The sequence below is a fragment of the Escherichia sp. 10290 genome, from assembly GCF_030295155.1.
Classification (GTDB): domain Bacteria; phylum Pseudomonadota; class Gammaproteobacteria; order Enterobacterales; family Enterobacteriaceae; genus Escherichia; species Escherichia coli_F.
Genome location: NZ_AP025741.1, coordinates 3,734,283 through 3,964,968, shown reverse-complemented (window position 1 = coordinate 3,964,968; position 230,686 = coordinate 3,734,283). Strand labels below are relative to the sequence as shown.

General features: G+C 51.3%; 226 protein-coding genes, 2 tRNA genes, 1 other RNA gene, 2 pseudogenes and 1 riboswitch (2 of these 232 only partly in view). Of the genes and pseudogenes, 139 read left to right on the top strand and 92 right to left on the bottom strand.

Annotated elements, in window-relative coordinates; all coding sequences use genetic code 11:
* Positions 1-357 carry the end of an altronate dehydratase gene (gene uxaA / locus QUE74_RS20030; RefSeq protein ID WP_001199369.1) on the top strand. It extends 1,131 nt beyond the left edge of the window, so only the last 357 of its 1,488 coding nucleotides appear in the window; the start codon falls outside the window, past its left edge; its stop codon occupies positions 355-357.
* An 82-nt stretch (positions 358-439) separates the two neighbouring features.
* Positions 440-991 carry a YgjV family protein gene (locus tag QUE74_RS20025; RefSeq protein WP_000128150.1) on the top strand — a complete coding sequence of 184 codons (552 nt, stop codon included), beginning with the start codon at positions 440-442 and terminating at the stop codon, positions 989-991.
* 3 nt (positions 992-994) lie between these two features.
* On the opposite strand, the gene sstT is transcribed toward QUE74_RS20025, so the two are convergent.
* From sstT to QUE74_RS20000, 5 genes are all read right to left on the bottom strand, one after another.
* Positions 995-2,239, bottom strand: coding sequence for a serine/threonine transporter SstT (gene sstT, locus QUE74_RS20020; RefSeq protein WP_000211655.1), 1,245 nt, complete (start codon positions 2,237-2,239; stop codon positions 995-997).
* A 469-nt stretch (positions 2,240-2,708) separates the two neighbouring features.
* Entirely contained in the window at positions 2,709-3,674 is a 966-nt protein-coding gene (gene alx / locus QUE74_RS20015; RefSeq protein WP_001098820.1) for a TerC family membrane protein Alx, read from the bottom strand.
* A gap of 282 nt (positions 3,675-3,956) precedes the next feature.
* Positions 3,957-4,943, bottom strand: coding sequence for a Gfo/Idh/MocA family protein (locus QUE74_RS20010; protein ID WP_001360983.1), 987 nt, complete (start codon positions 4,941-4,943; stop codon positions 3,957-3,959).
* A gap of 78 nt (positions 4,944-5,021) precedes the next feature.
* Positions 5,022-5,714, bottom strand: a complete 693-nt coding sequence (locus QUE74_RS20005) for a SanA/YdcF family protein (protein WP_000942563.1) — start codon at positions 5,712-5,714, stop codon at positions 5,022-5,024.
* A gap of 76 nt (positions 5,715-5,790) precedes the next feature.
* On the bottom strand, positions 5,791-6,294 hold the full coding sequence (locus QUE74_RS20000) for a M48 metallopeptidase family protein (protein ID WP_001295542.1): 504 nt from the start codon (positions 6,292-6,294) through the stop codon (positions 5,791-5,793).
* 84 nt (positions 6,295-6,378) lie between these two features.
* Here QUE74_RS20000 and rlmG point away from each other — a divergent pair, with 84 nt between their 5' ends.
* The 3 genes from rlmG (at position 6,379) to higA (ending at position 8,470) form a co-directional block, all read left to right on the top strand.
* On the top strand, positions 6,379-7,515 hold the full coding sequence (gene rlmG, locus QUE74_RS19995) for a 23S rRNA (guanine(1835)-N(2))-methyltransferase RlmG (RefSeq protein ID WP_000018674.1): 1,137 nt from the start codon (positions 6,379-6,381) through the stop codon (positions 7,513-7,515).
* A 227-nt stretch (positions 7,516-7,742) separates the two neighbouring features.
* A complete protein-coding gene (gene higB, locus QUE74_RS19990; RefSeq protein WP_000550189.1) occupies positions 7,743-8,057 on the top strand; it encodes a type II toxin-antitoxin system toxin HigB in 315 nt (104 codons plus the stop codon).
* Entirely contained in the window at positions 8,054-8,470 is a 417-nt protein-coding gene (gene higA, locus QUE74_RS19985) for a type II toxin-antitoxin system antitoxin HigA (protein ID WP_000560267.1), read from the top strand. The genes higB and higA overlap by 4 nt, the downstream gene beginning before the upstream one ends.
* Positions 8,471-8,514: 44 nt before the next feature.
* Here higA and fadH read toward each other — a convergent pair whose 3' ends face one another.
* The 7 genes from fadH to ebgR all read right to left on the bottom strand — a co-directional run bounded on the left by fadH (position 8,515) and on the right by ebgR (position 20,630).
* A complete protein-coding gene (gene fadH, locus QUE74_RS19980) occupies positions 8,515-10,533 on the bottom strand; it encodes an NADPH-dependent 2,4-dienoyl-CoA reductase (RefSeq protein WP_000121495.1) in 2,019 nt (672 codons plus the stop codon).
* A gap of 323 nt (positions 10,534-10,856) precedes the next feature.
* Positions 10,857-13,208, bottom strand: a complete 2,352-nt coding sequence (gene ygjK, locus QUE74_RS19975) for an alpha-glucosidase (RefSeq protein WP_000695509.1) — start codon at positions 13,206-13,208, stop codon at positions 10,857-10,859.
* Between the two features lie 16 nt (positions 13,209-13,224).
* Positions 13,225-14,295, bottom strand: coding sequence for a protein YgjJ (gene ygjJ, locus QUE74_RS19970; protein WP_000767640.1), 1,071 nt, complete (start codon positions 14,293-14,295; stop codon positions 13,225-13,227).
* A 133-nt stretch (positions 14,296-14,428) separates the two neighbouring features.
* A complete protein-coding gene (locus tag QUE74_RS19965) occupies positions 14,429-15,862 on the bottom strand; it encodes an amino acid permease (RefSeq protein ID WP_001285446.1) in 1,434 nt (477 codons plus the stop codon).
* A 62-nt stretch (positions 15,863-15,924) separates the two neighbouring features.
* Entirely contained in the window at positions 15,925-16,374 is a 450-nt protein-coding gene (locus tag QUE74_RS19960; protein ID WP_001219950.1) for a beta-galactosidase subunit beta, read from the bottom strand.
* Positions 16,371-19,463: a beta-galactosidase subunit alpha gene (ebgA, locus tag QUE74_RS19955; RefSeq protein ID WP_001082912.1), complete on the bottom strand. Its 3,093-nt coding sequence runs from the start codon at positions 19,461-19,463 to the stop codon at positions 16,371-16,373. The genes QUE74_RS19960 and ebgA overlap by 4 nt, the downstream gene beginning before the upstream one ends.
* Positions 19,464-19,646: 183 nt before the next feature.
* The gene (gene ebgR / locus QUE74_RS19950) at positions 19,647-20,630 is read right to left on the bottom strand and encodes a transcriptional regulator EbgR (protein ID WP_000212435.1); all 984 of its coding nucleotides are present in this window, start codon (positions 20,628-20,630) and stop codon (positions 19,647-19,649) included.
* Positions 20,631-20,848: 218 nt separating this feature from the next.
* Here ebgR and QUE74_RS19945 point away from each other — a divergent pair, with 218 nt between their 5' ends.
* On the top strand, positions 20,849-21,181 hold the full coding sequence (locus tag QUE74_RS19945; RefSeq protein ID WP_000450598.1) for a tRNA-binding protein: 333 nt from the start codon (positions 20,849-20,851) through the stop codon (positions 21,179-21,181).
* Positions 21,182-21,222: 41 nt separating this feature from the next.
* Here the strand turns inward: QUE74_RS19945 and ygjG are convergent, their stop codons facing one another.
* The gene (ygjG, locus tag QUE74_RS19940) at positions 21,223-22,602 is read right to left on the bottom strand and encodes a putrescine aminotransferase (RefSeq protein WP_001364310.1); all 1,380 of its coding nucleotides are present in this window, start codon (positions 22,600-22,602) and stop codon (positions 21,223-21,225) included.
* 417 nt (positions 22,603-23,019) lie between these two features.
* Here ygjG and aer point away from each other — a divergent pair, with 417 nt between their 5' ends.
* The gene (aer, locus tag QUE74_RS19935; protein WP_000094709.1) at positions 23,020-24,540 is read left to right on the top strand and encodes an aerotaxis sensor receptor Aer; all 1,521 of its coding nucleotides are present in this window, start codon (positions 23,020-23,022) and stop codon (positions 24,538-24,540) included.
* Positions 24,541-24,645: 105 nt separating this feature from the next.
* Here the strand turns inward: aer and nfeR are convergent, their stop codons facing one another.
* Positions 24,646-25,269 carry a DNA-binding transcriptional regulator NfeR gene (nfeR, locus tag QUE74_RS19930; protein ID WP_000018005.1) on the bottom strand — a complete coding sequence of 208 codons (624 nt, stop codon included), beginning with the start codon at positions 25,267-25,269 and terminating at the stop codon, positions 24,646-24,648.
* Between the two features lie 287 nt (positions 25,270-25,556).
* Here nfeR and nfeF point away from each other — a divergent pair, with 287 nt between their 5' ends.
* The 4 genes from nfeF (at position 25,557) to QUE74_RS19910 (ending at position 29,031) form a co-directional block, all read left to right on the top strand.
* Complete coding sequence (gene nfeF, locus QUE74_RS19925; protein ID WP_001065913.1) at positions 25,557-26,321, top strand: NADPH-dependent ferric chelate reductase NfeF; 765 nt, start codon at positions 25,557-25,559, stop codon at positions 26,319-26,321.
* A 279-nt stretch (positions 26,322-26,600) separates the two neighbouring features.
* Complete coding sequence (locus tag QUE74_RS19920) at positions 26,601-28,028, top strand: tyrosine-type recombinase/integrase (protein ID WP_097495725.1); 1,428 nt, start codon at positions 26,601-26,603, stop codon at positions 28,026-28,028.
* Complete coding sequence (locus tag QUE74_RS19915) at positions 28,015-28,701, top strand: hypothetical protein (protein WP_001293559.1); 687 nt, start codon at positions 28,015-28,017, stop codon at positions 28,699-28,701. The genes QUE74_RS19920 and QUE74_RS19915 overlap by 14 nt, the downstream gene beginning before the upstream one ends.
* Before the next feature lie 135 nt (positions 28,702-28,836).
* Positions 28,837-29,031, top strand: a complete 195-nt coding sequence (locus tag QUE74_RS19910) for a helix-turn-helix domain-containing protein (RefSeq protein WP_464964970.1) — start codon at positions 28,837-28,839, stop codon at positions 29,029-29,031.
* 141 nt (positions 29,032-29,172) lie between these two features.
* Here QUE74_RS19910 and QUE74_RS19905 read toward each other — a convergent pair whose 3' ends face one another.
* Positions 29,173-29,355, bottom strand: coding sequence for a YlcI/YnfO family protein (locus QUE74_RS19905; protein ID WP_001154805.1), 183 nt, complete (start codon positions 29,353-29,355; stop codon positions 29,173-29,175).
* A gap of 145 nt (positions 29,356-29,500) precedes the next feature.
* Here QUE74_RS19905 and QUE74_RS19900 point away from each other — a divergent pair, with 145 nt between their 5' ends.
* The 11 genes from QUE74_RS19900 to QUE74_RS19850 all read left to right on the top strand — a co-directional run bounded on the left by QUE74_RS19900 (position 29,501) and on the right by QUE74_RS19850 (position 36,379).
* A complete protein-coding gene (locus QUE74_RS19900) occupies positions 29,501-29,704 on the top strand; it encodes a host cell division inhibitor Icd-like protein (protein WP_001247057.1) in 204 nt (67 codons plus the stop codon).
* The gene (locus QUE74_RS19895; RefSeq protein ID WP_001113142.1) at positions 29,697-30,017 is read left to right on the top strand and encodes a hypothetical protein; all 321 of its coding nucleotides are present in this window, start codon (positions 29,697-29,699) and stop codon (positions 30,015-30,017) included. Before QUE74_RS19900 ends, QUE74_RS19895 begins: the two co-directional genes overlap by 8 nt.
* A gap of 6 nt (positions 30,018-30,023) precedes the next feature.
* Complete coding sequence (locus QUE74_RS19890) at positions 30,024-30,323, top strand: DUF4222 domain-containing protein (RefSeq protein WP_001261494.1); 300 nt, start codon at positions 30,024-30,026, stop codon at positions 30,321-30,323.
* The gene (locus tag QUE74_RS19885; RefSeq protein WP_042017545.1) at positions 30,320-32,137 is read left to right on the top strand and encodes a DNA primase family protein; all 1,818 of its coding nucleotides are present in this window, start codon (positions 30,320-30,322) and stop codon (positions 32,135-32,137) included. Before QUE74_RS19890 ends, QUE74_RS19885 begins: the two co-directional genes overlap by 4 nt.
* A 287-nt stretch (positions 32,138-32,424) precedes the next feature.
* Positions 32,425-32,670 (top strand): hypothetical protein, encoded by a 246-nt coding sequence (locus QUE74_RS19880; RefSeq protein ID WP_000125509.1) that lies wholly within the window; start codon positions 32,425-32,427, stop codon positions 32,668-32,670.
* The gene (locus tag QUE74_RS19875) at positions 32,667-33,089 is read left to right on the top strand and encodes a single-stranded DNA-binding protein (RefSeq protein WP_000126656.1); all 423 of its coding nucleotides are present in this window, start codon (positions 32,667-32,669) and stop codon (positions 33,087-33,089) included. Before QUE74_RS19880 ends, QUE74_RS19875 begins: the two co-directional genes overlap by 4 nt.
* Positions 33,090-33,306: 217 nt before the next feature.
* Positions 33,307-34,347 carry a major capsid protein gene (locus QUE74_RS19870; protein WP_000228105.1) on the top strand — a complete coding sequence of 347 codons (1,041 nt, stop codon included), beginning with the start codon at positions 33,307-33,309 and terminating at the stop codon, positions 34,345-34,347.
* A gap of 9 nt (positions 34,348-34,356) precedes the next feature.
* Positions 34,357-34,698, top strand: coding sequence for a head decoration protein (locus QUE74_RS19865; protein ID WP_000190777.1), 342 nt, complete (start codon positions 34,357-34,359; stop codon positions 34,696-34,698).
* A gap of 11 nt (positions 34,699-34,709) precedes the next feature.
* Positions 34,710-35,093, top strand: coding sequence for a helix-turn-helix transcriptional regulator (locus tag QUE74_RS19860; protein ID WP_001179421.1), 384 nt, complete (start codon positions 34,710-34,712; stop codon positions 35,091-35,093).
* A gap of 201 nt (positions 35,094-35,294) precedes the next feature.
* Positions 35,295-35,837, top strand: coding sequence for a terminase small subunit (locus QUE74_RS19855; RefSeq protein WP_000835287.1), 543 nt, complete (start codon positions 35,295-35,297; stop codon positions 35,835-35,837).
* A gap of 257 nt (positions 35,838-36,094) precedes the next feature.
* Positions 36,095-36,379 carry a hypothetical protein gene (locus QUE74_RS19850; protein WP_024212232.1) on the top strand — a complete coding sequence of 95 codons (285 nt, stop codon included), beginning with the start codon at positions 36,095-36,097 and terminating at the stop codon, positions 36,377-36,379.
* A 541-nt stretch (positions 36,380-36,920) separates the two neighbouring features.
* Here QUE74_RS19850 and QUE74_RS19845 read toward each other — a convergent pair.
* A tRNA-Ile gene (locus tag QUE74_RS19845) sits at positions 36,921-36,996 on the bottom strand.
* Positions 36,997-37,120: 124 nt separating this feature from the next.
* Between QUE74_RS19845 and mug the strand changes: the two genes are divergently transcribed.
* On the top strand, positions 37,121-37,627 hold the full coding sequence (mug, locus tag QUE74_RS19840) for a G/U mismatch-specific DNA glycosylase (protein WP_000228932.1): 507 nt from the start codon (positions 37,121-37,123) through the stop codon (positions 37,625-37,627).
* A 78-nt stretch (positions 37,628-37,705) separates the two neighbouring features.
* On the opposite strand, the gene rpoD is transcribed toward mug, so the two are convergent.
* From rpoD to rpsU, 3 genes are all read right to left on the bottom strand, one after another.
* Positions 37,706-39,547, bottom strand: a complete 1,842-nt coding sequence (gene rpoD, locus QUE74_RS19835; RefSeq protein ID WP_000437371.1) for an RNA polymerase sigma factor RpoD — start codon at positions 39,545-39,547, stop codon at positions 37,706-37,708.
* Between the two features lie 194 nt (positions 39,548-39,741).
* Positions 39,742-41,487 (bottom strand): DNA primase, encoded by a 1,746-nt coding sequence (gene dnaG, locus QUE74_RS19830; RefSeq protein ID WP_000918835.1) that lies wholly within the window; start codon positions 41,485-41,487, stop codon positions 39,742-39,744.
* 110 nt (positions 41,488-41,597) lie between these two features.
* Positions 41,598-41,813 carry a 30S ribosomal protein S21 gene (gene rpsU / locus QUE74_RS19825; RefSeq protein ID WP_001144069.1) on the bottom strand — a complete coding sequence of 72 codons (216 nt, stop codon included), beginning with the start codon at positions 41,811-41,813 and terminating at the stop codon, positions 41,598-41,600.
* A gap of 237 nt (positions 41,814-42,050) precedes the next feature.
* Between rpsU and tsaD the strand changes: the two genes are divergently transcribed.
* Positions 42,051-43,064 (top strand): tRNA (adenosine(37)-N6)-threonylcarbamoyltransferase complex transferase subunit TsaD, encoded by a 1,014-nt coding sequence (gene tsaD / locus QUE74_RS19820; protein WP_001264356.1) that lies wholly within the window; start codon positions 42,051-42,053, stop codon positions 43,062-43,064.
* Between the two features lie 42 nt (positions 43,065-43,106).
* Here the strand turns inward: tsaD and ttdT are convergent, their stop codons facing one another.
* Genes ttdT through ttdA form a run of 3 tightly spaced genes read right to left on the bottom strand, consistent with a single transcriptional unit; the run spans position 43,107 to position 46,132 of the window.
* Complete coding sequence (gene ttdT / locus QUE74_RS19815; protein WP_000804924.1) at positions 43,107-44,570, bottom strand: L-tartrate/succinate antiporter; 1,464 nt, start codon at positions 44,568-44,570, stop codon at positions 43,107-43,109.
* Between the two features lie 48 nt (positions 44,571-44,618).
* Entirely contained in the window at positions 44,619-45,224 is a 606-nt protein-coding gene (gene ttdB / locus QUE74_RS19810) for a L(+)-tartrate dehydratase subunit beta (protein WP_000722957.1), read from the bottom strand.
* On the bottom strand, positions 45,221-46,132 hold the full coding sequence (ttdA, locus tag QUE74_RS19805) for a L(+)-tartrate dehydratase subunit alpha (protein ID WP_000986806.1): 912 nt from the start codon (positions 46,130-46,132) through the stop codon (positions 45,221-45,223). The genes ttdB and ttdA overlap by 4 nt, the downstream gene beginning before the upstream one ends.
* A 206-nt stretch (positions 46,133-46,338) precedes the next feature.
* Here ttdA and ttdR point away from each other — a divergent pair, with 206 nt between their 5' ends.
* Positions 46,339-47,271, top strand: a complete 933-nt coding sequence (gene ttdR, locus QUE74_RS19800; RefSeq protein WP_000935203.1) for an L-tartrate utilization transcriptional activator TtdR — start codon at positions 46,339-46,341, stop codon at positions 47,269-47,271.
* Positions 47,272-47,283: 12 nt separating this feature from the next.
* On the opposite strand, the gene plsY is transcribed toward ttdR, so the two are convergent.
* Positions 47,284-47,901: a glycerol-3-phosphate 1-O-acyltransferase PlsY gene (gene plsY, locus QUE74_RS19795; protein WP_001272796.1), complete on the bottom strand. Its 618-nt coding sequence runs from the start codon at positions 47,899-47,901 to the stop codon at positions 47,284-47,286.
* A gap of 104 nt (positions 47,902-48,005) precedes the next feature.
* Here plsY and folB point away from each other — a divergent pair, with 104 nt between their 5' ends.
* Positions 48,006-48,374, top strand: coding sequence for a bifunctional dihydroneopterin aldolase/7,8-dihydroneopterin epimerase (folB, locus tag QUE74_RS19790; RefSeq protein WP_001295541.1), 369 nt, complete (start codon positions 48,006-48,008; stop codon positions 48,372-48,374).
* A 90-nt stretch (positions 48,375-48,464) separates the two neighbouring features.
* Positions 48,465-49,286: an undecaprenyl-diphosphate phosphatase gene (gene bacA, locus QUE74_RS19785; protein WP_001305111.1), complete on the top strand. Its 822-nt coding sequence runs from the start codon at positions 48,465-48,467 to the stop codon at positions 49,284-49,286.
* Between the two features lie 80 nt (positions 49,287-49,366).
* On the opposite strand, the gene cca is transcribed toward bacA, so the two are convergent.
* The 3 genes from cca to QUE74_RS19770 form a co-directional block, all read right to left on the bottom strand.
* Positions 49,367-50,605 carry a fused tRNA nucleotidyltransferase/2',3'-cyclic phosphodiesterase/2' nucleotidase/phosphatase Cca gene (cca, locus tag QUE74_RS19780; protein WP_000708488.1) on the bottom strand — a complete coding sequence of 413 codons (1,239 nt, stop codon included), beginning with the start codon at positions 50,603-50,605 and terminating at the stop codon, positions 49,367-49,369.
* Positions 50,606-50,668: 63 nt separating this feature from the next.
* Positions 50,669-51,289, bottom strand: coding sequence for a TIGR04211 family SH3 domain-containing protein (locus QUE74_RS19775; protein ID WP_001125332.1), 621 nt, complete (start codon positions 51,287-51,289; stop codon positions 50,669-50,671).
* A gap of 342 nt (positions 51,290-51,631) precedes the next feature.
* Positions 51,632-52,837 (bottom strand): RNA-guided endonuclease InsQ/TnpB family protein, encoded by a 1,206-nt coding sequence (locus QUE74_RS19770; RefSeq protein WP_000907109.1) that lies wholly within the window; start codon positions 52,835-52,837, stop codon positions 51,632-51,634.
* Between the two features lie 12 nt (positions 52,838-52,849).
* On the opposite strand from QUE74_RS19770, the gene tnpA reads away from it, so the two are divergent.
* The 4 genes from tnpA to hldE all read left to right on the top strand — a co-directional run bounded on the left by tnpA (position 52,850) and on the right by hldE (position 59,018).
* A complete protein-coding gene (gene tnpA, locus QUE74_RS19765; protein ID WP_000266196.1) occupies positions 52,850-53,302 on the top strand; it encodes an IS200/IS605-like element ISEc41 family transposase in 453 nt (150 codons plus the stop codon).
* A gap of 70 nt (positions 53,303-53,372) precedes the next feature.
* Positions 53,373-54,674: an inorganic triphosphatase gene (gene ygiF, locus QUE74_RS19760; RefSeq protein WP_000046244.1), complete on the top strand. Its 1,302-nt coding sequence runs from the start codon at positions 53,373-53,375 to the stop codon at positions 54,672-54,674.
* Between the two features lie 22 nt (positions 54,675-54,696).
* Entirely contained in the window at positions 54,697-57,537 is a 2,841-nt protein-coding gene (gene glnE, locus QUE74_RS19755; RefSeq protein WP_001354977.1) for a bifunctional [glutamate--ammonia ligase]-adenylyl-L-tyrosine phosphorylase/[glutamate--ammonia-ligase] adenylyltransferase, read from the top strand.
* A gap of 47 nt (positions 57,538-57,584) precedes the next feature.
* The gene (gene hldE, locus QUE74_RS19750; protein ID WP_000869170.1) at positions 57,585-59,018 is read left to right on the top strand and encodes a bifunctional D-glycero-beta-D-manno-heptose-7-phosphate kinase/D-glycero-beta-D-manno-heptose 1-phosphate adenylyltransferase HldE; all 1,434 of its coding nucleotides are present in this window, start codon (positions 57,585-57,587) and stop codon (positions 59,016-59,018) included.
* A gap of 119 nt (positions 59,019-59,137) precedes the next feature.
* On the opposite strand, the gene QUE74_RS19745 is transcribed toward hldE, so the two are convergent.
* The 4 genes from QUE74_RS19745 to QUE74_RS19730 all read right to left on the bottom strand — a co-directional run bounded on the left by QUE74_RS19745 (position 59,138) and on the right by QUE74_RS19730 (position 62,130).
* Complete coding sequence (locus QUE74_RS19745) at positions 59,138-59,197, bottom strand: type I toxin-antitoxin system Ibs family toxin (protein WP_100733770.1); 60 nt, start codon at positions 59,195-59,197, stop codon at positions 59,138-59,140.
* 317 nt (positions 59,198-59,514) lie between these two features.
* Entirely contained in the window at positions 59,515-59,574 is a 60-nt protein-coding gene (locus QUE74_RS19740) for a type I toxin-antitoxin system Ibs family toxin (protein ID WP_071821827.1), read from the bottom strand.
* A 238-nt stretch (positions 59,575-59,812) separates the two neighbouring features.
* Positions 59,813-61,474, bottom strand: a complete 1,662-nt coding sequence (locus QUE74_RS19735) for a flotillin family protein (protein ID WP_000341054.1) — start codon at positions 61,472-61,474, stop codon at positions 59,813-59,815.
* A gap of 26 nt (positions 61,475-61,500) precedes the next feature.
* Positions 61,501-62,130, bottom strand: a complete 630-nt coding sequence (locus QUE74_RS19730; protein ID WP_000051386.1) for an OB-fold-containig protein — start codon at positions 62,128-62,130, stop codon at positions 61,501-61,503.
* 269 nt (positions 62,131-62,399) lie between these two features.
* Between QUE74_RS19730 and glgS the strand changes: the two genes are divergently transcribed.
* A complete protein-coding gene (gene glgS / locus QUE74_RS19725) occupies positions 62,400-62,600 on the top strand; it encodes a cell surface composition regulator GlgS (RefSeq protein WP_001296424.1) in 201 nt (66 codons plus the stop codon).
* A 34-nt stretch (positions 62,601-62,634) separates the two neighbouring features.
* Here the strand turns inward: glgS and ubiK are convergent, their stop codons facing one another.
* Positions 62,635-62,934, bottom strand: coding sequence for a ubiquinone biosynthesis accessory factor UbiK (gene ubiK / locus QUE74_RS19720; protein ID WP_001354976.1), 300 nt, complete (start codon positions 62,932-62,934; stop codon positions 62,635-62,637).
* A gap of 121 nt (positions 62,935-63,055) precedes the next feature.
* A riboswitch (FMN riboswitch) is annotated at positions 63,056-63,204 on the top strand.
* A gap of 103 nt (positions 63,205-63,307) precedes the next feature.
* Between ubiK and ribB the strand changes: the two genes are divergently transcribed.
* Complete coding sequence (gene ribB, locus QUE74_RS19715) at positions 63,308-63,961, top strand: 3,4-dihydroxy-2-butanone-4-phosphate synthase (RefSeq protein ID WP_001076992.1); 654 nt, start codon at positions 63,308-63,310, stop codon at positions 63,959-63,961.
* Positions 63,962-64,014: 53 nt separating this feature from the next.
* Here ribB and QUE74_RS19710 read toward each other — a convergent pair whose 3' ends face one another.
* From QUE74_RS19710 to QUE74_RS19695, 4 genes are all read right to left on the bottom strand, one after another.
* The gene (locus QUE74_RS19710) at positions 64,015-65,058 is read right to left on the bottom strand and encodes a hypothetical protein (protein WP_000605601.1); all 1,044 of its coding nucleotides are present in this window, start codon (positions 65,056-65,058) and stop codon (positions 64,015-64,017) included.
* Entirely contained in the window at positions 65,055-65,795 is a 741-nt protein-coding gene (locus tag QUE74_RS19705; RefSeq protein WP_001360978.1) for a fimbrial biogenesis chaperone, read from the bottom strand. The genes QUE74_RS19710 and QUE74_RS19705 overlap by 4 nt, the downstream gene beginning before the upstream one ends.
* 15 nt (positions 65,796-65,810) lie before the next feature.
* Positions 65,811-68,333 carry a fimbria/pilus outer membrane usher protein gene (locus tag QUE74_RS19700; protein ID WP_001060687.1) on the bottom strand — a complete coding sequence of 841 codons (2,523 nt, stop codon included), beginning with the start codon at positions 68,331-68,333 and terminating at the stop codon, positions 65,811-65,813.
* 86 nt (positions 68,334-68,419) lie between these two features.
* Complete coding sequence (locus tag QUE74_RS19695) at positions 68,420-68,983, bottom strand: fimbrial-like protein (protein ID WP_000915005.1); 564 nt, start codon at positions 68,981-68,983, stop codon at positions 68,420-68,422.
* A 573-nt stretch (positions 68,984-69,556) separates the two neighbouring features.
* On the opposite strand from QUE74_RS19695, the gene QUE74_RS19690 reads away from it, so the two are divergent.
* The gene (locus QUE74_RS19690; RefSeq protein WP_001354975.1) at positions 69,557-69,727 is read left to right on the top strand and encodes a hypothetical protein; all 171 of its coding nucleotides are present in this window, start codon (positions 69,557-69,559) and stop codon (positions 69,725-69,727) included.
* A gap of 61 nt (positions 69,728-69,788) precedes the next feature.
* Here QUE74_RS19690 and zupT read toward each other — a convergent pair whose 3' ends face one another.
* Complete coding sequence (gene zupT, locus QUE74_RS19685; protein WP_001295627.1) at positions 69,789-70,562, bottom strand: zinc transporter ZupT; 774 nt, start codon at positions 70,560-70,562, stop codon at positions 69,789-69,791.
* 142 nt (positions 70,563-70,704) lie between these two features.
* On the opposite strand from zupT, the gene ygiD reads away from it, so the two are divergent.
* The gene (ygiD, locus tag QUE74_RS19680) at positions 70,705-71,493 is read left to right on the top strand and encodes a 4,5-DOPA-extradiol-dioxygenase (protein WP_001364330.1); all 789 of its coding nucleotides are present in this window, start codon (positions 70,705-70,707) and stop codon (positions 71,491-71,493) included.
* A gap of 37 nt (positions 71,494-71,530) precedes the next feature.
* Here ygiD and QUE74_RS19675 read toward each other — a convergent pair whose 3' ends face one another.
* From QUE74_RS19675 to tolC, 3 genes are all read right to left on the bottom strand, one after another.
* On the bottom strand, positions 71,531-72,691 hold the full coding sequence (locus QUE74_RS19675) for a glutathionylspermidine synthase family protein (RefSeq protein WP_000442860.1): 1,161 nt from the start codon (positions 72,689-72,691) through the stop codon (positions 71,531-71,533).
* Positions 72,692-72,696: 5 nt separating this feature from the next.
* Positions 72,697-73,368 (bottom strand): DUF1190 family protein, encoded by a 672-nt coding sequence (locus QUE74_RS19670; RefSeq protein ID WP_000831543.1) that lies wholly within the window; start codon positions 73,366-73,368, stop codon positions 72,697-72,699.
* 147 nt (positions 73,369-73,515) lie between these two features.
* A complete protein-coding gene (gene tolC / locus QUE74_RS19665; protein ID WP_000735299.1) occupies positions 73,516-74,997 on the bottom strand; it encodes an outer membrane channel protein TolC in 1,482 nt (493 codons plus the stop codon).
* Between the two features lie 204 nt (positions 74,998-75,201).
* Here tolC and nudF point away from each other — a divergent pair, with 204 nt between their 5' ends.
* Genes nudF through parE form a run of 5 tightly spaced genes read left to right on the top strand, consistent with a single transcriptional unit; the run spans position 75,202 to position 79,608 of the window.
* A complete protein-coding gene (gene nudF / locus QUE74_RS19660; RefSeq protein ID WP_000917127.1) occupies positions 75,202-75,831 on the top strand; it encodes an ADP-ribose diphosphatase in 630 nt (209 codons plus the stop codon).
* Positions 75,832-76,254: a DUF1249 family protein gene (locus tag QUE74_RS19655; RefSeq protein ID WP_000833393.1), complete on the top strand. Its 423-nt coding sequence runs from the start codon at positions 75,832-75,834 to the stop codon at positions 76,252-76,254.
* Between the two features lie 24 nt (positions 76,255-76,278).
* Complete coding sequence (gene cpdA / locus QUE74_RS19650; protein WP_286331752.1) at positions 76,279-77,106, top strand: 3',5'-cyclic-AMP phosphodiesterase; 828 nt, start codon at positions 76,279-76,281, stop codon at positions 77,104-77,106.
* Entirely contained in the window at positions 77,106-77,687 is a 582-nt protein-coding gene (yqiA, locus tag QUE74_RS19645) for an esterase YqiA (RefSeq protein ID WP_000105740.1), read from the top strand. The genes cpdA and yqiA overlap by 1 nt, the downstream gene beginning before the upstream one ends.
* A 28-nt stretch (positions 77,688-77,715) precedes the next feature.
* Positions 77,716-79,608: a DNA topoisomerase IV subunit B gene (gene parE / locus QUE74_RS19640; protein ID WP_000195270.1), complete on the top strand. Its 1,893-nt coding sequence runs from the start codon at positions 77,716-77,718 to the stop codon at positions 79,606-79,608.
* 47 nt (positions 79,609-79,655) lie between these two features.
* Here the strand turns inward: parE and QUE74_RS19635 are convergent, their stop codons facing one another.
* Both QUE74_RS19635 and mdaB read right to left on the bottom strand, forming a co-directional pair.
* Positions 79,656-79,970 carry a putative quinol monooxygenase gene (locus tag QUE74_RS19635; RefSeq protein WP_000958598.1) on the bottom strand — a complete coding sequence of 105 codons (315 nt, stop codon included), beginning with the start codon at positions 79,968-79,970 and terminating at the stop codon, positions 79,656-79,658.
* 30 nt (positions 79,971-80,000) lie between these two features.
* Positions 80,001-80,582 carry an NADPH:quinone oxidoreductase MdaB gene (mdaB, locus tag QUE74_RS19630; RefSeq protein WP_000065441.1) on the bottom strand — a complete coding sequence of 194 codons (582 nt, stop codon included), beginning with the start codon at positions 80,580-80,582 and terminating at the stop codon, positions 80,001-80,003.
* Between the two features lie 316 nt (positions 80,583-80,898).
* On the opposite strand from mdaB, the gene QUE74_RS19625 reads away from it, so the two are divergent.
* Complete coding sequence (locus QUE74_RS19625) at positions 80,899-81,231, top strand: DUF2645 family protein (RefSeq protein ID WP_000912121.1); 333 nt, start codon at positions 80,899-80,901, stop codon at positions 81,229-81,231.
* A gap of 45 nt (positions 81,232-81,276) precedes the next feature.
* Here QUE74_RS19625 and qseC read toward each other — a convergent pair whose 3' ends face one another.
* The gene (gene qseC / locus QUE74_RS19620; RefSeq protein WP_000673345.1) at positions 81,277-82,626 is read right to left on the bottom strand and encodes a quorum sensing histidine kinase QseC; all 1,350 of its coding nucleotides are present in this window, start codon (positions 82,624-82,626) and stop codon (positions 81,277-81,279) included.
* The gene (gene qseB / locus QUE74_RS19615; RefSeq protein ID WP_001221493.1) at positions 82,623-83,282 is read right to left on the bottom strand and encodes a quorum sensing response regulator transcription factor QseB; all 660 of its coding nucleotides are present in this window, start codon (positions 83,280-83,282) and stop codon (positions 82,623-82,625) included. The genes qseC and qseB overlap by 4 nt, the downstream gene beginning before the upstream one ends.
* 151 nt (positions 83,283-83,433) lie before the next feature.
* On the opposite strand from qseB, the gene ygiW reads away from it, so the two are divergent.
* From ygiW to QUE74_RS19570, 9 genes and pseudogenes are all read left to right on the top strand, one after another.
* On the top strand, positions 83,434-83,826 hold the full coding sequence (gene ygiW / locus QUE74_RS19610) for an OB fold stress tolerance protein YgiW (RefSeq protein ID WP_000712658.1): 393 nt from the start codon (positions 83,434-83,436) through the stop codon (positions 83,824-83,826).
* Positions 83,827-83,878: 52 nt separating this feature from the next.
* Positions 83,879-84,361 (top strand): AraC family transcriptional regulator, encoded by a 483-nt coding sequence (locus QUE74_RS19605; RefSeq protein ID WP_000793821.1) that lies wholly within the window; start codon positions 83,879-83,881, stop codon positions 84,359-84,361.
* Positions 84,362-84,489: 128 nt separating this feature from the next.
* Positions 84,490-84,561, top strand: a pseudogene (locus tag QUE74_RS29630) (hypothetical protein); the annotation flags it as partial.
* A gap of 137 nt (positions 84,562-84,698) precedes the next feature.
* Positions 84,699-86,957: a DNA topoisomerase IV subunit A gene (parC, locus tag QUE74_RS19595; RefSeq protein ID WP_001281896.1), complete on the top strand. Its 2,259-nt coding sequence runs from the start codon at positions 84,699-84,701 to the stop codon at positions 86,955-86,957.
* 233 nt (positions 86,958-87,190) lie between these two features.
* On the top strand, positions 87,191-87,928 hold the full coding sequence (plsC, locus tag QUE74_RS19590) for a 1-acylglycerol-3-phosphate O-acyltransferase (protein WP_000965712.1): 738 nt from the start codon (positions 87,191-87,193) through the stop codon (positions 87,926-87,928).
* A gap of 74 nt (positions 87,929-88,002) precedes the next feature.
* Entirely contained in the window at positions 88,003-89,415 is a 1,413-nt protein-coding gene (gene ftsP, locus QUE74_RS19585) for a cell division protein FtsP (RefSeq protein ID WP_000059405.1), read from the top strand.
* 50 nt (positions 89,416-89,465) lie between these two features.
* Positions 89,466-90,890, top strand: coding sequence for a membrane protein (locus QUE74_RS19580; RefSeq protein WP_000348902.1), 1,425 nt, complete (start codon positions 89,466-89,468; stop codon positions 90,888-90,890).
* A 261-nt stretch (positions 90,891-91,151) separates the two neighbouring features.
* Entirely contained in the window at positions 91,152-91,826 is a 675-nt protein-coding gene (locus tag QUE74_RS19575) for an ankyrin repeat domain-containing protein (RefSeq protein ID WP_001122589.1), read from the top strand.
* A gap of 115 nt (positions 91,827-91,941) precedes the next feature.
* The gene (locus QUE74_RS19570) at positions 91,942-94,161 is read left to right on the top strand and encodes a YgiQ family radical SAM protein (RefSeq protein WP_000095185.1); all 2,220 of its coding nucleotides are present in this window, start codon (positions 91,942-91,944) and stop codon (positions 94,159-94,161) included.
* 38 nt (positions 94,162-94,199) lie between these two features.
* On the opposite strand, the gene QUE74_RS19565 is transcribed toward QUE74_RS19570, so the two are convergent.
* The 5 genes from QUE74_RS19565 to yqhD form a co-directional block, all read right to left on the bottom strand.
* A complete protein-coding gene (locus tag QUE74_RS19565) occupies positions 94,200-94,430 on the bottom strand; it encodes an LPP leucine zipper domain-containing protein (RefSeq protein WP_001037461.1) in 231 nt (76 codons plus the stop codon).
* Between the two features lie 17 nt (positions 94,431-94,447).
* Positions 94,448-94,705 carry a lipoprotein YqhH gene (yqhH, locus tag QUE74_RS19560; RefSeq protein ID WP_000848523.1) on the bottom strand — a complete coding sequence of 86 codons (258 nt, stop codon included), beginning with the start codon at positions 94,703-94,705 and terminating at the stop codon, positions 94,448-94,450.
* Between the two features lie 49 nt (positions 94,706-94,754).
* Positions 94,755-95,681: a YqhG/Tai3 family protein gene (locus QUE74_RS19555; protein WP_000691637.1), complete on the bottom strand. Its 927-nt coding sequence runs from the start codon at positions 95,679-95,681 to the stop codon at positions 94,755-94,757.
* A gap of 199 nt (positions 95,682-95,880) precedes the next feature.
* On the bottom strand, positions 95,881-96,708 hold the full coding sequence (gene dkgA, locus QUE74_RS19550) for a 2,5-didehydrogluconate reductase DkgA (protein WP_000013131.1): 828 nt from the start codon (positions 96,706-96,708) through the stop codon (positions 95,881-95,883).
* Positions 96,709-96,812: 104 nt separating this feature from the next.
* Positions 96,813-97,976: an alcohol dehydrogenase gene (yqhD, locus tag QUE74_RS19545; RefSeq protein WP_001058802.1), complete on the bottom strand. Its 1,164-nt coding sequence runs from the start codon at positions 97,974-97,976 to the stop codon at positions 96,813-96,815.
* Positions 97,977-98,169: 193 nt separating this feature from the next.
* Between yqhD and yqhC the strand changes: the two genes are divergently transcribed.
* Entirely contained in the window at positions 98,170-99,069 is a 900-nt protein-coding gene (yqhC, locus tag QUE74_RS19540) for a DNA-binding transcriptional regulator YqhC (protein WP_001332907.1), read from the top strand.
* A gap of 39 nt (positions 99,070-99,108) precedes the next feature.
* Here the strand turns inward: yqhC and yghB are convergent, their stop codons facing one another.
* Both yghB and metC read right to left on the bottom strand, forming a co-directional pair.
* Positions 99,109-99,768, bottom strand: a complete 660-nt coding sequence (gene yghB / locus QUE74_RS19535; protein ID WP_000268419.1) for a DedA family general envelope maintenance protein YghB — start codon at positions 99,766-99,768, stop codon at positions 99,109-99,111.
* A gap of 138 nt (positions 99,769-99,906) precedes the next feature.
* Positions 99,907-101,094: a cystathionine beta-lyase gene (gene metC / locus QUE74_RS19530; RefSeq protein ID WP_001354971.1), complete on the bottom strand. Its 1,188-nt coding sequence runs from the start codon at positions 101,092-101,094 to the stop codon at positions 99,907-99,909.
* Positions 101,095-101,345: 251 nt separating this feature from the next.
* Here metC and exbB point away from each other — a divergent pair, with 251 nt between their 5' ends.
* A complete protein-coding gene (gene exbB / locus QUE74_RS19525) occupies positions 101,346-102,080 on the top strand; it encodes a tol-pal system-associated acyl-CoA thioesterase (RefSeq protein ID WP_000527851.1) in 735 nt (244 codons plus the stop codon).
* Between the two features lie 6 nt (positions 102,081-102,086).
* Positions 102,087-102,512, top strand: coding sequence for a TonB system transport protein ExbD (gene exbD / locus QUE74_RS19520; protein WP_001240715.1), 426 nt, complete (start codon positions 102,087-102,089; stop codon positions 102,510-102,512).
* Between the two features lie 158 nt (positions 102,513-102,670).
* On the opposite strand, the gene yghA is transcribed toward exbD, so the two are convergent.
* The gene (gene yghA / locus QUE74_RS19515) at positions 102,671-103,555 is read right to left on the bottom strand and encodes an NADP(+)-dependent aldehyde reductase (protein ID WP_000018760.1); all 885 of its coding nucleotides are present in this window, start codon (positions 103,553-103,555) and stop codon (positions 102,671-102,673) included.
* Between the two features lie 190 nt (positions 103,556-103,745).
* Between yghA and QUE74_RS19510 the strand changes: the two genes are divergently transcribed.
* Entirely contained in the window at positions 103,746-104,240 is a 495-nt protein-coding gene (locus QUE74_RS19510) for a TIGR00645 family protein (protein WP_000439331.1), read from the top strand.
* A 39-nt stretch (positions 104,241-104,279) separates the two neighbouring features.
* Here QUE74_RS19510 and gpr read toward each other — a convergent pair whose 3' ends face one another.
* Positions 104,280-105,320, bottom strand: coding sequence for an L-glyceraldehyde 3-phosphate reductase (gene gpr / locus QUE74_RS19505; RefSeq protein ID WP_000262163.1), 1,041 nt, complete (start codon positions 105,318-105,320; stop codon positions 104,280-104,282).
* A 156-nt stretch (positions 105,321-105,476) separates the two neighbouring features.
* Here gpr and yghX point away from each other — a divergent pair, with 156 nt between their 5' ends.
* The 10 genes from yghX to hybG all read left to right on the top strand — a co-directional run bounded on the left by yghX (position 105,477) and on the right by hybG (position 113,504).
* Positions 105,477-106,364, top strand: a complete 888-nt coding sequence (gene yghX / locus QUE74_RS19500) for a YghX family hydrolase (RefSeq protein ID WP_001360974.1) — start codon at positions 105,477-105,479, stop codon at positions 106,362-106,364.
* A 118-nt stretch (positions 106,365-106,482) separates the two neighbouring features.
* The gene (gene yghW, locus QUE74_RS19495) at positions 106,483-106,770 is read left to right on the top strand and encodes a DUF2623 family protein YghW (protein WP_001059140.1); all 288 of its coding nucleotides are present in this window, start codon (positions 106,483-106,485) and stop codon (positions 106,768-106,770) included.
* A gap of 188 nt (positions 106,771-106,958) precedes the next feature.
* Entirely contained in the window at positions 106,959-108,077 is a 1,119-nt protein-coding gene (hybO, locus tag QUE74_RS19490) for a hydrogenase 2 small subunit (protein ID WP_000145410.1), read from the top strand.
* A gap of 2 nt (positions 108,078-108,079) precedes the next feature.
* A complete protein-coding gene (gene hybA, locus QUE74_RS19485) occupies positions 108,080-109,066 on the top strand; it encodes a hydrogenase 2 operon protein HybA (protein ID WP_001081868.1) in 987 nt (328 codons plus the stop codon).
* Entirely contained in the window at positions 109,056-110,234 is a 1,179-nt protein-coding gene (gene hybB, locus QUE74_RS19480) for a Ni/Fe-hydrogenase cytochrome b subunit (protein WP_000017694.1), read from the top strand. Before hybA ends, hybB begins: the two co-directional genes overlap by 11 nt.
* Entirely contained in the window at positions 110,231-111,934 is a 1,704-nt protein-coding gene (gene hybC / locus QUE74_RS19475) for a hydrogenase 2 large subunit (RefSeq protein ID WP_000083074.1), read from the top strand. Before hybB ends, hybC begins: the two co-directional genes overlap by 4 nt.
* Positions 111,934-112,428, top strand: a complete 495-nt coding sequence (locus QUE74_RS19470; RefSeq protein ID WP_001221942.1) for a HyaD/HybD family hydrogenase maturation endopeptidase — start codon at positions 111,934-111,936, stop codon at positions 112,426-112,428. Before hybC ends, QUE74_RS19470 begins: the two co-directional genes overlap by 1 nt.
* Complete coding sequence (gene hybE / locus QUE74_RS19465) at positions 112,421-112,909, top strand: hydrogenase-2 assembly chaperone (protein WP_001001337.1); 489 nt, start codon at positions 112,421-112,423, stop codon at positions 112,907-112,909. Before QUE74_RS19470 ends, hybE begins: the two co-directional genes overlap by 8 nt.
* Positions 112,902-113,243: a hydrogenase maturation nickel metallochaperone HypA gene (gene hypA / locus QUE74_RS19460; protein ID WP_000544953.1), complete on the top strand. Its 342-nt coding sequence runs from the start codon at positions 112,902-112,904 to the stop codon at positions 113,241-113,243. The genes hybE and hypA overlap by 8 nt, the downstream gene beginning before the upstream one ends.
* A gap of 12 nt (positions 113,244-113,255) precedes the next feature.
* Entirely contained in the window at positions 113,256-113,504 is a 249-nt protein-coding gene (hybG, locus tag QUE74_RS19455; RefSeq protein ID WP_000334896.1) for a hydrogenase maturation factor HybG, read from the top strand.
* A gap of 122 nt (positions 113,505-113,626) precedes the next feature.
* Here hybG and yghU read toward each other — a convergent pair whose 3' ends face one another.
* Positions 113,627-114,493 (bottom strand): glutathione-dependent disulfide-bond oxidoreductase, encoded by an 867-nt coding sequence (yghU, locus tag QUE74_RS19445; RefSeq protein WP_001352936.1) that lies wholly within the window; start codon positions 114,491-114,493, stop codon positions 113,627-113,629.
* 204 nt (positions 114,494-114,697) lie between these two features.
* Here yghU and gss point away from each other — a divergent pair, with 204 nt between their 5' ends.
* The gene (gene gss, locus QUE74_RS19440; protein ID WP_001354969.1) at positions 114,698-116,557 is read left to right on the top strand and encodes a bifunctional glutathionylspermidine amidase/synthase; all 1,860 of its coding nucleotides are present in this window, start codon (positions 114,698-114,700) and stop codon (positions 116,555-116,557) included.
* A 291-nt stretch (positions 116,558-116,848) separates the two neighbouring features.
* Positions 116,849-118,348: an inorganic phosphate transporter PitB gene (pitB, locus tag QUE74_RS19435; RefSeq protein WP_000933296.1), complete on the top strand. Its 1,500-nt coding sequence runs from the start codon at positions 116,849-116,851 to the stop codon at positions 118,346-118,348.
* A gap of 48 nt (positions 118,349-118,396) precedes the next feature.
* Here pitB and QUE74_RS19430 read toward each other — a convergent pair whose 3' ends face one another.
* Positions 118,397-119,089 (bottom strand): dTMP kinase, encoded by a 693-nt coding sequence (locus tag QUE74_RS19430; protein ID WP_001190762.1) that lies wholly within the window; start codon positions 119,087-119,089, stop codon positions 118,397-118,399.
* A 173-nt stretch (positions 119,090-119,262) separates the two neighbouring features.
* Here QUE74_RS19430 and QUE74_RS19425 point away from each other — a divergent pair, with 173 nt between their 5' ends.
* The 7 genes from QUE74_RS19425 to lptG are packed head-to-tail and all read left to right on the top strand — an operon-like array spanning position 119,263 to position 125,733.
* Entirely contained in the window at positions 119,263-119,976 is a 714-nt protein-coding gene (locus QUE74_RS19425; RefSeq protein WP_001076266.1) for a dTMP kinase, read from the top strand.
* Between the two features lie 30 nt (positions 119,977-120,006).
* Positions 120,007-120,765 carry a nucleoside/nucleotide kinase family protein gene (locus QUE74_RS19420; protein WP_000339524.1) on the top strand — a complete coding sequence of 253 codons (759 nt, stop codon included), beginning with the start codon at positions 120,007-120,009 and terminating at the stop codon, positions 120,763-120,765.
* A 45-nt stretch (positions 120,766-120,810) separates the two neighbouring features.
* The gene (locus QUE74_RS19415; protein ID WP_000896872.1) at positions 120,811-122,160 is read left to right on the top strand and encodes a lipopolysaccharide biosynthesis protein; all 1,350 of its coding nucleotides are present in this window, start codon (positions 120,811-120,813) and stop codon (positions 122,158-122,160) included.
* Positions 122,160-122,984, top strand: coding sequence for a hypothetical protein (locus QUE74_RS19410; RefSeq protein ID WP_000984956.1), 825 nt, complete (start codon positions 122,160-122,162; stop codon positions 122,982-122,984). The genes QUE74_RS19415 and QUE74_RS19410 overlap by 1 nt, the downstream gene beginning before the upstream one ends.
* A gap of 11 nt (positions 122,985-122,995) precedes the next feature.
* Positions 122,996-123,556: a YtfJ family protein gene (locus QUE74_RS19405; protein WP_001354968.1), complete on the top strand. Its 561-nt coding sequence runs from the start codon at positions 122,996-122,998 to the stop codon at positions 123,554-123,556.
* Between the two features lie 30 nt (positions 123,557-123,586).
* Positions 123,587-124,657, top strand: coding sequence for an LPS export ABC transporter permease LptF (gene lptF, locus QUE74_RS19400; protein ID WP_000779656.1), 1,071 nt, complete (start codon positions 123,587-123,589; stop codon positions 124,655-124,657).
* Positions 124,654-125,733 carry an LPS export ABC transporter permease LptG gene (gene lptG, locus QUE74_RS19395; protein ID WP_001354967.1) on the top strand — a complete coding sequence of 360 codons (1,080 nt, stop codon included), beginning with the start codon at positions 124,654-124,656 and terminating at the stop codon, positions 125,731-125,733. The genes lptF and lptG overlap by 4 nt, the downstream gene beginning before the upstream one ends.
* 34 nt (positions 125,734-125,767) lie before the next feature.
* Here the strand turns inward: lptG and spt are convergent, their stop codons facing one another.
* From spt to QUE74_RS19375, 4 genes are read right to left on the bottom strand one after another with little or no spacing between them, the layout of a single operon-like run.
* Positions 125,768-126,940 (bottom strand): serine palmitoyltransferase, encoded by a 1,173-nt coding sequence (gene spt, locus QUE74_RS19390; RefSeq protein ID WP_000524980.1) that lies wholly within the window; start codon positions 126,938-126,940, stop codon positions 125,768-125,770.
* The gene (locus QUE74_RS19385; RefSeq protein ID WP_000248097.1) at positions 126,940-127,188 is read right to left on the bottom strand and encodes an acyl carrier protein; all 249 of its coding nucleotides are present in this window, start codon (positions 127,186-127,188) and stop codon (positions 126,940-126,942) included. Before QUE74_RS19385 ends, spt begins: the two co-directional genes overlap by 1 nt.
* Positions 127,189-127,219: 31 nt before the next feature.
* The gene (locus tag QUE74_RS19380) at positions 127,220-128,134 is read right to left on the bottom strand and encodes an NAD-dependent epimerase/dehydratase family protein (protein ID WP_001077124.1); all 915 of its coding nucleotides are present in this window, start codon (positions 128,132-128,134) and stop codon (positions 127,220-127,222) included.
* Positions 128,131-129,840, bottom strand: coding sequence for a fatty acyl-AMP ligase (locus QUE74_RS19375; protein ID WP_071533191.1), 1,710 nt, complete (start codon positions 129,838-129,840; stop codon positions 128,131-128,133). The genes QUE74_RS19380 and QUE74_RS19375 overlap by 4 nt, the downstream gene beginning before the upstream one ends.
* Before the next feature lie 371 nt (positions 129,841-130,211).
* On the opposite strand from QUE74_RS19375, the gene yghO reads away from it, so the two are divergent.
* Entirely contained in the window at positions 130,212-131,354 is a 1,143-nt protein-coding gene (gene yghO, locus QUE74_RS19370; protein WP_001360971.1) for a protein YghO, read from the top strand.
* A 6-nt stretch (positions 131,355-131,360) separates the two neighbouring features.
* Here yghO and glcC read toward each other — a convergent pair whose 3' ends face one another.
* Entirely contained in the window at positions 131,361-132,125 is a 765-nt protein-coding gene (glcC, locus tag QUE74_RS19365) for a transcriptional regulator GlcC (RefSeq protein WP_001308944.1), read from the bottom strand.
* Between the two features lie 250 nt (positions 132,126-132,375).
* On the opposite strand from glcC, the gene glcD reads away from it, so the two are divergent.
* From glcD to yghD, 20 genes are all read left to right on the top strand, one after another.
* A complete protein-coding gene (glcD, locus tag QUE74_RS19360; protein WP_000026097.1) occupies positions 132,376-133,875 on the top strand; it encodes a glycolate oxidase subunit GlcD in 1,500 nt (499 codons plus the stop codon).
* Entirely contained in the window at positions 133,875-134,927 is a 1,053-nt protein-coding gene (gene glcE, locus QUE74_RS19355) for a glycolate oxidase subunit GlcE (RefSeq protein ID WP_000943110.1), read from the top strand. Before glcD ends, glcE begins: the two co-directional genes overlap by 1 nt.
* A 10-nt stretch (positions 134,928-134,937) precedes the next feature.
* Positions 134,938-136,161 carry a glycolate oxidase subunit GlcF gene (gene glcF, locus QUE74_RS19350; protein WP_001194809.1) on the top strand — a complete coding sequence of 408 codons (1,224 nt, stop codon included), beginning with the start codon at positions 134,938-134,940 and terminating at the stop codon, positions 136,159-136,161.
* Between the two features lie 4 nt (positions 136,162-136,165).
* Positions 136,166-136,570, top strand: a complete 405-nt coding sequence (locus QUE74_RS19345) for a GlcG family protein (protein ID WP_001352944.1) — start codon at positions 136,166-136,168, stop codon at positions 136,568-136,570.
* A 21-nt stretch (positions 136,571-136,591) separates the two neighbouring features.
* A complete protein-coding gene (glcB, locus tag QUE74_RS19340; RefSeq protein WP_000084048.1) occupies positions 136,592-138,763 on the top strand; it encodes a malate synthase G in 2,172 nt (723 codons plus the stop codon).
* A 355-nt stretch (positions 138,764-139,118) separates the two neighbouring features.
* Positions 139,119-140,801, top strand: coding sequence for a glycolate permease GlcA (gene glcA, locus QUE74_RS19335; protein ID WP_000259279.1), 1,683 nt, complete (start codon positions 139,119-139,121; stop codon positions 140,799-140,801).
* A 494-nt stretch (positions 140,802-141,295) separates the two neighbouring features.
* On the top strand, positions 141,296-145,855 hold the full coding sequence (gene sslE / locus QUE74_RS19330; RefSeq protein ID WP_001034576.1) for a lipoprotein metalloprotease SslE: 4,560 nt from the start codon (positions 141,296-141,298) through the stop codon (positions 145,853-145,855).
* Between the two features lie 129 nt (positions 145,856-145,984).
* Positions 145,985-146,794 carry a prepilin peptidase PppA gene (gene pppA, locus QUE74_RS19325; RefSeq protein WP_000464639.1) on the top strand — a complete coding sequence of 270 codons (810 nt, stop codon included), beginning with the start codon at positions 145,985-145,987 and terminating at the stop codon, positions 146,792-146,794.
* 65 nt (positions 146,795-146,859) lie between these two features.
* The gene (gene gspS2, locus QUE74_RS19320; RefSeq protein ID WP_001354966.1) at positions 146,860-147,270 is read left to right on the top strand and encodes a type II secretion system pilot lipoprotein GspS-beta; all 411 of its coding nucleotides are present in this window, start codon (positions 146,860-146,862) and stop codon (positions 147,268-147,270) included.
* Positions 147,271-147,285: 15 nt separating this feature from the next.
* Positions 147,286-148,239, top strand: a complete 954-nt coding sequence (gene gspC, locus QUE74_RS19315) for a type II secretion system protein GspC (protein ID WP_000135093.1) — start codon at positions 147,286-147,288, stop codon at positions 148,237-148,239.
* A 29-nt stretch (positions 148,240-148,268) separates the two neighbouring features.
* The gene (gspD, locus tag QUE74_RS19310) at positions 148,269-150,329 is read left to right on the top strand and encodes a type II secretion system secretin GspD (RefSeq protein ID WP_000498842.1); all 2,061 of its coding nucleotides are present in this window, start codon (positions 148,269-148,271) and stop codon (positions 150,327-150,329) included.
* Entirely contained in the window at positions 150,329-151,822 is a 1,494-nt protein-coding gene (gspE, locus tag QUE74_RS19305; RefSeq protein WP_000249352.1) for a type II secretion system ATPase GspE, read from the top strand. The genes gspD and gspE overlap by 1 nt, the downstream gene beginning before the upstream one ends.
* Positions 151,822-153,045 carry a type II secretion system inner membrane protein GspF gene (gene gspF, locus QUE74_RS19300; protein WP_001173477.1) on the top strand — a complete coding sequence of 408 codons (1,224 nt, stop codon included), beginning with the start codon at positions 151,822-151,824 and terminating at the stop codon, positions 153,043-153,045. The genes gspE and gspF overlap by 1 nt, the downstream gene beginning before the upstream one ends.
* A 16-nt stretch (positions 153,046-153,061) precedes the next feature.
* Positions 153,062-153,517, top strand: coding sequence for a type II secretion system major pseudopilin GspG (gspG, locus tag QUE74_RS19295; RefSeq protein ID WP_001087284.1), 456 nt, complete (start codon positions 153,062-153,064; stop codon positions 153,515-153,517).
* Between the two features lie 3 nt (positions 153,518-153,520).
* Positions 153,521-154,084, top strand: coding sequence for a type II secretion system minor pseudopilin GspH (gspH, locus tag QUE74_RS19290; protein WP_001126079.1), 564 nt, complete (start codon positions 153,521-153,523; stop codon positions 154,082-154,084).
* Complete coding sequence (gene gspI / locus QUE74_RS19285) at positions 154,081-154,452, top strand: type II secretion system minor pseudopilin GspI (RefSeq protein ID WP_000820079.1); 372 nt, start codon at positions 154,081-154,083, stop codon at positions 154,450-154,452. Before gspH ends, gspI begins: the two co-directional genes overlap by 4 nt.
* Complete coding sequence (gene gspJ, locus QUE74_RS19280; RefSeq protein WP_001255038.1) at positions 154,449-155,054, top strand: type II secretion system minor pseudopilin GspJ; 606 nt, start codon at positions 154,449-154,451, stop codon at positions 155,052-155,054. Before gspI ends, gspJ begins: the two co-directional genes overlap by 4 nt.
* The gene (gspK, locus tag QUE74_RS19275) at positions 155,051-156,028 is read left to right on the top strand and encodes a type II secretion system minor pseudopilin GspK (RefSeq protein WP_000633229.1); all 978 of its coding nucleotides are present in this window, start codon (positions 155,051-155,053) and stop codon (positions 156,026-156,028) included. Before gspJ ends, gspK begins: the two co-directional genes overlap by 4 nt.
* A complete protein-coding gene (gspL, locus tag QUE74_RS19270) occupies positions 156,025-157,203 on the top strand; it encodes a type II secretion system protein GspL (protein WP_000095008.1) in 1,179 nt (392 codons plus the stop codon). Before gspK ends, gspL begins: the two co-directional genes overlap by 4 nt.
* A 1-nt stretch (position 157,204) precedes the next feature.
* Complete coding sequence (yghD, locus tag QUE74_RS19265; RefSeq protein WP_000942820.1) at positions 157,205-157,756, top strand: GspM family type II secretion system protein YghD; 552 nt, start codon at positions 157,205-157,207, stop codon at positions 157,754-157,756.
* Between the two features lie 131 nt (positions 157,757-157,887).
* On the opposite strand, the gene QUE74_RS19260 is transcribed toward yghD, so the two are convergent.
* A tRNA-Phe gene (locus QUE74_RS19260) sits at positions 157,888-157,963 on the bottom strand.
* A 105-nt stretch (positions 157,964-158,068) separates the two neighbouring features.
* A complete protein-coding gene (locus tag QUE74_RS19255) occupies positions 158,069-158,776 on the bottom strand; it encodes a DUF554 domain-containing protein (RefSeq protein ID WP_000234499.1) in 708 nt (235 codons plus the stop codon).
* 152 nt (positions 158,777-158,928) lie between these two features.
* Between QUE74_RS19255 and QUE74_RS19250 the strand changes: the two genes are divergently transcribed.
* Entirely contained in the window at positions 158,929-159,006 is a 78-nt protein-coding gene (locus QUE74_RS19250; RefSeq protein ID WP_212734103.1) for a hypothetical protein, read from the top strand.
* Between the two features lie 162 nt (positions 159,007-159,168).
* Entirely contained in the window at positions 159,169-161,304 is a 2,136-nt protein-coding gene (gene speC, locus QUE74_RS19245; RefSeq protein ID WP_001354965.1) for an ornithine decarboxylase, read from the top strand.
* A gap of 48 nt (positions 161,305-161,352) precedes the next feature.
* On the opposite strand, the gene nupG is transcribed toward speC, so the two are convergent.
* From nupG to mutY, 4 genes are all read right to left on the bottom strand, one after another.
* Positions 161,353-162,609, bottom strand: a complete 1,257-nt coding sequence (gene nupG / locus QUE74_RS19240; protein ID WP_001360964.1) for a nucleoside permease NupG — start codon at positions 162,607-162,609, stop codon at positions 161,353-161,355.
* 201 nt (positions 162,610-162,810) lie between these two features.
* Positions 162,811-163,890, bottom strand: coding sequence for a membrane-bound lytic murein transglycosylase MltC (gene mltC, locus QUE74_RS19235; RefSeq protein ID WP_000760323.1), 1,080 nt, complete (start codon positions 163,888-163,890; stop codon positions 162,811-162,813).
* A gap of 64 nt (positions 163,891-163,954) precedes the next feature.
* Entirely contained in the window at positions 163,955-164,230 is a 276-nt protein-coding gene (locus QUE74_RS19230) for an oxidative damage protection protein (RefSeq protein ID WP_000091700.1), read from the bottom strand.
* Positions 164,231-164,257: 27 nt separating this feature from the next.
* Positions 164,258-165,310, bottom strand: coding sequence for an A/G-specific adenine glycosylase (gene mutY / locus QUE74_RS19225; RefSeq protein WP_001360963.1), 1,053 nt, complete (start codon positions 165,308-165,310; stop codon positions 164,258-164,260).
* Between the two features lie 160 nt (positions 165,311-165,470).
* On the opposite strand from mutY, the gene trmB reads away from it, so the two are divergent.
* The 6 genes from trmB to QUE74_RS19195 all read left to right on the top strand — a co-directional run bounded on the left by trmB (position 165,471) and on the right by QUE74_RS19195 (position 169,764).
* A complete protein-coding gene (gene trmB, locus QUE74_RS19220) occupies positions 165,471-166,190 on the top strand; it encodes a tRNA (guanosine(46)-N7)-methyltransferase TrmB (protein WP_000786911.1) in 720 nt (239 codons plus the stop codon).
* Positions 166,190-166,516 carry a YggL family protein gene (locus tag QUE74_RS19215; protein ID WP_001107564.1) on the top strand — a complete coding sequence of 109 codons (327 nt, stop codon included), beginning with the start codon at positions 166,190-166,192 and terminating at the stop codon, positions 166,514-166,516. The genes trmB and QUE74_RS19215 overlap by 1 nt, the downstream gene beginning before the upstream one ends.
* 22 nt (positions 166,517-166,538) lie before the next feature.
* On the top strand, positions 166,539-166,679 hold the full coding sequence (locus QUE74_RS19210; RefSeq protein ID WP_001181271.1) for a hypothetical protein: 141 nt from the start codon (positions 166,539-166,541) through the stop codon (positions 166,677-166,679).
* A gap of 20 nt (positions 166,680-166,699) precedes the next feature.
* On the top strand, positions 166,700-167,419 hold the full coding sequence (locus QUE74_RS19205) for a YggN family protein (RefSeq protein WP_000984793.1): 720 nt from the start codon (positions 166,700-166,702) through the stop codon (positions 167,417-167,419).
* Positions 167,420-167,594: 175 nt separating this feature from the next.
* A complete protein-coding gene (ansB, locus tag QUE74_RS19200) occupies positions 167,595-168,641 on the top strand; it encodes an L-asparaginase 2 (RefSeq protein ID WP_000394126.1) in 1,047 nt (348 codons plus the stop codon).
* Between the two features lie 115 nt (positions 168,642-168,756).
* Positions 168,757-169,764, top strand: coding sequence for a DUF1202 family protein (locus QUE74_RS19195; protein ID WP_000745202.1), 1,008 nt, complete (start codon positions 168,757-168,759; stop codon positions 169,762-169,764).
* Between the two features lie 64 nt (positions 169,765-169,828).
* Here QUE74_RS19195 and hemW read toward each other — a convergent pair whose 3' ends face one another.
* From hemW to yggS, 5 genes are read right to left on the bottom strand one after another with little or no spacing between them, the layout of a single operon-like run.
* Positions 169,829-170,965 (bottom strand): radical SAM family heme chaperone HemW, encoded by a 1,137-nt coding sequence (gene hemW, locus QUE74_RS19190; RefSeq protein WP_000239968.1) that lies wholly within the window; start codon positions 170,963-170,965, stop codon positions 169,829-169,831.
* Positions 170,958-171,551 (bottom strand): XTP/dITP diphosphatase, encoded by a 594-nt coding sequence (locus tag QUE74_RS19185; protein WP_001174747.1) that lies wholly within the window; start codon positions 171,549-171,551, stop codon positions 170,958-170,960. The genes hemW and QUE74_RS19185 overlap by 8 nt, the downstream gene beginning before the upstream one ends.
* 7 nt (positions 171,552-171,558) lie before the next feature.
* Positions 171,559-171,849, bottom strand: coding sequence for a DUF167 family protein YggU (yggU, locus tag QUE74_RS19180; protein WP_001277222.1), 291 nt, complete (start codon positions 171,847-171,849; stop codon positions 171,559-171,561).
* Positions 171,846-172,412 carry an osmotic shock tolerance protein YggT gene (yggT, locus tag QUE74_RS19175; protein WP_001094831.1) on the bottom strand — a complete coding sequence of 189 codons (567 nt, stop codon included), beginning with the start codon at positions 172,410-172,412 and terminating at the stop codon, positions 171,846-171,848. The genes yggU and yggT overlap by 4 nt, the downstream gene beginning before the upstream one ends.
* Before the next feature lie 17 nt (positions 172,413-172,429).
* Entirely contained in the window at positions 172,430-173,134 is a 705-nt protein-coding gene (yggS, locus tag QUE74_RS19170) for a pyridoxal phosphate homeostasis protein (protein ID WP_000997797.1), read from the bottom strand.
* Between the two features lie 17 nt (positions 173,135-173,151).
* Between yggS and QUE74_RS19165 the strand changes: the two genes are divergently transcribed.
* Positions 173,152-174,132 (top strand): PilT/PilU family type 4a pilus ATPase, encoded by a 981-nt coding sequence (locus tag QUE74_RS19165; RefSeq protein ID WP_071533255.1) that lies wholly within the window; start codon positions 173,152-173,154, stop codon positions 174,130-174,132.
* A 6-nt stretch (positions 174,133-174,138) separates the two neighbouring features.
* Here the strand turns inward: QUE74_RS19165 and ruvX are convergent, their stop codons facing one another.
* The 8 genes from ruvX to metK all read right to left on the bottom strand — a co-directional run bounded on the left by ruvX (position 174,139) and on the right by metK (position 181,411).
* A complete protein-coding gene (gene ruvX, locus QUE74_RS19160) occupies positions 174,139-174,555 on the bottom strand; it encodes a Holliday junction resolvase RuvX (protein WP_000017111.1) in 417 nt (138 codons plus the stop codon).
* On the bottom strand, positions 174,555-175,118 hold the full coding sequence (locus QUE74_RS19155; protein WP_001339287.1) for a YqgE/AlgH family protein: 564 nt from the start codon (positions 175,116-175,118) through the stop codon (positions 174,555-174,557). Before QUE74_RS19155 ends, ruvX begins: the two co-directional genes overlap by 1 nt.
* A 108-nt stretch (positions 175,119-175,226) precedes the next feature.
* The gene (gshB, locus tag QUE74_RS19150; protein WP_000593299.1) at positions 175,227-176,177 is read right to left on the bottom strand and encodes a glutathione synthase; all 951 of its coding nucleotides are present in this window, start codon (positions 176,175-176,177) and stop codon (positions 175,227-175,229) included.
* Positions 176,178-176,189: 12 nt separating this feature from the next.
* Positions 176,190-176,921: a 16S rRNA (uracil(1498)-N(3))-methyltransferase gene (gene rsmE / locus QUE74_RS19145; protein ID WP_001300912.1), complete on the bottom strand. Its 732-nt coding sequence runs from the start codon at positions 176,919-176,921 to the stop codon at positions 176,190-176,192.
* A 79-nt stretch (positions 176,922-177,000) separates the two neighbouring features.
* Positions 177,001-177,708: a deoxyribonuclease I gene (endA, locus tag QUE74_RS19140; protein ID WP_000286518.1), complete on the bottom strand. Its 708-nt coding sequence runs from the start codon at positions 177,706-177,708 to the stop codon at positions 177,001-177,003.
* Positions 177,709-177,802: 94 nt separating this feature from the next.
* A complete protein-coding gene (locus QUE74_RS19135) occupies positions 177,803-178,300 on the bottom strand; it encodes a SprT family zinc-dependent metalloprotease (protein ID WP_001296359.1) in 498 nt (165 codons plus the stop codon).
* Positions 178,301-178,376: 76 nt separating this feature from the next.
* Complete coding sequence (gene galP, locus QUE74_RS19130) at positions 178,377-179,771, bottom strand: galactose/proton symporter (protein WP_001352953.1); 1,395 nt, start codon at positions 179,769-179,771, stop codon at positions 178,377-178,379.
* Between the two features lie 485 nt (positions 179,772-180,256).
* The gene (gene metK / locus QUE74_RS19125) at positions 180,257-181,411 is read right to left on the bottom strand and encodes a methionine adenosyltransferase (protein WP_001062128.1); all 1,155 of its coding nucleotides are present in this window, start codon (positions 181,409-181,411) and stop codon (positions 180,257-180,259) included.
* A gap of 55 nt (positions 181,412-181,466) precedes the next feature.
* Between metK and yqgD the strand changes: the two genes are divergently transcribed.
* The 6 genes from yqgD (at position 181,467) to speB (ending at position 186,115) form a co-directional block, all read left to right on the top strand.
* On the top strand, positions 181,467-181,718 hold the full coding sequence (yqgD, locus tag QUE74_RS19120; RefSeq protein WP_001305310.1) for a protein YqgD: 252 nt from the start codon (positions 181,467-181,469) through the stop codon (positions 181,716-181,718).
* 110 nt (positions 181,719-181,828) lie between these two features.
* Entirely contained in the window at positions 181,829-181,972 is a 144-nt protein-coding gene (yqgG, locus tag QUE74_RS19115; RefSeq protein WP_001297404.1) for a small protein YqgG, read from the top strand.
* A 93-nt stretch (positions 181,973-182,065) separates the two neighbouring features.
* Positions 182,066-182,197, top strand: coding sequence for an acid stress response protein YqgB (gene yqgB, locus QUE74_RS19110; RefSeq protein ID WP_001360961.1), 132 nt, complete (start codon positions 182,066-182,068; stop codon positions 182,195-182,197).
* Positions 182,198-182,205: 8 nt separating this feature from the next.
* A complete protein-coding gene (gene speA, locus QUE74_RS19105; RefSeq protein WP_286331724.1) occupies positions 182,206-184,182 on the top strand; it encodes a biosynthetic arginine decarboxylase in 1,977 nt (658 codons plus the stop codon).
* 145 nt (positions 184,183-184,327) lie between these two features.
* Positions 184,328-185,059, top strand: a complete 732-nt coding sequence (locus QUE74_RS19100) for a hypothetical protein (RefSeq protein ID WP_000758926.1) — start codon at positions 184,328-184,330, stop codon at positions 185,057-185,059.
* A gap of 135 nt (positions 185,060-185,194) precedes the next feature.
* Positions 185,195-186,115 carry an agmatinase gene (gene speB / locus QUE74_RS19095; RefSeq protein WP_000105566.1) on the top strand — a complete coding sequence of 307 codons (921 nt, stop codon included), beginning with the start codon at positions 185,195-185,197 and terminating at the stop codon, positions 186,113-186,115.
* Between the two features lie 141 nt (positions 186,116-186,256).
* On the opposite strand, the gene loiP is transcribed toward speB, so the two are convergent.
* Positions 186,257-187,015 carry a metalloprotease LoiP gene (loiP, locus tag QUE74_RS19090; protein ID WP_000701845.1) on the bottom strand — a complete coding sequence of 253 codons (759 nt, stop codon included), beginning with the start codon at positions 187,013-187,015 and terminating at the stop codon, positions 186,257-186,259.
* Between the two features lie 276 nt (positions 187,016-187,291).
* On the opposite strand from loiP, the gene tkt reads away from it, so the two are divergent.
* Positions 187,292-189,283 carry a transketolase gene (gene tkt / locus QUE74_RS19085; protein ID WP_000098630.1) on the top strand — a complete coding sequence of 664 codons (1,992 nt, stop codon included), beginning with the start codon at positions 187,292-187,294 and terminating at the stop codon, positions 189,281-189,283.
* Positions 189,284-189,324: 41 nt separating this feature from the next.
* Here tkt and QUE74_RS19080 read toward each other — a convergent pair whose 3' ends face one another.
* The gene (locus QUE74_RS19080) at positions 189,325-190,233 is read right to left on the bottom strand and encodes a prohibitin family protein (RefSeq protein ID WP_000646925.1); all 909 of its coding nucleotides are present in this window, start codon (positions 190,231-190,233) and stop codon (positions 189,325-189,327) included.
* Positions 190,234-190,608: 375 nt separating this feature from the next.
* Here QUE74_RS19080 and cmtB point away from each other — a divergent pair, with 375 nt between their 5' ends.
* From cmtB to srsR, 13 genes and pseudogenes are all read left to right on the top strand, one after another.
* On the top strand, positions 190,609-191,052 hold the full coding sequence (gene cmtB, locus QUE74_RS19075) for a PTS mannitol transporter subunit IIA (RefSeq protein ID WP_001236704.1): 444 nt from the start codon (positions 190,609-190,611) through the stop codon (positions 191,050-191,052).
* A gap of 27 nt (positions 191,053-191,079) precedes the next feature.
* Positions 191,080-192,468, top strand: coding sequence for a PTS mannitol transporter subunit IICB (gene cmtA / locus QUE74_RS19070; protein ID WP_000428828.1), 1,389 nt, complete (start codon positions 191,080-191,082; stop codon positions 192,466-192,468).
* A gap of 14 nt (positions 192,469-192,482) precedes the next feature.
* Entirely contained in the window at positions 192,483-193,760 is a 1,278-nt protein-coding gene (locus QUE74_RS19065) for a zinc-binding dehydrogenase (RefSeq protein ID WP_000853198.1), read from the top strand.
* The gene (glpX, locus tag QUE74_RS19060) at positions 193,757-194,722 is read left to right on the top strand and encodes a class II fructose-bisphosphatase (RefSeq protein ID WP_000987316.1); all 966 of its coding nucleotides are present in this window, start codon (positions 193,757-193,759) and stop codon (positions 194,720-194,722) included. Before QUE74_RS19065 ends, glpX begins: the two co-directional genes overlap by 4 nt.
* Before the next feature lie 21 nt (positions 194,723-194,743).
* Positions 194,744-195,253: pseudogene (gene fumE / locus QUE74_RS19055) on the top strand (fumarase E).
* The gene (locus tag QUE74_RS19050; protein WP_000687719.1) at positions 195,250-195,963 is read left to right on the top strand and encodes a nucleoside/nucleotide kinase family protein; all 714 of its coding nucleotides are present in this window, start codon (positions 195,250-195,252) and stop codon (positions 195,961-195,963) included. The pseudogene fumE and the gene QUE74_RS19050 overlap by 4 nt, the downstream one beginning before the upstream one ends.
* A 284-nt stretch (positions 195,964-196,247) precedes the next feature.
* Positions 196,248-197,267, top strand: coding sequence for an erythrose-4-phosphate dehydrogenase (gene epd / locus QUE74_RS19045; RefSeq protein WP_000218480.1), 1,020 nt, complete (start codon positions 196,248-196,250; stop codon positions 197,265-197,267).
* A 49-nt stretch (positions 197,268-197,316) separates the two neighbouring features.
* Positions 197,317-198,480: a phosphoglycerate kinase gene (pgk, locus tag QUE74_RS19040; RefSeq protein WP_000111269.1), complete on the top strand. Its 1,164-nt coding sequence runs from the start codon at positions 197,317-197,319 to the stop codon at positions 198,478-198,480.
* Between the two features lie 214 nt (positions 198,481-198,694).
* On the top strand, positions 198,695-199,774 hold the full coding sequence (gene fbaA, locus QUE74_RS19035) for a class II fructose-bisphosphate aldolase (RefSeq protein WP_000034372.1): 1,080 nt from the start codon (positions 198,695-198,697) through the stop codon (positions 199,772-199,774).
* A gap of 357 nt (positions 199,775-200,131) precedes the next feature.
* Positions 200,132-200,992: a small-conductance mechanosensitive channel MscS gene (gene mscS, locus QUE74_RS19030; RefSeq protein ID WP_000389817.1), complete on the top strand. Its 861-nt coding sequence runs from the start codon at positions 200,132-200,134 to the stop codon at positions 200,990-200,992.
* 138 nt (positions 200,993-201,130) lie between these two features.
* Positions 201,131-201,766, top strand: a complete 636-nt coding sequence (gene argO, locus QUE74_RS19025) for an arginine exporter ArgO (protein WP_000493349.1) — start codon at positions 201,131-201,133, stop codon at positions 201,764-201,766.
* Positions 201,767-201,858: 92 nt separating this feature from the next.
* Positions 201,859-202,599, top strand: a complete 741-nt coding sequence (locus tag QUE74_RS19020) for an oxidative stress defense protein (protein ID WP_000669834.1) — start codon at positions 201,859-201,861, stop codon at positions 202,597-202,599.
* Between the two features lie 167 nt (positions 202,600-202,766).
* Positions 202,767-203,663 carry a LysR family transcriptional regulator SrsR gene (gene srsR / locus QUE74_RS19015; RefSeq protein ID WP_000350807.1) on the top strand — a complete coding sequence of 299 codons (897 nt, stop codon included), beginning with the start codon at positions 202,767-202,769 and terminating at the stop codon, positions 203,661-203,663.
* On the opposite strand, the gene scpC is transcribed toward srsR, so the two are convergent.
* From scpC to argP, 5 genes are all read right to left on the bottom strand, one after another.
* A complete protein-coding gene (scpC, locus tag QUE74_RS19010) occupies positions 203,660-205,138 on the bottom strand; it encodes a propionyl-CoA:succinate CoA transferase (RefSeq protein ID WP_000449950.1) in 1,479 nt (492 codons plus the stop codon). The genes srsR and scpC overlap by 4 nt on opposite strands.
* Positions 205,139-205,161: 23 nt before the next feature.
* Complete coding sequence (scpB, locus tag QUE74_RS19005; RefSeq protein WP_000122080.1) at positions 205,162-205,947, bottom strand: methylmalonyl-CoA decarboxylase; 786 nt, start codon at positions 205,945-205,947, stop codon at positions 205,162-205,164.
* A gap of 10 nt (positions 205,948-205,957) precedes the next feature.
* A complete protein-coding gene (gene meaB, locus QUE74_RS19000; protein ID WP_000606507.1) occupies positions 205,958-206,953 on the bottom strand; it encodes a methylmalonyl Co-A mutase-associated GTPase MeaB in 996 nt (331 codons plus the stop codon).
* Positions 206,946-209,090 carry a methylmalonyl-CoA mutase gene (gene scpA, locus QUE74_RS18995; protein WP_000073259.1) on the bottom strand — a complete coding sequence of 715 codons (2,145 nt, stop codon included), beginning with the start codon at positions 209,088-209,090 and terminating at the stop codon, positions 206,946-206,948. The genes meaB and scpA overlap by 8 nt, the downstream gene beginning before the upstream one ends.
* 203 nt (positions 209,091-209,293) lie before the next feature.
* The gene (gene argP / locus QUE74_RS18990; protein ID WP_001360955.1) at positions 209,294-210,187 is read right to left on the bottom strand and encodes a DNA-binding transcriptional regulator ArgP; all 894 of its coding nucleotides are present in this window, start codon (positions 210,185-210,187) and stop codon (positions 209,294-209,296) included.
* A 460-nt stretch (positions 210,188-210,647) separates the two neighbouring features.
* Between argP and rpiA the strand changes: the two genes are divergently transcribed.
* The 3 genes from rpiA to ibsC all read left to right on the top strand — a co-directional run bounded on the left by rpiA (position 210,648) and on the right by ibsC (position 213,095).
* The gene (gene rpiA / locus QUE74_RS18985) at positions 210,648-211,307 is read left to right on the top strand and encodes a ribose-5-phosphate isomerase RpiA (RefSeq protein ID WP_000189743.1); all 660 of its coding nucleotides are present in this window, start codon (positions 210,648-210,650) and stop codon (positions 211,305-211,307) included.
* 255 nt (positions 211,308-211,562) lie between these two features.
* On the top strand, positions 211,563-212,795 hold the full coding sequence (gene serA / locus QUE74_RS18980; RefSeq protein ID WP_001151605.1) for a phosphoglycerate dehydrogenase: 1,233 nt from the start codon (positions 211,563-211,565) through the stop codon (positions 212,793-212,795).
* 240 nt (positions 212,796-213,035) lie between these two features.
* The gene (gene ibsC / locus QUE74_RS18975; RefSeq protein WP_071525914.1) at positions 213,036-213,095 is read left to right on the top strand and encodes a type I toxin-antitoxin system toxin IbsC; all 60 of its coding nucleotides are present in this window, start codon (positions 213,036-213,038) and stop codon (positions 213,093-213,095) included.
* A gap of 100 nt (positions 213,096-213,195) precedes the next feature.
* Here ibsC and QUE74_RS18970 read toward each other — a convergent pair whose 3' ends face one another.
* The 3 genes from QUE74_RS18970 to zapA form a co-directional block, all read right to left on the bottom strand.
* A complete protein-coding gene (locus tag QUE74_RS18970; RefSeq protein WP_000192740.1) occupies positions 213,196-213,798 on the bottom strand; it encodes a 5-formyltetrahydrofolate cyclo-ligase in 603 nt (200 codons plus the stop codon).
* 20 nt (positions 213,799-213,818) lie between these two features.
* Positions 213,819-214,002, bottom strand: a non-coding RNA gene (gene ssrS, locus QUE74_RS18965) — 6S RNA.
* Positions 214,003-214,043: 41 nt separating this feature from the next.
* Complete coding sequence (zapA, locus tag QUE74_RS18960) at positions 214,044-214,373, bottom strand: cell division protein ZapA (RefSeq protein ID WP_001276008.1); 330 nt, start codon at positions 214,371-214,373, stop codon at positions 214,044-214,046.
* 167 nt (positions 214,374-214,540) lie between these two features.
* On the opposite strand from zapA, the gene ygfB reads away from it, so the two are divergent.
* Genes ygfB through ubiI form a run of 4 tightly spaced genes read left to right on the top strand, consistent with a single transcriptional unit; the run spans position 214,541 to position 218,870 of the window.
* A complete protein-coding gene (gene ygfB, locus QUE74_RS18955; RefSeq protein ID WP_001295378.1) occupies positions 214,541-215,119 on the top strand; it encodes a UPF0149 family protein YgfB in 579 nt (192 codons plus the stop codon).
* A gap of 25 nt (positions 215,120-215,144) precedes the next feature.
* Positions 215,145-216,470 carry a Xaa-Pro aminopeptidase gene (pepP, locus tag QUE74_RS18950; RefSeq protein WP_001290107.1) on the top strand — a complete coding sequence of 442 codons (1,326 nt, stop codon included), beginning with the start codon at positions 215,145-215,147 and terminating at the stop codon, positions 216,468-216,470.
* Positions 216,467-217,645 (top strand): 2-octaprenyl-6-methoxyphenyl hydroxylase, encoded by a 1,179-nt coding sequence (ubiH, locus tag QUE74_RS18945; RefSeq protein ID WP_000111218.1) that lies wholly within the window; start codon positions 216,467-216,469, stop codon positions 217,643-217,645. The genes pepP and ubiH overlap by 4 nt, the downstream gene beginning before the upstream one ends.
* 22 nt (positions 217,646-217,667) lie before the next feature.
* Positions 217,668-218,870 carry an FAD-dependent 2-octaprenylphenol hydroxylase gene (gene ubiI / locus QUE74_RS18940; RefSeq protein ID WP_001192207.1) on the top strand — a complete coding sequence of 401 codons (1,203 nt, stop codon included), beginning with the start codon at positions 217,668-217,670 and terminating at the stop codon, positions 218,868-218,870.
* 73 nt (positions 218,871-218,943) lie between these two features.
* Here ubiI and QUE74_RS18935 read toward each other — a convergent pair whose 3' ends face one another.
* Positions 218,944-219,027 (bottom strand): hypothetical protein, encoded by an 84-nt coding sequence (locus QUE74_RS18935; RefSeq protein WP_122633141.1) that lies wholly within the window; start codon positions 219,025-219,027, stop codon positions 218,944-218,946.
* A gap of 290 nt (positions 219,028-219,317) precedes the next feature.
* On the opposite strand from QUE74_RS18935, the gene gcvT reads away from it, so the two are divergent.
* From gcvT to QUE74_RS18915, 4 genes are all read left to right on the top strand, one after another.
* Complete coding sequence (gene gcvT, locus QUE74_RS18930) at positions 219,318-220,412, top strand: glycine cleavage system aminomethyltransferase GcvT (protein ID WP_000068712.1); 1,095 nt, start codon at positions 219,318-219,320, stop codon at positions 220,410-220,412.
* 23 nt (positions 220,413-220,435) lie between these two features.
* Positions 220,436-220,825, top strand: coding sequence for a glycine cleavage system protein GcvH (gene gcvH / locus QUE74_RS18925; RefSeq protein WP_001295377.1), 390 nt, complete (start codon positions 220,436-220,438; stop codon positions 220,823-220,825).
* Between the two features lie 118 nt (positions 220,826-220,943).
* Positions 220,944-223,817, top strand: coding sequence for an aminomethyl-transferring glycine dehydrogenase (gene gcvP / locus QUE74_RS18920; RefSeq protein ID WP_000195040.1), 2,874 nt, complete (start codon positions 220,944-220,946; stop codon positions 223,815-223,817).
* A 60-nt stretch (positions 223,818-223,877) separates the two neighbouring features.
* Positions 223,878-224,621: an SDR family oxidoreductase gene (locus QUE74_RS18915; protein WP_000150658.1), complete on the top strand. Its 744-nt coding sequence runs from the start codon at positions 223,878-223,880 to the stop codon at positions 224,619-224,621.
* Positions 224,622-224,677: 56 nt separating this feature from the next.
* Here QUE74_RS18915 and bglA read toward each other — a convergent pair whose 3' ends face one another.
* Positions 224,678-226,111 carry a 6-phospho-beta-glucosidase BglA gene (gene bglA / locus QUE74_RS18910; protein ID WP_001354958.1) on the bottom strand — a complete coding sequence of 478 codons (1,434 nt, stop codon included), beginning with the start codon at positions 226,109-226,111 and terminating at the stop codon, positions 224,678-224,680.
* Between the two features lie 44 nt (positions 226,112-226,155).
* On the opposite strand from bglA, the gene yqfB reads away from it, so the two are divergent.
* Positions 226,156-226,467 carry a N(4)-acetylcytidine aminohydrolase gene (yqfB, locus tag QUE74_RS18905; RefSeq protein ID WP_001182962.1) on the top strand — a complete coding sequence of 104 codons (312 nt, stop codon included), beginning with the start codon at positions 226,156-226,158 and terminating at the stop codon, positions 226,465-226,467.
* Between the two features lie 163 nt (positions 226,468-226,630).
* Positions 226,631-227,290: a PAQR family membrane homeostasis protein TrhA gene (trhA, locus tag QUE74_RS18900; protein ID WP_000250283.1), complete on the top strand. Its 660-nt coding sequence runs from the start codon at positions 226,631-226,633 to the stop codon at positions 227,288-227,290.
* A 195-nt stretch (positions 227,291-227,485) separates the two neighbouring features.
* Here the strand turns inward: trhA and ygfZ are convergent, their stop codons facing one another.
* The gene (ygfZ, locus tag QUE74_RS18895; protein WP_000886106.1) at positions 227,486-228,466 is read right to left on the bottom strand and encodes a tRNA-modifying protein YgfZ; all 981 of its coding nucleotides are present in this window, start codon (positions 228,464-228,466) and stop codon (positions 227,486-227,488) included.
* Between the two features lie 251 nt (positions 228,467-228,717).
* Here ygfZ and sdhE point away from each other — a divergent pair, with 251 nt between their 5' ends.
* Together sdhE and QUE74_RS18885 are read left to right on the top strand one after the other, a co-directional pair.
* Complete coding sequence (gene sdhE, locus QUE74_RS18890; RefSeq protein ID WP_000354046.1) at positions 228,718-228,984, top strand: FAD assembly factor SdhE; 267 nt, start codon at positions 228,718-228,720, stop codon at positions 228,982-228,984.
* A complete protein-coding gene (locus QUE74_RS18885; protein WP_000244774.1) occupies positions 228,965-229,372 on the top strand; it encodes a protein YgfX in 408 nt (135 codons plus the stop codon). Before sdhE ends, QUE74_RS18885 begins: the two co-directional genes overlap by 20 nt.
* Before the next feature lie 39 nt (positions 229,373-229,411).
* On the opposite strand, the gene fldB is transcribed toward QUE74_RS18885, so the two are convergent.
* Entirely contained in the window at positions 229,412-229,933 is a 522-nt protein-coding gene (gene fldB / locus QUE74_RS18880) for a flavodoxin FldB (protein WP_001055872.1), read from the bottom strand.
* A gap of 111 nt (positions 229,934-230,044) precedes the next feature.
* On the opposite strand from fldB, the gene xerD reads away from it, so the two are divergent.
* On the top strand, positions 230,045-230,686 hold the 5' portion of the coding sequence (xerD, locus tag QUE74_RS18875; RefSeq protein WP_000806638.1) for a site-specific tyrosine recombinase XerD. 255 nt of this gene lie beyond the right edge of the window; only the first 642 of its 897 coding nucleotides appear in the window; the start codon lies at positions 230,045-230,047; its stop codon lies off the right edge, out of view.

The following is a 230,686-nucleotide window of genomic DNA, read 5'->3' as shown; positions in this document are numbered from 1 at the left end:
GGCGAGCGTCTGAAAACGCCGGGGCTGAACTTGTTAAGTGCGCCGGGTAACGATGCCGTAGCGACCAGCGCCCTGGCGGGTGCGGGCTGCCATATGGTGCTGTTCAGTACTGGTCGTGGCACGCCGTATGGTGGATTTGTGCCGACGGTGAAAATCGCCACCAACAGTGAACTGGCGGCGAAGAAAAAACACTGGATCGACTTTGACGCGGGTCAGCTGATCCACGGTAAAGCGATGCCGCAGTTGCTGGAAGAATTTATCGACACCATCGTTGAGTTTGCCAACGGTAAGCAAACCTGCAACGAGCGTAACGACTTCCGCGAACTGGCGATCTTTAAAAGCGGCGTAACGCTATAAAGTCGAAATGAGTTGTTAATAAAAAACGGCGTTTCATAATGTGAAGCGCCGTTTGCTTTTCCATACCTGCTAAGGATTTATCATGACCGCGTATTGGCTGGCCCAGGGCGTGGGTGTCATCGCCTTTCTGATTGGTATCACAACATTTTTCAATCGTGACGAACGTCGCTTCAAAAAGCAGCTTTCGGTCTATAGCGCCGTTATTGGCGTGCATTTTTTTCTTATGGGCACCTATCCCGCTGGTGCCAGTGCCATTCTTAATGCCATTCGTACGCTGATTACCTTACGCACGCGCAGCTTATGGATAATGGCGATCTTCATCGTGCTGACGGGAGGAGTTGGCCTGGCGAAGTTCCATCATCCCATGGAGCTGCTGCCGGTTATCGGCACGATTGTCAGTACCTGGGCGCTGTTCCGTTGTAAAGGGCTGACCATGCGCTGCGTGATGTGGTTTTCTACTTGTTGCTGGTTAACTCACAACATTTGGGCCGGGTCGATTGGTGGCACAATGATTGAAGGCAGTTTTCTGCTGATGAATGGCCTGAATATCATTCGTTTTTGGCGTATGCAGAGAAGGGGAATTGATCCGTTTAAAGTGGAGAAAACCCCTTCCGCCGTAGACGAAAGGGGCTAAGTATTAGTTACGCAGGGCGCTATTTGCCAGACGATCGTCTTCCGCCTGGCAAGCTGCTGCAGTGAACAGCACGTCAGTTGAAGAGTTCAGCGCGGTTTCGCAAGAGTCCTGCAATACGCCGATGATAAAGCCGACGGCAACCACCTGCATGGCGATATCGTTCGAAATACCGAACATATTACAGGCCAGCGGGATCAGCAGCAGAGAACCACCTGCCACGCCGGACGCACCACAGGCGCACAGAGAAGCCACTACGCTCAACAGCAGCGCCGTTGGTAGATCCACCGGAATACCCAGCGTATTAACCGCAGCCAGCGTCAACACGGTAATGGTGATTGCTGCGCCCGCCATATTGATCGTTGCACCTAGCGGAATAGAAACGGAATAGGTATCACGATCCAGATTCAGCTTTTCACACAGCGCCATATTCACCGGAATGTTCGCCGCAGAGCTGCGGGTGAAGAAGGCGTACACGCCGCTTTCGCGCAGGCACAGCAGCACCAGCGGGAACGGGTTACGACGAATTTTCCACCACACCAGCAATGGGTTAACCACCAGCGCCACCAGTAACATACAGCCAACCAGCACCACCAGCAGTTGCGCGTAGCCCCACAGTGTGGAGAAACCGGTGGTAGCCAGGGTAGAAGAAACCAACCCAAAAATACCGATCGGTGCGAAGCGAATGACCAGTTTCACCATAAAGGTGACGGCATTCGACATATCGTTGACCAGGTTTTTGGTGGTCTCGTTACCGTGACGCAGTGCGAAACCGAGGCCAATTGCCCACACCAGAATCCCGATGTAGTTACCTTTCAGCAGCGCGTCGATGGGGTTGGAAACCATGCTCATTACCAGCCCGCGCATCACTTCGACAATGCCTGACGGCGGCGAAATATCACCCGCGCTACTGGACAAGTGCAGGGTAGAAGGGAAGGCAAAGCTGAAGACTACTGCGGCCAGAGCAGCAGAGAAGGTGCCCAGTAGATAGAGGAACAAAATAGGACGGATATTGGTTTTCTGCCCGTGCTGGTGGTTAGCAATAGACGCCATTACCAGCATCAACACCAGGATGGGGGCAACGGCTTTCAGTGCGCCGACGAACAAAGTACCTAACAGACCAACAGCTTCCGCCGCGGGTTTTGAGATCCATGCCAGAAGAATCCCCAGAACAAGGCCGACCAGGATTTGTTTTACCAGGCTGCCATGAGCCAGACGCCGGAATAGCCCCGGTGAACGTTGCGTAGTCATTTTTCGATCCTTTCATTGTGTTGTCGCACATCCCTGGTGCGTTCTGTCGACGCATCTTTCAGGATGTAACAAAGTGTTTGCAAGGTCGAGTATAAGGAAAGTTACAGCTTCGGGAAGCGAAAAATGCTGGATTTTAAAGAGAGGTCATATTTTGCAACTTAATGGTTACATTTATTTGACATAAACAGAGGGAAGGACTGGCTGCTGAGACTGATTAGATAACATATAGGCAAAACTATTTGGCATATGAGAACTGTTGCGCTCCTGTGATGTACGATGCCACATAAAGTCACTGGCGCAGGGAGCGGCCAATCGCCGCTGCCCCGGCCTGCAGGGAACGCTTCGGTGATTTTGACGCCACTAACACCCAAGCGATCTTTTTGTAAAGAGCTATAAGTCGGTTACATACTTAATCGCTCATCTTTGTCTGGAAGGAGTTATCACCCGTAGTGGCTTAATATACAGCGAATTATCCCACCCGCTGCTTATCATGCCGATAATTCACCCAGGCGTTGATAATAAACGTCATCACCAGAATACCAAACACCACGCCCAGCGAAACGGCGATCGGAATATGGTAGAAATCGACAATCAGCATCTTGATACCGATAAACACCAGAATTACCGCCAGACCATATTTGAGCATCGAGAAACGTTCTGCTACGCCCGCCAACAGGAAATACATCGCACGCAGGCCGAGGATCGCAAACAGGTTTGAGGTCAGCACAATAAACGGATCGGTGGTCACGGCGAAGATAGCCGGAATGCTATCCACGGCGAAAATCACGTCGCTCAACTCCACCAGAATCAGTACCAGCATCAGCGGCGTGGCATACAACAAACCATTCTTACGCACAAAGAAATGCTCGTTGTCGATGGTGTCGGTCATGCGCAAATGACCGCGCAGCCAGCGCACCAGCGGCTTGTCACCAATACCTGATTCATCTTCATGAGCCAGCGCCATCTTCACGCCAGTAAACAGCAGGAAGGCACCGAAGATATACAGGATCCAGTCGAACTGCGAAATCAGCCAGCTGCCAGTGAAGATCATGATGGTACGCAGAACAATCGCCCCGAGTACGCCATACACGAGCACGCGGCGTTGTAATGCCGCCGGAACAGAGAAATAGCTGAACAACATCAGCCAGACGAAGACGTTATCGACCGCCAGTGATTTCTCAATCAGATAACCGGTGAGAAACGCCAGTGCCTGCGGGTCCGCGACTTCGCGCCCCTGCGTCTGGACTAAATACCACCAGAAAGCGGCGTTAAACAGTAACGATAGCGTCACCCAGACCAGCGACCAGGCTGCAGCCTGTTTCATGGTCATGGCATGCGCGCCACGACGCCCCTGCAACAACAGGTCGATAGCCAGCATAATGGCGACAACGACAGCGAATCCGCCCCATAGCAACGGCGTGCCGACAGTATTCATAGAAGTTCCTTACACATAAAAAAACGGCCAACGTCGGAAGACGTCAGCCGCTGCTTTTTATGCATAGACCTCGCCTTCCGGCAAGGTCTCACTTACAACAAAAAAGGAATACGTCTGCGTATTCCTTTCGGGTTGCCCGGTGACCGGATGTGGTTTTTCACACATCGTAATGACGATCGACCGGCAATGAAGTTACTCCCCTTTGCAGGTAACAAAGTATGACAGACCATTCGGTCAGTCAATGGTCTGTTACATCCCTTTTACACTGTTTTACTTTGGCTATTATAGTTTTACGCTATCTGCCGGAAAAATCACCCCGGTCTGGCGGCGGATCTCGGTCAGCAGCCTGGCGGTGATACGACTGACCGCCAGCCCTGGATGATCTACCAGATGTTCATCCACCAGGGTAGCGAACAGCTCTGCTTCGTACAGCATGGTATTAATATGCTGCGGTTGGGTAAGATCCTGCATCTGGCTGCCGCGCGGCACAAAGCAAACTTTCTGGCATTCAGACAGTTTTTCAATCACCAGCGATCCCGCTTCGCCCTGAATCTCACTTGCCAGCACAGAATCACTGACCTTTGAGTGCTGCAAGGTAACGCTGAAATCACCGTAATCCATCACCACCACGCCGTGGGCATCCACACCACTTGCCAGCAAACTGGCGGTTGCCTGCACGCTTTTCGGTTCACCAAATAACGCCACCGCCGACGCCAGACAGTAAAAGCCGATATCCATAATTGAACCGTTGGAGAATGCCGGATTGAAGGTGTTGGGATTCTCGCCGTCCAGATAACGTTGATATCGCGAGGAATATTGGCAATAGTTGAAAAAGACTTTACGCAATTTGCCAACTTTCGGCAGTACCTGGCGTAACAAATGGAAATTCGGCAGGCTGGCGGTTTTAAATGCCTCAAACAGCACCACCTGATTTTCCCGCGCACAGGCAATGGCGGCATCCACTTCCGCCAGATTCGACGCCAGCGGTTTCTCGCAAATCACATGAATTTTATGGCTAAGGAAAAGTTGTGTCTGGGAAAAATGCAGGGCATTCGGGCTGGCAATATACACCGCGTCAATGGCATCGCTTTCTGCCATCGCTTCCAGCGATGTAAACAGATGCTCGACAGAAAAATCATTGGCGAAGTGCTGGGCCTGTTCAAGGCTGCGGGAATAGACAGCGGTTAACTTGTATTTACCGCTCTCATGGGCGGCCTCGACGAACTGGCGGGTGATCCAGTTCGTGCCAATCACAGCGAAACGTATCATAACGCGTGGATACTCCATAAAGGGATTCTGCCGTCAATGTAGCACGCCTTTTTCATCTTCGACGTGCGCAGATACGCATTATTCTTTCGCCGGACAGCCATGCTCGCTAAACGGCCCAATCATGACCGACGGCCCGAGATATTTCGGCTGTCGATGGAGGATTTTCGCGTCAATCACTGCGCTGACGCGAGCGAGTTTCTCCCGCAGCTGAGTATAAAAACCATGTTTCATATTCAGGTCTGGTGCGTTAAACCCGATGGCATCGATGCCGTACTGTTTTGCCAGCCAGATGGCGCGTTGGTTATGAAATTCTTGCGAAATAATAGTGATATGGCTTTCACCAAACACCTTTTTGGCACGCACCACCGAATCAAGCGTTGAGAATCCGGCGTAGTCGCAGAAGATGACTTTTGCGGGTACGCCTTTAGCGATCAAAGCCTGCTGCATGCCTGAGGCTTCATCGTAATTTTTACGTCCGTTATCGCCGCTCACTAGTAGCCATTTCACTTTTCCGGCGTGGTACAACTCTGCTGCGGTATCAATACGTCGGGTAAAGTAGCGATTACCCGGCCTCGCCCCCAGCAATAAACCCACGTTACGCGCCGGAACGGCGTTGACATCGCTCCAGGTCAGCTGCTTGCTGGCGTTGACCATAACGCGATCGGCAATAAAAATGGTCGCTCCTGCTATAAGCAACAATAAACAGCCAAGCTTTAGAGTCCGGCGAGAAAAACAAATACGGAGAAGAAGGCGGGCAAAGGCGCGCAGCATGGTCGTTATCCTTAACGAAAGGGGGGAGGTCGATTTTAGGCGCTAAAGGAAGAAAAGATAACGCCTGATATCATTTTCAGATTTTGTCCTGCCCAAGCGACAACTGCGTTAGCCACAGACGAGTGTCGAATTCAAGCTGGTGGTACTGCGGCTCCATATGACAGCACAATTGATAGAATGCTTTGTTGTGCTCTTTCTCCTTCAGGTGCGCCAACTCGTGCACCACGATCATGCGCAAAAACGGTTCCGGCGCGTTGCGAAACACGGTAGCGACGCGGATCTCTGCTTTTGCTTTCAGCTTGCCGCCCTGCACACGCGAAACAGCGGTATGTAACCCGAGCGCGTTTTTCAGCACATGGATCTTGTTGTCATACATCACTTTATTGATCGGCGGGGCATTGCGCAGAAACTGATTCTTCAGATCCTGAGTATATTGCCAGAGGGCTTTATCGGTGGCGTAGTCGTGCGTTCCTGGATAGCGTTTTGCCAGCACATCGCCCAGACGCTGTTCATTAATCAGCGTGCGCACCTGGGAAAGCAACTGTTCGGGATAACCCTGAAGATAAGTAAGATTGCTCATAACCGCCCACGAAAAAGAGAAAAAGGGTATACTCACGCACCCTTTTCAGGGGCAACGTCGAAATTTTATCATTCAGGAGGGCCGATGAGCCACTTAGACAACGGTTTCCGTTCACTGACACTACAACGTTTTCCGGCGACGGATGACGTTAACCCGCTACAGGCGTGGGAAGCGGCAGATGAATATTTGCTGCAACAGTTGGACGACACAGAAATCCGCGGCCCGGTGTTAATCCTGAATGATGCCTTTGGTGCGTTAAGTTGTGCGCTGGCGGAACATAAGCCGTACAGCATTGGCGACTCATACATCAGCGAACTGGCGACGCGCGAGAATTTACGCCTCAACGGGATTGATGAATCGAGCGTGAAGTTTCTCGACAGCACCGCTGACTACCCGCAACAGCCGGGCGTGGTGCTGATCAAAGTGCCGAAAACACTGGCATTGCTGGAACAGCAACTGCGCGCATTGCGCAAAGTAGTCACGCCGGATACACGTATTATTGCCGGTGCTAAAGCCCGTGACATTCACACCTCCACGCTGGAACTGTTCGAAAAAGTGCTCGGCCCGACCACCACCACGCTGGCATGGAAGAAAGCGCGCCTGATTAACTGCACTTTCAACGAGCCGCCGCTGGTTGATGCACCGCAGACCGTTAGCTGGAAGCTGGAGGGTACTGACTGGACTATCCACAACCATGCGAATGTCTTCTCACGCACCGGGCTTGATATTGGCGCGCGCTTCTTTATGCAGCATCTGCCAGAGAATCTCGAGGGTGAGGTTGTCGATCTCGGTTGTGGTAACGGCGTTATTGGCCTGACGCTGCTTGATAAAAACCCGCAGGCGAAAGTGGTGTTTGTCGATGAATCACCGATGGCGGTTGCTTCCAGCCATTTGAATGTTGAAACCAACATGCCAGAGGCGTTGGATCGCTGCGAGTTTATGATCAACAACGCGCTCTCCGGCGTGGAGCCGTTCCGCTTTAATGCTGTGCTCTGCAACCCGCCGTTTCACCAGCAACATGCACTGACCGATAACGTTGCCTGGGAAATGTTCCACCACGCGCGCCGCTGCCTGAAAATCAACGGCGAGCTGTATATCGTTGCCAACCGTCACCTGGATTACTTCCATAAACTGAAGAAAATTTTTGGCAACTGCACCACCATTGCCACCAATAATAAATTTGTGGTGCTGAAAGCGGTGAAGCTGGGGCGTCGTCGGTAAGATTGACAGCTACCTGCCGGATGCGGCGTAAACGCCTTATCCGGCAATGTCTGCCCAGTTCTGGAATCGCGCTTCCATAAAACAAAAAATCCCTGTCACCATCCTCTACATTCTCTTGTTTAGCGTTTTTCTACGTTTATTCTTCCGTCACACAGATAAATTCATCCGTTGCCAATCTGTCAACGGATGTTATCATGTTGCCAATTTGTCAACGGACGTGATGAAGAATGCACCTGATAACTCAAAAAGCATTGAAAGATGCTGCGGAAAAATACCCGCAACATAAAACGGAGTTGGTGGCTCTGGGGAACACGATTGCTAAGGGATATTTCAAAAAACCTGAGTCATTAAAAGCAGTATTCCCTTCTCTGGATAACTTCAAATATCTGGATAAGCATTATGTTTTCAATGTCGGGGGCAATGAATTACGTGTTGTAGCAATGGTCTTTTTTGAATCGCAAAAGTGCTACATACGTGAAGTTATGACGCATAAAGAATACGATTTCTTTACCGCCGTTCATCGTACTAAGGGGAAAAAATGATTGCGATTGCCGACATCTTGCAAGCAGGAGAAAAGCTAACTGCTGTGGCACCTTTTTTGGCGGGTATTCAGAACGAGGAACAATACACCCAGGCGCTGGAACTGGTAGATCATCTGCTGCTCAACGATCCTGAAAACCCCTTGCTGGATCTGGTGTGTGCCAAAATAACCGCGTGGGAAGAATCAGCGCCCGAATTTGCTGAATTTAATGCCATGGCTCAAGACATGCCTGGCGGTATAGCTGTGATTCGTACCCTTATGGATCAATATGGTTTAACCCTTTCCGATCTGCCGGAAATTGGCAGTAAATCGATGGTGTCACGCGTTTTGAGCGGGAAGAGGAAATTAACGCTGGAACACGCTAAAAAACTGGCAACGCGATTCGGCATTTCTCCCGCCTTGTTTATTGATTAACGCGACGTGCCGGATGCGTCACATCCGGCACTTCAAATAACGATTTAAATCTCCAGCGCCAACCGTGTTCCCTGGGCAATTGCCCGTCGTGCGTCCAGCTCCATAGCCACATCGCAGCCGCCAATTAAATGCACGGTTTTCCCGCTATCAATGAGCGGTTGTGCCAGCGTGCGGTTTGGCTCCTGCCCCGCGCAGATCACCACATGATCTACCGCCAAAATTTGCGGTTCGCCGTTGATCACCACATGCAGCCCTTCATCGTCGATCTTCTGGTAACTTACGCCTGGGATCATTTTCACGCCGCGCGCGAGCAGGGTGGTGCGATGGATCCAGCCGGTGGTTTTGCCTAACCCTTGTCCTGGTTTGCTGGCTTTGCGTTGAAGCATCACAATCTGTCGCGGGCTACGGGGGATCTGCATTCCCTGCGGGCTTAACCCACCACCCTGTTGCAGGCTACTGTCGATTCCCCACTCATTACAAAACTCGGTGATATTCTGGCTGGTGGACTCCCCTGGCTGACTCAAATACATCGCTGTATCAAAGCCAATCCCACCACAACCAATGATGGCGACGTTGTTGCCCACCGGCGCTTTGTCGCGCAGTACGTCGAGATAACTCAACACCTTCGGATGATCGATCCCGTCGATGGGCGGAATGCGCGGTACGATCCCACTGGCGAGGATCGTTTCATCGAACGCCTTTAACTGATCTGCGGTCACGGTGTGATTAAGTTTCAGTGTCACGCCAGTCACTTCGATCATCCGGCGGTAGTAGCGCAATGTTTCGTAAAATTCCTCTTTGCCGGGGATCTGTTTGGCGATATTAAACTGCCCGCCGATCTCGCTATGTGCATCAAACAACGTTACCTGATGACCACGCGCCGCCGCATTGATGGCAAACGCCAGCCCCGCCGGACCTGCGCCGACCACCGCCAGATTTTTTTTCTGCACGGCGGGAAGGATCGGCATTTTGGTTTCGTGGCAGGCGCGAGGATTCACCAGACACGAGGTGACCTTGCCGACAAAGATCTGATCGAGACAGGCCTGATTGCAGCCAATGCAGGTGTTGATCTCATCGGCTCGCCCCGATTGCGCTTTTGACAGCAGCTCCGCATCAGCAAGAAACGGTCGCGCCATCGATACCATATCGGCATCACCGCGCGAGAGAATATCGTCGGCAACCTGCGGATCGTTAATCCGGTTGGTGGTCACCAGCGGCAATGAGACGTGACCTTTCAGTTTGCGTGTGACCCAGCTAAATGCGCCGCGCGGCACTGGCGTGGCGATGGTCGGAATCCGCGCTTCATGCCAGCCTATTCCAGTGTTGATAATGGTTGCGCCCGCCGCTTCAATGGCCTGCGCCAGTTCTACCGTTTCGGTAAAAGTCCCGCCGCCTTCTACCAGGTCGAGCATCGACAGCCGATAGATAATAATGAAGTCGTTACCGACGCGCTCGCGCACCGCACGTACCACTTCAATAGCAAACCGCATCCGGTTGCGGTAATCGCCGCCCCACTGGTCGCTACGCTGGTTGGTGCGCAGAGTCAGAAATTCGTTGATCAAATACCCTTCAGAGCCCATCACTTCGACGCCATCGTATCCGGCCTCCCGCGCCAGTTGCGCGCAGCGGGCGAAATCGTCGATCAGTCGCAGGATCTCTTCATGGGTGAGTTCATGAGGAACGAAACGGTTGATGGGGGCCTGCAACGCGGAGGGCGCTACCAGATGCGGTTGGTAGCTGTAGCGTCCGGTATGCAAAATTTGCAGGGCGATTTTGCCGCCTTCCTGATGTACCGCTTCGGTAATGGTGCGATGGTGCGGGATCTGGCTGACGTCATTGAGCATTGCACCGCCTTCCATGCCAACGCCTGTTAAATCAGGTGCAATACCGCCGCTAACGATCAGCGCCACGCCGTGACGGGCGCGTTCAGCATAAAACGCCGCCAGCCGCTCGGCACCGTCCGGGTATTCCTCCAGCCCGGTGTGCATTGAACCCATCAACACGCGGTTTTTTAACGTGGTAAAACCTAAATCAAGCGGGGCAAACAGCGACGGGTAGCTCATAAATTATCCAGTATGTAAAATAATTGTTATGTGGTCGGATGAGTTCTAATTTAGCCGTCGCCGGGGAAAAGGGAAAAGGGGAATGCGGGGTTTGTGATGGGAATCAAAAAGAATACGCTGGTGGTAATGCCGGATGCGACGCTTGCCGCATCTTATCCGGCCTGGGGGAACGCACATGTAGTGCGGATAAGGCGTCCACGCCGCATCCGCCAGTGGCGCGGTGCAGATGTCGGATGCGATGCTTGCCGCGTCTTATCCGACCAGGGGGATTGCACATGTAGGGCGGATAAGGCGTTTACGCCGCATCCGCCAGCCGTTGCAAATTACTGCTTACGGAAAAAATCGTTATACAACATATACAAATGCGCGGCACTCCAGGAGAAATTTGGTGCGCCTTGCTGCGCGCCAGTCAGCGGGTTGTAATTCTCCTGAATCGGACCGTCGGCGGTTAATCCTTTGGCATGCTGGAAGAACGTATCCGCCAGTTTCAGGGCATCATCGCGATAACCGTAACGCTCCATTCCTTTCAGACCAAACCAGAACTGATCTACCCATACGCGCCCGCGCCAGTAGATATCCGCGCCAAAAGCCGGGTTGGTTAACGCCGCCGTTCCCAGCGGTACAAAGGTGTTGAACTCTTTGGTGTCCAGCATCACCTTCACCACCGCGTCGGCATTGGCCTGCGTTGCAGCACCGTTAAACAGCGGCGACCAGCCTTCAGGCCCTTTACCGCGCTCAACAATCGGTTTGCCCGCACAGCCGTTCGCCAGCGGTTTATCTTCAATGCGCACGTCATAGTAGAACTGCGTGGTCGGGTCGAACATACAGGTATTGATGTAGTCCGCGAGCTGCTGCGCCAACTGGCGATAGCGTTTGGCCTCTGCCGGCTTACCGAGGATAGTTGCCATCTCTGCCAAATAATGGTTATCGCTGTACATATAGCTGGCCTGATCCACCGACTCCTGCAATAGCGAGTAGCCCAGCAACGTTCCGTCCTGGCTGCGGTTCTCGGCGAATTTCACCGTCCAGTCGCTACGTTTGCCGCCGTTAGCGACATATTTATCCAGCTGTTCCTTGTCGATAAACCCAAAGACGGCGGCGTCATCACGGCCCGATTCCCACGACGCAGCAACTTGTGCCGGAATTTCCAGACTGTCGTACTGGCCTTTCTCCACCACGCGGGCGTAGTTGTTCAGCCCAGACAGCGTCTCTTCTTTATCGCCTTTTTTCACCGTAAACAGCATCTCGCCGCTCTCGGTGTTATGGGCTTTATCGCGGGTCGCGCCATATTCCGGCACGCCGTTGCCGTTATGATCGCGGTTACGTAACCACCAGTCGTGATAGGCCACCAGTTTCGGGTACATCTCTGCCAGCCAGGTTTTACCCTGGGTGACGTTGTACACTTCCATCACCGACCAGGCGGCAAGGCTGGGCTTGGTATTGCGTTCGTTCCAGTTGCCGCCATCGCCGCCACGCTCGGGGCTAAGGTTCCACGCAATCAGGTCGGGGACAAATCCCACATCCTGTGGACGCACGGTGTCGCCAGGTTGGATCTGCCAGGAGAAGACCGCGCGGATATTCTCTTTGGCGATGTCCGGATTGAAATGCGCCATCGCAAACGCCTGCTTCCAGGTATCCCACGGCCAGGTCTGATTGCCGGAGAACCAGCGCCCGGTCACCGACGGTGTGACGGTATTAAATTTCACCGCCCCGCCTGGCGAGCGCCAGTTACCGTTGAGTGTTTCGATCGCTTTCACCGCGACGCGCGCCTGTTCCGGCGTCGCATCCGGATTGGTTAACCCTTTCTTCAGATACTCTTCCCAGCGTTGCTGCGAGGCGGTGAGATAAAACGCCGGACGCGCCAGAATATCGCGGATCTGCATTTCCTCTTTGCTAACTTCCTGAGCGGTCAGCAGATGGGAATAGGTGGTGTAGAGCGTCGTCGAACCGTTGATATGCGCCTTACTGGTAAAGCGATTACCGTTGATTTCAGTCTGCACCGGCAGGGATTTATGCACCTGATATTCTGATTCACCGGAGGTCAGCAGATCCCAGGTGGCGCGCACTTTGCCAAAGGTGACTTTCAGGCCATCACGGGTGGCGCTGATTTTGCGCTGATAGTCAGGGTATTCGCCAGCAATGGTTTTATCGGAAAGCGGTTTCCCTTCTTTCGCTTCCAGTTTTTCCAGTAGTTCGCCGTCCCACACCAGATCCAGCGGTTTATTGCTGGTGATTTTGGTTTCCAGTAGTGACGTGCGCGGCGTGGCGAAGCGAAGAGTCATTTCAACCTGCACATCTTTTGCTGTCAGTTTTTGCACCAGCGCGCCGGGAATACTGTATGCCTCCAGCGTGAAGTCGACTTTCTTGCTGTCCTGCCAGACGGTCAGGCGGTCGAAATTGCTGGCCATAAAGTTGATGTATTCTTCCGTCAGCAGCGCAACGCCTGGAAAACCGCCCATGGTATTCGGGCCGTCTGGCAACAGATGGCCATGCCAGGCTCCGAGATCGAAAAACGGATTAAAACGCTGGTGATCGTCGTAATCGTAATCCTTCATGTACTGCGGCGCGCCAGTACGGTTAATCACGTTTTTATAATTGTCGGCGTTAGCGGCATGGGCGGAAAAACTTATCAGCAGAGCGCAGGTTACTGGCGTTAAAATAGTTTTGATTTTCATGAAATTACAGTCCTTATTACCAGTAGAAATATTGCATCAGGAAGAGTTGGTCGCTGGGATCGTTAGAGGCATTTTTCATGTAGAAGCGGCTATCAAAAGCCGTTGCGAAACGTCCGCCGCCGTATTCGTACCAGATACCAAACTGCATGAAAGAGGTGGTTTCATCGTCAGCGTGGTCAGGGCGATGTTTGGCGTAGGTGTAAGCGGTGGAGAGATAAACGCCCTTGAACGCTTCATACATGGCGCTCACCATCATCCCACTTTCACTTCCCGGTACGTCCAGCCCGTCGGCGCGTCCGGTATGGTGCCAGGCGCGAGCGGCAAAGTTAGGGGTAAGCAGGCCAGTGAGATAGAGTTGTCCGGTACCGTCGGTGATTTCCAGACCGTTCATCCAGGTGATGCCTTCGGCAAGGTCATACTGGATGTAACCGTTCATCATTGCCGGATAGGTGTATTTGTCGTCGTAGCGATCGTATTTGCCAAAATGTAGCCAGGCTTTGCTTTCGTCATGATGTCCGGCAGGTGTGGCGGTGACGCTATAACGAAAGTTGCCGGTTAAGTTCTGTACCTTCAGCGCGGTCATAATGTCGCGGGTATTGGGAATGACGTAGCCCAGATCGGGCGTGAAATCGCCCCACCATTGCAGGTCATCCAGCGAGGAATCCTGACGCAGACTGAGCATGATTTCGGTGCCATCATTGGTACGATAACCGCCATAGAAACGGTTAATCCCACCTTCGAAACCACCCCAGCTATGGTCAGGCACCCAGGCATTACCGTCGTGGTCGGCCTGCACGGTCCAGCCTTCGCCGTAAATCAGGCCGAACCAGGAGCCGTACTTCATCTCCAGGCCACCTTCAATATAGGTGCCGTCGCTGTATTTATGTTTATTCTCACCCTCTAAATCCATATATCCACCAACCCCTAATTCGCCGTAAAAACGAAATGAAGGAGAAGATGTCGAGGTCATTGCGGGTGTTTTTGTGTCGTCATGTTCTGCCGGACGTGCTTCTTCAGCGGCCGCAGAAAAGGCGTAGCAAAACGGCAGAGCAAGTAATGCTCTGCATGGTGCAGTGATTAATTTCATTGTGTTAATCCATGAGCTAAAGAAAAAGTACAGCCTTTTATCGTTGTAATTATAAAAATATAAAGGCAGAAACTATTTTCCCTCTCCCCATCCAGGAAGAGGGAAAATGCCTGCTCATTTTTTATTATTCTGCTTAATCAACATTGCTGGCTGGCGTCGCTTCAATATGGCGCTCTTCAGCCGTTAATCCCTTTATATATTTACTGTATTTCCACCACGCAAAGCCGAGGAAGATAACAATACCGCCGACGTTATAAAAAATGATGGTCAGAATATTCGCGCCAGTCGGGAATGTCGAAGCGACAAACCCTACGGCAAATATCGCAATCAGCATTGAAACAACGATAATACCTGTGCGGCGGGAGCCCATACGGAAATCGCGTGGCAGGTGATCTAATTTGGCGCGTAAATTCAGGTAAGCCAGCATGATGAATAATGGCGGAAGCATGGATGCTGCGGCGGTCATATTAATAATGGTATTCATCAGATCCTGCACGGTATTGGAACCGAGCATCGGGATAATCATCAGCGGGATGACAATCAGGAACTGGATCCATGCCGCGCGCGCCGGAACGCCGTTTTCGTTCAGTTCGACGGTTTTCTTACCAAAGATGCCTTCCGGGATTTCGGAGAAGAAAATTTTTACCGGCGTTGCGGTCCACATCAGCAGGGAGCCGAACATTGCGGTAAAGGACACCAGACCGACAAAGCGATTCATCAACGCTTCCGGCAGACCAAAATACGCCGCCATGCCATGGAATACCTGCACCGATCCGCCGGTAAACTTCAACTCTTTGCTGCTGACGAAGACGTTAATTAGCACCGAGGAGACGGAATACAGTACACCGATAAAAATCCCGGCGAGAATGATCACTTTAACGAACGATTTCGAACCGCCTTTGACGTCGTTAACGTACACCGCGACAGATTCCGCGCCACCTGCGGCCATAAAGATCCAGGTAGTAACGCCGAGGAACGCCCAGTTAAAGTTAGGGATCATCGCGTCAACGGTGATCGGATCGGCAGGCTGTACGCCGCCAACCAGCGCCGTGCCTGCCAGTAAAATGTAGGAGAGCGTTAACAGCAGCATCAGTGTTGAAGTGACGGAGGTGATTGGCCCCAGCATTTTCGCCCCGTTGGTGGAAACCCAGGTGGAGAAGGCGAACAGCACCATACTGATAATGGTGGTGGCAACCGGTGTCATAATATATTCGTAGCCGAGGAAAGCATACGAGGCGTAAGCAATAACGCGCGGCAATAATGAGGTGAAAAAGAACAGGTTTACGAACCAGTAGGTATAGGCAGTAATAAATGCCCAACGTCCGCCCAGCGAACTTTTTACCCACGCGTAGACACCGGCTTCCGAGTTTTTATTTAACGAAACAAATTCTGCGATGATCAGACAGAAGGGAATAAAATAAAAAATCGTCGCGAGGAAAAACATTGGTGCTGAGGCCAGTCCAAGCTCAATATTATTATTGATAACGTTGTTAAAGCTGTAAACGGCGGCAAAAGTCAGCGAGAGCAAGCCGAATTTGCCGATTGTATTACGTTTGGTATCAGACATAACACATCTCCGAAAATGAGTAGGGTAGCGGTGGCGGCAAACTCCTTATGCCGCCGTAATTGTTATTTGTTATGGAAATAACCATCTTCGATGGTGACTTTGAGAACGACTTTTTTGACCGCGTTATTACAGATAAATCGATACGCTTCATGGATATCACAAATAACGATTTGCCCTTCGTGGACCTCAACGGCTTCTCCGCAGCCTTTTAGATATTCACGGTCAGTTTCATCACGATAATATTCCACTACCTGTAATGTCTCTTTCGGCGCATATTCAATTTTTTGTTGTCCTTGCAGGTAGTAATGTACTTCAAAATAGCGTCGATGCCCGGTAAATAGCGCATCGGTCGCGGAGTCTGTCTCCACGCGGTAAGTCAATGAGTCACCGATGGAGTGGGCGACGCCAGGCTGAATGTTGTCGATATTTTCAATCGCTTCAACGCAGCGTTGCCACTTTTTGCCAGAGGCGTAAATCTGGCGGAACTGTTCTAAGTTATCGATGATCCTCATTGCTTATTCTCGCTGTGCAAATTCGTGGAAAAGAACCCTGCGCCGAACTCATACGACGCCAGGCTTTGCGCGGTAGCTTCCCCGCCAGAAACTGGCAGCAACGTAAAGCCGTAGCTGAAGTCACGGAACCTGACGCGCCAGGTGTCCAGCACTTCGCTGCCCCAGGAGTTAGAGCCGAGGCCAAGCAGTTGGTGGTCAAGATTCAGGGTGATGTCATCACTGCGCTGCAGTTCGTTACAGTGCTGGGCAGCGTGGATGTTTTCCTGGGTGTAGTGCCAGGCGCTGAAGTTAATGGGGCGCTGCGGAACAACCAGCAGACCATTGCCGTGGCGGTTAGTCAGTGCCGTCCAGCGGACATGCTGACGGTTACCGTTGTTCTGTGGGAAGGGATAGTTCTCGAACATGGCATCGACGGTACTGCGCCAGATATCAATGATGTTAGCTTGCTGGCTGTCGGCGTAGTTTTCGCCCGGTCCACGACCGTAATACGCCACCTGGTCGTATTCGCCGTTAATCCCCATGGTGAAACCGATACACGGAATGATGTGCGGATAGTCGCCGTAACGCTCGCCGGAAAGTGCCACGTTAACCTGGCCATCGGCAGCGATGCGCCAGATGTAGGTGCAGCGCATTCCGAAATCAAACACCGGTGGGGCAATAACCGTGCGGCTGATGATCAACACTTCATCATCACTTTGCTCAACGACAAAATCGCGCAGATGCTCCTGCATGATCTGCAAATGATTCGGTTGCCACAGCCCTTCGTACTCTTGCTTGTGGTTGTCGATCATCGGCTTGAAGAAGTTGATCTTTGGCTCGCGGGTCAGCAGCGACTCGCCATTCACCTGCCAGGATGTCGGTTTGCCACTCATTTTTGAGAAGGTGATCGCGAAGTTGTAGCCGCGAATGGTGCAGCCCAAGCGATCGTCTTCCAGCGTCAGCGGACGAGCATTATTTGGCGCGAAAGATACAGGCTGCGCGGTATTTTCCTTCAGCGGGAACTGATAAGTGGCGATAGGGTGCCCGGCGTCGCTGTAGCGGGTGCGGGAATCCTTGGTCACTGTAATGTTGAGGAACGCTTCACGGGCATCCAGTTGCGGCAGCGTAATGTGCAAGGGCGCTTCGCTGTTCGGTGCAACGTCGCGCAGTTTAATCTGCTGCGTCGCGAGTGTTTCACCTTCGGCGCGCACTTCTGCGTGCAGAGTGTAGTCATCAAGCGTGGTAAACCACAGTTTATTTTCTACTTTCAGCTCGCCGCGAGTCAGATCCAGCGCGTGGATTTTTACCGGCGCGATAACCTGTTTGTACTCTTTCAGTCCCGGCCCCGGCGTCTGATCGGAATAGATCAAACCATCAAGACAGAAGTTATAGTTGTTGGGATAGTCGCCGTAGTCACCGCCGAATTTATACCAGACATTGCCGTTGTCATCCTGCGCCTGGATCCCGTGGTCGCACCATTCCCAAACATAATGTCCCTGAATGCAATCGTGCTTATAGAATACGTTCTGGTACTCCGTCAGCCCGCCCGGACCGTTCCCCATCGCATGGGCGTATTCACAGATGATGCGCGGCTTCGGATGCGGATATTCACCAAACTCATTCATCAGCGGCACGCGGGTGTACATGGTGGAAATAATATCGACCACTTCAGCATCGCGATCTTCTTCGTAATGCACCAGTCGCGTGTCATCCAGCGCCTTCGCTGCGTGGTACATCGCGCGGATGTTACAGCCATAGCCGGATTCATTGCCCAGCGACCAGATGATGATCGACGGATGGTTTTTCTGCGCGTGGATATGGCGAACAATGCGCTCGACGTAGACTTTTTCCCACTGCGGATCGTCGGTAATACGGCTGATATCGCCGACATTAGCAAAGCCGTGCGATTCGACGTCGGTTTCCGCCATCACAAACAGGCCGTAGATGTCACACAGTTCGTAAAAACGCGGATCGTTCGGGTAGTGAGCGGTACGCACGGAGTTGATGTTGTGCTGCTTCATCAACTGGAGATCTTTCTCGACGCGATCCATTCCAACGGCGCGGCCTTTGCGATGATCGTTGTCGTGACGGTTGACGCCGTGCAGCATCACATAACGGTTATTGATCCAGAACAGACCGTCGCGCACTTTGATATCACGGAAGCCAACGCGTTGTGGCACCACTTCCAGAACGTTGCCGTCGGCGTCTTTCAGCGTCATGACCAGATGGTAAAGATAAGGGGATTCTGCTGACCATTGCTGGGGCTGTTCGACAGTAAAAGCAAAGCTGGCGCTGGTCAGTTTTTCAATTGCCAAATGATCAATGGTGCTGCTGTGCACCACGCGTTCGCCATCAAACAGGGTATATTCCAGCGTCGTTACGACAGGGGAGGCGGCGAGATTTTCCAGCACCACTTCGCAGGAAAGCGTGGCATCGCAATAGGCTTCGTCAAAGTCGGTACGCACGGTGAAATCGTTAATATGCGTGAGTTGTTTACCGACCAGATAAACATCGCGGAAGATCCCCGCCGACCACCACATATCCTGGTCTTCCACGTAGGTAGAGTCCGCCCACTGCATCACGCGCACACACAACAGGTTGTCGCCGGTTTTAACCATCGCGCTGATGTCAAACTCTGCGGTCAGGCGACTGCCCTTGCTGAAACCCACATACTGACCGTTAACGTAGACTTCAAAATAGGTTTCGACGCCGTCAAATTTAATCAGCGTCTGTTTACTCTGCCAGCCGTCACTGAGGGTGAAAATACGTTGATAGGCACCGGTTGGGTTATCGCTGGGAACAAACGGCACATCGATAGGGAACGGAAAACCTTCGTCGGTATATTGCAGTTTGCCGTGGCCTTCCATTTGCCACATGGCGGGGACGGTAATATGCCCCCAGTCAGCCATTAACTCAGAGGTGAAGGCTTCTGGCACTTGCAGCGGATGGTCAAAAAAGTGGAAATTCCACTGACCACTTAAGGGCAGAAACAGGCTGCTGGTTTCGCGGGCAAAGGTACGCGCTTGCGCAACAGAATCATATGAAAAAAAGTACGCACGCGGCGCAAGTCGGTTTTCGTGGGTGAGCTGAATGTTTTCCCAGCGATTCATAGGGCCTCCCGGTAGAGAGAAATCGGAACCATTCATGGTGATGGTAGTTTGTGTAATTGCTGGGGAGTTTAGTAAAATTTTTACTAAAATATAGCGAGTAAATGCATTTACTTTAACTGGATCACGAAAATAAACGGCAGCACTGTCCGGCAAAAACGATTGCCGGACAGTGTGTAAGGGGATTTAACGGGTCGTGCCGCGCAGTTTTAATTTGCTGGGAACGAAGACTAACAGCGGCAGCGCGCGACCATCGCGGGCTTTTTCATACACCAGGTTAACGCCCTGGCTTCCCATCATCTCGGAATGGATGCGCACGGTGGAGAGCGGCGGAAAGGTAAATCGTGCGGTGGGGATATCGTTAACGCTGATAAGCGAAATATCCTGTGGGATGTTCAGGCCACGTTCATGAATTGCCCGCAGTACGCCGATAGCAATGGAATCGGAAGCAACAAACAGTGCCTTCGGATAGTCTTCCTGCGCCAGCATCTGTTTTGCCAGTTCATAGCCCGACGAACTGGAAAAACCGCCGCGCCAGATATCCTCTTCGCGTACCACTTGTTTCAGTCGGCCATATTCCGCAAAGGCGACCTCACGAATATCCGCCTTGCCAGGCTCATCTTCACCGCCAATAAAACCAATACGATTAACGCCCTGGTTGATATAGAAGTCGATGATTTCTTTACTGATACGTGCCAGATCGATATCCACCGCATCGTAACCGCTGCCGGGTTCGTGAAAGTCGATAAAACAGATATTGTCGGTCAACGCGCAGGCGGCGGCGCGCAAGGCTGGCGTGGGTTTGCCGACAATCAAAATACCGGTGACGTTTTTAATGTCTGGCAAACCGTTGTGTTCATAACAGTTGGTCAGTTCGATCGCCAGTTTTTCGCACTGGGTTTCAATGCCGTGGCGGATCGCCAGATAGTAAGGATCGTTGATTTCCAGCTCTTGTTGGTAGCTGTAGATAGCCAAAATATGGTGCTGGTTGACTGCGCCTGTCTGTAGTTTACGGGCGCTACTGGTCTTGTACTCCAGCTTTTCGGCGATTTCGAGAATACGATGTTTCGTCTCTTCTTTCACATTCAATGTCGGATCGTCATTTAAGACCCTGGATACTGTCGCCAGGGATACGCCAGCTTCGATTGCGATGTCTTTTAGTGTTGCCATGTTTACCTTTTTTACTTTCCCTGATGTGCGCCCCCATTGTAGAGGAAGTGCTTATCGGGTCACCTGTTTTCAGTAAATAAAGCGCGGTTCTTTGACGCTGTAACGGTAACACAGCGGCTTACGAATGTGATCATGCCTGCATTCTCCATTTTTAGCCTACAGGATTGAGAAAATTTTTTGCTATAGTTTAGTAAAATTTTACTTGAAGGGGGATAACAATGGAAACCGTGGCTTATACCGATTTCGCGCGTCTGGAAATGCGCGTTGGAAAGATTGTGGAAGTTAAACGCCATGAAAACGCTGACAAGCTGTACATCGTACAGGTTGATGTTGGTGAAAAAACGCTGCAAACCGTGACCAGCCTGGTGCCGTACTACAGCGAAGAAGAGCTGATGGGGAAAACGGTGGTGGTCTTATGCAATCTGCAAAAAGCAAAAATGCGTGGTGAAACATCGGAATGCATGCTGTTGTGTGCGGAAACCGATGATGGCAGTGAAAGCGTGCTGTTAACGCCGGAGCGGATGATGCCTGCGGGCGTACGTATCGTATAAAACAATCGGATGGCGACGTCGTATCGCCATCCGATTTGATATTACGCTTCTTCGACACTTACTCGCATGGCCGCCAGCGCCTTACGCGCCGCTTTGATCACCAGTTCGCACTGTTCAATGGTCAGTGTCAGTGGCGGTTCAATGCGGATCGTTTTGGCGTTATTGAGCGTTCCGGCCACCAGGACGCGCTGGCGGAACATCTCGCTGGCAAAGTTATAGCCGATTTCGTTATCAACAAACTCAATCGCCATCAACATCCCTTTACCACGCGCTTCCTGTACCAGATCGGGATATTCCCGCGCCAGTTGACGGAAACCGTCCAGCAACATATCGCCTTTTTGCTCAGCCTGAGCCGGTAAGTTCTGCTCCAGCAACACATTGATGGTCGCCAGCGCCGCCGCACAGGCCAGCGGGTTGCCGCCAAAGGTGGTGGTATGCAGGAACGGGTTGTCGAACAGAACTGAGAACACCTCTTCAGTGGCGATGGTCGCGCCAATCGGCATCACGCCGCCGCCGAGGGCTTTTGCCAGACACAGAATGTCCGGCTGAACGTTCTCATGCTCGCAGGCGAACATCTTGCCCGTGCGCCCCATGCCCGTTTGTACTTCATCGAGGATCATCAGTGCGCCGAACTCATCGCACAGCTTACGCACGGCGGTGAGATAGCCCGGCGGCGGCAGAATTACGCCACCTTCGCCCTGAATCGGCTCAAGGATCACTGCGGCAACATCGTCACCGTTTTTTTTGCACTCGTTAAGAGCCGTGCGCATGGCTTCGATATTGCCAAACGGTACATGACGGAAGCCCGGCAGTAACGGCATAAACGGTTTGCGGAAGGTCGATTTCGCCGTGGCCGACAGCGCGCCAAGTGATTTACCGTGGAACGCGCCGCTGGTGGCAATAAAAGTAAACTTGCCGCGCGGCGACTGATAAGCCTTCGCCAGCTTCAGCGCTGCTTCAACGGACTCGGTGCCGCTATTACAGAAGAAGCTGTATTTCAGCTTACCGGGCGTTAGCGCAGCAAGGGTTTTCGCCAGCATCGCCCGTAACGGATCGAGCAGCTCCTGGCTGTGCAACGGTTGTTTCGCAAGTTGATTCTGTACGGCGGAAACCACAACTGGATTACGGTGCCCCACGTTGAAAATTCCAAAACCTCCAAGGCAGTCGATAAACTCCTGTCCCTGGGTGTCGACAAGCGTATTTAAACCTCCCGCTTGCCACTCTACGGCTCCGTAATCCCCGCCGGCGGTAACAGATTTGCGATACTCTAAAAACCCCGGATTGACATGCTCTTTGAAGTATTCAATGACCTCTCGGTTAAGTGCTTTCATCTCCTCATGATCCAGCGTTCGCTTCTCAATGAGATTCAGGGCGTGGGCGCTGCACGCTAAAGCCGATGCGCTCGAAGGTAACCTGTTCAAAATATGCTCCGGAGGCTCGCGTATCACATGATACCGATTTAAGTATTGCAGGGATTGCGCCACTCCGGCTGCGATCGCGAAAATCGGGATAAACACAAATGTGGTTATCATTTACGCAATATTTAATGCTATTTGTTAACATTTGCTGTTATTTTGCACGGTCTATATTGGGTATGGATGTGGCGATCGCTGCGCAAATGCACGCTTTTAGGGCAATAAATGCCTGATTTTTGGGCAAGATAATTAACGTTTTCGTATAGTAACAGAGTGAAATTATTTTAAATCAAGGAATTAGATTTGTGCTTTAATCGCAAATTGCGATCTAAATCAAATTAATCGGTTAAAGATAACCGCAGCGGGGCCGACATAAACTCTGACAAGAAGTTAACAACCATATAACCTGCACAGGACGCGAACATGTCTTCTCATCCGTATGTCACCCAGCAAAATACCCCGCTGGCGGACGATACCACTCTGATGTCCACTACCGATCTGCAAAGCTATATCACTCATGCTAATGACACTTTTGTGCAGGTGAGCGGCTATACCTTGCAGGAGTTACAGGGGCAGCCGCACAATATGGTTCGTCATCCCGATATGCCAAAAGCGGCGTTTGCGGATATGTGGTTCACCCTGAAAAAAGGGGAGCCCTGGAGCGGCATCGTGAAAAATCGCCGCAAAAATGGCGACCATTATTGGGTGCGGGCCAATGCGGTACCGATGGTGCGCGAAGGAAAAATCAGTGGCTATATGTCGATTCGTACCCGGGCGACGGATGAAGAGATCGCAGCGGTGGAGCCGCTGTACAAAGCGCTGAAGGCCGGACGTACCAGTAAGCGTATTCATAAAGGCCTGGTGGTGCGTAAAGGCTGGCTGGGAAAACTGCCTTCATTGCCGCTTCGCTGGCGGGCGCGTGGAGTGATGACGCTGATGTTTATCTTGTTGGCGGCTATGCTTTGGTTTGTTGCTGCCCCGGTGGTGTCGTATTTCCTCTGTGCATTAGTGGTATTGTTAGTAAGCGCCTGTTTTGAATGGCAGATTGTGCGCCCGATAGAAAATGTCGCCCGTCAGGCACTGAAGGTGGCGACCGGAGAACGTAATAGTGTTGAGCATCTGAATCGCAGCGATGAGCTAGGGCTGACATTACGCGCGGTAGGGCAGCTTGGCCTGATGTGCCGTTGGCTAATTAACGATGTCTCGAGCCAGGTATCCAGTGTCAGAAACGGCAGCGAGACGCTGGCGAAAGGCACTGATGAACTGAACGAACATACCCAACAGACGGTTGATAATGTTCAGCAAACGGTGGCGACCATGAACCAGATGGCGGCGTCGGTGAAACAGAACTCTGCCACGGCGTCGGCTGCCGATAAACTTTCGATCACCGCCAGTAATGCGGCCGTGCAGGGCGGGGAGGCGATGTCCACGGTGATCAAAACGATGGACGATATTGCTGACAGTACCCAGCGCATTGGCACCATTACTTCGCTGATTAACGATATTGCGTTTCAGACCAATATTCTCGCCCTGAATGCGGCGGTGGAAGCGGCGCGTGCCGGAGAACAAGGCAAAGGTTTTGCAGTGGTGGCAGGGGAAGTGCGTCATTTAGCCAGCCGCAGTGCTAATGCCGCTAACGATATTCGCAAGCTGATTGATGCCAGTGCTGATAAGGTGCAATCCGGTTCGCAGCAGGTACACGCCGCCGGACGGACGATGGAAGATATTGTGGCGCAGGTAAAAAACGTCACCCAGTTGATAGCTCAGATTAGCCATTCAACGTTGGAACAGTCCGATGGGCTTTCCAGCCTGACCCGTGCAGTGGATGAGCTTAACCTGATCACCCAGAAAAACGCCGAGTTAGTGGAAGAGAGTGCGCAGGTGTCGGCGATGGTGAAACACCGCGCTAGCCGACTGGAAGACGCGGTGACGGTGCTGCATTAATCGATATGCCGCATCCGGCGGTTGGCGCACAATGCCTGATGCGATGCTGGCGCATCTTATCAGGCCTACGGGGGGGTAGGGCACGCCACATCCGGCAATCGGTGATTAATCCAGTTGGGTAATATCAAAAGCGGCGCGGTCGATCACCGCAATGATCTTTTTTATTTGTGCATCAGTGATATCGCTCTGGTTGACGCGTAAATCCAGCACCGCTTTAAAATTATCCAGTGCCCGCTTCATTTGCGGGTTCTGACGGAGTGCAGCACCAACGCAACGCGCTTTGATGCGTTCTTCGATCATCTCCACCTGTTCGCGGTTTTCTTCCAGCCACTGCGCGCCCTGTTCGGTCAGCGCAATCTGCTTCTTACCACCTTCCTCTTCGCGGATGGTAATTAGCGACTGCTCCTGAAGAAAATCCAGCGTCGGGTAGATGACGCCCGGGCTTGGGGTGTAATTTCCCTGGGTCAGATTTTCAATCGCTTTAATCAATTCGTAACCGTGGCTGTCATCGCGCGAGAGAATATCCAGAATCACCAGACGCAATTCGCCGTGACCAAAGAAACGTTGCCGTCGACCGCCGCCGCGACCGTGGCGACCACCACAGCATTGACCGTGTTCATGCTGGTGACCGTGTCCACAGTGTTCGTGTTCTGATTTCTCACCTTTGCAGCAGCCTTCATGACGTGGCTGGCCTTCATGTTTACAACACCCTTCGTGATGATGGCTCATATCAGCCTCCTTTTGCTTAATTAGATATATCTAATTTATATCTGATATGAGCGCTCTTGCAAGTGTAAAAATGATTTTTAAACGTGGACTCATCTCACACGTAGGCCGGATAAGGCGTTCACGCCGCATCCGGCGTTGAGTAATGATGCCTGAGAAGAGGCTGTTCGTCTTATCAGACTATAGACATATCAATTCTACAAATCGCTTGCATTTATCATGATTAACAATCATTATCATTTACGAAAATTATTTAGATATATCTGATTACCATCACGAAGGCGATAACAATGAATAACTCCCCCCGCTACCCGCAGCGCGTTCGCAATGATCTGCGCTTCCGTGAACTGACTGTGTTACGCGTTGAGCGTATCAGTGCCGGTTTTCAGCGCATTGTCCTCGGCGGCGAGGCGCTGGACGGTTTTACATCGCGCGGCTTTGACGATCACAGCAAACTCTTCTTTCCTCAATCTGACGTTCACTTTGTGCCGCCAGCGGTAACGGAAGAGGGGATCGTCTGGCCGGAAGGACCACGCCCACCGTCGCGTGACTATACGCCACTGTATGACGAACAACGTCATGAACTGGCGATCGATTTCTTTATTCACGACGGCGGAGTCGCCAGCAGCTGGGCGATGCAGGCGCAACCGGGCGATAAACTCACGGTGGCAGGGCCGCGCGGTTCGCTGGTGGTGCCGGAAGATTACGCGTATCAGGTGTATGTTTGCGATGAGTCCGGAATGCCGGCACTGCGCCGCCGCCTGGAAACGTTGAGTAAACTTGCCGTTAAACCGCAAGTTACCGCGCTGGTCAGCGTACAGGATAACGCCTGTCAGGATTATCTCGTGCACCTTGATGGTTTTAATATCGAATGGTTGGCGCATGATGAGCAGGCGGTAGACGCACGCCTGGCGCAGCTGCAAATCCCTGCCGATGATTACTTCATCTGGATAACCGGCGAAGGCAAAGTCGTTAAGAATTTAAGCAGCCGCTTTGAAGCGGAACAGTATGACCCACAGCGGGTACGCGCAGCGGCTTACTGGCACGAAAAGTAACTGATATATAAAAAGAAAAAGGCTGACGATTTCTCGTCAGCCTTTGCTATATCTGGTGGCCCCTGCTGGACTTGAACCAGCGACCAAGCGATTATGAGTTGGTTGATACCCCTTTACTTACAGATACTTAGCGATACTTTTCAATACCTTAGTATTTTTTAAAACTACTGTATAAATACCTGTATATACCCCAAAATACTTCTTTACGGTATCCTATAGGTATCCTGGAGCAGAACAAGCGATTTTCCAGGATACCAGATCGCTTGGTGGGGTGTATGAGTGAAGTTATTCAGATTCTCTAAAGTAAAAATTGCAGAACTGCCAACGCCGGAACATGGACAGGTCGAATATGGTGATACGGAGGTTAACGGGCTGCGTGTCCGTGTAGGTTCGTCTGGTGTGAAAAGTTTCTGCATTTCCCGTAAGCGTAACGGAAAATTTATTCGTGCAACGCTGGGGCGTTTTCCTGATCTGAGCGTGGATAATGCCAGGGCTAAAGCTATGGAACTCCTTGGCGAAGTCGCCACAACGGGGATAAATCCGAACATAGCAAAGCGCACTAACAACAAGGCCATGATAACGCTGAGTGAGGCGATTGACGCCTACGTAAAAAATCGTGGCCACCGCCTGAAACCCGCCACAGAAAAACAGTACCGCAGCATATTACAGAATTATTCCGGTGACTGGATGGCCCATACCCTCGCCAGTATTTCCCGCGAACGGGTGGAACAACGGCATAAGGCCATCACTGATGGGGCTGTATGGTTCGGTGCTGATAAAACCACGTTACGGGCTGGGGTTGGTACAGGAAGCAAGGCACAGGCCGATTTATGGGCGCGTGCGCTACGTGCTGTGTGTCGGTTTGCGCATGATCATTACCGTGATGATGCGGGTAATACTCTTTTACCGGATCCGCCGACTCTGGTACTGAGCACCAAGCGCCAGTGGCACGGAACGGTAAGAAAAACGGAACGTATCCGCCTGCATGATTTTCCCCGCTGGTTTGCTGCTGTAGCTGCTGTGCGCGACCAGGGCGAACAGGAAAGGGATGATATAGCTGTTACGGTATGTGATGCCGTGGAAATGGCACTGTTTACCGGACTGAGGAAATCAGAAGTTTTTGGCCTTACGTGGGATCGCGTGAATATGGGCGGTCGCTTTTTCTGGATAGACACCACGAAAAACGGGGATCCGCTCGAATTACCGATCACTGATACGTTGCGGAAAATGTTTCTTCGCAGGCTAAAAAACAAAGCTGCTGATGATGTGCTGGTGTTTCCTGGCGTGAAGGGAGTGATTCAGGAGACACGGCACATCATAGACCGGATAAGCGCGGCTACCATTCCTGAGGCGAACGATGAAATGCTCTTCCCTGTCCCGTTTAAGTGGCACGACGCACGCCGGACGTTCGGAACGGTTGCTGAGCTGGTGGGCGTGGGTAATTACATCCTCAAGCGCCTGATGAATCACCGCACTATGCGAAGTGCCGACGTAACGCAGGGGTATTTACATTTCGGTGCTGATGAACTGCTGGAGCCTGCATCACGGATAGAACGGGCAATTCTGGAACATGCCGGGCTAGTTGAGAGTAAAAAATCTATCGATACGCAATTGCTTTCTGTACTGGAGAGTATGAGTGACAGTGAGAAACGCGCATTACTATTTAGTATCGTTAATTCAAATGGTGGTTTGAATGTCAGAAAATAAAATCATTGCTGCAATTGAATTTGACCATAATGATGCGAAGGATATTAATACTATTGCAGATTATATTAGAGATGAGCTGGCGTCTGCTTTTGTAAAAAAAATGATATGCGATATGGCAAATATCACGCCATCTAAAATGTCTCTGGAGGAGAGATTATCATTATCGTCAGAGATAGAAAATAAGGATTTAAAGGTTAATATTTCTGTATGTGCTGGGTATGGTGATGATATTGATAAAAAATTTAATAGTGTATATTCAGAATTCAATGATGTTTTGAAAGCTGCTATTATATTTGAAGTTCTTGGTTTCAACAGACTGGCAGACCAGTTACGTGAAAGATATGCGGTTTTAGTGTCGGAGAGTTTATTAAAATCAGTACGTGATATAGCTAATGTAAAGAAAATTATCAGTGAAGACCGTAGTAAAGCAAAGAAAGGAAAAACAAACAGGCATAAATCAACAGCGTTATCTATAGCTTGTAACACTTGGAAAAAATACCCTAATGCCAGTTTACCCGGGCTATCCGCAGAGATATACGCGCACTTACGCAATAAATGGAATGATGTCCCTGTAGTTGGGACTATAGAGAGATGGCTTAAGGAGTCGGGGATGAATCCAAAATCCCCGCAAAAAAACAGGGATTTTAAGTTAGTTATTGGAGACAAAGAATAAATCCAGTTTTATCCCCTGTAATCCAGATTTCAGTCAGGTAAACCAGATATGCGATTTTGTATCTGGTTTTCCTGTCTTCAAGAGTTCCCTGTCGCTAAATAACGTATACCTGTTCTTAATCAGAAGTATACGGTGATACTCATGCATTTAGAAAAGATGACCCGCAAAGAAGCTGCCGAGCATTTGGGGGTAAGTGTCCAGACTCTTGCTAACTGGGCGTGTACTGGCAAGGTAAAAATCCCTTTTCATAAGCTGGGGCGCAAAGTGCTGTATATGCGCACTGATCTCGATGCTTATCTTGCATCCACTCGCAGAACGCAGACGGTGTAAGGGGGGAGTGATGGCACATAAAACAAAGGCGACCGCAAAAGGGTCGCCAGTGGGAACAAGGGAAAACAAAAGCATCACCAACAATGCCACATTTGCGGCTGGTGGGCAATGTGATCAGTGTGCTGGCTTGCTGGTTAGCTGTCAGCCTTTGGGTTCTATGCCTTCTTTGCGTAGCTTATCACGACAAGCATTTTTTACCCATGAGCTGAAATTACCAGGTCCTGCAACTTCGTTAATTTGTTGCAACAATGTGTCTTCGAAGCGGATGTTTTTCTTTGTGCTGCCGGAGCGATCAAATTTTGGTTTCACATTTTCTTCTTGCATTGGTACGTACCATCGTTATAAACTGAAATCAAATGGTACGTACCACATTAAAAATACGCAACCATTAAATACAGCGAAGCCCGGCAGTGCGGGAACACTAACCGGGCTTCTAACCACCAACGATAGAAAGCGTATCGAGGCAGCTATGAGAAATTATACCATACACCCGCAAGGGCGGGACTCGTACAACCTGAATAAATACATCTGGCGTTTTATCGCCCTGAGCACCGCACAACCGCGCGTGATTCACATCGTGGCCACCAGCGAACAGGAAGCACGCCAGCAATCCCCGGCTGGCTGCGTGATGGTATTCGCCGCCCGTATTCGTCAGGGGGTGTGCCATGCCTGATATGTCAAATTACCAGTACCTGATTAATCCGCATTTTAACTGTGAGCATGATATTGCTAAAAAGGTTTATTCCGCTGCGGATGGGGCTACTGACAATATATCAATGGCTGTTGCGTCAATTGGTAGTCTGATGTGGCATGCGTCAGAAAATGAGGACTATGACGAAAAGGCTATGCGCATTGATATGGGTAATATCGGTTTGTTACTGGCAATGCTTGGGCAGTTTGATATTTCGTTACGGTGCACCATTGAAAATGCCACAGATGCATTAAATGCCATAAAGAAAGCGAATACTGATTCAAATCGGGGATAAATAATCATGAGAACATATTTATCTGGCTTGACTGCCAGCGGTTATGCACACCCCAAAATTATCCCCGGCGCTATTTATCTGGATAAGAACGGTAACAGAGTAACGGTAAAAGAACTGATGTTTGACCGTGTGTATTTTATTCGTGATGGCTATTCATTTCTTAGTTCGCTGAACGTGGAGATCTTTATTTGCAGATTCCGGCGGGAAATCCCGACTTCCAGAAATAACCATGTGTCACGTGTGGATGTGGATAAAAAACTACAGGAACTGAAAAACATGATTGCCGCGTGGAGAGAGCAGAAATGAAAAAAGCGCCAAATTTAAAACACCAGCCGCGTGACAAAATGACGGAAGTCATCATTTTTGCGGGTAGTGATGCGTGGGCACATGCGAAGCAGTGGCAGGAACAGGACGGGCGACTGGCTGGCGATAACGTGCCTCCTGTCTGGCTTGGAGAGCAACAACTTGCCGAACTGGACAACCTGCAAATCGTACCGGACGGACGCTATCGCGTGCGTCTCTATCAGGCGGGGTTATTGCGTCCGGGGCTTGTTAATACCATCGGGCAGAAACTGGCAGCGGCAGGTGTCAGGGATGCTGATTATTACCCTGAAGGAATGCACAGCCAGAAACGGGAGAACTGGCGCGAATATCTGGAACGTGAACGGGGAGAGCTGGCGGAAAAGAAAAAGGTAGTTGAACTGCCTGTAAAGAAAAAAGAGCGGGTAAAAGACGATAACGCTTCATCACTGGCGCTTAACCAGATGGGAGCAAGTCAACGCGGCGAAGTTCTCCTGGCACATTATGGCGGTGAACTGGCGATTCATGCTGACTCTGACACTGTTCACCATTACAACGGCGTTGTATGGGAGCCAGTACAGGATAAAGAATTACAGCGAGCTATGGCGCAGATTTTCATTGATGCAGAGATCAGCTATTCGCAGAACGCCATTAAATCGGCGGTCGATACCATGAAGTTAAGTTTGCCTGTAATGGGGAATACAGCCCGTAACCTGATTGGATTCAGTAACGGGGTATTTGATACCAGAACAGGTAATTTTCGGGAGCATAACAAAAACGACTGGTTGTTAATTGCCAGTGAATTACCTTTCAGCCCACCAGCAGAGGGGGAAACGCTGGCAACACATGCGCCGAATTTCTGGAAGTGGTTACGCCGTTCGGTGGCTGAGAATGACCGCAAGGCGGATCGCGTACTGGCTGCATTATTCATGGTGCTGGCGAACCGGTACGACTGGCAGTTATTCATTGAGGTAACAGGTCCAGGGGGAAGTGGTAAAAGCGTGATGGCGGAGATTTGCACCATGCTGGCGGGTAAGGCCAACACAGTATCGGCAAGCATGAAGGCGCTGGAAGATGCAAGGGAACGCGCGTTAGTGGTTGGCTTTTCGCTGATTATCATGCCGGATATGACCCGCTACGCTGGTGATGGGGCAGGAATTAAGGCCATTACAGGCGGTGACAAGGTGGCAATTGACCCGAAACACAAAGCCCCCTACTCAACGCGTATTCCGGCAGTAGTGCTGGCGGTTAACAATAACGCCATGTCATTCAGTGACCGCAGCGGGGGGATCTCACGTCGTCGGGTGATATTCAATTTTTCGGAAGTTGTACCGGAGAACGAACGCGATCCAATGCTGGCGGAAAAAATAGAAGGTGAGCTGGCGGTAGTGATTCGCCATCTGCTTACACGGTTTGCTGACCAGGACGAAGCCAGACGCCTGTTATATGAGCAGCAGAAATCTGAAGAAGCACTGGCGATAAAGCGAGAGGGGGATTCGCTGGTGGACTTCTGCGGCTATCTCATGGCGTCGGTAATGTGTGATGGCCTGTTAGTGGGTAATGCTGAAATTGTGCCATTCAGCCCACGCAGGTATCTCTATCATGCCTATCTGGCTTATATGAGGGCACATGGGTTTGGTAAACCTGTAACACTGACGCGCTTCGGTAAAGATATGCCGGGGGCAATGGCGGAATATGGCAGGGAGTATATGAAACGGAAAACGAAGCACGGTTTGCGTTCAAACGTGACACTGACGGAGGAATCAGAAGACTGGATGCCATCATGTGTATCGGTCACTAATGACGATAGCAAAAATTAAACTTATGGAATAACTGTTCACCACTGTTCACCCTGTCATAAATATCTTTTGTATCAGTATGTTATAGGGTGAACAGTTATTTATGAACTGTTCACCAAACTATTCACTGTTCACCTTTTTGATTGTTTATTGAGCTTCAAGGGTGAACAGTGGTGAACAGTTGGTGAATAGTTTTTGTGAAACTGTTCACCCCTTAACATTATGAATTAAAAGATAAAATATCAAAAGGTGAACAGGTGAAGGGTTAAAACGCAAAAATTTTAATTTACTGCTGTGAGATAAAGCCTATGACAGCGAAGCACACAAAAAAATCACAATCGCACGCCCTTGATTTGACGGAACACTGGTTAAGGGTGTCGATAAAAATCATCGACCGCAACGCCGGGGAAGGATATGCGAAAGCACATCCCGAACTGATTAGCTCATTCATGACAACGGCAGCTGCAAACTTTGCCACGCTGACAGAACGGGAGATTGCCGAAGCGGAACAGGTGACAACCATCAACGTTAAAACCGGAGAGCAGACAGCATGACAGCACAGATAGCGGCTTACGGGCGGCTGGTGGCTGACCCGCAGTTAAAGACCACCAGCAAGGGTACACAAATGACGATGGCGAGTATGGCGGTCCCACTTCCGTGCAGCCAGGCAGATGACGGAACGGCGACGATGTGGTTATCCGTCCTGGCGTTTGGCAGACAGGCCGACGCACTGGCAAAACACCACAAAGGCGAACTGGTGAGCGTGGCGGGTAACATGCAGGTAAGCCAGTGGACAGGCCAGAACGGCGAAACGCGGCAGGGCTGGCAGGTTATCGCAGACAGTGTAATCAGTGCCAGAACGGCGCGACCGGGCGGCAAAAAAGGTCAACAGGGCCAGGCTACTGACGCACTGAACAGGGCAAAACAACAGTCGGGGAATGATGATCCGTACGGCGATAATATACCGTTTTAAATTCTGCAAATAAAAAAATGCCGGAAGAAAATAGATTTTCCGGCATGCTACATAAATCCCGACCAAAGGAAGTAAATACATTAACACGAATTATCAGCACTGAAGTTGTCACGGCAGATTTTATACAACATTGCACTTGGTTGCATGTATTCGCATAGCAGACATCGGTAATAGAATATATTCACAATTATTTGTAATGAATGTAAAGAGGATGAGTATGGTTGATTTATATTCGCCTACACAGCTTGTGCAGGTGGCTAATGCTGAAGATGTGCAAAAAAAATTAAATGCGTTGTTTACCAGTTTGTTTTTCACTCGCTCGGTAATGTTTGAATCGAGAGACATTATTCTTGATACGATCGACGATCCAAATATCCCGATCGCGGCGTTTTGCTCTCCTATGGTGGGCAGTAAAGTTTCACGAGATGAGGGATACGAATCAAAAACAATTCGCCCTGGCTATATGAAACCGAAAAGCAGCATTGATCCAAATAAGTTAGCTGTGCGCCCTGCTGGTGTATCACCTGAACAATACAATGCTTTTGGGGCGCGTAATATTAAAGTTAAACAGGCGATTGTAAATCAGGCTAAAGCTATACGTGCACGTATTGAATGGCTTGCTGTTCAGGCAATCACAACGGGGAAAAATATCATTGAGGGCGATGGTATTGAACGTTATGAACTGGACTGGAATATTAAACCACAAAATATCATCACTCAGTCTGGCGGTGCTGAGTGGTCAGGTAAGGATAAAGGATCTTTTGATCCAAATGATGATATTGAGAGCTACGCAGAATTTAGTGAGGGAGTCACTAATATCATTATTATGGGCGGCAATGTATGGAAAAAATACCGCTCATTCAGAGCTGTAAAAGAGGCTCTGGATACCCGTCGAGGTTCTAATTCCGAACTGGAAACGGCCCTTAAAGACCTTGGTGATTCGGTGAGTTTTAAAGGGTATATGGGCGATGTTGCGATTGTTGTTTACAGCGGGCGTTATACCGACGAGGACGGAACTGAAAAATATTTCCTTGATCCTGATTTGATGGTGCTTGGCAATACGGCTCTTCAGGGGATTGTCGCTTATGGCGGTATTCAGGATCCGGAGCTAATTCGGATGGGGCTGACTAAAGCCGAACTTGCACCGAAAAACTATATTGTGCCTGGTGATCCGGCTATTGAATATGTGCAGACACATTCAGCACCACAGCCAATACCGGCCCGCATCAATCGTTTTGTTACCGTTCGCATTGGCTAAGGGGGAGCAATGGCTACTCATTACACTGAACTCATGTCTGGCACTGAAGCACTGGTTACTACGCTGGGGATATTTTCAGCCAATAAAGGGGTAATACCTGCGTTTACGCCACTGATGCAGGAAGATGCAACTGGTGCGCTAGTGGTATGGGATGGAACGAGCGCAGGCAAAGCGGTTTATGTTTCCGCTGTACAAATCGACACAGCGAAAAAAACACAGGCACAGGTTTATAAGACAGGTGTTTTAAATGTTGATGCTCTGAACTGGCCTGAGTCTGTAAAAGAACTGTCGGCAAAGGTTGCCGCGTTTGTTGGCTCAGGTATTTCTGTTCAGCCGCTGGCTCGTGTGTAAAGGGGGATACAATGCAGAATCATTACAATGACCTTAAGCCAATTGCCGAAATGATGTATCCGGATCCAGCAGTAGAGGAATTAAAGGCTATTGCTGACAAAATGCGTTTAAGTGAACGCCTTGTTGATATGAATCAGGTGATGGAACTTACTACCCTTAGCCGTCGCACATTGCTAAACCTTGAGGCTCGCGGAGAGTTCCCCGAGCGCGTACAGGTTACGGAAGGGCGTAAGGCCTGGTATTTAAGTGAAGTGATCGACTGGATAAACAATATTCCTCGAGCTTCTGAATATTGCCGCGTACCTGTCCCAAAAAAGCCAGATGCGGCGCTATGCCTCAAGATTGAGCGTGTACGTCGCAATGCACGGGATGGTCGCTATAAGTTGATTGGTTGATGAAATTAGGGCCCGTTCTGGCTGGCGGGTCCTTTCCGGCGATCCGGTAGGCTACGGGGCGGCGACCTCGCGGTTTTTCGCTATTTATGAGCTTTTTCAGGGTGGTGGTGGTGGTTTTGTTGTTTGCTCTATCTCCATGAATAAAAAGGGAAAGATAACACCAACACACCAACCTGAAACCTTGACCAAGTTGGGATATTGATGAAATCGCACCTGATGAACAAAAAAACCATGGCGCAAAGCTGCCGGGTAAGTGCTACAGCATTCGACAAGTGGGGAGTGACTCCCGTTGAACGTAAAGGCCGTGAGGCGTTTTATGATGTTGCCAGCGTGATAGACAATAGGGTTAACAATGCAATTAGCCAGCTTACAAACGACAAAGGCGAGATTGATGATGATGAACTCTTACGAGTCAGGATCAGATTACTGACAGCACAGGCGGAGGCGCAGGAACTTAAAAACGAGCGCGATCGCGGTGACGTGATTGATACAGAGTTTTGCATGTACGCGCTTTCAAAACTGGCGAGTCAGATTTCATCAATCATGGACAGCCTCCCGCTTACTATGCAAAGGAGCTTCCCACAGATGACCCCCGTCATGCTGGATGGCCTGAAAAAAGAAGTTGTCAGAGCCTGTAACGCATGCACAAAACTTGATGAAAACATCCCGCGAATGCTGTCCGATTATCTGATGGAAACTACCGGAAATGTGCCTGATAAGTTTCAGCCGGATAAAGACAAGTAACGTAGTGCACAATGACCGAAGCCAGTTTACTGACTGGCTTTCAGCGTTGCGCTGGTGGGCGTTATGCGTCAGTGATGAACAAAAAACAATCGAAATCGACACCGAAAAATAAAACATCAAGTCATATCAATATATTGCATTGGTGGTGATGACGAATAAAAATGCAAAAACTAGCCTTTTTCCGCGATGCTCCCGCCCCGTGGCAGGGCACCCCACAAGGAGGACCCGCCATCACTATGGAGGCCATGACCATGACCATGACCGAGACCGAAGCGCTCGGGATAATCCGCAGTATTACCGGAATCAGCCAGCAGGCTGGCGAACAGGAGGCCACGCAGCCGGACAGCGTGATAGCCGAAAATTACGCGCGTGTTGTTGCTGAGGTGATGCGCCGTGATGGTATTGAGCTTAACGGCGTGGATATGTGCAACATACGAACCAGAGTCCTTGAGTTGCTGGCATACCGTCGCCGTTCTCAACAACGGAGGGAGAGCGCGAAAAATACTTACCAGTGGAAGAAGCCGGAACGGCTGCGGCGGTAACTTGCTGATATTCCCGATAACGCAAAATTGCGTTGGCTGGTGGGTGAGTTGCAGATCTGCAACTCGACCATGAAATTACGGAAACTACCCGTAGTTTGGGTAGTAAGAGCAACACCCAGATTTTGGGGGTTACTTGTGATACCCATATTTTGGGTATCAGAGGAAGAAATATCGTTTCTCATATGTGAGTACCGAGGGCGGAATTCCGCCTTCGGTTACTTATTGTGCCCATGCACAGGGAGGGGCGGGTCAAATCTCTGTACCCTGACGTCTTCCGGACTGCCAGCCCCATCGATTTTTTATACCCGCGAAAAATGAAAAACGCTTCACGCTGGTGGGCCTGATGCCGATATGGGGATCCACATAACGGATTATCCGTGATCATCGACCAGCTATCATGTCGGATAGTTAAAGTTTCATGACAGGTATGATGTTGCGTAACTTGTTGTTTTTATACCTGCTTATACTCTGTCACGGTATCCTATAGGTATCCTAGAAAAAACGAAGGGGTCACGCTGTTAACGTAACCCCTTGATAGATATGGTGGCCCCTGTTGGGTTTGAACCAACGACCAAGCGATTATGAGTCGCCTGCTCTAACCACTGAGCTAAGGGGCCATGGTAGCGGATTATAAAGTAACTCCGTGTCGCAATCCAGCCATTACCGCTCGCCTGCTGTTTTTATAAACAATGTATTTTCAATCCGTTATACTTTTCCTGGTGATGTTAGAAAGGAGTAAATATGGTTGAGGATATTTTGGCTCCAGGGTTACGGGTTGTGTTTTGCGGTATCAACCCTGGTCTTTCATCCGCCGGAACTGGTTTTCCCTTTGCTCATCCGGCAAATCGCTTCTGGAAGGTGATATATCAGGCCGGGTTTACCGACCGTCAGTTGAAGCCGCAGGAGGCGCAGCATCTGCTGGATTATCGTTGTGGCGTCACCAAACTGGTAGACCGTCCAACGGTGCAAGCCAATGAAGTTTCAAAGCAGGAGCTGCACGCAGGCGGGCGTAAGCTGATTGAAAAAATTGAAGATTACCAACCACAAGCGTTGGCAATTCTGGGCAAACAGGCGTTTGAGCAAGGATTCAGCCAACGCGGTGCACAGTGGGGGAAGCAAACGCTCACTATTGGTTCGACGCAGATTTGGGTACTGCCAAATCCCAGCGGTTTAAGTCGCGTTTCACTGGAGAAACTGGTTGAGGCGTATCGGGAACTGGACCAGGCGCTGGTAGTGCGTGGGCGATAAAAAACGCCACCGAAAAGGTGGCGTTTGTGCAAAGGGAAAAGTGCCGGATGTGGCGTAACGCCTGATCCGACCTACCGATTAATCGTCCAGGAAGCTACGCAGCACTTCAGAACGGCTCGGGTGACGCAGTTTACGCAGCGCCTTCGCTTCGATCTGACGGATACGTTCGCGGGTAACGTCGAACTGTTTACCCACTTCTTCCAGCGTGTGGTCGGTGTTCATGTCGATACCGAAACGCATACGCAGAACTTTCGCTTCACGCGCGGTCAGGCCAGCCAGCACGTCGTGCGTTGCCGCACGCAGGCTTTCAGTGGTCGCAGAATCCAGCGGCAGCTCGAGGGTGGTATCCTCGATGAAATCCCCCAGATGCGAATCTTCATCATCACCGATCGGCGTTTCCATGGAGATTGGCTCTTTGGCGATTTTCAGCACTTTGCGGATCTTGTCTTCCGGCATCAGCATACGTTCAGCCAGTTCTTCCGGCGTCGGCTCGCGGCCCATCTCTTGCAGCATCTGGCGAGAAATACGGTTGAGCTTGTTGATAGTCTCAATCATATGCACTGGAATACGGATGGTGCGCGCCTGATCCGCGATAGAACGAGTAATCGCCTGACGGATCCACCAGGTTGCGTAGGTGGAGAACTTGTAACCACGGCGATATTCGAACTTATCTACCGCTTTCATCAGGCCGATGTTACCTTCCTGAATCAGGTCAAGGAACTGCAAGCCACGGTTGGTGTATTTCTTAGCGATAGAAATAACCAGACGTAGGTTCGCTTCAACCATCTCTTTCTTCGCACGGCGGGCTTTCGCTTCACCGATGGACATACGACGGTTGATATCTTTAACCTGCTCGATGGTCAGGCCGGTTTCTTCTTCAATCTGCTGCAGTTTCTGCAGGGCGCGATGCACTTCTTCAGAGACATCGTGCAGTTTTTCCGACCACGGCTTGTTCATCGCAATTGCCGCGTTGAACCAGGTATCGCTGGTTTCGTTGCCGGTAAACAGGGTAATGAAGTTTTTCTTCGGCATTTTGCACTGCTCAACGCAGAGCTTCATGATCAGACGTTCTTGCGTACGAACGCGGTCCATCATGACGCGCATGCTGTTGACCAGGTAGTCAAACTGCTTCGGCACCAGGCGGAACTGTTTGAATACTTCAGACAGTTTCAGGATCTCTTCCTGAGCGGCTGCGTGACTGCGACCTTTCGCTTTGATGGTGTCACGCGTTACAACGTACTGAGCGCGCAGTTCCGCAAATTTTTCGCGAGCCAGTTCCGGGTCGATGCTGTTGTCATCATCGGCGCTATCGTCATCGCCATCTTCTTCGTCTTCATCTTCGTCATCGTCCAGATCTTCCTGGGAAAGCTCAGAACCGACGTGAGTGGCGGTAGGTGCCAGATCTTCTTCTGCGTTCGGGTCAACAAAGCCGGTGATCAGATCGGACAGACGCGCTTCTTCTGCTTCAACACGATCGTACTGTTCCAGCAGATAGGTGATCGCTTCCGGATATTCAGCAACGGAGCATTGAACCTGGTTGATCCCGTCTTCAATACGCTTAGCGATGTCAATTTCGCCTTCGCGGGTCAACAGTTCAACGGTGCCCATTTCACGCATGTACATGCGTACCGGGTCAGTCGTGCGCCCGATTTCAGATTCCACGCTGGAAAGCACCTGCGCGGCGGCTTCGGCAGCATCTTCGTCCGCGGTGTTTTCAGCCAGCATCAGATCATCGGCATCCGGTGCTTCTTCCATCACCTGAATGCCCATGTCGTTGATCATTTGGATGATGTCTTCGATCTGATCTGAATCGACGATATCTTCCGGCAGATGGTCATTGACCTCGGCATAGGTCAGATAGCCTTGCTCCTTACCACGGGTGACAAGAAGTTTCAGCTGTGACTGCGGGTTTTGCTCCATAAGACGGTATCCACACTTATTTCATGAGGTTGGTGTTGGGCGATTGACCCGCTGTCCTTCAGCCGTTAACGCTGAAATCCAACGGTTATTTACCGCCAACGATAATTACGAGGGCGTACTTATATATTTGCCGCTGCCTCTCAGTGCGGCTGTCGGGGGCTTCCCGATCGCTCTTCGGCACTTAAGCCGTTAAATTACTTTTTCGCCAGCTCCTGGTTTAATGTCCAGAGCTCCAGGCGTTCTTCGTTGCTTAAACCATGCGTGCGCTCACGAGCGATTAACTCTTCCTGGCGCAGTTCAAGCAGCGAATCAAACATATGGTTGAGTGAGTCGGTGAAGGTTTGCTCAGCAATATTCCTATCTGCTATATCGTCCCACATCGACAGTTTTTCAAGGGTGGCAGCATTATTTGTACCACGATAGTGCTCTAAAAGTTGCCCGGTGGTCAGACCTGGCTGAGAGAGACAAGTGTTGACCAGTTCTCTGAATAAGCCAAGTCCAGGGAGCTTATTTTCATCCAGATTCTCAAGCGGCGGGACCAATGTCGCTAATTCTGGATTTTGCACCAGCAACCCTATAAGTATACGCATGGTCGTGCGTTTTAGCTGTGGAACAGGGCGAGAAACGCTGCTCTCTGCCGTTTTTGGCATTAATCGTTCAAGCTGGCTGTCATCAAGTATGCCTAATTTGTTGCCTAATTCCTGACGAAGATATATTCGCAGCGTTTCGCCCGGCACCTGCGATATCAATGGCAGTGCCAGCGTACTCAAACGTGCGCGCCCGTCAGGGGTACTCAGATCAACTTGCGGCATCAGACTGTTAAACAGAAAAGCGGAGAGTGGCATCGCCTGCTCCATCCGCGCTTCAAACGCCTCTTTACCTTCTTTGCGTACCAGCGTGTCAGGGTCTTCGCCATCAGGCAAAAACATAAAACGTAGCTGCCGTCCGTCTGTCATGTAAGGCAACGCCGTTTCCAACGCTCGCCAGGCAGCATCGCGACCTGCACGGTCGCCGTCATAACAGCAAATGACATTGTTGGTCGCGCGGAACAACAACTGAATGTGATCGGCAGTGGTTGACGTGCCTAACGACGCAACGGCGTAATTAATGCCGTATTGCGCCAGCGCCACCACGTCCATATAGCCTTCGACCACAAGCAGACGATTGGGTTCAGCGTTATCCTGCTGCGCCTCATAAAGACCGTATAGCTGGCGGCCTTTATGGAAAATATCGGTTTCCGGCGAGTTCAGGTATTTGGGGGTATCGTTGCCCAGCACGCGCCCGCCAAAACCAATTACCCGACCGCGTTTATCGCGAATGGGGAACATCACCCGCTCGCGGAAACGATCGTAACTGCGACCCTGATCGTTGGTGACCAACATGCCCGCATCAATCAATGACTGACGATTTTCTGGATTACCGCCAAACCGTTTCAGGACGTTGTCCCAGCCGGGGGGCGCAAAACCAATCGCAAAGCGGGCAATAACCTCGTGGCTTAATCCGCGTTTTTCCAGATACTGGCGCGCAGACGTGGCAACAGGTTGCTGTAAAGATTGTTGGTAAAACGTATTCAGACCGTCCATCAACTGATAAAGCGTTTGCCGTTGATGGCGCTCGATCTGACTGGGGCCGCTGCCTGCTTCAAATGGCACTTCAAGATTGTGCATTGCCGCCAGCTCTTCGACCGTTTCGACGAACTCGAGCTTGTCATAGTTCATCAGGAAGTCGATCGCATTGCCGTGCGCGCCACATCCAAAGCAGTGGTAAAACTGTTTTTCACCGTTAACGGTGAATGACGGGGTTTTCTCGTTGTGGAATGGACAACACGCGTGGAAATTCTTGCCCTGCTTTTTCAGCTTCACACGAGCATCGATCAGATCGACGATGTCAGTGCGTGCCAGCAGATCATTAATGAATACGCGTGGGATTCGTCCAGCCATAGGCCCCGATTTTTAGCAATTCATAAACGAAAATAAGCCGCGCATTCCTTTCGGAAGCACGGCCTTACAACTACAACTCGGTCTGATCGGAGAGCAACGCTCTCGGGGAATTAGTACAGACGAGTGCGGCGTGCGTTTTCGCGAGCCAGTTTCTTCGCGTGACGTTTCACTGCAGAAGCTTTAGCGCGCTTACGTTCGGTAGTCGGTTTTTCATAGAACTCACGACGACGAACTTCCGCCAGAACACCTGCTTTTTCGCAGGAACGCTTGAAGCGACGCAGAGCTACGTCGAACGGCTCGTTTTCACGTACTTTAATTACCGGCATGTGCCTCTCACCTTTGATTAATTCGGTTTGCCGCTGGCATCAACGCCAGCTTATTTCAAAATGGTGCGGAATTTTACTGCAATTGCTGCTGCTTTGTAAAGCACCGCGGCCTTTTTTGAAAGGGACTTTTATAAGGGTGAGGAGTATACACGAGGCTTTCTCCAGGGGCGAACAAAGTTTTACATCAACCCGCATTGGTCCTACACTGCGCGGTAATAAAGCGAGGTAAAACAAGTCATGCGTGTACTGGGTATTGAAACTTCCTGCGATGAAACCGGCATCGCCATTTACGACGATGAAAAAGGTTTGTTAGCCAACCAATTGTATAGTCAGGTGAAATTGCACGCTGACTACGGCGGCGTCGTGCCTGAACTGGCCTCCCGCGATCACGTGCGTAAAACCGTACCGTTGATCCAGGCGGCGCTGAAAGAGTCCGGTTTAACGGCAAAAGACATTGACGCCGTGGCCTATACTGCAGGCCCTGGATTAGTCGGTGCGCTGTTGGTTGGCGCAACGGTCGGGCGTTCGCTGGCGTTTGCCTGGGGCGTTCCGGCGATCCCTGTACACCATATGGAAGGGCATCTGTTAGCGCCGATGCTGGAAGATAACCCACCGGAATTTCCGTTTGTCGCGCTGCTGGTTTCCGGCGGTCATACGCAGTTAATCAGCGTGACTGGCATTGGTCAGTACGAGCTGCTCGGCGAGTCTATCGATGATGCCGCCGGTGAAGCCTTTGATAAAACCGCGAAACTGTTAGGGCTCGATTATCCTGGTGGTCCGTTACTGTCGAAAATGGCGGCGCAGGGTACAGCCGGGCGCTTTGTCTTCCCGCGCCCGATGACTGACCGCCCAGGGCTGGATTTCAGCTTTTCTGGTCTGAAAACCTTTGCGGCGAACACGATTCGTGACAACGGCACCGACGACCAGACGCGTGCTGATATCGCCCGCGCCTTTGAAGATGCGGTGGTCGATACGTTGATGATTAAGTGTAAGCGAGCGCTGGATCAGACGGGCTTTAAGCGACTGGTAATGGCAGGCGGCGTGAGTGCTAACCGCACGTTACGGGCGAAGCTGGCTGAAATGATGAAAAAACGCCGTGGCGAAGTGTTCTACGCGCGTCCGGAATTTTGTACTGATAACGGCGCGATGATCGCCTATGCCGGAATGGTGCGGTTTAAAGCAGGCGCGACGGCGGATCTCGGCGTTAGCGTGCGTCCGCGCTGGCCGCTGGCAGAGTTACCGGCCGCGTAAAACTATTAGGTGCCGGAGAGTCACTTCCGGCACCGTCCTCACTTAAAGCAACACCACGGGCATCCACAGTAAGCCGGTAATCACCAGCAACACGAGGAATATCAGCCCAAAAATTGCACCCAGTCGCCAGTAATCCACCGTTGGCAGATAACCACTACCGTAGTAAATCGGACTGGGTCCGGTGGCGTATGGTGTAAGAATGCTCCCCAGACCAATGGCCGCGCCAACCATCAGGCAGAACACGGGAAGCGGGATTTCCGGCATCGCCAGCGCGGCGGCAATCATCATCGGCGCGAGAGCGGAGGTATACGCCGTGGCGCTGGCAAAGAAGTAGCGTAGCAGATAAAAGACCACAATCAACGCCACCATCACCATCGTTGGCGAATAACCGCTTAAGCTGCCTGCTAACAGTTTGCCAAACCAGCTAATAAAACCGGTGTTGTTGAGTCCGGTAGCGAGGGTGATAAGCGAGGCCAGCCAGAAGAAAACGTTCCACGCCGCTTTATTACTGACAATATCGTCCCAGCAGATAATGCGCAGAAGCAGCATCAGTGCCACCACGCTGTAACCGACCATCGCGGCATCGATATAATCACCGCCGAAAATCCACAGCACCAGTGCGCCTACCATCAGCCCCAGCATCCGTTTTTCACGCGAACAGAGCGGGCCCATTGCCTGCAGTTCCGTCTCTGCCCAGCGTGGCACCTGATCACCAGACTTCAGTACCGGCGGGTACAGCACGTAAGCCAGCCAGGGAACCAGCAGAACCAGTAAAATGCTGAGCGGCAACATGCCGAGAAACCAGTCGCCCCAACTCAGTGTGGCGTGAGATGCGCTTTTCATCAGGCCAATTAACAGCAAGTTAGGTGCCATCGCCGTCAGGAAAATGGCGCTGGTCACACAGTCGGCAACAATCCCCATCCACATGATGTACGAGCCAATGCTGCGCGAACTGCTGTCGTTTGGTTGTGATTGATAGAGCGGTGGCAGGTTACGGATGATGGGATAGATAATCCCCGCACCGCGCGCCGAGTTGGACGGTGTTACAGGTGCCAGGATCAGCTCGGAGAACATCACCGCATAGCCGAGAAACAGCGTACGATGCCCCATCTTTTTCACCAGAATCAGCGCGATACGTCGCCCCAGCCCGGTTTTTTCATAGCCTGTGCCAAACATAAAGGCGGCGAAAATCAGCCAGATAACCGAATTAGAAAAACCAGAAACCGCCCAGGAGAGGGATTTGGCGGTGAACTTAAAACCTGGCTGGGCGAGCTGCTCCGGGCTAAACAGCAGCCACGGCGAGAGAATGGCGATAATGGAGATACCCACCATCGCCACCACGGCACCCGGCACGGGTTCGAGGATCAGTCCAACGATCACGCCAGTAAAAACGGCAAAGTAGAGCCAGGTATGACTCTCCAGCCCTGCGGGAACCGGAATTAGAGCAATAATGGCGATGACCGCCAGCGGCGCAAGGTATCGCCACCATTCAGTGGAAGGTTTCATCGTGTTATGCCTGCGAAAAAGGAGAGGGGGTGAGCCTCTCCGGGAGGGTTATTTGATGTAGTGGACGTGCTCGCAAATCTCTTCCACGATGGGATCGCGGCGTTCGGCGAACAGCTTTTTGTTTTCGGCTATCAGGTTGTTGCCGTGGGTATCAATAGAGACAATCAGCGGACCGAACTCTTTGACCCGGCAGACCCACAGCGACTCCGGCATCCCGAGTTCTGTCCAGTGCACCTCTTCAATCTCTTCCACCTGGGTTGCCGCCAGTACTGCGCAGCCTGCCGGGAAAATCACATGCAGCGCCTTGAATTTCTGGCAGCCTTCTTCGGTCAGCGGCCCCATTCCGCCTTTGCCGACCACCAGTTTCACGCCGGTCTGTTCGATAAATTCACGTTCAAAACTTTCCATACGCATACTGGTTGTCGGGCCGACGGATACCATCTCCCATTTGTCGCCGTTTTTGCGCACGATGGGGCCAGCGTGGAAAATCGCTTTGCCGTTGAGATCGTAAGGGATCGGACGTTTGAGTTCGATCAAGCGACGGTGACAAACGTCACGGCAGGTTACCAGCGTACCGGTCAGGTAGATCACATCGCCGACGCGAATATCTTGCAGATCTTCAGCTTTGATCGGGGTTGTCAGGATCTTTTTCATAACGCGCTCCGGGTGTGAGACAGATTTTCAAAGGTGAGATCGGCATGAACCAGCAGTGTGCCGCGACGATGCGCCCAGCAGCCGGTAGAAACAGCAACGCCGATGGTTGACGGATGGCGGGCGGCAGATTCGATATGTACGCCCATCACTGAACTGTTGCCAGTCAGCCCCTGTGGACCAATCCCCAGACGGTTGAGTCCTTCTTCCAGGCGTAGTTCCAGCTCTGCCGCTTTTGGATTGGGATGGCGGCTGCCAATCGGGCGCAAAATGGCTTTACGTGAGAGCACAGCGGCGGTTTCCACCGAGGTGGCGATGCCCACGCCTACCAGTACCGGTGGACAGGCGTTTACGGCGAGGGTGGAGATATTTTCGAAGACGAATTTCACTACGCCTTCGTAGCCTTCCGACGGCATTAACACTTTCGAACGACCAGGCAACGTGCAGCCGCCGCCTGCCATGTAAACTTCGATTTCCGCATCGTCACCGTCGGGGACGATATCCCAGGTGACCCACGGTACGCCGCTGCCGGTATTTTTGCCGGTGTTCACTTCGTCAAAAATTTCTACCGCATTGTGACGCAGTGGCGCTTTGACGGTTGCCTCTTCCACGGCTTGCTTAAGAATGCTTTGCAGCTCGCCAAGCAGTGGGAAACGGGAACCGACCTTAACAAAAAACATGATTTCGCCGGTGTCCTGACAGGCAGGACGATTCAGGTCGATTGCTTTTTGCATGTTGTCGAACATCGTGTGGTAGATGATTTTCCCCATCGACGACGTTTCGGCATCCTTTAGCTGTTTTAGTTTGTCCACCACGTCATCGGGCATTCGGGTAGAAATCATGGCGGTAAAGTTAGCGACAATCTCCGTCAACTTATTCACTGCCTGTTGCTTATTACTTTCGCTCATCATGGCAACTCCAGTTTATGTATTTGTCTGGAAAAATTCACCGCCACAAACTACCACTAAAAATGTGGTTTTATATTTTTTGCCGCCGTGAATATGTAATTCACAGTTCGTGAATCAACGCGAAAATAAGAATGAATATTGCGCCAGAGCAGGGAATGGCAATGTTTTGCGAAATACACTGCGCTTATCACAACTGCGGATAATTAACGATGCTGAATAGCTGGCCTTTAGCCAAAGATTTGCAGGTACTGGTAGAAATCGTCCACAGCGGGAGTTTTAGTGCTGCAGCGGCGACGCTTGGGCAAACGCCTGCATTTGTCACCAAGCGGATCCAAATCCTTGAAAATACGCTGGCAACAACGCTGCTGAACCGCTCCGCCCGCGGCGTGGCGCTGACTGAAAGTGGCCAACGTTGTTACGAGCATGCGCTGGAAATCCTCACCCAATATCAGCGACTGGTCGATGACGTCACGCAAATCAAAACGCGCCCGGAGGGGATGATTCGTATTGGCTGTAGTTTTGGTTTTGGGCGCAGCCATATTGCGCCAGCTATTACCGAACTGATGCGCAATTATCCTGAGTTACAGGTGCATTTTGAATTGTTCGATCGGCAAATTGATTTAGTGCAGGATAATATTGATCTGGATATTCGTATTAATGACGAAATTCCTGATTATTATATTGCGCATCTTTTGACAAAAAATAAACGAATATTATGTGCAGCACCTGAGTATCTGCAAAAATATCCGCAGCCACTATCCTTGCAGGAATTAAGTCGTCATGACTGTCTTGTGACCAAAGAGCGTGATATGACCCACGGAATATGGGAGTTGGGGAACGGTCAGGAGAAAAAATCGGTGAAGGTAAGCGGGCACCTTTCCTCCAATAGCGGCGAGATTGTGCTGCAATGGGCGCTGGAAGGAAAAGGAATTATGCTGCGTTCTGAGTGGGATGTTTTACCGTTTCTGGAGAGTGGCAAACTGGTGCGAGTATTGCCGGAGTATGCACAAAGCGCCAATATCTGGGCTGTTTACCGGGAGCCGCTCTATCGCAGCATGAAATTACGTGTCTGCGTGGAATTTCTGGCGGCATGGTGCCAGCAGCGGCTAGGCAAGCCCGACGAAGGCTATCAGGTTATGTAGACTCGCGAAAAATCACTCAGGATCCTTTTCGCGCTTTCTTTTGAATTTCGTCCAGATTTTTGTCTCCTGACGACGCCACAGACGCTGGATGTTGTCATGATGGCGCAGCAGGATCAGGCATGAGAGCATCGAAACCGGGAAGGTGAATTGTGGCTTAAACCACCAGACGTAAAATGGAGCAATCAGTGCGCTGACAATCGCTCCCAGCGACGAGTATCCGCTCAATAGCACGGTCAGTAACCAGGTTCCCGCCATTACTCCGGTGAGATCCCAGCCAATTGGTGCGATGGCACCAAAAGCGGTAGCAACGCCTTTTCCTCCTTTAAAACCGAAGAAAACGGGCCAGATGTGTCCAAGGCAGGCGGCGATGGCAATTAAGCCTAGCCAGAAGGGGCTGACACCTAATTCATACGCGCCCCAGACGGGCAACATTCCTTTCAGAACGTCGAAAATCAGTACTGCTACGGCTGCTCCCTTGCCACCGATACGTAACACATTGGTTGCGCCAGGATTACCGGAGCCGCTGGTTCGCGGATCGGGCAGCCCACACAAGCGGCAAACCAGAATGGCACTGGAAATGGAGCCGCAGAGGTACGCGATGAGGATCATTCCAGGCGCGATTGCACTCATAAGCTGTTCCGTTTTGAAAATTCGTGTTCAACGATGAATCTGTGGATAATACGCACATTTCGCCGGAAGTGGTATCCGGTTAGCCAAAAAGCAGGCAGGACGTGATGGATATTGTATTTATAGAGCAACTTTCGGTAATCACCACTATTGGTGTTTACGACTGGGAACAGACCATCGAACAGAAGTTAGTGTTCGATATCGAAATGGCGTGGGATAACCGTAAAGCGGCGAAAAGTGATGATGTGGCGGATTGCCTCAGTTACGCTGACATTGCAGAAACGGTAGTCAGCCACGTCGAGGGCGCGCGTTTTGCGCTGGTGGAACGTGTGGCGGAAGAGGTGGCGGAGCTGCTGTTAGCACGCTTCAACTCGCCGTGGGTGCGTATCAAACTCAGCAAGCCAGGCGCAGTGGCGCGGGCGGCGAATGTTGGCGTCATCATTGAGCGTGGCAATAATCTGAAAGAAAATAATTAATTTTACAGCTGTTAAACCAAACGGTTATAACCTGGTCATACTGCAGTAGTTTGGACAAGCGTTACATTTTTATAATTTAGGGGTTTATTGATGAGCGATATGCACTCGCTGCTGATAGCGGCAATATTGGGTGTGGTCGAAGGATTGACAGAATTTCTGCCGGTATCCAGCACGGGCCATATGATTATTGTCGGTCACTTGTTGGGATTTGAGGGCGACACGGCGAAAACCTTTGAAGTCGTGATCCAGTTAGGATCAATTCTGGCGGTAGTAGTGATGTTCTGGCGGCGTCTGTTTGGCCTGATTGGCATTCACTTTGGTCGTCCGCTGCAACACGAAGGAGAAAGCAAAGGCCGTTTAACGCTGATCCACATTCTGCTTGGCATGATCCCAGCGGTAGTACTGGGGCTGTTGTTCCACGACACGATTAAGTCGTTGTTTAATCCAATAAATGTGATGTATGCGCTGGTCGTTGGCGGTCTGTTGCTGATTGCCGCCGAATGCCTGAAACCAAAAGAACCGCGTGCGCCGGGTCTCGATGATATGACCTATCGTCAGGCGTTTATGATTGGCTGCTTCCAGTGTCTGGCGCTGTGGCCGGGTTTTTCACGCTCCGGGGCGACCATATCTGGCGGGATGCTGATGGGCGTGAGCCGTTACGCGGCTTCCGAGTTCTCGTTCCTGCTGGCGGTGCCGATGATGATGGGCGCAACGGCGCTCGATCTCTACAAAAGCTGGGGCTTCCTGACAACCGGCGATATCCCGATGTTTGCCGTTGGGTTTATCACCGCTTTTGTGGTGGCGCTGATAGCGATTAAAACCTTCCTGCAATTGATTAAGCGCATTTCGTTTATACCGTTCGCCATTTATCGCTTTATTGTGGCGGCTGCGGTGTATGTTGTGTTCTTTTGATTGAGGAATAGTGTCGGATATGACGCTTGTGCGTCTTATCCGACCTGGCCGGTGTTTGCAATAAATTGAAATTCAAGTGCTTAATCAGGCTTTGGACAACGTTGTTCCTTCCAGCTGGCTACCGCCGCAATCCGCCGTCGGGTCAGCTCCTCGCGAATCTCCACACCTTTAAATCCCGCTTCAACGACGTCTTTTGTCGGCACTGACTGCGCCACTTCCCAGGCTTCGCGCAACCAGCGGCCTTGCGGGTAGTCCACCGATTCAAAACCGGTTCTGCCACGCACGTCAGCCTCGCTGGTCAACGCCAGTTGCTCGACACGCTGCGGTTTACGCCAGGCGTCGATGGAATCAAATAATTTGACGATGGTTTTTGGGTTCAGCATTGGGAAGGTATGGATGAGATCGTGAAACTCAGCCACCAGTCTGGCTAAATCGCGAATTTCATTTGGCACGCGCAGACGCTGGCATAGTTGTTCCACTAATTTCACACCCGCCGGGCCGTGACCATGATGACGCGGCCAAAGTTCTGGCGGCGTCAGGCCTTTACCGAGATCGTGGCATAACGTTGCGAAACGGACATCGACCTGCGGACTCAGCATTGCCGCCATGGAGAGCGTCATTAAGGTGTGAATACCGGTGTCGATTTCCGGATGCCACTTGGCGGGGGCCGGAACGCCAAACAGGGCGTCAATTTCCGGGAATAGAACGCGCAGGGCGCCGCAATCGCGCAGCACCTGGAAGAACACTTGTGGATTGCGGGTGGTGAGGGCACTTTCCGTCTCTTTCCACACCCGTTCAGGCGTCAGGTGTTCCAGTTCACCCGCGTGAGTCATCTCGCGCATTAGCGCCAGAGTTTCATCAGCAATACGAAAACCGAGGTGGGCATAACGTGCAGCAAAACGCGCCACGCGCAGTACACGTAACGGATCTTCGCCAAAAGCGGGGGAAACATGGCGCAACAGACGATTTTGCAGATCGCCCAGACCGTTGTACGGGTCGATAATCTCGCCGTTATCGTCCTGGGCCAGCGCATTAATGGTCAGATCGCGCCGCTTAAGATCATCTTCCAGCGTGACATCCGGTGCGGCATAGCAGGTAAAACCGGTGTAACCGGAACCGGATTTCCGTTCGGTACGTGCCAGCGCATACTCTTCATGCGTTTGCGGATGCAGAAAAACAGGAAAATCGCGGCCTACCTGCTGGTAGCCCGCGTCGAGCATCTCCTGTGGCGTACTACCGACTACCACCCAATCTCTGTCTTTGACCGGTAGCCCTAACAATGCATCCCGAACAGCACCACCGACCAGATAAATCTTCACGCCATCATCCCTTCGTCAAATACACAATTCCTAATAATAAGACAGTGCAACGAAGAAGGCGATTTAGTTCATCCAGCGATCTTTACGTTTGCGCGTTGGGATCAGGTGCGGCAGTACCAGACCGAGCAGCAAGCCAAGCCCCAGCACGCCGCCACCATACATAAACCACTGCATGATGATGGTGCGCTGTTTGTCATCCAGCTGCACGCTGGCGGCATCGACCTTTTTCTGCGCGACAATCAGCTCGTTTTTCAGTTTCTGATTTTCTTCTTTTAACCCGTTGATCACGCTGTCGCTCTGCGCCACTTTTTGCTGCATTTCTGCGGTGCGCTGATTCCAGGTGTTATCGATATTGGTGAGCTTATCGGTCAGGGTTTTGACCTGATTTTCCAGATCTGGCACACGGGAGCGCAGGCTTGGCTCTGTGCTAAGTTGTTTCAACGGGATCCAGGCGGTACGGCCAGAGCTGTCTTTCACCTGGGCATAATTGGTGTTGGCGTCAGTTTGTAATAAGGTCACTTCCTCGCCGGCGTTAACCGTGCCCACGAGGCGATAATGGTCTCCCGGACCGCTACGGACCCAGGTATTCAGTTCGTCGGAAACATAGCGCGTTTCTTCAGCGTGTGAGACGGCAGTCGCGCTAAGTGCGAGTAAAGTTAATCCGATCAGGCGTAATTTTGGCATCAGGCTGTCGTTATTGTCATGGAAAGTGGAACGATAGTAGTGGCATCAGTGTCGCTACGCAAAGCATTCGACATCAATCGGAATCCTCTGTGTCAGGTCTTGCCACTGCTTCAAACTTTTACGCCCGTCAAATTGCCCGTTGCATGGCAATTTGGCGCAAAATACTATCTACTGACAAAAAAGATCGCATTAAGTTCGCCGTTCATCGTCACTTATGTGACATAACCGATAAGTAAAGGCCTTGACATCCTCCCCCACCTTCGCGCAAAGCGACTCAGGAGGGGGATTCCCTTGTCAGGGTAGCAATACGTTGCCGCATTGCCCGGTTCCTCGCTCGACGGCTTACGCCGCCTTACGGGCGCGTCCTTTACGGACTGACGGCAATATTTGTCCTGCCGCCATGACTTCAAAACCTGCTGTTAATATATTTCGAGCGCCGTTTACATCGGCGTTTGCCGTATAGCCGCACGCGGTACAGATAAAGCTCGCCTGCGCCCTGTGGTTATTTTTCGATGTATGCCCACAACATGCGCATTTCTGACTGGTGTACGCCGGATTAATCGCCAGCACATCACCGCCGCGCCATGCCTGCTTATATTCGAGCTGGCGGCGCATTTCTGCCCAGCCCTGATCCAGTATCGCCCGGTTAAGACCTGATTTTGCCGCGACGTTGCGCCCCGGCTGGTCTACCGTACCCGCTGCTGATTTTGACATGTTCGAAACCTTTAAATCCTCAATGACTATCATCGCGTGGTTTTTGCTGATCGTCGTCGTGGTTTTATGAAGGTAATCGCGGCGGATGTTTGCGATATGAGAGTGGAAACGGGAAATCTTCGCTTTCTGCTTTTTCCAGTTGGCGGAGAATTTAACCTTCCGGGCCAGATGGCGCTGTAAGCGAGCCAGCTTATCCTGATTTTTTTTAAAGCTGTTTACCGGTTTAAAGACCGTGCCGTCTGAAAGTGTTGCCAGCTTCGTTATACCTGCATCCAGGCCTATTGCGCTGGTCGATGCGTGAATCGGATCGGTAACAGCTAATTCGACCTGAAAAGACACATACCAGTGTCCGGCATGCTGGCTGATGGTGCAATTTTTAATGACGCCTTCAATCTTCCGGGACTGACGAAATTTAACCCAGCCCAGTCCTGACGGGAGTTTCACACGGCCATAATCCAGCCCACAATATTTGCTGAAATTGACGAACCGAATAGAGTCGCAGCCTTTGGTTTTCTTTTTGAAAACGGGCTTTTCAGCCGTCAGGGATTTATCAAAACAGCGATCCCATGCGCTCCGCAGGTCTTTCAGTTTCTGCTGGAGGTTGTCAGTGTAACCCTCAGCAAGAAAGGCCAGCTCAGGGAGTTTTTTCCAGCCCGTAAGTCGTTTATTCAGGTCGAAAGCTGACGGAATTTTTCCGCCCGCGTCATGAATGCTCAGTGTTTCATTCAGTGCATAGTTCCAGACAAAGCGAGCGCAACCGCACAACTGACGCAACCTTTGCGCCTGCTGGTCAGTGGGGTAGAGCCTGTATTTATATGCTTTCTGGATTAACATTTTGCATTCAGTATGTGGTTATTTAGAATGTACAATATATCCACATTTTTTTGGGAGGATCAATACGTGTGCGAAATCAATCGTTCACGCTATTCAGCTTACCTGTTGCATGTTCACGTTGTTTTTATGACAAAATACCGCCGTCCAGTTTTTGGTGAATTGCATCATGCAAACATGCGTCAGTATGTAGCGGAGGTATGCGCGGACTTTGGCGCCGAGTTAAAGGAATGTGACGGCGAGGCAGATCATGTTCACATGCTGATTGAATACCCACCGTTGGTGCAACTCACAAAGCTGGTAAACAGCCTTAAGTCCGTTACCAGTAGGCGGCTGCGGAATGATTTTATTGATTTGCGCGCCGCGTATTCAAAGCCCGTACTCTGGTCACGCTCTTATTTCATCGGTTCATGTGGTGGAGCACCGCTGGAAGTTGTGAAAAAGTATATTCAGAATCAGCGTGGCTGATAAACTGCGGGCTTAACAGCCCAAATTCCCCTCCCGCCTACGTTGGGGGGGAGTACCCAGTGGAGGAAGGATGGCTCAGGAAATCGAATTAAAGTTTATTGTTAATCACAGTGCCGTTGAGGCGTTGCGTGACCATCTCAATACGCTGGGCGGCGAGCACCATGACCCCGTGCAGTTGCTGAATATTTACTACGAAACGCTGGATAACTGGCTGCGTGGGCACGACATGGGCTTACGTATCCGTGGCGAAAACGGTCGCTATGAGATGACCATGAAAGTTGCAGGAAGAGTGACAGGCGGCTTACACCAGCGCCCGGAATATAACGTGGCGTTGAGCGAACCGACGCTCGACCTGGCGCAGTTACCGACGGAAGTCTGGCCGAACGGTGAGTTACCAGCCGATCTCGCGTCCCGCGTGAAGCCACTGTTCAGCACCGATTTTTATCGCGAAAAATGGTTGGTGGAGGTCGATGGCAGCAGCATTGAAATCGCTCTCGATCAGGGCGAGGTGAAAGCGGGTGAATTTGCTGAGCCTATCTGCGAGCTGGAACTGGAGTTGCTTAGCGGCGATACGCGCGCGGTACTGAAACTGGCGAACCAACTGGTATCGCAAACCGGATTACGTCAGGGCAGCCTGAGCAAAGCCGCGCGCGGCTATAATCTGGCGCAGGGCAATCCCGCGCGTGAAATCAAACCGACCACCATTTTGCATGTTGCGGCAAAAGCTGATGTGGAACAGGGGCTGGAAGCGGCGCTCGAGCTGGCGTTAGCGCAATGGCAGTATCATGAAGAACTGTGGGTACGTGGCAACGATACGGCGAAAGAGCAGGTGCTGGCAGCCATCGGTCTGGTCCGTCATACGCTGATGCTGTTCGGCGGTATTGTGCCGCGTAAAGCGAGCACTCACTTACGTGATTTGCTGACTCAATGCGAAGCGACCATCGCTTCAGCGGTGTCTGCCGTAACGGCGGTCTACTCTACCGAAACGGCGATGGCGAAGCTGGCGTTGACCGAATGGCTGGTAAGCAAAGCCTGGCAGCCGTTTTTAGATGCCAAAGCGCAGGGCAAAATCAGCGATTCTTTCAAACGCTTTGCCGATATCCATCTTTCCCGCCATGCCGCTGAACTGAAAAGCGTTTTCTGCCAGCCATTAGGCGATCGCTACCGTGACCAATTGCCGCGCCTGACGCGTGACATTGACTCAATATTGTTGCTGGCGGGTTACTACGATCCTCTCGTCGCGCAAGCCTGGCTGGAGAACTGGCAGGGACTGCGTCATGCCATTGCGACCGGGCAACGCATTGAAATTGAACATTTCCGTAATGAGGCAAACAATCAGGAACCGTTCTGGTTGCACAGCGGAAAACGTTAATCAGGCAAGGATAAAATCGCTTATGAAGCCGCTCTCTTCACCGTTACAGCAGTACTGGCAGACCGTTGTTGAGCGGCTGCCAGCGCCTTTAGCCGAGGAATCACTTAGTGCACAGGCGAAGTCAGTACTTACTTTTAGTGATTTTCTGCAGGACAGCATAATTGCGCATCCAGAGTGGCTGACGGAACTGGAAAGCCAACCGCCGCAGGCCGACGAATGGCAGCATTACACTGCATGGTTGCAGGAGGCGCTCAGTAATGTGAGTGACGAAGCCGGGTTAATGCGCGAGCTGCGGCTATTCCGGCGGCGCATTATGGTGCGCATCGCCTGGGCGCAAACGCTGGCACTGGTTACTGAAGAGAGCATTTTGCAGCAGCTCAGTCATCTGGCGGAGACGCTGATTGTTGCGGCGCGTGACTGGCTGTATGACGCTTGCTGCCGCGAGTGGGGAACGCCGTGCAATGCGCAGGGCGAAGCGCAACCGCTGCTGATTTTAGGCATGGGTAAGCTGGGCGGTGGGGAGCTGAATTTCTCCTCAGATATCGATCTGATTTTTGCCTGGCCGGAACATGGTTGCACGCAGGGCGGACGCAGGGAACTGGATAACGCTCAGTTCTTTACCCGCATGGGTCAGCGGCTGATTAAAGTGCTGGATCAACCAACGCAGGATGGCTTCGTCTATCGCGTGGATATGCGACTGCGTCCGTTTGGCGAAAGTGGCCCGCTGGTGCTGAGCTTTGCGGCACTGGAAGACTATTACCAGGAGCAGGGGCGCGACTGGGAGCGATACGCCATGGTCAAGGCGCGGATTATGGGCGATAGCGACGGCGTCTATGCTAACGAGTTGCGTGCGATGCTGCGCCCGTTTGTTTTCCGCCGTTACATCGATTTCAGCGTGATCCAGTCGCTGCGCAACATGAAAGGAATGATTGCCCGTGAAGTGCGCCGACGCGGTTTGACCGACAACATCAAACTTGGCGCGGGTGGCATTCGCGAAATTGAATTTATCGTCCAGGTATTCCAGCTCATTCGCGGCGGGCGCGAACCGTCGCTGCAATCGCGCTCTTTACTGCCAACGCTCAGCGCCATTGCCGCGCTGCATCTGCTTTCTGAAAACGATGCTGAACAATTGCGAGTGGCGTATCTGTTCCTGCGGCGCCTGGAAAACCTGCTGCAAAGCATTAACGACGAACAAACCCAGACACTTCCTTCTGATGAGCTTAACCGTGCGCGGCTGGCGTGGGCGATGGACTTTGCTGACTGGCCGCAACTGACCGGGGCGCTGACCGGACATATGACCAATGTGCGCCGGGTGTTTAACGAATTGATTGGCGATGACGAAAGCGAAACTCAGGAAGAGTCGCTGTCGGAACAGTGGCGTGAGCTGTGGCAGGATGCGTTGCAGGAAGATGACACTACGCCAGTACTGGCGCATCTTAGCGAAGATGATCGCAAACAGGTGCTAACACTGATTGCCGATTTCCGCAAAGAGCTGGATAAGCGCACAATCGGGCCGCGAGGACGTCAGGTGCTCGACCATCTGATGCCGCATCTGCTAAGTGATGTCTGTGCGCGTGAAGACGCTGCTGTCACGCTGTCGCGCATTACCGCCTTGCTGGTGGGGATTGTTACCCGCACTACCTATTTAGAATTGCTTAGTGAATTCCCCGCGGCGCTTAAGCATTTGATTTCTCTGTGTGCCGCATCGCCGATGATTGCCAGCCAACTGGCGCGTTATCCATTATTGCTGGACGAACTGCTCGATCCAAACACTCTCTACCAGCCGACGGCGACGGATGCCTACCGTGATGAACTGCGCCAGTATTTGCTGCGCGTGCCGGAAGATGACGAAGAGCAACAGCTTGAGGCGCTGCGTCAGTTCAAACAGGCGCAACTTTTACGCATCGCGGCGGCGGATATCGCCGGTACGCTACCGGTCATGAAAGTGAGCGATCACTTAACCTGGCTGGCAGAAGCCATGATAGATGCTGTCGTACAACAGGCATGGGTTCAAATGGTTGCCCGCTACGGTAAGCCAAATCACCTGAACGAACGCGAAGGGCGTGGTTTTGCGGTGGTCGGCTACGGCAAGCTGGGCGGCTGGGAGTTAGGCTACAGTTCCGATCTTGACCTGATCTTCCTCCATGATTGCCCAATGGATGCAATGACTGACGGCGAGCGGGAAATCGACGGACGACAGTTTTATCTGCGTCTGGCGCAACGCATTATGCATCTGTTCAGTACGCGCACCTCTTCCGGCATTTTGTATGAAGTGGATGCTCGACTGCGTCCGTCCGGGGCGGCGGGAATGCTGGTCACCTCTGCAGAAGCGTTTGCCGATTATCAGAAAAACGAGGCCTGGACGTGGGAACATCAGGCGCTGGTGCGTGCGCGTGTAGTGTACGGCGATCCGCAGCTCACCGCGCACTTTGACGCGGTGCGTCGCGAGATTATGACGCTGCCGCGTGAAGGTAAAACTCTGCAAACGGAAGTGCGGGAAATGCGCGAGAAAATGCGCGCTCATCTCGGCAATAAACATCGCGATCGCTTTGATATCAAAGCCGATGAAGGCGGAATTACCGATATCGAATTTATTACCCAATATCTGGTGTTGCGCTACGCTCATGAAAAACCGAAGTTAACGCGCTGGTCAGACAACGTGCGTATTCTGGAGCTGCTGGCGCAAAACGACATTATGGAAGAGCAGGAAGCGATGGTGCTGACCCGTGCTTACACTACGCTGCGCGATGAACTTCATCATCTGGCATTACAGGAATTGCCGGGCCATGTGTCGGAGGATTGCTTCACCGCAGAGCGTGATCTGGTGCGGGCAAGCTGGCAGAAGTGGCTGGTGGAAGAATGAAGTATGGTATTATCGCGCGCAAATTTTGAATCTCTCAGGAGACAGGAATGAAAGTAACGCTGCCAGAGTTTGAACGTGCAGGAGTGATGGTGGTTGGTGATGTGATGCTGGATCGTTACTGGTACGGTCCCACCAGCCGTATCTCGCCGGAAGCGCCGGTGCCCGTGGTTAAAGTGAATACCATCGAAGAACGTCCGGGCGGCGCGGCTAACGTGGCGATGAATATCGCTTCTCTCGGTGCTAATGCACGCCTGGTCGGGTTGACGGGCATTGACGATGCGGCGCGCGCGCTGAGTAAATCTCTGGCCGACGTCAACGTCAAATGCGACTTCGTTTCTGTACCGACGCATCCGACCATCACCAAATTACGGGTACTTTCCCGCAACCAACAGCTGATCCGTCTGGATTTTGAAGAAGGTTTCGAAGGGGTTGATCCGCAGCCGCTGCACGAGCGGATTAATCAGGCGCTGAGTTCGATTGGCGCGCTGGTGCTCTCTGACTACGCGAAAGGTGCGCTGGCAAGCGTGCAGCAGATGATCCAACTGGCGCGTAAAGCGGGCGTTCCGGTGCTGATTGATCCAAAAGGCACCGATTTTGAGCGCTACCGCGGCGCTACGCTGTTAACGCCGAATCTCTCGGAATTTGAAGCTGTTGTCGGTAAATGTAAGACCGAAGAAGAGATTGTTGAGCGCGGAATGAAACTGATTGCCGATTACGAATTCTCGGCTCTGTTGGTGACCCGTTCCGAACAAGGGATGTCGCTGCTGCAACCGGGTAAAGAGCCGCTGCATATGCCAACCCAGGCGCAGGAAGTGTATGACGTCACCGGTGCGGGCGATACGGTGATTGGTGTGCTGGCAGCAACGCTGGCGGCGGGTAATTCGCTGGAAGAAGCCTGCTTCTTTGCCAACGCGGCGGCCGGTGTGGTGGTTGGCAAACTGGGAACATCCACGGTTTCGCCGATCGAGCTGGAAAATGCAGTACGTGGACGTGCAGATACCGGCTTTGGTGTGATGACCGAAGAGGAACTGAAGCTTGCTGTAGCGGCGGCGCGTAAACGCGGTGAAAAAGTGGTGATGACCAATGGCGTCTTCGACATCCTGCACGCCGGGCACGTCTCCTATCTGGCAAATGCCCGCAAACTGGGTGACCGCCTGATTGTCGCTGTGAACAGCGATGCCTCCACCAAACGGCTGAAAGGGGATTCCCGCCCCGTTAACCCTCTCGAACAGCGTATGATTGTGCTGGGGGCACTGGAAGCGGTCGACTGGGTGGTGTCGTTTGAAGAAGACACGCCGCAGCGCTTGATCGCCGGGATCTTGCCAGACCTGCTGGTGAAAGGCGGCGACTATAAACCAGAAGAGATTGCCGGGAGTAAAGAAGTCTGGGCCAACGGTGGCGAAGTGCTGGTGCTCAACTTCGAAGACGGTTGCTCAACCACTAACATTATCAAGAAGATCCAGCAGGATAAAAAAGGCTAACCGGAAAGCGGTTCACAGTTCTCGCGTTGTGCCGGATAGTCCTATTGACGCTGTTGTTTTTTCAACCTAAAGTAAAGGAACAAGGGTAAGGGAGGATTTCTCCCCCCTCTGAATGGCCGTTAATAAGCGTGGAAACTTATCAGTAACAGCACAATCAGTATGATGACGAACTTCATCATAACCCTTTCCTTATACAAGGCCCCTTCTTCGGGAGGGGCTTTCCCGTTTCAGCCCCTTGCTGATTCCCCGATTGTTGATGAGCGCCAGACCCCGCGCAATGCTTTCCCTGATGCACTTTTCTCTTCCCCGAGTCGGCTCGCAAAACGCTGTAACAACCTGATCATTTGTACTTTTTAGCGGAACGCAGATATAAAAAATCCCCGGCTTTTTGGGCCAGGGATATGTGTTAATGAAACCTTCTTGACGCTGATTTTTTTTCAACCTAAAGTAAAGGAACAAGGGTAAGGGAGGATTTCTCCCCCCTCTGAATTGGTTGTTAGTAAGTCGGGAAACTTAACAGTAACAACACAATCAGTATGATGACGAACTTCATCATAACCCTTTCCTTATACAAGGCCCCTTCCTCGGGAGGGGCTTTCCCGTTTCAGCCCCTTGCTGACTCCCCGATTGTTGATGAGCGCCAGACCCCGCGCAATGCTTTCTCTTATGCAGTTTTCTCTTCCCCGAGTCGGCTCGCAAAACGCTGTAACAACCTGATCATTTGTACTTTTTAGCGGAACACAGATATAAAAAATCCCCGACTTTTTGGGCCAGGGATGTTCATGGTTGAAAATTTATTCTATGTTTTCTGCTACGGGAGTTGTTGAGGTTAAGGGTGAAGTCAATGCCGCTAGCGAGCCGCCTGAAACACCAATTTCATTGAGCAAGGAGTCAATCAGCGGTGCCTGTGTGCGGTAAGAAAGCGCGGCTGATAACGCTTGTTCCGCCAGATTTCCTCCACCAACGCTACCTGATATTGCATCCCCTGCGGTACCACCACGGTTCAGACCATCGACCTGAATAATCTTAATACCGTCGATAGACTTCATTGGTTCCACAGATTTCTCAATTACCGCAGGGAGCGCCTGCAACAATGCCAGCTTGAATTTAAGGCTGGTTTGCTCGTCAGAAAGTACGTTGATAGCATCGTTCAGCGCACGTTGCGCTTCTGCTTCCGCCAGGCCTTTTTTACGCGTAGCTTCGGCTAACTCAACGATCGCCGCCGCCTGCATCTCTGCGGCTTCTTTCTCTGCTTTCGCCCGCACGGTCAGTTCAACCGCTTTGGTTTCTGCATCCTGCGCGGCAGCGATTAGGGCAACTTGTTTAGCACGATCGGCTTCTGCGGTCTGGCGAGTGGTTTCTACGTTTTGCTGGGCGCTTACCGCTTCTGCAAGTGCAAGGTTGGCACGCGCTTCCGTTTGTGACTGCTGTTCCGATTTGGCGGCAATAGCGATCGATTTCGTCTGGTTGGCGATTTCGGTGACCTGCTGCTGTTCGATCTCTTTAATGCGAACTTCACGTTCAGCTTCAACTTTTCTGGAACGGACGGCCTGTTCGCGGTCGATTTCCGTTTCCTGAATCTGTCGTTCAGCCAGAATTCGCGTCTGCTCTGCTTCCCGACGACGCTCGGCCTCAAAAGCCGCAATTTTCGCATTCTGCTCAGCGGTACGGGTTTTAACCTGCTGCTCCTGCTCAAGCGTCATAAACGCTTCTTGCTGTTCAATCTCCAGCTTCCGCGAAAGCGCATCACGGTTTTTCTCACGCACCGCAACTTCTACATCCTGTTCAACTTCGTTACGTTCGCGACGACGGCGCTCCGTCTCCTGCGTCAGCTTGGTTAAACCTTCGGCGTCAAAGGCGTTGTTAGGATTGAAATGTTCTTTCGACGTCTGGTTAAAGTTGGTAAGTGAAACGCTTTCCAGTTCCAGGCCGTTTTTCGACAGATCTTCAGCAACGGTATTTTGTACGCCCTGCACGAAGTTCTCGCGGGTATCCTGTAACTCATGCATGGTCATTTGTGCAGCTGTTGCACGGAGGGCATCGACAAATTTATCTTCAACCAACATACGTAAGTCTTCAGGCGACAGGGTGCGTTGCCCCAGCGTCTGGGCGGCGGTGGCAATACCTTCCACTGACGGTTTTACCCGCACAAAGAAAGCGACAACGACATCGACGCGCATACGATCTTTCGTAATCAGGCTATCAATGGTTGAGCGGCTGACTTCCAGCTTCAGAGTATTCATATTGATGGGGATTATTTCATGAAAGATCGGCATCACGATTGCGCCACCGCTCATTACCACTTTTTGCCCACCTAAACCAGTACGAACAAAAGCTTGCTCTGCCGAAGCGCGACGATAGAGCCTGGCGAAAATAATTCCAATAATTAACAGAATGCATACGGCAATAATTGCGGTAAACATCCAGGAGGGCACAGAATTAACAATATCATCCATTATTAAATTTCCTTTTGATTAATAAATTACAGTATTTGGGGCCAGGGATTTTTTTCCGCCAAATATCGCGTTGCAGAAAGTCGGCAAATAATTAATACTTTGTCTCCTTTAGTGAAAGTTTTTTCTTCTTCAGGTTCCAGTAGTAAATAATGTATTTGGCCAAATTGATCGGTGAGTTTTCCTTCACAGGGGTTACCTGAAGTGGCCTGATGTCCGGTAATTAATGCCATGCAGCCAATATAATCGTCTTCTGTAATAGCAGTGCTATGATCTCGTGGTAACCAGGGCGCAATTCCTTTACCGGTATAATGCACTGCAATAATCGTTAGCAGTAAACTGACAGGAACCACAAACAGATTTGTGAGTGGTGATTGCCAGACCATGATGCAGACCTGCTGTAGCAGGATGCCAATAAGGCCAAAAAAACCAGCATGTAAGCAGAGAACGACGAGAGCTGGCAATCTTCCAAAATTGAGATAATGAAGTGCCTGGCTAATATGACCTGTGGTTATGGAATCATAATGGTCAAGATGTGCATCAAGAGCACCGGAAAGCATGTGACCGCAGATAAGTGCAAAAATTTCTAAAAGGCCGATCAAAAGTACAAAAGAAATAGCGAAAAGATAAGGGGTGTTATAGTCAGCGAATAAACTCATATGTCACTCCAATGTCCATTTAGTGACGCAATATTTATTTTGCGATAATTTCCTTGCTTACATTTATCTTTGTTAATAATAACACATGTTAGAGATGTTCTGAAAGAGAAAGTCTTTTAATGTTGTTTTTTTATTTTTCACTAAAAAGTGTGATCGGGAACAATATATTTACGCACGTTATGTTTAAAGGCACTACACTGATTGGGGAATACTGAAATCAGAAAAAGCATATGGCCTTAAAAGGTATGCGATAACCGGAGGAGGTGCTTATGGATCATAGTCTTAATTCTTTAAATAATTTCGATTTCCTGGCGCGTAGTTTTGCCAGAATGCACGCAGAAGGTCGCCCGGTCGATATTCTGGCCGTTACTGGTAACATGGATGAAGAACATAGAACCTGGTTTTGCGCACGTTATGCCTGGTATTGCCAACAAATGATGCAAACCAGAGAACTGGAATTAGAACATTGATATTACGGGCCGTCTGGCCCGTTTTTGTGGTGCTTTATTCTGCTTTATCAACCGGCGGGATAGCCGGAGGAGATTGAAGATCTGCTACCGAATTATTGCGCGCTTCCAGTTCACTGATGCGCTGCTCCAGTAATGCCAGTTTCTCACGAGTCCGTAACAGGACTTGCGTCTGTACGTCGAATTCTTCGCGGCTCACCAGATCGAGACGCGTCAACTGCGCTTGTAGGGTTTGGCGGATTTTTTTCTCCACATCTTCCCCGAACTCCCTGATTCCTTTAGGCATTGATTCGTGAACCTGGCGAGCGATTTGCTCAATTTTTTTCGGGTCAATCATTGTAGTTTCCCTGTACTGATAGGTGTTGAGTGCCATTGTAGTGCGATAAGGGTAAGTCATAAACCAGAATTATGTGAAGCTATGCGTTGCTGCCGCTAATCATTAGCGTTATAGTGAATCCGCTTATTCTCAGGGCGGGGCGAAATTCCCCACCGGCGGTAAATCAACTCAGTTGAAAGCCCGCGAGCGCTTTGGGTGCGAACTCAAAGGACAGCAGATCCGGTGTAATTCCGGGGCCGACGGTTAGAGTCCGGATGGGAGAGAGTAACGATTCTGTCGGGCATGGACCCGCTCACGTTATTTTGGCTATATGCCGCCACTCCTAAGACTGCCCTGATTCTGGTAACCATAATTTTAGTGAGGTTTTTTTACCATGAATCAGACGCTACTTTCCTCTTTTGGTACGCCTTTCGAACGTGTTGAAAATGCACTGGCAGCGCTGCGTGAAGGACGCGGTGTAATGGTGCTTGATGATGAAGACCGTGAAAACGAAGGCGATATGATCTTCCCGGCAGAAACCATGACCGTTGAGCAGATGGCACTGACCATTCGCCACGGTAGCGGTATTGTTTGCCTGTGCATCACTGAAGATCGCCGTAAACAGCTCGATCTGCCAATGATGGTAGAAAAAAACACCAGCGCCTATGGCACCGGTTTTACCGTGACCATTGAAGCGGCTGAAGGGGTGACTACCGGTGTTTCTGCCGCTGACCGTATTACGACCGTTCGTGCTGCGATTGCTGATGGTGCTAAACCTTCAGACTTGAATCGTCCTGGCCACGTATTCCCACTGCGCGCGCAGGCGGGTGGTGTGCTGACGCGTGGCGGCCATACCGAAGCGACTATTGATCTGATGACGCTGGCAGGCTTTAAACCAGCTGGTGTGTTGTGTGAGCTGACTAATGACGATGGCACGATGGCGCGTGCACCAGAGTGCATTGAGTTTGCCAATAAACACAATATGGCGCTCGTGACTATTGAAGACCTGGTGGCATACCGTCAGGCACATGAGCGTAAAGCTAGTTAATAACTCAAAATATTGAAGATGAAAACGCCGGGATATTCCCGGCGTTTTTATGGCTAGTTGTAGTTGATTTTAACAATCAGGTCCTTTTGAAATGGGCCATAAACCAGTGTTGCACCTGGTTCTGTCGTTAGCTTCGCCTGGTAACTTCGTGTTATTACTGCTGGGGTTTCATTAGGTTTATAAGTAGTAAATAATTTATACTGATTAAATTTCATATCTGTCTTATCAACTTGATCTGTAATGTGCATTATAAGACCGTTTCCCATTTCTAAGTGTGTATTATCATATAATGTATCATCAGTGTAGAAACTGGTTGCGACATCAAATTGTTCGCTACAATTAGCAGTAGCATCCCGAATTGTTGAAACATCAAATGTAGCTGTTGGTGGTATAGTCACGATTGTACTCGGGTCAATACGTCCGAAATTAACGATTTGACTTTCAGGGAAAATGCGAATGTCTATGCTACAATCAAGAAAAGAAATATTGTCGAGTCCAGTAATATTAGCGTGTAAATTTTTGGCTCTATTATCGGTGTTTGCTCCTTGTGAACCATCGAATTGCAATATATTGACCGTACTGAAGTCAATTTTCGTGTCCTTTGGGGGGTGTTGTTTAAGTTTTACATACAAGCGAAATCGAGCATTGAAGGTGACCTCTGTTTGGAGGACACCAGTATTAGTGCATGTGTCAGTCACAATCTGAAATGGGTTTGCTCTATCCAGACAATATCCTGTATCAATGCCCTGATTGTTTCCTTCGTAATCCTGTCCATTATAAGTTACACCAAATGTTAAGTATGGGTTGTTTATCACAGAGGGATCATTGAACTCTGCTATTTTTATCCAGGCATGAACATTTTCATATGGATTGCTTTCTGACCAATTGACGGCCCTGTTGCAAAAAACTTTTGTATTAATATCATCGCTTTCCCAAATTTTCTGACCAATCTCAGCATCCTGTGGTACTTTGAACGCAGGCATAGGTTTATTTATTTCTGTATTACCAAAACGTTTATTCTGATAGCAATCGACTGCATAAGAAGAAACATTAACAAACAAGCACAATATTGCCAGGAGACGAAAAAGCATGATCATAATTTTCCCTTCTTCGCAGGTGTAGCTTGGCAGAGTGACTGAACGGAATTACAGTCAATTTTGAACATTTCCAGCCCACCGTAATCACCAACAAAACCCAGTAGGAAGGTCGTCGGAAGGTTTTTAATTTGCTGAGTTGCAGTCCCAAAAGGGGTAACCATAATGCTGTCTGTTCCGGGCATTAATGTCTTGCCGTTAGTTCCGATATAACCGACGGTAATGTGATAAGGCGTCGGGTTATTCAGGGTCAACCCGGCGGCGCTGTGGGTAATCGTCAATTTTTGCAGGGGTACCATCTCTCCCTCTTTTAATTCAATCGATTTGGGTCGCCAGAACAGTTTCAGACGACTTTGCATGGCGATTTGCATTACATTCTGTTCTTTGGCGCGCGGCGGAATTTCCCGCACGTTATAGTAAAACAGCGTTTCTCTGTCCTGTGGCAAGTTGTTTAATGCGGACAGCGCCATCAGGCGAATTTGCACTTGCTCATTGGCCTCGATACGTTCCATTGGGGGGAGCGTTGATATGTAATCGCGCGTTTTTTTACCGCTGGCGTCCTCAATCCACGATTGAGCTAAATAAGGATCGATTTTACTTTGGTTGGTCAGGCGAACAGTTGCGCTTTTATTTGAAGCATTAAAAATTATGCGCGTTCTGTCGGGGGAGACAGTCGCTTGGGCGAAGTTACAGAACCCCAGTAAACAAATCATTCCTGTTACGGTTAATAGCGATTTCATTTTTTTCATCCTGAATTAGTTGACTGTTTTACAAGGCAAAATAATGGCACTTTCGTTGATGTTACTTTGGTTCGGGGGGGTAATTTCACAGGAGTTATTACCCCAAGTTAAATGTAGGGTACTGTTTTCTTGAATCCCGCTGAGATAAACAAAGCCATCTTCCGCCACCAGGCCCACATCTTTACCTGTCGATTTATCCGTGACATTCACCCCCAGTGGTGGGAAGCGCCCATTTTCTTGACGAATAACGCCGACGATTTGGTATCCGGTGGTGGCATTCAGTTTTGCGTAGCCGATGGCACCCTGGGTGAGCGTAGTACGAATGACCGAGTTTTCGACATCGACACCTTCTGGCAGAACGTTATTATTCACCCGCAACATGGAGGTGGTGTAGTTCGATAATGAAGGTATCACGGCGATGCCCAGCCCATTGGTAACAGTACGGTTAGAGTTGATTTCAACGCCAGGAATACCATCGGTATCGACCATCATGCGGGCGTTATCGCCGTAGCTATAATCGTGAAGAGCGACACCATGACGCGTAGCTGTAATTGAACCGTACCAGCCTGCGGTAACAGAATTGTACTGATTCGGTTGCACACTACCGGTAAAGTTCAGACGTCCCCACGGTGAATTGTGCTGATAGCTGCCACGCAGCGTTGGTTCGCCATCGCGAATATTATCGTCCGTTGCTGACGCCGAAATATTCCAGATATTGTTGCGGTCTGACGAGTCATACCAGGAAACCATTTGCGAAGTATTACTACCACCCGTGCGCTGCATGCTGTAGGAAAGGTTGCGACTTTGCTGTAACGGCAGAGAGAATGAGAAGTAATACTGATTTTCTTCGTCATCATCCCAGCGAATGCGACTCACTGCCAGCGATGCGGAAATGCCCTTGAAATCACCAATATCAAAGTTTTTGCTTACTGATATCGAGTAATTAGTATTGGCAGGGCTGTCCCAATAAGTATTGCGTGTAACGTTGACATAAGAGTTTAATTCCAGCGATTCAAAGTACTGGTTCAGGGAAATAACATAACTTTCTTTTTCGTTATCGATTGACTCATCACCATTACGTGAGTTGAGGTACTCATTCATTGACACGTAATCTTTATCAGAGAAGCGATAACCCGCGAAGGTAATCTGGCTGCCCGTTGATTCGAAATGTTTTGCATAGTTAAACCGATAGCTGTAACCACGCAAATTGTCGCTATTTTGTTGCTGTAAAGAGGCATCAGCTCCGGTGACATCGAAAGAAAGCGAACCAAATTGATTGAGGTTAAAACCGATGCCAGTGGTGATCGCCTGGTAATCATCTGCAGTGAACATGCCGCCGCCATAGAGCGACACATTATTCAGCCAGCCCCAGGAGGCTTCAGCCGTCCAGAAAAAGGGGTTATTAATATCGTTATGTCCGACTGATGTTGGTTTTCCCAGCGATGTTTTGTAGCGTACTTGCCCTTTACGGGTTAAATAGGGGATGGAAGCGGAACCGACCTGAAAGGTATTGGTACGGCCATCTTCTTCTTCAACAGTGACATCCAGTTGACCCTGAAACGATTGACCCAAATCAGTAATAGTAAAAGGGCCTGGCGCGACTGTGGTTTGATAAAGTACACGACCATTTTGCGCTACTGTCACTTTGGCGTTGGTCTGCGCGATGCCGGTAATTTGTGGCGCATAACCCTGTAAATCTGGCGGCAACATGCTTTCATCACTTTCCAGTGATGCGCCAGTAAAATGGAAGGTATCGTAAAGATTGGAACTCAGGTCGTATTGTCCCATGGTGAACTTAGATGACCATGAGGGAATAGGGCGAAAGAGATAAGTTCGCGCAAATTCACCGCTATGGCTGACGGAACGACCATCAGCAAAATTCTGATTATATTGGTAATCGCTACGTAAGCGCCATGCGCCGAGGTTAAAGCCTAACGTACCATAGGAGCTGACATTTTGGGTACTGTCTCCCTGCTGTGGAGAATACTGGCTAGCGTATATGTTGTAATCAAGGATAAATCCGGCGATACCGTCATCCCAAAATTCGGGGGGCGTCCAGTTTGTTGCCTGGTATTTTAACCATGCTTGGGGAATGCTAAGCGATAATATCATTGTGGCTTTATCAAGCCGTATCGTTAATTCCTGACGTTGACTTAAATCTAAACATTCGCTGCCAGCTATGGTTTGCAATGATTCAATAAAGTCCGTATTAAGGCCGAAATTAGTCAGGTTTTCTTTGGTTAAGCAGAGTAACGAACCACTTTCATTATCGGCTTTTGCCCACTCCAGCATTAACGCTTGTGGTAACATGTTTTTGTTTATTTGCACACGAACGAGGTATTTTGCAGGGGTGATATAGCCTTTTTTTTCAAATCGCGAGAGATCAATGTTCGCACGATCTTCAACGTCAATCATATCAGCATTGAATTCTACGGCGCGGACTGGTAAAACGAAGAGTAGCGAAAACACAACACCAGACAGGGCATTTTTAATTGCGTAGGATAATTTATCCCCGGTAAACGTGTTTTTATTGTTCATAAAAATCCATTTCAAAAAAGACCCCAAGGTGCTGATGAAATTTCATCAGTTTTACCGCCTGGTGTTGTGTAGGTATTAATTGCCGATTACTTGTAGTCGAGTACGTAATTAGCCTGTGCCTGCACATTACCCGGGGTCGCGGTGCGTCCCAGAGATTCCATACGGGCTTTAAAGTTCAACTCCTGGTAGGAATTAGTTGTCGGGAAGTCGATGGTGATGGGGGTACCAAGAGTCACGTTGGTATTGTCTGATTTCACCAGACGTACTCCTACATCAGTTGCGCCGCCGATGTTACCTTCCTGTGTGTTTTTAAGCAGGTTGGAGTCGGTAGTGTCAACGCTGGCAGAGCTAAAGGTGATTTTGACTTTATCAACAGTGTTAGTGCCGTCAGATAAAATACAATCCTGCAAATGAATGGTGACATCTACAGGCAGAGATTTCTGTCCGCTTTTTAATACAGTATCAGCAACCTCACCGAGATTTATTGTTTGATCTTCATCACCAGGAGCAATAGAGCAAGGTGCATCGATAACTTCACCCTTAAACGTTATTTTACCGGAACCCTGATTAGGGTCATCAGCAAGCGCGTTAAATGCAACGCCAGATAATAGTGTGGTTGCGAATATAGATAATAATGTTTTTTTTAACATGACTTAATCCTTTATAAATAGGAAGAGCTATGGATGAGGAAAATATAGGTTTGAATCTAATATTAATTCCGCTATGGACATTACCATAATCAAAGATAATTTGGCTTGTTATTAATATTTAATACTGATTAAGTAAAACTTAAAATATACATTTTAGTTATATATTTTGATGCATATATCTAGATATTTGTTGAATTTCGTTATGTATGATACATTTTTTGTATGGGTCACGGTGAAAGAATGACCACTTATTGACAAAAGTTTACTTCTGATATTGTAAGGTGGTAGAGTATAATTATTATAACGAGTAGGAACGTAATAATCACGAAGATATAATATATATCTGGTGGTGCTTATTAATATTAATTAGTGATGTTCCATCCGGGAATAGGATGCATTAATAGTCTTGGTTGTTTCTTTTTTAATCGAGTATGGTGTATAATACAACACTTGCTATGATCGAAATCATATACTTGATCCACAATTATGCGAGTATATGAATATATTCAACGATGGATATGTGAAATTTTAATGCTAAATGTTTAGTAATGTTAAATTATGAAGGTGAAAAGGATGTTTATTGCCTGGTACTGGATTGTATTAATTGTTCTACTAGCTGGTGGCTATTTTCTTCATCTTAAACGTTACTGTAAAGCTTTTCGTCATGACAGAGATGCGCTGTTAGCTGCTCAAAGTAAATTAGATAAACGCTTCGATAAAGACGTATTTGAAAAGCATCAATAATACCTTTAATAACGATACAGATGTTGCCTTTAGCAATGGGCAACATCTGTCATAATCGTCTTTAACCAATTCCCGCCGTTTGTAACAGCACTAAACTGAATCCCATCACTGACATTCCACATAGCACGCCATAGCTGGGGTTATTATTGGGGTCAATCTCTTTAGCTAGCGGCATTAATTCATCAACCGAGAGCGCCACCATAATTCCTGCAACCGCCGCCATGATTGCCGCCATGACCACCGGAGAAATCATGCTACCGAGGATTAACCACGCCAGCACACCACCAAGAATTTCTGCCAGCCCAGAAATGCCCGCCCACAAAATTGCGGTGCGTTTTGACCCCGTTGCCGCGTAAACCGGCCCCGCAACTGCCAGACCTTCAGGAATATTATGCAATGCAACAGCCAGCGCGATGCCAAAGCCCAGCTCCAGGTTACTGCTCGCCGTGACAAAGGTGGCAATGCCTTCCGGGAAGTTATGCAGACTGATGCCGAGAGTGAGCAGAATGGCTGTGCGCTTGATCGATTTTGGCAACGGCTGCACCGATTTTTGCATTAAATCCTGCGGATGCGCATGTGGCAACATGCGGTCCAGGCCAAAATAGCCAAGCAGACCGAAGATAAACATTCCATAACCCAGCACAGGCGACATTCCTTCGGCGGCTAATGCGGCAGGAAGCATTTCCATTAATGAGATGAGCAACATAATCCCCGCCGCAAATCCTAGCGAAAACGCCAGTAAGCGGTTCGAGGGTTTTTGTCCGAGAACGCCGAGAAACGCGCCAATAAACGTGGCTGCCCCCGCCAGTATGGTCAGAATGAGAGGTACTGACATCGACAACTCCTTATAAATCTTTACCTTCAGGCAGATCGTCAAAATAACTGATGATCATCATCATTGTTATCCGGGTTCTTACTCCGCCGAACAAGCGTATTGTGAGGATATCAAAATGACACCTTTAGTTAAGGATATCATCATGTCTTCAACACGTATGCCAGCATTGTTTTTAGGTCACGGTAGTCCGATGAACGTGCTGGAAGATAATTTGTATACCCGCAGCTGGCAGAAGTTGGGGATGACATTGCCACGCCCGCAAGCGATTGTGGTGGTTTCGGCTCACTGGTTTACCCGTGGAACAGGAGTGACCGCGATGGAGACGCCGCCCACGATTCATGATTTTGGCGGTTTTCCGCAGGCGCTGTACGACACCCATTATCCTGCTCCGGGTTCGCCTGCGCTGGCACAGCGTCTGGTTGAGCTGTTAGCGCCGGTCCCTGTGACGCTGGATAAAGAAGCCTGGGGCTTTGACCACGGTTCCTGGGGCGTGCTGATTAAGATGTATCCTGACGCCGATATCCCGATGGTGCAGTTGAGTATCGACAGTACCAAACCTGCCGCCTGGCACTTTGAGATGGGGCGTAAACTGGCGGCTCTGCGAGACGAAGGAATAATGTTGGTCGCCAGCGGTAACGTGGTGCATAACCTGCGTACGGTGAAGTGGCACGGTGATAGTTCACCGTATCCTTGGGCGATGTCGTTTAATGAGTATGTGAAAGCGAATCTGACGTGGCAAGGGCCGGTAGAGCAGCATCCTCTGGTGAATTATCTCGACCATGAAGGTGGCGCGTTATCGAACCCAACGCCAGAGCACTATCTGCCGTTGTTGTATGTCTTAGGTGCGTGGGATGGGCAGGAGCCAATTACCATTCCGGTCGATGGTATAGAAATGGGCAGTTTAAGTATGTTGTCGGTGCAGATAGGCTAATAATTACCGGATGGCGAGTGCCATCCGGTATCATGGCTTATTCAACAAAAATATGTGGATAAAACCGAGACATATCCTGGGTGATCAATGCACGGTCTTCACGAATGCCAATTCCGGCAGGTTGATCGTTCACCAGCCAGCTACCAATCAGCATATAGCTGTCGCCGAATTTCGGTAACGGGTGGAATTGCTGAACAATCATCCCTTCTTCGCCATACGGACCTTCCGCTGCTTCAATGGTTTTGCCGTTCTCAATGATCGACACGTTTGCGCCTTCACGGGAGAAGATCGGTTTAACCACATATTTTTCCATTTGCGGATGATCATCTTCCGCAAAATAAGCGGGCAGCAGGTTCGGGTGATTCGGGAACATCTCCCACAGTAGCGGCAGAAGCGCTTTGTTGGAGATAATGCTCTTCCACGCCGGTTCCAGCCAGCGTACGCCTGCATCCTCCAGCTTGGTGGAGAACATCTCACGCAGCATAAATTCCCACGGATACAGCTTGAACAGGTTAGAAATCACCTGATCCTGTAAATCCGTGAACTGACCTTTTTCGCCTAAACCGATATCGTCGATGTAGAGGAATTCAGTAGCGATTTCAGCTTCTGTCGCGCAGTCCTGCAAATACTGAATGGTTCCGCGATCTTCCACCGTGTCGCGACAGCAGGTGAGATGCAGCAACTGGAAGCCATACTGTTCACGCAACTCGACAAAGCGATCGATCAGCTTCTCTTGCAGACTGTTAAACTGGTCGCTGCCTTCCGGCAGGTTGCCCGCGTTAAGCTGATCTTCCAGCCAGATCCACTGAAAGAACGCCGCCTCGTATAGTGAGGTTGGCGTATCGGCGTTATTTTCCAGAAGTTTAGGTTCGCCAGTGCCATCCCACGCCAGATCGAGACGCGAATAAAGCGACGGCTGGTGAGTCAGCCATGACTGACGCACAAAACTCCAGGTGTGTTTTGGAATGCGGAATTTAGTCATCAGCTCATCGCTGGCGATCACTTTTTCCACCACTTTCAGGCACATCTGGTGCAGTTCGGCAGTGACTTCTTCCAGCTTTTCAACCTGGGCGAGGGTCAACTTGTAGTAAGCATCTTCACACCAGTACGGCTCTCCGTACATGGTGTGAAAATTGAAACCGTATTCGTGGGCTTTTTCGCGCCAGTCCGGGCGCTCGGTAATACTGACTCTTTCCATCGGTATCAGCCACCCATTGAACGAGAAGAGGTGCCGGTTGCGCTACGCTGCATAGTGCTTTGTTTGGCAACAGATTCACCAAAACCGCCACGGGTAACAGTAGTGGTGGTCGCCGGTTTTGGTGCCATTGCCGTCTTCGGTACGGTCATGGTGCGGCCTGGCTGAGCTGCGCCATAGTTTTTACCGGTGGCATCAGTATATTTACCGTAAGCCGGGCTGGCTGGGTTTTTCGAGGAGAACAGCGGTTGTTGTGCAAAGCCCGCGCCGCCGCCCATCAGACGTCCCATCATGTAACCTGCCATCAGTGGCATCCAGAAACTTCCGCTGGATTGCTGGGCCTGCGCCTGATTTTCAGGTGCCATGCCAGCCTGGGCTGGTGCCTGCTGGCACTGACCTTCACCAAATTCGGCAACACAGTCTTCACGTGTGGCGTATTTCGGCGCAGTACGTTCGGCTTCTTTCAGCGCATTGTTATACGCAGTGGTACATTCTGCGCTTTTGCCTGGGTTTGCGGCTGAGCAGTCATCAGCATTTTGATAGAGAGACACTGTTTCATCACTCTTTTCACAGCCTGCCAGCATAAAAACAGTGGCAACAGCAAGAGCGACAGGTGTCAGATGGCGTGCGCTCCAGTTTTTGCGGAACGATGCGTGGCGTATGGATTTTGTCCGTTTCATTTTTGTCTTCCGGGACCAGTGGTAAATACCCATCAGAATAGAGGATGGCTGGTCGAAATTGAAGCGGGAAGGGGGAAGAATGCGGCAGATAACCCGTATCTTTACGTTGCCTTACGTTCAGACGGGGCCGAAGCCCCGTCGTCAGCATCAGTTACGGAAAGGGTTATGACCGTTACTGGTAGTCGTGCGTGCGGATGCTTGCTGAACGGCTGGGGCCGGGCTATCTGGTGCATAACCATCAGCAATAGCATTTTGTTCTGGCGTTTGCGGCGCAACGTTTTCTGGATTAGTGGAAACCGGTTTGCTCAGCGCATTGTTCAGTGCCAGCAGATCCTGCTCGTTCAACGTACCCAGAGCTGATTTAATATTCAACTGGTTAATCAGGTAGTTATAACGCGCATTCGCCAGCTCTTGCTTGGCGTTGTACAGCGTGGTGGTGGCATCCAGCACATCAACAATGGTACGCGTACCGACCGAGTAGCCCGCTTCCATCGCGTCTAATGAGCTTTGAGCGGAAACTACGGCTTGTTTGTAGGCGTTAATGCTGCTGATAGAAGCATTAATGTTGTTGAAGGAGGAACGCACGGTTTGCACGACGCTACGATGCGCGCTTTCCAGTTGTTCGCTGGCACCAACAAAGTTGTACTGTGCCTGTTTCACCTGCGAGTTAACCATTCCGCCCTGATAAATCGGCAGCGAGAAGCTCAGGCCAACTTTGTTCTGTCCCATATTGCTATCGTCATACTGGGTACCAGCGGCACCACGAGTTTTCGAACCGCTATATGAGGTGTCAGAAATCCCGGTAGAAGCCGTTAAATCCAGAGTCGGTAAGTGACCATCCTGCGCCTGGCGAATTTGCTCGCGCGCCAGGTCCTGACTCAAGCGTGCCTGTAACAGCGACAGGTTGCGTTTTTCGGCTTCTTTCAGCAGCGCGTTAACCGGCTGCGGTTTGTCGGTTTTAAAGTTTTCGACATTCAGCGCCGCCAGTTCCGGATAATAGTTACCGGTGATCTGGCGCAGCTGCTCTACCGCGTTATCGAGGTTATTACGTGCGGTCACTTCGTTCGCCAGCACGGTATCGTACTGTGCGCGGGCGTTCTGCACGTCGGTGATCGCCACCAGGCCCACGTTAAAACGTTGAGTGGTTTGATCTAACTGACGGTAGATCGCTTCTTTTTGCGCCTGCGTATAGGAAAGAACATCAATGGCATTCAACACGTTGAAATAAGCAGTCGCGGTGTTGAGGATCAAGGTTTGTTGATCGGTCTGGTACGTGACGTCCTGAATACCCGCAGCTTTTTCCTGTAGCGTTAACGCACGCCATTTCGACATATCAAAAATGGATTGAGTTAACTGCAGGGACGCACTGGTCGCGTTAGAGTTGATGCCGTTCGCGTCGCGGTAGCCGTTGCTATAGGTGTAATCTGCACCTAAACCTAGCTGTGGCAGTAATGGACTGCGTGCTTCATTAATTTTTTCAAAGGCAGCATCACGATCGGCGGCAGACTTACGCAATTCCGGGTTACTAAGGCGTGCTTGCTGATAAACTTGCATCAGGTTCTCGGCCTGGCTCAACGTACTGAACCCAGAAAGGCTCAGGCCGATAAGAATGGGGAGCAATTTCTTCATTTGCATTCCTTGTGGTGAAGCAGTATTTAGCGCGATCAAACTGTAAAATTATTGCGGATTCTAGCAGAAGCCGCTACCGCAAAAGGTTGGCGTTACGTGCCATAGGGCGTTAATGTGCCTCAATTTAACACATGACTGCTCAAACGGCAGTCAAACGTCGCTGAAATTCACATTTAATTCACTATTAGTGCCAGGACATTAACAATGCTTAAGCCAGACAACCTGCCCGTTACTTTTGGCAAAAACGATGTTGAAATTATTGCACGAGAAACACTTTATCGCGGCTTTTTTTCATTAGATCTTTATAGATTTCGTCATCGTCTATTCAACGGGCAAATGAGTCGTGAGGTACGGCGGGAAATTTTTGAGCGCGGTCACGCCGCAGTCTTGCTACCCTTTGACCCAGTGCGCGATGAAGTTGTGCTGATTGAGCAGATTCGGATTGCCGCGTATGACACCAGCGAAACCCCCTGGCTACTGGAGATGGTGGCCGGGATGATTGAAGAGGGTGAAAGTGTGGAAGATGTCGCCCGTCGCGAAGCGATTGAAGAGGCGGGACTGATAGTCAAACGGACCAAACCGGTGTTAAGTTTCCTGGCAAGCCCTGGGGGCACCAGTGAGCGTTCGTCAATTATGGTGGGCGAAGTGGACGCCACGACCGCAAGCGGTATTCACGGTCTGGCTGATGAAAACGAAGATATTCGCGTTCATGTGGTAAGCCGGGAACAGGCATACCAATGGGTAGAAGAGGGGAAAATCGACAACGCAGCGTCGGTCATCGCTTTGCAATGGCTGCAGCTGCATCATCAAGCGTTAAAAAATGAGTGGGCATAAATGAAGCGTTACACACCTGACTTTCCTGAAATGATGCGCCTGTGCGAGATGAACTTTTCACAATTGCGGCGTTTGTTACCACGCAATGACGCACCCGGCGAAACTGTAAGCTATCAGGTGGCAAACGCACAATATCGGCTAACGATTGTGGAATCGACCCGATACACTACCCTGGTGACAATCGAACAGACTGCGCCCGCGATCAGTTACTGGAGCCTTCCGTCAATGACGGTGCGTCTGTATCATGACGCGATGGTGGCTGAAGTGTGTTCAAGTCAGCAGATTTTTCGCTTCAAAGCGCGGTATGATTATCCTAATAAAAAGTTGCATCAACGCGACGAAAAGCATCAAATTAACCAGTTTTTAGCGGACTGGTTGCGATACTGTTTAGCACATGGAGCGATGGCGATTCCGGTTTATTAGCGTCGTGAAACCTAAGGACACCATTTGGAAAGCCTGTTAACCCTTCCTCTGGCTGGTGAGGCCAGAGTCAGGATTTTACAAATTACCGACACTCACCTGTTTGCGCAAAAGCACGAAGCCCTGTTGGGGGTAAATACCTGGGAAAGCTACCAGGCGGTGCTGGAGGCGATTCGTCCACACCAGCACGAATTCGAGCTGATTGTCGCGACCGGTGATTTAGCGCAGGATCAATCCTCTGCGGCCTATCAGCATTTCGCTGAAGGCATCGCAAGTTTTCGTGCGCCCTGCGTCTGGCTGCCGGGCAACCACGATTTTCAGCCTGCGATGTACAGCGCGCTACAGGATGCGGGGATCTCCCCGGCGAAGCGGGTGTTTATTGGTGAGCAATGGCAAATCCTGTTGCTGGATAGCCAGGTGTTTGGCGTGCCGCACGGTGAGCTGAGCGAGTTTCAGCTTGAGTGGCTGGAACGTAAACTTGCCGATGCGCCAGAACGCCATACGTTGCTGCTGCTGCACCATCATCCGCTACCTGCGGGTTGTAGCTGGCTCGACCAACACAGTCTGCGTAACGCGGGCGAACTGGATAACGTGCTGGCGAAGTTTCCGAACGTTAAATACTTGCTGTGTGGACATATCCATCAGGAGCTGGATCTCGACTGGAATGGTCGCCGCCTGCTGGCAACGCCATCGACCTGTGTACAGTTTAAGCCGCATTGTTCCAACTTTACGCTGGACACCATCGCGCCTGGCTGGCGTACGCTCGAGTTACATGCTGATGGTACGCTGACCACCGAGGTGCACCGCCTGGCGGACACACGTTTCCAACCTGATACCGCTTCAGAAGGCTACTGATGTCTACGCTTCTTTATTTACACGGTTTCAACAGTTCGCCGCGCTCTGCAAAAGCGAGTTTGTTGAAAAACTGGCTGCCGGAACATCACCCTGACGTTGAGATGATCATTCCGCAGTTACCGCCGTACCCTTCCGATGCGGCAGAACTGCTGGAATCCATTGTCCTTGAACATGGCGGCGATTCGCTGGGGATCGTCGGTTCATCACTGGGGGGATATTACGCCACCTGGTTGTCGCAATGTTTTATGCTGCCCGCCGTGGTGGTAAACCCAGCGGTGCGCCCGTTTGAACTGCTGACGGACTATCTCGGTCAGAACGAGAACCCCTACACCGGGCAGCAATATGTGCTAGAGTCACGCCATATTTACGATCTCAAAGTCATGCAGATTGACCCGCTGGAAGCGCCGGATTTGATCTGGCTGCTGCAACAGACGGGAGATGAAGTGCTGGATTACCGCCAGGCGGTGGCGTACTACGCTTCCTGCCGCCAGACTGTTATAGAAGGCGGCAACCATGCATTCACAGGCTTCGAAGATTATTTCAACCCGATCGTCGATTTTCTTGGTCTGCACCATCTCTGACGATCAACTCGAATTGCTAACTTAAACCATGACGCAAACTTATAACGCTGATGCCATTGAGGTACTCACCGGGCTTGAGCCGGTTCGCCGCCGCCCGGGGATGTATACCGATACCACGCGCCCTAACCATTTGGGGCAAGAAGTCATTGATAACAGTGTCGATGAAGCACTGGCGGGTCACGCAAAACGCGTGGACGTTATTTTACATGCTGACCAGTCGTTAGAAGTGATTGATGATGGTCGCGGGATGCCGGTGGATATTCACCCTGAAGAAGGCGTTCCGGCGGTCGAACTGATTCTTTGCCGTTTGCACGCGGGTGGTAAATTTTCTAACAAAAACTACCAGTTCTCTGGCGGCCTGCATGGCGTGGGGATTTCGGTGGTTAACGCCCTGTCGAAGCGCGTAGAAGTTAACGTACGTCGCGATGGTCAGATCTATAACATCGCCTTTGAAAATGGCGAAAAGGTACAGGATTTGCAGGTTGTTGGCACTTGCGGTAAACGCAATACCGGTACCAGCGTGCACTTCTGGCCGGATGAAGCCTTCTTTGACAGCCCGCGCTTCTCTGTTTCCCGTCTTACACATGTGCTGAAAGCCAAAGCGGTGCTGTGCCCAGGCGTTGAGATCACTTTTAAAGATGAGATCAACAACACCGAACAACGCTGGTGCTATCAGGACGGTCTGAACGATTACCTGGCGGAAGCGGTAAACGGTTTACCGACGCTGCCGGAAAAACCGTTTATCGGTAATTTCGCTGGCGATACTGAAGCGGTGGACTGGGCGCTACTGTGGCTACCGGAAGGCGGAGAACTGCTGACCGAGAGCTACGTCAACCTGATTCCTACGATGCAGGGCGGTACGCACGTTAACGGTTTGCGTCAGGGCCTGCTGGACGCAATGCGCGAGTTCTGTGAATACCGCAACATTCTGCCGCGCGGCGTGAAGCTATCAGCGGAAGATATCTGGGATCGCTGCGCCTATGTGCTGTCAGTAAAAATGCAGGATCCGCAGTTTGCCGGGCAGACCAAAGAGCGTCTCTCTTCGCGTCAGTGCGCGGCATTCGTTTCTGGCGTGGTGAAAGATGCCTTCACCTTGTGGCTGAACCAGAACGTTCAGGCGGCTGAACTGCTGGCGGAGATGGCGATTTCCAGCGCCCAGCGCCGTATGCGTGCGGCCAAGAAAGTGGTGCGTAAAAAGTTGACCAGCGGCCCGGCGCTGCCTGGCAAACTGGCTGACTGTACCGCGCAGGATCTTAACCGTACCGAACTGTTTCTCGTGGAAGGTGATTCCGCAGGCGGCTCTGCCAAGCAGGCGCGCGATCGTGAATATCAGGCGATCATGCCGCTGAAAGGTAAGATCCTTAACACCTGGGAAGTCTCTTCTGATGAAGTGCTTGCTTCGCAGGAAGTGCACGATATTTCGGTAGCGATCGGTATCGATCCTGATAGCGACGATCTTAGCCAACTGCGTTATGGCAAGATCTGTATTCTGGCGGATGCGGACTCCGATGGTCTACACATTGCCACGCTGCTTTGCGCTTTGTTTGTAAAACACTTCCGCGCGTTGGTGAAACACGGTCACGTTTACGTTGCTTTGCCACCACTCTACCGTATTGACCTTGGAAAAGAGGTTTACTACGCGCTGACAGAAGAAGAGAAAGAGGGCGTGCTCGAGCAATTAAAACGCAAGAAAGGCAAGCCGAACGTTCAGCGTTTTAAAGGTCTGGGGGAAATGAACCCGATGCAATTGCGCGAAACCACGCTTGATCCGAATACTCGCCGTCTGGTGCAGTTGACCATCGATGATGAAGACGATCAGCGTACTGACGCGATGATGGACATGCTACTGGCGAAGAAACGCTCGGAAGATCGCCGTAACTGGTTGCAAGAGAAAGGCGACATGGCGGAGATTGAGGTTTAAAGGAAAGAACATTGCCCGGTCAGGATGGCCGGGCAAACAAGGCAGGATTAAATCCCTGGCTGCAGAATACGAATATTCATCTCCAGCACGTCGCCTTTTACGGCTTCGCTGTACGCCTTCATGTGCGGGGTTTGCAGATGCGCTTCAAGATGCGCGATGCTTTCCCACTGCTCAATCATCACGATAGAATCCGGTGCCATAGACTGGAAACTCACGCCAGCAGCGCAATCCACCATTGGCGCATAGCCGTGGCAACCTTCTTCTTTCAGTACGGTTGGAACGATTTTAGCAAACTGATCCAATACCGCCTGACGGTGATGTTGACCAGGACGAGTACGGATTTCTGCGATTACGGTAAGCATGGTTAACTCCTTCTAAAGCCTGAGCTCTAGTTAACCAAAAATTTCCACAAGATGCTTGCGATATTCTTCAGTATAGCGGGGAACATCAGGCATTTTTATCACGTCATTAGCGATAAATGTCGGCAGCGGTTCCATACCGAGGAATTGGTTTGCTTTATGGAATGGTAGATACACACCGTCAACGCCAACGCCGTGGAAGAACTGATCTTTTTCGGTGAAGGCTTCCATTGGTGCGTTCCAGGTCAGGGAAAGCATATATTTTTTGCCCTGTACCAGGCCGCCGGAACCGTATTTTTTTGATGGATCTTTGCGGGTACGACCATCGCTGGCATACAGAGTCCCGTGACCTTCGGTGAATACATCATCAATATATTTTTTCACTGTCCACGGCGCGCCCATCCACCAGCCTGGCATCTGCCAGATCACCACATCAGCCCAGAGAAAGTTTTGTACTTCCGCTTTGACATCGTAGTCGCTCTCGGCGCGAACAATACGGACATCATGTCCGAGGTCGCGCAGCGTGCCATCCGCGACTTCGGTCAGGGTGTCGTTCAGTTGACCATTGGAGTGGGCGAATTTTTTCGCGCCGTTGATAATCAGGATGTTGCTCATTTTTTAACCTCAAGGTGAGACGTTTGCCGACTATAGTACGTCACAGAGCGGTACGGTGAAATTAGCAAAATGTGCAAAGTCTTTTGCGAATTTAGCAAAAGTCTGATCTTGCTCCGATTCACCGATGCAGGATAAATATTTTCTGAAAATGACAATACTGATAGCCATTCCTCATAATTCCTACTCGCACCGGATTAATTTACAGGTTTGGTTCGGTTTTTTGGGGATTAAAAATATGGCGTTGGATAAGTAAAAATGAAAATATCAACGCGTCACGTTGATAATTATAAATGGATTTTTATGAGCGTGCTAACATATGTTAAAGCATAAAATTCAAACAATATTTGAAGCTCTGTTATATATAATGCTTACTTATTGGTTAATAGATGCTTTTTTTGCATTCAATAAGTATGACTGGATGCTTGAGTCGGGAGACAATATTTGCAGTATACCTTCCGTTTCAGGCGAAGATCGTATATTGCAAACAATGATTGCAGCATTTTTTCTTCTGACGCCACTTATTATTATTATCTTAAGAAAACTCTTTGTGCGAGAAATGTTTGAGTTTTGGTTATATGTAATCTCGCTCGTTATTTGTTTGGTTTGTGGTTGGTGGCTTTTTTGGGGACGGTTTATATTTTGCTATTAATAAAATCTATGAGAGTCGTTTTAACGGCTCTCATAGACAGAGAAGTTACCAGCTTACTTTCGCCTCAAATCCACCTTGTTCCGCATTCCCAAACTCAACATTCATGCCATGCAGCTTGGCGATTCGCTGGACAATTGAAAGCCCAAGTCCACTGCCGGTAGCGGTTTGTCCGGGTGGGCGATAGAAGCGTTCGCCAATTCTCGCCAGTGCCTCTGGTGTCACACCGGGGCCGTTATCCCTCACGATGAAATTATCGGCATTCAGCGTGACGTCCACCACGCTACCTTGTGGACTGTAGCGCACGGCGTTATCCAGCAAATTTCGCACCAACAAACTTAGCAATAGCGGTTGTCCGGTGCGTTTGATGCCGTGGGCATTGAGTGTCAGTCGCACGTCAATTTTCGCCTGCTGCGCCGTGTGGTAAATATCCATCACCGACGATTGCAGGAGATCTTCAAGCGGGATCTCCGCGACGTCCTGAAGGTTATCCAGTGAGTCCAGCCGCGATAGCGTGAGCAGTTGATCAACCAGACGAGTAGCACGATCGATCCCGGAATGTAATTGGAGCAGTGCTTTTTTCCGCGCCTGCGGATCATCGTCAGAGAGCTGCGCAACTTCGGTTTGCACTTTCAGCGCCGTTAACGGGCTACGTAGTTCATGAGCTGCGTCGGAGGTAAAGCGTCGTTCACGAACCATCATCGCATGTGTGCGGGCGAACAGTTGATTCAACGACTCAACCAGTGGACGCACTTCGCTGGGTACGCCCGTCGCGTTTAGTGGTTTTTCCGAGTCAGGGTCACGCATACGTAGTGCCAGCGCCAGTTTGTTCAGCGGCGCGAGTTCACGACCCAGTAGTACCATCATGATGATTAACATAATCGGCAGTGCGACCAGCCACGGGATCAATTGCCCGGCAACAATCGCCAGCGCCATGTCTTCACGGTATTCCCATTCCTGACCAACAACGATGCGATATTTGCCATCAGGTGAGGTCATCCAGACAAAACGCCAGGGATCTTTATCGCCCACCAGTTGCCCGTCAGCAAAACCTTCCCGTTGATAGCTATAGGGAATATCTTCTCCGTTATCCCCATCGTTAAGCACCATTCTGCCGTCGTGGGTAAAGATGGCAAAGGTCAGCGCATCGTCATCAACATGACCGTGTTTTAATTTATTTGGCGTCTGTGCCATGCGATCTGCCGCGTTGATTTCGTTGAGATCGAGCGTACTTAACCGTTTGGCAAACAGCATCAGTTGGGTGTCGAACAACTCATCGACGTTATCCGTTGTTTGTTTCCATGCGACAAAGCTGGAAAGCAGCCAGGTCACCGAGGCCAGAATTAAAAAGATTAGCGTCAGCCTGACTCGCAGACTAAGACGTTGGGTAAATTTCATTTCTCACCTAATGTGTAGCCAATACCATGCACGGTACGAATAAAATCACTACCGAGTTTGCGTCGCAGATGATGCACATGCACTTCAACGGCATTACTGGTGACCTCTTCGTCCCAGGTATACAGTTTCTCTTCAATCAGTTTGCGCGGCAGTACCCGACCAGCGTTACGCATCAGTAATTCCAGCAGGGCAAATTCTTTTGGTTTCAGCGTTAAGGGTTCGCCAGCCAGCGTGGCGATACGTTTGCCGGGGTCGAGCATGACGTTGCCGTGGCGCAGCTCGTTGCTGGCCTGGCCGTTGGTTCGGCGCATCAGAGCTTCCAGCCTGGCGGCGACTTCTATCAACGCAAAAGGTTTACACAGATAATCGTCAGCTCCCAGACGCAGCCCTTCTACACGTTCCGCCAGCGCATCGCGCGCAGTCAGGATCAATACCGGCTCACGCTGACCTTTTTCTCGCCATTCGCGCAAAATATCGCGACCATCCATGCCCGGTAAGGTTAAATCCAGGATCACCGCATCATAAGGTGCGCTATATAGCGCCTCTTTTCCCTGACGACCTTGTGTAAACCAGTCGACGCTAAAACCCATTTTACTAAGGCCCGTTTTGATGCCGTCGCCAATCAGCATGTCATCTTCTATCAGTAAAATTCGCATTTTTTCATCCCTGCGATAACCATATTTGCTGCCAGTAAACCGTGTTGTAACGCGCTCTGTACAGCACTAAATTTTATTTTTTTCCCTTAAGAAGTTGTTAAGGACTATCTTGTTAAATGCTCGAAAACAGACATTAAAGGGAGTAATAAACATGAAAAAATTCGCAGCAGTAATCGCAGTAATGGCCCTGTGCAGTGCACCGGTGATGGCAGCAGAGCAGGGCGGTTTTTCTGGTCCATCGGCAACACAAAGTCAGGCCGGAGGATTCCAGGGGCCGAATGGCAGCGTAACGACCGTAGAAAGCGCAAAATCCCTGCGTGATGACACTTGGGTCACCCTGCGCGGCAATATCGTTGAACGTATCTCTGACGATCTCTACGTGTTCAAAGATGCCAGCGGTACTATCAATGTTGATATCGACCACAAACGCTGGAACGGCGTGACGGTGACCCCGAAAGATACCGTTGAGATTCAGGGTGAAGTCGATAAAGACTGGAACTCTGTTGAAATTGACGTCAAACAGATCCGCAAAGTAAATCCGTAATTGTTAGCGCTCCCGGGACACGTTCCCGGGAATAATTTCGCAGGGAGGCAAAATGAAAAACCTGACACTGGATGTAAATATTATCGATTTCCCATCAATCCCTGTGGCGATGTTGCCACATCGCTGTAGCCCTGAATTGCTCAACTACAGCGTGGCGAAATTTATCATGTGGCGTAAAGAAACGGGGCTTTCTCCTGTTAACCAAAGCCAGACTTTTGGTGTCGCCTGGGATGACCCTGCCACCACCGTACCGGAAGCGTTTCGCTTTGATATCTGCGGCAGCGTTAACGAACCGATTCCCGATAATCGTTATGGCGTGAGTAATGGTGAACTTACCGGTGGACGTTATGCCGTGGCCCGCCACGTTGGCGAGCTGGACGATATTTCACATACGGTATGGGGCATCATTCGCCACTGGCTACCTGCAAGCGGCGAGAAAATGCGCAAAGCACCGATTCTGTTTCACTACACCAATCTTGCCGAAGGGGTAACAGAGCAGCGACTGGAAACGGATGTTTATGTGCCGTTGGCGTGATGAAGAATCTTTACCGGAGTGTGAGCCAAATCACTCGCGATAAGTTTGAGCGAACAATGCCACAGGCGTAATGTTGTCCGCTCAGACTCTGACGGCACAGGATTTTGTCCTTCCACACAGAAACCGCCATTGGCGGTTTTCCGCTGCATAATCCTCAGGATTATGTCTATAGCAAAGAGTTGTATATCAAGGCACATTGATGCCTTTATCGCCGTCGGAGCACGTCCGGCGGCGCTATTCACGCTGATCTCCTGTGACTCGACGCGGCAGATAATGTAGTATCTCCGGCAATATTGCCCCTTTGAAGGCTGGCGAATAAGTTGAGGAATCAGAATTAATGAGCGATATGGCAGAGCGCCTTGCGCTACATGAATTTACGGAAAACGCCTACTTAAATTACTCCATGTACGTAATCATGGACCGTGCGTTGCCGTTTATTGGTGATGGTCTGAAACCTGTTCAGCGCCGCATTGTGTATGCGATGTCTGAACTGGGACTAAATGCCAGCGCCAAATTTAAAAAATCGGCCCGTACCGTCGGTGACGTACTGGGTAAATACCATCCGCACGGTGATAGCGCCTGTTATGAAGCGATGGTCCTGATGGCACAGCCGTTCTCTTACCGTTATCCGCTGGTTGATGGTCAGGGGAACTGGGGCGCACCGGACGATCCGAAATCGTTCGCGGCGATGCGTTACACCGAATCCCGGTTGTCGAAATATTCCGAGCTGCTATTGAGCGAGCTGGGGCAGGGTACGGCTGACTGGGTGCCAAACTTCGACGGTACTTTGCAGGAGCCGAAAATGCTACCTGCCCGTTTGCCGAACATTTTGCTTAACGGCACCACCGGTATTGCCGTCGGTATGGCGACCGATATTCCACCGCATAACCTGCGTGAAGTGGCTCAGGCGGCAATCGCATTAATCGACCAGCCGAAAACCACGCTCGACCAGCTGCTGGATATCGTGCAGGGGCCGGATTATCCGACTGAAGCGGAAATCATCACTTCGCGCGCCGAGATCCGTAAAATTTACGAGAACGGACGTGGTTCAGTGCGTATGCGCGCGGTGTGGAAGAAAGAAGATGGCGCGGTGGTTATCAGCGCATTGCCGCATCAGGTTTCAGGTGCGCGTGTACTGGAGCAAATTGCTGCGCAAATGCGCAACAAAAAGCTGCCGATGGTTGACGATCTGCGCGATGAATCTGACCACGAGAATCCGACCCGTCTGGTGATTGTGCCGCGTTCCAACCGCGTGGATATGGATCAGGTGATGAACCACCTCTTCGTAACCACCGATCTGGAAAAGAGCTATCGTATTAACCTCAATATGATCGGTCTGGATGGTCGTCCGGCGGTGAAAAACCTGCTGGAAATTCTCTCCGAATGGCTGGTGTTCCGCCGCGATACCGTGCGCCGCCGACTGAACTATCGTCTGGAGAAAGTCCTCAAGCGCCTGCATATCCTCGAAGGTTTGCTGGTGGCGTTTCTCAATATCGACGAAGTGATTGAGATCATTCGCAATGAAGATGAACCGAAACCGGCGCTGATGTCGCGGTTTGGCCTTACGGAAACCCAGGCGGAAGCGATCCTCGAACTGAAACTGCGTCATCTTGCCAAACTGGAAGAGATGAAGATTCGCGGTGAGCAGAGTGAGCTGGAAAAAGAGCGCGACCAGTTGCAGGGCATTCTGGCGTCCGAGCGTAAAATGAATAAACTGCTGAAGAAAGAACTGCAGGCAGACGCGCAAGCTTATGGTGACGATCGTCGTTCGCCGTTGCAGGAACGCGAAGAAGCGAAAGCGATGAGCGAGCACGACATGTTGCCGTCTGAACCTGTCACCATTGTGCTGTCGCAGATGGGCTGGGTACGCAGCGCTAAAGGCCATGACATCGACGCGCCGGGCCTGAATTATAAAGCGGGTGATAGTTTCAAAGCAGCGGTGAAAGGTAAGAGCAACCAACCGGTAGTGTTTGTTGACTCCACCGGTCGTAGCTATGCTATCGACCCGATTACGCTGCCGTCGGCACGTGGTCAGGGCGAGCCGCTCACCGGCAAATTGACGTTGCCGCCTGGGGCGACCGTTGACCATATGCTGATGGAAAGCGACGATCAGAAACTGTTGATGGCTTCCGATGCGGGTTACGGTTTCGTCTGCACCTTTAACGATCTGGTGGCGCGTAACCGTGCAGGTAAGGCCTTAATCACTTTACCGGAAAATGCCCATGTTATGCCGCCTGTGGTGATTGAGGACGCTTCTGATATGCTGCTGGCAATCACTCAGGCAGGCCGTATGTTGATGTTCCCGGTAAGCGATCTGCCGCAGCTGTCGAAGGGCAAAGGCAACAAGATTATCAACATTCCATCGGCAGAAGCCGCGCGTGGAGAAGATGGTCTGGCGCAACTGTACGTTCTGCCGCCGCAAAGCACGCTGACCATTCATGTTGGGAAACGCAAAATTAAACTGCGTCCGGAAGAGCTACAGAAAGTCACTGGCGAACGTGGACGCCGCGGTACGTTGATGCGCGGTTTGCAGCGTATCGATCGTGTCGAGATCGACTCTCCTCGCCGCGCCAGCAGCGGCGATAGCGAAGAGTAGTATGCCGGGGAGGGTATTGCTTCCTCCCGCTTGCAAGGAACGCCGGATGAAACGTTAAGTCGTCATCCGGCAGCATATTCCACCCCCGGAAACGATAAAAATTCCCTTGAAACCGTTGTTTATTCATGCGTTGCGATTAACAATACGCTTTTCCAGAGAGCGGCTTTTAACAATGCCCTAACCTGATTTCAGGTGACGTACAATGCCAGTCTCTCAGACCTTCAGAGGGTGTTATGCTATATATCTTTCGTCTTATTATTACCGTGATTTACAGCATCTTAGTCTGTGTATTCGGCTCCATTTACTGCCTTTTCAGCCCGCGTAACCCGAAACATGTAGCCACCTTTGGGCATATGTTTGGTCGTCTTGCGCCGCTGTTCGGCCTGAAAGTTGAGTGTCGCAAACCTGCAGATGCTGAAAGCTACGGCAATGCTATTTATATTGCTAACCACCAGAACAACTATGACATGGTGACAGCATCGAACATCGTGCAACCGCCGACGGTGACGGTAGGTAAAAAGAGTTTGCTGTGGATCCCCTTCTTTGGTCAGTTGTACTGGCTAACCGGCAACTTATTGATCGACAGAAATAACCGCACTAAAGCTCACGGCACCATTGCAGAAGTAGTGAATCACTTCAAAAAACGCCGTATTTCCATCTGGATGTTCCCGGAAGGTACCCGCAGCCGTGGTCGCGGCCTGCTGCCGTTCAAGACCGGAGCATTTCACGCGGCAATTGCGGCAGGCGTCCCGATTATTCCCGTGTGCGTCTCTACAACTTCGAATAAGATTAATCTTAATCGGCTACACAACGGTCTGGTGATTGTCGAAATGCTGCCGCCAATTGACGTCAGTCAGTATGGCAAAGATCAGGTTCGCGAGTTGGCTGCCCATTGTCGTTCGATAATGGAACAAAAAATCGCTGAGCTCGATAAAGAAGTCGCAGAGCGCGAAGCCGCCGGAAAAGTTTAAGTCGGCAATCTGTATTTTTGCGGGGAACACTTTCCTGCACGGTATTACTTTAGCCAGTTTTACATGGAGCAAATATGTCACTCAGTCGGCGTCAGTTCATTCAGGCATCGGGGATTGCACTTTGTGCAGGCGCTGTTCCCCTGAAGGCCAGCGCAGCCGGGCAACAGCAACCGCTACCCGTTCCGCCGCTGCTTGAATCTCGCCGTGGGCAACCGCTGTTTATGACTGTACAACGTGCGCACTGGTCATTTACGCCAGGGACACGCGCATCGGTCTGGGGAATCAATGGTCGTTACCTGGGGCCGACTATCCGCGTCTGGAAGGGCGATGATGTTAAGCTGATCTACAGTAACCGCCTGACAGAAAATGTCTCAATGACGGTGTCTGGTTTACAGGTGCCTGGCCCGCTGATGGGCGGTCCGGCACGGATGATGTCGCCAAACGCTGACTGGGCACCCGTATTACCCATTCGCCAGAACGCAGCGACATTGTGGTATCACGCTAATACCCCCAATCGCACGGCTCAGCAGGTCTATAATGGCCTTGCCGGAATGTGGCTGGTGGAAGATGAAGTCAGCAAGTCGCTGCCTATCCCCAACCATTATGGTGTGGATGATTTTCCGGTCATTATCCAGGATAAACGGCTGGATAACTTTGGTACGCCAGAATACAACGAACCGGGAAGCGGCGGCTTTGTTGGAGATACGCTGCTGGTCAACGGTGTACAAAGCCCGTACGTTGAAGTCTCGCGTGGCTGGGTGCGCTTGCGTCTGTTGAACGCGTCGAACTCTCGTCGCTATCAACTACAGATGAGCGATGGTCGCCCGTTACATGTGATTTCTGGCGATCAGGGATTCTTGCCTGCTCCTGTATCGGTGAAGCAACTTTCGCTGGCACCGGGCGAGCGCCGCGAGATTCTGGTGGATATGAGCAACGGTGATGAAGTGTCGATCACCTGTGGTGAAGCGGCGAGCATTGTAGATCGTATTCGTGGCTTCTTTGAGCCATCCAGCATTCTGGTTTCTACGCTGGTGCTAACGCTGCGCCCGACCGGCCTTCTGCCGCTGGTCACAGACAGTCTTCCGATGCGCTTGCTGCCAACTGAAATCATGGCCGGTTCGCCGATTCGCAGTCGCGATATCAGTCTGGGTGATGACCCAGGTATTAATGGACAACTGTGGGACGTCAACCGTATTGATGTCACCGCGCAGCAAGGAACGTGGGAACGCTGGACGGTACGCGCGGACGAGCCGCAAGCGTTCCATATTGAAGGCGTGATGTTCCAGATCCGTAACGTGAATGGCGCGATGCCATTCCCGGAAGACAGAGGCTGGAAAGATACCGTTTGGGTTGACGGACAAGTGGAGCTGCTTGTTTATTTCGGTCAGCCTTCCTGGGCGCACTTCCCGTTCTACTTCAACAGTCAGACGCTGGAAATGGCGGACCGTGGCTCGATAGGGCAACTGTTGGTCAATCCGGTACCGTAATGGACCAATTCAATGCCCCACAGAGTGGTGGGGCGATACAAGGATGAATCATGGATGGCATGGGATGGATGATTATTTTGGTACTTCCCTTTCTTTGGATGGGCTATGGACTGGCGTTGTTAATCATAACGGGGTGCGCTTTTGAATCTAAGAGGATTCGTCGCATTCTGCTATGGGGTGTTGCGCCCCAGTTTATTATTCTTTGTATTACGACCTTATTGCTTTATTGGATTAACTCTCGGTTAATTTATGTTTTTGTCTTTTTTCAGCCAGTTTTATGCATCACTACGGCAATTTTTTTGTTTGCTGGTAAAAAAACACAATATTCCAGATTGCTGTTTACTCTGTCTCATGTGATTTTTCTTGCTGGAGTTTTATATCAGGGGCATAGGGAAAATCTGCAACACATAATTAATAGCGACTGGAAGGAATATAAAATAACGCGTTTATTTGAGCAAGTGCAGGACAATGGAGCGCATGCGCTGAATAACGATGTAACTTGTTCAGAATTAATGCAACTACTCACCCTGGCAGCGGAACGTGATGACGTCAAAGAAGAGACGTTACGTACTCTTATTGCAAAGAGAGTATCGCCATTTCTGACAATGTCAGATAACTGTACGGGTGAGGATTCAGTAGAGATTTATTCTGTAGATACTACACCTTTTATGGCGGCTATTCAGAATCATAATATACATTCTGTTCGTTTTTTTAGTCAATTGCTTATGGGAAACTCACCAAAAGCAAAAAATAATCGTGACATTGTGCGCCGGGCAAACCCTTTGATCGAAGTGTATAAATATAGTCATGGTTCAAAAAAACAACGTAACTCAGGGTTAGAAATAAGTAAGCAATTAATGGCTATTATGCCAGAACTATTAACAGATGCCGTCTGGCGTGCCGTGCTCAATGTATATGATGCCGATGCAGCACGATGGTTCTGGCGTAAGCAACCACCAGAAAATCGGTTGTATCGCTTAAAGGCTATGGCATTAATACCACAAACAGATGCGCTGTTGGCAGAGATTCGACATACTCCAGAGGTACTGAATATCTCGTCTGAGGGGGACCTGAATGAAGAGGAGTTTCTCCATTTCTTAATTTATGGAGGAGATACCGCTGTAATACATGCACTGGTTGAAAAAGGAATAGTTAACTGGCAGCACCTTATGAACATTGAGGGGTTTGATAAGGACCCCTTAATATGGTCTATTTCAAAACTGGGAGAAAACGACAATGACCGGGAGGTTTTGGCATTAATTATTCATGATATTAATGCGCAAAACGCACTGCCGGAGGAACGCATTGCCAAATATTTAACGTGGACGGGAGCAATGGGCGAGATTTTTTTAAAGGCGGGCGTACATTGTGATAAGTTATATGCGGCAATTGAGTCCGACAAAAAGCGAAATAATGGCATGTATAGTCAAAACGCCAGGGAAGAAGTGGATCGCGTATGTACGCCCACAAAATAGGAGCAGTTTGGGGCGGTTAAGGGATAAAAAATAAATGCCTTTCGCTATCTGTCAGGGCGAATCTCACCATTTGCTATACCTTCCATTGGCGATGAACAGTATTCTACACGCACTTTTTTTACGATTGCGTTGAAGCATTACAACGCCCGCGCCATCCGCGCGTTTAGCCGCTTTCTGCAAGGAAATTCCTCAAAAGCGTAGGAATATCGCGCGATTGTTCATCAAAAAAATCCACTGCAGCAGATGTACCGGGGAATAAGTTTGCCAATTCGTTTTAGTGAAGAAGAGATCGCCCGCCACATTGTTGCCGCTCGCGAGATAAGCCTCACCTTGCTGCCCCTGATGCCAGAATTATTAAACGAAGAGGCGTATGAAAATGTCATTGATGCTAATGACAGCGCAACGCTGAAGGCTTTTTGGCAGATCCAGCTGCCGCCCACGCCGGTTTTACGCCTGGAAACGATGTCGGTAATTCCCATGACAGCGGCACTGGTTCAACAGGTGAGGGAGTCACCAAAGCGGCTTGAACTGGAAGATAAAAGTGGCAGGACAGTACTAACTTACATCGTGCGCTTTGGGAATATTGCCGCAGTACAGGCACTGATTGACGCTAATCTGATCGACTGGCAACGGCTCCGCCAATCGACAGGAAGGTCAACACCATTATTACTGGCGATCTGGCGACAAAAATACGACGATGATTATGTAATCTTCCCATTGATTTTAAAGGACATGCTGGCAAAAAATGCGCCACCCTCAGCAGAGGAAATAATGAACTGCATTAAGGATGGTATGACCGCAGATGATTTTTTATCTGCCGGAATGAGCAACACGCAATTCTGTTCTGCGATTGAACAAAGCCTCCAGGCGAAAACGTCAGTATTACCGGCGAATCGATTACGCCATCTGCAATCCTCGCGGTGTGCAAAGCTGTAACCAACCGGAAGTTAAGTCATCCGCTGAAAACATCGCATTAACTTTTCGATTTCTCTTTCGTTCCGGCTTATAATCCCCGGCCTTTGATTATTTTTTTATCATTTCTGGAAGCAAAATGAGCTCTATCTCCCTGATCCAACCGGATCGCGACCTGTTCTCCTGGCCGCAGTACTGGGCCGCCTGTTTTGGACCGGCACCGTTTTTGCCGATGTCTCGTGAAGAGATGGATCAACTTGGCTGGGATAGCTGCGACATCATTTTGGTTACTGGCGACGCGTATGTCGATCACCCAAGCTTCGGGATGGCGATTTGCGGTCGTATGCTGGAAGCGCAGGGCTTCCGTGTCGGGATCATCGCCCAGCCAGACTGGAGCAGCAAAGACGACTTTATGCGTCTGGGTAAACCGAATCTGTTTTTCGGTGTTACTGCTGGCAACATGGACTCGATGATCAACCGCTATACTGCCGATCGCCGTTTACGTCATGACGATGCCTACACGCCGGATAACGTTGCGGGTAAGCGCCCGGATCGCGCCACACTGGTTTACACCCAACGTTGTAAAGAGGCGTGGAAAGATGTGCCGGTGATCCTCGGCGGTATTGAGGCTAGTTTGCGTCGTACCGCGCATTATGATTACTGGTCTGATACCGTGCGCCGTTCCGTGCTGGTGGATTCCAAAGCCGACATGCTGATGTTCGGTAACGGTGAGCGTCCGCTGGTGGAAGTGGCGCATCGTCTGGCGATGGGTGAGCCGATTAGTGAAATCCGCGATGTGCGTAATACTGCGATTATCGTAAAAGAGGCGTTGCCAGGCTGGAGCGGCGTGGATTCCACCCGTCTCGATACCCCAGGGAAAATCGACCCGATCCCGCATCCGTATGGCGAAGATCTGCCGTGCGCGGATAACAAACCTGTTGCGCCGAAAAAGCAGGAAGCGAAAGCCGTAACCGTGCAGCCGCCGCGCCCGAAACCGTGGGAAAAAACCTACGTATTGCTGCCTTCTTTCGAGAAAGTGAAGGGCGATAAAGTGCTGTACGCCCATGCTTCGCGCATTCTGCACCACGAAACCAACCCTGGCTGCGCCCGCGCATTGATGCAAAAACACGGCGACCGCTATGTGTGGATCAACCCGCCTGCTATCCCGCTTTCTACCGAAGAGATGGACAGCGTCTTTGCGCTGCCGTACAAGCGCGTGCCGCATCCGGCTTACGGTAATGCCCGAATTCCGGCTTACGAAATGATCCGTTTCTCGGTCAACATTATGCGTGGCTGCTTTGGCGGCTGCTCTTTCTGCTCTATTACCGAGCATGAAGGTCGCATTATTCAGAGCCGTTCGGAAGATTCGATCATCAACGAGATTGAAGCGATCCGCGACACCGTGCCAGGCTTTACGGGCGTGATTTCCGATCTCGGTGGGCCAACTGCCAACATGTATATGTTGCGCTGCAAATCGCCGCGCGCCGAGCAGACTTGCCGCCGTTTATCGTGCGTTTACCCGGATATTTGTCCTCATATGGACACTAACCACGAACCGACGATCAACCTCTATCGCCGCGCGCGTGATCTGAAAGGCATTAAAAAGATCCTCATCGCTTCCGGCGTGCGTTATGATATCGCCGTGGAAGATCCGCGCTATATCAAAGAGCTGGCGACCCATCACGTTGGCGGTTATCTGAAGATTGCCCCGGAACATACCGAAGAAGGGCCGTTATCGAAGATGATGAAGCCGGGCATGGGCAGCTATGACCGCTTTAAAGAGCTGTTCGATACTTACTCGAAACAGGCAGGTAAAGAGCAATATCTGATCCCGTATTTCATCTCCGCACACCCGGGTACGCGTGATGAAGATATGGTGAATCTGGCGCTGTGGCTGAAAAAGCATCGCTTCCGTCTCGACCAGGTACAGAACTTCTACCCGTCGCCGTTGGCTAACTCCACCACCATGTATTACACCGGGAAAAACCCGCTGGCGAAGATTGGTTACAAGAGTGAAGACGTCTTCGTACCGAAGGGCGACAAACAGCGTCGTTTGCATAAAGCGTTGTTGCGTTACCACGATCCGGCAAACTGGCCGTTAATCCGTCAGGCGCTGGAAGCGATGGGTAAAAAGCATCTGATTGGCAGCCGTCGTGATTGCTTAGTGCCTGCGCCAACCATTGAAGAGATGCGCGAAGCCCGCCGTCAGAACCGCAATACCCGTCCGGCGTTGACTAAACATACGCCGATGGCGACCCAGCGTCAGACACCTGCTACGGCAAAAAAAGCGTCGTCTACGCCATCTCGCCCGGTGAATGCTGGCGCGAAGAAACGCCCTAAAGCGGTGGCAGGTCGTTAAGTGAAATGTGCCCGGCAGCAATGATGCTGCCGGGAAATTTATAACCTTGGTTTATAAGGACTGTTACGAACGTCTAAGCGGTAATGCGCTCTTGCTGTTTCGTCTTTAACTTGCTGAATTTCCGGACGCAGGGCGTCAATATCCTGTTGCAGTTGATTAATTTTGTTATTCAATGCCTGAATATCATGTTCCAGGTGTTCAATTTTGGCATTGCTGGTACAGCCAGCAAGACACAGCGCCAGCGGAATGGATAAGATAAGTTTGTTCATTATGAATTCCAGAACCGTCATTCCGCATACATACGTAAGCAGCGCAGGCAATCGAAATAGTCCTGGGCGTCAAGGCGCGTATTGGCTCTGTTAGCGTCGGATTTGGCAGCATAGATTTGCGGGCGTAATGCTTTCATATCCTGCTCAAGTCGGGCAATTTTGGCATTTAACGTCTGTACGTTGCTCGCCAGCTGATTGACCTTTTGCTCATTGACGCAGCCGCTGAGCAAGCAGGTTGCCAGAACAACAGCCCCCACGGTGAAAATCGTTTTCATATAGTATTCCCTTTTATTTATTGTTCCGACTAATTGTTATTTAATTCAGCTATTGCTTTAATCTGGCGGCGGTTTTTGCCTCAATTTGCTTAAGTAGGCTGCCGCTGTTCGGGCGGATAAAATCAGCGATTTCCCACTTACCTTCGCGCCGCTGTAAAACCAGTTCTTGCTCTTCGTTGTTGCCATTGGTCAGCGTAAAACGAACATGAATGCGGGCGGAATCGGTGGTTTTCTCCAGGACACGGATTTCATCAACGCGTGAAAATAGCGACTCTTCGCCAAAACAGATCGGATTGTCGTAAATAAATTGCCGTTCTATTTGCATATCTTCATCGGGATTGTTGGCAGTCTTGAAGGTGGTTTTATAGAAGGCATTGACCGCCTGGCGGTAAGAGTCGGAAACCACCCACGTCCACGGCCAGCTATAATCAGCAATATGTTCAAAGAGTTCGGCAACAAAGGCTTCCGGCTGTTCTTTTTGCAACGAAGCTATAGCTACCAGCGTTTTTTCATTCTCGCTATTAACTGCTTGTAAGACGCTGCCATGATTGCTGACAATATCGTCAATGACCCAACGACCATTTTCCGCCACCATTTTCAGTGTCTGCGTGGTCTTTTCTTTATCGTCTTTAAAGATACGAAAGCGCACAACGGCATCGGCATGATCGGCGTCAGGTTGGGTTATCGCTACGCTTTCTAACACCAGATCGCCAAAATCCTGACAATCACAAACTGGATCATAATCCAGCCAGCCAATATTGCCCGGCAGCGTAAGATTGTCGTTCAGGGTAAGCGCCTGTTGAATACGCGCAGAAGTTATCGCTCGCTCTCCGGTTTCACCAAAATAAGGCGTACTGGCATCTGATTTATAGTTCTGATAAATCTGCCGGACTGTTTGTTCTACGGTCTGTGAAGGAGGCTGCGCGTGTACGGTAAAACTTGCCAGGGCTGCTAAAAACAGAAGTATTATTTTCATCTGTTTTTCACCTCTCCGTTGCGTTCATCCCGGATGTAAATGAGTTGTTCCTTTAAGAGCTTCCGGCTCTGCATGATGATGCCCTTATATTTGGCGTTCCTGAACAAGGAAGAGTAACAATGGGCGTGACGCGAGGGGAATAAATGATTTCTGAAAAGTCCGGTAGCGGAACATTACCGCCACCGGAAGAATTTGCGCGTTAGCCGCCGAACTGGTCGGGATCGGGGCCGAGGCGTTTGCCCTGGTCGAGTTTGGCAATTTCACCTAGCTCGTCTTTGTCGAGACGGAAATCCCAGACATCAAAGTTTTCGGCAATACGTGAAGGTGTGACCGATTTCGGGATCACCACCAGGCCGTTATCCAGATGCCAGCGGATAACAATCTGCGCCGGGGTTTTGCCGTATTTATCTGCCAGATCGCGAATGACTTTCTGATCGAAAACGCCTTTCCCTCCTTGCGCTAATGGGCTCCAGGATTCGGTCTGGATTTTGTGTGTCGCGTTCCAGGCGTGAAGCTGGCGTTGCTGCATCAGCGGGTGGAGTTCAATCTGGTTTATCACCGGCGTCACGCCAGTTTCATCAATCAGGCGTTGCAGGTGGTGGATCTGGAAGTTGCACACGCCGATGCTTTTGATTAAGCCCTCTTTTTGCAATTCGATCATGCCCTTCCATGCTTCGACATAATGGTCGATAGCAGGAACGGGCCAGTGCATTAAGTAAAGGTCGACATAATCAAGCTGGAGTTTTTTCAGGCTGTCGAGCAGGGCTTCGCGGGGGCGCTTGTGGTCGTCGTTCCACAGTTTAGTGGTGATGAACAGTTCTTCTCTGTTAACTGAGGCATTTTTCAGGGCTTTGCCGACACCTTCTTCGTTCTTATAGGCCGCGGCGGTATCAATCGAGCGATAACCCACGTCTAACGCTTTTTGAATGGCAGTGATTACTTCCTCATTACTTGCTTGCCAGACGCCCAGTCCCAGCTGGGGCATGACATTGCCATCCTGTAGCTTAATAACGGTTGGATTAGCCATACGTTCCTCCTTTATATGAACTCACCGGAGCTGGCTCCGGTGAGGTGTTGTGAACTTAAGTCTGGACGAAATGCCCGAAAACGAAAGTTTGAGGCGTAAAAAGCTTAGCGGGCGGCTTCGTATATGCGGCGGCTGACATCCAGCGTAATGTCATGATTTTCACCCAGTTGGGTCATACCGTGCTCTTCCAGTTTTTTCAACAAAGCCGGGATGGAGCTGCCGTCCAGACCGTAGTCGGAGAGGTGGGTCGGCACGCCTAATTGCTCAAAGAAATTGCGGGTTGCGGCAATCGCGGCGTCAATACGCTCATCGTCAGAACCTTCTGTGATGTTCCAGACGCGTTCAGCATATTGCAGCAGTTTAGCGCGTTTAGTGTCGCGTTTCTCATTCCACAGTGCAGGCAGGACGATAGCCAGCGTTTGCGCGTGATCCAGACCGTGCATCGCAGTCAGTTCGTGGCCCAGCATATGCGTTGCCCAATCCTGGGGTACACCTGCGCCAATTAAACCGTTCAGCGCCTGAGTCGCCGCCCACATAACGTTGGCGCGTACATCGTAGTTTTCTGGCTCTTTCAGGGCTTTCGGACCATCTTCGATCAGCGTCAGCAAAATGCCTTCTGCGAAACGGTCCTGAATTTTGGCATCAACCGGTTTGGTAACATACTGTTCCACGGTGTGCACAAAGGCATCCACTACACCGTTAGCCACCTGACGCGGCGGCAGAGTGTAGGTATAAACCGGATCGAGCACGGCAAATACCGGCTGAACATGGGCAGAATGGAACGCCTGCTTGTCGCCTGTAGTTTTACGGGAGATGACCGCACCTGCGTTGGATTCTGAACCGGTTGCTGGCAGCGTCAGCACACAGCCCATCGGGATGGCGCTTTTAATCTCTTTACCGCCCGTTTGTAGAATGTGCCACGGATCGATATTTTCCGGATAATTAGCCGCTGCGGCGATAAATTTGGTGCCGTCCAGTACAGAACCGCCGCCAACCGCCAGCAGGAAAGTCACTTTTTGTTCGCGAACCAGTTTCACGGCATTCATCAGCGTTTCATAAGCCGGGTTTGGCTCAATACCGCCAAATTCCAGCACGTCCATGCCTTTCAGGGCATCCAGAACTTGATCGAGAACGCCGGTTTTTTTCACGCTGCCGCCGCCGTAGGTAATCAATACGCGAGCATCGTGAGGAATTTGTTCGCGTAAACCAGCGATTGCGCCTTTACCAAAAAGAATGCGGGTTGGGGTGTGCAGATTAAAGTTGTTCATTACTTGCTCCCTTTGCTGGGTCAATATGAGGGCAGAGATCGGTCTGCCTGATGTTTTTCATTGTGGTCGCCAGCGCCTTACCTCTCAATGCTCATTTCTGCCAATGTCTTGCCTATTTCTCCAGAGTGCTGGAGAAATGCGACAAAATTGCGCACAATCAAATTGCCGCATTATTCCTAAGAAATTACGCGATATGAAACGTGAAGAGATTTGCCGCTTGCTGGCGGGTAAAGTTAATAAACTGAAAAATAAAGAAAATAGTTTGTCAGAGCTATTGCCCGATGTGCGTTTGTTGTATGGCGAGACGCCTTTCGCACGTACGCCGGTGATGTACGAGCCCGGCATCATAATTCTCTTTTCTGGGCATAAAATCGGTTATATCAATGAACGCGTGTTTCGTTATGATGCCAATGAATATCTGCTGCTGACGGTGCCGTTGCCGTTTGAGTGCGAAACTTATGCCACGTCAGAGGTACCGCTGGCAGGGTTGCGTCTCAATGTCGATGTTTTGCAGTTACAAGAGCTGTTGATGGACATTGGCGAAGATGAGCATTTTCGGCCGTCGATGGCAGCCAGCGGGATTAACTCTGCCACGTTATCAGAAGAGATTTTATGTGCGGCGGAGCGGTTACTCGATGTGATGGAGCGACCGCTGGATGCGCGTATTCTCGGCAAACAGATCATCCGCGAAATTCTGTACTACGTGCTGACCGGACCTTGCGGCGGCGCGTTACTGGCGCTGGTCAGTCGCCAGACTCACTTCAGCCTGATTAGTCGAGTGCTGAAACGAATTGAGAATAAATACACCGAAAACCTGAGCGTCGAGCAACTGGCGGCAGAAGCCAACATGAGCGTATCGGCGTTCCACCATAATTTTAAGTCTGTCACTAGCACCTCGCCGTTGCAGTATTTGAAGAATTACCGTCTGCATAAGGCGCGGATGATGATTATCCACGACGGCATGAAGGCCAGTGCAGCAGCGATGCGCGTCGGCTACGAAAGCGCGTCGCAATTTAGCCGTGAGTTTAAACGTTACTTTGGTGTGACACCGGGGGAGGATGCGGCAAGAATGCGGGCGATGCAGGGGAGTTAAATGCGTTCCCGGTACCGCAACCGGGAACGGGGGAAATTGTCAGGCGTTACAGTATTTCTTTTTAATCACCACAAACAGCGTGCCTAACAAGCCTGCAGTTAACAAGGCAATCGGCAGGATCATCAGGAATGTCATTACCTGATCTTCATGCCGTTTAACGAACGGAATCATGCTTAAGGCATAGCCGAAACTAGTTACTACGCTGACCCACAGCAATCCGCTTAGCCAGTTGAAAAACTGGAAGCGGCGGTTTGGCAGACCGGAAATACCCGCCATGGTTGGCAACAGCGTACGGACAAATGCGAGAAAACGTCCAGCCAGCAGCGCCAGCAGACCGTGACGGTCAAACATACAGGTAGCACGCTGGTGATATTTGGCAGGAAGCTGTGCCAGCCAGCCTTTCACCGTTTTAGTATTCCCTAACCAGCGCCCCTGAATATAACTTAACCAGCAGCCCAAACTTGCTGCGGCGGTCAGAATCGCAATCGTTGGCAGAAAATCCATAACCCCCTGAGCAATCAATGCGCCTGCCAGTATCAACAAGCTGTCGCCTGGCAAAAATGAGGCGGGCAGCAGGCCGTTTTCTAAAAACAGCGTGGCAAACATGACAAAGTAAACAACGCTAACAATATGAGGATCCGCCAGCGCGGCAAAGTCGTGTTGCCAGAGCGCAGCGATGATATCTTGAATAACAGCCATGGACTTTCCTGTGGAACAGCGTTTAAGCCTTTATCTGCCTATTGTACTCCTGAATCACCCGGGACGCCTTGATCCCGGACGCAACAATTTAAGACTTTTCACAATTAAATGTCTGCAAATTTGTCCAAACTGGCAACATTACACAATTCGCGCAAAACCGGCGTCCAGATCGGCAATCAAATCATCGACATCTTCCAGACCAATATGCAGGCGAATCAAGGTCCCGCTAAAATCGATCTCGCCTTGCGGGCGAATGGCGGCGATATGTTCTGGTTGATTTGCCAGGATCAACGATTCATACCCGCCCCACGAGTAGGCCATGCTGAATAAACTGAAGTTATCCAGATAGTTCGCCAGCTCTTCATCATTGAGTTTTTTCTTAAGCACAAAGGAAAATAGCCCGCTGCTACCTGTAAAGTCTCGTTGCCAGAATTCGTGACCTTTACTGCCAGGCAGAGCAGGGTGGTTAACTCGCGCTACTTGCGGATGTTCCGCCAGCCATTCAGCTACTTTCAGGCTACTTTCGTGATGTTGACGCAGGCGAACACCCAAAGTGCGCAGGCCACGACTGGTTATATAGGCGGTATCGGCATCGACCATCTGCCCCATCAGATAGGCATTCTCCCGTAGCTGCTCCCAGCAACGGGCATTGCATACGGCAGTACCAATCATCGCATCTGAATGCCCAACCAGATATTTGGTAGCGGCCTGAATGGAAACATCAATGCCAAAATCCAGCGCCTTAAACAGCACGCCGGCCGCCCAGGTGTTATCGATCATAATGATGGCATCTGGCACTACACTGCGCACGGCGGCAACAATCGCCGGAACGTCGTGGACTTCCATGGTGATGGAGCCCGGCGATTCCAGAAATACAATTTTAGTGTTTGGCTGCAGATGTTTAACAATATTCGCGCCAATCAGCGGATCAAACCACGATGTCGTTACGCCCAGTTTGCTGAGGATTTTGCTACAGAAATCCTGACTCGGTTCATAGGCGGTGTTGGTCATCAACACATGATCGCCCTGTTCGACAAAAGCAAGAATGGAATTAGCAACCGCTGCTGCTCCGCAGGGGAACAGCACGCAGCCTGCGCCACCTTCCAGTTCGCACATCGCTTCTTGTAAGGAGAAATGGGTTAACGTTCCGCGCCGTCCATAAAACAACTCGCCATTGGCGCGATTGCGCGTCGCGTGTTTTTTGGCTTCCACACTGTCAAAGACCAGCGAAGAAGCGCGCTGAATCACGCTATTTACCGCGCCGAGAGTGTATTTTTTGCTGCGTCCTGCGTTGACCAGTTGAGTATCAAGCTTTTTGTCCGCCATCTCGGGATTCCTGTTTTTATACGTCTGGATGTCTAAACTAGCATGAATATTCGCGGGCGCATCCTGAAGAATTAGCATAAAGCAGAAAATTTTCGCAAATGGCGTGCTGGTGACTTTTTTACTGCGTAAACGCAAGGAAAAGAAAACAAAGGTACGGCAGTATGCAAATAGTAATGAGAACGACTATCAATTCGACGTCGTTTTGATATTATTATGCGCAGATTTTGTGATTTGCGTCCTGGAGATACACAGTGGGTAATAATTTAATGCAGACGGATCTTTCCGTCTGGGGTATGTATCAGCACGCCGATATTGTCGTTAAGTGCGTGATGATTGGGCTTATTTTGGCCTCCGTAGTCACCTGGGCAATCTTCTTCAGTAAGAGCGTTGAGTTCTTCAATCAGAAGCGTCGCCTGAAACGCGAACAGCAACTGCTGGCCCAAGCGCGTTCCTTGAACCAGGCCAACGATATCGCCGCTGATTTTGGTAGCAAAAGCTTAAGCCTGCATTTGCTCAATGAAGCGCAGGATGAGCTGGAACTGTCAGAAGGCAGCGACGATAACGAAGGTATTAAAGAACGTACCAGCTTCCGTCTGGAGCGTCGGGTCGCCGCCGTGGGGCGTCAAATGGGCCGCGGTAACGGCTACCTTGCAACCATCGGCGCGATTTCGCCGTTTGTGGGCCTCTTTGGTACGGTCTGGGGCATCATGAACAGCTTTATCGGTATTGCGCAAACGCAGACCACTAATCTGGCTGTCGTTGCGCCGGGTATCGCAGAAGCTCTGTTAGCAACGGCAATCGGCCTCGTGGCAGCGATTCCGGCGGTCGTTATCTATAACGTATTTGCACGTCAGATTGGCGGCTTTAAAGCGATGCTGGGTGATGTCGCAGCGCAGGTATTATTGCTGCAAAGTCGTGACCTGGATCTGGAAGCCAGCGCCGCTGCGCATCCGGTTCGTGTCGCCCAAAAATTACGCGCAGGATAATGTTCGATGGCAATGCATCTTAACGAAAACCTCGACGATAACGGCGAAATGCATGATATCAACGTGACGCCGTTTATCGACGTGATGTTGGTTCTGCTGATTATCTTTATGGTGGCAGCGCCGTTAGCGACGGTAGATGTGAAGGTGAACTTGCCTGCTTCTACCAGCACGCCGCAGCCTCGTCCGGAAAAACCGGTTTATCTGTCGGTGAAGGCGGACAACTCGATGTTTATCGGTAACGAGCCGGTCACCGATGAAACAATGGTTACAGCGCTGAATGCGTTAACCGAAGGTAAGAAAGACACCACTATCTTCTTCCGTGCGGATAAAACTGTCGATTACGAGACGTTGATGAAGGTAATGGATAAGCTGCATCAGGCAGGTTACCTGAAGATTGGTCTGGTTGGCGAAGAAACAGCCAAAGCGAAGTAAAGAGAATTGCCTGATGCGCTACGCTTATCAGACCTACATAATATATTGCAACATATTGAATTTGCATGACATGTAGGCCGGATAAGGCGTTTAGACCGCATCCGGCAAGAGTTAAATGCATAATGATGCCCGGTTGCTTTTCGCAACCGGGCATTTTTTTAGCCTAAATGTTCGCCGCCGCACACGCCGTGTACTTCTGCAGTGACATAGCTCGACTCCTGACTTGCCAGATAAACATACACTGGGGCCAGCTCCGCCGGTTGTCCTGCACGTTTCATTGGTGTTTGCTGACCAAACTGCGGGATCTTATCCTGCGTCTGTCCACCGGAAATTTGCAGTGCTGTCCAGATCGGGCCTGGCGCAACAATATTCACCCGAATACCTTTCTCCGCGACCTGTTTTGCCAGGCCTCGGCTGTAGTTCAGAATCGCCGCCTTCGTAGCCGCATAGTCCAGTAAATGCGGGCTTGGCTGGTATGCCTGGATTGACGAAGTGGTGATGATACTGGCACCTTTCGGTAGCAGGGGGATCGCTTCCTGGGTTAGCCAGAACAGCGCGAAAACGTTAATGGCAAAGGTCTTTTGAAACTGTTCGCTGGTGAGGTCTGCAATATCAGGAATGGCAACCTGTTTCCCGGCGACCAGCGCCATAATATCCAGCCCGCCTAACGCCTTGTGCGCTTCGTGAACCAGCGAACGGGCGAATTTCTCATCGCTTAAATCGCCTGGCAGCAGGACGGCTTTGCGTCCACATTCTTCAATGATCTTTTTCACATCCTGAGCGTCTTCTTCTTCCACGGGAAGATAACTGATCGCTACGTCAGCGCCTTCACGCGCGTAAGCGATGGCGGCAGCACGACCGATTCCGGAATCGCCCCCTGTCACCAGTGCCTTACGATCTTTCAGGCGACCGCTACCAACATAGGTTTTCTCGCCGCAATCCGGCACTGGTGTCATCTTCGCCTGGATGCCTGGCGTCGGTTGTTTCTGTTTGGGATATTCACCAGTGTAATACTGCGTGGTCGGGTCTTTTAAATGAGACATCGCTTTTCTCCCTTCAGGTTCAACGTCCTTTAAGGGTAGACGCTCTCGATGCGTTGATAAGGGAACCAGGAAAATCCCTAAACCTCAGAATTATGCGACAAAGGTTTAACGGATATGTTTATTTGCTGTTGCGTGCTGTTTACTCAATTGCGATATACTGTTGCCCGTTTTAACTACACGACAGGAATGTATGGAACGTTTTCTTGAAAATGCAATGTATGCTTCTCGCTGGCTGCTTGCCCCCGTGTACTTTGGCCTTTCGCTGGCGTTAGTTGCTCTGGCGCTGAAGTTCTTCCAGGAGATTATTCACGTACTGCCGAATATCTTCTCGATGGCGGAATCAGATTTGATCCTCGTGTTGCTGTCGCTGGTGGATATGACGCTGGTTGGCGGTTTGCTGGTGATGGTGATGTTTTCCGGTTATGAGAATTTCGTCTCGCAGCTTGATATCTCCGAGAACAAAGAGAAGCTGAACTGGCTGGGGAAAATGGACGCAACGTCGCTGAAAAACAAAGTAGCAGCGTCGATTGTGGCAATTTCTTCCATTCACTTACTGCGCGTCTTTATGGATGCGAAAAATGTCCCTGATAACAAACTGATGTGGTACGTCATTATCCATCTGACGTTTGTGCTCTCTGCATTTGTGATGGGCTATCTTGACCGACTGACTCGTCATAATCACTGATCTGATTCGGGCGCGGTTCTCGCGCCCGTTATTAACAGGTCATTTATCGGAAGACGCCTGCCACAGATTCAGCTCGCCATCGGCGATATGCTGATCAATCTGCGCCAGCTCCTCGGTGCTAAATGTCAGATTATTCAGCGCCTGGACGTTCTCTTCCAGTTGCTCCGCGCGGCTGGCACCAATCAATACCGACGTCACTCGCTCATCTTTCAGCAACCAGCTTAACGCCATTTGTGCCATTGATTGTCCACGCTGCTGTGCCATTTCATTCAATAACCGCAGGCTGTTGAGGTTGGCTTCGGTGAGCATTTTCGGCGTCAGACCACGAACTTTATTCCCTTCACGATGCATCCGTGAATCTTGCGGAATACCGTTGAGATATTTTCCGGTCAGCAATCCCTGAGCCAGAGGAGTAAAGGCAATGCAGCCCACGCCGTTATGTTGCAGGGTATCCAGCAGGCCGCTTTTATCCACCCAGCGGTTCAGTAAATTGTACGAAGGTTGATGAATTAACAGCGGAATTTTCCACTCGCGCAGCAACTCGACCATTTTTTGCGTCCGCTCTGGCGAGTAAGAGGAGATCCCGACATAAAGCGCCTTACCGCTTTGTACCGCATGAGCCAGCGCAGAGGCGGTTTCTTCCATCGGCGTATTTTCATCGACGCGATGAGAGTAAAAGATATCGACATACTCAAGCCCCATCCGCTTCAGGCTTTGGTCGAGGCTGGCGAGCAGGTATTTACGTGAGCCGCCAGAGCCGTACGGGCCGGGCCACATATCGTAGCCAGCTTTGGTAGAGATAATCAGTTCATCGCGATAAGCGGCAAAATCCTCCCGCAGCAGGCGACCAAAGTTCTCTTCTGCGCTTCCTGGAGGCGGCCCGTAATTGTTGGCTAAATCAAAGTGCGTAATGCCCAAATCAAACGCTTTGCGCAGGATCGCACGCTGTGATTCCAGTGCGTTAACGTGACCGAAATTGTGCCATAAACCGAGCGATAACGCGGGCAGGCGTAAACCGCTTTTTCCGCAATAGCGGTATTGCATCTGCCCGTAACGTTCGGGATTCGCTAACCAGACCATGACCTCTCCTTTCCACCATTCAATTTCGAAACAATGTTTCCAGTTTAGCGATTTACCAGGGGGGATCCCGTAGCATCGCTCACAGTGTGACGAAAAACTGGGCAAAAACACGTGCTTATGCTTTGCTTAAAAAAACACCAATTGAGGAGTGCAATGATGCCGCGTCTGACCGCTAAAGACTTCCCACAAGAGTTGCTGGATTACTACGACTATTACGCTCACGGGAAAATTTCGAAACGTGAGTTCCTCAACCTTGCGGCGAAGTATGCGGTGGGCGGGATGACGGCATTAGCGTTGTTTGATTTGCTCAAGCCAAATTATGCGCTGGCGACTCAGGTAGAGTTTACCGACCCGGAAATTGTTGCTGAGTACATCACGTATTCTTCGCCAAATGGTCACGGCGAGGTACGGGGTTATCTGGTGAAGCCCGCAAAGATGAGCGGCAAAACGCCAGCCGTGGTGGTGGTGCATGAGAATCGTGGACTGAATCCGTATATCGAAGATGTGGCACGGCGAGTAGCGAAGGCGGGGTATATCGCCCTGGCACCTGACGGCTTAAGTTCCGTTGGAGGTTATCCGGGTAATGATGATAAAGGTCGTGAGCTGCAACAGCAGGTTGATCCAACCAAACTGATGAATGATTTCTTTGCCGCAATTGAGTTTATGCAACGCTATCCGCAAGCGACAGGCAAAGTGGGTATTACCGGATTTTGCTATGGCGGTGGTGTATCGAACGCGGCGGCTGTCGCGTATCCGGAACTGGCCTGCGCGGTGCCGTTTTATGGTCGTCAGGCACCCACTGCCGATGTGGCGAAGATTGAAGCGCCTTTACTGCTCCACTACGCGGAACTGGATACCCGAATCAACGAGGGCTGGCCCGCTTACGAGGCGGCGTTGAAAGCCAATAATAAGGTCTATGAGGCGTATATCTATCCGGGGGTTAATCACGGATTCCATAATGATTCCACGCCCCGTTATGACAAATCTGCCGCCGATCTTGCCTGGCAAAGGACGCTGAAATGGTTCGATAAATATCTCTCCTGATAGGTTTATCTCTTACGGGATTACGTCTTAAACAAGCATGAAAAAATAGCGTGCGCAAAAGTCGTTCTTTGCCTAAAATATCGCTATATATGACAATATATAGCGAATGAGGTGAACGATGAATAACCATTTTGGTAAAGGCTTAATGGCGGGATTAAAAGCAACGCATGCCGACAGTGTGGTTAATGTGACAAAATACTGTGCCGATTATAAACGCGGTTTTGTATTAGGCTACTCACACCAGATGTACGAAAAGACCGGAGATCGCCAGCTTAGCGCCTGGGAAGCGGGTATTCTGACGCGCCGCTATGGACTGGATAAAGAGATGGTAATGGATTTCTTTCGTGAGAATAATTCCTGTTCTACGTTGCGCTTTTTTATGGCCGGTTATCGCCTCGAAAATTGATCAAACATACGTATTATCTTGCTTTAATTAATTACACTAATGCTTATTCCCTTCGTTTTAGTGCCCCGCCGCAGTATCATGATATCGATAACCATAATAAATGTGTGGTAAATGGCGCATCGATCGCATTATTGATTTTGCGATTGAGGCAAAATATATGCCAGGTCTTCGCAACGGAATAACTATAAATGACTGGAGATAACACCCTCATCCATTCTCACGGCATTAACCGTCGTGATTTCATGAAGCTTTGTGCAGCATTAGCCGCCACCATGGGGTTAAGTAGCAAAGCCGCTGCAGAGATGGCCGAATCGGTTACTAACCCGCAGCGTCCGCCAGTTATCTGGATTGGCGCGCAGGAGTGCACCGGTTGTACGGAATCTCTGCTTCGTGCAACGCATCCAACGGTAGAAAACCTCGTGCTGGAGACTATCTCTCTGGAGTATCACGAAGTGCTTTCCGCCGCCTTCGGTCATCAGGTCGAAGAGAACAAACATAACGCTCTCGAGAAGTACAAAGGGCAGTATGTGTTAGTGGTGGATGGCTCCATCCCATTAAAAGATAATGGTATTTATTGCATGGTTGCCGGTGAGCCGATTGTGGATCACATCCGCAAAGCGGCGGAAGGCGCAGCAGCCATTATCGCTATCGGTTCCTGCTCTGCGTGGGGCGGTGTTGCCGCAGCTGGAGTTAACCCAACTGGCGCAGTCAGCCTGCAAGAAGTTCTACCGGGCAAAACCGTTATCAACATTCCAGGTTGCCCGCCGAACCCGCACAACTTCCTCGCGACCGTTGCGCACATCATCACTTACGGCAAACCGCCGAAACTGGATGACAAAAACCGTCCGACTTTCGCCTATGGCCGTCTGATTCACGAACACTGCGAACGCCGCCCGCACTTCGATGCTGGTCGTTTTGCCAAAGAGTTCGGTGATGAAGGCCACCGCGAAGGCTGGTGCCTGTACCACCTCGGCTGTAAAGGGCCAGAAACTTACGGCAACTGCTCAACGCTGCAATTCTGCGATGTTGGTGGTGTGTGGCCGGTGGCGATTGGTCACCCGTGCTATGGCTGTAACGAAGAAGGTATCGGCTTCCATAAAGGCATCCATCAGCTTGCCAACGTCGAAAACCAGACTCCGCGTTCGCAGAAACCGGATGTTAACGCTAAAGAGGGCGGCAACGTCTCTGCGGGCGCTATCGGTTTGCTCGGCGGTGTGGTTGGGCTGGTTGCCGGTGTCAGCGTGATGGCGGTGCGTGAACTGGGTCGTCAGCAAAAGAAAGATAACGCTGACTCACGGGGAGAATAACCGTGAACAGACGTAATTTTATTAAAGCAGCCTCCTGCGGCGCATTGCTGACGGGCGCGTTGCCGTCTGTCAGTCATGCGGCTGCTGAAAACCGCCCGCCAATTCCGGGATCGCTGGGGATGTTGTACGACTCGACGCTGTGCGTAGGCTGCCAGGCTTGCGTCACTAAGTGTCAGGATATCAACTTCCCTGAACGTAACCCACAAGGGGAACAGACCTGGTCGAATAACGACAAACTGTCGCCGTACACCAATAACATTATCCAGGTGTGGACCAGCGGCACGGGAGTCAACAAAGACCAGGAAGAGAACGGCTATGCGTACATTAAGAAACAGTGTATGCACTGCGTCGATCCGAACTGTGTCTCAGTGTGCCCGGTTTCTGCGCTGAAAAAAGATCCGAAAACCGGCATTGTCCATTACGACAAAGATGTGTGCACCGGCTGCCGTTACTGCATGGTTGCCTGTCCGTACAACGTGCCGAAGTACGACTACAACAACCCGTTTGGTGCGCTGCATAAGTGTGAGCTTTGCAACCAGAAAGGTGTGGAACGTCTTGATAAAGGCGGTCTGCCTGGCTGCGTAGAAGTGTGCCCGGCGGGCGCGGTGATTTTTGGTACGCGTGAAGAGCTGATGGCGGAGGCGAAAAAACGTCTGGCGCTGAAGCCTGGCAGCGAATACCACTATCCACGTCAGACGCTGAAATCTGGCGACACTTACCTGCACACAGTGCCGAAATATTATCCGCATCTGTACGGCGAGAAAGAGGGCGGTGGTACTCAGGTTCTGGTACTGACGGGTGTGCCTTATGAAAATCTCGACCTGCCGAAACTGGACGATCTTTCTACTGGTGCGCGTTCCGAACATGTTCAACACACCCTGTATAAAGGCATGATGCTACCACTGGCTGTGCTGGCGGGCTTAACCGTGCTGGTTCGTCGCAACACCAAAAACGACCATCACGACGGAGGAGACGATCATGAGTCATGATCCACAACCGCTGGGCGGCAAAATCATCAGTAAACCGGTCATGATTTTTGGACCGTTAATCGTCATCTGTATGCTCCTGATTGTGAAGCGTCTGGTGTTCGGTCTGGGCTCTGTCTCTGACCTGAACGGCGGCTTCCCGTGGGGCGTGTGGATCGCGTTTGACCTGCTGATCGGCACCGGCTTTGCCTGTGGCGGCTGGGCGCTGGCGTGGGCGGTATACGTCTTTAATCGTGGGCAATACCATCCGCTGGTGCGTCCGGCACTGTTGGCAAGTCTGTTTGGTTACTCACTGGGTGGCTTGTCGATCACTATCGACGTGGGTCGCTACTGGAACCTGCCGTACTTCTACATTCCGGGTCACTTCAACGTGAACTCGGTACTGTTCGAGACGGCGGTCTGTATGACCATCTACATCGGCGTGATGGCACTGGAGTTTGCTCCGGCACTGTTTGAACGTCTGGGCTGGAAAGTGTCGCTCAAGCGTCTGAACAAGGTGATGTTCTTCATCATCGCGCTCGGCGCGCTGCTGCCAACTATGCACCAGTCTTCAATGGGGTCGCTGATGATCTCGGCGGGCTACAAGGTGCATCCGCTGTGGCAAAGCTATGAAATGTTGCCGCTGTTCTCGCTGTTGACGGCGTTCATCATGGGCTTCTCGATTGTCATCTTTGAAGGTTCGCTGGTGCAGGCGGGTCTGCGTGGCAACGGTCCGGATGAAAAGAGCCTGTTCGTCAAACTGACTAACACCATCAGTGTGTTGCTGGCGATTTTCATCGTGTTGCGCTTTGGCGAGCTGATCTATCGCGACAAGCTGTCGTTAGCGTTTGCCGGTGACTTCTACTCCGTGATGTTCTGGATTGAAGTCCTGCTGATGCTCTTCCCGCTGGTTGTTCTGCGTGTGGCGAAGCTGCGTAATGATTCCCGCATGCTGTTCCTGTCAGCACTGAGCGCACTGTTAGGTTGTGCAACCTGGCGTCTGACCTATTCGCTGGTGGCATTCAACCCGGGCGGTGGTTACGCCTACTTCCCGACCTGGGAAGAACTGTTGATTTCTATTGGTTTTGTGGCTATTGAGATTTGCGCTTACATCGTACTCATTCGTCTACTGCCGATACTTCCTCCTTTAAAACAAAACGATCATAATCGTCATGAGGCGAGCAAAGCATGAGCCAGAGAATTACTATTGATCCGGTAACCCGAATTGAAGGGCATTTACGCATCGATTGCGAAATCGAAAATGGCGTCGTTTCGAAAGCATGGGCTTCCGGTACCATGTGGCGCGGCATGGAAGAGATCGTGAAAAACCGCGATCCGCGCGATGCATGGATGATTGTGCAACGTATCTGTGGCGTATGTACTACCACTCACGCGCTGTCTTCTGTCCGTGCGGCAGAGAGTGCGCTGAATATCGACGTTCCGGTTAACGCGCAATACATCCGTAACATCATTCTGGCTGCGCACACCACGCATGACCATATCGTTCATTTCTATCAGCTTTCGGCGCTGGACTGGGTGGACATCACTTCTGCACTGCAAGCTGATCCAACCAAAGCCTCCGAAATGCTGAAAGGCGTTTCGACCTGGCATCTGAACAGCCCGGAAGAGTTCACTAAAGTTCAGAACAAGATCAAAGATCTGGTTGCCAGCGGTCAGTTGGGTATTTTCGCTAATGGCTACTGGGGGCACCCGGCAATGAAACTGCCGCCGGAAGTGAACCTGATTGCGGTAGCGCACTACCTGCAGGCGCTGGAGTGCCAGCGTGACGCTAACCGCGTCGTGGCGCTGCTGGGCGGTAAAACGCCGCACATTCAGAACCTGGCGGTAGGCGGTGTCGCGAACCCAATCAACCTCGACGGTTTGGGCGTGCTGAACCTTGAGCGCCTGATGTACATCAAGTCTTTCATCGACAAACTGAGCGACTTTGTTGAGCAGGTTTACAAGGTTGATACCGCAGTTATCGCCGCGTTCTACCCGGAATGGCTGACGCGCGGTAAAGGTGCGGTGAACTACCTGAGCGTGCCGGAATTCCCGACCGACAGCAAAAATGGTAGCTTCCTGTTCCCGGGCGGCTACATCCAGAATGCCGATCTGTCGACTTACCGTCCGATCACTTCTCATTCCGATGAATACCTGATCAAAGGGATTCAGGAAAGCGCGAAGCACTCCTGGTATAAAGACGAAGCGCCGCAGGCACCGTGGGAAGGTACCACCATTCCGGCTTACGACGGTTGGTCTGACGACGGTAAATATTCCTGGGTGAAATCACCGACTTTCTACGGCAAAACGGTAGAAGTGGGTCCGCTGGCTAACATGCTGGTGAAACTGGCGGCAGGTCGCGAATCTACCCAAAACAAACTGAATGAAATCGTTGCGATTTATCAGAAACTGACTGGCAACACGCTGGAAGTGGCGCAGCTGCACTCCACGCTGGGCCGTATCATTGGTCGTACCGTTCACTGCTGCGAATTGCAGGATATCCTGCAAAATCAATACAGTGCACTGATCACCAATATCGGCAAAGGCGATCACACCACCTTTGTTAAGCCGAACATTCCGGCAACGGGTGAGTTCAAAGGCGTTGGCTTCCTTGAAGCACCGCGCGGTATGCTCTCTCACTGGATGGTGATCAAAGACGGTATTATCAGTAACTACCAGGCAGTTGTTCCATCAACCTGGAACTCTGGCCCGCGTAACTTCAATGACGACGTTGGTCCTTACGAACAGTCGCTGGTGGGCACGCCGGTTGCTGATCCGAATAAACCGCTGGAAGTGGTGCGAACCATTCACTCCTTTGACCCGTGCATGGCCTGTGCGGTACACGTAGTGGATGCCGACGGCAACGAAGTGGTTTCAGTGAAGGTACTGTAATGCGTATTTTAGTCTTAGGGGTTGGCAATATTTTGCTGACCGATGAAGCCATCGGTGTGCGGATTGTCGAAGCGTTAGAGCAACGATACATTCTGCCGGATTATGTTGAGATCCTCGATGGCGGCACGGCGGGAATGGAGCTGCTTGGCGACATGGCAAATCGCGATCATCTGATTATCGCCGATGCCATTGTGTCGAAAAAGAACGCGCCGGGAACGATGATGATCCTGCGGGATGAAGAAGTTCCGGCGTTGTTTACCAACAAAATCTCTCCGCATCAGCTTGGCCTGGCTGACGTATTGTCGGCCCTGCGCTTCACCGGCGAGTTTCCGAAAAAGCTGACCCTGGTCGGCGTGATCCCGGAATCGCTGGAGCCGCACATCGGCTTGACGCCGACGGTCGAAGCGATGATTGAACCTGCGCTTGAGCAGGTTCTGGTTGCGCTGCGCGAATCAGGCGTGGAAGCCATCCCACGGGAGGCGACTCATGAATGAAGAGATAGCAGGTTTTCAGACCTCCCCGAAGGCGCAAGTACAGGCAGCGTTTGAAGAAATTGCCCGGCGTTCGATGCACGATCTCTCTTTTCTGCATCCTTCAATGCCGGTGTATGTTTCTGACTTTACGCTGTTCGAAGGTCAGTGGACGGGGTGTGTGATCACCCCGTGGATGCTGAGTGCAGTTATCTTCCCCGGCCCGGATCAACTCTGGCCGCTGCGCAAAGTGAGTGAAAAAATCGGTCTGCAACTGCCGTATGGCACCATGACCTTTACCGTTGGCGAACTGGACGGTGTTTCGCAATATCTCTCCTGCTCGCTGATGTCGCCGCTTTCGCACAGCATGTCGATTGAAGAGGGCCAACGGCTGACGGATGACTGCGCGCGGATGATCCTTTCGCTGCCGGTCACCAATCCGGATGTACCACACGCAGGGCGTCGTGCCCTGCTATTTGGCCGCAGGAGTGGCGAAAATGCATGAGTTGTCGCTTTGCCAAAGCGCCGTTGAAATTATCCAACGGCAGGCGGAGCAGCATGATGTTAAGCGCGTCACCGCCGTGTGGCTGGAAATTGGCGCGCTATCCTGCGTTGAGGAGAGCGCCGTCCGTTTTAGTTTTGAAATTGTCTGCCACGGAACGGTGGCGCAAGGGTGCGATTTACATATCGTCTATAAACCCGCCCAGGCCTGGTGCTGGGATTGTAGCCAGGTAGTGGAGATTCATCAGCACGATGCGCAATGCCCGCTCTGTCACGGTGAGCGGTTGCGCGTCGATACCGGCGATTCGCTAATCGTCAAAAGTATTGAAGTTGAATAACCGGAGTTAACAATGTGTATTGGCGTTCCAGGCCAGGTGCTGGCTGTCGGTGAAGATATTCACCAGCTTGCGCAGGTTGAAGTATGTGGTATCAAGCGCGACGTGAATATCGCCCTGATTTGTGAAGGTAATCCTGCCGATCTGCTGGGCCAGTGGGTACTGGTACACGTCGGATTTGCCATGAGCATCATCGACGAAGATGAAGCCAAAGCCACATTAGACGCACTGCGCCAAATGGATTACGACATTACCAGCGCGTGATGATTAGCTTTTGTAGGCCTGATAAGACGCGGCTGCATCGCATCAGGCATTGTGCACGATTGCCGGATGCGGCGTGAACGCCTTATCCGGCCTGGATGGCTTGCTGCGACGAACACCAACCCTTACCCCTGACGCTTATCTTCCGTATTCGTCTCGAAATCACTGGCGTCATGGCGCTCATGCAACTGCTCATTCAGCGGTCCGTTGGTGCGGTTAACAATACGCCCACGCTTCACCGCCGGACGTTCGCCTACTTCTTTCGCCCAGCGTTGTACATGCTTATAACTGCCCGCATCAAGAAACTCTGCGGCATCATACACACCACCTAACACAACGTTGCCAAACCACGGCCAGATTGCCATATCCGCAATGGTGTACTCATCGCCCGCAACAAACTTATGCTGTGCCAGTTGCTTATCCAGCACGTCGAGCAGGCGCTTGGCTTCCATGGTAAAGCGGTTGATGGCGTATTCAATTTTCACCGGCGCGTAATGGTAAAAGTGACCAAAACCACCGCCGAGGAACGGCGCGGCACCCTGTAACCAGAACAGCCAGTTCATTGCTTCAGTACGTTTCGCCAGATCCTGCGGCAGGAAGTAGCCAAATTTCTCCGCCAGATAAAGCAGAATCGATCCAGACTCAAACACGCGGATCGGCGGAGTATGGGTATGATCGCGTAGCGCCGGGATCTTCGAGTTTGGGTTCACTTCGACAAAGCCGCTGGAGAATTGATCGCCATCGCCAATACGAATCAGCCAGGCGTCGTACTCTGCACCAGTAACGCCCAGCGCCAGCAGCTCCTCAAGCATAATTGTCACTTTCTGACCGTTTGGCGTGCCCAGAGAATAGAGCTGCAACGGGTGCTTGCCCACCGGCAGCGTTTTCTCATGCGTTGGACCAGAAACCGGGCGATTGATATTGGCGAACGCGCCGCCAGCGGATTTATCCCACGTCCAGACTTTCGCGGGCTGATAAGTATTGTCTGTCATAGTGAGTTGCCTTCTGAGTGGTAGTGTTGAAGCAGTGTAGCAGGTCACTTGCTGTACAGAATGTGAATTTTTTAACCCTTTGCGCCAGCCGCTGCGATGAGGTGTATGATTAGTCTGACCTCTGTCCGGTTAATGTCGCTGAGCAGGTAATCAGAGCACAACAATTACGCCAACTGCTTAGGTTGTATTGTTAAAGGTAAAGTGATGAGCAAAGGAACGACCAGCCAGGATGCCCCGTTCGGGACATTATTGGGCTACGCCCCAGGTGGGGTAGCAATCTACTCTTCAGATTACAGTTCTCTCGATCCGCAGGAATACGAAGATGACGCCGTATTCCGTAGCTATATCGACGACGAATATATGGGCCACAAATGGCAATGCGTTGAATTTGCTCGCCGTTTTCTCTTTCTGAATTACGGTGTGGTCTTCACTGACGTGGGTATGGCGTGGGAGATTTTCTCGCTGCGCTTCCTGCGTGAAGTGGTTAATGACAACATCCTGCCATTGCAGGCATTTCCTAACGGCTCGCCGCGTGCGCCGGTCGCGGGTGCGCTTCTTATCTGGGATAAAGGCGGTGAATTTAAAGACACTGGCCATGTCGCCATCATTACTCAATTGCATGGCAACAAAGTCCGTATTGCGGAACAGAACGTGATTCATTCCCCGTTACCGCAAGGGCAACAGTGGACACGCGAGCTGGAGATGGTGGTCGAAAACGGCTGCTATACCCTTAAAGACACGTTTGATGACACCACCATTCTGGGCTGGATGATCCAGACGGAAGATACCGACTACAGCTTACCGCAGCCGGAAATTGCAGGCGAGCTGCTGAAAATCAGCGGAGCGCGTCTGGAAAACAAAGGTCAGTTTGACGGTAAATGGCTGGATGAAAAAGATCCGCTACAAAATGCCTACGTGCAGGCCAACGGTCAGGTGATCAATCAGGATCCGTATCATTACTACACCATTACCGAGAGCGCAGAGCAGGAGCTGATTAAAGCCACCAACGAGCTGCACCTGATGTATCTTCACGCAACCGACAAGGTGCTAAAAGATGACAACCTGCTGGCGCTGTTCGACATTCCGAAAATCCTCTGGCCACGTTTGCGTCTCTCCTGGCAGCGTCGCCGTCACCATATGATCACCGGTCGTATGGATTTCTGCATGGACGAACGTGGCCTGAAGGTCTACGAATACAACGCCGATTCCGCCTCCTGTCATACCGAAGCGGGCTTGATCCTCGAACGTTGGGCGGAGCAGGGCTATAAAGGCAACGGCTTCAATCCTGCGGAAGGGCTGATTAACGAACTGGCTGGTGCCTGGAAACACAGTCGTGCACGTCCGTTTGTCCATATCATGCAGGACAAAGATATCGAGGAAAACTATCACGCGCAGTTTATGGAGCAGGCGCTGCACCAGGCGGGCTTTGAAACGCGTATCTTGCGTGGGTTGGATGAACTGGGCTGGGATGCTGCCGGGCAACTGATTGATGGGGAAGGGCGACAGGTTAACTGTGTGTGGAAAACCTGGGCGTGGGAAACCGCGTTTGATCAGATTCGTGAAGTTAGCGACCGTGAGTTTGCTGCGGTGCCGATCCGTACCGGTCATCCGCAAAATGAAGTGCGTTTAATTGACGTATTGCTGCGCCCGGAAGTGCTGGTCTTTGAGCCGCTGTGGACGGTGATCCCCGGCAACAAAGCGATTCTGCCGATCCTCTGGTCGCTGTTCCCGCACCATCGTTACCTGCTGGATACCGATTTCTCCGTGAATGATGAACTGGTGAAAACCGGTTACGCCGTGAAGCCGATTGCCGGTCGCTGTGGCAGCAATATCGACCTTGTCAGCCATCATGAAGAGGTGCTGGACAAAACCAGCGGTAAATTTGCCGAGCAGAAAAACATTTACCAGCAACTGTGGTGCTTGCCGAAAGTGGACGGTAAATACATCCAGGTATGTACTTTCACCGTTGGCGGCAACTACGGCGGTACTTGCTTGCGCGGTGATGAATCACTGGTCATCAAAAAAGAGAGTGATATTGAACCGTTAATTGTGGTGAAAGAGTAATACATGTTGTAGCAACCCCGTACTGATTATGAAGAATAGTCAGTACGGGGATTAATCAAAATATTCAATATTTATATATTTCAATGTCTATTCATTTTATATGTGAATATATCAACCAGCAGAATACCTGTGTTCTAATTATTTTTAAATATTTTGAATGAATGCTTATTGTCTGATACACAAGAAATAACTCTCTTTTTATCGTTAAAAGATGATATTTCACTTTGCCCGCGCCGTGAAAGTCACTGATAATGCGTTCGTTCGTAAATTCAAAATGGCGTAATCTAATATATGCTAAATTTATTTGTTGGCCTTGATATATACACAGGGCTTTTGTTATTACTTGCTCTGGCATTTGTGTTGTTCTACGAAGCAATCAATGGTTTTCATGACACGGCGAATGCGGTGGCAACCGTTATTTATACTCGTGCCATGCAGCCACAGCTTGCCGTGGTGATGGCGGCATTTTTTAACTTTTTTGGCGTATTGCTAGGCGGACTTAGCGTTGCCTATGCCATTGTCCATATGTTGCCAACCGATTTGTTGCTGAATATGGGGTCAACTCACGGCCTGGCGATGGTCTTTTCCATGCTGCTGGCGGCGATTATCTGGAACCTGGGAACGTGGTTCTTTGGTTTACCGGCCTCCAGTTCGCATACCTTGATTGGTGCGATTATCGGCATCGGTTTAACCAACGCGCTTTTAACCGGCTCATCGGTGATGGATGCGTTAAACCTGCGTGAAGTGACCAAAATTTTCTCCTCGCTGATTGTTTCCCCTATCGTCGGCCTGGTCATTGCGGGAGGCCTGATATTCCTGCTGCGCCGCTACTGGAGCGGGACGAAAAAGCGTGACCGTATTCACCGCATTCCGGAAGATCGCAAAAAGAAAAAAGGCAAACGTAAGCCACCATTCTGGACGCGTATTGCGCTGATTGTTTCCGCTGCGGGCGTGGCGTTTTCGCACGGCGCGAACGACGGGCAGAAAGGGATCGGACTGGTGATGCTGGTACTGGTGGGGATTGCTCCTGCTGGTTTCGTCGTCAATATGAATGCGTCCGGCTATGAAATTACCCGTACCCGCGATGCCGTCACCAACTTTGAACACTATCTGCAACAGCATCCTGAACTGCCGCAGAAGTTGATTGCGATGGAACCTCCATTGCCTGCGGCATCGACTGATGGCACGCAAGTAACGGAGTTTCATTGTCATCCGGCAAATACCTTTGATGCGATTGCGCGCGTTAAAACGATGTTGCCAGGTAATATGGAAAGCTACGAGCCGTTAAGCGTGAGTCAGCGCAGCCAGCTGCGCCGCATTATGCTGTGCATCTCTGATACCTCTGCGAAGCTGGCGAAACTGCCAGGCGTCAGTAAAGAAGATCAGAACCTGCTGAAAAAACTGCGCAGCGATATGTTAAGCACCATTGAGTACGCTCCGGTGTGGATCATCATGGCGGTAGCACTGGCGCTCGGCATTGGCACCATGATTGGCTGGCGTCGTGTAGCGATGACCATCGGTGAGAAGATTGGTAAGCGCGGCATGACGTATGCGCAAGGCATGGCGGCACAAATGACGGCGGCAGTGTCTATCGGCCTTGCCAGTTATATTGGGATGCCCGTCTCCACAACGCACGTCCTCTCGTCTGCGGTAGCAGGGACGATGGTGGTGGACGGCGGTGGGTTACAGCGTAAAACGGTAACCAGCATCCTGATGGCGTGGGTGTTTACTTTACCGGCGGCGATTTTTCTGTCTGGTGGGTTGTACTGGATAGCATTGCAGTTGATTTAACCTTCCTGAAAATGCCCGGTCCTGACGATCGGGCATTTCCATTTTTGACTAGTGATAACCACACGCGGTCATAAAATCCGTAATCGCTTTTTCTGCATCAACCAGCACCTTTTCCAGTGGCTGATTGGCGTCGATATCAACCAGTTGTGCACCACCAAAGGTTAACTGTGGCGTTATGGCAATCTTTCTCGCCAGCGATTCCCGTTTATGGTCGGGTTTACGCGCGCAGGCAACTTCAAGGTCAACATTGAGTTTGATAACCAGATCAGGCTTATGGCTCGCCATCCAGTGAAATGCTTTACGTTCCTGGCTTGCCAGCCATGAGACAAACCGGCCGCCTTCAACGTTAGGTGGGAACACCGTACCATCGTAAGCGCCAGGAATTTGGTCCTGAGGATAACGATCGGTTAAGACAATCAGCCCGCGACGACGACAGGCGAGCATATGACGAAAGCGTAACAGTCGGCGGGCGACGAAAGCGGTGATCACCAGGGCCGGAACCGGACCCGGCAATTTTTTTGCCGTTTTCACTTCATTTTTTTCAATAGTCTTGTGCAGAGACTTTCCCATCAACGGTAATTTTGTCACTGCACGACCGACATTTCCGGCCTGTTTTCCTAAATGAACTCTTTCGGCAGCACCATATTTTTCGACAACGGTAATAAGATGTTCACACACCGTTGACTTGCCTGAACCATCGCTACCAATAACGGCAATTAATGGAGGTGTTATTGACTGCATGAATATATCCTTAAATTTAAATATCCATCCAAAATATTTATTTGGTTAATATGTTTTTATGAAAGCGTAATTCAGGTCAATGTCACAATTAACCATTGTCACAATAAGGTTGAACGGATATTCTGAGCACGGACCACGTAATATTCAATACATTATTTGCTGCCGGGTTTTTCGTGAATCAACGTAATATGTCAATAATTAATTCCACGCCAGTGCGTGTTATTGCCATTGTAGGATGTGATGGTTCAGGTAAATCGACCCTCACGGCAAGCCTGGTAAATGAACTGGCAGCAACAATGCCAACAGAACACATTTATCTCGGGCAATCGTCCGGGCGAATTGGCGAATGGATTTCACAGCTCCCTGTTATTGGCGCACCTTTTGGGCGTTATCTGCGAAGTAAAGCGGCACATGTGCACGAAAAGCCCTCCACACCGCCTGGCAATATTACTGCGCTGGTTATCTATCTGCTTTCCTGCTGGCGGGCGTATAAGTTTCGCAAAATGTTGTGTAAAAGCCAGCAAGGCTATCTGCTCATCACCGACCGCTACCCGCAGGTTGAAGTGCCGGGTTTTCGCTTTGATGGCCCGCAACTGGCAAAAAACACGGGCGGTAACGGCTGGATAAAAATGTTAAGACAGCGCGAGCTCAAACTTTACCAATGGATGGCGTCTTATTTGCCCGTATTGTTGATTCGTCTTGGCATTGATGAACAAACCGCGTTTGCGCGTAAACCTGACCACCAACTGGCGGCGTTACAGGAAAAAATCGCTGTTACGCCGCAACTGACATTCAATGGTGCAAAGATCCTTGAACTGGATGGTCGGCAACCCGCCGATGAAATTCTGCAAGCGTCACTACGCGCAATTCACGCCGCGCTTTCCTGATCACCAAATGGATAGGGGATGATTTAACGAATGGATGCACTACAAACACAAACTGTTAATAGTACAACCGCGCCGCAGCCCAACTACATTCCGGGGCTGATTGCGGTGGTCGGGTGTGATGGCACCGGTAAATCCACACTGACCACTGACCTGGTGAAATCGCTGCAACAACACTGGCAAACCGAGCGCCGCTATCTGGGGCTGCTCTCCGGCGAAGACGGCGACAAAATCAAACGGTTGCCGCTCGTTGGCGTCTGGCTGGAACGGCGACTGGCGGCCAAATCCTCGAAAACCCAAAGCATGAAAACCAAATCTCCGGCGCTATGGGCGGCGGTGATTATGTACTGCTTCTCGCTGCGAAGAATGGCGAATCTACGCAAGGTTCAGCGACTGGCGCAAAGTGGCGTTCTGGTGGTCAGCGATCGCTTCCCGCAGGCTGAAATTTCGGGCTTTTATTATGACGGACCGGGGATTGGCATCGAGCGTGCGACCGGGAAAATCAGCATGTTTCTGGCCCAGCGCGAACGGCGTTTATACCAAAAAATGGCGCAATACCGTCCTGAATTAATTATTCGTTTGGGGATTGATATTGATACTGCCATCTCCCGCAAGCCTGACCATGACTATGCCGAGCTGCAGGACAAAATCGGTGTCATGTCGACGATTGGCTATAACGGCACAAAAATTCTTGAGATTGATTCCAGAGCGCCCTACAGCGAAGTGCTGGAACAGGCACAGAAGGCGGTTTCTCTGGTTGCAATCGTTTCTGACCGCCGAAGTTTAACTTAAGGTTGGCGGGATACTTTTTATTATCAACGATAAGGTCAGGCTGAATTGGCGGGGTTTAACATCAAACATTGGTTTGCAGATGGCGCGTTTCGCACCATTATTCGCAATAGCGCCTGGTTAGGCTCCAGTAATGTCGTGAGCGCTTTGCTGGGTCTGTTGGCGCTCTCGTGTGCCGGTAAAGGGATGACGCCCGCCATGTTTGGCGTACTGGTGATTGTGCAATCGTACGCCAAGTCGATCAGCGATTTTATTAAGTTTCAGACATGGCAGCTGGTGGTTCAGTACGGAACGCCAGCCTTGACCAATAATAATCCGCAGCAATTTCGCAATGTCGTCTCATTTTCCTTCTCGTTGGATATCGTCAGCGGCGCGGTGGCGATTGTCGGCGGCATTGCCTTACTCCCTTTTCTTTCCCATTCATTAGGTCTGGATGACCAAAGCTTTTGGCTGGCAGCGCTGTATTGCACGCTCATTCCTTCAATGGCTTCCTCCACACCGACCGGCATTCTGCGTGCAGTAGATCGCTTCGATTTGATTGCTGTACAGCAGGCGACGAAACCTTTTCTGCGCGCAGCGGGGAGCGTCGTAGCCTGGTATTTTGATTTTGGTTTTGCGGGTTTTGTTATTGCCTGGTACGCATCGAATCTGGTTGGCGGCACCATGTACTGGTGGTTTGCCGCGCGCGAATTACGCCGCAGAAATATCCATAACGCCTTCAAATTGAATCTGTTTGAGTCTGCCCGACACATTAAAGGCGCGTGGAGTTTTGTCTGGTCAACCAACATTGCCCACTCCATCTGGTCGGCACGTAACTCGTGCAGCACAGTGTTGGTGGGGATCGTGTTAGGACCCGCTGCCGCCGGGTTATTTAAAATCGCCATGACATTCTTCGATGCCGCCGGAACGCCAGCGGGTTTACTGGGCAAAAGTTTTTACCCAGAGGTGATGCGTTTAGATCCGCGTACCACCAGACCGTGGTTGTTAGGCGTGAAGTCCGGTTTACTGGCGGGCGGAATCGGTATTCTGGTGGCGCTCGCGGTGTTGATCGTCGGCAAGCCGCTCATTTCGCTGGTGTTTGGCGTTAAGTATCTCGAAGCGTATGACCTGATTCAGGTGATGCTTGGCGCAATTGTGATTTCGATGCTGGGCTTCCCACAGGAGTCATTGCTATTGATGGCGGGAAAACAGCGCGCTTTTCTCGTGGCGCAAACCATCGCCTCAATCGGCTACATCGTATTGCTGTTCATGTTCTGTCATCTGTTTGGCGTGCTGGGGGCTGCATTTGCTTACTTCGGTGGGCAATGTCTGGATGTGGTGCTCTCGTTAATTCCAACCTTAAAGGCATTTTTTCAGCGCCATTCCTTGCTTTATAACGCAGCCGGAGAGAAATCCTGATGATGAGAAAATATTTCCCGCTTGAGGCGAGCGAGCGTCTATTTATTGCAGTTGAAGAAGATGATGTCGTTGATGCGCAGGTCAGTTTACCGCCGACTATCGCAACAGGTTGTACCACCGAAATCATTCATGATAATTACGCGTTATGCCTGCAATTCTGGCTGAATGGCGTTGATCGTCAGGAATTACTGCGTTTAATCCACAAACAAGCCAAAGGCGAGGGGCTTACGGCTGACGAGCGTAAACAGTTTAAATATATGCGGGCGCGTTATAAGCATCTACGTTTTGCCCAACGGTTGTATTTAAAAAAGCATCAGGCCGGATTTTTATTTGGCAAAACGACCGTTTTTCTTGGACGTTTTCAGGACGGCTTTCGTAACGGTAAGAAAAATATTGTGTCGTTTTACGGCAACCTTTTACGGATTTATTTAAGCTCTCCGGTCTGGTTGTTGGTGAACTATTCATTACGCCATAGCCAGTTAGAAAGCGTAAGCGGTTTTATTGCCTATCGGCAAAAGCAAATGCACCTCCTGAAAGAGATTATTGCCAAACCACGGCTAACTGGCAGGGAATTTCATGATGTACGAAAAATAATCAGCCAGCAGGTTTCTTATTACGACACCCTAAGATCGCTTGATCCTGAAAATAAAGAAGCGTTACAGATTTCCCGCTTCCTCGCCGCCATTAATGGCCTGATGGGGGATAAACACGACGACATGGTGGCGGATGATATGGAAAACCGCCAGTCGTATGATGCACCGATGGCGCTGGATAGCGATATTCGTCAGCGCTTAGAACTGCTGATTTCGCGTTTTCCGCTATAACCGGAGCAATGATGTCATCTCGTTTGATTATTGCGCTGATTATCATGCTCTTAGCCCCGGGTGTGCAGGCGCACAATTTCGTCACTGGTAAAACGGTTACCCCTGTTTATATCCAGGAAGGCGGCGAGCTGCTTCTGAATAGCGACGACGAAATTCACTACCAAAAGTGGAACAGCACACAGCTGGCGGGAAAAGTCCGCATTATTCAGTATATCGCCGGGCGTAAGTCGGCGAAGAAAAAGAACTCACTGTTAATTAAAGCGGTTGAAGCGGCAAACTTTCCGCAGGATCGTTTTCAGCCCACCACCATTGTGAACACCGATGATGCCATCTTTGGTACTGGCTATTTTGTCGTTGGCAAAATCGAAAAAAATAAACGCCGCTATCCGTGGGCGCAATTCGTTATTGACGGCAATGGACAGGGACGCGTTGTCTGGCGGTTGCCGGAGCAGAGTTCAACCATTCTGGTGCTGAATAAAGCCGGGCAAATTCAGTGGGCAAAGGACGGCAGCCTGACGCCGGAAGAGGTAGATCATGTCATTGCGCTGGCGCAGAAGCTGATCAATGAATAAAAAACTCAAAGGATTGAGGGCGTTAGTGAGATGAAGCTGGTTGAACACTACATCATGCGTGGTACGCGCCGTCTGGTGCTGATTATCGTCGGTTTTCTGATCTTTATTTTCGCCAGCTACTCCGCACAGCGTTATCTGACCGAAGCGGCAAATGGGACATTAGCTCTTGATGTTGTGCTGGATATTGTTTTCTACAAGGTGCTGATTGCACTGGAGATGTTGTTACCTGTTGGACTGTATGTGTCAGTTGGCGTGACGCTAGGGCAGATGTATACCGACTCGGAAATTACCGCTATTTCTGCGGCGGGGGGGAGTCCGGGACGCTTGTACAAAGCCGTTCTTTATCTGGCGATACCGCTAAGTATTTTTGTCACCCTTCTGTCGATGTATGGTCGTCCGTGGGCTTATGCGCAGATTTATCAACTGGAGCAACAGTCGCAGTCGGAGCTGGATGTTCGCCAGTTGCGGGCAAAGAAATTTAACACTAACGATAACGGACGAATGATCCTTTCGCAGACGGTTGATCAGGATAATAATCGCCTGACTGACGTGCTGATTTATACTTCTACTGCCAATCGAACCCGTATTTTCCGCGCCCGTTCGGTTGATGTAGTTGACCCATCACCCGAGAAACCGACCGTTATGTTGCATAACGGGACCGCCTATCTTCTCGATCATCAGGGGCGTGACGACAACGAACAGATCTACCGTAATCTGCAATTGCATCTGAATCCGCTGGATCAAAGCCCTAACGTCAAACGCAAAGCAAAATCGGTCACGGAGCTGGCGCGCTCCGCCTTTCCTGCCGATCATGCCGAACTGCAATGGCGACAAAGCCGTGGCCTGACAGCATTGTTGATGGCGCTGCTGGCCATTTCATTAAGTCGGGTAAAACCGCGGCAAGGGCGATTTTCAACGTTATTGCCACTGACGTTGCTGTTTGTTGCCATTTTTTATGGCGGCGACGTCTGCCGTACGCTGGTGGCTAACGGCGCGATTCCCCTCATTCCTGGTTTGTGGTTAGTACCCGGACTCATGCTAATGGGCCTGCTGATGCTGGTCGCACGCGACTTCTCTTTGCTGCAGAAATTTTCCCGATGAATGTTTTCAGTCGCTATTTAATTCGTCATCTCTTTCTCGGTTTTGCCGCCGCCGCAGGGCTATTGCTGCCGCTCTTTACCACCTTCAACCTGATTAACGAACTGGATGATGTCAGCCCGGGTGGTTATCGCTGGACTCAGGCGGTGCTGGTGGTGCTGATGACCTTACCGCGCACACTGGTCGAACTTTCGCCGTTTATCGCCTTATTGGGAGGGATTGTCGGCCTGGGGCAGTTATCGAAAAACAGTGAGCTTACCGCCATTCGCAGCACGGGGTTTTCTATCTTCCGTATTGCACTGGTGGCGCTGGTTGCCGGGATATTGTGGACTGTTTCATTAGGCACGATAGATGAGTGGGTGGCGTCGCCATTGCAGCAACAGGCGCTGCAAATCAAATCGACTGCCACTGCGTTGGGGGAGGACGATGACATTACCGGCAATATGCTGTGGGCCAGGCGTGGTAATGAATTTGTGACGGTGAAATCGCTGAACGAGCAGGGCCAGCCGGTGGGCGTGGAGATATTTCATTACCGCGACGATCTCTCGCTCGAATCCTACATTTATGCACGCAGTGCCACCATTGAAGACGACAAAACGTGGATCCTGCATGGTGTGAATCATAAAAAATGGCTGAATGGCAAAGAAACGCTGGAAACATCTGATAATCTTGCCTGGCAATCGGCCTTCACCAGTATGAATCTTGAAGAGTTATCGATGCCGGGAAATACTTTTTCTGTCCGTCAACTTAATCATTACATCCATTATTTGCAGGAAACCGGGCAACCCAGCAGCGAATACCGCTTTGCACTGTGGGAAAAACTGGGACAACCCATCTTGACCCTTGCGATGATTTTGCTGGCTGTGCCGTTTACCTTTAGTGCCCCGCGTTCGCCTGGGATGGGTAGCCGTCTCGCTGTAGGCGTCATCGTGGGGTTACTCACCTGGAGCAGCTATCAAATCATGGTCAATCTGGGATTGCTATTTGCGTTGAGCGCACCTGTTACCGCGCTCGGTTTACCGATAGCGTTTATGCTGGTGGCGTTGAGCCTGGTGTATTGGTATGACAGTCAACATTAAACCCGCCGTGGCGCAGCACCACAGCGGGCTCACATTACTGCTTCAGAGTAGCAAATGCCTGAATGATGGCATCGATTTGCTCACGAGTGTGGGCAGCGTTTACGCTACAGCGCAGCAGCGTGATGCCTGCAGGCGCGGCAGGTGGCAGGATAAGATTCACATAAACGCCCAGCGAAATAAGCTCGCGCCAGATGCGTAAACCTTCCTCTTTCGAACCGATTATTACTGGCACTACCGGGCTAATATGTGAACTTAACTCGTAACCCAGTTTTTGCAGACCGTCATACAGATGGCTGGCGTTATCCATCAGCTTTTGCCGCAACTCTGGTTGTGAGGCAATGGTTCTTAACGACGAGCGCACGGTCGCAATGCAGGACGGAGAAGGAGAGGCGGTAAAAATATACGGGCGGCTGCCGTAGCGCAGCACTTCCATCGCTTCCGAACCGACAGCAAAACCGCCAATCGAGGCCAGACTTTTACTGAAAGTACCAACGATAATATCCACATCATCTTCAACGCCAACGGCTTCAGCCAGTCCGCGCCCCGTTGCGCCTAACACGCCAAACGAATGCGCTTCATCGACAATCAAATAACCACCGAGACGACGTTTGATATCAACAATTTCCGCCAGCGGCGCAACGTCACCGAGCATACTGTAGATGCCTTCAACGATGATAATCGCCTCTTTTGCCCGTTCACCGAGGCGAACCATGCGCCGTTCCAGATCTTTAGCATCGTTATGGCGGAAACGAATAATTTCCGCTCCACCGAGAGAACAGGCGTCATAAATACTGGCGTGGCTATCGGCATCCAGTAACACCACGGCGTTATGGTCGGCAAGTGCGCTGATGACACCTAAATTAGCGGTATAACCGGTTGAAAAAACGATAGCGGTAGGGCGATTGAAAAACTCGGCAATCTCTTTCTCTAACGCCAGATGTGGCGCATAGCTGCCATTAGCCATACGAGAACCGGTAGTGCCGGTGCCTTGTGCCGCTAATGCTGCCTGACCTTCGGTGATGGCATCATGATTGAAAGTTAAACCGAGATAATTATTAGTCCCGGCCAGAATCACTTTTTTATTGCCGATACGGCCTTCAGTGGCGGAGTACACTTCATCAATACAGGTACCAAACGGCGTTAATCCGTTGTCACTAAATTGCAGTCGCTCGCCAGCAAGGCGCGCATATTTATCGTATAGCCCCATTATTTATTCTCCAGCCATGGAAGTAGAGTTTCCATTAATTGCGCAGGGGTTTTGACATCCAGCAGAATATTAATAGGAATGGAAATATCGAATCTGTCTTCCAGCATCATTAAGAGATCCATCACTTTGATCGACTCCAGGCCAAGATCGTTGACGAGATCGCTGTCGGGCTTAATTTCCACACCGTTTTCGACCAAATCCTGTAAACAGGAAAGGATGTAATCCATTACTATTTCACGATTTACCATAGAAACGTTAACACACCTTTAAACAAGACAATCAAAATAGCCCGCTGCGTAATGCGTGTTCCAGGCTAATCCCGGGAAACCAATTAATATCTTCAGAAATACGGTTATTACTTGCTGACCAGTCGGCGTGGGTTAATTCACGGATTTTCGAGCGGGTCAGCATAGGTTCTTTACCTGCCAGGCGACTCAACGCGGTACTGATATCCGCAAGGCAGGTGAGTACCGACAGAGGAATACCAACCATTCGAACGGAACCGCAACGGGCGTCGGCGGCAAGTTGCTGTACGCGTTGCCAGTCATAGCCGCCGGCGACGCCATCGCATAATTCATAGGTTTGCGTTTGTACAGTTTCGGCGCTTAACCACTGCCCCACGGCTTGCGCGAAATCGGTGACGTGCAGGAAAGAGAGCTGTGTATCTGGCGCACCAAGTCGTGGCAGCAGGCCGCGCAGCATCCAGCCAAACAGCGGTTTTAACTCTTTATCGCCGGGACCATACACGGCTGTCGGGCGAAAAATGCCCAGCGTAATTTCGTCAGCCATTGCGGTCAGTCGTTGTTCGGCGACGTGTTTGGAATTTGCGTACCAGGAGAGTTCGGGATGGCGCGCCGCCAGCGAAGAGATAAACAGAAAACGTTGGCAAAAGCCGCTCTCTTTTGCCGCTTGCATCAGGCGCAGGCTGCCGTCAACGTTACAGCGGGTAAAAATCTCTTCTTTGTGTCCGCGCACTTGCCCGGCGCAATGGACCACCGCGCTGGCTCCGGCAACCAGTTCGCTAAGCGAATGTGTATCTTCCAGCGAACCGCGCACCCAGATGAGATTATCATTGACGTGAGCGCGGGCAGTACGCGTCAATGCGCGAACGTGAAAGCCGCGGGCGAGCAGGTTATCGATAATATATTTACCGATAAACCCGGTAGCGCCCGTCACCGCGACAGTTTGATTCATGCCATGGATTCCTGCACATGAAGGCTTGCAGCATAACGTTTTTTCGCTTCCGCACGGGCAGGCTTGCCGGAGGACGTTCGGGGAATACTGTGGGGCGGCAACAGATCGATAGCCGCTGTTACGCCAAATTCGCTTTGGATCCGTGCTGCCAGTGCGTGGATAAGCTGCCCACGACGTTCTTCGTCGCTGATCCTACACTGGATCTGCAAAATGATTTTTTCCTGGGCGGTAACAAAAGCAATCGCATCGCCAGAATGAATTTCCGGTTCCTGTTCCGCAATATATTCAATATCCTGCGGCCAGATATTACGGCCACGAATAATAATCAGATCTTTAATGCGCCCGGTGACATACAGATAACCATCCAGCAGATAACCGAGGTCGCCGGTATCTAACCAGCCCGTCGCGGCAATCTCGTCTTGCGAAACCTGGTCGCCAAAGTAACCGCTCATCAGGCTGGGGCCGGAGATGCAAATATGGCCTACCACACGTTCCGCGACCGGCATACCTGCTTCATTGCGGATTTCAATGCCATGTTCCGGCAACGCTTTACCGCAGTTGACGAAAGTCGATACGGCGCGTGTTTCAGCACCCGGCGCGACGGCTTTGCCCTGATATTCAAGGATGTCGCGATCCACTTCGTTAACCACAACCCCGGAGGCTTCATCAGAGAAGCTGACAGCCAGCGCATTTTCTGCCAGTCCGTAGCACGGCATGAAAGTTTTATCGTCAAAGTTAACCTGACGGAAACATTCAGCAAATTGGTGGAGTTGTTCTGCGGAGATGGGTTCTGCGCCAATACCAGCGACGCGCCAGCACGAGAGATCCAGTTCAGCGAGATCTTTTTCATTCACGCGGCGCTGACACAATTCATAGCCAAACGGCGGCGCGACGGAAACTGTGCCACGATTTTTACTGATCAATTTAAGCCATTGCAGCGGACGCATGGCAAAATCCTGAGTGCGCAAATAATCTACTGAGAGCTGCGTGGCGACGGGGGTCAGGAGAAAGCCGACCAGTCCCATATCATGGTAGAAAGGCAGCCAGGAGACGCAGCGGTCGCCAGGGCGTAATTTAATGCCATCGTGGCTTATAGCACGTAGATTAGCCATCACTTCGCGATGGGTGATAATGACGCCACGGGGAAAACGGGTGCTGCCGGAGGTGTACTGGAGGTAGGCGATATCGTTCGGAACTGGACGCTGGAGTACAACATCGGCTTCCGGTAATGCCTTAAACCAGGCGTGGCTTAAAACATGTAATTCGGGGTTGTTATGCGTAGCAGCATTGACCAGTGGCAACCACTCATCACCAGTGATAATGGCTGCGGGCTGGCAACTAGCCAGTAAACCTTGCAGTTTAGCGCTCCAGGAATCCCGCTGACCGACGCCCATTGGAATCGCTAACGGGACGGCGACTAAGCCGGCATACTGGCAGGCAAAAAAAGCCTCTACAAACCCGCTACTCGTTTCGGCAATCAGCGCCACGCGATCGCCTTTTTTCAGATTTAGTGATAACAACCGCTTCGCACCAGCTTCGGCACACGCTTTTAACGTCTGATATTCCAGTTGATCTTCAAGTTGGCAACGTCTGTCATAAAAATTCATTCCGGCGCTACTCAGAGCGGCGTAGTCCAAAGCATCAACCAGCGTTGGAAAATCGGCATAGCGCATAGGTAGGGAATGCGTAAAGATGTTATTAGACATATACACCACGAAAAAAATTGGATATCAGAAATAAAATGACAATAATGCGGTGGATTATATAGGCATAAAAGATAAATGAGATAGTATTTTCATCGGTGCGATATTGAACATTGATTTAAATAATAGGTTTGGCTTTGTTGTTTTTATTGTGAATTATATTTAATTTATGAATATATTAAGAAGAAGCCTTGTTTGGTTGCCTTAAATCGACAAAAGGCATTGAGGCGCTTCTGTGTAGTCTCTGACCTTATCTTAATTATTAATAAATACTATTTATTCTTTGTTTGTATTCTTTGGGTTGATTATTAAGATGCCGTTCGTTGCTGTTGCAATCTGTTTGTCACCGTTAATTATTTGTTATCCACAGAGATATGGAATGCGATCTGCTGATGATTAAAATTGAAAAAGTAATTAATAAAAATGACCTTAAGGCATTTATCGCTTTTCCGTCATCACTTTATCCCGATGATCCAAACTGGATACCCCCTTTGTTCATTGAACGCAGCGAGCATTTGTCGGCGAAGAATCCGGGGACGGACCATATTATCTGGCAGGCGTGGGTAGCAAAAAAAGCGGGGCAGATAGTCGGGCGGATTACCGCGCAAATCGATACCTTGCACCGCGAGCGTTACGGTGACGATACCGGTCATTTCGGCATGATTGACGCCATTGATGATCCGCAGGTTTTTGCCGCGTTGTTTGGCGCAGCGGAAGCGTGGTTGAAGTCACAAGGTGCAAGTAAGATCAGCGGGCCTTTCAGCCTGAATATCAATCAGGAAAGCGGATTACTGATTGAAGGTTTCGACACTCCGCCCTGTGCGATGATGCCGCACGGTAAACCGTGGTATGCCGCGCATATTGAACAATTGGGTTATCACAAAGGTATTGATTTACTGGCGTGGTGGATGCAACGAACCGATCTCACTTTCTCTCCGGCGCTAAAAAAACTGATGGATCAGGTGCGCAAAAAGGTGACCATTCGCTGCATCAAGCGCCAGCGGTTTGCCGAAGAGATGCTGATCCTGCGTGAGATTTTCAACTCTGGCTGGCAGCACAACTGGGGATTTGTGCCGTTTACCGAACATGAATTCGCTACCATGGGCGATCAACTAAAGTATCTGGTACCGGACGATATGATCTACGTCGCCGAGATTGATTCTGCTCCCTGCGCGTTTATAGTCGGCTTGCCGAACATCAACGAGGCGATTGCCGATCTGAACGGAGCGCTCTTTCCCTTCGGCTGGGCAAAATTGCTGTGGCGCTTAAAAGTCAGCGGTGTGCGAACTGCGCGAGTGCCGCTGATGGGCGTGCGTGACGAGTATCAGTTCAGCCGCATCGGCCCGGTGATTGCGCTGTTATTGATTGAAGCCTTACGCGATCCGTTTGCTCGCCGGAAGATCGATGCGCTGGAAATGTCATGGATCCTCGAAACCAATACAGGCATGAATAACATGCTGGAACGCATTGGAGCGGAGCCGTACAAGCGTTACCGATTGTATGAAAAGCAGATTTGATGGCAGTCACCCCTGCTTCATCTCCAGCGGCACCGCCGAGCGAATCAAATGGTGGCCTTCCAGCTCGATATCGTGGAGATTCTTTTTCACGGTCCGCACATGATCGCGTGCTGCGCGCTGGGCGACGTGTGGCAGCCGCTGCAACACCGCGTTGTAGATCCGCGCATGCTGGCGATCGATCTGCTTTTTTTGCTGTGGTCGATGGTAGAGATTATTTACGCTGGCAAACACTGAATTAAACATCAGGTCGGTCAATGATTGCAGTGTAAACACCAGCACCTGATTGTGGGAAGCCTGACAAATGGCGAGATGGAAAGCGTGATCCAGTTGTGCATGTTCGATCAGCGAAATCTCTTTGTTGTTCTCACTGGCGGCGAGCATTTTTTCATAACAGCGGGTTATCACAACAAAATCAGCCTGGGTTCCCAGCGTTGCCGCCAGCCTTGCCGATTCGCCCTCCAGCAATGCGCGAACGTCGAGCAGATCGTACAGCGTTCGCGGCTGCGTACTGAACAGATGGATCAGCGGGCTGGTGTCCTGCACCCGATTGAGCCGTGCGACACGAGAATCGCGCCCCTGCGCCGTTTCAATAATCCCACGCCCGCGCAGCACGGTCAGCCCTTCACGCAGTGCGGAGCGTGAGAAGCCGAGCTTTTCACACAGTCGACGTTCCGAGGGAAGCGGCTGACCGACCTTCAGCACGCCGTCGATAATTAACCGTTCGATACTCTCTGCAACCACTTCGCAAATAGGGCGACGTTCATCTTTCATTCCCGGACCTCGTGCACAGGTAGGACCAATTTTTCTGTTCTTGATTCGCAAAACACGCACATCACGTAAGTGATTATGTTACATCAATTTAACATTAGTTTAACCAAAGAAAGGTCACAGAGCTGGAAAAAAAATGGTCTGACCGGTAGCTAAAGAGATAGACGAAAACGAAAAGCCCGCTTAATAACTGTTCACAGAAGCAGCGCGCAAAAATCAGCTGCCACACAACACAACAAAGCGAAGCCTACTCATGAGCATCTTGTACGAAGAGCGTCTTGATGGCGCTTTACCCGATGTCGACCGCACATCGGTACTGATGGCACTGCGTGAGCATGTCCCTGGACTGGAGATCCTGCATACCGATGAGGAGATCATTCCTTACGAGTGTGACGGGTTGAGCGCGTATCGTACGCGTCCATTACTGGTTGTTCTGCCTAAGCAGATGGAACAGGTGACGGCGATTCTCGCTGTCTGCCACCGTTTGCATGTACCGGTAGTGACCCGTGGCGCAGGCACCGGACTTTCTGGCGGTGCGCTGCCGCTGGAAAAAGGTGTGTTGTTGGTGATGGCGCGCTTTAAAGAAATCCTCGACATTAACCCCGTTGGTCGCCGTGCGCGTGTGCAGCCGGGCGTGCGTAACCTGGCGATCTCCCAGGCTGTTGCGTCGCATAATCTCTATTACGCGCCGGATCCTTCCTCACAAATCGCCTGTTCCATTGGCGGCAACGTGGCGGAAAACGCCGGGGGCGTCCACTGTCTGAAATATGGTCTGACCGTACATAACCTGCTGAAAATTGAAGTGCAAACGCTGGATGGCGAGGCACTAACGCTGGGATCGGACGCGCTGGATTCACCCGGTTTTGACCTACTGGCGCTGTTCACCGGATCGGAAGGCATGCTCGGCGTGACCACCGAAGTGACGGTAAAACTGCTGCCGAAGCCCCCTGTGGCACGAGTTCTGTTAGCCAGCTTTGACTCGGTAGAAAAAGCCGGACTTGCAGTTGGTGACATCATCGCTAATGGCATTATCCCCGGCGGGCTGGAGATGATGGATAACCTGTCGATCCGCGCGGCGGAAGATTTTATTCATGCCGGTTATCCCGTCGATGCCGAAGCAATTTTATTGTGTGAGTTGGACGGCGTGGAATCTGATGTACAGGAAGACTGCGAGCGAGTTAACGGCATCTTACTGAAAGCGGGCGCGACTGACGTCCGTCTGGCGCAGGATGAAGCGGAGCGCGTGCGTTTCTGGGCCGGCCGCAAAAATGCTTTTCCGGCGGTAGGACGTATCTCCCCGGATTACTACTGCATGGACGGCACCATCCCGCGCCGCGCGTTGCCTGGCGTACTGGAAGGCATTGCCCGTTTATCGCAGCAATATGATTTACGCGTTGCCAACGTCTTTCATGCCGGAGACGGCAATATGCACCCGTTAATCCTTTTCGATGCCAACGAACCCGGTGAATTCGCCCGTGCGGAAGAATTGGGTGGGAAGATCCTTGAACTCTGTGTTGAAGTAGGCGGCAGTATCAGTGGGGAACATGGCATCGGGCGCGAAAAAATCAATCAGATGTGCGCCCAGTTCAACAGTGATGAAATTACTACCTTTCATGCAGTCAAGGCGGCGTTTGATCCTGATGGTTTGCTGAACCCTGGGAAAAACATCCCCACACTGCACCGCTGCGCTGAATTTGGTGCCATGCACGTGCATCACGGTCATTTACCTTTCCCTGAACTGGAGCGTTTCTGATGCTACGCGAGTGTGATTACAGCCAGGTACTGCTGGAGCAGGTGAATCAGGCAATTAGCGATAAAACGCCGCTGGCGATTCAGGGAAGCAATAGCAAAGCCTTTTTAGGTCGTCCTGTCATCGGGCAAACGCTGGATGTGCGTTGCCATCGTGGCATTGTTAATTACGACCCGACCGAGCTGGTGATTACCGCGCGTGCCGGAACGCCGCTGGTGGCGATTGAAGCGGCGCTGGAGAGCGCGGGGCAAATGCTCCCCTGCGAGCCACCGCATTATGGTGACGAAGCCACCTGGGGCGGTATGGTCGCCTGCGGGCTGGCGGGGCCGCGTCGCCCGTGGAGCGGTTCGGTTCGCGATTTTGTCCTCGGCACGCGCATCATTACCGGCACTGGAAAACATCTGCGCTTTGGTGGCGAAGTGATGAAAAACGTTGCCGGATACGATCTCTCGCGGTTAATGGCCGGAAGCTACGGCTGTCTTGGCGTGCTCACTGAAATCTCGATGAAAGTGTTGCCGCGACCGCGCGCCACACTGAGCTTGCGTCGGGAAATAAGCCTGCAAGAAGCCATGAGTGAAATCGCCCAGTGGCAACTCCAGCCATTACCCATTAGTGGCTTATGTTACTTCGACAATGCGTTGTGGATCCGCCTTGAAGGCGGTGAAGGATCGGTAAAAGCAGCACGTGAACTGCTGGGTGGCGAAGAGGTTGCGGGTCAGTTCTGGCAGCAATTGCGTGAACAACAACTGCCGTTCTTCTCATTACCGGGCACTTTATGGCGTATTTCCTTACCCACCGATGCGCCGATGATGGATTTACCCGGCGAGCAACTGATCGACTGGGGCGGCGCGTTACGTTGGCTGAAATCGACAGCCGATGACAATCAAATCCATCGCATTGCCCGCAACGCAGGCGGTCATGCGACCCGCTTTAGTGCCGGAGATGGTGGCTTTGCCCCGCTACCGGCTCCTTTATTCCGCTATCACCAGCAGCTTAAACAGCAGCTCGACCCTTGCGGCGTGTTTAACCCCGGTCGTATGTACGCGGAACTTTAAGGAGCAGACTATGCAAACCCGGTTAACTGAAGAGATGCTTCAGAACGCACGTGCGCTGGAAGCCGACAGCATCCTGCGCGCCTGTGTTCACTGTGGGTTTTGTACTGCAACCTGCCCAACCTATCAGCTTTTGGGCGATGAACTGGACGGGCCGCGCGGGCGCATCTATCTGATTAAACAGGTGCTGGAGGGCAACGAAGTCACGCTTAAAACGCAGGAGCATCTCGATCGCTGCCTCACTTGCCGCAATTGTGAAACCACCTGTCCTTCTGGTGTGCGCTATCACAATTTGCTGGATATCGGGCGTGATATTGTCGAGCAGAAAGTGAAACGCCCACTGCCAGAACGAATGCTGCGCGAAGGGTTGCGCCAGGTTGTGCCGCGTCCGGCGGTCTTCCGTGCGCTGACGCAGGTAGGGCTGGTGCTGCGACCGTTGTTACCAGAGCAAGTCAGAGCAAAATTGCCCGCTGGAACCGTGAAAGCCAAACCGCGTCCGCCGCTGCGCCATAAGCGCCGGGTTTTAATGCTGGAAGGCTGCGCCCAGCCTACGCTTTCGCCCAATACCAACGCGGCAACTGCGCGAGTGCTGGATCGTCTGGGGATCAGCGTCATGCCAGCTAACGAAGCAGGCTGTTGTGGCGCGGTGGACTATCATCTTAATGCGCAAGAGAAAGGGCTAGCGCGGGCGCGAAATAATATTGATGCCTGGTGGCCCGCGATTGAAGCCGGTGCCGAGGCAATTTTACAAACCGCCAGCGGTTGCGGCGCGTTCGTGAAAGAGTATGGGCAGATGCTGAAAAGTGATGCGTTGTACGCCGATAAAGCGCGTCGGGTCAGTGAACTGGCGGTCGATTTAGTCGAACTTCTGCGCAAGGAACCGCTGGAAAAACTGGCAATTCGCGGCGATAAAAAACTGGCCTTCCACTGCCCGTGTACCCTACAACATGCGCAAAAGCTGAACGGCGAAGTAGAAAAAGTGTTACTTCGTCTTGGATTTACCTTAACCGACGTTCCCGACAGCCATCTGTGCTGCGGGTCGGCGGGAACGTATGCATTAACGCATCCCGATCTGGCGCGCCAGCTGCGGGATAACAAAATGAATGCGCTGGAAAGCGGCAAACCGGAAATGATCGTCACCGCCAACATTGGTTGCCAGATGCATCTGGCGAGTGCCGGTCGTACCTCTGTGCGTCACTGGATTGAAATTGTAGAACAAGCCCTTGAAAAGGAATAACAAAATGAAAACTAAAGTCATTCTTAGCCAGCAAATGGCGAGTGCAATTATTGCCGCAGGTCAGGAAGAGGCGCAGAAAAATAACTGGTCTGTTTCCATTGCTGTTGCCGATGACGGCGGTCATCTGCTGGCGTTAAGTCGCATGGACGATTGCGCGCCGATTGCGGCTTACATCTCCCAGGAGAAAGCGCGTACCGCCGCGCTGGGGCGTCGTGAAACTAAGGGCTATGAAGAGATGGTGAACAACGGACGTACCGCGTTCGTGACTGCGCCGTTACTGACGTCGCTGGAAGGTGGCGTACCGGTTATTGTGGATGGGCAAATTATTGGTGCCGTGGGCGTTTCTGGTTTAACCGGAGCACAGGATGCGCAGGTCGCGAAAGCGGCTGCAGCGGTGTTGGCGAAATAAGCGAAAACGAGGAGATAAACAATGAGTCAAACCATAACCCAGGGCCGTTTACGCATTGACGCCGACTTTAAACGTTTTGTGGATGAAGAAGTTTTGCCTGGCGTGGAACTGGATGCTGCCGCGTTCTGGCGCAATGTTGATGAGATTGTTCACGATCTGGCGCCAGAAAATCGTCAGTTGCTGGCAGACCGCGATCGCATTCAGGCGGCGCTTGATGAGTGGCATCGCAGCAATCCGGGGCCGGTAAAAGATAAAGCGGCCTATAAATCTTTCCTGCGTGAACTGGGCTACCTGGTGCCACAGCCTGACCACGTTACGGTGGAAACCACGGGCATCGACAGCGAAATCACCAGTCAGGCGGGGCCACAGCTGGTGGTTCCGGCAATGAATGCTCGCTACGCGCTGAACGCGGCGAACGCTCGCTGGGGCTCACTGTACGATGCGTTATACGGCAGTGACATCATCCCGCAGGAAGGGGCGATGGTCAGCGGCTACGATCCGCAGCGCGGTGAGCAGGTTATCGCCTGGGTTCGGCGTTTCCTCGATGAATCTCTACCGCTGGAAAACGGCAGCTATCAGGATGTGGTGGCGTTTAAGGTGGTCGATAAACAATTACGCATCCAGTTGAAAAATGGTCAAGAAACCACGTTACGTACTCCAGCACAGTTTGTCGGTTACCGTGGCGATACTGCTGCGCCGACCTGCATTTTGCTGAAAAATAACGGCCTGCATATTGAGCTACAAATCGATGCCAACGGGCGGATTGGCAAAGACGATCCGGCGCACATCAACGATGTTATCGTCGAAGCGGCCATCAGTACCATTCTCGATTGCGAAGATTCGGTCGCGGCGGTTGATGCGGAAGATAAAATCCTGCTGTATCGCAACCTGCTGGGCCTGATGCAGGGGACTCTGCAAGAGAAAATGGAGAAGAACGGTCGGCAAATCGTGCGTAAACTGAATGACGATCGTCAGTATACCGCCGCCGATGGCTCTGAAATTTCTCTGCACGGACGTTCGCTGCTGTTTATCCGCAACGTAGGTCATTTGATGACCATTCCTGTGATTTGGGACAGCGAAGGTAATGAAATTCCGGAAGGTATTCTTGATGGCGTCATGACTGGCGCGATTGCCCTCTATGATTTAAAAGTGCAGAAAAACTCGCGTACCGGCAGCGTTTATATTGTGAAACCGAAAATGCACGGTCCACAGGAAGTGGCTTTTGCCAACAAACTGTTTACCCGCATTGAGACAATGCTTGGTATGAAACCGAATACCCTGAAAATGGGCATTATGGATGAAGAACGCCGGACCTCGCTGAACTTGCGTAGTTGTATCGCTCAGGCGAGCAACCGCGTGGCGTTTATCAATACCGGTTTCCTTGACCGTACTGGCGATGAGATGCATTCGGTGATGGAAGCGGGCCCAATGTTGCGTAAAAACCAGATGAAATCGACGCCGTGGATCAAAGCCTACGAGCGCAACAACGTGCTTTCCGGCCTGTTCTGCGGGCTGCGCGGTAAAGCGCAAATCGGTAAAGGGATGTGGGCAATGCCGGACCTGATGGCAGACATGTACAGCCAGAAGGGCGATCAGTTACGTGCCGGGGCGAACACGGCCTGGGTTCCGTCGCCAACTGCCGCTACACTCCATGCGCTGCACTACCATCAAACCAACGTACAGAGTGTGCAAGCCAACATTGCCCAGACCGAGTTCAATGCTGAATTTGAACCGCTGCTGGACGATCTGCTGACCATTCCGGTTGCTGAAAACGCTAACTGGTCGGCACAAGAGATCCAACAAGAGCTGGATAACAACGTGCAGGGGATTTTGGGTTACGTGGTGCGCTGGGTGGAGCAGGGGATTGGTTGTTCAAAAGTACCCGATATTCACAACGTGGCGCTGATGGAAGACCGTGCAACGTTGCGTATCTCCAGCCAGCATATCGCCAACTGGTTACGTCACGGTATTCTGACCAAAGATCAGGTGCATGCGTCGCTGGAGAACATGGCGAAAGTGGTGGATCAGCAAAATGCTGGCGATCCGGCATATCGTCCGATGGTCGGGAATTTCGCTAACTCGTGTGCCTTTAAAGCTGCCAGCGATTTGATCTTCCTCGGCGTGAAACAGCCAAACGGTTATACCGAACCGTTATTACACGCCTGGCGTTTACGTGAAAAAGAAAGTCATTAATAGCATCAAAAAAGCCCCGGCAAGTTTTATTGTCGGGGCTATGATAGTAACTGCGGTAGTATATTTATCCCGGAAATAACCGGAGCGATTATCAGGGTTTAACAATATTAAATACCCGTAGCGCATCACTAGCGGGACTAAAACAACATTATGGACATCTTTACGATACTCTGCGCCTGTGTGTGCGGAACAGAAACCCTTACCCGATATACTTGTTATGCCAGAGGTAGCAATTGCGTTAGCGGCGTGCTGTTGCTGTAAAGTATAACGCCTATATTTTACAGTTCAGTCCTCTTTTGCTTATTACAAACCTTAAATATATCAAGTATATAAAGATAATAAGAGACTGAACAATATGGTTACCTGGACCCAAATGTATATGCCGATGGGAGGACTGGGGCTATCCGCTCTGGTCGCCCTGATCCCGATAATATTCTTCTTCGTTGCACTCGCGGTATTACGTCTGAAAGGGCATGTTGCTGGAGCAATAACCCTTATATTATCTATCCTGATTGCGATATTCGCCTTTAAAATGCCAATTGATATGGCATTTGCTGCTGCGGGCTATGGCTTTATTTATGGATTATGGCCTATTGCGTGGATTATTGTCGCGGCGGTATTCCTGTATAAATTAACCGTTGCCAGCGGGCAGTTTGATATTATCCGCAGTTCGGTTATCTCCATCACCGACGATCAGCGTTTGCAGGTGTTACTGATTGGTTTCTCCTTTGGCGCACTGCTGGAAGGAGCGGCTGGCTTTGGCGCGCCGGTGGCGATTACAGGCGCTCTGCTGGTGGGGCTGGGCTTCAAACCGTTATATGCGGCGGGGTTGTGTCTGATTGCCAACACTGCGCCGGTGGCGTTTGGTGCCTTGGGCGTGCCGATTCTGGTCGCTGGTCAGGTAACGGGAATCGATCCGTTTGATATTGGCGCAATGGCGGGACGTCAGTTACCGTTCCTGTCGGTTCTTGTGCCATTCTGGCTGGTGGCAATGATGGACGGTTGGAAAGGGGTGAAAGAGACCTGGCCAGCGGCGCTGGTTGCAGGGGGAAGCTTCGCTGTCACGCAGTTCTTTACCTCTAACTACATTGGTCCGGAACTGCCGGATATTACTTCGGCGCTGGTGAGTATTGTCTCACTCGCTTTATTCCTTAAAGTCTGGCGGCCGAAAAATACCGAAACGGCAATCAGCATGGGGCAATCCGCAGGTGCGATGGTGGTAAATAAGCCATCTTCTGGCGGTCCCGTGCCTTCAGAATATAGTCTGGGGCAAATCATTCGTGCATGGTCACCGTTTTTAATCTTAACGGTACTGGTTACCATCTGGACGATGAAACCATTTAAAGCGTTATTTGCTCCGGGCGGTGCGTTTTATTCGCTGGTGATTAATTTCCAGATCCCTCATTTGCATCAACAAGTGTTGAAAGCGGCACCCATTGTCGCTCAGCCAACGCCAATGGATGCGGTGTTTAAATTCGACCCTCTCTCCGCTGGTGGCACCGCTATTTTTATTGCGGCGATTATCTCGATCTTCATCCTCGGCGTGGGGATCAAGAAAGGTATTGGCGTCTTTGCCGAAACGCTAATTAGCCTGAAGTGGCCGATACTGTCGATTGGCATGGTGCTGGCGTTCGCCTTCGTAACCAACTATTCCGGTATGTCCACCACGCTGGCGCTGGTACTGGCGGGCACAGGCGTGATGTTCCCGTTCTTCTCACCGTTCCTTGGCTGGTTGGGTGTATTTCTCACGGGTTCGGATACGTCTTCTAACGCCCTGTTTGGTTCACTGCAATCAACGACGGCGCAGCAAATCAACGTCTCTGACACCCTGCTGGTGGCAGCAAACACCAGCGGTGGCGTGACCGGCAAGATGATCTCCCCGCAATCTATCGCCGTGGCCTGTGCCGCGACAGGTATGGTGGGCCGAGAATCTGAACTGTTCCGCTACACCGTGAAGCACAGTCTGATTTTTGCCAGCGTTATCGGCATTATCACCCTGCTGCAGGCGTATGTGTTTACCGGAATGTTAGTCTCGTAAATCAATTAAGCCGGATGATCGTTAATATCATCCGGCTTCATTCTTTGTTCATTACATTATTCTGTCTTATTAATTTAAAATCATTTCCTGCTTTATTATCTATACAGTAATAATGTATTGCATTCAGATAACATACTAAATAATTAAGGGTGTGAGAACATCTGTTTTTTTATCACGCAAAACAAGTCTGTATTAATTATGTTCGCTTGATGAGCAAACACCGTTCTATCTGTTGCTTTTGCAATCTAAATCGTTAAAACTATCAACGAATTTATATGGTTACGCTGTGAAAAGTTGTTGATTTTTTGTTTGTTGAAATTTCGTAAAAATAACCTGACAGATATCGTATAGGGGATATTCTTATAGATTTCACCTGTTTTTCTATAAATGATGCCGTTTTCTTAAGAATGGAGGAAGTTATTAGAGAAAATAAAGCATAAAACTATTTTCCCAGTTACAAATTCTTTAATTTTATTTTGTCACTTGCGTTATTAATGAATAAGAAATTTAAATATAAAAAATCGCTTTTAGCGGCTATTTTAAGCGCAACCTTATTAACCGGTTGTGATGGCGGTGGTTCAGGATCGTCCTCCGATACGCCGTCTGTAGATTCTGGAGCAGGGACTTTGCCGGAAGTGAAACCCGATCCAATACCAACCCCGGAACCGACACCTGAGCCGACGCCGGACCCAGAACCTACACCAGACCCGACACCCGATCCAGAGCCGACACCAGAACCGGAGCCAGAACCTGTTCCTACGAAAACGGGGTATCTGACCCTGGGCGGAAGCCAGCGGGTAACTGGTGCTACCTGTAATGGTGAATCCAGCGACGGCTTTACCTTTACGCCAGGCAATACCGTGAGTTGTGTGGTGGGCAGTACGACCATTGCAACATTCAACACCCAGTCAGAGACTGCGCGTAGCCTGCGTGCGGTTGACAAAGTGTCGTTTAGCCTTGAGGACGCGCAGGAGCTGGCGGATTCTGCAAATAAGAAAACCAACGCCATCTCTCTGGTGACGTCCAGCGACAGTTGCCCCGCAGATGCAGAACAGCTTTGTCTTACTTTCTCGTCAGTGGTTGATCGCGCGCGTTTTGAAAAACTGTATAAGCAAATTGATCTGGCAACAAACGATTTCAGTAAGCTGGTCAATGAAGAGGTGGAAAACAATGCTGCGACTGATAAAGCGCCGTCCACCCATACCTCAACGGTAGTGCCAGTCACGACAGAGGGAACAAAACCGGATCTGAACGCGTCCTTCGTGTCGGCTAACGCGGAACAGTTTTATCAGTATCAACCAACTGAAATCATTCTTTCCGAAGGCCATCTGGTGGATAGCCTGGGGAACGGTGTTGCTGGCGTAGACTACTACACCAATTCAGGCCGTGGCGTAACTGACGAAAACGGTAAATTCTCCTTTAGCTGGGGCGAAACCATCTCCTTTGGTATCGATACCTTTGAACTGGGCTCAGTACGCGGCAATAAGTCGACTATTGCGCTGACTGAATTGGGTGATGAAGTTCACGGCGCGAATGTTGATCAGCTGATTCATCGCTATTCGACAACCGGGCAAAATAATACCCGTGTTGTTCCGGACGATGTACGCAAGGTCTTTGCCGAATATCCCAACGTGATCAACGAGATTATCAATCTCTCGTTATCCAATGGCGCGACGCTGGATGAAGGCGATCAAAACGTTGTGCTGCCTAACGAATTTATCGAGCAGTTTAAGACGGGTCAGGCCAAAGAGATCGATACCGCGATTTGTGCGAAAACCGACGGTTGTAACGAGGCTCGCTGGTTCTCGCTGACGACGCGCAATGTTAATGACGGCCAGATTCAGGGCGTTATCAACAAGCTGTGGGGCGTGGATACGAACTACCAGTCTGTCAGCAAGTTCCATGTATTCCATGACTCTACCAACTTCTATGGCAGCACGGGAAATGCGCGCGGTCAGGCGGTGGTGAATATCTCCAACGCGGCATTCCCGATTCTGATGGCGCGTAATGATAAAAACTACTGGCTGGCGTTTGGCGAAAAACGCGCCTGGGATAAAAACGAGCTGGCGTACATTACGGAAGCGCCTTCCATTGTGCAGCCAGAGAACGTTACGCGCGATACCGCCACCTTCAATCTGCCGTTTATTTCGCTGGGGCAAGTCGGTGAGGGCAAACTGATGGTTATCGGTAACCCGCACTACAACAGCATTTTGCGTTGCCCGAATGGTTACAGCTGGGCCGGTGGTGTTAATGATAAAGGTGAGTGTACGCTCAGCGGTGATTCAGATGACATGAAGCACTTCATGCAGAACGTACTGCGCTATCTGTCAAACGACATCTGGCAGCCAAATACCAAGAGCACAATGACCGTGGGTACGAACCTGGAAAACGTTTATTTCAAAAATCATGGCCAGGTTACGGGGAGCCGTGCTGCGTTTGGCTTCCATCTGGATTTCGCAGGTATTTCTGTTAAACATTTGACCAGCTATGGCGATCTGAATCCGGAAGAAGTTCCGTTGCTGATCCTCAACGGCTTTGAATATGTGACTCAGTGGTCTGGTGATCCCTATGCAGTGCCTCTACGTGCAGATACCAGCAAACCGAAGCTGAGCCAGCAGGATGTGACCGATCTGATAGCCTATCTGGACAAAGGCGGTTCGGTGCTGATCATGGAAAACGTGATGAGCAATCTTAAGGAAGAGAGCGCGTCTGGCTTTGTGCGCCTGCTTGATGCCGCAGGCCTGTCAATGGCACTGAACAAGTCGGTGGTGAATAATGATCCTCAAGGGTATCCGAACCGCGTTCGTCAGCAGCGCGCAACGGGCATTTGGGTCTATGAACGTTATCCTGCCGTAGACGGTGCGTTGCCATACTCCATCGATAGCGAGACAGGGGAAGTTAAGTGGAAATATCAGGTAGATAACAAACCTGATGACAAACCGAAGCTGGAAGTTGCCAGCTGGCTGGAAGATGTAGATGGCAAACAGGAAACGCGCTATGCCTTTATTGATGAGGCGGAGTTTAAAACCAAAGAGTCTCTGGAGGCTGCAAAGGCAAAAATCTTTGAGAAGTTTCCTGGATTACAGGAGTGTAAGGACTCGGCATACCACTATGAGGTCAACTGCCTGGAATATCGTCCTGGCACGGGGGTTCCGGTTACTGGTGGCATGTATGTTCCGCGCTATACGCAACTGAATCTTGACGCCAACACGGCGAAAGCGATGGTGCAGGCTGCGGATTTAGGCACCAACATTCAGCGCCTGTATCAGCATGAGCTTTATTTCCGTACTAAAGGCAGTAAAGGTGAGCGTCTGAACAGCGTCGATCTGGAGCGTTTGTACCAGAACATGTCGGTCTGGTTGTGGAACGATACGGCTTATCGTTATGAAGAAGGCAAAAATGACGAGCTGGGCTTTAAAACGTTCACTGAGTTCCTGAACTGCTACACCAACAATGCATACGTTGGTACGCAGTGTTCTGCTGAGCTGAAAAAATCGCTGATTGATAACAACATGATCTACGGTGACGGTAGCAGCAAAGCAGGCATGATGAACCCGAGCTACCCGCTCAACTATATGGAAAAACCGCTGACGCGCCTGATGCTGGGCCGTTCCTGGTGGGATCTGAACATTAAAGTTGATGTCGAGAAGTACCCGGGAGCCGTATCGGAAGAGGGGCAGAACGTTACTGAAACCATCAGCCTGTACTCGAACCCGACCAAATGGTTTGCGGGTAACATGCAGTCTACTGGTCTGTGGGCTCCGGCTCAGAAAGAGGTCACCATTAAGTCTTCGGCGTCAGTCCCAGTGACTGTTACCGTGGCACTGGCTGACGACCTGACCGGACGTGAGAAGCATGAAGTTGCGCTGAACCGTCCGCCAAGAGTCACTAAAACCTATTCTCTGGCGGCTAACGGTGAATTGACGTTCAAGGTGCCTTACGGTGGCCTGATTTATATCAAAGGCGACAGCAACGACAATGAATCTGCCACCTTCACCTTTACTGGTGTAGTAAAAGCGCCGTTCTATAAAGACGGTAAGTGGCAACACGATCTGAACTCCCCTGCGCCGCTGGGCGAGCTGGAGTCAGACGCTTTCATCTACACTACGCCGAAGAAGAACCTGAATGCCAGTAATTACACGGGCGGTCTGGAGCAATTCGCTAAAGATCTGGATACCTTTGCCAGTTCGATGAATGACTTTTACGGTCGTAATGATGAAGACGGTAAGCACCGGATGTTTACCTATAAAGCATTGACGGGGCATAAACATCGTTTCGCCAACGATGTGCAGATCTCCATTGGTGACGCGCACTCGGGTTATCCGGTGATGAACAGCAGCTTCTCGCCGAACAGCACCACGCTGCCGACGACGCCGCTGAACGATTGGCTGATCTGGCACGAAGTGGGGCACAACGCCGCCGAAACGCCGCTGACTGTTCCTGGCGCGACCGAAGTGGCGAACAACGTGCTGGCGCTGTACATGCAGGATCGCTATCTCGGCAAGATGAACCGTGTCGCTGACGATATTACCGTCGCACCGGAATATCTGGATGAGAGCAACAACCAGGCATGGGCACGCGGCGGTGCGGGTGACCGTCTGCTGATGTACGCGCAGCTGAAGGAGTGGGCAGAGAAAAACTTTGATATCAAGAAATGGTATCCAGATGGCACTCCTCTGCCAGAGTTTTACAGCGAGCGTGAAGGGATGAAAGGCTGGAATCTGTTCCAGTTGATGCATCGCAAAGCGCGCGGCGATGAGGTTGGCAATGACAAGTTTGGCGGCAGAAATTACTGTGCTGAATCCAACGGTAACGCAGCCGACACGCTGATGCTGTGTGCATCCTGGGTCGCCCAGACGGATCTTTCGGAGTTCTTTAAGAAGTGGAATCCGGGCGCGAATGCTTACCAGTTGCCGGGAGCGAGCGAGATGAGCTTCGAGGGCGGTGTGAGCCAGTCGGCTAACGAGACGCTGGCGGCGCTTAATCTGCCGAAACCGCAGCAAGGGCCGGAAACCATTAATCAGGTTACCGAGCATAAGATGTCAGCTGAGTAAGCCTGTATGCCGGATAAGGCGCTCGCGCCGCATCCGGCATGAAATAAGGCGCATCGGGCCTGGAGGAAAGCCGTATGGCATACACCTGCAGGCCCGCATCCGGCAAGTTACAACAAATAACCTTTAACCATGTTTTTTGATGTTTTTCAGCAATACCCCGCGGCGATGCCCGTCCTGGCTACCGTCGGAGGATTGATTATCGGCAGTTTTTTGAATGTGGTGATTTGGCGTTACCCCATCATGCTGCGCCAACAAATGGCGGAGTTTCACGGTGAAATGCCGAGTACGCAGTCAAAAATAAGCCTTGCGCTACCGCGTTCGCACTGCCCACATTGTCAGCAGACCATCCGGATACGTGACAATATTCCGCTGCTCTCCTGGCTGATGCTCAAAGGGCGCTGCCGTGATTGTCAGGCGAAAATCAGCAAGCGTTATCCGCTGGTGGAGTTATTGACAGCACTCGCTTTTTTGCTGGCGAGTCTGGTCTGGCCGGAAAGTGGATGGGCGCTGGCGGTGATGATATTATCCGCCTGGCTGATTGCCGCGAGCATCATTGACCTCGATAACCAATGGCTGCCCGATGTTTTTACTCAGGGCGTATTGTGGACCGGGCTGATTGCGGCATGGGTGCAACAGAGTCCGTTAACGCTACAAGACGCAGTTACCGGCGTCCTGGTGGGATTTATCACTTTTTACTCCCTGCGCTGGATAGCCGGAATAGTTCTGCGTAAAGAAGCATTAGGCATGGGCGATGTATTACTCTTCGCCGCGTTAGGTGGCTGGGTGGGCGCGTTGTCGCTGCCCAATGTGGCTTTAATCGCCTCATGCTGCGGCCTGATATATGCCGTTATTACAAAAAGAGGATCAACCACACTGCCTTTTGGACCGTGTTTAAGTCTGGGCGGTATAGCAACACTTTATCTACAGGCATTGTTTTAATGATAACCCCGTCATTATCAAAGTGACATTTTAACTCTTATTAATAACCTTGGAGATTATTTACCATGTCGATAAAACAGATGCCAGGGAGGGTATTAATATCGCTATTGTTGAGCGTTACAGGATTATTAAGTGGCTGTGCCAGCCATAATGAAAATGCCAGTTTACTGGCGAAAAAACAGGCGCAAAATATCAGCCAAAACCTGCCGATTAAATCTGCGGGATATACCTTAGTGCTGGCGCAAAGTAGCGGCACGACGGTAAAAATGACCATTATCAGCGAAGCGGGTGCTCAGACCACGCAGACGCCAGACGCCTTTTTAACCAGCTACCAACGACAAATGTGCGCTGACCCGACGGTGAAATTAATGCTCACTGAGGGAATTAATTACAGCATAACGATTAATGATACACGTACAGGTAACCAGTATCAGCGGAAACTGGATCGCACCACCTGTGGAATAGTCAAAGCATAACGTCGGGTATATAAATTGGCGCGGGTTGTTTTTCGTGACGCACGAATTTATCTCATTCAATGGCTGACTAAAATTCGTCACACTCTTAACCAGAGACAATCTCTTAATACAAACAAAGAGCATCTTCGCAAAATTGTACGCGCGATGTTCTGGCTGATGCTGCTTATTATTTCTGCAAAAATGGCGTATTCACTCTGGCGCTATTTCTCCTTTTCTGCGGAATATACGGCGGTTTCTCCATCGGTGAATAAACAGCCCCATGCGGATGTAAAAACGTTCGATAAAAAAGATGTGCAATTAATCAGCCAGCAAAACTGGTTTGGTAAATATCAGCGCGTCGCCACACCGGTAAAGCAACCTGAACCTGTAGCAGAAACGCGTCTTAATGTGGTGCTGCGCGGGATCGCCTTTGGTGCCAGACCCGGCGCGGTTATTGAAGAAGGTGGCAAACAGCAGGTCTATTTGCAGGGTGAACGGCTTGGCTCTCACAACGCATTGATTGAGGAAATCAATCGCGACCATGTGATGCTGCGCTATCAGGGAAAAATAGAGCGGCTCAGTCTGGCAGAAGAGGAGCGTTCCACCGTAGCCGTGACCAACAAAAAAGCCGTCAGTGACGAAGCAAAGCAAGCTGTTGCTGAGCCTGCTACCCGTGCGCCCGTTGAGATCCCGGCTGCTGTGCGTCAGGCACTGGCGAAAGATCCGCAGAAAATTTTTAACTATATCCAGCTTACGCCTGTGCGTAAGGAGGGAATTGTCGGTTATGCAGTGAAGCCGGGGGCAGATCGTTCTCTGTTCGATGCCAGCGGTTTCAGGGAAGGCGATATCGCCATTGCGCTCAATCAGCAGGATTTCACTGATCCACGAGCAATGATTGCTCTGATGCGGCAGTTACCTTCAATGGATTCCATTCAACTTACGGTTTTACGCAAGGGTGCGCGCTACGACATTTCCATCGCGCTGCGCTAACCGCATTTAATCCAGGAGAATCATTCATCGTGTTTTGGCGTGATATTACGTTGTCGGTCTGGCGTAAGAAGACAACTGGCCTCAAAACAAAAAAGCGTTTACTGCCGCTGGTGCTGGCAGCGGTATTATGCAGTTCACCGGTCTGGGCGGAAGAAGCCACTTTCACCGCTAATTTTAAAGATACCGACCTGAAATCGTTCATCGAAACCGTCGGCGCTAACCTTAATAAAACCATCATTATGGGGCCGGGCGTACAGGGGAAAGTGAGTATTCGTACCATGACTCCGCTCAATGAACGCCAGTATTACCAGCTATTCCTTAACCTGCTGGAAGCACAGGGGTATGCCGTCGTACCGATGGAAAACGACGTGCTGAAGGTGGTGAAATCCAGCGCCGCGAAAGTCGAGCCACTGCCGCTGGTCGGTGAAGGCAGCGACAACTACGCGGGCGATGAAATGGTCACTAAAGTAGTGCCGGTACGCAATGTTTCGGTACGAGAGCTGGCGCCGATCCTGCGCCAGATGATCGATAGCGCTGGCTCAGGCAACGTTGTTAATTACGATCCCTCCAACGTGATTATGCTCACCGGGCGCGCCTCCGTCGTGGAACGGCTGACAGAAGTGATCCAGCGCGTGGATCATGCGGGAAACCGCACCGAAGAGGTGATCCCGCTGGATAACGCCTCGGCCTCGGAAATTGCCCGCGTGCTGGAAAGCCTGACCAAAAACAGCGGCGAGAACCAGCCTGCGACGCTGAAATCTCAAATTGTCGCCGACGAACGCACCAACAGCGTGATTGTCAGTGGTGACCCTGCCACGCGAGACAAAATGCGCCGCCTGATCCGTCGGCTGGACTCAGAAATGGAGCGCAGCGGCAACAGCCAGGTGTTCTATCTCAAATACAGCAAAGCCGAAGATCTGGTCGATGTGTTGAAACAGGTCAGCGGCACGCTCACAGCGGCTAAAGAAGAGGCGGAAGGCACGGTTGGTAGCGGGCGTGAGGTTGTCTCCATCGCCGCCAGCAAACACAGTAATGCCCTGATTGTCACCGCGCCGCAGGACATCATGCAGTCGCTGCAAAGCGTGATTGAACAACTGGATATTCGCCGTGCTCAGGTGCATGTCGAGGCGTTGATCGTGGAAGTTGCCGAAGGCAGCAATATCAACTTCGGCGTGCAGTGGGCGTCGAAAGATGCCGGATTAATGCAGTTTGCTAACGGTACGCAGATCCCTATCGGTACGCTGGGCGCAGCCATTTCTCAGGCGAAACCGCAGAAAGGTTCAACGGTGATCAGCGAAAACGGTGCCACCACCATTAACCCGGATACTAACGGCGATCTCTCCACGCTCGCCCAGCTTCTTTCTGGCTTTAGCGGTACGGCGGTTGGCGTGGTGAAAGGCGACTGGATGGCGCTGGTACAGGCGGTTAAAAACGACTCCAGCTCGAACGTTCTCTCCACGCCGAGCATCACTACGCTGGACAACCAGGAAGCCTTCTTCATGGTGGGTCAGGATGTTCCGGTATTAACCGGCTCTACCGTTGGCTCCAATAACAGCAATCCTTTCAATACAGTAGAAAGGAAAAAAGTCGGCATCATGCTGAAAGTCACGCCGCAGATTAACGAAGGAAACGCGGTACAGATGGTGATTGAGCAGGAAGTGTCGAAGGTGGAAGGACAGACCAGCCTCGACGTCGTGTTTGGCGAGCGCAAACTGAAAACCACCGTGCTGGCAAACGATGGTGAGCTGATCGTGCTTGGCGGTCTGATGGACGATCAGGCGGGAGAAAGCGTGGCGAAAGTGCCGCTGCTTGGCGATATCCCATTGATTGGTAACCTGTTTAAATCGACGGCGGATAAAAAAGAAAAACGTAATCTGATGGTGTTTATCCGCCCGACCATTCTGCGTGATGGTATGGCGGCAGACGGCGTGTCGCAGCGCAAATATAACTATATGCGCGCCGAACAGATCTATCGCGATGAGCAGGGCTTAAGCCTGATGCCGCACACCGCGCAGCCGGTACTGCCAGCGCAAAATCAGGCTCTACCGCCGGAAGTTCGTGCGTTCCTTAATGCCGGGAGAACGCGTTAATGGTGCCTGTAGCACAGGAAACCACCGCTAACACCGTGCGTCTGCCCTACAGTTTCAGCCGTCGGTTTAGTCTGGTGGCATGGTGCGAAGCGTCGCTGGAGATCCTCCATGTGCATCCGTTGTCGCTCTCTGTTTTGCAGGAGCTGCAACGGGGGCTGAACGCGCCCTTTACGCTGCGGCAAATCGACGAAGCCGAATTTGAACAGCGGCTGAATGCGGTCTGGCAGCGGGACTCTTCCGAAGCTCGCCAGCTGATGGAAGATCTCGGTTCCGCCGAGGACTTTTTTACCCTCGCTGAAGAACTGCCGGAAACGGAAGATCTGCTGGAAAGTGACGACGATGCGCCAATCATCAAACTGATCAACGCCATGTTGGCAGAGGCGATTAAAGAAGGCGCTTCGGATATCCACATCGAGACATTTGAAAAGAGTCTGGTGATCCGTTTTCGTGTTGACGGCACATTACATGAAATGCTGCGCCCGGGGCGCAAACTGGCCTCGCTGCTGGTATCACGTATTAAGGTGATGGCGCGGCTGGATATCGCCGAAAAGCGCGTACCGCAGGATGGCCGTATTGCGCTGCTGCTGGGTGGTCGGGCGATTGACGTGCGTGTCTCCACTATGCCTTCCGCCTGGGGCGAGCGCGTGGTGCTGCGACTGCTGGACAAAAACCAGGCCCGCCTGACGCTGGAGCGTCTGGGTTTAAGTCAGCAACTGACCGCGCAGCTGCGCCAGTTACTGCACAAACCGCACGGCATCTTTCTGGTGACGGGGCCGACAGGTTCCGGCAAAAGCACCACGCTGTACGCCGGATTGCAGGAGCTGAACAACCACTCGCGCAACATTCTCACGGTTGAAGACCCCATCGAATACATGATTGAAGGGATCGGTCAGACACAGGTTAACACCCGCGTCGGCATGACCTTCGCCCGTGGCCTGCGCGCGATTTTGCGTCAGGACCCGGATGTGGTGATGGTCGGTGAAATCCGCGATACCGAAACCGCAGAAATCGCCGTCCAGGCGTCATTGACCGGACACCTGGTTCTTTCCACGCTGCATACCAACACGGCGGTGGGGGCGATCACGCGTTTGCAGGATATGGGCGTTGAGCCTTTCCTGCTCTCTTCCAGCCTGACGGGCGTGATGGCGCAGCGACTTGTTCGCACACTGTGCACCGACTGCCGCCAGCCCGCGCCTGCCACTGATGAAGAAAAACGCCTGCTGGGAATTACCGACGTGCGTACCGTCACGCTGTACCATCCGCAGGGCTGCCCCGCCTGTAATCACAAAGGTTTTCGCGGGCGTACTGCCATCCATGAGCTGATCGTGGTAGACGCCACATTGCGTGATTTGATCCACCGTCAGGCCGGGGAACTGGAGCTGGAACGTTATGTCCGGCAACACTCTGCGGGTATCCGCAGCAACGGCATTGAGAAAGTGCTTGCCGGAGAAACCTCTCTCGATGAAGTGCTGCGGGTAACGATGGAGGCGTAATGGCACTGTTTTACTATCAGGCGTTACAGCGTAATGGTCGCAAAACCAAAGGTATGATTGAGGCGGATTCCGCGCGTCATGCCCGCCAGTTGTTGCGCGGTAAAGAGCTTATCCCCGTACACATTGAAGCCCGGATGAATGCTTCGTCAGGGGGAATGTTGCAGCGTCGGCGACACGCACATCGTCGTGTGGCGGCGGCAGATCTGGCGCTGTTCACTCGCCAACTGGCAACGCTGGTGCAGGCAGCAATGCCGCTGGAAACCTGCTTACAGGCGGTCAGTGAGCAAAGTGAAAAACTGCATGTAAAAAGCCTCGGAATGGCGCTACGCAGCCGGATTCAGGAAGGTTACACCCTGTCGGACAGCCTGCGCGAACATCCCCGCGTCTTTGACTCCCTGTTTTGTTCGATGGTGGCTGCCGGAGAAAAATCCGGGCATCTCGACGTGGTGCTCAATCGCCTGGCGGATTACACCGAACAGCGACAGCGCCTGAAATCACGCCTGCTGCAGGCCATGCTCTATCCGCTGGTACTGCTGGTGGTGGCAACGGGCGTGGTCACTATTTTGCTGACGGCGGTGGTGCCGAAAATTATCGAACAGTTTGATCATCTCGGACTCGCGCTGCCTGCCTCCACCCGCGCTCTTATCGCTATGAGCGACGCGTTGCAGACCAGCGGCGTTTACTGGCTGGCGGGTCTGCTAGGGCTTCTGGTGCTGGGGCAACGACTACTCAAAAATCCTGCTATGCGCCTGCGCTGGGATAAAACCTTGCTGCGTCTTCCCGTGACGGGGCGTGTTGCGCGCGGACTGAATACGGCGCGCTTTTCCCGCACCTTAAGCATCCTCACCGCCAGCAGTGTTCCGTTGCTGGAAGGCATTCAGACCGCCGCTGCCGTGTCGGCAAATCGCTATGTCGAGCAACAACTGCTGCTGGCGGCAGATCGCGTCCGCGAAGGAAGCAGCTTGCGCGCTGCGCTGGCGGAGTTGAGCCTGTTCCCGCCGATGATGCTGTACATGATCGCCTCCGGCGAACAGAGCGGTGAACTGGAAACCATGCTTGAACAGGCCGCAGTCAACCAGGAACGGGAATTTGATACCCAGGTGGGGCTGGCGTTAGGGCTGTTTGAGCCTGCTCTGGTGGTGGTGATGGCGGGTGTGGTGCTGTTTATCGTCATCGCCATCCTCGAGCCGATGCTGCAACTGAACAATATGGTTGGAATGTAATTTACGGAGTTATCACATGAATTCGTTATCCCGCACACAAGAACCACGGGCAGGTTTTACCCTGCTGGAAGTGATGGTGGTGATTGTTATTCTTGGCGTCCTGGCAAGTCTGGTGGTGCCTAACCTTTTGGGCAACAAAGAGAAAGCAGATCGGCAAAAAGCCATCAGCGATATCGTGGCGCTGGAGAACGCGCTGGATATGTATCGACTGGATAACGGGCGTTATCCGACCACCGAACAGGGGCTTGAGGCGCTGATCCAGCAACCGGCCAATATGGCGGACTCCCGCAACTACCGTCCTGGTGGATACATCAAACGGCTGCCAAAGGATCCGTGGGGCAATGATTATCAGTATCTCAGCCCGGGTGAAAAAGGACTGTTTGATGTTTACACCTTAGGGGCGGATGGTCAGGAAAACGGGGAAGGTGCTGGCGCAGATATCGGTAACTGGAATTTGCAGGAGTTTCAGTAATCAGTGCCCAAACGTGGATTCACTCTTCTGGAAATCATGCTGGTGATTTTCCTTATCGGCCTTGCCAGTGCGGGCGTGGTACAGACTTTTGCGAGCCGTTCTGAACCGCCCGCGAAAAAAGCGGCGCAGGATTTCCTGGCCCGCTTTGCGCAGTTTAAGGACAGGGCAGTGATCGAAGGGCAAACACTCGGTGTGCTAATCGACCCGCCTGGCTATCAGTTTATGCAGCGTCGTCACGGGCAGTGGTTGCCCGTTTCTGCGACCCGGTTATCGGCACAGGTTACGGTGGCGAAACAGGTGCAGATGCTGTTACAACCCGGCAGTGATATCTGGCAGAAGGAATATGCGCTGGAGCTGCAGCGTCGCCGCCTGACGCTGCACGATATTGAACTGGAGCTGCAAAAAGAGGCGAAAAAGAAGACGCCGCAGATCCGTTTTTCTCCTTTTGAACCCGCCGCGCCGTTTACGCTGCGCTTCTACTCGGCGGCGCAAAACGCGTGTTGGGCGGTAAAGCTGGCGCACGATGGCGCGTTATCCCTCAATCAATGTGATGAGAGGATGCCATGAAGCGCGGATTTACCTTGCTGGAAGTGATGATCGCACTGGCGATTTTTGCGCTGGCTGCCACGGCGGTGTTACAGATTGCCAGCGGTGCGCTGAGTAATCAGCAAATCCTTGAGGAAAAAACGGTAGCGGGCTGGGTAGCTGAAAACCAGACCGCACTGCTCTACCTGATGACCCGTGAACAACGAGCGGTCAGGCACCAGGGCGAGAGTGATATGGCTGGAAGCCGCTGGTACTGGCGAACCACACCGCTGAATACCGGTAACGCGCTGCTCCAGGCGGTGGATATTGAAGTCAGTCTTCATGAAGACTTTTCGTCGGTGATTCAGTCACGACGCGCCTGGTTTAGCGCCGTGGGAGGCCAACAGTGAGAAGGACTCGCGCTGGTTTCACGTTACTGGAAATGCTGGTGGCAATCGCCATTTTTGCCTCGCTGGCACTGATGGCACAGCAGGTGACAAACGGCGTCACACGCGTGAATAGCGCCGTCGCCGGACACGATCAAAAACTGAACCTCATGCAGCAAACGATGAGTTTTCTGACCCACGATCTGACACAAATGATGCCGCGTCCGGTAAGAGGCGATCAGGGTCAGCGAGAACCTGCGTTACTGGCGGGCGCTGGCGTGCTGGCCTCTGAGAGTGAAGGAATACGCTTTGTGCGCGGCGGTGTGGTTAATCCATTGATGCGTCTGCCGCGCAGTAATCTGCTCACCGTCGGTTACCGCATTCATGACGGTTATCTCGAACGGTTAGCCTGGCCGCTGACCGATGCCGCAGGCAGCGTGAAGCCAACAACGCAAAAGTTGATTCCGGCGGATTCACTTCGTTTGCAGTTTTACGACGGCACTCGCTGGCAGGAAACCTGGTCATCAGTGCAGGCGATCCCTGTGGCAGTGCGCATGACTCTGCATTCGCCGCAATGGGGCGAGATTGAACGCATCTGGTTGTTACGCGGGCCGCAATTATCATGATCACCTCACCACCAAAACGCGGAATGGCACTGGTCGTGGTGCTGGTATTGCTGGCGGTCATGATGCTGGTAACCATCACGCTTTCCGGGCGGATGCAGCAACAACTTGGGCGAACGCGCAGCCAGCAGGAGTACCAGCAGGCGCTGTGGTATAGCGCCAGTGCAGAAAGCCTCGCGCTGAGCGCACTCAGTCTGAGCCTGAAAAATGAAAAGCGCGTGCATCTGGCGCAGCCGTGGGCTTCCGGCCCTCGTTTGTTGCCACTGCCGCAGGGGCAAATTGCCGTCACTCTGCGTGACGCTCAGGCCTGCTTTAACCTGAATGCCCTTGCTCAACCAACAACGGCGTCGCGTCCGCTCGCGGTACAACAACTGATTGCCCTGATCTCGCGCCTGGATGTGCCTGCTTATCGGGCCGAACTGATAGCCGAAAGCCTGTGGGAATTTATTGACGAGGACCGCAGCGTGCAGACGCGTCTGGGCCGTGAAGACAGCGAGTATCTCGCCCGTTCGGTACCGTTCTACGCCGCGAATCAACCGCTGACCGATATCAGCGAAATGCGCGTGGTACAGGGAATGGACGCCGGCCTTTATCAAAAACTCAAACCGCTGGTCTGTGCGCTGCCGATGACCCACCAGCAAATCAACATCAATACCTTAGACGTCACGCAAAGTGTGATTCTTGAGGCGCTGTTTGACCCGTGGTTAAGCCCTGTTCAGGCGCGGGCGTTATTACAACAACGTCCTGCGAAGGGCTGGGAAGATGTCGATCAGTTTCTCGCACAGCCGCTACTCGTTGACGTCGATGAGCGTACTAAAAAAAAGCTAAAAACCGTCCTGAGCGTGGACAGCAATTACTTCTGGCTGCGTTCAGATATCACCGTGAATGAGATTGAACTGACGATGAATTCGTTAATTGTCCGCATGGGCCCACAACATTTTTCGGTTCTCTGGCATCAGACAGGAGAAAGTGAGTGAGTTCCATCCTTGAGATTTATTTCCCGCTTTGCGCCGCTGATCCCCTCCGTTGGCAACGCCGTACACACGACGTGGTGCACGGTATCTGGCCTGACGTTGCTGACGAACGTCTCCAGCAATGGCTGCAAACTGATGCGATTCGACTCTACATTCCCGGCGAATGGATCAGCATCTGGCAGGTTGAACTGCCTGATGTCGCACGTAAGCAGATACCGACTATTCTGCCCGCCTTACTGGAAGAAGAACTGAACCAGGATATCGACGAACTGCATTTTGCGCCGTTGAAAATCGACCAGCAACTGGCAACCGTGGCAGTGATTCACCAGCAGCATATGCGCAACATTGCGCAGTGGTTGCAGACAAACGGCATTACCCGCGCCACCGTTGCACCGGACTGGATGTCCATTCCTTGTGGATTTATGGCTGGCGATGCACAGCGAATTATTTGCCGCATCGATGAATGCCGGGGATGGAGCGCCGGGCGGGCGCTGGCTCCGCTCATGTTCCGCGCACAGCTCAATGAGCAGGCGTCTCCGCTTTCGCTGACCGTAGTCGGAATCGCGCCGGAAGAGCTATCTGCATGGGCTGGCCCAGACGCTGAACGTCTGACAGTGACGGCCCTGCCAGCCGTTACCACTTATGGCGAACCGGAAGGGAACCTGCTAACAGGGCCGTGGCAGCCTCGCGTCAGCTACCGAAAACAGTGGGCGCGCTGGCGGGTGATGATTCTGCCGATATTGCTGATTCTGGTTGCGCTGGCAGTGGAACGGGGCGTGACGTTATGGAGCGTCAGCGAACAGGTGGCGCAAAGCCGCACCCAGGCGGAGAAACAGTTCTTAACGCTATTCCCGGAGCAGAAGCGGATTGTGAATTTACGCTCTCAGGTGACGATGGCGCTGAAAAAATATCGCCCACAGACCGACGAAACCGATCTGCTCGCTGAGTTGTCAGCGATTGCCAGCACGCTGAAATCAGCGTCACTTTCCGACATTGAGATGCGTGGTTTCACCTTTGATCAAAAACGCCAGACGCTTCATCTCCAGTTGCGGGCCGCAAACTTTGCCAGCTTCGACAAACTGCGTAGCGCACTGGCGGCAGATTATGTTGTGCAACAGGACGCGTTACAGAAAGAGGGTGATGCGGTTTCCGGCGGCGTAACGTTGCGGAGGAAATAACATGTTACGCGATAAATTTATTCACTATTTTCAGCAATGGCGTGAACGCCAGTTAAGCCGTGGCGAACACTGGCTGACACAACACCTGGCGGGGCGTTCTCCGCGTGAAAAAGGCATGTTACTGGCAGCGGTAGTGTTCCTGTTTAGCGCCGGATATTACGTTCTCATCTGGCAGCCGTTGAGCGAACGGATTGAGCAACAGGAGACGATGTTGCAGCAGCTGGTGGCGATGAACGCGCGACTGAAGAGCTCCGCGCCGGATATTATTGCGGCGCGAAAATCCGGCACGACAACGCAAGCACAGGTATCGCGGGTCATCAGCGACAGTGCTTCGGCGCATTCAGTGGTCATTAAGCGGATAGCCGAGCGCGGGGAGAATATCCAGGTCTGGATAGATCCTGTGGTATTTAATGATCTGCTGAACTGGTTAAACGCGCTGGATGAAAAGTATGCGCTGCGGGTGACACAAATTGATGTCAGCGCAGGTGAGAAGCCGGGGATGGTGAACGTGCAGCGACTGGAATTTGGACGGGGTAAAGTATCAGGAGATTAATATCAATAAAATTACTCTCGTTAACGTGGCGAGAGTAATCCCCCCAGACCTTATAAGCTAAGTTTTTTCGTGAAGGTTATTGCCAGATCCAAAAGCAAAAACCCGCCTTGTGGGCGGGTTCTTAAGAATAGTGGTGCCCGGACTCGGAATCGAACCAAGGACACGGGGATTTTCAATCCCCTGCTCTACCGACTGAGCTATCCGGGCAACGGGGCGCATTAAACCTGATTCGCCTCGTCTCGTCAATCAAATTTCTTCAATTTAGTGCAGACTGCACAATCTATCATCACTTTGCCGCTATTGCACGCATTGTCAGGCAAACCAGGCGGTCCAGGCTGCGGAAAGCGGCATTGCCAGAAGGAGTGCTGGAAGCATGTTGACCACCGGGAACATTTTAATGCCACAGATGCGTAAGCCGGTTGCCAGCAGCAATAAACCGCCCACGGCGCTGAAGTCTGCCATCATCGACGGTGTGGTCAGCGGTAATATCAGTGCGGCAGCCCACGCCAGCGTTAACTGGATGATCAGTAATGGAATGCTAATCACCGATACCGCGATGCCCAGTGAGCAGGCGAAGATCATTGCCGTAAAAAAATCAAGAAATGACTTGGCGATTAAAATACTCGGATCGCCGGTCATACCTTCGTTCATCGCACCGAAGATCCCGGTGCCGCTGGCGCAAAACAGGACAATAATCGCGACAAAATTCTGAATAAAAGATTCATGCGCTGGCTTCTTACGCGAGTGGCGAAACAGATTTTGCGCTTTGGCGACCGCGGTATTGACACCTTTTTCCAGCAGACAAATTTCGCCAATTAGAGCGCCAAGTAGCGTAGCTAAAACCATCGCTGGAAGGTTGGCGCATTTCACCACCAGTAAAATACCAATCCCCAGCGATGCCAGACCAAAAATTGATGTCATGGAGACGCGGATACGTTCCGGTAAACGTTGGCTGAGCAGTGCGCCGATAACGCCACCCAGTAAGACTGCACTCGCGTTGATAAAAGGGCCGATGACCACAAGAGTTCCTGTTAACTGTATTGTTTGATTTTCTTATTATGAACGTTTGGCTCCTTCGATGGCTTGTTTGTTCGCAAAGTCCTGGCTTGCGCGCTTTAGCGAAAGGTGCCATGATTGCGCGAATTTTCTCCTCTCTGTACGGAGTTTGCCCGATGCACGCCACCTCCTTACATTCTCTTGCTTATCGCCGTTTCGCGCGAAACTCCTCCCTTTTTCTGCTCATGCGGTGAAGTTAACGCACGCTCACTGCAGGACAACAGTAAAATCAGAGCGTTTCTGCTTTTACTGATGTCTGGCGGTCGGAGCTGGTGACCAGTTTGACCCATATCTCGTGGGGCAGGGTTTTTCACCTTGTCCGGTATTCTTACTTCCCCGAAACGGGTTTTGCGCTTATGAAATCAATGAGTATTGCCGCCAGTGGTGAACTGGTTTCCCGAATTTCCACCCATCGCTGCGTGGTGGCGCTGGAACATACTGATTTTACGGACGTCGCGGCAGTCGTCATTACCGCTGCGGATAGTCGCAGTGGCATTCTTGCGTTGCTTAAGCGCACCGGTTTTCATCTACCGGTGTTTTTGTATTCCGAACATGTTGTTGAATTACCTGCGGGCGTTATGGCGGTAATCAACGGCAACGAGCAGCAGTGGCTGGAGCTGGAATCCGCAGCCTGTCAGTATGAAGAGAATTTGCTGCCACCGTTTTATGACACGCTGACGCAGTACGTTGAGATGGGCAACAGTACCTTTGCTTGCCCTGGGCATCAACATGGTGCGTTCTTTAAAAAGCATCCTGCCGGACGCCATTTTTACGATTTCTTTGGCGAGAACGTCTTTCGTGCCGATATGTGTAACGCCGACGTGAAACTGGGCGATTTGCTTATTCATGAAGGTTCGGCGAAGGATGCACAGAAATTCGCAGCCAAAGTCTTTCATGCCGATAAAACCTATTTTGTGCTTAACGGCACATCGGCAGCAAATAAGGTTGTGACGAATGCGCTGTTAACGCGTGGTGATCTGGTGCTCTTCGACCGTAACAACCATAAGTCGAATCATCACGGCGCGCTGATTCAGGCGGGGGCGACGCCGGTCTATCTGGAAGCTTCACGTAACCCGTTTGGTTTCATTGGCGGTATTGATGCGCACTGTTTTAATGAAGAGTATCTGCGCCAGCAAATTCGCGACGTTGCGCCAGAAAAAGCAGACCTGCCACGTCCGTTTCGCCTGGCGATTATTCAGCTGGGAACCTATGACGGCACTGTCTATAACGCCCGTCAGGTGATCGATACCGTTGGGCATCTGTGTGATTACATTCTGTTTGATTCCGCGTGGGTCGGTTACGAACAGTTTATCCCGATGATGGCAGATAGCTCGCCGCTGCTGTTAGAGCTTAACGAAAACGATCCGGGGATCTTTGTGACGCAGTCGGTGCATAAACAGCAGGCGGGCTTCTCGCAGACATCGCAGATCCATAAAAAAGATAACCATATTCGCGGGCAGGCGCGTTTTTGCCCGCATAAGCGGTTAAATAATGCCTTTATGCTCCATGCTTCTACCAGCCCGTTCTATCCGTTGTTTGCCGCGCTGGACGTTAACGCCAAAATTCATGAAGGGGAGAGTGGGCGTCGGCTGTGGGCGGAGTGCGTTGCGTTGGGGATTGAAGCGCGCAAGGCGATTCTTGCGCACTGTAAGCTGTTCCGCCCGTTTATCCCGCCCGTTGTTGATGGCAAATTGTGGCAGGATTATCCGACATCAGTGTTAGCCAGCGACCGTCGTTTTTTCAGTTTTGAGCCGGGGGCGAAGTGGCACGGCTTTGAAGGATATGCCGCGGAGCAGTATTTTGTCGATCCGTGTAAGCTGTTACTGACCACACCAGGTATTGATGCTGAAACCGGTGAATATAGCGGCTTTGGCGTTCCGGCGACGATTCTGGCGCATTATCTGCGTGAGAACGGTATTGTGCCGGAGAAGTGCGATCTCAACTCCATTCTGTTCTTATTAACTCCGGCGGAAAGCCACGAGAAGCTGGCGCAACTGGTGGCGATGCTGGCGCAGTTTGAACAGCATATTGAGGATGACTCACCGCTGGCTGAGGTGTTGCCGAGCGTTTATAACAAATATCCGGTGCGCTATCGCGACTACACCCTGCGCCAGTTGTGTCAGGAGATGCACGATCTGTATGTCAGTTTCGACGTCAAAGACCTACAAAAAGCGATGTTCCGCCAGCAGAGTTTCCCGTCAGTGGTGATGAATCCCCAGGATGCGCATAGCGCTTATATTCGCGGTGAAGTGGAGTTGGTGCGGATTCGTGATGCCGAAGGGCGAATTGCGGCAGAAGGGGCGTTGCCTTATCCACCTGGCGTGCTTTGCGTGGTACCCGGGGAAGTCTGGGGTGGGGCGGTTCAACGTTATTTCCTTGCGCTGGAAGAAGGCGTGAATTTGTTGCCGGGATTTTCGCCGGAGTTGCAAGGTGTCTATAGCGAAACCGATGCGGATGGCATGAAACGGTTGTACGGGTATGTGTTGAAGTAAGAATAAAAAAACGGGTCACCTTCTGGCGACCCGTTTTTCTTTGCGTAATTAGTGGCTAACCGTCTGTGTACCTGTGGGGACACGAACGTGTTTATATTTGAACATCGCCATGAACGCGAAGGCCAGAACCACGGAGTAACCTGCGAAAATCAGCCATACGGTCTGCCAGTCGGTAATGCCGTTTTGGGTGTACATCTCAACCACTTTACCGCTCACGATGCCGCCGAGGATACAGCCGAAGCCGTTAGTCATCATCAGGAACATCCCCTGCGCACTGGCGCGAATTGCCGGGCTAACTTCTTTTTCGACAAACACCGAACCAGAGATGTTGAAGAAGTCGAATGCGCAACCGTAAACGATCATCGACAGTACCAGCAGCACGGTACCGAACGGAGTCGGGTCGCCGTAAGCAAACAGCGCAAAACGCAGGATCCACGCCACGATACTGATCATCATTACGTTCTTAATACCGTAGCGGCTTAAGAAGAACGGGATGGTCAGAATGAACAGGGTTTCAGAGATCTGCGAAATCGACATGATGATTGACGCATGCTGCACGATGAAGCTGCTGGCAAACATCGGATCTTTGTCGAAGCTGTGCAGGAAGGTATTACCAAACATGTTGGTAATCTGCAGTTCCGCGCCCAGCAGCATTGAGAAGATGAAGAAGATTGCCATACGCTTGTTTTTAAACAGCGCGAATGCATCGAGGCCCAGCAGGGTTGTCCAGCTCTGATTCGCTTGCTGTTTAGCAACCGGAATATGCGGCAGAGTCAGGGTAAACAGAACCAGAACGGCGGAAAGGGCTGCGCCAATATATAGCTGCATGTGGCTTAATTCGAAGCCGGACAGGCTCACCACCCACATTGCCATGATAAAGCCGATGGTGCCCCAGATACGGATTGGCGGGAAGTCAGTAACGATATCCATCCCGGCATTTTGCAGGCGATAGTAAGAGATGGTGTTGATTAACCCAAGCGTTGGCATATAAGCAAACGAGTTAATCAATATCACAAGGAACATCGCTTCCGGCGTCGTAACCTGTGCCGCCATGAACAGCGTGATAGCGCCAATGGTGTGGCAAATGGCATAGACCCATTTCGCACTTAACCATTTGTCGGCCACAATTCCCAGCAGCGCAGGCATAAAGACCGCGGCGATACCCAGTGAGCTATAAACTGCGCCAATAGAAGCACCGTCAAACTTCAGGGTAACAAACATATAGGAACCGAGGGTCGTCAGCCAACTTCCCCACAGACAGAACTGCAGAAAAGAGAGGATTTTCAGCTGCAGCTTAAGATTCATGTTAATTTCCTCACATCGTGATGCTGATGAGTGTTTGAAAAAGCACATTTGACCGTGCGAGATGATGCGATTCTATCAACTTCGCAGACTGGTTTTTTGTTACCTGTGGCAAATAATTGCAAACATTCCCAATTTGCAAAACGAAATTGTGATGTGGATAACATTTTTGCCCCTGAGCATCGTCAGGGGCGGTTAGTGGAATTATCGGCGGCGGTAGGATTTTTGCGCGGTATTCACTTTATAAAGATAACGGCGAGATTCCGCAGAGGGATGGCGGGTCGTCAGCGTCTGATAAACATCGCCCGGCGTCATGGTGTTAATAATATTAGCCGCCTGAATCTTATCATTCGAAAAGACTCGCAGCACGCTGCCTGCGCCGCCGTTATAGGCGGTGATGACGGCATAACGCCGCGACGTTGGGTTATCAATTCCGCCAAGATAAACATTATTCAGCATCGCCAGATACGCGGTGCCGGTATCAATATTGCTGGCAGGATCAAACAAGAAACTGCGGCTCGGCGTGCCGGATTTCCCCTGCGAGCGGAACACATCTTTCCCGGCAGTATGTTGTACCACCTGCATTAATCCCAGCGCATCGGAACGGCTGACCGCATACGGGTTAAAGGAAGATTCAGTCTGCATAATTGCCAGAATCAGCGACTCATCAACGCCATATTTCCGTGATGCCTGGCGGACCATACCGAGATATTTGTGCGCACGTTTATCAAGGTGGTTCGGCACCATGTTAATGGTGACGCTGTAGATGATACGCAGCCCGTTGCTGCGGCTCTTCAGACGGTTTTTCAGCAGATAATCCGCGAAGTTGCTCGCGCGACCTTCCCAGCGAATCGGCTGCCCGGTGTTGTCCACCACCTGACCGTAAAGGAAAGGTTCTTTCGAAATCGTAATATCATCAACGTCGGAATAGAGATCGACCGAACTCGGATCGTCACCCATCAGCAACGTTTTGATTATTGCCCGGCGCAAATGCGCGGCAGGTTCTGTCCCGGCGATGGTTTCGATAGTGATCGTACCGTCATCGAAGTTGATGTGGCTGCGGGTCTGATATTGATCGGTGTATTTCACGTAGTCCTTAGGACCGGCGATCACCACCTCTTTGAAGCCCCAGATGTTCTCAATATTGTGGGCAAATTGCCCCATCAGAATATCAAAACCGTTGGTATCTTTGACCCAGGCTTCGTTATAGGTATCGCCTTTTTTGGTCGTCGAACAGGAGATGAGCAACGGCGCAATCAAAGCCAGCGCGAGATATTTTTTCATCATTCCGGGTGCGTGTTGTGTTTGTTTTTATGCAAGTTGCCGGAGGTGATCTCCGGCTCTGTTTTTATTTTTTATCTTCCGGCGTATAGCCCTCGATATGTACCTCTTTACCCTCGAACAGGAAGTTGACCATCTCCTGCTCCAGCAGCTTGCGGTGCTCAGCATTCATCATGTTGAGTTTCTTTTCATTAATCAGCATGGTTTGTTTGTGCTGCCACTGCGCCCAGGCTTCTTTGGAGATCTCGTTATAGATGCGTTTTCCCAGCTCGCCGGGGTACAGCTGAAAATCCTGACCTTCTGCTTCACGTTGCAGGAAAGTACAAAAAATCGTTCTGCTCATAAATCATCCTCTTTATCGACTCACGCGCTAAACCGGCGCGCCAGTGCGTAACTGCTGTAACAAACGCTCCACGGGAGCCGCCAGTCCAACTGACGGCGGTTGCGCTAAGTTATACCAGAGCGCATTGCCTTCATCCATGCAGCCGGTGAATGACGACACGGGAAGCCACATAGGCACAATATCTAAGTGGAAATGGCTGAAGGTATGCCGAAACGCGGTCAGTTGCGTCAGGTTATCGGCAGAAATCTGTCGTTGCGCCAGCCACTGCCGCAAACTTTCTTCATCGGCAAACTGCGGGAAACAGTATAAACCGCCCCACAATCCGCTCGGCGGACGCTGCGCCAGCAATACTTCATCTTCGTGCTGTAACAGCAAAAAGTAGCCGGTGCGCTCTGGCAGCGTCTGTTTCGGTTTTTTGCCCGGATAAAGCGACCAGCTATTGTTGACGGCGGCAATACATCCGTTTTGTAGCGGACAGAGCGAACATTTCGGCTTCGAGCGCGTACAAATCATCGCGCCCAAATCCATCATCGCCTGGTTAAACCGTTCCACGCCAACCGCGGGCGTCACCTGCTCGCTTAAACTCCATAGTTTGTTCTCGACCTCTTTTTTCCCAGGCCAGCCGCTTACAGCATAGCAGCGCGCCAGCACCCGTTTGACGTTACCGTCGAGAATCGGAAAGTGCTTACCCAGAGAAAGCGAGAGAATCGCGCCTGCGGTGGAACGCCCGACGCCCGGTAACGCGGCAACCTCATCAAAGGTTTCCGGGAATTTACCGCCGTGTAAGGTGGCAACTTGCTGTGCCGCTTTATGTAGATTGCGCGCGCGGGCGTAATAGCCCAGTCCGGTCCACAAGTGGAGAACTTCGTCCAGCGGCGCATTGGCGAGATCGGTCACCGTTGGGAAGCGCGCCATAAAGCGTTCAAAATAGGGGATAACGGTCGCAACCTGAGTTTGTTGCAACATCACTTCTGAGAGCCATACTTTGTAGGGCGTCTTGTCAATTTGCCAGGGCAGCGTTTTCCGCCCGTATTTATCGTACCAGTCCAGAACCTGGGCTGAAAATTGCGACGCTTGCATGGTCACCGAATTCACTGTTGTTGGGGGCAAGATTGCAGCACAGCGACGGCAGGGTGTAAACCGGAACTTTCCGCAGCCACGGCCTTATCATGCTTGCATCCGGCAACTAACTTTGGATAATGCCCGTTTTCAGAACACTTTCACAAGCGACTAAATCTTTATGAAAAACGACGTCATCTCACCGGAATTTGATGAAAACGGCCGCCCACTGCGCCGTATCCGTAGTTTTGTGCGCCGCCAGGGGCGACTGACCAAAGGCCAGGAACATGCGCTGGAAAACTACTGGCCGGTGATGGGCGTTGAGTTCAGCGAAGATATGCTGGATTTCCCTGCGCTTTTTGGCCGTGAAGCGCCGGTGACGCTTGAGATTGGTTTCGGCATGGGGGCGTCGCTGGTGGCAATGGCTAAAGATCGCCCTGAGCAGGACTTCCTCGGCATTGAAGTGCATTCACCAGGCGTTGGTGCGTGCCTGGCTTCTGCGCATGAAGAGGGCTTAAGCAACCTGCGCGTGATGTGTCACGATGCGGTTGAAGTGCTACACAAAATGATTCCTGACAATTCATTGCGCATGGTACAGCTCTTTTTCCCTGACCCGTGGCACAAAGCGCGCCATAATAAACGCCGTATCGTTCAGGTGCCGTTTGCCGAACTGGTAAAAAGCAAACTGCAACTGGGGGGCGTATTCCATATGGCGACCGACTGGGAACCTTATGCGGAACATATGCTTGAAGTGATGTCTTCGATTGACGGTTATAAAAACCTGTCAGAGAGCAATGATTACGTACCGCGTCCGGCATCACGTCCGGTGACGAAATTTGAACAACGTGGTCATCGTCTTGGTCACGGAGTATGGGACTTAATGTTCGAGAGGGTGAAATAATGGCAAAGAACCGTAGCCGTCGTCTGCGTAAAAAAATGCACATCGACGAGTTCCAGGAATTAGGATTTTCGGTGGCATGGCGATTCCCGGAAGGTACATCGGAAGAACAGATTGATAAAACCGTTGATGACTTTATTAACGAGGTTATCGAACCGAACAAACTGGCCTTTGACGGCAGCGGTTATCTGGCCTGGGAAGGTCTGATCTGCATGCAGGAAATCGGCAAATGCACCGAAGAGCACCAGGCGATTGTGCGTAAGTGGCTGGAAGAGCGCAAACTGGATGAGGTACGCACCAGCGAACTTTTCGACGTTTGGTGGGACTAAGAAAGCATACGGGCGATGACAAATGCAAAACCGCCTGATGCGCTACGCTTATCTGGCCTGGAAAGATGCACAATCGAGTAGGCCGGATAAGGCGTTTACGCCGCATCCGGCATGGATAACGTGTACTTTGTTATCAATCTGGGGCCAGCAAATGCTGGCCTGATTTGTTCTTGAGGGAAGACTATGATGCGCAAAATGCTGCTGGCGGCAGCACTTTCAGTGACGGCAATGACCGCTCACGCCGACTACCAGTGCAGCGTCACGCCGCGTGATGATGTGATTGTCAGCCCGCAAACCGTGCAGGTGAAGGGCGAAAACGGCAATCTGGTGATCACGCCAGACGGCAACGTGATGTATAACGGTAAGCAATATTCCCTGAACGCCGCCCAGCGCGAGCAGGCGAAGGATTATCAGGCTGAACTGCGTAGTACGCTGCCGTGGATTGATGAAGGCGCGAAAAGCCGCGTCGAGAAAGCCCGTATCGCGCTGGATAAAATCATCGTTCAGGAGATGGGCGAAAACAGCAAAATGCGCAGCCGTCTGACCAAACTTGATGCGCAACTGAAAGAGCAGATGAACCGCATTATCGAAACGCGCAGCGATGGCCTGACGTTCCACTATAAAGCCATTGATCAGGTTCGCGCCGAAGGCCAGCAATTAGTGAATCAGGCAATGGGCGGAATTTTACAGGACAGCATTAATGAAATGGGCGCGAAAGCGGTGCTGAAAAGCGGCGGTAACCCATTACAGAACGTGCTGGGAAGCCTGGGGGGGCTGCAATCCTCAATCCAAACCGAATGGAAAAAGCAGGAAAAAGATTTCCAACAGTTTGGCAAAGATGTTTGTAGCCGCGTTGTGACTCTGGAAGATAGTCGCAAAGCCCTGGTCGGGAATTTAAAATAATCCTCTATTTTAAGACGGCATAATACTTTTTTATGCCGTTTAATTCTTCGTTTTGTTACCTGCCTCTAACTTTGTAGATCTCCAAAATATATTCACGTTGTAAATTGTTTAACGTCAAATTTCCCATACAAAGCTAAGGGATAATGCGTAGCGTTCACGTAACTGGAGGAATGAAATGGAGTTTTTCAAAAAGACGGCACTTGCCGCACTGGTTATGGGTTTTAGTGGTGCAGCATTGGCATTACCCAATATCACCATTTTAGCAACCGGCGGGACCATTGCCGGTGGTGGTGACTCCGCAACCAAATCTAACTACACAGCGGGTAAAGTTGGCGTAGAAAATCTGGTTAATGCGGTGCCGCAACTGAAGGACATTGCGAACGTTAAAGGCGAGCAGGTAGTGAATATCGGCTCCCAGGACATGAACGATAATGTCTGGCTGACACTGGCGAAAAAAATTAACACCGACTGCGATAAAACCGACGGCTTCGTCATTACTCACGGTACCGACACGATGGAAGAAACCGCTTACTTCCTCGACCTGACGGTGAAATGCGACAAACCGGTGGTGATGGTCGGCGCAATGCGCCCGTCCACGTCCATGAGCGCAGACGGTCCATTCAACCTGTATAACGCGGTAGTGACCGCAGCTGATAAAGCCTCCGCCAACCGTGGCGTGCTGGTGGTGATGAACGACACTGTTCTGGATGGCCGTGACGTCACCAAAACCAACACCACCGACGTAGCGACCTTCAAGTCTGTTAACTACGGTCCTCTGGGTTACATTCACAACGGTAAGATTGACTACCAACGTACCCCGGCACGTAAGCATACCAGCGACACGCCGTTCGATGTCTCTAAGCTGAATGAACTGCCGAAAGTCGGCATCGTTTATAACTACGCTAACGCATCCGATCTTCCGGCTAAAGCACTGGTAGATGCGGGCTATGATGGCATCGTCAGCGCTGGTGTGGGTAACGGTAACCTGTATAAATCCGTGTTCGACACTCTGGCGACCGCCGCGAAAAACGGCACTGCAGTAGTGCGTTCTTCCCGCGTACCGACGGGCGCTACCACTCAGGATGCCGAAGTGGATGATGCGAAATATGGCTTCGTGGCCTCTGGCACGCTGAACCCGCAAAAAGCGCGCGTTCTGCTGCAACTGGCTCTGACGCAAACCAAAGATCCGCAGCAGATCCAGCAGCTCTTCAATCAGTACTAATCACCTCGCCCCGGTATCGTGCCGGGGCTTTTCACTTCAGACTCACGTCCATTGCCAATTTTTATCACCCTAATGATAATCACCGGAATAAATTATTCCGCGCGAGGGTTTTCGGGTGAAAAAGCAATGGATTGTTGGCACGGCGCTGCTTATGTTGATGACTGGTAATGCCTGGGCAGATGGCGAACCGCCAACTGAAAATATCTTAAAAGATCAATTCAAAAAGCAGTATCACGGCATTCTCAAGCTTGATGCCATCAGCTTAAAAAATCTTGATGCTAAGGGTAATCAGGCCACCTGGTCAGCGGAAGGCGATGTCTCTTCCAGTGACGATCTCTATACCTGGGTCGGTCAGTTGGCAGATTACGAACTGCTCGAACAGACCTGGACGAAAGATAAACCGGTAAAATTCTCGGCGATGTTAACCAGTAAAGGAACGCCCGCGTCTGGCTGGTCGGTGAACTTTTACTCTTTTCAGGCGGCAGCCAGCGATCGTGGGCGGGTGGTCGACGATATCAAAACGAATAATAAATATCTGATCGTGAATAGCGAAGATTTCAATTATCGCTTTAGTCAGCTTGAATCAGCGTTGAATACCCAGAAGAACTCGATTCCTGCGCTGGAAAAGGAAGTGAAAGCGCTTGATAAGCAAATGGTGGCGGCGCAGAAAGCAGCGGATGCATATTGGGGAAAAGATGCAAACGGTAAGCAAATGACCCGCGAAGACGCATTTAAAAAAATTCACCAACAGCGTGATGAGTTTAATAAACAGAACGATAGCGAGGCGTTCGCGGTTAAATATGACAAAGAGGTTTATCAACCGGCGATTGCGGCATGTCATAAACAGAGTGCAGAGTGTTATGAAGTGCCGATTCAGCAGAAGCGAGATTTCGATATCAACGAACAACGGCGACAGACTTTTCTGCAATCACAAAAACTTAGCCGTAAATTGCAGGATGACTGGATAACGCTCGAAAAAGGGCAATATCCGTTAACGATGAAAGTTTCAGAAATAAACAGTAAAAAAGTCGCGATTTTGATGAAAATTGATGATATCAACCAGGCTAATGAACGCTGGAAAAAAGATACCGAACAATTGCGGCGCAATGGGGTGATTAAGTAATTTTTGCGATGACGCAAGAGTTGTAGCCGGATGTTGCGTACACGCCGCATCCGGCAATACAAATTTACTCAGCCAGAAAAAGCTCCAGCAGCGAATTTAAAAACAACTTCCCATGTTCCGTTATCTGCCAGTAATCCGCACATTCTGTGAGATAACCCTGAGCAATAGCCTCGTCTAACTGTGGGCGAATCACATCTTCGCAAAGCCCGGTATACGCACTAAACTCTGCGCGTGGTGCGGCCTCCAGCAAGCGAAAGCGGTTCATAAAGAACTCAAACGGCTTATCTGCGGCTTCGACATCACGCAGGCTTTCCAGATAACGCCCCTGCATAAAACCACGCGGGTGCCGCGTTTTGGTGGTGCGCAGAATGCGCCCATCCGGGAAGGTGACTTTGCCGTGCGCCCCGCAGCCGATGCCGATGTAGTCGCCAAATCGCCAGTAGTTGAGATTGTGCTGGCACTGATAACCCGGTTTGGCGTAAGCGGAGGTTTCATATTGCTGATAACCCGCAGCCGTTAATAACTGATGCCCTTGCTCGAAGATATCCCACAATGCATCGTCGTCCGGCAGTACAGGAGGGCGCGAGCCAAACAACGTATTAGGTTCGATGGTCAGTTGATACCAGGAAAGGTGCGGCGGATTCAGTTCAATGGCCTGGCGTAGATCGCCAAGCGCCTCTTCCAGTGATTGATCAGGCAACCCATGCATCAAATCGAGGTTAAAACTACGCAGCCCCAGCCCGCTTGCCAGATTTGCCGCCCGTTTCGCTTCTTGCGGGCCATGAATACGTCCAAGTCGTTTTAGCTTTTCTTCACTAAAACTCTGCACACCAATAGATATGCGGTTTACACCAGCACGCTGATAATCAACAAAGCGATCGGCTTCTACCGTGCCTGGGTTCGCTTCCATGGTGATTTCTGCATCCGCTGCCAGCGGCAAACGCGCACGCACGCCGTCCAGCAGCGTTTGCATCGCCGGGCCAGAAAGCAGGCTCGGCGTACCGCCGCCAATAAAGATTGTCTGCACTTCACGGCCCTGAGCGTAAGCCACATCGTTGTCCAGATCGTTAAGCAGATGCTGAACATAATCGTCGTGCGGCACTTCTCCTTTCAACGCGTGAGAGTTGAAATCGCAGTACGGGCATTTCTGCACGCACCACGGGATGTGAATGTAGAGACTCAGCGGCGGTAATTTAACCATTTCGTAAAGCGTCCAACAGCAGTTTCAATGCCTGACCACGGTGGGAAATGGCGCTCTTTTCTTCGCGGGTCAGTTCGGCAGCGGTTTTACCTTCGGAAGGCACGAAGAATATTGGATCATAACCAAAGCCGCCAGTACCCGCCGGTTCACGAGTAATCACGCCCGGCCAGCTACCGTGGCACACCAGCGGAGTCGGATCTTCCGCGTGGCGCAGATATACCAGCACGCAGTGGAAACGCGCTTGACGTTGGTCGTCCGGTACGTCTTTCAGAGTTTCCAACAGTTTTTGCAGATTCTTTTGATCGGTCGCGTCTTCACCGGAATAACGTGCGGAGTAAATCCCAGGCGCACCGCCAAGCACATCTACCGCCAGACCAGAGTCGTCGGCAATTGCTGGTAAACCGGTCACTTTTGCCGCGTGTCGTGCTTTCAGAATCGCGTTTTCGATAAAGGTCAGGCCGGTTTCTTCGGCAGAATCTACGCCGAGGTCTGTTTGGGCCACGATATCAAGACCGAAGTCGCTAAGCAGCGACGCCAGCTCACGCACTTTACCGGCATTGCCGGTTGCGAGGACAACTTTTTGCATAGGATACCTAATTAATTAACGCCGCGATTTCTGGCGGGATTTGTTGCGGATTAATGATTTTAATTTGTTTGTGGCGGCCAAGTTCGCCTTTCTCAATTACCACCTGGCTTTTGGCTACCCGGAATTGCTTGCCGAGAAACTTCACCAGATGGCTGTTGGCCTGGCCGTCAACCGGCGGCGCGGTAATGGCGACTTTTACTTCGTCGCCATGTAAACCGACAATAGAATCACGGCTGGCTTTCGGCTGAATATAAAGCCGTAAAACCAGACCGTCATCGTTAACTGTTACGGCACTCATAACGCCATCCACAGCCCCGGTAGCAGCATGTTTCCGGTCGCCTGCAGTACTTCTGCGACACCCATATTAATGACATACAGCAGCAGAACGAGGATCATCGGCGAGAAATCAATCCCACCCATTGCTGGCAGCAGGCGGCGAATCGGGCGCAGCAGTGGATCAGCAAGCTGGATCAGGACGTATTCAATCGGGCTACGACCCTGGCTTACCCAGCTCATAATCGCCATCACCAGCAGGACCCAGAAAATCAACAGGCCGATGGTTTTCAGCAAAATCAGTAAACCAGCAATCCAGATGATCGGCAGGAAAGTCACGACTTTAAACAGCACGATGGCTTTGATAAAACTCAAAATGTACGCAACCAGCAGCGAGGCGCTATCAATGGGGCCCATTGCCGGAATAACGCGGCGCAGTGGTCCGATAATCGGCTGCGTCACCTTCACCACAAACTGTGAGAAGGGGTTGTAAAAATCACAATGAGCCCACTGCATCCAGATGCGTAATAACAGCACCATGGTATACAGCTCAATGACCGTTGAAAGCAGGAAAGTCAACGTATTCATGGCGTTCCTTTGATTCCTTATTTTTTAGAGTAATCACGCGCACCAAAAATTGCAGTGCCGATACGAACCATCGTGCTACCTGCCGCAATGGCGGCTTCCATATCGTCCGACATTCCCAGAGAGAGCGTGTCGATATGCGGGTAGCGCGTTTTCAGTCCGGCAAATGCTACAGCCATTTGGCGTGCAACTTCAAACTGCCTTACATATTCTGACTCAGGCGCAGGGATCGCCATCAGCCCGCGTAGACGTAAACGCGGTAGTTCAGAGACCGCTGCTGCCAGCTCGTCCAGTTCAGCCAGTTGAATCCCGGACTTACTGTTTTCATCACTAATATTAATTTGAATCAGTACGTTAAGAGGGGGAAGTTCTGCCGGGCGCTGGTCGTTCAGGCGGGTGGCGATGCGCAAACGGTCGATGGTATGACACCAGTCGAAATGTTCTGCCACCAGGCGGCTTTTATTAGACTGCAACGGGCCAATAAAATGCCATTCTAATCCTGTTACGCCCAGTTCCTGAAAGTGGCGAATTTTATCTACCCCTTCCTGAACATAGTTTTCACCAAATTGACGCTGCCCGGCATCAATGGCTTCTGCGATGGCGCTCGCAGGTTTTGTTTTACTGACTGCAAGCAGCGTAATTTCTTCTGGAGAACGACCGCAACGCGTTGCAGCCGCTGAGATTTTGTCCCGGACCTGTGCCAGGTTATGCGCAATATCGTTCATTTTCCGAGGATCTTAGTATGAATATGGAAGAAATTGTGGCCCTTAGTGTAAAGCATAATGTCTCGGATCTACACCTGTGCAGCGCCTGGCCCGCACGATGGCGTATTCGCGGGAGGATGGAAGCTGCGCCGTTTGATGCGCCGGACGTGGAAGAGCTACTACGGGAGTGGCTGGATGACGATCAGCGGGCAATATTGCTGGAGAATGGTCAGTTAGATTTTGCTGTGTCGCTGGCGGAAAACCAGCGATTGCGCGGCAGTGCGTTCGCGCAACGGCAAGGTATTTCTCTGGCATTACGGCTGTTGCCTTCGCACTGCCCGCAGCTCGAACAGCTTGGCGCACCACCGGTATTGCCGGAATTACTCAAGAGCGAGAATGGCCTGATTCTGGTGACGGGGGCGACGGGGAGCGGCAAATCTACCACGCTGGCGGCGATGGTTGGCTATCTCAATCAACATGCCGATGCGCATATTCTGACGCTGGAAGATCCTGTGGAATATCTCTATGCCAGCCAGCGATGTTTGATCCAGCAGCGGGAGATTGGTTTGCACTGTATGACGTTCGCATCGGGGTTGCGGGCTGCATTGCGGGAAGATCCCGATGTGATATTGCTCGGAGAGCTGCGTGACAGCGAGACAATCCGTCTGGCGCTGACGGCGGCAGAAACCGGGCATCTGGTGCTGGCAACATTACATACGCGTGGTGCGGCGCAGGCAGTTGAGCGACTGGTGGATTCATTTCCGGCGCAGGAAAAAGATCCCGTGCGTAATCAACTGGCAGGTAGTTTACGGGCGGTGTTGTCACAAAAGCTGGAAGTGGATAAACAGGAAGGACGCGTGGCGCTGTTTGAATTGCTGATTAACACACCTGCGGTGGGGAATTTGATTCGAGAAGGGAAAACCCACCAGTTACCGCATGTTATTCAAACCGGGCAGCAGGTGGGGATGATAACGTTTCAGCAGAGTTATCAGCTGCGGGTGGGGGAAGGGCGTTTGTAAATCGCCTTAATATCCCTGCTCGAAATAACTTTCGAGAATAATAACCGCAGAGGCAGAGTCGACTTTACCTTTGTTGAGCGCCCGATAGCCGCCCTGTTCGAACAGACCGGAGCGCGCTTCCACGGTGCTAAGCCGTTCATCATGGAGCTTAACTTCAACACCGAAACGACCATGAATACGGTTGGCAAATTTACGCGCTCTGGCAGTCAACGGCTGTTCTGTGCCGTCCATATTCAGCGGCAAACCGACGATGATTTCGTCCGGCTGCCACTCTTTCAGTAAACGTTCGATGAGATTCCAGTCCGGCGTACCGTCCTGCGCTTTAATTGCAGGCAAAGGGCGAGCGGTGCCGGTAATGCGTTGGCCGACCGCTACGCCAATGCTTTTAGTGCCGAAGTCGAAGGCGAGTAAGGTTCCACTCATCAGGCGTGCCCCGCAACGCCAGGCATGGTGAGAATATCCACACCAATCAGTTTTGCCGCATCGCGCCAGCGGTCGGCAATCGGTGTTTTGAACAGAATATTCAGATCTGCCGGGGCGGTTAGCCACGCGTTATCGAGAATTTCTTGTTCCAGTTGACCTTTCTCCCAGGAGGCATACCCCAGCGCCACCAATACGTCAGACGGTTGTTTATCGGTGCCGAGCGTTTCCAGCACATCGCGGGAAGTGGTCATCACCGTGTTGTCTGAAATGCGAATGCTGGAAGCAAAATTGGAGGGCGGAGTATGCAAAATAAACCCGCGATCTTCAGCCAGTGGGCCGCCGAGCATAACCGGTTTATCCAGACGGATTGATTCATCACGCGGCTCCGGCGTGATCTTCAGCTTTTCCAGAATCCCTTCAATTTTGAGATTTTCCAGCGGCTTGTTGACGATGATCCCCATTGCACCATTGGTATTATGTTCGCAAATGTAGACCACGGAACGACGGAAAATCGGATCCTGGAGAGCAGGCATGGCAATAAGAAAGTGATGCTGTAAATTCATTGTCAGAGGTTCTGTTTCCTGGTTCAAAAAAGCAACAGCGCCCAGTATGCGTGGAAAGAAGGGCGCTGTCACTCAGAGTCTCAACGAGATCCTTCTCGCTAAGGTGGGTTACTGCTGCTGTAAACGTGCTTCGATGGCATCCATTAACATACCGGTGATCGACACCGGAAACTCTGCTTCAATCTCACGAATACAGGTTGGGCTGGTGACGTTAATTTCAGTCAGACGGTCGCCGATGATATCCAGACCAACAAAAATCAGCCCTTTTTCTTTCAGCGTCGGTCCGATCTGACGGGCGATTTTCCAGTCACTTTCCGTCAGCGGACGAGGTTCCCCGCGACCACCGGCAGCCAGGTTACCACGGGTTTCGCCGCCTTGTGGAATACGCGCCAGGCAGTACGGCACCGGTTCGCCATCCACCACCAACACGCGTTTGTCGCCATCTTTAATGGCTGGCAGGTAATTTTGCGCCATGCAGTAGCGAGTGCCATGCTCAGTCAGGGTTTCGGCAATCACGCCGAGGTTTGGATCGCCTTCTTTCACGCGGAAAATCGACGCGCCGCCCATACCGTCAAGCGGCTTAAGAATGATGTCGCTGTGTTTCTCCCAGAACGCTTTCAGCTGTGCTTTATTGCGCGTAACCAGCGTTTCTGGCGTTAAGTCAGAGAACCAGGCGGTAAACAGTTTCTCGTTACAGTCGCGCAGGCTTTGCGGCTTGTTAACGATCAGCGTCCCTTTCTCTTCGGCACGTTCCAGAATATAGGTCGCGTAGATAAACTCGGTATCAAACGGCGGGTCTTTACGCATCAGGATCACATCGAGATCGGCCAGCGGCAGATCCTGTTCACCGACGAACGAAAACCACTCTTCGTAGTTCTGCTTCACGTTCAGCGTGCGGGTATGGGCGCGGGCTTCGCCATTGATCAAATACAGATCGCCCATCTCCATATAGTGAAGTTCGTAACCACGACGTTGTGCTTCCAGCAACATAGCGAAACTGGAATCTTTCTTGATGTTGATGCTTGCGATGGGGTCCATCACGATGCCGAGCTTGATCATTATTCTTCTCCGTTAGCCCAAATCGCCAAATCGTACTTGTAGCGCGGTAATGGCGGTGAGCGCAGTTGTCTCTGTACGCAAAACGCGAGGTCCCAACAGGATATCAGTAAATTGATAGCGGGCAGTCATGGCAATTTCATCTGCCGATAAACCGCCTTCCGGGCCAATTAGCAGGCGGACGCGTTCAACCGGTAACGGCAACGTATTGATGCTGTTACTGGCGCGCGGGTGAAGATTCAGTTTCAGTCCTTCATCCTGCTCTGCACACCAGGCTTCCAGATCCATCGCTGGACGGATTTCCGGCACCCGGTTACGACCACACTGCTCACAGGCAGCAATTGCAATCTTCTGCCACTGCTGGAGCTTCTTGTTCAGACGTTCACTATCCAGTTTAACGCCGCAACGCTCAGAAAAAAGTGGCGTAATGAGGCTTACACCGAGTTCGATCGATTTCTGGATCGTAAATTCCATTTTTTCGCCACGCGACATCACCTGACCGAGGTGAATATGCAGCGGAGATTCACGATCGTCGAGTTGGCCTTCCAGCACTTTCACTTCCACGCTTTTTTTGCTGGCGCTGGTAATTTCGGCGTCAAAGACCTGGTTGCTGCCGTCAAATAATTGCAACGCCTGTCCCGGCCCCATGCGCAGTACGCGCCCGATATGGTTGGCGGCATCTTCGCAAAGCGCGATGTGAGAATGGCTGGTCAGTGGTTCAGGATGATAAATGCGGGGGATACGCATAGTTAAAAATCCGCGTCGTCTCCCCACGCGGTTGTACGCGTGGGGTAGGAGTTAACAAAAAGAATTCCGCTAGTGTAGGTTAGCTCTTTCGCGCCTGGCAAGCGCGTTGCACATACGGGTTATGATTGCCCTGCACCTTCGCGATGCGTTCATCGCGCTCGCACTCCCAGTCGGTAACCGGATACATCTTGTTCCATGCGTTAAACAGCTGCGTTTGCTGGCGAGAAAGCGTCAGGTTGTATTGGTCACGCATATAGAAGTATGTGCGCGCAATGGCACCGCGTGCACGAGCTGGTGGCTCGGCGACTTTTTCTTTGAAATCGACCTTCATAGCGCATTGACCGTACTGGCCTTCGCCGCCATTCCACTGGCTGTACATAAAGTTGCCGCGATCGCCATTCACCTCACCGACTGACGGTTGCAGGTTATGCATATCGCTTTCCATCTTGCGATAAACCGGATCTTTGGCACAGTTTTTACGTCCACCGTCCTGCCAGCACTGGCGCTGGTGACCGAACTGCCAGGCGGGAACAACGTGTTCCCACTCTACGCGGCTGGCGCGGTTTTCATTTTTGCGCACCTGATAGCCGCACGATTGCAGATCAACAACGCCTTTTTTGCCCTGCCAGTCAATTTTACATCCGCAGTAAAACGTACCCGGCGCGTCAGCGTGGATTTTTACCGCCACGGCTTTCGCCTGAGAAAAACTATTGATACCTTCGGCCAACGTCGGGCCGGAAAATGCTGCGCTCAGTACCACCGCAGCAATAGACAAATAACGGTACATCACTTACTCCGTGTTAAAACGAGCCAGCAACGTAGCGAAAGTTGTTTTGGTATGCAATCAGCCAGATCAGGAAAGTTCCTGATAGTTCAGGTGGTTATTTTGCAATCAGCTGTTCACCGCAATGAACACAGCGATAGACGGCCTCGCCACGAACTACGCGATTATGGCGGCGTACGGTAAGCTGATGTTCCTGGCACTTGCAGCGGTAGGGGAAGGTGTTGCGACGCACGGATTGCAGTTCAAACTGGTGCGTACGACGAGCGGGAACGCCCAGCACGCTTTCCATCATCCATTTCCACTCTTTGCCATGTGGCGCTACGCGGCCGAAATGTTTCCATACCAGCAAATGTGCCAGTTCGTGTGGCACCACTTCTTCAATAAAGGCTTCGCTGTTTTCCAACAGTAAAACCGGATTGAGGCGAATTTCATAGCTTTCAAGCCAGGCTGTTCCGGCGGAGGTTCCGCGCTGGGTGTAAGAGAGTTTTGGCTCCGGGTAGTTACGCCCTAGCTTCAGGTTGGCCTGGGCGAGTTTTTCCCGCAGGCGACGCATAACGGCCTGTTGGATGGCGATAGGGAGACGGGATGTTTTCATAGCGGCAGAGGATAGAGCGAAGAAAAGATGACTGCAAGAGGTGGCTTCCTCCGCGACGGGAGGAAGCCAGAGGAGATTAATCGTGAGCGCCGATTTCGCGCAGTTTACGACCTTTCATCAGATTACGTTCAATATGTTCCAGCGAAACGTGTTTGGTTTCCGGTACCAGCCACAATGTCAGCAGGATAAACAGTACGTTCAGAGCCGCATACACCCAGAAGGTGTTGGCGTTACCCAGCGTGTTGAGCATGGTCAGGAACGTTGCGCCAACGATCATGTTGGCAATCCAGTTGGTGGCGGTGGAGCAGGTGATGCCAAAATCGCGGCCTTTCAGCGGCTGAATTTCGGAGCACAGTACCCAAATCAGCGGACCGGCACTCATGGCAAAGCCGACAATAAACATCAGCAGCATGGCGATAGCGAAATACTGCGCCGACGGAGAGTGGATACCGATATGCATCATTGTACCGAGTATGCCCATGCCAGCAGCCATCACCAGGAAGCCCAGCGTTAGCGTTGGTTTACGTCCCCAGCGGTCAACAAGGCCGATTGCGATAAAGGTGGCGAGTACGTTGGTGAGACCGACGATCACTGTCCCCCACATTTGCTCGGTGGTGTTGGTATAACCCGCCAGTTCGAAGATTTTCGGCGCGTAATACATGATGACGTTCATCCCGGTGAATTGCTGCATTACCTGCAACAGTACGCCAAGGAACACCGCGCGGCGGAAGTTGCTGTTCTCTTTAAACAGCGCCCAGCCACTCTGTTTAACCTGCAAACTTTCACGGATTTCATCCAGTTCGCGTTTCGCTTCCGCACTGGTGTCGCGCAGGCGCAGCAGCACGCGCTCGGCATCAACAAAACGGCGTTTGGCGGCAAACCAACGTGGGCTGTCTGGCAGGAAGAAAACACCAATCAGCAGCAGAATTGCCGGGATGATAATCACACCCAGCATCCAGCGCCATGCACCAGTGTAGCTAAAGGCGGTATCAGAAAGATAAGCACCGAGGATCCCGATAGTGATCATCAACTGATACATCGAGATCATACTGCCGCGAATTTTTTCCGGCGCAATTTCAGAGAGGTAAAGCGGTGCGGTATAAGAGGCCACACCCACCGCCAGCCCCAGCAGAACGCGGGAAAGAATCAGTACTTCAACGTTTGGCGCAGCCGCAGAGAACAGTGAACCAGCAACAAACAGAATTGCGCCGATCATCAGGCTCTTTTTGCGCCCGAGTTTAAAGGAGAGCCAGCCGCTACCCACCGCACCGACTGCCGCACCGAACATCATGGAGCTTACGACCCATTCTTGCGTGTGCGAAGTAATCTGGAATTCATCAGCAATAAACGGCAGTGCGCCAGCAATTACACCGATATCCAGGCCAAAGAGTAATCCCGCCAGAGCGGCAAGGAAGCAGACGAAAAACGTCATTGCCTTGTTTGACCGCCCCTGTTTTTTAGCGTCAGGCATGATGCCCTCCAATATGGTTATTTTTTATTGTGAATTAAGATAGGTGAGTACGACGTAAAAAGATGTGAAGCAAATCACATCAGTGTAATCGCTTACACTAACATTTATCTTAGTTATGATTTAAGTGCATGAAAATAATTGAGTTATATCATCATAGATTAAACGCAGTTATCTGCAATTAAGACTTTACTGAAAAGAAATGTAACAGCTGTGAAAACTGAATAATAATATGAAAATATTACAAATATTTGGCTGGTGTGGTGGGTGTAATCGGTTTCAGTCGTGGTGATGATTTGAGGGTAAAACGTGTTCAGGAAGAATGATGTTATTGTGCAGGCGGTTTTTTTTGCCGGATGCGGCGTGAACGCCTTATCCACTTACATGTGACAGCGGTTGTGGGCCTGATAAGCGTAGCGCATCAGGCATTTCTCTGGAAAAGAAAAAGGCCAGCGCGAGGCTGGCCTTTGAAAGCAGGTGAAGAAAGATTACTTCAGACCGGCAGCATCGCGCAGCAGCTGCGCTTTGTCGGTTTTTTCCCACGGGAAATGTTCACGACCAAAGTGACCGTATGCTGCGGTTTCTTTGTAGATCGGGTGCAGCAGATCCAGCATCTGAATCAGACCGTATGGGCGCAGGTCGAAGAACTCACGTACCAGCAGAGTCAGTTGTTCAGAAGGCACTTTCTCGGTACCGAAAGTTTCCACCATGATGGAGGTCGGTTCAGCCACGCCGATTGCGTAGGAAACCTGAATTTCACAACGATCGGCCAGGCCAGCCGCAACGATGTTTTTCGCGACATAACGTGCTGCGTACGCTGCGGAACGGTCCACTTTTGATGGATCTTTACCAGAGAATGCACCACCACCGTGACGTGCCATGCCGCCGTAGGTATCAACGATAATTTTACGACCAGTCAGACCGCAGTCACCCATCGGGCCGCCAATAACAAAACGACCGGTCGGGTTGATGAAGAATTTGGTGGCAGAAGTCAGCCATTCTGCGGGCAGAATCGGCTTGATGATCTCTTCCATTACCGCTTCTTGCAGCGATTTCTGGTCGATCTCTTCAGAGTGCTGAGTGGAAAGTACTACAGCATCGATACCAACGATTTTGCCGTCGTCATACTGGAAAGTCACCTGGCTTTTCGCGTCCGGGCGCAGCCACGGTAGAGTGCCGTTTTTACGTACTTCAGCCTGACGCTGAACCAGACGGTGTGCATAGGTGATAGGTGCTGGCATCAGCACGTCGGTTTCATTGGTTGCGTAGCCAAACATCAGACCCTGGTCACCCGCGCCCTGTTCCAGCGGATCGGCACGGTCGACGCCCTGGTTGATGTCAGGAGACTGTTTGCCGATAGCGCTCAGGACCGCACAGGAGTTAGCGTCAAAGCCCATGTCGGAATGTACATAGCCAATTTCGCGAACGGTGTTACGGGTGATCTCTTCGATGTCTACCCAGGCGCTGGTGGTGATTTCACCGCCAACTAAAACCATGCCGGTTTTTACGTAGGTTTCGCAAGCAACACGTGCTTTCGGATCCTGTTCGAGGATCGCGTCTAAAACGGCATCAGAGATTTGGTCAGCAATTTTGTCAGGATGCCCTTCAGAGACGGACTCGGACGTAAAAAGGTGTTTTGCCATATTTAATATCACCTAAAGAGAATTTGGTTAGCTCAAACTGTTGTGTGGATTTTCTGTGGTAGCGGATCCTACCACGACTCTGCAGGTTAAAAACACTGGCAGTCTGAGTGTTAATCGGTATGGATGGATTAACATCTGGATGGCTATTTTAGGTCAGTTCTTCACCCAATTTCCACTTTTTTTTGAATCGTGTCTCATTCTGTTAAAAACGTGGCTGGAAATTTTTCCTGACAATGCTGGCATTCTGCGTATTTATCTTTTGCAATTTTCTGCCATTGTGGGGTATAAAACGCGGCGCGCGGCTTAAATAAAAAGCACACGACGTTTCTTTCGTGTTGCCACTTCCAGCCGGGTTGAAATCAGAGTTTTGGCTTGTGGGTTCGTCTTAACAGGCGGCCGTGGAGGTGATACGAAATAATGAACCGTTGTCTGCTGCTTAACCTGTCTCACCGTTCTGGTGAAGATTCGTTCCCCGCACTCTGCATCTCTGCTTTGCATACCTGCCGATGTTATACCCATCTCGGCGCTTCTCAGGATTCAAGAGCTGGTTACAGTTACTGAGGACTGAACAAGGGCGCTCTTGTAAAAACAAGAGTTTTCTCGTGGTTTCGCCGAACTGTCACACTTACGTTCGGTTATGTGTTTAATAATGTTATGAAAAAGAAACCGGTTGCGCAGTCGGAGCGTCAGCATACTTTGCTGGAAAATCCGTGTGCTTATGGGTTGTTATCGCAGTCCCAGGCTGCGATAGTCGTTAACTGTTTTACACTTAATAAAATAATTTGAGGTTCGCTATGTCTGACGACATGTCTATGGGTTTGCCTTCGTCAGCGGGCGAACACGGTGTACTACGCTCCATGCAGGAGGTTGCAATGAGCTCCCAGGAAGCCAGCAAGATGCTGCGTACTTACAATATTGCCTGGTGGGGCAATAACTATTATGACGTTAACGAGCTGGGCCACATTAGCGTGTGCCCGGACCCGGACGTCCCGGAAGCTCGCGTCGATCTCGCGCAGTTAGTGAAAACTCGTGAAGCACAGGGTCAGCGTCTGCCTGCACTGTTCTGTTTCCCACAGCTCCTGCAGCACCGTTTGCGTTCCATTAACGCCGCGTTCAAACGTGCGCGGGAATCCTACGGCTATAACGGCGATTACTTCCTCGTTTATCCGATCAAAGTTAACCAGCACCGCCGCGTGATTGAATCCCTGATTCATTCAGGCGAACCGCTGGGCCTGGAAGCCGGTTCCAAAGCTGAGTTGATGGCGGTACTGGCGCATGCTGGCATGACCCGTAGCGTCATCGTCTGCAATGGTTATAAAGACCGAGAATATATCCGCCTGGCATTAATTGGCGAGAAGATGGGCCATAAGGTCTATCTGGTCATTGAGAAGATGTCAGAAATCGCCATTGTGCTGGATGAAGCAGAACGTCTGAATGTCGTTCCTCGTCTGGGCGTGCGCGCGCGTCTGGCGTCTCAAGGTTCTGGCAAATGGCAGTCTTCTGGCGGGGAAAAATCGAAGTTCGGCCTGGCGGCGACTCAGGTACTGCAACTGGTTGAAACCCTGCGTGAAGCCGGACGTCTCGACAGCCTGCAACTGCTGCACTTCCACCTCGGTTCGCAGATGGCGAATATTCGCGATATCGCCACGGGCGTTCGTGAATCCGCGCGTTTCTATGTGGAACTGCACAAGCTGGGCGTCAATATTCAGTGCTTTGATGTCGGCGGCGGTCTGGGTGTGGACTATGAAGGTACTCGTTCGCAGTCCGACTGTTCAGTGAATTACGGCCTCAATGAATACGCCAACAACATCATTTGGGCGATTGGCGATGCGTGTGAAGAAAATGGTCTGCCGCATCCGACAGTAATCACCGAATCAGGTCGTGCGGTGACTGCGCATCACACCGTGCTGGTGTCGAATATCATCGGCGTGGAACGTAACGAATACACGATGCCGACCGCGCCAGCAGAAGACGCGCCGCGCGCGCTGCAAAGCATGTGGGAAACCTGGCAGGAGATGCACGAACCGGGAACTCGCCGTTCTCTGCGTGAGTGGTTACATGACAGCCAGATGGACTTGCACGACATTCATATCGGCTATTCTTCGGGCACTTACAACCTGCAAGAACGCGCGTGGGCTGAGCAGCTTTATCTGAGCATGTGTCATGAAGTGCAAAAGCAGCTGGATCCGCAAAACCGCGCACATCGCCCGATTATCGACGAATTGCAGGAACGTATGGCGGACAAAATGTACGTCAACTTCTCGCTGTTCCAGTCGATGCCGGACGCATGGGGGATCGACCAGTTGTTCCCGGTTCTGCCGCTGGAAGGGCTGAATCAAGTTCCGGAGCGGCGCGCCGTGCTGCTGGATATTACCTGTGACTCTGACGGTGCCATCGACCACTATATCGATGGTGATGGTATTGCCACGACAATGCCTATGCCGGAGTACGATCCAGAGAATCCGCCGATGCTCGGTTTCTTTATGGTCGGCGCATATCAGGAGATCCTCGGCAACATGCACAACCTGTTTGGTGATACCGAAGCGGTTGATGTGTTCGTCTTCCCTGACGGTAGCGTAGAAGTGGAACTGTCTGACGAAGGCGATACCGTGGCGGACATGCTGCAATATGTACAGCTCGATCCGAAAACGCTGTTAACCCAGTTCCGTGATCAAGTGAAGAAAACCGATCTTGATGCTGAACTGCAACAACAGTTCCTGGAAGAGTTCGAGGCAGGTTTGTACGGTTATACCTATCTTGAAGATGAATAATTAAGATTATTCCGCTACCGGGTCGATTTATTTACGTAAATCGGCCCGCTTTCTTTTTATATATTCTTAAAAATAATTTAGCTGCTTTCCTTATTGAATAATCTCCCTACAATCGCTGCATTAATTAAATGCAGAGGGAACGGTTATGAAAAAATGGAAAGTACGTAGCGCGTTGGTGGCATTAGTCGTGCTGCTGGCCGGTTGTTCCAGTAATGCGCAGTATAATAGCAGTGCATCGGGCAATGTCGGCACCGCCTGGGGTGGGGATGTGCACTCAACGGTACAGGGCGTAACTGCTGAACGAGCCTGGCGCGATCCGGCAGAGATGATCGTTATTAGTTATTCGACTAATGTTCCTTCCGGCTACGACCGCGTTTATAGCATTCGTATTAACGAACTTGAATATGCTATTCGCGATGGTAATTTTAATTCTCTACCTATTACGCGGGTTTATAATTCATCAGGTAAAGAACTACGCTATATAGTCCATGCCAGAGTAGGAATGAATTACCAATTATATGTCCGCAATTACAGTCGTAACACCAACTACGAGATCGTTGCGACAGTTGATGGTCTGGATGTTCTCAATGGTAAACAAGGTTCCCTGAATAACAACGGCTATATTGTGAATGCCGGGGATTCGTTGGCGATTAAAGGATTCCGCAAAGATAAACATACCGAAGCGGCTTTTCAGTTCGCCAACGTTGCGGATTCCTACGCAGCCAATTCGGCGCAAGGCGATGTGCGTAATACCGGTGTAATCGGCTTTGCCGCCTTTGAATTACAAGGCCCGGCGCAAAATGCGCTGCCACCGTGCTCTGGACAAGCGTTTCCGGCGGACAACAATGGCTATGCGCCGCCACCGTGTCGGAAATAGTAACCTCGCTTGATGCCTCGCCCATTTAAGGCGATAATTAGCACAAAATTGTGTTTCGCAAATCCAACCCTTCCTCGTCGGGCCTAACGACGCGGAAGGGTTTTTTTATATCGACTTTGTAATAGGAGTCCATCCATGAGCACCTTAGGTCATCAATACGATAACTCACTGGTTTCCAACGCCTTTGGTTTTTTACGCCTGCCGATGAACTTCCAGCCGTATGACAGCGATGCTGACTGGGTAATTACCGGCGTGCCGTTCGATATGGCTACTTCCGGTCGTGCGGGTGGACGCCACGGTCCGGCGGCGATCCGTCAGGTTTCAACAAATCTGGCCTGGGAACACAACCGCTTCCCGTGGAATTTCGACATGCGCGAGCGTCTGAACGTGGTGGACTGCGGCGATCTGGTGTATGCCTTCGGCGATGCTCGTGAGATGAGCGAGAAGCTGCAGGCGCATGCCGAAAAGCTGCTGGCTGCCGGTAAGCGTATGCTCTCCTTCGGTGGTGACCACTTTGTTACCCTGCCGCTGCTGCGTGCTCATGCGAAGCATTTCGGCAAAATGGCGCTGGTACACTTTGACGCCCACACCGATACCTATGCGAACGGTTGTGAATTTGACCACGGCACCATGTTCTATACCGCGCCGAAAGAAGGTCTGATCGACCCGAATCACTCCGTACAGATTGGTATTCGTACCGAGTTTGATAAAGACAACGGCTTTACCGTACTGGACGCCTGCCAGGTGAACGATCGCAGCGTGGATGACGTTATCGCCCAGGTGAAACAGATTGTAGGTGATATGCCAGTTTACCTGACCTTTGATATCGACTGCCTGGATCCTGCTTTCGCGCCGGGAACGGGTACACCGGTGATTGGCGGTCTGACCTCCGATCGCGCCATTAAACTGGTACGCGGCCTGAAAGATCTCAACATCGTTGGGATGGACGTAGTGGAAGTGGCTCCGGCATACGATCAGTCGGAAATCACCGCTCTGGCAGCAGCGACGCTGGCGCTGGAGATGCTGTATATTCAGGCGGCGAAAAAGGGCGAGTAAGCGCCAGATGCGATGTCGCCCGTAGGCCGGATAAGATGCGTCAGCATCGCATCCGGCATTGCGGACAGGGTAACAAATGTGCCATTCAAGTCAGATGCGGCGTGAACGCCTTATCTGACCTACGTTCGGCACCACCAGGCTTTACTTAACCCCATCCGCGCTCATACGATCGCGAATATGCTGGGCGCGTTCGGCGGATGCCGGATGGTCGTCAAACATTGAGCTTTGGCGGCCTTCTTCCAGTTTCGCCAGTTTTTCAAAGCTGGTGGCAAGACCAGCCGGGCTGATGCCGCGTTGGCGCAGAAGATCGTAAGAATAATCATCGGCTTCTGCTTCCTGGCGCTGGGAGAATTGCGAATTGACTAATTTCTCGCCCAGATCACCAAGTTGCGATTGCGATAAACTGCCGACAATCCCGCCCGCAGAGGCTGCCGCGACTCTCACGGCGTTGGTACCTAATGCAACTTGCATCCCTTTCTTCACATGGCCTAACGCGACGTGCCCCATTTCGTGACCGATCACCGCTTCGACTTCGTTATCCGTCATCATATCCATCAGCCCGCTATAGACGCGGATACAGCCGTTTGCCATCGCAAAAGCATTCACATCCTTCGCCATATACACTTTGTAATTCACCGGCTGACCGTTGATATTGTTGCCTAGCGCATTGGCAATAGTTGTCAGACGTTTAGCGTATTCGCTATTGGCTGGCGCAATCGTCGCCTTGCTGTCCATCTCCTGACATGCCTGATCGCTCAGGGCTTTCACCTGCGCATCACTCAAACTGTAAGCCTGAAAAGCTTCCGCTCCTGATGAGAGCAGTCCGTTGGAGTCCATATTCTGGCAACCGGTCAGTACCGTTGCCACGCTCATTACTACCAATAAGGCGCGAATTTTCATGTTTTCTCTTCCGCACAAGGTCAGGATTATTCTAAAAATGCGCCGTTTGCAGGTGAATCGACGCTCAGTCTCAGTATAAGGAAAAGCGCAGCGGACGGGCGAGCGTTTGCGCAACATGCGAGCATGATCCAGAGATTTCTGAAGCGGCAAAAGGATGTTCCATGTACATGACGCGCGGCTTGCGGTAAATTGTTGGCAAATTTTCCGGCGTAGCCCAAAACGCGCTGTCGTCAAGTCGTTAAGGGCGTGCCCTTCATCATCCGATCTGGAGTCAAAATGTCCTCACGTAAAGAGCTTGCCAATGCTATTCGTGCGCTGAGCATGGACGCAGTACAGAAAGCCAAATCCGGTCACCCGGGTGCCCCTATGGGTATGGCTGACATTGCCGAAGTCCTGTGGCGTGATTTCCTGAAACACAACCCGCAGAATCCGTCTTGGGCTGACCGTGACCGCTTCGTGCTGTCCAACGGCCACGGCTCCATGCTGATCTACAGCCTGCTGCACCTCACCGGTTACGATCTGCCGATGGAAGAACTGAAAAACTTCCGTCAACTGCATTCCAAAACTCCGGGCCACCCGGAAGTGGGTTACACCGCTGGTGTGGAAACCACTACAGGTCCGCTGGGTCAGGGTATTGCCAATGCAGTCGGTATGGCGATTGCAGAAAAAACGCTGGCGGCGCAGTTTAACCGTCCGGGCCACGACATCGTCGACCACTACACCTACGCCTTCATGGGCGACGGCTGCATGATGGAAGGCATCTCCCATGAAGTTTGCTCTCTGGCGGGTACGCTGAAGCTGGGTAAACTGATTGCGTTCTACGATGACAACGGTATCTCTATCGATGGTCACGTTGAAGGCTGGTTCACCGACGACACCGCAATGCGTTTCGAAGCTTACGGCTGGCACGTTATTCGCGGCATCGACGGTCATGACGCGGCATCCATCAAACGCGCAGTAGAAGAAGCGCGCGCAGTGACTGACAAACCGTCCCTGCTGATGTGCAAAACCATCATCGGTTTCGGTTCACCGAACAAAGCCGGTACGCACGACTCCCACGGTGCGCCGCTGGGCGACGCTGAAATTGCCCTGACCCGCGAACAGCTGGGCTGGAAATATGCACCGTTCGAAATCCCGTCTGAAATCTATGCTCAGTGGGATGCGAAAGAAGCAGGCCAGGCGAAAGAATCCGCATGGAACGAGAAATTCGCTGCTTACGCCAAAGCTTATCCGCAGGAAGCCGCTGAATTTACCCGCCGTATGAAAGGCGAAATGCCGTCTGACTTCGATGCCAAAGCGAAAGAATTCATCGCTAAACTGCAGGCTAATCCGGCGAAAATCGCCAGCCGTAAAGCGTCTCAGAATGCGATTGAAGCGTTCGGCCCGCTGTTGCCGGAATTCCTCGGTGGCTCTGCTGACCTGGCACCGTCTAACCTGACCCTGTGGTCTGGTTCTAAAGCAATCAACGAAGATGCTGCGGGTAACTACATCCACTACGGTGTTCGCGAGTTCGGTATGACCGCGATTGCTAACGGTATCTCCCTGCACGGTGGCTTCCTGCCGTACACCTCCACCTTCCTGATGTTCGTGGAATACGCACGTAATGCCGTACGTATGGCTGCGCTGATGAAACAGCGTCAGGTGATGGTTTACACCCACGACTCCATCGGTCTGGGCGAAGATGGCCCGACTCACCAGCCGGTAGAGCAGGTCGCTTCTCTGCGCGTGACCCCGAACATGTCTACATGGCGTCCGTGTGACCAGGTTGAATCTGCAGTAGCGTGGAAATACGGCGTTGAGCGTCAGGACGGCCCGACTGCGCTTATCCTCTCCCGTCAGAATCTGGCGCAGCAGGAACGTACCGAAGAGCAGCTGGCAAACATCGCGCGCGGTGGTTATGTGCTGAAAGACTGTGCCGGTCAGCCGGAACTGATCTTCATCGCTACCGGTTCTGAAGTTGAACTGGCGGTTGCTGCCTACGAAAAACTGACTGCCGAAGGCGTGAAAGCGCGCGTGGTTTCCATGCCATCTACTGACGCATTCGACAAGCAGGACGCGGCTTACCGTGAATCCGTACTGCCGAAAGCGGTTACTGCACGCGTTGCTGTGGAAGCGGGCATTGCTGACTACTGGTACAAGTATGTTGGCCTGAACGGTGCCATCATCGGTATGAATACCTTCGGTGAATCTGCACCGGCAGAGCAGTTGTTCGAAGAGTTCGGCTTCACCGTTGACAACGTTGTTGCGAAAGCAAAAGAACTGCTGTAATCGGTAAGATCAGTCTGAAGGGCCGCGAAAGCGGCCCTTTTTTACTTAGTAGAGATAAACGGAACTGTACTGCCGGGGATCATGGTATCGGGTAGCTTACCGTCCCAACGCTCAGCAGTGGTGAGGGCAACAAGTCCGGGATTATCCCGCAGAGCTTCACCGCGCAGGCGGATCGCTTCTGCTTCAGCCGCACTTTTTAAACGAATAGTTTCAGCCTCTGCCGCGCCTCTTACGCGAATAGTCTCAGCTTCTGCTTTGGCTGCCGCTAGTTTACTGTCTGCTTCTGCCTGGGCCTGAGTTACCGCTATTTGCGCCTGGATTTTCTCTGTTTCCAGATTTTGCTTACGTGTGGCAATGGCGACTTCTGCTTTCATTCGATCTTCAATCGATTTTTCATAAGCGTCAGAAAAATCAATATTTTCAATCTGGACACCATCAATCACCACCGGGCCAACAACGGCTTTACGCATTGCATTTTGCAGATCCTGAACCAGTTTTGTACGATCCTGTACCGCGCTGATGGCGGTATATTGGCCGAAAACGTTCTCCAGTTGAGTTGGCAACTGACGGACAATCAGACGATCTTTTAATGCTTCAATGGTGTTGTAGGTGGTATAAACCGCGCCTGCTTCTGAAGGTTTAATGTGGAAGCTGACTGATACTGTCATTTGTGCCGGTTGCTGGTCGCGGCTGTAGGCCTGTAATCCCTGATAAACCACAGCCTGATTACGCGTGGAAATTTTCTCTACGCTTTCCATAAAAGGGATCTTAAAACCCAGACCCGGCTCGGCAACTTTTACGATTTTTCCGTAGCGCAGCAAAATGCCGCGTTCACCTTCATTAACGGTGTAATACGAGAGAAATGGCAGCACAACCACGGTAAGCACGCCAATGGCGATAGCAATAGATTTTTGTGGGCGAAATGAGGTTATTGAAACAGGCGCTTTCATGAGAATCTTCCTTGAGTAAAGTGTGGGAATATGTCACATGAGGTGAGGAGAAAACAGCCAACAGGTGAGAATTCAGAATCTATAAAGGGGGAGAGCGAAAAACATCGGCTAAAAAAGTATGTTTTCGAACATTCAATAGATAAATAGAGATATGCATCACAAATACATAGGCAGATAAAACATTGGTTTTGTGATAAACATAACAAACACAAACTTGACTTTATAAGTATAAATTTCATGTTGTTGTTATTTAACATTTTATTATTTTGGTTCATGTTTTTTTTCTTCTCGCGTGCCCAATTGCTTTCATTAAATCGCACGAGTATTTTATTTTTACCGCCGGACGGTACCCTAAAAATAAAATAAGGATAATTTATGCGGCTTATTGATTATTTTCCAGAATCATCAATCTCAGTTATACATTCAGCAAAAGATTGGCAGGAAGCTATCAATTTCTCGATGGCATCATTGCTGGATAAAAACTATATCAGCGAGAATTACATTCAGGCTATTAAAGATTCCACCATTAACAATGGCCCTTATTATATTCTCGCACCAGGCGTGGCAATGCCTCATGCGCGACCGGAATGTGGGGCGCTTAAAACCGGGATGTCTTTGACGTTACTTAAACAAGACGTTTATTTTCCGGGGAATGACGAACCGATTAAATTACTTATCGGTCTTTCTGCTGCTGATGCCGATTCGCACATTGGCGCTATTCAGGCGTTAAGTGAATTGCTGTGCGAAGAAGAAATACTTGAACAACTCTTAACTGCAACATCAGAAAAACAATTAGCGGACATTATCAGCCGCGAATAATGACTCTCTCCTCTACAGGATAATATTATGGAAAACAAGTCTGCTCGTGCAAAGGTCCAGGCTTTTGGGGGCTTTTTGACGGCAATGGTCATCCCCAATATTGGTGCTTTTATTGCCTGGGGTTTTATTACTGCATTATTTATTCCTACTGGTTGGCTGCCTAACGAACATTTCGCCAAAATTGTCGGCCCGATGATTACCTATTTATTGCCCGTAATGATTGGTTCTACCGGTGGCCATTTAGTCGGCGGTAAACGCGGCGCAGTCATGGGCGGAATAGGGACAATTGGTGTAATCGTCGGCGCAGAGATTCCGATGTTCCTTGGCTCAATGATCATGGGACCGTTAGGTGGGCTGGTCATAAAATATGTCGATAAGGCACTGGAAAAACGCATACCTGCTGGTTTTGAGATGGTTATCAATAACTTCTCATTAGGTATCGCTGGGATGCTCCTTTGTCTGCTGGGTTTTGAAGTTATCGGCCCGGCGGTGTTAATTGCCAATACTTTCGTCAAAGAGTGTATTGAGGCGCTGGTACATGCGGGCTATCTGCCTTTGCTGTCAGTCATCAATGAACCGGCGAAAGTGCTTTTCCTCAATAACGCGATAGATCAGGGCGTCTATTACCCGTTGGGGATGCAACAGGCTTCAGTTAACGGTAAATCCATCTTCTTTATGGTGGCGTCCAACCCTGGGCCTGGCTTAGGACTGCTGCTGGCGTTTACTTTGTTTGGTAAAGGGATGAGTAAACGTTCTGCGCCCGGGGCGATGATTATTCACTTCCTCGGTAGGATCCACGAACTGTATTTCCCGTATGTGCTGATGAAGCCGCTGACCATTATTGCCATGATTGCCGGCGGTATGTCTGGCACCTGGATGTTTAACTTACTGGACGGTGGTCTGGTGGCTGGTCCAAGTCCGGGGTCTATCTTTGCTTACCTTGCACTGACGCCGAAAGGCTCGTTCCTGGCGACAATTGCCGGTGTTACGGTAGGTACCCTGGTGTCCTTTGCTATCACTTCCGTAATACTGAAGATGGAAAAAACGGTGGAAACGGAGAGCGAAGATGAGTTTGCGCAGTCCGCCAATGCGGTTAAGGCGATGAAACAAGAAGGTGCATTCTCGTTAAGCCGTGTTAAGCGTATTGCCTTTGTTTGCGATGCGGGAATGGGCTCCAGCGCGATGGGCGCAACCACCTTCCGTAAGCGCCTGGAAAAAGCGGGGCTGGCAATAGAAGTAAAACATTACGCGATAGAAAACGTGCCTGCGGATGTGGATATCGTCGTTACTCACGCTAGTCTGGAAGGGCGCGTGAAACGTGTGACGGATAAACCGCTGATATTGATTAATAACTATATTGGCGATCCCAAACTCGACACTTTATTTAATCAATTAACCGCTGAACATAAAAACTGATTGCCGAGGTAAAAATGAAAACCAAAGTTGCTGCTATTTATGGCAAGCGGGATGTCCGTCTGCGCGAATTTGAACTGCCCGAAATTACCGATAATGAACTGCTGGTGAGTGTAATTTCTGACAGTGTGTGTTTATCGACCTGGAAAGCGGCGTTACTCGGTAGCGAACATAAACGGGTGCCCGACGATTTAGAAAATCATCCGGTCATTACCGGGCATGAATGTGCCGGGATTATTGTTGAAGTGGGGAAAAATCTTACCGACAAATATAAAAAAGGCCAACGTTTTGTATTGCAACCGGCGATGGGGCTACCAAGCGGGTATTCTGCGGGATACAGCTACGAATATTTTGGCGGTAATGCTACCTATATGATTATTCCGGAGATCGCCATTAACCTGGGCTGCGTATTACCGTATCACGGATCTTATTTTGCTGCGGCGTCTCTGGCAGAGCCGATGTGCTGCATTATTGGCGCTTATCATGCCAATTATCACACCACGCAATATGTTTATGAGCATCGCATGGGCGTGAAACCTGGTGGCAATATTGCGCTGCTGGCGTGTGCGGGCCCGATGGGGATAGGCGCTATCGATTACGCTATTCACGGCGGCATACAACCGTCGCGGGTAGTGGTGGTCGATATCGACGACAAACGCCTGGCACAGGTGCAGAAGCTGCTGCCGGTGGAGCTGGCGGCCAGCAAAGGCATTGAGCTGATATATGTGAATACCAAAGGAATGGCCGATCCGGTACAGAAGCTGCGGGCGCTGACAGGAGATGCTGGGTTCGATGACATTTTTGTTTATGCGGCGGTGCCTGCTGTCGTTGAGATGGCTGACGAATTACTGGCGGAAGATGGCTGCCTGAACTTCTTTGCCGGGCCGACGGATAAAAACTTCAAAGTGCCGTTTAATTTCTACAACGTCCATTACAATAGCACGCACGTCGTCGGTACATCGGGTGGTTCAACGGACGATATGAAAGAGGCGATTGCCCTGAGCGCCACGGGGCAGTTGCAACCGTCGTTTATGGTGACGCATATCGGTGGCCTGGATGCAGTGCCAGAAACCGTTCTCAATTTACCGGATATCCCCGGTGGTAAAAAACTCATTTACAACGGCGTTACCATGCCGCTCACCGCCATTGCCGATTTTGCCGAAAAAGGCAAAACAGATCCGCTGTTTAAAGAGCTTGCGCGGCTGGTTGAGGAAACGCACGGCATCTGGAATGAACAGGCCGAGAAATATCTGCTGGCGCAATTTGGCGTTGATATCGGGGAGGCCGCGCAATGATGTCCCTGGCGTGGCCATTATTTCGCGTTACGGAGCAGGCAGCGTTGGCTGCCTGGCCGCAAACCGGATGTGGCAACAAAAATAAAATTGATGGCCTGGCGGTCACCGCGATGCGCCAGGCATTAAACGATGTCGCTTTTCGTGGGCGAGTGGTTATCGGCGAGGGAGAAATTGACCATGCGCCGATGCTGTGGATTGGCGAAGAGGTGGGCAAAGGCGATGGGCCAGAAGTCGATATCGCGGTTGACCCGATTGAAGGCACGCGGATGGTGGCGATGGGGCAAAGCAATGCGCTGGCAGTCATGGCCTTCGCCCCACGAGGCAGCCTGTTACACGCGCCCGATATGTATATGAAAAAGCTGGTCGTTAATCGGCTTGCGGCGGGCGCGATTGATCTGGCGTTACCCCTGGCGGACAACTTGCGCAATGTGGCGAAAGCGTTAGGCAAACCGCTGGACCAGCTACGTATGGTTACGCTGGATAAACCGCGCCTGAGAGCCGCAATTGAGGAAGCGACACAACTGGGCGTGAAGGTTTTTGCCCTGCCGGATGGCGATGTCGCCGCCAGCGTGCTGACCTGCTGGCAGGATAATCCTTACGATGTGATGTACACCATCGGCGGCGCGCCGGAAGGAGTTATTTCTGCCTGTGCTGTTAAAGCATTGAGCGGGGATATGCAGGCCGAGCTGATTGATTTTTGCCAGGCCAAAGGGGATTACACGGAAAATCGGCAGATTGCAGAACAGGAACGCCAGCGTTGCAAGGCAATGGGCGTTGACGTTAACCGTGTGTACTCGCTCGATGAGCTGGTGAAGGGGAACGATATCCTCTTTAGTGCTACGGGCGTGACGGGCGGCGAGTTGGTGAATGGTATCCAACAGACGGCGAATGGGGTGCGGACGCAGACATTACTGATCGGCGGCGCGGACCAAACGTGTAATATAATAGACTCCCTGCATTGATGGTGATCTATCGGAAGACGAATGGCGACGCTGACAGAAGATGATGTGCTTGAGCAACTGGACGCACAGGACAATTTATTGTCATTTATGAAAACTGCGCATTCTATTTTGCTCCAGGGGATACGCCAGTTTCTGCCGTCGCTGTTTGTCGATAACGATGAAGAGATCGTCGAATATGCAGTGAAGCCGTTACTCGCCTAAAGCGGCCCGCTTAACGATATTGATGTTGCACTGCGTTTGATTTATGCGCTGGGGAAAATGGATAAATGGCTGTACGCCGATATCACGCATTTTTCCCAGTTCTGGCATTACCTGAACGAACAGGATGAAACGCCCGGATTTGCCGATGACATTACCTGGGATTTTATCAGCAACGTCAATAGCATAACCCGCAATGCGACGCTCTATGACGCGTTAAAAGCGATGAAGTTCGCTGATTTCGCCGTCTGGTCAGAGGTGCGTTTTAGTGGGATGGTCAAAACGGCGCTGACGCTGGCAGTAACGACCACCTTAAAGGAATTAACGCCGTGAAAATCGAACTGACGGTGAATGGATTGAAGGTACAGGCGCAGTACCCGAACGAAGAGATTGAAAATGTGCATAAACCGTTGCTGCGTATGCTGGCAGCCTTACAGACGGTAAATCCGCAGCGGCGTACCGTGGTTTTTCTTTGCGCTCCGCCGGGGACGGGTAAATCTACCCTGGCCACTTTCTGGGAATATCTCGCGCAACAAGACCCGGAACTACCCGCTATTCAGACGCTGCCGATGGATGGTTTTCACCATTACAATAGCTGGCTGGATGCGCATCAATTGCGCCCCTTTAAAGGCGCACCAGAGACATTCGATGTGGCAAAGCTGGCGGAAAATCTGCGCCAGGTAATGGAAGGGGATTGTACGTGGCCGCAGTACGATCGACAAAAGCATGATCCTGTTGAAGATGCGTTGCACGTTACCGCACCACTCGTCATCGTCGAAGGAAACTGGTTGTTGCTGGACGACGAGAAGTGGCGGGCGTTGGCATCTTTCTGCGATTTTTCTGTTTTTATTCATGCCCCCGTTCAAATTCTGCGGGAACGCTTGATTAGTCGTAAAATTGCGGGGGGATTATCGCGGGATGAAGCTGAAGCTTTTTATGCCCGAACCGATGGTCCCAATGTCGAGCGTGTGCTGCTGAATAGTTGTCAGGCCAATCTGATATTAGAGATGACGGAAGAAGGCAGGTATCACTTCATAAGCTGACAATTTATTCCAGTTATTGCGTGGTTATTATTACGCCAGTCTGGAATAAAGCCTCCTACAAGAAGGGAAGAAAATGTGACGTAAGTCAGATAATTGTCTTCTTTGACTGGACAATCATTCCTTTTATTCCACGTTTCGCTTATCCTAGCTGAAGCGTTTCAGTCGATTAAATGTTCGACAATTAACCAATCAGTCGCAGTTTGCGACAGGTAAGGTTTCCCCGGACGATTTGCTGGATTACTCTGTTTGGCAAATTTGCTCAGGGAAAACCTTGCAGGAGATCTATGACCGTACGCGTAGCGATAAATGGCTTCGGTCGCATCGGGCGTAATGTGGTTCGTGCTTTGTATGAATCCGGACGCCGGGCGGAAATTACCGTGGTGGCAATCAACGAACTGGCGGATGCTGCGGGCATGGCGCATTTGTTGAAATATGACACCAGTCATGGCCGTTTTGCATGGGAAGTACGACAGGAACGCGATCAACTTTTTGTTGGTGATGACGCCATCCGCGTATTGCACGAACGTTCACTGCAATCGCTCCCATGGCGTGAACTTGGCGTCGATGTGGTTCTTGACTGCACCGGCGTATATGGCTCCCGCGAGCATGGCGAAGCGCATATTGCCGCCGGGGCCAAAAAAGTGCTCTTTTCACATCCTGGTAGTAATGATCTCGACGCGACCGTGGTTTACGGCGTCAATCAGGATCAACTTCGTGCGGAACACCGCATCGTTTCTAACGCTTCCTGTACCACGAATTGCATAATTCCCGTCATCAAATTGTTAGATGATGCGTACGGTATTGAGTCCGGCACTGTGACCACAATTCACTCCGCCATGCACGATCAACAGGTTATTGATGCATATCATCCTGACCTGCGTCGCACCCGGGCAGCCAGCCAGTCGATCATTCCAGTCGATACTAAACTGGCCGCCGGTATCACACGATTTTTTCCGCAATTTAACGATCGCTTTGAAGCAATTGCGGTGCGTGTACCAACCATAAATGTGACGGCAATCGATTTAAGCGTGACGGTGAAGAAACCTGTAAAAGCCAATGAAGTCAACCTGTTGCTGCAAAAAGCAGCACAAGGTGCATTTCATGGTATAGTTGACTATACGGAATTGCCGTTGGTCTCTGTAGATTTTAACCACGATCCGCACAGTGCCATTGTCGATGGCACCCAAACCCGGGTCAGTGGCGCACATCTGATCAAAACGTTGGTCTGGTGCGATAACGAATGGGGCTTTGCTAACCGAATGCTCGACACGACGTTAGCTATGGCTACTGTTGCTTTCAGGTAAGACGCAAGCAGCGTCTGCAAAACTTTTAGAATCAACGAGAGGATTCACCATGTCTGTAATTAAGATGACCGATCTGGATCTTGCTGGGAAACGTGTATTTATCCGTGCGGATCTGAACGTACCAGTAAAAGACGGGAAAGTAACCAGCGACGCGCGTATCCGTGCTTCTCTGCCGACCATCGAACTGGCCCTGAAACAAGGCGCGAAAGTGATGGTAACTTCCCACCTGGGTCGTCCTACCGAAGGCGAGTACAACGAAGAATTCTCTCTGCTGCCGGTTGTTAACTACCTGAAAGACAAACTGTCTAACCCGGTTCGTCTGGTTAAAGATTACCTCGACGGCGTTGACGTTGCTGAAGGTGAACTGGTTGTTCTGGAAAACGTTCGCTTCAACAAAGGCGAGAAGAAAGACGACGAAACCCTGTCCAAAAAATACGCTGCACTGTGTGACGTGTTCGTAATGGACGCATTCGGTACTGCTCACCGCGCGCAGGCTTCTACTCACGGTATCGGTAAATTCGCTGATGTTGCGTGCGCAGGCCCGCTGCTGGCAGCTGAACTGGACGCGCTGGGTAAAGCACTGAAAGAACCTGCTCGCCCGATGGTGGCTATCGTTGGTGGTTCTAAAGTATCTACCAAACTGACCGTTCTGGACTCCCTGTCAAAAATCGCTGACCAGCTGATCGTGGGTGGTGGTATCGCTAACACCTTTATCGCGGCACAAGGCCACGATGTGGGTAAATCCCTGTACGAAGCTGATCTGGTTGACGAAGCAAAACGTCTGCTGACCACCTGCAACATTCCGGTTCCGTCTGACGTTCGCGTAGCAACTGAGTTCTCTGAAACTGCACCGGCTACCCTGAAATCTGTTAACGATGTGAAAGCTGACGAGCAGATCCTGGATATCGGCGATGCTTCTGCGCAGGAACTGGCTGAAATCCTGAAGAATGCGAAAACCATTCTGTGGAACGGCCCGGTTGGCGTGTTCGAATTCCCGAACTTCCGCAAAGGTACTGAAATCGTGGCTAACGCTATCGCAGACAGCGAAGCGTTCTCCATCGCTGGCGGCGGCGACACTCTGGCAGCAATCGACCTGTTCGGCATTGCTGACAAAATCTCCTACATCTCCACTGGCGGCGGCGCATTCCTCGAATTCGTGGAAGGTAAAGTACTGCCTGCAGTAGCGATGCTCGAAGAGCGCGCTAAGAAGTAAAAAATCACAGGGCAGGGAAACCTGCCCTTGTTGCAGCGCGCTTTTAGAGCACGCATTTTTTCATACTCTAAATAATTCGAGTTGCAGGAAGGCGACAAGAGAGTGAATCCCCAGGAGCTTACATAAGTAAGTGACTGGGGTGAGCGAACGCAGACGCAGCACATGCAACTTGAAGTATGACGAGTATAAGGCCCGACGATACAGGACAAGAGACATGTCTAAGATTTTTGATTTCGTAAAACCTGGCGTAATCACTGGTGATGACGTACAGAAAGTTTTCCAGGTAGCAAAAGAAAACAACTTCGCACTGCCAGCAGTAAACTGCGTCGGTACTGACTCCATCAACGCCGTACTGGAAACCGCTGCTAAAGTTAAAGCGCCGGTTATCGTTCAGTTCTCCAACGGTGGTGCTTCCTTTATCGCTGGTAAAGGCGTGAAATCTGACGTTCCGCAGGGCGCTGCTATCCTGGGTGCGATCTCTGGTGCGCATCACGTTCATCAGATGGCTGAACATTATGGTGTTCCGGTTATCCTGCACACTGACCACTGCGCGAAGAAACTGCTGCCGTGGATCGACGGTCTGCTGGACGCAGGTGAAAAACACTTCGCTGCTACCGGTAAGCCGCTGTTCTCTTCTCACATGATCGACCTGTCTGAAGAATCTCTGCAAGAGAACATTGAAATCTGCTCTAAATACCTGGAGCGCATGTCCAAAATCGGCATGACTCTGGAAATCGAACTGGGTTGCACCGGTGGTGAAGAAGACGGCGTGGACAACAGCCACATGGACGCTTCTGCACTGTACACCCAGCCGGAAGACGTTGATTACGCATACACCGAGCTGAGCAAAATCAGCCCGCGCTTCACCATCGCAGCGTCCTTCGGTAACGTACACGGCGTATACAAGCCGGGTAACGTTGTTCTGACTCCGACCATCCTGCGTGACTCTCAGGAATATGTTTCCAAGAAACACAACCTGCCGCACAACAGCCTGAACTTCGTATTCCACGGCGGTTCCGGTTCTACTGCTCAGGAAATCAAAGACTCCGTAAGCTACGGCGTAGTGAAAATGAACATCGATACCGATACCCAATGGGCAACCTGGGAAGGTGTTCTGAACTACTACAAAGCGAACGAAGCTTATCTGCAGGGTCAGTTGGGCAACCCGAAAGGCGAAGATCAGCCGAACAAGAAATACTACGATCCGCGCGTATGGCTGCGTGCCGGTCAGACTTCGATGATCGCTCGTCTGGAAAAAGCATTCCAGGAACTGAACGCGATCGACGTTCTGTAAGTCATTCCTTTCTGCTTATCTCAAGGCCCGCTCTGCGGGTCTTTTTTTCGCCAAAAGAAAAAATGCCTGATGCGCTACGCTTATCAGGCCTACACGTATCCTGCAATATATTGAATTTGCAGGTTTTTGTAGGCTGGATAAGGCGTTAAAGCCGCATCCAGTATGACAAATCGCACATTGCTATCTGTCTGAGGCCCGCTCTGCGGATCTTTTTTCACCAAAAGCAAGGTGATGCAGATGAGAAATCTGTGATCTATTTGGCAAAATTATGCTTTATTGTTTACCCTTGTCAGACTGCCCGTCATAAGGCGGCGGAGTGTATTTCTCCATTTTGAGTCAGTTGAAAAGGAATATTGAATGGAAGATTTGAATGTTGTCGATAGCATAAACGGCGCGGGGAGCTGGCTGGTGGCTAACCAGGCGCTGCTGCTAAGTTATGCAGTAAACATCGTGGCGGCACTCGCGATCATCATCGTTGGTTTGATTATCGCGCGGATGATTTCCAACGCGGTGAATCGCCTGATGATCTCCCGTAAAATCGATGCCACCGTTGCTGATTTTCTTTCTGCATTAGTCCGTTACGGAATTATCGCCTTTACGCTAATCGCTGCACTGGGCCGCGTGGGCGTACAAACAGCGTCAGTCATTGCTGTACTCGGTGCCGCCGGCTTAGCTGTTGGTCTGGCTTTGCAGGGGTCACTGTCTAACCTGGCCGCTGGCGTGTTACTGGTCATGTTCCGCCCGTTCCGTGCCGGAGAATATGTTGACCTCGGCGGCGTAGCCGGTACTGTGCTGAGCGTGCAGATTTTCTCCACCACCATGCGTACTGCAGACGGTAAAATTATCGTTATTCCGAACGGTAAAATTATTGCCGGGAATATTATTAACTTCTCCCGCGAGCCAGTTCGCCGTAACGAATTTATTATTGGCGTGGCGTATGATTCCGATATCGATCAGGTTAAGCAGATCCTGACCAATATTATCCAGTCTGAAGACCGCATTTTGAAAGATCGCGAAATGACTGTGCGTCTGAACGAACTTGGCGCATCGTCGATTAATTTTGTGGTCCGCGTCTGGAGCAAAAGCGGCGATCTGCAAAACGTGTACTGGGATGTGCTGGAGCGTATTAAACGTGAATTTGATGCCGCCGGTATCAGCTTCCCGTACCCGCAAATGGATGTGAACTTTAAGCGGGTGAAAGAAGACAAAGCTGCATAATCAACGCTGAGGCCAGATAATACTCTCTGGCCTCTCTCTTATTAGTTTTTCTGATTACCAATTAATATTATCAATTTCCGCTAATAACAATCCCGCGATATAGTCTCTGCATCAGATACTTAATTCGGAATATCCAACGTGTTTTCTTATTACTTTCAAGGTCTTGCTCTTGGGGCGGCTATGATCCTGCCGCTCGGTCCACAAAATGCTTTTGTGATGAATCAGGGCATTCGTCGTCAGTACCACATTATGATTGCCTTACTTTGTGCTATCAGCGATTTGGTCCTGATTTGCGCCGGGATTTTTGGTGGCAGCGCGTTATTGATGCAGTCGCCGTGGTTGCTGGCGCTGGTCACCTGGGGCGGCGTAGCCTTCTTGCTGTGGTATGGTTTTGGCGCTTTTAAAACCGCAATGAGCAGTAATATTGAGTTAGCCAGTGCCGAAGTCCTGAAGCAAGGAAGATGGAAAATTATCGCCACCATGCTGGCAGTGACCTGGCTGAATCCGCATGTTTACCTGGATACTTTTGTGGTGCTGGGTAGCCTTGGGGGGCAGCTTGATGTTGAACCAAAACGTTGGTTTGCGCTCGGGACAATTAGCGCCTCTTTCCTCTGGTTCTTTGGTCTGGCTCTTCTCGCAGCCTGGCTGGCACCGCGTCTGCGTACGGCAAAAGCACAGCGCATTATCAATCTGGTAGTGGGATGTGTTATGTGGTTTATTGCCTTGCAGCTGGCGAGAGACGGTATTGCTCATGCACAAGCCTTGTTCAGTTAGGCGCTATCTGATGGAAAAATAAAACAGAGGCGCTAAGCTTGCCTCCAGAGGTCCTGAATTTTGGGCAAGTCAATTAACACGGAGAGACTAACGTGAAGTTCAAAGTTATCGCCCTGGCGGCATTAATGGGTATTAGCGGGATGGCAGCGCAGGCTAACGAATTGCCGGATGGACCGCATATTGTCACCTCCGGTACGGCAAGCGTGGATGCGGTGCCAGACATTGCCACTCTTGCGATTGAAGTCAACGTGGCCGCGAAGGATGCCGCTACTGCCAAGAAACAGGCGGATGAGCGCGTCGCACAATACATTTCCTTCCTTGAACTCAATCAGATCGCGAAAAAAGATATCAGCTCAGCGAACTTACGCACCCAGCCAGATTATGATTATCAGGATGGTAAAAGTATCCTGAAAGGCTACCGCGCAGTGAGAACGGTGGAAGTCACGCTCCGTCAGTTAGACAAACTGAATTCCTTGCTGGATGGTGCGCTGAAGGCGGGTCTTAACGAAATTCGTTCTGTATCGCTGGGCGTGGCGCAGCCGGATGCCTATAAAGACAAAGCGCGTAAGGCAGCGATTGATAACGCGATTCATCAGGCGCAGGAACTGGCGAACGGCTTTCATCGTAAACTAGGGCCGGTATATAGCGTGCGCTACCATGTTTCCAACTATCAGCCCAGCCCAATGGTGCGGATGATGAAAGCCGATGCCGCGCCGGTCTCAGCCCAGGAAACTTACGAGCAGGCTGCTATTCAGTTTGATGATCAGGTCGATGTGGTCTTCCAGTTAGAACCTGTGGATCAACAACCCGCTAAAACACCTGCCGCACAATAATACTTGTAGCCCGACGTATTGGTCGGGCTAATGCCTTTACCCGATATTGCCTCCTTTTTCTGTAATTTTCTGTAAAACCATGACGTAATCACCTATCTTTGCTCGCGGTTTCATCAAGGATAGGCTGACTGAAACGGTTAAGCGGACAAGGATGCGGGGGAGCGGGGATGGACATTTTTATTTCGAAAAAGATGCGCAATTTCATTTTATTAGCGCAAACCAATAATATTGCCCGGGCGGCAGAAAAAATCCATATGACGGCTTCGCCATTTGGCAAAAGCATTGCCGCGCTGGAAGAACAAATTGGCTATACGCTATTTACCCGCAAAGATAATAATATCAGCCTCAATAAAGCCGGGCAGGAACTGTATCAAAAACTGTTCCCGGTTTATCAACGGCTTTCTGCGATTGATAATGAAATCCATAACTCAGGACGTCGTTCACGAGAAATTGTGATAGGCATAGATAATACTTATCCGACCATTATTTTTGATCAGTTGATTAGTCTCGGAGATAAGTACGAAGGCGTGACCGCTCAGCCAGTTGAGTTCAGCGAAAACGGCGTTATCGATAATCTTTTTGACCGTCAGTTAGATTTTATAATCTCCCCACAGCATGTATCTGCACGAGTTCAGGAACTGGAAAACCTGACTATCAGTGAACTACCACCGCTGCGATTGGGCTTTCTCGTTTCTCGCCGTTATGAAGAGCGACAAGAGCAAGAGTTGCTTCAGGAGCTACCCTGGCTACAAATGCGCTTTCAGAACCGGGCCAACTTCGAAGCAATGATTGATGCGAATATGCGTCCTTGTGGGATCAATCCCACCATTATTTATCGACCTTACAGTTTTATGGCCAAAATCAGCGCCGTGGAGCGCGGACATTTTCTGACGGTGATCCCGCATTTTGCCTGGCGACTGGTGAATCCGGCAACGCTGAAATATTTTGATGCGCCGCACAGGCCGATGTATATGCAGGAATATCTTTATTCAATCAGAAATCATCGTTATACCGCCACGATGCTTCAGCATATTGCTGAAGATCGTGACGGGACGAGTCATTAACCCAGCATCGAGCCGGTTGCAATTAAATTACGGTGTAAATCGAAGACGTGGCTAAGATCGTGGTGAATATGTCCGCCGGGCGCATTTTCCAGATAGCGATGCAGATAATCCCGATACATAGGATGTGCACAATTATCAATGATGGTGCGGGCGCGTTGAAGCGGGGAAAGACCACGCAGATCGGCGATCCCTTGTTCGGTGATGATCACTTTGACGCTGTGTTCGCTGTGATCAACATGGCTGCACATTGGCACGACGGTTGAGATCTTGCCTTCTTTAGCAATCGACGGGGCCATAAAGATCGACAGATACGCGTTGCGTTCAAAATCACCGCTGCCACCGATGCCGTTCATCAGATCGACCCCGGCTACGTGCGTTGAGTTGGCATGCCCGTAAATATCAAACTCCAGGCCGACGTTCAGAGCGATGACGCCCAGACGACGGATGATTTCCGGGTTATTGGAAATCTCCTGCGGACGCAACACAATGCGGCTGGCAAAGTAATCCATATTGTCGTAAATCTTGCGCAGGGAATCGGCCGAGATAGTCAGGCTGGAGGCGCTGGCCCCGCTGATTTTGCCCGTTTCCAGTAAATGCACCACCGATTCCTGTAGCACTTCCGAATACATCATGAACGGAGGAATTTCCGGGTTTTCCCCTAGTCGCGCCATGACTGCATTATTGATATTGCCCACGCCACTTTGCAGCGGCAGAAATTCCGGCGGAATACGCCCATGCGCCATTTCCTGCAACAAGAACGTGACCACGTTATCGGCAATCTGCTGGCACATGGGATTTTGCTTATCCAGCATATTACCGGCGTCGGGCAAGTTGGTTTCCACGACGGCGACAATCTTTTTCGGATCGATTTGCACATAGCGGGTACCGACGCGATCCATTGCATGGAAGATCGACACGCTATTGCGCCGCGGTGGCGCGCCAGGAATCACAATATCCGCCAGTTCTGCAACGCGCGGATCGTGATAGTGATTGAGTTCAATGATCACTTTCTTCGCCCGCAGCAGCCAGGTCGGCGCATTACCGATCCCGCTGGTTAACCAGACTCGACCATCCGGTGCCAGTGCCGATGCTTCAATGACGGCAACATCAATTTCGCCGAAGAAACCGTAATTGACCATTTGCGCCACTTCGCTCAAATGCAGGTCAACGAAACTCACCGCGCCCTGATTGATCTTTTTACGTAAACCGGACGATGTTTGATATGGCGCACGCCAGGAAACAGCATCGGCGTCAGAAAGTACATCGTCAGCGGCGGCGCTGATTGACGCCCCCGTCAGTAGGCGGATTTGATACGGCTTTTTGGCCTCATGCTGTTCGTTAGCTCTGCGGGCAATGGCGGTGGGAAGGGCTTTCGGCGAACCCGCCGGGGTAAAGCCGCTAAATGCCACCATGTCGTTATGCTGGATAATTTCTGCCGCTTCATCGGCGGTCATCCTTGTCCACTGAGTTTCCATTTTTACTCCTTCGTTCGCAGGGATTAATGACCAACGAAATTAGGTTTACGTTTTTCGAGGAAAGCGTTCATCCCTTCCTGGTAATCTTCGCTGTCATAAACCGCGCGGCGCATCCCCTGAATACGTTCAAATTCATCGGAGTTCATGGTGTGTGCTTCGCCCAGTACACGCAGTTCTTCTTTGATAACGGCAATGGCTAACGGCGCTTTCTCAGAGATGTGATGCGCCATTTGTAAGGTGAAATCTTCCAGTTCTTCCACTTCCACAACATGGTTGAGGATGCCGACAGCCAGCGCGCGCTGGGCTGTGATTGGCGAAGCGGTAAAAATCAGCTCTTTGACAATGTGGAAGCCCGCGTCGCGGGTCAGGTTGTGAATGCCGACCAGGTTATACGGGACGCCGAGGTTTACAGGCGTCATTGAGAAGGTTGAGGTACTGGCGGCGATGATCAGATCGGAACTCATGATCATTTCAAATGCGCCCCCCCAAACACTACCTTCCACCATCGAAATGATCGGTTTCGGGAATTTTTGGATCATGCGGGTGATTTGACGCAACGGATCATCATAGGAGAGCGGATCGCGACCGCCAGACGGCAGTTCGTGAATATCGTGACCTGCGGAGAAGACTTTGGATCCACTCGGCGCGCGCAAAATGATACAGCGAATTTCCGGCCGGTTGAGATCGCTTAATGCCTGCATAAGATCATCAATAAAAACTTTACTTAAGGCATTAAGTTTTCGGCCATAGTTAAACTCAATGACCGCCACTTTGTTGATAGTGACAACGTTCACATACTGATAAGACATAAAAATTCCTTTAATCAAAATATTGCGTCTGGATAAATTCACTGAGCTGTCGCAGGCCGGTGCGCGGTGAGAGCGTATTGTTTTTGACCGCTAAAAGCGTCTGGCGGTAATAACGATCGAAATCTTCATTCGCGAACAGGTGATTCAGTACTTCTTCTTCGGTTTGTTTACGCAGCCATTCCACCGATTGTTGTTGCCGCACTTGCTGTAAACGACCACTGGCAGTTAGCGCGGTTTTGAAGTCGATGATGGCGTGCCAGATCTCATCGATTCCACGTTTTTCCAGTGCGCTACAAGTCAGAACTCGTGGCTGCCATTCGTCGTATTTACGTCGCAGAATATGCAGGGCACTCTCGTACATATGCCGGGCAATGGCGACATTGGTATGGTTATCGCCATCGTCTTTGTTGATAACGATCAGATCTGCCACTTCCATCAGCCCCTTTTTAATCCCCTGCAGATCATCGCCGCCACCGGCAATTTGCAACGAGATAAAACAGTCCACCATGCGGGCGACTTCCGTTTCCGACTGTCCGACGCCAACCGTTTCGACAATCACTACGTCATAACCCGCCGCTTCGCATAACAGCATTAATTCCCGCGCTCGCTGACTGGCACCGCCCAGATGGCCGGAGGATGGTACCGGGCGAATAAACGCCGCCTCGGCACGCGCCAGGTCATTCATGCGGGTTTTATCCCCGAGAATGCTACCGCCAGTGACCGGGCTGCTGGGATCGACCGCAATAACCGCAACCTTTAGTCCCTCACGAATCAACAACATGCCAAAGGCTTCAAGAAAGGTACTTTTCCCCGCGCCGGGTGTGCCGGTAACACCCAGTCGCAGGGCGTTACCACAGAACGGCATAATGGCATCAAGCAGTTGCGTACTTAGCGCCTGATGACGCGGGTGACGGCTTTCCACCAGCGTCATGGCCTGGGCGAGCGTGGCACGCTCACCCTGACGTAAGCGGCGAATACTTTCTGCCAGCGTGGCTTCATTAATCATGATGCTGGCTTATCAGATTCAGTACGTCGCGCACGCTGTCGAGCATAGGCGTACCTGGACCATAAATCGCCACCACGCCGCGCTCCTGCAGGAAGGCGTAATCCTGCGGCGGAATGACGCCACCCGCGACCACGCAGATATCTTCGCGTCCCCATTTTTTCAGCGCTTCGACCAGTTCCGGGATCAGCGTTTTATGACCGGCAGCCAGTGAAGATGCGCCCACTACGTGAACGTCGTTTTCTACTGCCAGGCGGGCGATCTCTTCAGGTGTAGAGAACATCGGGCTTAAATCTACGTCGAAACCGAGATCGGAATAGGCGCTGGCGATCACTTTCGCGCCGCGATCGTGCCCATCCTGGCCCATTTTGGCGATCAGAATGCGCGGGCGACGACCATTGTCGGCAAGGAACTGCTCCGTTTGCGCAACAATGGCATCGAACTCGGAGGCCGATTTCTCAGACTGATGATAGCTTTGCGCAATCACGCCGGTAACACACTGGCTTGGCACCAGATAACGGTCGAAAGCGGCTTCCAGCGCATCGGAAATTTCACCCAGGGTGGCGCGAACGCGAGCGGCATTAACAGCGGCAGCCAGCAGGTTTTCGTTATGCTGTGCGGCGTGAGTCAGGGCGTTCAACGCGGCGGTTACGGCGGCATCATCACGGGTGGCGCGAATGCGTTCCAGCGAAGCAATTTGCTCGTTACGCACCATCACGTTGTCGATCTCAAGTACATCGGTTTCGTCTTCGTGATCCAGTTTGTACTTGTTGACACCAACGATGACACGCTTGCCCTGGTCGATCAACGACTGTTCGCGCGCGGAGGCCTCTTCGATCATTCGTTTTGGCAGACCTGCTTCGATCGCTTTCGCCATACCTCCGGCTTCGTCGATCTGTTGGATAATGGCTCTGGCTTGTTTGACGATTTGATCGGTCAGCGATTCAACGTAATAGGATCCGGCCAGTGGATCGACGGTGCGGCAGAGTTCTGATTCTTCCTGAATGATGATCTGGGTATTGCGGGCAATGCGTGCTGAGAAATCGGTAGGCAAACCAAGCGCTTCATCAAAGGCGTTGGTATGCAGTGACTGAGTACCGCCCAGCGTTGCAGCCAGTGCTTCAATGGTGGTGCGGATAACGTTGTTATACGGATCCTGTTCAGTCAGGCTCCAGCCTGAGGTCTGGCAGTGGGTACGCAGCGCCAGTGATTTCGGATCCTGTGCGCCAAATCCACTGACCGCTTCGCTCCATAAATAACGTGCCGCACGCAACATGGCGACGTTCATAAACAGATCCATGCCAATGCCGAAGAAAAACGACAGGCGAGGAGCGAAGTCATCAATTTTCAGCCCAGCGGAGATTGCTGCTTTGATGTACTCAATCCCATCAGCGAGCGTAAATGCTACCTGCTGCACGCAGTTGGCACCCGCTTCACCCATATGGTAACCGCTGATACTGATGGTATTAAAGCGAGGCATGTTGCCAGAACACCAGGCAATGATGTCAGCAATAATGCGCATTGACGGTTTCGGCGGGTAAATATAGGTGTTGCGGCAGAGATACTCTTTGAGGATATCGTTCTGAATGGTGCCTGTCAGTTTATCGGGCGTAACTCCTTGCTCTTCTGCGGCGACGATATAAAACGCCAGTACGGGTAACACTGCGCCATTCATGGTCATCGAAACCGACATTTTATCCAGCGGGATCTGGTCGAACAGGACTTTCATATCTTCCACGGTGTCGATAGCAACGCCCGCTTTGCCGACGTCGCCCGCCACGCGCGGGTTATCGGAGTCGTAGCCACGGTGGGTGGCAAGGTCAAACGCAACGGAAAGACCTTTTTGCCCGGCGGCCAGGTTACGGCGATAAAAAGCGTTAGACTCTTTTGCTGTCGAGAAACCGGCATACTGACGGATAGTCCACGGTTGGGCGGTATACATAGTGGCACGCGGGCCACGAACGTAGGGTGGCAAACCAGGAAGGGTACCGGTCACTTCCAGATTATCGAGATCGGCTTCAGTATACAGCGGCTTGATGGCGATCCCTTCTGCGGTTTGCTGAACCAGCGAGTCGACAGTTTTCTCCCGACGGCTCAATTCCTTGTTGGCAAGCTGTTGCCACTCCTGCACGTTAGACATTATTTGCTCCATAAAACGCAATCAAAATGAGGGTATTTGCGCTTACGGTGAGCTTTTTACGTGGGTTTGTCGCCAGCAAAAAAAATGCATTCAGACGTCGTTTTTTGCCGCCTGAGATTTGTCTATTTTGTGATGTGATTCAAGGAATACAAAAAGAACTGGAGGTGATGCCTGGTATGTATTACCAGGCATTATTTGATGGATTATTCCTGACGAAGAACTTTGTGACCATAATCGAGCAACGCATCAGTGACTTTACGCATCATGCGGCTTTCAGGAGCAAAGCGGTGCCAGTAGAGCATCCGGCGTTGAAATAGCCCTGGCGTTAAGTCAATCAGTTCGCCGCTGGCCAGTTCTTTCTCGATTTGCAGATGTGGGATCATACAGCAGGTGGTCCCCTGACGAGCAAGTTGCACGAACGCTTCTGAAGAATTAACGATATGGCAGGGTACGCTGCCTGGAGGCAGATCAAAGTTTTGCTGCAAAAAGGCCTGGTGCATATCATCAAGATGGTCAAACGCGACCACTGGCGCTTTCAGTAATGCCGAACGCGTTACGCCGTTAGGGAAATATTTTTCGGCGAACGGTTTTGAGCTGACGAACAGATAGTCGAGCGCACCGAGCTTATCGACAAGACAACTCGGTAGCGCCTGATGTTGAATACTCACCGCGCCGACCACTTCGCCGCGACGCAGACGTTCCTGAGTGCGGGTTTCATCTTCTACCTGCAAGTTGAGGCGGATAGGCGAATCAGCTAACACAGGAGCCAGCGCCGGAAGCAACCACGTCGCCAGACTGTCAGCGTTGACCGCCAGTGAAAGCAGCAGCGGAGTTGAACCGGTTTGTTCATCGCCCAGCCACTCTTCTTCCAGTAACTCCACCTGGCGTAGCAGTGCCAGCAGTTTTTGCCCTTGTTCCGTCGGGCGCGGCGGTACGGTACGCACCAACAGCGGCTGCCCGAACATATTTTCCAGTTGCTTAATGCGCTGTGAGACGGCTGATTGTGTAATGCACAGCTTTTGTGCCGCGCGCTCAAATCCTCGTTCACGTATCACCGCATCCAGTGCCTGTAATGTTCTGTAGTCCGGGCGTTTCATTGCTGTTGTCTGCTCCTGGTAAATGCTTTTTCCTGCACTATGACACAATTTTGCGTCAGGTTGCATATACCGAAGCCGTCGGCGGGTACATTTGTATCAGTGGTTAAACACGCAGCTTAAAAGATCAGGGATTTGCGCTATTGCATTTCGCTCAGCGAGTTCGCGCCCTGGAGCGGCATACCCAGACCTTTATATGCTTTGTTTGCGGGGCGAAAGGGGATGCCCGCTATTGCACGATATTTTATGGATGAGGTAACCACGCGACTTGCCAACGGGGTCTGAATCGCTTTTTTTGTATATACTCGTCATACTTCAAGTTGCATGTGCTGCGTCTGCGTTCGCTCACCCCAGTCACTTACTTCTGTAAGCTCCTGGGGATTCACTCTCTTGTCGCCTTCCTGCAACTCGAATTATTTAGAGTATAATGCGTGTGAAATTTCATACCACAGGCGAAACGATCATGACGCAGGATGAATTGAAAAAAGCAGTAGGATGGGCGGCACTTCAGTATGTTCAGCCCGGCACCATTGTTGGTGTAGGTACAGGTTCCACCGCCGCACACTTTATTGATGCGCTTGGCACGATGAAAGGCCAGATTGAAGGGGCTGTTTCCAGTTCGGATGCGTCCACTGAAAAACTGAAAAGCCTCGGCATTCACGTTTTTGATCTCAACGAAGTCGACAGCCTTGGCATCTACGTTGATGGCGCAGATGAAATCAACGGCCACATGCAAATGATCAAAGGCGGCGGCGCAGCGCTGACCCGTGAAAAAATCATTGCTTCGGTTGCGGAAAAATTTATCTGTATTGCAGACGCTTCTAAGCAGGTTGATATTCTGGGCAAATTCCCGCTGCCAGTAGAAGTTATCCCGATGGCACGTAGTGCAGTGGCGCGCCAGCTGGTGAAACTGGGCGGTCGTCCGGAATACCGTCAGGGCGTGGTGACCGATAACGGCAACGTGATCCTCGACGTCCACGGCATGGAAATCCTGGACCCAATAGCGATGGAAAACGCCATAAATGCGATTCCGGGCGTGGTGACTGTTGGCTTATTTGCTAACCGTGGCGCGGACGTTGCGCTGATTGGCACACCTGACGGTGTCAAAACCATTGTGAAATGATCTGACGGGGGAATCTCCCCCGTTAAAAAAATTCTCTTCGTTAAATTTGGTGACATGTGTCACGTTTTTACCTGGCTATTGTCGATTGCTCTAAATAAATCCTCTAATCCAGCATATTCATCCAAGAAAAACCTTTGCGTGATATTTCCTCAACATCGCGACGCAAACGTTCATATTGCCGCAATATTATTTTTTGATATGTTGAAAGGCGGATGCAAATCCGCACACAACATTTCAAAAGACAGGATTGGGTAAATGGCAAAGGTATCGCTGGAGAAAGACAAGATTAAGTTTCTGCTGGTAGAAGGCGTGCACCAAAAGGCGCTTGAAAGCCTTCGTGCAGCGGGTTACACCAACATCGAATTTCACAAAGGCGCGCTGGATGATGAACAATTAAAAGAATCCATCCGCGATGCCCACTTCATCGGCCTGCGATCCCGTACCCATCTGACTGAAGACGTGATCAACGCCGCAGAAAAACTGGTCGCTATTGGCTGTTTCTGTATCGGAACAAACCAGGTTGATCTGGATGCAGCTGCAAAACGCGGGATCCCGGTATTTAACGCACCGTTCTCTAATACGCGCTCTGTTGCGGAGCTGGTAATTGGCGAACTTCTGCTGCTATTGCGCGGCGTACCGGAAGCCAACGCTAAAGCGCACCGTGGTGTCTGGAACAAGCTGGCAGCTGGCTCTTTTGAAGCGCGCGGCAAAAAGCTGGGTATCATCGGCTATGGTCATATTGGTACACAGTTGGGCATTCTGGCTGAATCGCTGGGAATGTATGTTTACTTTTATGATATTGAAAACAAACTACCGCTGGGCAACGCCACTCAGGTACAGCATCTTTCTGATCTGCTGAATATGAGCGATGTGGTGAGTTTGCATGTGCCAGAGAATCCGTCCACCAAAAATATGATGGGCGCGAAAGAGATTTCGCTAATGAAGCCCGGCTCGTTGCTGATTAATGCCTCGCGCGGAACGGTGGTGGATATTCCGGCGCTGTGTGACGCGCTGGCGAGCAAACACCTGGCAGGTGCGGCAATCGATGTCTTTCCGACGGAACCGGCGACCAACAGCGATCCGTTTACTTCGCCGCTTTGCGAGTTCGACAACGTCCTTCTGACGCCACATATTGGCGGTTCGACTCAGGAAGCACAGGAGAATATCGGCCTGGAAGTTGCGGGTAAATTGATCAAGTATTCTGACAATGGCTCAACGCTCTCTGCGGTGAACTTCCCGGAAGTCTCGCTGCCACTGCACGGTGGGCGTCGTCTGATGCACATCCACGAAAACCGTCCGGGCGTGCTGACTGCGCTGAACAAAATCTTTGCCGAGCAGGGCGTTAACATCGCCGCGCAATATCTGCAAACTTCCGCCCAGATGGGTTATGTGGTTATCGATATTGAAGCTGATGAAGACGTTGCCGAAAAAGCGCTGCAGGCAATGAAAGTTATTCCGGGCACCATTCGCGCCCGTCTGCTGTACTAATTCCCCTTCTCTGAAAATTAACGGGCAGGTCACTGACTTGCCCGTTTTTTTATCCCTTTTCCCGCGCATGTCACTGCCATTTGTAGTGCGCTGCAATTGCCTTTGCGAGTCTGCTCGAAGAAATAAATTAAAGCCAGATCAATGCGTTGTGCTTATTTAAAGAGAGTTTACGATGGCAGGGCAGCATGGGGCTGTAACGGTAAAGCCCTCACCGAAGCGAGGGCTTGAAGGAGAAGGGTTATGATGCGACTCGTCATCATACTGATTGTACTGTTACTCATAAGTTTCCCAGCTTATTAACAGTCAGTCACAGGGGAGGAGCAATCCTCCCTTACCCTTACTCACTAAATTAGGTCAAAGAATCAACGATGTCAATCAGGGCGATGCAGGTGTGTCGCCCTCACCACTCCCAGACTTTCGACGGCGTAACTACTGCAGGAAGTGGAATATCCCACTCTTCAACGGGGAGTTTTTCTACCAACTGACAATCATGCGCATAACCCACCGGTTGCATTTGATAGCGCTGCCAGTTTTGTAAGGTCCGATCATAAAAACCACCGCCCATTCCCAGGCGCTGACCGTACTCATCAAAGGCGACCAGCGGTGTGATCAACACGTCTAATCGGGAAAGGGGTAGCACGTCACGCACATCCAGTTTTGGCTCATGGATCTTCAACCTGTTCATCACCAGTTCGCTTTGCGGATGGTAATTCAGGAACAGCAAATTACCGGCACTAAAGGGATGCAAAACTGGAAGATATACGCGCTTACCGGCGCGCCAGAGTTGTTCTATGAGTGGCTGGGTGTCGAGTTCGCCATCAAAAGAGAGGAATACAGCGACCGTATGCGCCATCACCACCGGGGGATACGTCATCATCCGGGTAGCAGCTTGTTGACCCATTTCTTGCTGTTGTTTCGGCGTTAACGCACGACGACGTTGCCGAATCATTTTGCGGATTTCTTGTCGAGATAATGTCAGTGGGATTTCTGGTAGTTGCGTCATGGCTGGTGCCAGATAAGAAGGGAATCTCCGAGATGCCGCCGCAGGCTGTAACCCTTGAACCCTTGGTTCAAGGTGAATGTGTCGTCACAGTTTTAAGGCTTCTCGGACGGACCGAGCATGCTCACCAACCGCGGAGCGCCACATTCTTGTGGTATGAAATATCGGCTCAGGGGACTGGCCCGCTTGCGAACATCTCAGAGAAATTTTGTCTTCACGGTTACTCTACCACAGTAAACCGAAAAGTGTCATTCAAAGTTTTGGTTAGTTTTTTCGGTGATGCGACCTTGTTCAAGTAACGCTTGTTCTATGGTCTGCTGCAGCATCCGAATACGCTGTTCCATGCTTGCCGCGTAATCACGAGTCTTCGCTTTTTCTTGCGCTAACTCATAGCTGATATTCAATGCGGCAATGAAGACCAACTGTTCAGTATTTGTGACTCTAGTGCGTTCTTTCAGATCTTGCAACCGTTGGTTCAGATCGTCCGCTGCCTGATTCAACGCATCCCTTTGGTCAGGCGGGCAGTTCACACGCAGTGAACGGCCAAAAATTTGGATATCGACGGGTTGTGCAGACATGCCACCTTCCTGCTGATTGACTGCGCTGCCTTCGTCTTTAGACCCATGGTCTGCGAAGGGGCGACACTATAGCTACCCTGATGAGAAGAGACAAGCCCTTTTCTGGTCCACCAGGGCCCAAAGTGGTAGCATATCATGAATATTCCTCCCTTTGACGACGAATGCTTATGTCTATACAGAACGAAATGCCTGGTTACAACGAAATGAACCAGTATCTGAACCAACAAGGGACGGGTCTGACCCCTGCTGAGATGCATGGTTTAATCAGTGGGATGATATGTGGTGGTAACGATGACAGCTCATGGCTGCCACTGCTTCACGACCTGACGAACGAAGGCATGGCTTTCGGTCATGAGCTGGCACAGGCATTGCGCAAAATGCACTCTGCTACCAGCGATGCCCTGCAGGATGACGGCTTCCTTTTTCAGCTTTATCTGCCTGATGGCGATGATGTCAGCGTTTTCGATCGGGCTGATGCGCTGGCAGGTTGGGTTAATCACTTCCTGCTTGGTCTTGGCGTTACGCAACCGAAGCTGGACAAGGTGACCGGCGAAACCGGTGAAGCCATCGACGATCTGCGTAACATCGCGCAGCTGGGCTACGACGAAGACGAAGATCAGGAAGAGCTGGAAATGTCGCTTGAAGAGATCATCGAGTACGTCCGTGTTGCCGCGCTGTTATGCCACGACACCTTTACTCATCCGCAACCGACCGCGCCAGAAGTACAAAAACCGACTCTACACTAAAAACAAAAAACGTAAGGAGAGTGTTATGAGTGAGATATCCCGGCAAGAGTTTCAGCGTCGCCGTCAGGCCCTGGTGGAGCAAATGCAACCCGGCAGCGCCGCGCTGATTTTTGCTGCACCAGAAGTAACACGTAGCGCCGACAGCGAATACCCCTATCGTCAGAACAGTGACTTCTGGTACTTCACCGGCTTTAACGAACCGGAAGCGGTGCTGGTGCTGATTAAAAGCGACGACACTCATAACCACAGCGTTTTGTTTAACCGCGTTCGCGACCTGACGGCAGAGATCTGGTTTGGTCGTCGCCTAGGCCAGGATGCCGCGCCAGAGAAACTGGGCGTTGACCGCGCACTGGCATTCAGCGAAATCAATCAGCAACTTTATCAACTACTTAATGGTCTGGATGTGGTGTACCACGCCCAGGGCGAATATGCATATGCTGATGAAATCGTGAACAGCGCGCTGGAAAAACTGCGTAAAGGTTCGCGACAAAATCTCACCGCACCGGCAACGATGATCGACTGGCGTCCCATTGTTCATGAAATGCGCCTGTTCAAATCACCAGAAGAGATTGCCGTACTTCGCCGCGCGGGGGAAATCACCGCCCTGGCGCATACCCGGGCGATGGAAAAATGCCGTCCGGGAATGTTCGAGTACCACCTGGAAGGCGAAATTCACCACGAATTTAACCGCCACGGTGCGCGCTATCCTTCCTATAACACCATTGTCGGCAGCGGTGAAAACGGCTGCATTCTGCACTACACCGAAAACGAGTGTGAACTGCGTGACGGTGACCTGGTGTTGATTGACGCGGGTTGTGAATACAAAGGTTACGCTGGCGATATTACCCGCACCTTCCCGGTTAACGGTAAATTCACTCAGGCTCAGCGTGAAATCTACGACATTGTGCTGGAGTCTCTTGAAACCAGCCTGCGCCTGTATCGTCCGGGAACGTCCATTCAGGAAGTCACCGGTGAAGTGGTGCGCATCATGGTTAGCGGCCTGGTAAAAATCGGCATCCTGAAAGGTGATGTTGAAGAACTGATCGCCCAAAACGCCCATCGTCCTTTCTTTATGCATGGCCTTAGCCACTGGTTAGGTCTGGATGTCCATGATGTTGGCATTTATGGTCAGGATCGCTCGCGCATTCTGGAACCGGGCATGGTACTGACCGTAGAGCCGGGGCTGTACATTGCGCCGGATGCGGATGTACCAGAACAATATCGCGGTATCGGCATTCGTATCGAAGACGACATTGTGATTACCGAAACCGGCAATGAAAACCTCACCGCCAGCGTAGTGAAAAAGCCGGGAGAAATTGAAGCGTTGATGGCTGCTGCGAGAAAGCAATGAGCGTAATCATCGTCGGTGGCGGCATGGCGGGCGCGACGCTGGCGCTGGCTATTTCCCGGTTAAGTCACGGGGCGCTGCCGGTACATTTGATTGAAGCGACCGCGCCAGAGTCTCATGCTCATCCGGGCTTTGATGGACGAGCGATAGCGCTGGCGGCGGGCACCTGTCAGCAACTGGCGCGCATCGGCGTCTGGCAATCTCTGGCAGATTGCGCAACCAACATCACTACCGTTCATGTCAGCGATCGTGGTCATGCCGGATTCGTCACCCTCGCCGCAGAAGATTACCAACTGGCGGCGTTGGGGCAGGTTGTCGAATTGCATAATGTCGGGCAACGGCTGTTTGCGCTATTGCGCAAAGCGCCTGGCGTAACGCTGCATTGTCCGGATCGCGTGGCTAACGTTGCCCGTACTCAGAGTCACGTTGAAGTGACGCTGGAGAGTGGCGAGACGCTGACGGGCTGCGTGCTGGTAGCCGCTGATGGCACCCATTCCGCGTTAGCCACCGCGTGCGGTGTTGACTGGCAGCAGGAGCCTTACGAACAACTGGCCGTGATTGCGAACGTTGCGACTTCCGTTGCGCACGAAGGCCGGGCGTTTGAGCGTTTCACACAATATGGCCCGTTGGCGATGTTGCCGATGTCTGACGGACGCTGTTCGCTGGTCTGGTGTCATCCACTGGAACGGCGCGAAGAGGTGCTGTCGTGGAGCGACGAGACGTTTTGCCGTGAACTCCAGTCGGCCTTTGGTTGGCGACTTGGGAAAATTACCCACGCTGGTAAACGCAGTGCTTACCCGCTGGCGTTAACCCGCGCCGCCAGACCTGTTACCCATCGTACCGTGCTGGTGGGCAATGCGGCGCAAACTCTGCACCCGATTGCCGGGCAAGGGTTCAACCTCGGTATGCGGGATGTGATGAGCCTTGCGGAAACCCTGACTCAGGCGCAAGAGCGCGGAGAAGACATAGGTGATTACGGCGTCTTGTGCCGTTATCAGCAGCGTCGACAGAGCGATCGAGAAGCAACCATCGGCGTCACTGACAGCCTTGTACATCTTTTTGCCAACCGTTGGACGCCGCTGGTTGTCGGGCGCAACATCGGGCTGATGGCAATGGAATTATTCACTCCGGCACGCGATGTGCTGGCGCAGCGCACCCTCGGTTGGGTGGCGCGTTAAAGGCGGCTTTAAGGAATAAACAATGCAAAGTGTTGATGTAGCCATTGTTGGCGGCGGCATGGTGGGGCTGGCGGTTGCCTGCGGCTTGCAGGGCAGCGGCTTACGCGTTGCCGTACTGGAGCAGCGCGTACCGGAACCCCTGGCGGCGGATGCACCACCACAACTGCGCGTTTCGGCTATCAATGCCGCCAGCGAAAAATTACTCACCCGTCTTGGCGTCTGGCAGGAGATTCTCTCCCGCAGAGCCAGTTGCTATCACGGCATGGATGTGTGGGACAAAGACAGTTTTGGTCACATTTCGTTTGACGATCAAAGCATGGGCTATAGCCATCTTGGGCATATCGTTGAAAATTCAGTCATTCACTACGCGCTGTGGAACAAAGCACAGCAGTCCTCAGATATCAGCCTGTTAGCCCCTGCAGAATTACAGCAGGTCGCCTGGGGAGAGAACGAAACCTTCCTGACGCTGAAAGACGGCAGCATGTTAACGGCGCGTCTGGTGATTGGCGCAGACGGCGCTAATTCCTGGTTGCGCAACAAAGCCGATATTCCGCTGACTTTCTGGGATTATCAGCATCACGCGCTGGTGGCGACCATTCGCACGGAAGAACCGCATGATGCGGTGGCGCGACAGGTTTTCCATGGCGAAGGCATTCTGGCCTTTTTGCCGCTTAGCGATCCGCATCTTTGCTCAATTGTCTGGTCACTGTCGCCAGAGGAAGCACAGCGGATGCAGCAGGCAGGCGAAGACGAATTTAACCGCGAGTTAAATATCGCTTTTGATAATCGCCTGGGCTTATGCAGGGTTGAGAGTGAACGTCTGGTGTTCCCGCTGACTGGGCGTTATGCGCGCCAGTTTGCCGCGCACCGTCTGGCGCTGGTGGGCGACGCCGCGCATACCATTCACCCGTTGGCGGGGCAGGGGGTGAATCTCGGCTTTATGGATGCTGCAGAGCTGATTGCTGAACTGAAACGGTTGCATCGTCAGGGTAAAGACATCGGGCAGTACATTTACCTGCGTCGCTATGAGCGTAGCCGCAAGCACAGTGCGGCGCTGATGCTGGCAGGTATGCAGGGATTCCGCGATCTGTTTTCCGGGGCTCATCCGGCGAAAAAACTGCTGCGTGATATTGGCCTGAAACTGGCCGACACGCTTCCTGGCGTTAAACCACAACTTATCCGTCAGGCAATGGGATTAAACGATTTGCCTGAATGGCTGCGCTAAAAATTTCTCTTCTGCTGTTTATTTGATACCCATCACACTTTCATCTCCCGGTTTTTTCGCCGGGAGATTTTCCTCATTTGAAATAAACTAATTTCACCTCCGTTTTCGCATTATATTTTCTAATGTCACGAATTTTTGATTTGGTGTTTTTTGACATTTTTTCAGTTCTTAATGTTGCCTTATTCAAATTAACTTTCTCATCTAATTATCTTTGTATAGAGATTGGTTCTTTTTTTGGTTTTTTATTCTGTTGCGATTTTGGCGTTTTTTAACCATAAGCTAATGTGATGATCAATTTTACCTTATGGTTAACAGGCTGTTTCGGTGGTAAGTTCAGGGAAAAGAGAACGATTGCGTTGGGGACCGGGAGTGGCTCCGATGCTGGGTTTCGTGGTGATAATTTCACCATGAAAAAGTTGTCAGCCCCGCTTATTCAATGAGGACAAGATGGCACAACAGACTCCTTTGTACGAACAACACACGCTTTGCGGCGCTCGCATGGTGGATTTCCACGGCTGGATGATGCCGCTGCATTACGGTTCGCAAATCGACGAACATCATGCGGTACGTACCGATGCCGGAATGTTTGATGTGTCACATATGACCATCGTCGATCTTCGCGGTAGTCGCACCCGGGAGTTTCTGCGTTATCTGCTGGCGAACGATGTGGCGAAGCTCACCAAAAGCGGCAAAGCCCTCTACTCGGGGATGTTGAATGCCTCTGGCGGTGTGATAGATGACCTCATCGTCTACTACTTTACTGAAGATTTCTTCCGCCTCGTTGTTAACTCCGCCACCCGCGAAAAAGACCTCTCCTGGATTACCCAACACGCTGAACCTTTCGGCATTGAAATTACCGTTCGTGATGACCTCTCCATGATTGCCGTACAAGGGCCGAATGCGCAGGCAAAAGCTGCCACACTGTTTAATGATGCTCAGCGTCAGGCGGTGGAAGGGATGAAACCCTTCTTTGGCGTGCAGGCGGGCGATCTGTTTATTGCCACCACCGGTTATACCGGTGAAGGGGGCTACGAAATTGCGCTGCCCAATGAAAAAGCGGCGGATTTCTGGCGAGCGCTGGTGGAAGCGGGCGTTAAGCCCTGCGGTCTGGGCGCGCGTGACACGCTGCGTCTGGAAGCGGGTATGAATCTTTATGGTCAGGAGATGGACGAAACCATTTCTCCTTTAGCAGCCAACATGGGCTGGACCATCGCCTGGGAACCGACTGATCGTGACTTTATCGGTCGTGAAGCTCTGGAAGCGCAGCGTGAACATGGCACAGAAAAACTGGTTGGTCTGGTGATGACCGAAAAAGGCGTGCTGCGTAATGAACTGCCGGTACGTTTTACCGATGCGCAGGGCAATCAGCATGAAGGCATTATCACCAGCGGTACTTTCTCCCCGACGTTGGGTTACAGCATTGCGCTGGCACGCGTGCCGGAAGGTATTGGCGAAACGGCGATTGTGCAAATTCGCAACCGTGAAATGCCGGTAAAAGTGACGAAACCTGTTTTTGTGCGTAACGGCAAAGCCGTCGCGTGATTTACTTTTTTGGAGATTAATTGATGAGCAACGTACCAGCAGAACTGAAATACAGCAAAGAACACGAATGGCTGCGTAAAGAAGCCGACGGCACTTACACTGTTGGCATCACTGAGCACGCTCAGGAGCTGTTAGGCGATATGGTGTTTGTTGACCTGCCGGAAGTGGGCGCTACGGTAAGCGCGGGCGATGACTGCGCGGTTGCCGAATCGGTAAAAGCGGCGTCAGACATTTATGCGCCAGTAAGCGGTGAAATCGTGGCGGTAAACGACGCACTGAGCGATTCTCCGGAACTGGTGAACAGCGAACCGTATGCAGGCGGCTGGATCTTTAAAATAAAAGCCAGCGATGAAAGCGAACTGGAATCACTGCTGGATGCGACCGCATACGAAGCATTGTTAGAAGACGAGTAACGGCTTTATTCCTCTTCTGCGGAAGAGGATTAGGGTGAGGAACATTTACGCCTCACCCTCACTCTCTTCGCAAGGAGAGAGGTTCACAATTCACTGCACGTTTCAGGAACCATCGCTCATGACACAGACGTTAAGCCAGCTTGAAAACAGCGGCGCTTTTATTGAACGCCATATCGGACCGGACGCCGCGCAACAGCAAGAAATGCTGAATGCCGTTGGCGCACAATCGTTAAACGCGCTGACCGGCCAGATTGTGCCGAAAGATATTCAGCTTGCGACCCCGCCGCAGGTTGGCGCACCGGCGACCGAATACGCCGCGCTGGCGGAACTCAAGGCTATTGCCAGTCGCAATAAACGCTTCACGTCTTACATCGGCATGGGTTACACCGCCGTGCAGCTACCGCCGGTTATCCTGCGTAACATGCTGGAAAATCCGGGCTGGTATACCGCGTATACTCCGTATCAACCTGAAGTCTCCCAGGGCCGCCTTGAAGCACTGCTTAACTTCCAGCAGGTAACGCTGGATTTGACCGGGCTGGATATGGCCTCTGCTTCTTTGTTGGATGAAGCCACCGCTGCCGCCGAAGCAATGGCGATGGCAAAACGCGTCAGTAAACTGAAAAATGCCAACCGCTTCTTCGTTGCTTCTGACGTGCATCCGCAAACCTTAGATGTAGTACGTACACGCGCAGAAACCTTTGGTTTTGAAGTGATTGTCGACGATGCGCAAAAAGTTCTCGATCACCAGGACGTCTTCGGCGTGCTGTTACAGCAGGTTGGCACTACCGGTGAAATTCACGACTACACTGCGCTTATCAGCGAACTGAAATCACGCAAAATTGTAGTCAGCGTCGCCGCCGATATTATGGCGCTGGTGCTGTTAACTGCACCGGGTAAACAGGGCGCGGATATTGTCTTTGGTTCGGCGCAACGCTTTGGCGTACCGATGGGCTACGGTGGCCCACATGCGGCATTCTTTGCGGCGAAAGATGAATACAAACGCTCAATGCCGGGCCGTATTATTGGTGTATCGAAAGATGCAGCTGGCAATACCGCGCTGCGCATGGCGATGCAGACTCGCGAGCAACATATTCGCCGTGAGAAAGCGAACTCCAACATTTGTACTTCGCAGGTACTGCTGGCAAACATCGCCAGCCTGTATGCCGTTTATCACGGCCCGGTTGGCCTGAAACGTATCGCTAATCGCATTCACCGTCTGACCGATATCCTGGCAGCGGGCCTGCAACAAAAAGGTCTGAAGCTGCGCCATGCGCACTATTTCGATACTTTGTGTGTGGAAGTGGCCGACAAAGCGGGCGTGCTGGCGCGTGCCGAAGCGGCTGAAATCAACCTGCGTAGCGATATTCTGAATGCGGTTGGGATCACCCTTGATGAAACCACCACGCGCGAAAACGTGATGCAGCTTTTCAGCGTACTGCTGGGCGATAATCACGGACTGGACATCGACACGCTGGACAAAGACGTGGCTCACGACAGCCGTTCTATTCAGCCTGCAATGCTGCGCGATGACGAAATTCTCACCCATCCGGTGTTTAATCGCTACCACAGCGAAACCGAAATGATGCGCTATATGCACTCGCTGGAGCGTAAAGATCTGGCGCTGAATCAGGCGATGATCCCGCTGGGTTCCTGCACCATGAAACTGAACGCCGCCGCCGAGATGATCCCAATCACCTGGCCGGAATTTGCCGAACTGCACCCGTTCTGCCCGCCGGAACAGGCCGAAGGTTATCAGCAGATGATCGCCCAACTGGCTGACTGGCTGGTGAAACTGACCGGTTACGACGCCGTCTGTATGCAGCCGAACTCTGGCGCTCAGGGCGAATACGCGGGGCTGCTGGCGATTCGTCATTATCATGAAAGCCGCAACGAAGGGCATCGCGATATCTGCCTGATCCCGGCTTCTGCGCACGGCACTAACCCGGCTTCCGCGCATATGGCAGGAATGCAGGTGGTGGTTGTGGCGTGTGATAAAAACGGCAACATCGATCTGACTGACCTGCGCGCGAAAGCGGAGCAGGCGGGCGATAATCTCTCCTGCATTATGGTGACCTATCCTTCCACCCACGGCGTGTACGAAGAAACGATCCGTGAAGTGTGTGAAATCGTGCATCAGTTCGGCGGTCAGGTTTACCTTGATGGCGCGAACATGAACGCCCAGGTTGGTATCACTTCGCCGGGTTTTATTGGTGCGGACGTTTCGCACCTTAACCTGCATAAAACTTTCTGCATTCCGCACGGCGGTGGTGGTCCGGGTATGGGACCGATCGGCGTGAAAGCGCATTTGGCACCGTTTGTTCCGGGTCATAGTGTGGTGCAAATCGAAGGCATGTTAACCCGTCAGGGCGCGGTTTCTGCGGCACCGTTCGGTAGCGCTTCTATTCTGCCAATTAGCTGGATGTACATCCGCATGATGGGCGCAGAAGGGCTGAAAAAAGCAAGCCAGGTGGCAATCCTCAACGCCAACTATATTGCCAGCCGCCTGCAGGATGCCTTCCCGGTGCTGTATACCGGTCGCGACGGCCGCGTGGCGCACGAATGTATTCTCGATATTCGCCCGCTGAAAGAAGAAACCGGCATCAGCGAGCTGGATATTGCCAAGCGCCTGATCGACTATGGTTTCCACGCGCCGACTATGTCGTTCCCGGTGGCGGGGACGCTGATGGTTGAACCGACTGAATCTGAAAGCAAAGTGGAACTGGATCGTTTTATCGATGCGATGCTGTCTATCCGCGCAGAAATCGACCAGGTGAAAGCCGGTGTTTGGCCGCTGGAAGATAACCCGCTGGTGAACGCGCCGCACATTCAGAGCGAACTGGTCGCCGAGTGGGCGCATCCGTACAGCCGTGAAGTTGCAGTATTCCCGGCAGGCGTGGCAGACAAATACTGGCCGACAGTGAAACGTCTGGATGATGTTTACGGGGACCGTAACCTGTTCTGCTCCTGCGTACCGATTAGCGAATACCAGTAATTTACTGATTCGACTATCTTCTAAAGGCGCTTCGGCGCCTTTATTTTTTTAGGAAAACAAATGACTATAGCACTTGTGACCGGTGGCAGTCGCGGCATCGGGCGGGCAACTGCATTACTGTTGGCGCAAGAAGGGTATACGGTGGCGGTTAATTATCAGCAAAACCTCCACGCGGCGCAGGAAGTGGTGAAGTTAATCACGCAAGCCGGTGGCAAGGCATTCGTGCTTCAGGCGGATATCAGCGACGAAAATCAGGTCATCGCAATGTTTACAGCAATCGATCAGCACGATGAACCGCTAGCCGCGCTGGTCAATAACGCCGGGATCTTGTTTACCCAGTGCACCGTAGAAAACCTTACCGCAGAGCGAATCAACCGGGTACTTTCCACCAATGTGACGGGATATTTTCTCTGTTGCCGCGAGGCGGTAAAACGCATGGCGCTTAAAAATGGCGGTAATGGCGGTGCTATCGTCAACGTCTCTTCAGTGGCCTCACGGCTGGGATCTCCGGGGGAATACGTTGATTATGCGGCCTCGAAAGGGGCGATTGATACGTTAACCACAGGGCTGTCGCTGGAAGTCGCCGCGCAGGGGATCCGCGTTAACGGCGTGCGGCCAGGGTTTATTTATACCGAAATGCACGCCAGCGGTGGCGAACCTGGACGCGTTGATCGCGTTAAGTCGAACATCCCCATGCAGCGTGGCGGACAGGCGGAAGAGGTCGCGCAGGCCATCGTCTGGCTGTTAAGTGATAAAGCCTCTTATGTCACGGGAAGTTTTATCGATTTGGCGGGTGGAAAATAAAACAGGAAAGTTATCTGACCGGATGCAACGAGTATTGCATCCGGTACTTCATCGACTTAAAGCTTCTCGCCGTTGCTGGCAATCACCTCTTTGTACCAGTCAAAGCTCTTCTTACGTGAACGCGACATATCGCCAGTACCGTCGTCATGTTTATCCACATAGATAAAGCCGTAGCGTTTGCTGTACTGCCCGGTGGTGAAAGATACACAGTCGATGCAGCCCCACGGTGTGTAGCCCATCAGGTCCACGCCATCGTAAGTCACCGCTTTTTTCATCTCTTCGATATGGGCGCGCAGGTAATCAATGCGGTAGTCGTCGTTGATGCTGCCGTCTTCTTCCACTTTGTCGTAAGCGCCAAAACCGTTTTCGACAATAAACAGCGGCTTCTGATAACGCTCATACAGTTCGCATAGTGCATAGCGCAGACCCACCGGATCAATCTGCCACCCCCAGTCCGACGCTTTAACAAATGGGTTCGGTACACTGCCTTCAAAACCAGAGATCGCATCGCCGGTGCCGCCTTCGGCCTTCACTGCGTTGGTCATGTAATAGCTGAAACCAAGATAATCGCAGGTGCCTTCACGCAGTACATCGAGATCGCCGTCTTCCATTTTGATGTTAAATCCGCGACGCTCCCACTCGTTCAACACATAGGAAGGGTAATAGCCACGCAACTGCACATCGGTAAAGACGTAGCGTTCGCGCATCGACTCCTGAGCGAACATCACATCGTCCGGGTTACAGGAATATGGATAGAGCGGCACCATCGCCAGCATACAGCCGACTTTCATCTCCGGGTTAATGCGACGCGCGGCTTTCACTGCCAGGGCGCTGGCGACAAACTGGTGATGCAGCACCTGATACATCGTCTCTTCCGGGTTTTCATGCTCGGTATACACCACGCCAGAGCAGCAGTAACCGAACAACGGTGCACGCCAGTTACGCTGGTTGTTAATTTCGTTGAAGGTCATCCAGTATTTGACTTTATACTTATAGCGTTCAAATACCACTTCCGCGAAACGTACAAAGAAATCAACCACTTTACGGTTGGTCCAGCTACCGTATTGCTGCACCAGATGCAACGGCATTTCAAAGTGGGAGAGGGTGATCACCGGTTCGATGTTGTATTTCAGCAGTTCATCGAACATATCATCGTAGAACTTCAGCCCTTCTTCGTTTGGCTGAGTTTCATCACCTTTTGGGAAAATGCGCGTCCAGGCGATGGAAGTGCGAAAACATTTGAAGCCCATTTCGGCAAATAGCTTGATGTCTTCTTTGTAGTGACCATAAAAATCAACGGCTTCATGGTTTGGATAGTATTTTCCTGGCAAGACTTCTTTGGTGATTTCGCGCGGCACGCCGTGTGCGCCACCGGTCAGAACGTCACAAATGCTCGGCCCTTTGCCGCCTTTGTTCCAGCCGCCTTCGACCTGATGAGCGGCAACTGCGCCGCCCCATAAGAAATCTTTCGGTAAGGTGAGTTTTTTCACTATCATAGGCTCCAGATGAGTCAATTCTTACAGGAAATAGTACCATGCAGCCAAACGACATCACTTTTTTTCAACGTTTCCAGGATGACATTCTGGCTGGGCGTAAAACCATCACCATCCGCGACGAGTCTGAATCGCACTTCAAAACGGGGGATGTGCTTCGTGTCGGGCGCTTTGAAGATGACGGTTATTTTTGCACGATTGAAGTCACTGCAACATCAACCGTAACGCTGGATACGTTGACGGAAAAACATGCACAACAGGAAAATATGACCCTGCCTGAACTGAAAAAGGTCATTGCCGACATCTATCCTGGGCAGACACAGTTTTATGTAATTGAATTTAAATACCTTTAAATTGAACTCACGCCTGTTAGTTGAAATTTCGCATTTAATTTCATGATTTTTCGGAGATTAGTCTCAAATCAGAATTTATTTTAGCTAACAGGTGTTCACTGGAACTATTCTCAGTTACGCTGGAGGAGTATACATGTGCGTGTACGTTTCTCCGGAGTAAGTTATGGTTCAGAAGCCCCTCATTAAGCAGGGATATTCGCTGGCAGAGGAAATTGCCAACAGCGTCAGTCACGGCATTGGGCTGGTGTTTGGTATCGTTGGGCTGGTGTTGTTACTGGTTCAGGCGGTGGATCTCAATGCCAGCGCCACAGCGATAACCAGTTACAGCCTCTATGGCGGCAGTATGATCCTGCTGTTTCTTGCTTCGACGCTTTATCACGCCGTTCCCCATCAACGGGCAAAAATGTGGCTGAAGAAATTTGACCACTGTGCCATTTATCTATTGATTGCCGGAACCTACACGCCGTTTTTGCTGGTGGGGCTGGATTCTCCGTTAGCGCGCGGGTTGATGATTGTTATCTGGAGCTTGGCGCTGTTGGGGATTCTGTTCAAGCTGACCATCGCGCACCGATTCAAAATTTTATCTCTGGTGACTTATCTGGCGATGGGCTGGCTGTCGCTGGTGGTAATTTATGAAATGGCAGTTAAGCTCGCGGCGGGCAGTGTTACCTTACTGGCGGTAGGCGGAGTGGTTTATTCGCTCGGGGTGATTTTCTATGTCTGCAAACGCATTCCGTACAATCATGCCATCTGGCACGGCTTTGTGCTCGGCGGCAGCGTGTGCCACTTTCTGGCGATCTATTTGTATATTGGGCAGGCGTAATTGGTGCGCCGTTGTAGGCATGATAAGACGCGTCAGCGTCGCATCAGGCATCGGAGCGCAACCGCCGGATGCGGCGTGAACGCCTTATCCGACCTACGGGCCGCGTCCTTGTTGTGATAAAGGCATCAAATCCCAGGCATGATTAGACGCGTCAGCGTCGCATCAGGCGATAAATGCCTGATGCGATACAGAGATTTACTCTTCGAGCGAATAGGGCAGCGGCTCGATATGCAATGTATTCGCATCGTCACGCACGCGGAAGATGCTGTCCGGTTCCATATCGTTATTCATGACGACCTGTACCACGACCTGACCATCTTCCAGTTTTACCGCAGCCAGCACCGTACCGGTACGACGCCAGTTCTCGCCCATTTTCAGCTCTAAATCTTCACCCGCTTCCGGCAGTCGGCTGGCGCTACCTGCCAGCAGCCAGAGGGCACGTTTGTTGGCACCGCGGAATTTAGCCCGTGCCACCATCTCTTGTCCGGTATAGCAGCCTTTTTTAAAGCTGATGCCGCCCAACGCCTGGAGGTTGGTCGCCTGTGGGATAAACTGCCCGCTGTTGGCGGCATCAATCACCGGAAAACCCGCTTCAATGTTTAATGCCAGCCACTGTTGGCTATTGTTCAGTTCCGCTTCACCGCGCAGTTTATCGGTCAGCGTATTGGCGGTAGCTTCATCGGTTACGATCAGGAAACGTTCTGCCGGGTGTTCAAACCATAGCAAAGTGGTCGCGCCTTCTTTAACTACCTGTTTTTCTTTCGTAGGCAGTTCACTAAAGAGATTTGCCAGCGCGGCGCGTGCCTGAAAACCGGCAACACCAAGCAGCACACGTTCATCGTCTGGCGCGATGGTCACTTTAGAGAACACCGCATATTTTTTCAGTTCAGTCAGTTGCGACTCGCGCACGCTGCGCCGTTCAATCCACGCAAAGCCGTCGCCGTCGCGGAACAGACGTAAATTGCTCCACATTTTACCTTTGGCGTCGCAATGGGCGGCGAGCAGGTGCTGATCTTCTGTCATCTGGCTGACATCTGCTGTCACCTGACCCTGCATATATTTTTCGCTGTCCGTGCCAGTAATGGTGGCAAGCGCCCAGTCATCAAGCGTCATCAGCGTCAGCGGTAAACGGGCAGAAGCCGTAGGCTGACGGGGAGGAAAAGGTGTAAAAGCCATAATGGAGTCCTGTTTTACAAACGGCGTATTTATGACTAATGGTAAAAGAGCTATGAGGCAATGCAAGTGCTTTCACTACGCGATCTGTGCCTTCTGATATGCTTTGCGAGGCGACTTCCAAAAAAATGAAGCCCTTGAAATATTGTGGGTTAATTTCGCGATCGCGATTGTGTTTACTGATATTCCCGCAAAAGAAGTCGAAAAACACGTTACAATAGCCTGGTACTGGATTTTCGTGAGACAGGAAGAAGATGGACATTAATAACAAAGCCCGCATTCACTGGGCATGCCGCCGTGGTATGCGCGAACTCGATATTTCAATCATGCCGTTTTTCGAACATGAGTACGACAGCTTAAGTGATGACGAAAAACGCATCTTTATTCGTCTGCTGGAATGTGACGATCCCGATCTGTTCAACTGGCTGATGAATCATGGTAAACCGGCCGATGCAGAACTGGAAATGATGGTCCGACTCATCCAGACACGGAATCGGGAACGTGGTCCTGTGGCAATCTGATTTACGCGTCTCCTGGCGCGCGCAGTGGCTTTCCTTGCTGATTCATGGGCTGGTTGCCGCTGTTATTTTACTCATGCCCTGGCCGTTAAGTTACACCCCGTTATGGATGGTGTTACTTTCGCTGGTGGTGTTTGATTGCGTTCGCAGCCAGCGACGCATTAATGCTCGCCAGGGGGAAATTCGCCTGTTGATGGACGGGCGTTTGCGTTGGCAAGGGCAGGAGTGGTGCATCGTCAAAGCGCCGTGGATGATTAAAAGCGGCATGATGTTGCGTTTACGTTCTGATAGCGGTAAACGTCAGCACTTGTGGCTGGCAGCCGACAGCATGGACGAAGCCGAATGGCGGGATTTACGGCGGATTTTGTTGCAACAAGAGACGCAAAGATAAAGATGACGGCAAAGCCTGTGTGCTAAGCCGTCAGTGACATCAGGCGTAATGCTCTGCCATTTCGTTGAGGATTTGCTCGCACCAGTTCTGAATACGCTCGTCGCTAAGGTCATACTGGTTAGTTTCGTCCAGCGCCAGACCCACGAACAGTTGCCCGTCAGCAATCACCGGTTTCGGGCTGGTAAACTCATATCCTTCCGTTGGCCAGTAGCCGACGAACTTCACGCCTTTGGTCGAGAGTTTGTCATGCAGCATGCCGAGCGCATCGAGGAACCACTCGCCATACCCCAGTTGATCGCCAAGCCCATACAGCGCAACAATTTTACCTTCGAGGTTCAGGTCGTCGAGCTGATCCCAGACGGCTTCCCAGTCTTCCTGGATTTCGCCAAAATCCCAGGTCGGGATGCCCAGAATGAGCACATCGTACTGCTCCATTAATTTCGGGGAATCGTCCTTGAGGTTATGTAAGGTCACCAGTTCTGGGCCGATAATATCGCGGATTTTTTCTGCCGCCATTTCGGTGTAACAGGTGCTGGAACCGTAAAAAAGACCCATATTCATAACGTAAGCTTCTCGATTCTGCTGTGGCTTTTGCGGCTAGTGTATCAGAATCGCTTTAGTCACGGCACAATAAGGCATAATGGATCAAATGAGTGACCATAAGGGGCGCAAGTGAAACAGGATCTGGCACGCATCGAGCAGTTTCTTGATGCTCTGTGGCTGGAAAAAAATCTGGCTGAAAATACGTTGAACGCATACCGTCGCGATCTGTCAATGATGGTGGAGTGGTTGCATCACCGCGGGTTGACGCTGGCGACGGCGCAAAGTGACGATTTGCAGGCATTACTGGCAGAACGGCTGGAGGGTGGGTATAAAGCCACCAGCTCAGCGCGTTTGCTGAGCGCAGTGCGCCGATTGTTCCAGTATCTTTATCGCGAAAAGTTTCGTGAAGACGATCCCAGCGCGCATCTCGCTTCGCCGAAATTGCCCCAGCGTTTGCCAAAAGATTTAAGCGAAGCGCAGGTCGAACGATTATTACAGGCACCATTAATTGATCAGCCACTGGAGCTGCGCGATAAAGCCATGCTTGAAGTGTTGTATGCTACCGGGCTGCGAGTCTCTGAACTGGTCGGGCTGACAATGAGTGATATCAGCCTGCGTCAGGGCGTAGTGCGGGTCATTGGTAAAGGCAACAAAGAACGCCTTGTGCCGTTAGGTGAAGAGGCGGTTTACTGGCTGGAAACTTATCTGGAACACGGGCGACCGTGGTTGCTAAACGGTGTGTCAATTGACGTGTTGTTTCCCAGTCAGCGC

What these genes read in the sequence shown, in the direction of transcription:
- QUE74_RS20025 (WP_000128150.1), top strand. Translation starts at nt 440, where the DNA reads ATGACCGCGTATTGGCTGGCCCAGGGCGTGGGTGTCATCGCCTTTCTG.
- sstT (WP_000211655.1), bottom strand. Translation starts at nt 2,239, where the DNA reads ATGACTACGCAACGTTCACCGGGGCTATTCCGGCGTCTGGCTCATGGC.
- alx (WP_001098820.1), bottom strand. Translation starts at nt 3,674, where the DNA reads ATGAATACTGTCGGCACGCCGTTGCTATGGGGCGGATTCGCTGTCGTT.
- QUE74_RS20010 (WP_001360983.1), bottom strand. Translation starts at nt 4,943, where the DNA reads ATGATACGTTTCGCTGTGATTGGCACGAACTGGATCACCCGCCAGTTC.
- QUE74_RS20005 (WP_000942563.1), bottom strand. Translation starts at nt 5,714, where the DNA reads ATGCTGCGCGCCTTTGCCCGCCTTCTTCTCCGTATTTGTTTTTCTCGC.
- QUE74_RS20000 (WP_001295542.1), bottom strand. Translation starts at nt 6,294, where the DNA reads ATGAGCAATCTTACTTATCTTCAGGGTTATCCCGAACAGTTGCTTTCC.
- rlmG (WP_000018674.1), top strand. Translation starts at nt 6,379, where the DNA reads ATGAGCCACTTAGACAACGGTTTCCGTTCACTGACACTACAACGTTTT.
- higB (WP_000550189.1), top strand. Translation starts at nt 7,743, where the DNA reads ATGCACCTGATAACTCAAAAAGCATTGAAAGATGCTGCGGAAAAATAC.
- higA (WP_000560267.1), top strand. Translation starts at nt 8,054, where the DNA reads ATGATTGCGATTGCCGACATCTTGCAAGCAGGAGAAAAGCTAACTGCT.
- fadH (WP_000121495.1), bottom strand. Translation starts at nt 10,533, where the DNA reads ATGAGCTACCCGTCGCTGTTTGCCCCGCTTGATTTAGGTTTTACCACG.
- ygjK (WP_000695509.1), bottom strand. Translation starts at nt 13,208, where the DNA reads ATGAAAATCAAAACTATTTTAACGCCAGTAACCTGCGCTCTGCTGATA.
- ygjJ (WP_000767640.1), bottom strand. Translation starts at nt 14,295, where the DNA reads ATGAAATTAATCACTGCACCATGCAGAGCATTACTTGCTCTGCCGTTT.
- QUE74_RS19965 (WP_001285446.1), bottom strand. Translation starts at nt 15,862, where the DNA reads ATGTCTGATACCAAACGTAATACAATCGGCAAATTCGGCTTGCTCTCG.
- QUE74_RS19960 (WP_001219950.1), bottom strand. Translation starts at nt 16,374, where the DNA reads ATGAGGATCATCGATAACTTAGAACAGTTCCGCCAGATTTACGCCTCT.
- ebgA (WP_001082912.1), bottom strand. Translation starts at nt 19,463, where the DNA reads ATGAATCGCTGGGAAAACATTCAGCTCACCCACGAAAACCGACTTGCG.
- ebgR (WP_000212435.1), bottom strand. Translation starts at nt 20,630, where the DNA reads ATGGCAACACTAAAAGACATCGCAATCGAAGCTGGCGTATCCCTGGCG.
- QUE74_RS19945 (WP_000450598.1), top strand. Translation starts at nt 20,849, where the DNA reads ATGGAAACCGTGGCTTATACCGATTTCGCGCGTCTGGAAATGCGCGTT.
- aer (WP_000094709.1), top strand. Translation starts at nt 23,020, where the DNA reads ATGTCTTCTCATCCGTATGTCACCCAGCAAAATACCCCGCTGGCGGAC.
- nfeR (WP_000018005.1), bottom strand. Translation starts at nt 25,269, where the DNA reads ATGAGCCATCATCACGAAGGGTGTTGTAAACATGAAGGCCAGCCACGT.
- nfeF (WP_001065913.1), top strand. Translation starts at nt 25,557, where the DNA reads ATGAATAACTCCCCCCGCTACCCGCAGCGCGTTCGCAATGATCTGCGC.
- QUE74_RS19915 (WP_001293559.1), top strand. Translation starts at nt 28,015, where the DNA reads ATGTCAGAAAATAAAATCATTGCTGCAATTGAATTTGACCATAATGAT.
- QUE74_RS19905 (WP_001154805.1), bottom strand. Translation starts at nt 29,355, where the DNA reads ATGCAAGAAGAAAATGTGAAACCAAAATTTGATCGCTCCGGCAGCACA.
- QUE74_RS19900 (WP_001247057.1), top strand. Translation starts at nt 29,501, where the DNA reads ATGAGAAATTATACCATACACCCGCAAGGGCGGGACTCGTACAACCTG.
- QUE74_RS19895 (WP_001113142.1), top strand. Translation starts at nt 29,697, where the DNA reads ATGCCTGATATGTCAAATTACCAGTACCTGATTAATCCGCATTTTAAC.
- QUE74_RS19890 (WP_001261494.1), top strand. Translation starts at nt 30,024, where the DNA reads ATGAGAACATATTTATCTGGCTTGACTGCCAGCGGTTATGCACACCCC.
- QUE74_RS19885 (WP_042017545.1), top strand. Translation starts at nt 30,320, where the DNA reads ATGAAAAAAGCGCCAAATTTAAAACACCAGCCGCGTGACAAAATGACG.
- QUE74_RS19880 (WP_000125509.1), top strand. Translation starts at nt 32,425, where the DNA reads ATGACAGCGAAGCACACAAAAAAATCACAATCGCACGCCCTTGATTTG.
- QUE74_RS19875 (WP_000126656.1), top strand. Translation starts at nt 32,667, where the DNA reads ATGACAGCACAGATAGCGGCTTACGGGCGGCTGGTGGCTGACCCGCAG.
- QUE74_RS19870 (WP_000228105.1), top strand. Translation starts at nt 33,307, where the DNA reads ATGGTTGATTTATATTCGCCTACACAGCTTGTGCAGGTGGCTAATGCT.
- QUE74_RS19865 (WP_000190777.1), top strand. Translation starts at nt 34,357, where the DNA reads ATGGCTACTCATTACACTGAACTCATGTCTGGCACTGAAGCACTGGTT.
- QUE74_RS19860 (WP_001179421.1), top strand. Translation starts at nt 34,710, where the DNA reads ATGCAGAATCATTACAATGACCTTAAGCCAATTGCCGAAATGATGTAT.
- QUE74_RS19855 (WP_000835287.1), top strand. Translation starts at nt 35,295, where the DNA reads ATGAAATCGCACCTGATGAACAAAAAAACCATGGCGCAAAGCTGCCGG.
- QUE74_RS19850 (WP_024212232.1), top strand. Translation starts at nt 36,095, where the DNA reads ATGACCGAGACCGAAGCGCTCGGGATAATCCGCAGTATTACCGGAATC.
- mug (WP_000228932.1), top strand. Translation starts at nt 37,121, where the DNA reads ATGGTTGAGGATATTTTGGCTCCAGGGTTACGGGTTGTGTTTTGCGGT.
- rpoD (WP_000437371.1), bottom strand. Translation starts at nt 39,547, where the DNA reads ATGGAGCAAAACCCGCAGTCACAGCTGAAACTTCTTGTCACCCGTGGT.
- dnaG (WP_000918835.1), bottom strand. Translation starts at nt 41,487, where the DNA reads ATGGCTGGACGAATCCCACGCGTATTCATTAATGATCTGCTGGCACGC.
- rpsU (WP_001144069.1), bottom strand. Translation starts at nt 41,813, where the DNA reads ATGCCGGTAATTAAAGTACGTGAAAACGAGCCGTTCGACGTAGCTCTG.
- tsaD (WP_001264356.1), top strand. Translation starts at nt 42,051, where the DNA reads ATGCGTGTACTGGGTATTGAAACTTCCTGCGATGAAACCGGCATCGCC.
- ttdT (WP_000804924.1), bottom strand. Translation starts at nt 44,570, where the DNA reads ATGAAACCTTCCACTGAATGGTGGCGATACCTTGCGCCGCTGGCGGTC.
- ttdB (WP_000722957.1), bottom strand. Translation starts at nt 45,224, where the DNA reads ATGAAAAAGATCCTGACAACCCCGATCAAAGCTGAAGATCTGCAAGAT.
- ttdA (WP_000986806.1), bottom strand. Translation starts at nt 46,132, where the DNA reads ATGATGAGCGAAAGTAATAAGCAACAGGCAGTGAATAAGTTGACGGAG.
- ttdR (WP_000935203.1), top strand. Translation starts at nt 46,339, where the DNA reads ATGCTGAATAGCTGGCCTTTAGCCAAAGATTTGCAGGTACTGGTAGAA.
- plsY (WP_001272796.1), bottom strand. Translation starts at nt 47,901, where the DNA reads ATGAGTGCAATCGCGCCTGGAATGATCCTCATCGCGTACCTCTGCGGC.
- folB (WP_001295541.1), top strand. Translation starts at nt 48,006, where the DNA reads ATGGATATTGTATTTATAGAGCAACTTTCGGTAATCACCACTATTGGT.
- bacA (WP_001305111.1), top strand. Translation starts at nt 48,465, where the DNA reads ATGAGCGATATGCACTCGCTGCTGATAGCGGCAATATTGGGTGTGGTC.
- QUE74_RS19775 (WP_001125332.1), bottom strand. Translation starts at nt 51,289, where the DNA reads ATGCCAAAATTACGCCTGATCGGATTAACTTTACTCGCACTTAGCGCG.
- QUE74_RS19770 (WP_000907109.1), bottom strand. Translation starts at nt 52,837, where the DNA reads ATGTTAATCCAGAAAGCATATAAATACAGGCTCTACCCCACTGACCAG.
- tnpA (WP_000266196.1), top strand. Translation starts at nt 52,850, where the DNA reads ATGTGGTTATTTAGAATGTACAATATATCCACATTTTTTTGGGAGGAT.
- ygiF (WP_000046244.1), top strand. Translation starts at nt 53,373, where the DNA reads ATGGCTCAGGAAATCGAATTAAAGTTTATTGTTAATCACAGTGCCGTT.
- glnE (WP_001354977.1), top strand. Translation starts at nt 54,697, where the DNA reads ATGAAGCCGCTCTCTTCACCGTTACAGCAGTACTGGCAGACCGTTGTT.
- hldE (WP_000869170.1), top strand. Translation starts at nt 57,585, where the DNA reads ATGAAAGTAACGCTGCCAGAGTTTGAACGTGCAGGAGTGATGGTGGTT.
- QUE74_RS19735 (WP_000341054.1), bottom strand. Translation starts at nt 61,474, where the DNA reads ATGGATGATATTGTTAATTCTGTGCCCTCCTGGATGTTTACCGCAATT.
- QUE74_RS19730 (WP_000051386.1), bottom strand. Translation starts at nt 62,130, where the DNA reads ATGAGTTTATTCGCTGACTATAACACCCCTTATCTTTTCGCTATTTCT.
- glgS (WP_001296424.1), top strand. Translation starts at nt 62,400, where the DNA reads ATGGATCATAGTCTTAATTCTTTAAATAATTTCGATTTCCTGGCGCGT.
- ubiK (WP_001354976.1), bottom strand. Translation starts at nt 62,934, where the DNA reads ATGATTGACCCGAAAAAAATTGAGCAAATCGCTCGCCAGGTTCACGAA.
- ribB (WP_001076992.1), top strand. Translation starts at nt 63,308, where the DNA reads ATGAATCAGACGCTACTTTCCTCTTTTGGTACGCCTTTCGAACGTGTT.
- QUE74_RS19710 (WP_000605601.1), bottom strand. Translation starts at nt 65,058, where the DNA reads ATGATCATGCTTTTTCGTCTCCTGGCAATATTGTGCTTGTTTGTTAAT.
- QUE74_RS19705 (WP_001360978.1), bottom strand. Translation starts at nt 65,795, where the DNA reads ATGAAATCGCTATTAACCGTAACAGGAATGATTTGTTTACTGGGGTTC.
- QUE74_RS19700 (WP_001060687.1), bottom strand. Translation starts at nt 68,333, where the DNA reads ATGAACAATAAAAACACGTTTACCGGGGATAAATTATCCTACGCAATT.
- QUE74_RS19695 (WP_000915005.1), bottom strand. Translation starts at nt 68,983, where the DNA reads ATGTTAAAAAAAACATTATTATCTATATTCGCAACCACACTATTATCT.
- QUE74_RS19690 (WP_001354975.1), top strand. Translation starts at nt 69,557, where the DNA reads ATGTTTATTGCCTGGTACTGGATTGTATTAATTGTTCTACTAGCTGGT.
- zupT (WP_001295627.1), bottom strand. Translation starts at nt 70,562, where the DNA reads ATGTCAGTACCTCTCATTCTGACCATACTGGCGGGGGCAGCCACGTTT.
- ygiD (WP_001364330.1), top strand. Translation starts at nt 70,705, where the DNA reads ATGTCTTCAACACGTATGCCAGCATTGTTTTTAGGTCACGGTAGTCCG.
- QUE74_RS19675 (WP_000442860.1), bottom strand. Translation starts at nt 72,691, where the DNA reads ATGGAAAGAGTCAGTATTACCGAGCGCCCGGACTGGCGCGAAAAAGCC.
- QUE74_RS19670 (WP_000831543.1), bottom strand. Translation starts at nt 73,368, where the DNA reads ATGAAACGGACAAAATCCATACGCCACGCATCGTTCCGCAAAAACTGG.
- tolC (WP_000735299.1), bottom strand. Translation starts at nt 74,997, where the DNA reads ATGAAGAAATTGCTCCCCATTCTTATCGGCCTGAGCCTTTCTGGGTTC.
- nudF (WP_000917127.1), top strand. Translation starts at nt 75,202, where the DNA reads ATGCTTAAGCCAGACAACCTGCCCGTTACTTTTGGCAAAAACGATGTT.
- QUE74_RS19655 (WP_000833393.1), top strand. Translation starts at nt 75,832, where the DNA reads ATGAAGCGTTACACACCTGACTTTCCTGAAATGATGCGCCTGTGCGAG.
- yqiA (WP_000105740.1), top strand. Translation starts at nt 77,106, where the DNA reads ATGTCTACGCTTCTTTATTTACACGGTTTCAACAGTTCGCCGCGCTCT.
- parE (WP_000195270.1), top strand. Translation starts at nt 77,716, where the DNA reads ATGACGCAAACTTATAACGCTGATGCCATTGAGGTACTCACCGGGCTT.
- QUE74_RS19635 (WP_000958598.1), bottom strand. Translation starts at nt 79,970, where the DNA reads ATGCTTACCGTAATCGCAGAAATCCGTACTCGTCCTGGTCAACATCAC.
- mdaB (WP_000065441.1), bottom strand. Translation starts at nt 80,582, where the DNA reads ATGAGCAACATCCTGATTATCAACGGCGCGAAAAAATTCGCCCACTCC.
- QUE74_RS19625 (WP_000912121.1), top strand. Translation starts at nt 80,899, where the DNA reads ATGTTAAAGCATAAAATTCAAACAATATTTGAAGCTCTGTTATATATA.
- qseC (WP_000673345.1), bottom strand. Translation starts at nt 82,626, where the DNA reads ATGAAATTTACCCAACGTCTTAGTCTGCGAGTCAGGCTGACGCTAATC.
- qseB (WP_001221493.1), bottom strand. Translation starts at nt 83,282, where the DNA reads ATGCGAATTTTACTGATAGAAGATGACATGCTGATTGGCGACGGCATC.
- ygiW (WP_000712658.1), top strand. Translation starts at nt 83,434, where the DNA reads ATGAAAAAATTCGCAGCAGTAATCGCAGTAATGGCCCTGTGCAGTGCA.
- QUE74_RS19605 (WP_000793821.1), top strand. Translation starts at nt 83,879, where the DNA reads ATGAAAAACCTGACACTGGATGTAAATATTATCGATTTCCCATCAATC.
- parC (WP_001281896.1), top strand. Translation starts at nt 84,699, where the DNA reads ATGAGCGATATGGCAGAGCGCCTTGCGCTACATGAATTTACGGAAAAC.
- plsC (WP_000965712.1), top strand. Translation starts at nt 87,191, where the DNA reads ATGCTATATATCTTTCGTCTTATTATTACCGTGATTTACAGCATCTTA.
- ftsP (WP_000059405.1), top strand. Translation starts at nt 88,003, where the DNA reads ATGTCACTCAGTCGGCGTCAGTTCATTCAGGCATCGGGGATTGCACTT.
- QUE74_RS19580 (WP_000348902.1), top strand. Translation starts at nt 89,466, where the DNA reads ATGGATGGCATGGGATGGATGATTATTTTGGTACTTCCCTTTCTTTGG.
- QUE74_RS19570 (WP_000095185.1), top strand. Translation starts at nt 91,942, where the DNA reads ATGAGCTCTATCTCCCTGATCCAACCGGATCGCGACCTGTTCTCCTGG.
- QUE74_RS19565 (WP_001037461.1), bottom strand. Translation starts at nt 94,430, where the DNA reads ATGAACAAACTTATCTTATCCATTCCGCTGGCGCTGTGTCTTGCTGGC.
- yqhH (WP_000848523.1), bottom strand. Translation starts at nt 94,705, where the DNA reads ATGAAAACGATTTTCACCGTGGGGGCTGTTGTTCTGGCAACCTGCTTG.
- QUE74_RS19555 (WP_000691637.1), bottom strand. Translation starts at nt 95,681, where the DNA reads ATGAAAATAATACTTCTGTTTTTAGCAGCCCTGGCAAGTTTTACCGTA.
- dkgA (WP_000013131.1), bottom strand. Translation starts at nt 96,708, where the DNA reads ATGGCTAATCCAACCGTTATTAAGCTACAGGATGGCAATGTCATGCCC.
- yqhD (WP_001058802.1), bottom strand. Translation starts at nt 97,976, where the DNA reads ATGAACAACTTTAATCTGCACACCCCAACCCGCATTCTTTTTGGTAAA.
- yqhC (WP_001332907.1), top strand. Translation starts at nt 98,170, where the DNA reads ATGAAACGTGAAGAGATTTGCCGCTTGCTGGCGGGTAAAGTTAATAAA.
- yghB (WP_000268419.1), bottom strand. Translation starts at nt 99,768, where the DNA reads ATGGCTGTTATTCAAGATATCATCGCTGCGCTCTGGCAACACGACTTT.
- metC (WP_001354971.1), bottom strand. Translation starts at nt 101,094, where the DNA reads ATGGCGGACAAAAAGCTTGATACTCAACTGGTCAACGCAGGACGCAGC.
- exbD (WP_001240715.1), top strand. Translation starts at nt 102,087, where the DNA reads ATGGCAATGCATCTTAACGAAAACCTCGACGATAACGGCGAAATGCAT.
- yghA (WP_000018760.1), bottom strand. Translation starts at nt 103,555, where the DNA reads ATGTCTCATTTAAAAGACCCGACCACGCAGTATTACACTGGTGAATAT.
- QUE74_RS19510 (WP_000439331.1), top strand. Translation starts at nt 103,746, where the DNA reads ATGGAACGTTTTCTTGAAAATGCAATGTATGCTTCTCGCTGGCTGCTT.
- gpr (WP_000262163.1), bottom strand. Translation starts at nt 105,320, where the DNA reads ATGGTCTGGTTAGCGAATCCCGAACGTTACGGGCAGATGCAATACCGC.
- yghX (WP_001360974.1), top strand. Translation starts at nt 105,477, where the DNA reads ATGCCGCGTCTGACCGCTAAAGACTTCCCACAAGAGTTGCTGGATTAC.
- yghW (WP_001059140.1), top strand. Translation starts at nt 106,483, where the DNA reads ATGAATAACCATTTTGGTAAAGGCTTAATGGCGGGATTAAAAGCAACG.
- hybO (WP_000145410.1), top strand. Translation starts at nt 106,959, where the DNA reads ATGACTGGAGATAACACCCTCATCCATTCTCACGGCATTAACCGTCGT.
- hybB (WP_000017694.1), top strand. Translation starts at nt 109,056, where the DNA reads ATGAGTCATGATCCACAACCGCTGGGCGGCAAAATCATCAGTAAACCG.
- hybC (WP_000083074.1), top strand. Translation starts at nt 110,231, where the DNA reads ATGAGCCAGAGAATTACTATTGATCCGGTAACCCGAATTGAAGGGCAT.
- QUE74_RS19470 (WP_001221942.1), top strand. Translation starts at nt 111,934, where the DNA reads ATGCGTATTTTAGTCTTAGGGGTTGGCAATATTTTGCTGACCGATGAA.
- hybE (WP_001001337.1), top strand. Translation starts at nt 112,421, where the DNA reads ATGAATGAAGAGATAGCAGGTTTTCAGACCTCCCCGAAGGCGCAAGTA.
- hypA (WP_000544953.1), top strand. Translation starts at nt 112,902, where the DNA reads ATGCATGAGTTGTCGCTTTGCCAAAGCGCCGTTGAAATTATCCAACGG.
- hybG (WP_000334896.1), top strand. Translation starts at nt 113,256, where the DNA reads ATGTGTATTGGCGTTCCAGGCCAGGTGCTGGCTGTCGGTGAAGATATT.
- yghU (WP_001352936.1), bottom strand. Translation starts at nt 114,493, where the DNA reads ATGACAGACAATACTTATCAGCCCGCGAAAGTCTGGACGTGGGATAAA.
- gss (WP_001354969.1), top strand. Translation starts at nt 114,698, where the DNA reads ATGAGCAAAGGAACGACCAGCCAGGATGCCCCGTTCGGGACATTATTG.
- pitB (WP_000933296.1), top strand. Translation starts at nt 116,849, where the DNA reads ATGCTAAATTTATTTGTTGGCCTTGATATATACACAGGGCTTTTGTTA.
- QUE74_RS19430 (WP_001190762.1), bottom strand. Translation starts at nt 119,089, where the DNA reads ATGCAGTCAATAACACCTCCATTAATTGCCGTTATTGGTAGCGATGGT.
- QUE74_RS19420 (WP_000339524.1), top strand. Translation starts at nt 120,007, where the DNA reads ATGGATGCACTACAAACACAAACTGTTAATAGTACAACCGCGCCGCAG.
- QUE74_RS19410 (WP_000984956.1), top strand. Translation starts at nt 122,160, where the DNA reads ATGATGAGAAAATATTTCCCGCTTGAGGCGAGCGAGCGTCTATTTATT.
- QUE74_RS19405 (WP_001354968.1), top strand. Translation starts at nt 122,996, where the DNA reads ATGTCATCTCGTTTGATTATTGCGCTGATTATCATGCTCTTAGCCCCG.
- lptF (WP_000779656.1), top strand. Translation starts at nt 123,587, where the DNA reads ATGAAGCTGGTTGAACACTACATCATGCGTGGTACGCGCCGTCTGGTG.
- lptG (WP_001354967.1), top strand. Translation starts at nt 124,654, where the DNA reads ATGAATGTTTTCAGTCGCTATTTAATTCGTCATCTCTTTCTCGGTTTT.
- spt (WP_000524980.1), bottom strand. Translation starts at nt 126,940, where the DNA reads ATGGGGCTATACGATAAATATGCGCGCCTTGCTGGCGAGCGACTGCAA.
- QUE74_RS19385 (WP_000248097.1), bottom strand. Translation starts at nt 127,188, where the DNA reads ATGGTAAATCGTGAAATAGTAATGGATTACATCCTTTCCTGTTTACAG.
- QUE74_RS19380 (WP_001077124.1), bottom strand. Translation starts at nt 128,134, where the DNA reads ATGAATCAAACTGTCGCGGTGACGGGCGCTACCGGGTTTATCGGTAAA.
- QUE74_RS19375 (WP_071533191.1), bottom strand. Translation starts at nt 129,840, where the DNA reads ATGTCTAATAACATCTTTACGCATTCCCTACCTATGCGCTATGCCGAT.
- yghO (WP_001360971.1), top strand. Translation starts at nt 130,212, where the DNA reads ATGGAATGCGATCTGCTGATGATTAAAATTGAAAAAGTAATTAATAAA.
- glcC (WP_001308944.1), bottom strand. Translation starts at nt 132,125, where the DNA reads ATGAAAGATGAACGTCGCCCTATTTGCGAAGTGGTTGCAGAGAGTATC.
- glcD (WP_000026097.1), top strand. Translation starts at nt 132,376, where the DNA reads ATGAGCATCTTGTACGAAGAGCGTCTTGATGGCGCTTTACCCGATGTC.
- glcE (WP_000943110.1), top strand. Translation starts at nt 133,875, where the DNA reads ATGCTACGCGAGTGTGATTACAGCCAGGTACTGCTGGAGCAGGTGAAT.
- glcF (WP_001194809.1), top strand. Translation starts at nt 134,938, where the DNA reads ATGCAAACCCGGTTAACTGAAGAGATGCTTCAGAACGCACGTGCGCTG.
- QUE74_RS19345 (WP_001352944.1), top strand. Translation starts at nt 136,166, where the DNA reads ATGAAAACTAAAGTCATTCTTAGCCAGCAAATGGCGAGTGCAATTATT.
- glcB (WP_000084048.1), top strand. Translation starts at nt 136,592, where the DNA reads ATGAGTCAAACCATAACCCAGGGCCGTTTACGCATTGACGCCGACTTT.
- glcA (WP_000259279.1), top strand. Translation starts at nt 139,119, where the DNA reads ATGGTTACCTGGACCCAAATGTATATGCCGATGGGAGGACTGGGGCTA.
- sslE (WP_001034576.1), top strand. Translation starts at nt 141,296, where the DNA reads ATGAATAAGAAATTTAAATATAAAAAATCGCTTTTAGCGGCTATTTTA.
- pppA (WP_000464639.1), top strand. Translation starts at nt 145,985, where the DNA reads ATGTTTTTTGATGTTTTTCAGCAATACCCCGCGGCGATGCCCGTCCTG.
- gspS2 (WP_001354966.1), top strand. Translation starts at nt 146,860, where the DNA reads ATGTCGATAAAACAGATGCCAGGGAGGGTATTAATATCGCTATTGTTG.
- gspE (WP_000249352.1), top strand. Translation starts at nt 150,329, where the DNA reads ATGGTGCCTGTAGCACAGGAAACCACCGCTAACACCGTGCGTCTGCCC.
- gspF (WP_001173477.1), top strand. Translation starts at nt 151,822, where the DNA reads ATGGCACTGTTTTACTATCAGGCGTTACAGCGTAATGGTCGCAAAACC.
- gspG (WP_001087284.1), top strand. Translation starts at nt 153,062, where the DNA reads ATGAATTCGTTATCCCGCACACAAGAACCACGGGCAGGTTTTACCCTG.
- gspI (WP_000820079.1), top strand. Translation starts at nt 154,081, where the DNA reads ATGAAGCGCGGATTTACCTTGCTGGAAGTGATGATCGCACTGGCGATT.
- gspK (WP_000633229.1), top strand. Translation starts at nt 155,051, where the DNA reads ATGATCACCTCACCACCAAAACGCGGAATGGCACTGGTCGTGGTGCTG.
- yghD (WP_000942820.1), top strand. Translation starts at nt 157,205, where the DNA reads ATGTTACGCGATAAATTTATTCACTATTTTCAGCAATGGCGTGAACGC.
- QUE74_RS19250 (WP_212734103.1), top strand. Translation starts at nt 158,929, where the DNA reads ATGCACGCCACCTCCTTACATTCTCTTGCTTATCGCCGTTTCGCGCGA.
- speC (WP_001354965.1), top strand. Translation starts at nt 159,169, where the DNA reads ATGAAATCAATGAGTATTGCCGCCAGTGGTGAACTGGTTTCCCGAATT.
- nupG (WP_001360964.1), bottom strand. Translation starts at nt 162,609, where the DNA reads ATGAATCTTAAGCTGCAGCTGAAAATCCTCTCTTTTCTGCAGTTCTGT.
- mltC (WP_000760323.1), bottom strand. Translation starts at nt 163,890, where the DNA reads ATGAAAAAATATCTCGCGCTGGCTTTGATTGCGCCGTTGCTCATCTCC.
- QUE74_RS19230 (WP_000091700.1), bottom strand. Translation starts at nt 164,230, where the DNA reads ATGAGCAGAACGATTTTTTGTACTTTCCTGCAACGTGAAGCAGAAGGT.
- mutY (WP_001360963.1), bottom strand. Translation starts at nt 165,310, where the DNA reads ATGCAAGCGTCGCAATTTTCAGCCCAGGTTCTGGACTGGTACGATAAA.
- trmB (WP_000786911.1), top strand. Translation starts at nt 165,471, where the DNA reads ATGAAAAACGACGTCATCTCACCGGAATTTGATGAAAACGGCCGCCCA.
- QUE74_RS19215 (WP_001107564.1), top strand. Translation starts at nt 166,190, where the DNA reads ATGGCAAAGAACCGTAGCCGTCGTCTGCGTAAAAAAATGCACATCGAC.
- QUE74_RS19210 (WP_001181271.1), top strand. Translation starts at nt 166,539, where the DNA reads ATGCAAAACCGCCTGATGCGCTACGCTTATCTGGCCTGGAAAGATGCA.
- QUE74_RS19205 (WP_000984793.1), top strand. Translation starts at nt 166,700, where the DNA reads ATGATGCGCAAAATGCTGCTGGCGGCAGCACTTTCAGTGACGGCAATG.
- ansB (WP_000394126.1), top strand. Translation starts at nt 167,595, where the DNA reads ATGGAGTTTTTCAAAAAGACGGCACTTGCCGCACTGGTTATGGGTTTT.
- hemW (WP_000239968.1), bottom strand. Translation starts at nt 170,965, where the DNA reads ATGGTTAAATTACCGCCGCTGAGTCTCTACATTCACATCCCGTGGTGC.
- QUE74_RS19185 (WP_001174747.1), bottom strand. Translation starts at nt 171,551, where the DNA reads ATGCAAAAAGTTGTCCTCGCAACCGGCAATGCCGGTAAAGTGCGTGAG.
- yggU (WP_001277222.1), bottom strand. Translation starts at nt 171,849, where the DNA reads ATGAGTGCCGTAACAGTTAACGATGACGGTCTGGTTTTACGGCTTTAT.
- yggT (WP_001094831.1), bottom strand. Translation starts at nt 172,412, where the DNA reads ATGAATACGTTGACTTTCCTGCTTTCAACGGTCATTGAGCTGTATACC.
- yggS (WP_000997797.1), bottom strand. Translation starts at nt 173,134, where the DNA reads ATGAACGATATTGCGCATAACCTGGCACAGGTCCGGGACAAAATCTCA.
- QUE74_RS19165 (WP_071533255.1), top strand. Translation starts at nt 173,152, where the DNA reads ATGAATATGGAAGAAATTGTGGCCCTTAGTGTAAAGCATAATGTCTCG.
- ruvX (WP_000017111.1), bottom strand. Translation starts at nt 174,555, where the DNA reads ATGAGTGGAACCTTACTCGCCTTCGACTTCGGCACTAAAAGCATTGGC.
- QUE74_RS19155 (WP_001339287.1), bottom strand. Translation starts at nt 175,118, where the DNA reads ATGAATTTACAGCATCACTTTCTTATTGCCATGCCTGCTCTCCAGGAT.
- gshB (WP_000593299.1), bottom strand. Translation starts at nt 176,177, where the DNA reads ATGATCAAGCTCGGCATCGTGATGGACCCCATCGCAAGCATCAACATC.
- rsmE (WP_001300912.1), bottom strand. Translation starts at nt 176,921, where the DNA reads ATGCGTATCCCCCGCATTTATCATCCTGAACCACTGACCAGCCATTCT.
- endA (WP_000286518.1), bottom strand. Translation starts at nt 177,708, where the DNA reads ATGTACCGTTATTTGTCTATTGCTGCGGTGGTACTGAGCGCAGCATTT.
- QUE74_RS19135 (WP_001296359.1), bottom strand. Translation starts at nt 178,300, where the DNA reads ATGAAAACATCCCGTCTCCCTATCGCCATCCAACAGGCCGTTATGCGT.
- galP (WP_001352953.1), bottom strand. Translation starts at nt 179,771, where the DNA reads ATGCCTGACGCTAAAAAACAGGGGCGGTCAAACAAGGCAATGACGTTT.
- metK (WP_001062128.1), bottom strand. Translation starts at nt 181,411, where the DNA reads ATGGCAAAACACCTTTTTACGTCCGAGTCCGTCTCTGAAGGGCATCCT.
- yqgG (WP_001297404.1), top strand. Translation starts at nt 181,829, where the DNA reads ATGAACCGTTGTCTGCTGCTTAACCTGTCTCACCGTTCTGGTGAAGAT.
- yqgB (WP_001360961.1), top strand. Translation starts at nt 182,066, where the DNA reads ATGAAAAAGAAACCGGTTGCGCAGTCGGAGCGTCAGCATACTTTGCTG.
- speA (WP_286331724.1), top strand. Translation starts at nt 182,206, where the DNA reads ATGTCTGACGACATGTCTATGGGTTTGCCTTCGTCAGCGGGCGAACAC.
- QUE74_RS19100 (WP_000758926.1), top strand. Translation starts at nt 184,328, where the DNA reads ATGAAAAAATGGAAAGTACGTAGCGCGTTGGTGGCATTAGTCGTGCTG.
- speB (WP_000105566.1), top strand. Translation starts at nt 185,195, where the DNA reads ATGAGCACCTTAGGTCATCAATACGATAACTCACTGGTTTCCAACGCC.
- loiP (WP_000701845.1), bottom strand. Translation starts at nt 187,015, where the DNA reads ATGAAAATTCGCGCCTTATTGGTAGTAATGAGCGTGGCAACGGTACTG.
- tkt (WP_000098630.1), top strand. Translation starts at nt 187,292, where the DNA reads ATGTCCTCACGTAAAGAGCTTGCCAATGCTATTCGTGCGCTGAGCATG.
- QUE74_RS19080 (WP_000646925.1), bottom strand. Translation starts at nt 190,233, where the DNA reads ATGAAAGCGCCTGTTTCAATAACCTCATTTCGCCCACAAAAATCTATT.
- cmtB (WP_001236704.1), top strand. Translation starts at nt 190,609, where the DNA reads ATGCGGCTTATTGATTATTTTCCAGAATCATCAATCTCAGTTATACAT.
- cmtA (WP_000428828.1), top strand. Translation starts at nt 191,080, where the DNA reads ATGGAAAACAAGTCTGCTCGTGCAAAGGTCCAGGCTTTTGGGGGCTTT.
- QUE74_RS19065 (WP_000853198.1), top strand. Translation starts at nt 192,483, where the DNA reads ATGAAAACCAAAGTTGCTGCTATTTATGGCAAGCGGGATGTCCGTCTG.
- glpX (WP_000987316.1), top strand. Translation starts at nt 193,757, where the DNA reads ATGATGTCCCTGGCGTGGCCATTATTTCGCGTTACGGAGCAGGCAGCG.
- epd (WP_000218480.1), top strand. Translation starts at nt 196,248, where the DNA reads ATGACCGTACGCGTAGCGATAAATGGCTTCGGTCGCATCGGGCGTAAT.
- pgk (WP_000111269.1), top strand. Translation starts at nt 197,317, where the DNA reads ATGTCTGTAATTAAGATGACCGATCTGGATCTTGCTGGGAAACGTGTA.
- fbaA (WP_000034372.1), top strand. Translation starts at nt 198,695, where the DNA reads ATGTCTAAGATTTTTGATTTCGTAAAACCTGGCGTAATCACTGGTGAT.
- mscS (WP_000389817.1), top strand. Translation starts at nt 200,132, where the DNA reads ATGGAAGATTTGAATGTTGTCGATAGCATAAACGGCGCGGGGAGCTGG.
- srsR (WP_000350807.1), top strand. Translation starts at nt 202,767, where the DNA reads ATGGACATTTTTATTTCGAAAAAGATGCGCAATTTCATTTTATTAGCG.
- scpC (WP_000449950.1), bottom strand. Translation starts at nt 205,138, where the DNA reads ATGGAAACTCAGTGGACAAGGATGACCGCCGATGAAGCGGCAGAAATT.
- scpB (WP_000122080.1), bottom strand. Translation starts at nt 205,947, where the DNA reads ATGTCTTATCAGTATGTGAACGTTGTCACTATCAACAAAGTGGCGGTC.
- meaB (WP_000606507.1), bottom strand. Translation starts at nt 206,953, where the DNA reads ATGATTAATGAAGCCACGCTGGCAGAAAGTATTCGCCGCTTACGTCAG.
- scpA (WP_000073259.1), bottom strand. Translation starts at nt 209,090, where the DNA reads ATGTCTAACGTGCAGGAGTGGCAACAGCTTGCCAACAAGGAATTGAGC.
- argP (WP_001360955.1), bottom strand. Translation starts at nt 210,187, where the DNA reads ATGAAACGCCCGGACTACAGAACATTACAGGCACTGGATGCGGTGATA.
- rpiA (WP_000189743.1), top strand. Translation starts at nt 210,648, where the DNA reads ATGACGCAGGATGAATTGAAAAAAGCAGTAGGATGGGCGGCACTTCAG.
- serA (WP_001151605.1), top strand. Translation starts at nt 211,563, where the DNA reads ATGGCAAAGGTATCGCTGGAGAAAGACAAGATTAAGTTTCTGCTGGTA.
- QUE74_RS18970 (WP_000192740.1), bottom strand. Translation starts at nt 213,798, where the DNA reads ATGACGCAACTACCAGAAATCCCACTGACATTATCTCGACAAGAAATC.
- zapA (WP_001276008.1), bottom strand. Translation starts at nt 214,373, where the DNA reads ATGTCTGCACAACCCGTCGATATCCAAATTTTTGGCCGTTCACTGCGT.
- ygfB (WP_001295378.1), top strand. Translation starts at nt 214,541, where the DNA reads ATGTCTATACAGAACGAAATGCCTGGTTACAACGAAATGAACCAGTAT.
- pepP (WP_001290107.1), top strand. Translation starts at nt 215,145, where the DNA reads ATGAGTGAGATATCCCGGCAAGAGTTTCAGCGTCGCCGTCAGGCCCTG.
- ubiH (WP_000111218.1), top strand. Translation starts at nt 216,467, where the DNA reads ATGAGCGTAATCATCGTCGGTGGCGGCATGGCGGGCGCGACGCTGGCG.
- ubiI (WP_001192207.1), top strand. Translation starts at nt 217,668, where the DNA reads ATGCAAAGTGTTGATGTAGCCATTGTTGGCGGCGGCATGGTGGGGCTG.
- QUE74_RS18935 (WP_122633141.1), bottom strand. Translation starts at nt 219,027, where the DNA reads ATGTCAAAAAACACCAAATCAAAAATTCGTGACATTAGAAAATATAAT.
- gcvT (WP_000068712.1), top strand. Translation starts at nt 219,318, where the DNA reads ATGGCACAACAGACTCCTTTGTACGAACAACACACGCTTTGCGGCGCT.
- gcvH (WP_001295377.1), top strand. Translation starts at nt 220,436, where the DNA reads ATGAGCAACGTACCAGCAGAACTGAAATACAGCAAAGAACACGAATGG.
- gcvP (WP_000195040.1), top strand. Translation starts at nt 220,944, where the DNA reads ATGACACAGACGTTAAGCCAGCTTGAAAACAGCGGCGCTTTTATTGAA.
- QUE74_RS18915 (WP_000150658.1), top strand. Translation starts at nt 223,878, where the DNA reads ATGACTATAGCACTTGTGACCGGTGGCAGTCGCGGCATCGGGCGGGCA.
- yqfB (WP_001182962.1), top strand. Translation starts at nt 226,156, where the DNA reads ATGCAGCCAAACGACATCACTTTTTTTCAACGTTTCCAGGATGACATT.
- trhA (WP_000250283.1), top strand. Translation starts at nt 226,631, where the DNA reads ATGGTTCAGAAGCCCCTCATTAAGCAGGGATATTCGCTGGCAGAGGAA.
- ygfZ (WP_000886106.1), bottom strand. Translation starts at nt 228,466, where the DNA reads ATGGCTTTTACACCTTTTCCTCCCCGTCAGCCTACGGCTTCTGCCCGT.
- sdhE (WP_000354046.1), top strand. Translation starts at nt 228,718, where the DNA reads ATGGACATTAATAACAAAGCCCGCATTCACTGGGCATGCCGCCGTGGT.
- fldB (WP_001055872.1), bottom strand. Translation starts at nt 229,933, where the DNA reads ATGAATATGGGTCTTTTTTACGGTTCCAGCACCTGTTACACCGAAATG.